Below are 230,686 nucleotides of genomic sequence, written 5' to 3'. Positions count from 1 at the left end.
CGTGAAGATGCACTTCGCGCTATCGCAGCACGCGCTATGAAGCGCAAAACAGGGGCTCGTGGCCTACGTTCGATTCTTGAGAACGTATTGCTTGAGACCATGTACGAACTGCCTTCAATGACTGAAGTAGAGAAAGTGGTGATTGACGAATCCGTGATTAACGGTGAGTCAGAACCACTGCTGATTTACACCGGAAGTGAAAGTCAGGCCGCTGGCGCTGAGTAAAACAGAATGTTAAAACATAAAAGGAGGTATTTAATACCTCCTTTTTTTTATTCTGTCATTGAATCCAGTTAGTTAGCCCCCATATACTGCGATATATAGAAAAGCGGAAGAGAGATAAATATGAACTTGGAACGTTCCGAGCGTATCGAGATCCCTGTACTACCTCTGCGCGATGTGGTGGTGTATCCACATATGGTAATTCCTCTGTTTGTTGGTCGTGAAAAGTCGATTCAATGCCTAGAAGCAGCGATGGACAACAACAAACAGGTTCTTCTGGTCGCGCAAAAACAGCCGGAAACCGACGAACCGAAAATCACCGATCTATTTGATGTCGGTACAGTTGCAACCATCCTCCAGCTACTGAAACTGCCAGATGGCACTGTGAAAGTGCTTGTTGAAGGTCAGCAGCGCGCAAAAATTAACCAATTCCATGAAGGCGAGTTTTTCTCAGCAGAAGCTGAGTACCTGCTTACGCCTGAACTTGATGAAAAAGAGCAAGAAGTGATTGTTCGCAGCGCGATCAATCAGTTCGAAGGCTTCATCAAACTGAACAAGAAAATTCCACCGGAAGTGCTGACGTCTCTGAACGGTATCGATGAGGCGGCGCGCCTTGCCGATACCATCGCAGCACACATGCCTTTGAAACTCATCGACAAGCAAAAAGTGCTGGAAATTTTGGACGTCTCTGAGCGTTTGGAATTCTTGATGGGCCAGATGGAATCTGAAATCGATCTGTTGCAAGTTGAGAAGCGCATTCGCAACCGTGTGAAAAAGCAGATGGAGAAATCTCAGCGCGAGTACTATCTGAATGAGCAAATGAAGGCGATTCAGAAAGAGCTGGGTGAGATGGATGATGCGCCGGATGAGTTCGAAGCGCTGAAACAGAAAATCGAAGAATCGAAGATGCCGAAAGAGGCTCGCGAGAAAACTGAACAGGAACTGCAAAAGCTGAAGATGATGTCTCCGATGTCAGCAGAAGCAACGGTTGTGCGCAGCTATATCGATTGGATGGTCAGCGTGCCTTGGAACAAACGTTCCAAAGTGAAAAAAGATCTCTCGAAAGCAGAAGAGATCCTCAATGCCGATCATTACGGCCTAGAGCGCGTGAAAGAACGTATTCTTGAATATCTCGCAGTACAAAGCCGCATCAATAAGCTGAAAGGTCCTATCCTGTGCTTGGTTGGCCCTCCAGGTGTAGGTAAAACCTCGCTGGGCCGCTCAATTGCGGCGGCAACGGGTCGTAAATACGTACGTATGGCGCTGGGCGGTGTACGTGATGAAGCGGAAATCCGCGGTCACCGTCGTACGTACATTGGCTCGCTGCCAGGTAAACTGATTCAGAAAATGGCGAAAGTTGGGGTGAAAAACCCACTGTTCCTGTTGGATGAAATCGACAAGATGTCGTCTGATATGCGTGGCGATCCAGCTTCTGCACTGTTGGAAGTGCTTGACCCAGAGCAGAACAACTCGTTTAACGACCACTACCTAGAAGTGGACTACGATTTGTCGGATGTCATGTTTGTTGCTACCTCAAACTCAATGAACATTCCAGGCCCATTGCTAGACCGTATGGAAGTGATTCGTTTGTCGGGTTACACCGAAGATGAGAAACTGAACATCGCGAAACGTCACTTGGTGAATAAACAGATCGAACGCAATGGCCTGAAACCAAGCGAGATCGTGATCGAGGATTCAGCCATCATTGGCATTATTCGTTACTACACGCGCGAAGCGGGTGTGCGTAGCCTGGAGCGTGAAATCTCTAAGATCTGCCGCAAAGCCGTGAAGAAAATTCTGCTGAACGGTGGCACGAAAACGGTCACTGTGAATCAGGAAAACTTGAAAGAGTTTCTGGGCGTGCAACGTTTTGATTTTGGTAAGGCGGATGAATTCAACCGAATCGGTCAAGTTACTGGTCTTGCTTGGACCGAAGTGGGCGGTGATTTGCTGACCATCGAAACACAGTCTATGCTAGGTAAAGGTAAGCTGACTCAAACAGGTTCACTGGGCGATGTCATGCAGGAATCGATTCAGGCGGCCATGACTGTGGTACGTTCTCGGGCCGAGAAACTGGGTATTAACCCGGATTTCTACGAGAAACGTGATATCCACGTGCACGTACCTGAAGGGGCTACACCAAAAGATGGGCCAAGTGCGGGTACGGCAATGTGTACAGCGTTGGTTTCTTGTCTGACGGGTAACCCGGTTAAAGCAGAAGTGGCGATGACGGGCGAAATCACACTACGTGGTGAAGTTCTGCCTATCGGTGGCCTAAAAGAGAAATTGCTGGCTGCACATCGTGGTGGTATCAAAACCGTACTGATTCCAAAGGACAACGAACGTGATCTGGAAGAGATTCCACAGAATGTGATTGCAGATCTGAAAGTTATTCCAGTTCGCTGGATTGACGAAGTACTCAAGGTTGCACTTGAAAATGACCCGACTGGTGTCGAGTTTGACGCTAAAAAATAGTGATGTGCAGCAAAAATAAGTAAAAGTTTACGCTGATAGGTCGAAAAAGGCTTGTCAGCGTTTTTTTTGGGCGCTAACGTTACTCACTAGGCCTTCAGCCCAGTTGTAACAAGGCTTTAGACCAGTTTTTAACATTAATGGAACGAAATAGGCACCGAACAAAATAATAATTGGTGACCGAAGGGGAATTCACAGTGAATAAGACACAATTAGTAGAACAAATCGCAGCTAACGCTGATATCTCTAAAGCTTCAGCTGGTCGTGCACTAGATGCATTCATTGAAGCAGTGAGCGACACGCTTCAATCTGGTGATCAGGTGGCTCTAGTTGGCTTTGGTACATTTGCAGTACGTACTCGCGCAGCTCGCACAGGCCGTAACCCTAAGACTGGTGAAGAAATCCAAATCGCAGAAGCAAAAGTTCCTGCGTTCAAAGCAGGCAAAGCTCTTAAAGACGCTTGTAACTAATCAGAATTATCCTTTTGCCCCTTTCAGGCAAAATTAATTCGAACCTTTTGAAATTATGCGCATCATACTGATGCGCATTTCTTTTTCTGATACTATTGCGCTATTCAAAATTTTGGCTGAAGTGTGTCACTTCAAACCCGGAGAGCAGTAAAATTATGATGGATCGATTACGCGAGGGCGTGAACAGCATCGCGGTAAAAATTATCCTAGGACTAATCATCCTTTCTTTTATCTTCGCAGGGGTAGGTAACTACCTGATCAGCGGCAGTAATAATGCAGCAGCCAAAGTCGGCGGAACTGAAATCGGCCGTGGTGAATTTGAACAAGCGTACCAGAATGAACGTAACCGCATGCAAGCCCAGCTAGGCGATTACTTTGCTAACTTGCTTGCAGATCCTGAGTACGTGGCGTCTTTCCGTAAATCGGTGCTGGATCGTATGATCAACGACCTGTTACTGGAACAACACGCACAATCACTGGGCCTGCGTGTGAGTGATGATCAGATTCGTCAAATGATTCTGGACATGCCTCAGTTCCAAAGCGAAGGCAAGTTTGATCAGGAAATTTACCAGTCTGCACTGCGTCGAGCTGGTTTCTCACCAGACTCGTTTGCAGAGTATATGCGCCGTGATTTGGTGCGTAACCAATTGATGAGCGCGCTACAAGGCAGCGAATTCACTCTGAAAGGCGAAGTTGAAGCTCAGGGCGAACTGATTTCTCAAACTCGTGATATTCGTACCATCACGCTGTCACCAGCAGAATTTGCTAAGAATGTTGAGCTGAGCGATGACGAAATCGAGCAGTACTACAAACAAAACCCAGAGCGTTATACCCGTCCAGAGCAGGTAAAACTTTCGTACATCGAATTGTCGGCAGAGCAGCTGAAAAGCGCGGTCACTATCAGTGATGATCAGGCACAGCAATACTACCAAGATCATCTGGACAAGTACTCTTCTGCTGAACAGCGCAAAGTCAGCCATATTCTGATTCAGGGTGATGATGAAAAAGCGGCGCAGGAAATTCTTGATGAACTAAAAGCGGGCGCGGATTTCTCAACGCTGGCAAAAGAAAAATCGCAGGATATCGGTAGTGCTGAAGAAGGCGGTTCGCTGGGCTGGATCGAACATGATACCATGGATCCCGCGTTCGAAAGTGCTGCATTTGCCTTGAAACAAGCAGGTGATATTAGTGGTCTGGTGAAGTCAGATTTTGGCTACCACATCATCAAATTGGACGAAGTGAAAGCGCCAATCGCGAAGCCATATGCTGATGTCGCGGCAGATATCAAAGCAGAGCTGAAAGATCAGCAAGCCGTAGATAAATTCTACGAGTTGCAAACAGAACTAGAAAAAGTAGCGTTTGAATCTCCAGATTCTCTGGACGAGGCTGCGAAAGCGATTTCAGCAACAGTACAGAAAACGGATTTTGTCTCTGAGCAGCAACTTCCGGCAACGCTGAACAATGCAGATGTTCTCAAAGCGATCCAGACTCCAGAAGTGAAAGACGATGGTTTGAACTCTGAAGCCATTGAAGTTGCCCCAGAGCATGTGGTGGTGGTACGAGTGGAGGAGTCTCGTCCGGAAGTGGTTCTGCCACTGCAAGAAGTAAAAGATCAAGTGGTTGCTCAACTGTCGAAAGTGAAAGGCGAACAGCAAGCTCTGGAGCTGGCAAGCAAACTTGTCGATGGTTTGAAACAAGGTGATAAATCTCTGTTGCAACAGCATAATCTGGCGTTTGGCGATTTGAACATGATTGATCGCAGCTCTCCTCTAGCAGGAACCGTGTACGCGATGCCTAAACCCGCTGAAGGTGCAGTAACTTACGCACAAGCGAAAGACTTCGATGGCAACATCATTGTCGTGGAGCTGGATAAGGTGGAAGCAAAAGTGAATACTGAATACCATGACCAAATTGGTGCGCAATTAGCACGTATTGGTGTTCAGCAAGATCTTGCCGGAGTGTTGAGCGTGCTGCGTCAGAACACCGACATTAAGTACTATGCTGTGAGCCAGTAGTTGAGTTTCTTGTAACTGATATGTTTAACAAAATGGGCTGCGTTTGCAGCCCATTTTATTTCTGATTTCTCTTGGTATGCCGTAAAGCCACACCGGCCTATGATCGGCGGCGTTTTTACTTTACAAGGAACATACAGTATGAAAATTCACAAATTTTGGTTGGCGATTCTCCTGGCTGTCACTTGGCCAGTATCTCACAGTTGGGCGGAAGAAAATGTTTCTGCTACAGAAGGGGTCGAGATAACTGTCAATATCAATACGGCACCAGCGGAAGAGTTGGCGACTTTACTCAAAGGTATAGGCCTGAAAAAAGCCCAAGCAATAGTTGACTATCGTGAGGCCAATGGTGCGTTCAAATCTAAAGAAGATCTGACGCAAGTGAAAGGCATTGGGCCAGCTATCGTTGCTCAGAATGACAAACGTATCTTGTTATAACTGAGGTTTTTGACATCAAAAACTCAGGTCTCAGATCTGAGTTTTTCTCCTGAAATTTTGACTTTAAATCGCCGCTTTCTTGAATCCTTCCTAGCACCTGACTCCGAATCAATTTATAATTTGCCGCCGGTAAATCGCTGACAAAGTCAGTCACGAACAAAAATAAAGTGGAGTAAAACATGTCCTCTCATACACCGGTGATTACCGTTGATGGACCAAGCGGAGCGGGAAAAGGCACGCTTTGCATGCTGTTGGCTAACAAACTCGGTTTTCATCTATTAGACTCTGGTGCGATCTATCGCGTGCTAGCTCTTGCTGCGATTCACCACGGTGTTGACATCGAATCTGAAGACGCACTCGTACCGCTGGCCACCCATTTGGATGTGCAGTTCATCGCAGAAGGAGACTTGGTAAAAGTTATCCTCGAAGGTGAAGACGTTTCCAAAGAACTGCGTAAAGAAGAAACGGGTATGGCAGCGTCAAAAGTGGCGGCTTTACCACGCGTTCGTGAAGCATTGTTGCGCAGACAGCGTGCTTTTGCGGAAGGCCAGGGGTTAGTTGCTGATGGCCGTGATATGGGAACTGTGGTGTTTCCACAGGCAGAAGCCAAAATTTTCCTTGATGCGAGTGCTGAGGAACGTGCACGTAGACGTTTCAAGCAGTTGCAACTAAAGGGGCTTGATGTTAAATTTGACGCCCTTTTGAGCGAAATCCAAGAGCGTGACGACCGAGATCGTAACCGCCCAGTGGCGCCATTGCGCCCTGCAGAGGATGCGCTATTGCTAGATTCCACCGAAATGTCTATCGACGAAGTGGTGGTTAAGGCACTACAATATATCGAATCGAAGCTGGCGGAATAAACCACGTCAGTTAAGAGCGTTGGTCGCATGGATGATGACTGGCGAATTTAATAACCCCATGTGGTAGGACACCCGTGGACGTTTACTTATTGAAGATTAATTAAATGACTGAATCTTTTGCTCAACTCTTTGAAGAGTTTCTAAACGAGACTGAATTCCAACAAGGTACCATCGTTAAAGGTACTGTAGTAGCGATCGAGAACGGTTACGTTCTTGTTGATGCTGGTCTTAAGTCTGAGTCTGCAATCCCTGCTGAACAGTTCAAGAACGCTGCTGGCGAACTTGAAGTTGAAGTTGGTTCTGAAGTAGACGTAGCTCTAGACGCTGTAGAAGACGGTTTCGGTGAAACTCAACTTTCTCGTGAGAAAGCGAAACGTCACGAAGCTTGGATCGTTCTTGAGAAAGCTTACGAAGAAGCTGAAACTGTTGTTGGTATCATCAACGGTAAAGTTAAAGGCGGTTTCACTGTTGAACTGAACGGTATCCGTGCATTCCTACCAGGTTCACTGGTTGATGTACGTCCTATCCGTGACACAGCTCACCTAGAAAACAAAGAGCTAGAGTTCAAAGTAATCAAGCTAGACCAGAAACGTAACAACGTTGTTGTTTCTCGTCGTGCTGTTATCGAATCAGAAAGCAGCGTTGAGCGTGACGAACTTCTTGAGACTCTACAAGAAGGTACTGAAGTTAAAGGTATCGTTAAGAACCTTACTGACTACGGTGCATTCGTTGATCTTGGCGGTGTTGACGGTCTTCTGCACATCACTGATATGGCGTGGAAACGTGTTAAACACCCATCTGAGATCGTTAACGTTGGTGACGAGATCCTAGTTAAAGTTCTTAAGTTCGACCGTGACCGCACTCGCGTATCACTAGGTCTGAAACAGCTTGGCGAAGATCCATGGGTAGCAATCGCTAAACGTTACCCAGAAGGTCACAAACTGACTGGTCGTGTAACTAACCTGACTGATTACGGCTGCTTCGTTGAAATCGAAGAAGGCGTTGAAGGTCTGGTACACGTTTCAGAAATGGATTGGACTAACAAGAACATCCACCCATCTAAAGTTGTTAATGTTGGCGACGAAGTTGAGGTTATGGTTCTTGATATCGACGAAGAACGTCGTCGTATCTCTCTAGGCCTGAAACAGTGTAAAGCTAACCCGTGGCAGTCATTCGCTGAAGCACAAGCTAAAGGCGACAAAGTTACTGGTAAGATCAAGTCAATCACTGACTTCGGTATCTTCATCGGTCTAGAAGGCGGCATCGACGGTCTTGTTCACCTGTCTGACATCTCTTGGAACGTTCCAGGCGAAGAAGCTGTACGTGAGTACAAAAAAGGCGACGAGATCTCTGCAGTTGTTCTAGCTGTAGATGCAGAGCGTGAGCGTATTTCTCTAGGCGTTAAGCAAATGGAAAATGACCCATTCAATGCTTACGTTGCAGACAACAAGAAAGGCGTTCTGGTTAACGGTACTGTAACTGCAGTTGACGCTAAAGGCGCAACTATCGAGCTAGAAGACGGCGTTGAAGGTTACATCCGCGCTTCTGAAGTTTCTCGTGACCGCGTAGAAGACGCGACTCTGATCCTGAGCGTTGGCGACAAAGTTGAAGCGAAATTTACTGGCGTTGACCGTAAGAACCGCGTAATCAACCTGTCTATCAAAGCGAAAGACGAAGCTGAAGAGCAAGAAGCAATGGCATCTATCAACAAGCAAGATGACGCTGCATTCGGTAACGCAATGGCAGACGCTTTCAAAGCTGCTAAAGGCGAATAATTCCGTATCGCTAAATAAAAAGGAGCCGTAAGGCTCCTTTTTTTATCTTTCGTTAAACACTTCTCTTATCCTTCCTCTGGCTTGTGATTTCGAACTGCCAAATAAAATAAATCTTTTGAGTGCAAAAAAGATTTAGCGAAGCTGTAGATTTTTTCTACAATATTAAGCAAGTGTTTGTTGGAATTGATATTACTGACTATAATCAGGATAAAAACTCGATGAGGGAAACTATGACTAAGTCTGAATTGATTGAAAGACTCTGTGCTGAGCAAACACACCTGTCTGCAAAAGAGATCGAAGACGCAGTAAAAGATATTCTTGAGCACATGGCGAATACTTTAGAGGCAGGAGAGCGTATCGAAATTCGTGGTTTCGGCAGTTTCTCCCTACACTATCGCGAGCCTAGAGTAGGGCGTAACCCTAAAACTGGTGAAAAAGTGGAGTTGGAAGGTAAATACGTTCCACACTTCAAACCAGGTAAAGAACTTCGTGAACGTGTAAACGAAAACATTTGATTTACGTAAAGATTCTTGTATAAAGCGGCATACTGTTTCAGTGTGCCGCTTTTTTGCGGGCGCAAACTCGAATAGCCATGGTTTGTCGCGCTGTTTTCCTGCATAATCAGGAAGCCAATTCGTGAATAGGTAATGGATTATGAAAATAATAAAAATCGTTGTGTTACTTGCTCTCTTCCTGATCGCATTGGCGTTAGGGTCTCAAAATCAGGAGATCGTAACGTTCAACTATCTGCTGGCTCAGGGCGAATTCCATCTATCGACGCTACTCGGGTCGGTTTTTGTGGTAGGTTTTCTCATCGCCTGGATCATTTTTGGAAGCATGCATCTAAAATCGCAACTTGAAATCCGTAAGTTGAACAGAAAGCTGAAAAAACAAACCTCATCCCATTCTGTTTCAGAACAAAAAGCGAATATCGGATAAGGCTGTTTTTAGATGTTAGAAATTCTCTTCTTGTTATTGCCAATCGCCGCCGCATACGGGTGGTATATGGGTAATCGTAGTGCCCAGCAAGACAAGCAGAAGCATTCCCATCAAATCTCCCGTCAGTACGTAACGGGGCTGAACTTGCTATTGTCTGATCAATCGGACAAAGCGGTTGATCACTTTATCGAACTATTACAAGTGGATAACGAGACCATCGATACCCACTTGGCGCTGGGTAATCTTTTCCGTTCCCGAGGCGAAGTTGACCGCGCTATTCGTATTCACCAGAACCTTATCTCTCGTTCAGGCCTGACCATTGACCAGAAGAACCTTGCGCTGCAACAGCTGGCGAAAGACTATATGGTTTCGGGTTTTCTCGACCGCGCCGAACGCATATTTGAGCAGCTTGTCGACGAACCAGAACATCGTGAGTCAGCTCTGCAGCAATTGACTGCTATCTACCAACAAACACGTGAATGGCACAAGGCGATCGATTGTGCACAGGCATTAGTTAAGATGGGCCGCAAACGCGTGAAAACGAGTATTGCCCATTTCTGGTGTGAACTAGCGATGCAAGAGAAAGCCGACGGTCATGATAGCAAAGCGATTCAACTATTTAAGAAAGCGCTTCAAGAAGACCCCAAATGTGTTCGTGCCAGCATCTCGCTCGGCAAGTTGTATCTGGAAAATGAAGATTATCGCAAGACCATCCAATATATGGAGATGGTCTTAGAACAGGATATTGATTTTATTGGTGAGGTATTGCCAACACTGGCAGAGTGTTACCACCATTTGGGTCAAGAGCAAGAACTTGTGCAGTTCCTGCGTCAGTGTATCTCTAACAAGGCCGGGGTATCGGCTGAATTGATGCTGGCTCAGATGGTTGCTCAACATGATGGTGTTGCCTCGGCTCAAGAACTGCTGACCCGTCAGCTGGTCAAAAATCCAACCATGAAAGGCTTCTATCGTCTGATTGATTACCATATTGCTGAAGCGGAAGAGGGCCGAGCGAAAGAGAGCTTGTCAACACTTCAGAAACTGGTTGGTGAGCAAATGAAAGTCAAACCACATTATCGCTGCCGCCGATGTGGTTTTTCGACCCATTCCCTTTACTGGCACTGTCCATCGTGTAAAGGGTGGGGCTCGATCAAGCCGATTCGCGGCTTAGATGGCGAATAATAGAAGAAATTGGCTAGACGCCGATTTAATAAGACATGCAGCTGGATAGGCTGCATTTTTTTAGGCTCAACGCGTATCTTAGGAGTAGAAATGAACGACCAAAAAGTGATCGTTGCACTGGATTATGACAATCAGGCGGATGCGCTGGCATTTGTCGATAGAATCGACCCAGCGAGTTGTCGATTGAAAGTCGGTAAAGAGATGTTTACGTTGTTTGGTCCTGAATTTGTACGTGAGCTGCACAAACGTGGTTTCTCAGTCTTCTTAGACCTCAAGTTTCATGATATTCCCAATACCTGCTCAAAAGCAGTGAGAGCTGCGGCTGAACTTGGTGTGTGGATGGTTAACGTCCATGCCAGTGGTGGCGAACGCATGATGACGGCGTCACGCGAGATCCTTGAACCATATGGTAAAGACCGTCCATGGTTGATCGGCGTGACCGTATTGACCAGCATGGAGCAAAGTGACCTAGCAGGCATCGGTTTGGATGTGGAACCGCAACAGCAAGTCATGCGTTTAGCAACACTGACTAAAAATTCCGGTTTGGATGGTGTTGTCTGCTCGGCGCAAGAAGCGAGCATGCTGAAATCGAGCCTTGGTCAGGAGTTTAAGCTGGTAACTCCAGGCATTCGCCCGGCAGGCTCGGAAGTGGGCGATCAACGCCGTATTATGACGCCATACGAAGCGGTTCAGGCAGGTTCAGATTACCTCGTGATTGGTCGTCCGATTACGCAAGCTGCTGAGCCTGCAAAAGTGCTTGCTGCGATCAATGCGTCTCTGGTTTGAGGTCATAATTGAATGAAAAAGGTCAGCTTAAGCTGACCTTTTGTTTTATAGGTGATTTGCTGGAATACCGCTGTGAAATTTGAAGTCGTCATCAGAGGACGATATCAATTCGGCTTCCACGCGGCCAAAGTAGGCAATACGCTCGCTGATGTCCTGCCCGGCAATTTGCTCGGCCAGTGTCAGATAGTCTTGATAATGGCGTGCTTCAGAACGTAGCAGTGAGACATAAAATTTAGCGATGTCTTCATCAAGATGTGGTGCAAGGCGAGCAAATCGCTCACAGGAGCGCGCTTCAATGTAAGCGCCGATGATCAGCTTATCGATGAGTGTTTGTGGTTCATGAGTTTTCATGTGAGCCAACAGACCTTTCGCATAGCGGCTGGCCGGAGTCGACTCGTAAGCAATGCCGCGGCTTTCCATCACTTCCAGAACTTGATAGAAATGGTGTAACTCTTCTTTGATCAGTAATACCATCTTATCAATTAAATCCTGACTGTAAGGTGAGGTTGATTTGGCCATGATTGCTTTGGAAATCTGACTTTTGCCTTTTAACGTTTCCATCGAACCGATGTTGCGATACGCAAAATCTTCGTATGGTTTAAACCAGTCCAACAGAGAGTGTTGACTCTCATGGTCAACAGCATACTTGCGAATGAGATACATCGCTGACTGGCCGGCTTTGAGCTCACACATCAAGTGGTCGAGCAAAATTGTTGGCAGATTCTCTGGCTTGCGGGCTTCTTCAATCCAGGCATTAGGAGTTTGGCAGTGGAGGAACTGATTAATTGGTTCCAGAAGTTGTTGAATTGCAGGCGTATTGGTCATGTCGTTAACAATAAAAAAGGTCGCTCAAGCGACCTTTGTTTAATTCAATCGGTACTCGTTGGGCGAGTATATTACCATTTTTTCTTTTCACCAAAGAGAGCTTCCATATCACTATTACGCTCGTTCTCTTCGATTTGTTGTAACTCAGCGGCACTTTTAGACTGGCGGCGCTGTTGCAGTTCATCAAACATAGACTGAAGCTTCTCGCGTGCCTGATTTGAATAGCTGTCATTTTTCGTGCTCAGCACTTCCAGGCCTTTGCGCAGCAGTTGTACCGCAGTGCCAGGTTGACCACGCACAATCGCATCATTAGAACGTTTAATCACGTTTTCGATGTTGATACGAATCTGAATCGTCTCTAAGCGTGCATTCTCTGTAACATACGCTTGTGTATCAAAACGACCTTTATTGTGCTCGCTACGAATAGTATCACGCAGGCGTTTAACCAGTTTTAGCATCATGATCGCTTGTTTATCGCTACTTGGTACTTTGAAACTGGTGCTCTCATTACCCGGATGGTTATCTTGCAGGTTTTTGATTTGCGCGTTCATGTTTTCAATGCGCTGCTGTAGCTGTTTATTCTTTGGATCCAGCTCATACATGTTCTGCAAAGCGTCCAGAATGCGATTATTGAGGCAGACCAACAGATCTTTGCTAAATGGCATGTGATGAGCATTGCCAATCAGATCTTCTGTTGCGTCGATAATCGCTAGGTAACGCGAGGATTCCTGTTTCTTCGCGGTTTCTACTTTGACTTTGTACTGAAGCATGATGTTATAGCCCAGAACTAAAACCAGCAAAATGGCAATCAGAGCAATAATTAAACCGATATTCATATAATCCGTGTCTTCATTTTCAAAGGCCTAATGATAAAGGATACACTATCCTAACTTTCCACTACACCTACAATTTTATTAATTTGATTATTCCCGTTTTGCCAATAAAAAACTGCAATAGAATGTTGAGATTGGGTCGTCTGTGGCAAAAATTTGTTCAATTACGCAAAACGATGGGTCATTTCAAAAACAATTTATTGGTTGTGCTTTGAATTATGTTCTCAAAGCGTTATAACTAATAATTATAAAATATAAACTCGTGATGTAGCACTCCGCAAGGAAATACAGGTCAATTATGAAGTTGCAGCAGCTTAGATACATCGTTGAAGTGGTGAACCACAACTTAAATGTTTCTGCTACCGCCGAAAGTCTTTACACCTCCCAACCTGGTATTAGTAAGCAGGTTCGTTTACTGGAAGATGAGCTGGGAATTCAGATATTTGAGCGCAGTGGTAAACATCTCACTCAGGTCACTCAAGCTGGTGAAGACATAGTACGGATTGCGACGGAAATTTTGTCACGGGTTGAGAGTATCAAATCTGTGGCGGGGGAACACACGCATCCTGAGATGGGGACGCTGAACATCTCCACCACCCACACTCAGGCTCGATATGCATTGCCTGAGGTCATTAAGGGTTTTACGGCCCGTTATCCGAAAGTGTCACTACACATGCACCAAGGAACTCCGGCGCAAATGTCGGAAGCGATCGCCAAAGGTTCGGCCAGTTTTGCTATTGCGACAGAAGCTCTGCATTTGTACCAAGACGCGATTATGTTGCCTTGTTATCACTGGAACCGTTCAATTGTGGTACCTAAGGATCACCCGTTGGCCAAGAAAGAACACGTAAGTGTGGAAGATCTGGCGCCGTACCCGTTGGTCACGTACGTATTTGGTTTTACCGGGCGTTCTGAGTTAGATAGCGCCTTTAGTCGCGTAGGGCTCTCGCCTCGAGTCGTGTTTACCGCAACTGACGCGGATGTGATTAAAACTTATGTACGCATGGGAATTGGTGTCGGTGTGATTGCGAGTATGGCGATGGATGTTAATCAGGACAAAGATTTAGTAGCGATTAATGCCAGCCACATCTTTGGTGCCAGTACGACCAGTATTGGTTTTCGTCGTGGGACTTTCCTTCGTTCGTATATGTATGATTTTATGGAACGTTTTGCTCCGCACTTGACGCGCCCTGTAGTTGAACAAGCGATATCGCTAAAATCCAATCATGAAATTGAAGAAATGTTCCGCGACATTGAGCTACCTGTGCGCTGAGACAAATCATTGACCTTCAATGCCTTCCTCCTACAATAGCGCTTCAAACAGGGGACAGGCATGCGTGAACTTTTTCTACATCTCGATCAATTTTTGACTCAAACTCAGCCTCTTTGGCGGTTTGAGTCTTTTCATCTTAGTGCTCAACCCCATGCCCCCTGGACTGATAGCCATCCGGATCTGCAACGTTGGCTGATGTCGCTTTCTGAACACCAAATTGAGCAGTTTAAGGCATCACCTGCCACTCTTCTTCCCCAGATCGGTAAATTTATTGAAGGGTTGGAGAATATTCATCGTTCGTTGCAACTACCATCAGCGTCTTGTCAAGCAATAGATACAGCAGCAATAGAAACGGGTATACCAGGTCGAAAGCTGGAGCAGATCCGTCTAATTGGTGGAGCAGCGATAACTTGCCACCAAGCCCAAGAATGGCTGGAATGGTGCTCTGGGAAAGGTTATCTGGGGCGTGTTTTGGCCAGTGCGACTGGGCAAAAGGTTACCAGTTTTGAGTTCCAACATGCGCTGTGTGAATCTGGTCAGTCGGATGCGGATGCTCTGGGCTTACCGATGCAGTTTGTTCAGGGCGATGCATTTGATGAACGGAGTCGATGCTGCTTTTCGTCGGTTCAACATGCGATTGCGTTACATGCATGCGGTGATCTGCATGTCCGTTTGATGCAATACGCGACGGATGCGTCGTTACAGGCCATAAGCTTTTCGCCATGCTGTTATCATCTGGTGCAATCTGATCGCTATCAGTGCTTGTCGCAGCCTGCTCTGGCGTCTGCTTTGAGTTTGACTCGTCAGGAACTGCGCATTCCCCTACAGGAAACGGTAACGGGGGGAGAACGTGTACGGCGTCATCGCTTTGCAGAGATGAGTTATCGATTAGGTTTTGATGAATTGTTGAGGGCCGAATTGGGACTGATGGAATATCTGCCCATACCCAGTATTAAAAAGTCCCAATTGAGCGAGGGGTTCGTTGCATTTTGCCAATGGGCGGCTCAGCAGAAAGGGATTGAGTTGCCGGATGTGGACTATGCGCACTTTCAGCATTGCGGTGAGCTGCGATTCTGGACCATGGAGAGATTGAGTCTGGTGCAGTCAGGCTTTCGCCGATTACTAGAGCTGTGGTTGGTGTTGGATAAGGCGATGTATTTGGAAGAGCGTGGCTACCAGGTGACGTTGTCAGAGTTTTGCAAGCGGGATGTGACGCCCAGAAACATTCTGGTTCACGCCTTGATAACCGGGCATTAGCCCGGCTATTGCAAGCGGTCTGGGTTAATTGAACATGGCGATGGCTTCGCCCGGTGCAACGTATGCCAAATCGAAGTTGTCAGCGACCTCTTTACAGGTCACATGGCCGTGAATGACATTCAGTCCTTTCATAAAGCCAGGATCTGATGTTAGTGCAGCCTGATAGCCTCTATTCGCCAATTTAACAATGTAAGGCAGGGTTGCATTGTTGAGCGCAAAGGTTGAAGTACGAGCCACAGCGCCAGGCATGTTCGCCACGCAGTAGTGCACGACGTCATCCACAATATAAGTCGGATTGGCATGTGTGGTGGCGTGCGAGGTTTCAAAGCAACCTCCTTGGTCAATCGCCACATCCACAACGGCAGAACCTGGTTTCATGCGACGAATATGGTCTTTGGTCACCAGTTTCGGCGCGGCAGCACCCGGAATAAGAACGGCACCAATCACCAAATCTGCATCCAGTACATATTTTTCAATCGCATCTTCTGTGGAGTAAACGACTTTTGCACGGCCTTGAAACTCCTCATCGAGTTTACGTAGCGTATCGACATTACGGTCAAGAATGGTGACATCAGCACGTAAGCCAATCGCCATGCGTGCGGCATTTGCGCCGACGACGCCGCCGCCAATAACGACGACTTTGGCTGGTGCTACTCCCGGTACTCCACCCAGCAGCAGCCCGCTTCCACCGTGTGATTTTTCCAGCGTAAGTGCACCTGCTTGAATAGACATACGACCAGCAACTTCAGACATTGGTGCTAATAGTGGCAAGCGACCCATATTATCTGTTACAGTCTCATAGGCTATGCAGACAGCTTTGCTCTTGATTAGCTCTTCAGTTTGTGGAAAATCTGGAGCGAGGTGCAAATACGTAAATAAAATTTGTCCCTCTCGGAGCATAGCTCGTTCGACAGCTTGAGGTTCCTTAACCTTTACAATCATGTCTGCTTTCGCAAATACGTCTGCAGCAGTAGGAAGAATGGATGCGCCTACAGCGATGTAATCATCGTCTGAAAAGCCGATACCGGCACCGGCATTTGTTTCAACAAAGACTTGGTGGCCATGTGAGGCAAGCTCTCTCACGCTTGCTGGAATCATACCCACACGGTATTCGTGGTTTTTGATTTCCTTTGGTACGCCAATGATCATCCTGACTCCTTATATTTATGTGGTTGTATTGACTATTGTAGGGTTTTTGTATCGAATTTATGGCTAGTATAGTTAGTACAATATGATATTTGATACTGAATATTAAAAAGTTGTAGTATATATTTTTGCAAGGAAGTAATAAGGTGGAATAAAAAATGGCAGACAACTATAAAAGGCCGTCCAAGGATTTAGACCGTATCGACCGCAACATTTTGAATGAGTTGCAGAAAGACGGTCGTATTTCGAATGTTGAATTGTCTAAGCGTGTGGGTCTTTCTCCAACTCCATGTTTGGAACGTGTTCGTCGATTAGAGCGTCAGGGCTACATTACGGGTTACACCGCGTTGTTGAATCCGCAGTATCTTGATGCTTCGCTTTTGGTGTTTGTAGAGATCACGCTAAACCGTGGTGCTCCGGATGTATTTGAACAGTTTAATACAGCGGTTCAAAAGCTGGATGATATTCAGGAATGTCATCTGGTATCTGGTGACTTCGACTATCTGCTCAAAACACGTGTATCTGATATGGGTGCATACCGTAAGCTGCTAGGGGATACTTTGTTGCGCTTACCGGGTGTAAACGACACTCGTACTTACGTGGTGATGGAAGAAGTGAAGCAGACCAACCAATTGGTCATCAAGACTCGTTAATTAGAATTCGTCGGAATAGTGGTACTTCTTTCCACATTCTGACTTTCGCTAATTGGGTTTTTGACCTTGATATGGTTAAATCTTCGAACAAACCGAGCGGCTTTTGCCGCTCGGACTGTTTTCACCCTACCAATGTGCGTATAGTGATACCCCCATTGGCCATAATCATATTCAAGTTGGTTTATGTTCAAAGAGAACAACAATAAAGTCGAAACCATTATCAAAACGAGTGAAGAGCCTCAGTCTTCTCGTTTAAGTGGTGTACAACGTCTTCGCGAGTGCGGGCTGATTCTGGCTGTACTGGCATCCATTCTTTTAGCGGTCGCTCTGCTGACTTTTAATCCTGCTGATCCATCCTGGTCGCAAACGGCGTGGGGATCTGATATTCAGAATGCAGGTGGCATTGTTGGTGCCTGGGTCGCCGATACTCTGTTTTTTGTCTTTGGCTCGCTTGCCTATCCGCTGCCTGTCATTCTGACGGTAATCTCCTGGATTTTGCTGCGCAATCGTGACGAAGATGAATCCATTGATCTTATGCTCTGGGGAACACGCCTTCTGGGCTTAGTGGTGTTATTGCTGACCAGCTGTGGCTTAGCAGACATCAACTTTGATGATATCTGGTATTTCTCTTCCGGTGGTGTTGTCGGTGATGTGCTCACCAGCCTCGCCTTACCAACCCTAAACGTGTTGGGAACCACTCTGGCACTGCTGTTTCTTTGGGGAGCCGGATTTACCCTGCTGACGGGGATCTCTTGGCTGAATATCGTAGAGAGATTGGGTGAATCCAGTATTCGTGGTTTCCACTGGCTGATTAATCGACTGCGCGGTGAGAAAGAAGAGATTGTTGCACCGCAACTGGTGACTCCTATGGTTACTGAGCTTGTGACCAACTCATTAGCGCAACAAACTGCATGTGCAGAAGCGCCAACAATGTCGTTTGAAGAGCCTGTCCGTGAAGCGGACACGCTACCCGCATCAGAAGAACGACGCTTTAACATTCACATGCCTGAACGCAAGGAGACGGTGGCTCAACCTCAGCCAAATAAAGCACCCGAGGTAACACCGACATCCGCTCCGTTGTACAGCTTTGAAGAAGACGAAGAAACCTTAGAAAGTTCACGCAGTCGCCAATTGGGCGCCACGATTGAAGAGCTGGAAATGGTAGCCCGCGAAGAAGATGATTTCGCCGATGATACGCTACCATGGGATGAAGCAGCGCCGCAGATTGAGAATGCGTCTATCAGTGATCCCACTTTTGCCGTTTCAGAACCCGTTCAACCGCAGGTGGATCCGATTGCCTTTAGTCATACGATTGATGATGTTGAGGAGGATCACGTTCATATTGAGCCGACTATTTCCAACTTTGACATCCTGGATGACGACGACAGCGACGAACCGAGCGTCTCGAATAACGTGATAACAGACGAAGTGGATGATGAGCTTCAATACATTGATGACGAATTCAACGAGGACGACGATCAGGATGTGAAAGCATTCCAGAGCTTAGTCTCTGAGGCTCAGGCAAATATGGCGGCCAAACAGAATCCGTTCTTGATTCAAAAAGATGCGAATCTGCCTAAACCGACGGAGCCGATGCCGACGTTGGAGCTGTTGTATCATCCAGAGAAACGTGAAAACTTTATCGATCGTGAAGCGCTGGAAGAGATTGCACGTTTGGTTGAATCGAAACTGGCCGATTACAAAATTCAGGCGCAGGTCGTGGATATATTCCCAGGACCAGTGATTACCCGCTTTGAGCTGGATTTGGCTCCTGGCGTGAAAGTTAGCCGTATTTCCAGCTTGTCGATGGATCTTGCCCGTTCACTGTCAGCGATGGCGGTACGTGTGGTTGAGGTGATCCCGGGTAAGCCTTATGTGGGGCTGGAACTGCCAAATATGAGCCGTCAGACGGTTTATCTATCGGATGTCATCAGCAGTCCGCAGTTCAAAGAGTCTAAATCACCGACAACCATCGTATTGGGCCAGGATATCGCAGGTGATGCCGTGGTCGCCGATCTGTCGAAAATGCCGCACGTGCTGGTGGCTGGTACCACGGGTTCCGGTAAGTCCGTGGGTGTGAACGTCATGATTCTGAGTATGCTGTACAAGTCGACTCCGGAGGATGTTCGTTTCATCATGATTGACCCGAAAATGCTGGAACTGTCCGTTTATGAAGGGATCCCTCATCTGCTGTCTGAAGTGGTAACCGACATGAAAGATGCCTCCAATGCTCTTCGTTGGTGTGTGGGAGAAATGGAACGTCGCTACAAACTGATGTCAGTGTTGGGCGTGCGGAACATTAAAGGCTTCAACGATAAGTTGAAAATGGCAGCGGAAGCTGGTCACCCGATTCACGATCCGTTATGGCAGGAAGGGGACAGTATGGACCCTGAACCACCGCTGTTGGAAAAACTGCCTTACATCGTAGTCGTGGTGGATGAATTTGCCGACCTGATGATGGTGGTTGGTAAGAAAGTGGAAGAGCTGATTGCGCGTCTGGCCCAAAAGGCGCGCGCCGCGGGGATTCACCTGATTCTGGCGACTCAGCGTCCGTCAGTCGATGTAATCACCGGCTTAATCAAAGCCAACATCCCAACTCGCGTGGCGTTTACGGTTTCAACCAAAACGGACTCACGAACCATTCTCGACCAAGGTGGCGCAGAATCATTGTTGGGTATGGGTGACATGCTTTATCTACCGCCAGGTTCAAGCCATACGATTCGCGTGCACGGTGCGTTTGCTTCCGATGATGACGTGCATGCTGTTGTGAACAACTGGAAAGCGCGTGGTAAGCCAAACTACATCAGTGAGATCACTAACGGTGATCAAGGGCCTGACGCTTTACTGCCGGGTGAGAAGATGGAAAGCGACGAAGAAATGGATCCGCTGTTTGATCAAGTAGTCGAACACGTCGTAGAAACCCGCCGCGGTTCTGTGTCCGGCGTTCAGCGCCGTTTTAAGATCGGTTACAACCGAGCAGCACGAATTGTCGAACAGCTTGAAGCACAAGGTATAGTCAGTGCTCCGGGACACAACGGGAACCGAGAAGTATTAGCCCCCGCTCCCGTGCGAGACTAAACGACAAATGAAAAAGGCGCCAAAAGGGCGCCTTTTTTATAGCCAAAATATCAACGTTTTGACTTAGCAAACTGAGCTAAAATGATCACTGCCAGAGCAACGAGATTTGCAGCAAAGATAATGACCAGCCATTGGGGCATGGAGAGAGACAGGAACTGCCAAACGACTTTACTGCAGTCGCCGTAAGCTTCGAACATCCATGGGAACCATTGATTCAACGGTGCCCAACTTGGCAACATAACAAAAAGGTCACAAGTCGCAAACGGTGAAGGGTTAAATTGGTAATCCACATGTTGCATTGCCAGAGTCAACCCCTTGTAAGCACTGCCACCCCAAGCGATCAGCCCAATCCAGCGAAATAGAGGGTTTTGGGGAGCGATAAGACCGATCACCGCTGCACCGCCAATTCCCAGCATCGCGATACGTTCATAAATACACATCACACATGGGGCAAGCATCATGACGTGCTGAAAAAATAATGCGCAGGCTTCAAAGAAAATGATGAAGGCGAATAGCAGTCCCCAGGATAGACGAGACTGTGAAAAAGATTTCAAGCCGGATAAAAAGTTCACGTAACAGTCCTTACTTGTTCAAATAAAAAAAGCTCTGATAACTCAGAGCTTTTTATCTCGGAATAGTTTCCTATTCAATACATTTTTAGTGACCGCTCGACACAACGCTCTCCATTGTTGGAACGCTGTGATGACTAATCCAGCCCATGTCGTAGAAATAGCTGGTCATAGGATCGACGAAGAAAATGATGCCGACTAAACCAACCAGCGTCAGCACTACAGTGTACGGTAGAGCCATCACTACCATGCGTCCATAGGAGAGACGAATCAATGGAGCCAGAGCCGATGTCAGCAGGAATAGGAAAGCAGCTTGGCCGTTCGGTGTCGCGACTGAAGGCAGGTTTGTCCCGGTGTTAATGGCCACAGCAAGCAAGTCAAATTGGTCACGAGTGATGATACCTTCCATCATGGCGGTTTTCACTTCGTTGATATACACCGTGCCTACGAATACGTTGTCTGACACCATAGACAGCAGGCCATTCGCGACATAGAAAAGAGCCAACTGAGTTTCGTTGTCTTCGATGTGCAGAACGGCATCGATGATAGGTTTGAACAACTCCTGATCAATAATGACTGCAACGATGGAGAAGAACACAGCCAAAAGAGCGGTAAACGGCAGCGCCTCTTCAAACGCTTTCCCAAGTGAATGCTCTTCAATCACACCCGTAAAGGCCGTCGCGAGAATGATAACCGAGAGACCAATCAGACCCACTGCCGCCAAGTGCAATGCTAATCCAGCAATCAGCCAGATTGCGATAGCGCCCTGAATCCAGAGTTTTGCTACATCTTGGTTGGTACGGGTCTTACGTTCTTCAGTATCAAAATCGATAAGAATCTGGCGCACATTCGGTGGCAGCTCTGAGCCGTATCCGAATACTTTCAGTTTCTCAACCAGAACACAGGTCAGAATACCGCAAAGGAAGACGGGTAGTGTTACTGGTGACATGCGCACCAAGAATTCCCCAAAGAACCAGCCCGCCTGATCGGCAATGATCAGGTTTTGTGGTTCGCCTACCATAGTGGTCACGCCGCCCAAAGCTGTGCCGACACCAGCATGCATCAGCAGCGACCGCAGGAAAGAACGGTAGTTTTCTAAGTCATCGCGTGTCAACTCTGGAATGTGTTCATCTTGTGTGTGGTCATGGGCTGAATGGAATGACTGCCCTGAAGCCACTTTGTGGTAGATCGAATAGAAACCGACAGCGACACTGATGATGACCGCAATCACGGTTAACGCATCCAGGAACGCAGACAAAAATGCCGCCGCGACGCAGAATGCGACGGAAAGCAGAGGCTTCGAGCGAATGCCAAGTAAAATTTTGGTAAAAATGTACAGCAGCAAATGCTTCATGAAGTAAATGCCAGCCACCATAAATACCAAAAGTAATAATACTTCGATATTTGCGACTAATTCATGTTTTACCTGTGCTGGGCTGGTCATGCCAATTGCGATAGCTTCAATAGCTAATAATCCACCAGGTTGTAACGGATAGCATTTCAATGCCATAGCCAGAGTGAAAATAAATTCAATGACTAATAGCCAGCCCGCAACAAACGGATTAATTAAAAAGAAAACAATTGGGTTGATAATAAGGAAGGCAATAATGGCAACTTTGTACCAATCTGGCGCTTTACCTAAGAAGTTTTTGATAAATGCGCTTCCAAGCGACATCGGCATGGTGATCACTCTCACTTTAGTGATGAATAGACTTAAGTTATGTGCCTGTTTTTGAATCAATTCAATATAATCAGACGTAAGTCTATACAAATTTCTTTTTTAACAATGGCTTAGTAAATCAATAAGTGGAAGCTATCCGACCGACTTACTAAGTCACTCCCTGAGGAAAATAAGCACTCTGTACTTTGAACGCCACAATACAGTGAGACGTAATTTAGTCAATATCAAACCATCTGTTGATAAATGGCTCACTGCACTTTCGTAGAGAAACGCGATCAAAGTGGCGCTAGCATAGCACAAAAGTTATAAAAATTTCATTCAGAAGGGGAGGATGTCAGCAGATTGGAGTAAATATAAGTTTAGTGTTGAAAAATACCTCTTATTGGTAAGTTAATTTTGAAGAATATAAAAATAATAATGTGAGCAATATCTCTTTAAATGGAAATTAATAGTCTAAGAAAGGTTAATTAAGAAATATTTTGAAACACATTGAAACGTTTATTTCACAATAAAATTTCTGAATAACAAAAAGATAGAACAAAAATAGAGCTATAACTCTAACTGAGTGGTTGTTACCAGTTTCCCAATGGTTTGTTTCCGCTGGATGAAAACTAGTGGTATGATGAGTGCCATTCGACCCAAAAAATAGAAAACTGGAAAAGTACTTAATGGTCATCAAGGCAAAAAGCCCAGCAGGTTTTGCAGAGAAATACATTATTGAAAGCATTTGGAATGGTCGATTCCCACCGGGTTCCATTCTGCCTGCCGAGCGAGAGCTCTCCGAACTGATTGGTGTAACACGTACAACGCTTCGCGAAGTTTTACAGCGTTTAGCTCGTGATGGATGGTTAACCATTCAACATGGTAAGCCAACCAAAGTGAACCAGTTTATGGAAACCTCCGGTTTACATATCTTGGATACTCTAATGACACTGGATGCGGAAAACGCAACCAGTATCGTCGAGGATCTTCTGGCCGCGCGAACCAACATCAGCCCTATCTTTATGCGTTATGCGTTTAAGGTAAACAAAGAAAGCAGTGAGCGCACCATATCCAATGTGATTGATTCGTGTGAGTCGTTGTTGAACGCTGAGTCGTGGGACGCATTTATCGCCTCTTCCCCTTACGCAGAGAAAATTCTGCAGCAGGTGAAAGACGATGGTGAGAAAGATGAAGCGAAACGTCAGGAGCTGTTACTGGCGAAAACGTTTAATTTCTACGATTACATGTTGTTCCAACGTCTGGCGTTCCACTCTGGCAACCAGATTTACGGTCTGATCTTTAATGGTTTGAGAAAGCTGTATGATCGCGTTGGTAGCTACTACTTCTCGAACCCGGAAGCACGCCAATTGGCGATGAAATTCTATCGTGAATTGTTGGATGTATGTTCAACTGGCGATCGTGAACAGTTGCCGGGTATTATTCGTCAGTACGGTATTGCGAGTGCGCATATCTGGAACCAGATGAAGACTACGCTGCCATCGAACTTTACAGAAGATGATTGCTAAGCGAGCCATCACTGATTAAATAAAAAAGCCCGCTCAGCGGGCTTTTTTAATGGATTAGATTTCTTCGCTACCACCGGCAGCGGCAAACCAGTTTTTAAGATGAGTTTTCAAGTCTTTGAGCTCATCCGGACCGATGAGCGCTAAACCGAGATCTTCGGCGCGAGTAATGTCGTTGTGACGCAACGGACGGAAGCTCACCAGCATGGCACGGGCCTGTAACCCACCCAATAAGTCACGCAATGACTCCAGTTTATACAGCGTATCATCGCCGTCGTCGCGCATGCCTTTAGTTTTACATTCAATGATGTGAAGCTTATTGTTCACCACCGTAGCAACATCCAACTCGTTGCGCACTTCACGATCGCCCAGTTGGCGATAAACCTGCACGTTAAGCGAGCGGTCTTGAATGGTTGGCATATCGTCCTGGATCTGACGAACGGTGCTGTGAACCAAGGTTTCTAACCATTCACCGTTTGAGAAGCGTCGCGCGTCTTCATTAGCAAACGTGAGAATCCCTTTGTCGTAAGTGGCGATGTCAGCTTCCACTAAATCACTCAGGAGTAGATTGAGTTCGCGGTAGCCTTGCTGTTTGTCGGACAGCTCAACATCCAGGCGCTGCTCTTTACGACAAGTGGTTGCCAGATAGTTCAGTGTCGCCAGACCAGGGCCCAACTCCAGAGCGTTGCTTGCCCAGCGTTCGCCCAATTCGTAAAGCTTTTGATCCAGTTGCGGTGGCAGATTTTGCTCACTGAACTCGCCACGTGCGCCGAAAATGGTCAGATAATCGGAAATGGTGATGCGGTCCTGAACCTGAGTATCTTTATTGCCATCCGGATACAACCAGCACAGGCGATCACTGTTCGGCTCAACGACAAAAATCGGCCAGTGATATGTGCGGAATACTTCATAGACCGACAGCAAACGGTGGCGCAGACCGCAGCTGGCGTTTAGTTTGACGTCGAGATTGCGTTGTTTGAGGTCTTCAGCCAGTTCGCGAATCGAGGTTTTGATGTCGGCGATGTTTGAACCCGCAGGAATCTCGAAAAACTCAGAAGTGATATCACGCTGATTGAGGACCGTATGCAAACGAACATACATTGATTCTTGTGAACGGTCACCGATAAACACAATGTGTCGACTGACGGTTCGATTATCCAGTAGCGGAGTGATCAGACGAACCGGATCCTGATCTATGATGCCAACATGAACGGCCATACGTTATCCTCATGTTTGGCTTGCGAAAAATTGGGATATTTGAGAAGAGCGTTGCAAGCCATAGTATCCATATAACGACGCAGCGCACAAAAAACAAGGGTGACCGCTTAGAAAAGTCACCCTGAGTCAAGATTTTACGCCGCCCTAACAAAGCAAGCGGCTGTTTGGTTGCGGTTTTACAATTTGAAGCGATGCACCAGGTGGCTCTGCTGACTGGCTAACTGAGTCAGATTGGCACTGGTTTGGGCAATTTCACTCATCGCCTGATAGCTTTCATCGGCAATATGGTTGATGTCTTCAATACTGCGAGCAATCGCTGTTGTGGTTTCACTTTGCTCCGCTGCCGCCTGAGAAATGTGAGTACTCATTTGGCTGATCTCGATGATCAATGCCTGAATCTCTTCCATCGCACTGTTGGCGTGAGAAGCTTGCTCCACCGACTGCTCCATATCTTGCATACAACTTTCAATCACTTTACTGGCTGACGTTGAACTGGTCTGCAGATTGCTGATCATGGTTTCAATCTCGGACGTTGATTCGGTGGTACGCTGAGCCAGTACGCGCACTTCATCAGCAACCACGGCAAAGCCTCGGCCCTGCTCGCCAGCACGTGCCGCCTCAATCGCTGCGTTGAGTGCCAGCAGATTGGTTTGTTCTGCGATGTTGCGAATAACATCCAGAATCGAACCGATTTGACTGCTCATTTTACGCAGTTGCCCCACAGCTTCTACAGAATCGTTCAGGCGAGTTTCCAGTTGGTTGATGGTGGTAATGTTGTTACTCATGATATGGCGGCCAGACTCCGAAGCCGTTTCCACCTGTTGTACCATTTCCAACGAGTTTTGCGCACTGTGCGCCACTTCCTGAACAGAATGGGCCATTTCAGTCATGGCGGTCGCCACACTAGCGGTTTGTTCGCGTTGGCTGTTCAATTGCGATTGCGCGCCTTGTGAGGTCGATTGGTTCTGATTGGCTGTTGAGGTCAGATCATCTGAGGCTTGATTGAGTTTGAGCAAAATATCATGCAGGTTATCCGCCAGTGAGTTGATGTGACCGCTGAGGCGAGAAAACTCATTGTTATGAGTGATTTCAATTCGCTGGGTCATATCGCCCTGCGTCAGGCTTTCCAGTGTAGTAAGAATACGTTTCAATGGTGAACGGACGCTGTGCGCGATGTGATAGCCAATACCCGCGGCCAGCAGCACGACCACCAGTCCGATTCCGATCGCCTTGTACACGCCTTGTTGATAAACGTTGCCAGCTTCAGCAAGTGAGTTATCCAGATCTTGCGTCGCTGTTTGGTTGAACGAATCGAGGATCTTCATCGCATTGTCAACTTCGGTCGCTAAGTTCGCGATGTTGTCATACAACGCGGCACGCGCTTTGAGGTATTCGTTGTGTTGATCCAGTACGCCGCCTTTCTGGCCGATATCTTGAGTGAACTTCTGTACGGGTTCATCGAAGGTTTCTTTTAACTCAGGGAGTTGCGTGGCAAGACCGCGATAGGCGTAATTGAGATGAGTAACCGCTTTCTTGTTCTTAGCCACGGCCTTTTCAACAAAATCCACGTCTGAGCTAGCCAGGGCATCCGAGGTAATCACTTCGGCGTCCTTCAGCTTGATGAAATAGCTTTTGGCCATGACTTTGACGGAGATGCTACTTTGGTCATCAACAAAACTCTTCATACCCACATTGAGTTCAAAATGCAGACGTTGAAATTCGCGCGTGGATTTTTGTACTTTTGCCTGAGCGTCGAACATCGCCTGATAGTTGTTCATCGCTTCATTGGCTTCGTTAAAATAGCGACTTTCCAACTGCTTAAGAGCGTCAATACGCTCTTGCAAATCAGGATGTGAGACGCTCGCCGCTGCCAGTTGACTCAATACGGCGCTGAAATCATCTTTCGCCTGAGCGAATTCACCGCGCATTACGTTCATACGGTCGACATTCTGCGTGGTCAAAAAGTCTTTGAAAGATTTGTCTGCAGAGAGCAGTTGAACACTGGTTTTATTAGACAGTGAAACTAGTGGTAAAGCGGTTTTGGATACCCCTTCAAAATTGGAATGAATTTGGCTCATACCTCCCATCATGATGGCCACCGTCACGGCGAACATGATGATTATCAGCGCAAAGCCGGCGTACATACGCCTGATCACTGAACCTTGCATAAATCTCTCCCTTGATACACTCAAAATTCTTATAAAAATAGTAATGACAAATTTGTCTTAAAAAATTAACAAAATAATCATTATTGTATTGAGCGTGAGAAGCGCATTTTATGACGGACACTGCAAAAACATTTTTTATCTGCCGCCAAACTTTGTTTCTGTTAAGTGAACGGTGTTTTTTATTGAGCTTTAATACGCCTTGTCGCATACTCACTCAAACAATGACATTTCAAAATACCTCTGATGGAGAGCTTCATGTCTGAAGAAACCATTTTTAGTAAAATCATTCGCAAAGAAATTCCCGCTGACATTCTGTATCAAGATGACCTGGTAACGGCATTTCGTGATATTAACCCACGTGCGCCAAGCCATGTCCTGATCATTCCGAACAAACTGATTCCGACCGTAAATGACGTGCAAGAAGCAGACGAACTTGCTTTAGGCCGCATGTTTACCGTGGCGAAGAAAATCGCTGAGCAGGAAGGTATTGCTGAAGATGGCTACCGTTTGTTAGTGAACTGCAATTCACACGGCGGCCAAGAGGTTTACCATATCCACATGCATCTGGTGGGCGGCCGTCCGCTAGGCCCTCTGTTGATGAGTTAACCGTTTGTCTGGCCCGGCGTTGCCCGGGTCAGACGCTTCTATTGATGCTCAAGCGGAGTTTGTAGTGAAGTTTAACTTACGACACCTGACCATTTCGCTTACCTGTGTGTGGCTTAGCGCCTGTGCAAACTTCACGGCTGGTAATCTTTTTAGCCATTACAGTGCTCAGAATTCTGACTTATACCAATCGGTTAAAGCGGGCGATTATCAACAAGCCACCGAAGAGTTTTCTGATTACGTTGCCGGAGACATTCTGGACAATCTGGAAAAAGGCCGCGTCTATTTTCTAAATCGCCAATACGCTGAAAGCCAATCCGCACTTGAGTTGTCGGATACGGCGATTCGTCGCCAGCAGGATCAAGCGGTTATTTCTCTCAGCTCGACGGCAACCAGCGTGGGTTCATTGGCGGTAAACGATAACCTCAATGACTATCAGCCAGCAGACTATGAACTTGGTTTTTTGCATCTTTATCTTGGTTTGAACTATCTTCAAAACAATAGTTTAGAAGGGGCGTTGGTGGAAATGCGCCGGGCAAATCAGGTGCAAGAGCAGGCAAGAAAGTCTCGTGAAGCGGAACTTGAGCAAGCGCAGCAGGAAATGCAGTCAAAAGGCGTCACTCCGAATCTGGGCAGTGTTCTGGCCAGATATCCGGATGCCGGGCAGACACTGCAAGCGGTGCAAAACGGTTACCTGCTTTATCTTTCAGCACTGCTTTACGAAGCCTCGAATGACTTGAACAGCGCGTATGTTGATTATCGACGCGCGTTGGCGGTGGCTCCGGAAAACCGTGCTGTGATCGATGGTACGATTCGCGTCGCACAGCGTCTTGGCATGAACGAAGACCTGACGCAGCTCACCACGCGTTACGGTCAGAATGAGTCCCTAAACGATCAGCAGGGGCGGGTTATCGTGATTGACGAACAAGGTATTGTGCAGGCTTTGGAGAGTTGGCGGTTATCTTTACCGCTTTTTGACAGCAGAGGGAATACCGCGTTGTATTCTTTGGCGTTGCCTTACTATCCCAAGCAAACAACGCCGCGGTTTGCACCTCTGCGTCTCAATGATACGGAGTTGCACAGTGATCGCCTGACGGATGTGGATTTGATGGCGCAACGCGATCTGCGAGAACGAATGCCGGCAATGGTTATACGTCAGGCGTTACGAGTGGTGGCAAAAGATCAGTTGCGCAAAGAAGCGACCAAAGGTGACGATGTCGGCAACTTGATTTTTAACGTGTTGAATACGTTAACGGAGCAACCCGATACGCGCAGTTGGTTGACGTTACCTGAAGCTGTGAATGCCTCTAGTTCCGTGGTCGATGCTGGTCAACAAAACTTACAGGTGGATGGTCAAAATTACACCTTTACTGTACCGCAACGCGGGACAACATTGGTGTGGCTGTCGCGTCAGGGAAATCATGCCACCGTATGGCATAAACAACTGGGAAGATTGTAATGAAAAAATGGTTAATCTGTTTATTGTCTGCGTTAGCGCTGATGGGATGTGCTGACAACACCGCTGGCTTGCGAGTTGATGGCAGCACACAGCGAGTGTTGATAGGCGATAACGTTTTGGCGGGCCGTCTGAGCGTTGAAGATATCGCCACTAGTGTGTTCGATGGCCACACCCGCGGTGTCGTTCGTCTGTTGAGTCAATACAGCGGTGACCAACATTTGCAGTACCGTTTTTATTGGTACGACAATGAAGGACTGGAAGTGAACACGCAGCCGGGACCTTGGAAACAAATTATTGTACGTGGGGAAGAGACAGTATCGCTGTCGGAAGTGTCGGTGAACCCGAATGGCACTCAATTCCGCGTACAAATCCGTGCATCAAATGATTAAACTCATCGAGTTAGTTTAGAGGATTCAGAATGAAAAAAAGTATCATCGCGTTGCTTGGCCTGGCAGTAATTCTGGGCGGCTGTTCAAACAAAGTCAGTTATGGTGATGCACAAGCTGTAGAAACTGTCACTGTCGACTTCGGTTCTACGGATCTGCAAAAGATCGCTGCAGATATGATTGATAGCATGATGATGTCTGGTTCAGTGTCGGCAATCACCCGTGACTCACGTCCAATCGTATTTGTTGAGCGCATCAAAAACAAAACCAGCGAACACATCGATACCGAGTCCATCACCGATACCATCAGTACTAAAATGCTGAATTCGGGTAAATTCCGCTTTGTGGATATGGATCGTGTCGAGGCTGTGCGTGAACAGCTGAAATTCCAGAACAACGATGAACTGGTGAACCAAAGCACAGCGATTCAGTTTGGTAAAATGGTGGGCGCCGAGTACATGCTGTATGGCAACCTATCCAGCATCGTGAAGAATGCAGGTAGTGACACTGACGTTTACTACAAAATGACCATGCGCCTGATGGACCTGAAAACAGGCCTGATCGAATGGGCAGATGAAACCGAAATTCGTAAGCAGCAGTCTAAAAGCTTGTTTGGTTTGTAAGCTTTGAAATGAAGAGGTGAGTGATGGCGAGAATGTCCTGGCGTGAAGCGTGTCAGTTAGACCCCACGTTGCAATCCCTTACTCACTTTTTCTCGTTTCCTCCCGAATACGCGCAAACGCTGACGGGAGGGTTGACCAACCGTTGTTGGAAAGTGGTCTGCTCGCAAGGCAAAGCCTATGTATGGCGTCCGACAACTCCGATCACCAAAGCGTTTTCTATCTCTCGTTTCCAGGAATATCAGATTCTTAAGTCGATTGAATCCAGTCATATCGGTCCGGCAGCCGTATCCGTTAACGATCAGGGTCTGCTGGTGGAGTGGATAGAAGGCGAATCGCTGACCAATAATTTGCCGTTCGATTCGCTGCTTCGCACACAAATCCGCATTCATGAACTGAATGTTTCCCGCATTCCGGTGGCCCCGTTCAGCTTTACGGCAAGGGTCGATCACTATTGGATGCAGCTCAAATCTGAGTTCAAAACCGTTGAGATTCAGTCGCTGTATCAGGCCTGGAGAACGACTCCGAATACGGTGGATGTCCTGCCTGCGCTGTGTCATTTTGATCTGGCGGGCTACAATATGGTGAAAACCGCACAGGGCAATAAAGTTATCGACTGGGAATATGCCGCAATCGCAGACCCGAGGATGGACTTAGCGCTGAGCATCAATGTGGCCGGAGAGAAGATTCTCGATTCCGTATTTCGTTATTGCCAGTTACGTGACATTGATGATGTTGATGTGTGGGTGGATGGTGTGCAAGCCTGGTTACCGCGAACGACCATGATGGCCATGCTGTGGTATCTGCTGGCGTTCCAGTTGTGGGGGGACGACAGTTACTATCAGCAGGCATTACACATCAAAGAAACATTCTGTAGTTAGGATCACTGTTTATCCACCTTGTTGCGGTAAATTGTTTTCTATATCTTTAAAACCATACAGTTCGTGGTAGATTAAAACCTCAAGGGAATCGGGGGACATTATGATTATTTATTTGCACGGGTTCGACTCAACTAGCCCAGGGAACCACGAGAAAGTCCTGCAGCTTCAGTTCATCGACGACGACGTTCGTTTCATCAACTACAGTACTTTGCATCCTAAGCATGATATGCAGCATCTGCTCAAAGAAGTTCATAAAGTGATTGAGCAATCCAACGACCCACACCCTATCATTTGTGGGGTAGGTTTAGGCGGCTATTGGTCAGAGCGGGTGGGTTTCTTGTGCGGTATCAAGCAGGTGATTATGAATCCTAATCTGCATCCTGAACGCAACATGGTCGGGCGAATTGATCGTCCTGAAGAGTACGAAGACATCGCCACCAAATGCGTCGAGCAGTACCGAGTTAAGAATAAAGGCCGTTGCCTAGTTATTTTGTCACGTAACGACGAGATTCTGGACAATCGGGAAACTGCTAAAGAGCTACAGGATTACTATGACATTGTTTGGGATGAAGCGCAGTCTCACAAATTCAAAAAGATTTCGCAGCATTTACAGACGATCAAATCCTTCAAAAATGCATAACCAGCACAAATGAAATGAGTTTCAGCGGCCCACAATACGGGCCGTTTTTTTGTCGCAAAAAAGCAGCGAATTCGGCGAATTCTTAGGTTGCGTGGGGAATTTACCTCTATATAATGGCTTGCGCATAAAAAATTTGATAGATATCAAAAAAACAGAAAGAGCAAGAACGAAAACTTGCCCGATATTTTTGCGTTAACCACGCTTTTAGCCCAATGAACGTGTCGATAGAGCATTAATAGCCGAAAACAAACATCGATACCCAAACGACAGTTTTGCAAAGAATTCTCTCGGTATGAGTCATCGTGCCGAACCATAGTTATTGATATTTGTTTTGAGGATTGTTGTTGTGACACGCATTATCGTAGTAGGCGGTGGCGCTGGTGGTCTTGAGCTTGCAACCAAGCTGGGCCGTACACTGGGCCGTAAACATCGCGCAGAAATCACACTGGTAGACCGTAACTCTAGCCACCTTTGGAAACCTTTGTTGCACGAAGTTGCAACCGGGTCTCTGGATGAAGGGGTGGACGCTCTGAGTTACCGTGCTCATGCCAAAAACCACAGCTTTGACTTTCAACTAGGCAGCCTTGAGTCCATCGACCGCGACAGCAAAACCATCATGCTGAGCGAACTGAAAGATGAACATGGTGAGCTTCTGATGCCAAAACGTGAATTGTCTTATGACATTCTGGTGCTGGCGATTGGTTCCACATCGAACGATTTCAACACTCCTGGTGTTCGTGAACACTGTATCTTCCTGGATAGCCCTGAACAGGCAAACCGCTTCCGTACAGAGATGAACAACGAGTTCCTGAAACTGCACGCGAAAAATGGTAACGGTACGGTAGATATCGCTATTGTCGGCGCGGGCGCGACGGGCGTGGAGTTGTCAGCGGAACTGCACAACGCGGTGAAAGAACTGCATACCTATGGCTTCGGTGATTTGGATTCCAGCAAGCTGAACGTGAACCTGATTGAAGCGGGTGAACGTATTCTGCCAGCATTGCCACCACGTATTTCAGCTGCTGCACACAGTGAGCTGACTAAACTGGGTGTGAATGTGCGTACCGCAACGATGGTCACAAAAGCGGAATCGGATGGCCTGACAACGAAAGACGGCGAAAAAATCTCTGCGCAAATCATGGTTTGGGCGGCGGGTATTAAAGCACCGGATTTCATGAAAGAGATTGCTGGCCTAGAAACCAACCGCATTAACCAACTGGTGGTGAAAGACACTCTACAAACCACACGTGACGACGATATTTTTGTTATCGGCGATTTGGCACAATGCACTCAGGCTGACGGTTCATTCGTTCCACCACGTGCTCAAGCTGCGCACCAGATGGCGAGTCTTGCGTTTAAAAACATTGTGGCAAAACTGATTGGTCGCGAGATGAAACCTTACGTCTACAAAGACCATGGTTCTCTGGTGTCTCTGAGCCGATTCTCTACCGTTGGTAGCCTGATGGGCAACCTAACTAAAGGCTCTATGATGGTTGAAGGCCGTATCGCACGGGTGGTGTATATTTCACTATACCGCATGCATCAGATGGCGTTGCACGGCATGTTCAAAACTGGCCTGATGATGCTGGTGGGACGAATCAACCGCGTATTGCGTCCAAACCTCAAGCTTCACTAAGCAAGATGAATTAAAAAAGCCCCATCAGGGGCTTTTTTATTATTCTGGAATCAATGAATAGACAATGCCATCTTTAGGTTTACCGTCGAACAGAAAGCGGTTTCTGGCAATGGTTTCTTGCATCGCACCGCAGGCAATAGCGAGACGTTGACTGGCTGCGTTGTCCGGATCGCAAACGATCTCAAGCCGGGTGAGCTCCAGCCTGCTGAAACAGAACTCAATCAGCGCGCTAAGCGCTTCTTTTCCCATGCCCTGATGCTGATAGGTGTCGGCAACCCAGTAACCGAGGCTGGCCATATTGAAGGTATGGTAAAACTCATTAATCGCCACCATTCCCACAAGTTGCTGTTGCTTCTTATCAAACACACCAAATCCGTAAGAGTCGGCCTTTACCCAGTTCAAACGGGTCGCCAGGATGAAACGTTCAGCTTCCTGCGTTGAGAACTGCGCATAGCACCAATCCACCCACTGGTGCAGCGAAGGGGAGTGGCGAACGCAGTCAGCAAACTCCGCGGCTTCATCGAGAGTAATCAGGCGTAATTGCAGACGTTGGGTAATTATCTGAAAATCAGGGCTCATAAGTGATGCACCTATGCACGGTTTATCAGGTTTGAGTATAAAAGAAACGCCCACAAGGGGCGTTTCTTTAATTCTGGTCGACTCGGCGAACCTGGATGATCATCCCCATCAGAGGGTGATCCAAATAGTGGGTTTCGCCACTGCGCATTCGGCGCTTCTGATCCATGCGGTAGCTCTTCAGGAATGATTCCACATCCACGGTTGGCGATACGGATTCCAGGTTACCCGCCTGAACGGTGGCATTCTGCTCATCGGGTGCCACCGTCAGATCCAGTGGAGTATCCTTCATCACCACTTCGCGCACGCTTGGCTCTTTTAAATCCATCATTGCCTCAGCATACAGATAGTGCTGAACGTAGATTTGCAGTGTGCCATCGAGCTCATACAGCGGTTTGGCAATGCTCTGCTCTACAACACCATTAATCGGCGTGTCGGTGGTGGCTGCTTTGGTCATCTCGCTGCCATCCGGCTTAAACTGGGCAGAATAATCTTTGCCCGCCTGAATGTGAAAAATCGGCGCGGCAGCGCGGCCTTCATCACCCTGACGCCAAGCCGTGTGCAGCAGTACCTGGAAACCGGCGTGGTTCTTCAGTTTCTGGGCCTGATCGTTTAGTTGGTACTGAGAATAAGGCAGCATCTGCACGCCTTTTGACTGGCGATAATTCGCATCGCCGAAGCTGCCAGCGCGCGATACGTTGATTTCCGGCAGGCTGTTTGGCCATGATTCACTCACTTTTTCAGCATCAACCGCTCGTTTGAAGAGAATCACTTCAATGTCGAACTGTCGCTGTGCCAGGCTTGGCATGGATACCAGCAAAAGTAGTAGTGGGATCAGCTTTTTCATTATGACTCCGTTATTCAGTGCGACGGCACTTTATTCTTGTCCCCATACACCAATGAAACAATCACATCATGCTGTATGGGTAGATCAAAAGAGAACGTATCTCTCAGGCTGCTGGAAGTAGATTTTGCTGGAATTCACTCAACATGTCTGCAACAAATTGAATTCTTTCTCTGCGATCGACCAGAGGTAAGGCAAATTTAAACTTGGTCGGCCCTTCCATAGCGAATTTCTTCGGTTGCGATTGCAGTAGTTTAACCAAAAACATAGGGTTAATGTCAGCATTCGGATAGAACTCAATGTAGCCACCTTTCTCATGTGCCTCAATTTTGCGGATTTTGAGTCGTGCGGCGTTGAGTTTGAGTTCGGCAATCGCCAGCAGGTTGAGCGCAGCGTCCGGCAGTTTGCCAAAGCGGTCAATCAGCTCGACTTTCAGTTCCGTCAGTTCATCGCTGTCAGCTACGCTGGCGATCTGCTTGTACATCGACAAGCGGGTGTTAATGTCCGGAATGTAGTCATCGGGCAGCAACGCAGGAATTCGCATTTCAATTTCGGTTTGCTCACGCAAGAGATCGTCCAAGGACGGCTCTTTGCCTGACTTCAAGGCTTCGACGGCTTGCTCCAGCATTTCCATGTACAGCGTAAAACCAATCGACTGAATCTGACCGCTCTGCTCATCGCCAAGCAATTCACCCGCGCCGCGAATTTCCAGATCGTGAGTCGCCAGAGTGAAGCCTGCGCCAAGATCTTCCAACGAGGCAATGGCTTCAAGCCGTTTTATCGCGTCTTTGGTCATTGCTTTCGGATGCGGCGTCAGCAGGTAGGCGTAAGCCTGATGGTGAGAACGGCCGACGCGTCCACGTAACTGGTGTAACTGCGCCAGACCCAATGAATCGGCGCGATCCATGATGATGGTGTTGGCGGTCGGCACGTCGATGCCCGTTTCAATGATGGTGGTACACACCAGCAGGTTGAAGCGCTGATGGTAAAAATCGTTCATCACGCGTTCCAATTCGCGCTCGCGCATCTGGCCGTGCGCGACGGTAATGCGTGCTTCCGGAATCAGTTTTTCCAGATCGGCGGCCACTTTATCGATGCTTTCCACCTGATTATGCAGGAAGTACACCTGACCACCACGCATGATTTCACGCAGTACGGCTTCGCGGATCACGCTGTCTTCACTCTGACGAACAAAGGTTTTGATCGCCATACGACGAGCCGGAGGGGTTGCGATGATCGACAGATCGCGCATGCCACTCATCGCCATATTGAGGGTTCGCGGAATCGGTGTTGCGGTCAAAGTCAGAATATCGACGTCAGCGCGCATTGCTTTGACCTTCTCTTTCTGGCGCACGCCGAAACGGTGTTCTTCGTCGACCACAAGCAGGCCCAAATCGGCAAACTTGATGTCGCTCGAAAGCAGCTTATGAGTGCCGACAACGATGTCCACTTTGCCGTCTGCCACGTCTTGCAAAATGGCTTTCTGTTCTTTGGCCGATTTAAAGCGCGATAGCACTTCTACCCGAATCGGCAGGTTAGCAAAACGGTCGCGGAAGTTTTCAAAATGTTGTTGAGCGAGCAGGGTGGTCGGCACTAATACCGCCACTTGTTTTCCGTTGTCGGTGGCGACAAAGGCGGCGCGCATGGCGACTTCGGTTTTGCCAAAGCCCACGTCACCACACACCAGACGGTCCATGGCTTTCGGCTGACACATATCCGACATCACCGCATTAATGGCCATTGCCTGATCGTCGGTTTCTTCGAATGGGAAGCCCGATTTGAAGGTCGCGTACTGATCGCGATCGAGTTGGAATTTATAGCCAGGTTTCAGTTCACGTTTGGCGTATACATCCAGCAGCTCCGCCGCAACGTCACGCACTTTCTCCGCTGCCTTGCGGCGCGCTTTTGCCCATGCTTCGCCACCGAGTTTATGCAGTGGCGCACTCTCTTCGGCACCGCCGGAATAGCGGCTGATGAGATTCAACGACGAAACCGGCACGTAAAGCTTGGCGTCGTTCTGATACTCCAACGTCACATATTCGGTGGTCATACCGCCAGCTTCCAGGGTTTGCAGGCCGACATAACGACCGATACCGTGATCAATATGCACCACGGGTTGCCCTGGTTTGAGTTCAGCCAGATTGCGGATGATGGCATCACTGTTGGTCGCTTTGCGCTCTTTCTTGCGGCGCTGAATAACGCGATCACCCAGTAAATCGCTTTCGCAAATCAACGCAAGCTGATGATCGCCAAAGATAAAGCCGCGCTCTGCCGAGCCCAACACCAACGCAAACTTATCGTCATTCCGATAAGCCTGCATAAAGTCGGCTTTGCTCTGCGGACGAAGTTTGATGCGTTGCAGCAGTTCCAGTAGTGCTTCGCGGCGACCTTCAGACTCCACCGAGAAAATCACTTTCCCGGCAAAACTTTCGCAGAACTGGCGCAGAGCGGCCAGTGGTTCTTTGTTCTGATGTTGAACTGCCAAGTCTGGTAGTGGTTGTAGACGTGGATTGACTCGGCCGGTTTTTTCTTCCACCGGTTCAACACTCAGCAGCACCTGAGGCAGGGTTTTAAAACGCGCAAACAGTTCGTCTTTTTTCAGCCACAGCTCCTCCGGTGGCAGCAGTGGGCGCAGCGGGTCGATTTTGCGTTGGTCGTAACGGTAATCCACATCTTTAAGAAAATGATCGATGGCGTTTTCTAGTTGGCCAACACTCAACAACTGGCTGCCTGAAGGCAGATAGTCAAAAAGCGTTTCGGTGTGGTCAAAAAACAGCGGCTGCCAGTATTCGATCCCCGCCGGCCACGTACCTTTGGAAACCTGCATATAGACAGATTCGGGCTCGCGACGCGCTTCAAAGCGGCCGCGCCATCGCGTACGGAACTCTTCAATTGCCTGCTCGGTGGTCGGAAACTCATGTGCTGGTAACAGACAGATTTCACCGATTTCTTCAATCGAACGCTGGTTTTCCGGATCGAAAGTACGAATGGTGTCGATTTCATCATCGAAGAAGTCAATCCGGTACGGATCGGCGCTCCCCATCGGGAACAGATCGAGAATCGAACCACGGCTGGCGTATTCGCCTGGACCAAAGACTTGATCGACATGGCGGTAACCAGAGTTCTCCAACTGCACTCGCAGCTTATCTAACGAGAACAGGTCTCCGCGTTTGACCATCAACGTGTGTTGTAACAGAAAATCGCGCGGTGTTTGACGTTGCAACAGTGTGCTCACCGGCACGATAGTAATGCCGCGCGTTAACGAAGGCAGTTGATAGAGCCGGGAAATTCGGTCGGAAATGATTTCTTGGTGCGGCGAAAAGTTATCGTACGGCAGGGTTTCCCAATCCGGAAACAGAGCCACCGCTGCCTGACTGAACTGCTCAATCTCCTGCAGCAGCTTAAGCGCCGTTTGTGGATCAGGCACTGCGAGCAGAGTATGGCCGTTGTGCTGGTTGGCCAATTCGGCAATGGCGAGCGCCAGACTGGCACCATGAAGATTACCAACGTGTTTTTTGTCTCCCGCTCCAGTAGCGGCAGGCAGAGAGAGTAAAGTTTGTTTAGTCATGGTAACGCTTATGATTTTTCTCGGTCTAAAGAGCGTTGACGCAGCAGCTTCTGCTGTTGATAAAGGGCGGCTTTAATTAGCAGATCCTGATCGGTATCGCGCAGCAGTTCGTAACGTACCGTCACGATGAAATGGCCTTCTTCTGCTTCACAGGCAACAACCAGGCCGTAACAGTAGATAGCGGCCGCGGGATGTTCCAGAAAGAGCTTGGCTCGCACTTGCTGACCCGATTGCAAAGCACTTTTCGCTTTGTAGGTGAACTGGCTGGCGCCAAAGCTGACGGTGAAGGTTCGCAAGGTCGGATCGTCTTGTTGTGACAGCATGAAACTCAGTAGCAGATTCAGTTTCGAGTTCTGTGTTTCCAACAACTGAATCACGTGTTTAAAGTCGCTGTTTTTCAGTTCGAGCCTGGCTGCATCGTTGAGTTGATCCATCTGGCTGAATTCACTGGCGACAACAAACGGCGCCGGGATTTCAGCTTCAAAATCCAGTGGAGAAGGCAGCAGAAAGTCGGCCGGCATCGGCTCAACGTTGATGTTCAGTGCGTGATGCACCGTGAAATATTCTTGATCTGTCATAGTGTGTTCCTTCTCACCTCTGTGTTGATTATCGCTATACAGACCAAGTAATCAAGGTATGTCATTGTTATTGGTGTGAATTGAAGCGCCTCTAACAGAGAATTAGCAAAGAAAAACTACAACCTTGGCGGGATTCTCGCTACAGTAACGCCATCCTATTTGATTGGTTTTCATTATGTTTCATCCGATTTCTACCTTCATCGGGTTACGCTATCTGCGCGGGCGATCCGGTGACAGGTTCAGTCGTTTCGTTTCTTATATGTCGACGGCGGGCATCACCATCGGTGTGATGGCGCTGGTCACGGTGCTTTCGGTCATGAATGGCTTTGAAGCGCAGCTTAAAAATCGCATTCTTGGCGTGTTGCCACAAGCGGTGGTCTCTCAGGCTCAGGACAAAACGGTGCTGACCGATCAGGCGCCGCAATTTATTCGTGCGCTCTCGACTCAACGCGAACCTGAACCGATTGTTCGCAGCGAAGCGGTGATTCAGAGCGCATCGCAGCTTTCTGCCGGATTAATGGTCGGCATTGAGCCTAATCAACACGACCCGATTGGCGACTATCTGATTGCAGGGCGCTTGTCTTCGCTCACCGAAGGTGAATACCGCGTCTTTCTCGGCCACACGCTGGCGCGGAATTTGAGTGTGTCCGTCGGCGATAAGGTCCGCCTGATGGTGACCAGTGCCAGTCAGTTTACCCCGCTTGGCCGTATTCCGAGCCAACGTAATTTCACGGTTGCTGGTATTTTCAATACGGGTTCGGATGTGGATGGTCAGTTAATGATCACGCACATTCACGACGCAGGCAAATTACTGCGTTTTGACGACAAAACCGTTTCCGGCTGGCGTTTGTTCTTCAGCGACCCGTTTGTGGTTGGTGAGCTATCGAAGTCGCCACTGCCGGATGGCTGGCAATGGAGCGACTGGCGCGATCAACGCGGTGAGCTTTTCCAAGCCGTGCGGATGGAAAAGAACATGATGGGTCTGATGCTGGGACTGATTGTTGGTGTTGCGGCGTTCAACATCATTTCTGCACTGATCATGGTGGTGATGGAGAAACAGGCGGAAGTGGCGATTTTGAAAACCCAGGGGATGACGGATCGCCAAGTGCTGGCTATTTTCATGGTTCAGGGGGCCAGCAGCGGCGTGATTGGCGCCATCTTCGGGGGCGCGCTCGGCGTGCTGCTGGCGGATAATCTCAATACCATTATGGATGCCCTTGGCGTGGCCTTGTTCCCGATGGGCGGTGAACTGCCTGTGCTGATTAATCCGCTGCAAATCTGTGTTGTCGTAGTTCTGGCTATTGCGCTAAGCCTGTTGGCGACTCTGTTCCCGTCTTACCGCGCATCTTCTGTTAAACCCGCTGAGGCTCTACGTTATGAATAACCTTTTACGTTGTCATCAAGTTTGCAAAACTTATCAGGAAGGCGATCTTCAGACGCAAGTGCTTAAAGGTGTGAGCTTTGAACTGCAGAAAGGGGAACTGGCATCGATCATTGGTTCATCAGGCTCAGGTAAAAGCACCTTGCTGCACATTCTGGGTGCACTGGATGATGCGACTCAGGGCCATGTCGAGTTTTTGGGTCAACAGTTGAGCGCACTGAGTTCAAATAAACAAGCTAAGATCCGCAACCAACATTTGGGCTTTGTTTACCAGTTCCATCACTTGCTCGCCGATTTCAGTGCGTTAGAGAACGTTGCGATGCCGTTGCTGATTGGTGGTAAAAAAGTGGCGCAGGCGAAACAGGACGCGGCGGCGTTGCTGGAGCGGGTTGGACTCTCGCATCGTCTGGAACATCGACCTTCTGAGCTTTCCGGTGGTGAACGTCAGCGTGTGGCGATTGCCCGTGCGCTGGTGAATAAACCCGATTTAGTTCTGGCAGATGAGCCGACAGGTAACCTTGACCACAAAACTGCGCTGTCTATTTACGATTTGATGCGTGAATTGAACCGTGAGTCGGGCACCGCCTTTTTAGTCGTGACGCACGACGGTGAATTGGCCGCCAAGATGGATCGCCGACTGCACATGCAGGATGGTCTGCTGCTGAATGTGGGGGAAGCATAGGTGCTGGCTTCATTGTCTCTTTTCATCGGCGGTCGTTTTAGTCGCGCTAAGCAGCGCAACAAAATGGTGTCGTTTATTTCGCTCTCATCCACCATCGGTATTGCAGTTGGTGTCGCGGTGATCATCATTGGTCTGTCGGCGATGAACGGATTTGAACGCGAGTTACAAAACCGTGTTCTGTCGGTTATCCCACATGGCGAGTTTGAAGGTGTGCGCGGTCCTATTCAGAACTGGCAGTCGATGGTGAAACAAGCAACCAAAAATCCGCAGGTGTTGGCTGCTGCGCCGTATGTCAAATTCACTGCGCTGGCTGAAAAAGGTACGCAGCTAAAAGCCATTGAAGTGCGCGGTGTGGATCCCGATATGGAACAGGCGGTATCGCGTTTGTCGCAGTTCGTGACCAATAACGCGTGGTCAACGTTTGTGCCCGGTGAACAGCAGGTGATTCTGGGCAAAGGTGTGGCGGATCAGCTTGGGGCCAAGGTCGGTGACTATGTCACGTTGATGATCCCAACTGCCGACGGTTCGTCACGCGTACAGGCTCCTCGTCGAATTCGGGTGCAGATTTCTGGTCTGTTGGCCCTGAACGGCCAAATTGACCACAGCATGGCACTGCTGCCGTTAGCCGATGCGCAGCAATATGCGCGTTTGGATCAGGGCGTGAGCGGCGTATCTATCAAGGTGGCTGATGTGCTGAGTGCGAATCAAATCGTGCGCTCAGTGGGTAACACGCTGAATGAATATGTTTACCTGCGCAGCTGGCAGCAGAAGTTTGGCTTTCTGTATCGCGACATTCAAATGGTGCGCACCATTATGTATCTGGTGATGGTGCTGGTGATAGGGGTGGCGAGTTTTAACATTGTGTCCACGCTGATGATGGCGGTTAAGGACCGCGCTGGCGAGATCGCGATTCTGCGCACTATGGGCGCGACGGATGGTCTGGTGAAGCGAATTTTCGTCTGGCAGGGCGTGTTTTCTGGTGTGCTGGGCAGTATCGTCGGCAGTGTGTTTGGTGTCGTGATTGCGTTTAACCTCACTCCTTTGGTGAAAGGGCTGGAAACGCTGATTGGCCATCACTTTTTATCCGGTGATATCTATTTTGTGGATTTCCTGCCTTCACAGGTGGAAAGTGGTGATGTGCTGTTGGTGTCTGGCACGGCAATCGTGCTGAGCCTGCTCGCAACCTGGTATCCCGCAGCGCGCGCCAGCAAGCTCAATCCGGCGAGCGTACTGAGTAGCAAGTAACCATTAAGCCGAATCAGGCACAACAAAAAAGGACCCGATGGGTCCTTTTTTCATACTCGGTTTGCAAGTGTTGCAAACCAGAATTAGTCATCGCTCTCAGCGCTAATTAAATGCTGCACAGCGCTAACGCCTTCAGATTATCTTGGAGGGCATTTTCGTCACGCGGCGTTTTTGCCAGCTGCGAACCACGGAATAGCGCCACAGGCCGCGAATACCAAAATAGCCAAGAAACGCAGCCACCACACCACATACGCCACAACCTAGCAGGAACGGAGGCCCGATGGTACTCATTTGTTGCATGATGAAATCCCAGGTCAGCTCAAAATGAAACGGCTGCGGCGGTACATTCATCAGCCATGCGCCGAGTTTGTAACAGAAGTAGAAAATGACTGGCATCGTGATGGGGTTAGTAATCCAGACCAGAGCCACAGAAAGAGGTAAGTTCACACCACATAAAATGGCAAGCCCGGCTGACATGATCATCTGACTTGGCAGTGGAACAAACGCCATAAACAGACCAACGGCGAAAGCGCCCGCAGCAGAGCGTCGATTGAGACACCACAAGTTCGGGTTATACAGCACATTGCCAAAAACTTTTAATGCCTTTTGACGCTTAATCACATCATGGTCAGGCATGAACCGCTTAATGAATTTTCTTGGCATAGGGGAACATGACTCTCTATTCGAATTACTGGATGCTCGCTTCGTTCTCGCTCACCGTATTGTCTGCGCCCCTTTGGCCGTGGATGCCAGAGTGGGATTTTGCATTCATTTGCCTTGCTGCTCTGATGATCACGCTCGTGGTGAGCCGATTCAGAGTTTTTGGCGGGATCGCGCTTGCCTTGTTAGTGATAGTAACACACGGCAACGTTGTGAGATCTCAATCCAACACTATTTTTCAAGCAGGGCAGGATATTACCATAAAAGGTGAAGTTGACAGCTTTTTTAAGCAAATTAGTTATGGTTATGAAGGGACTGTAGTAGTCAGATCAATCAATGGACAAGAATTGCGCACTTTTTGGCAGCCGAAGGTGCGGTTAATTGCTCCGGTCGATCTGCAAATTGGCGATCAGTTTGAGTTTTCTGTAATGGTTAAACCCGTTTATGGCCGCCGTAATGAGGCCGGTTTTGACTTAGAAGCTTACTACTTCAGTCAGGGCTGGGGTGCTAGAGTGAACGTTAAACCTCAGTCAAAATTTGAGGTCGTTTCAACGCCGAATTTTCGCAGTATGTTGCACAGCCAAATCAAAACATGGACGCAAAATAGCCCTTCTCAAGGCATGATCTTGGCGCTGACATTTGGTGACCGCAACGGCATTCATGAAGCTGAATGGAGCGCACTGAGAAACAGCGGACTCATCCATCTGGTGGCGATATCCGGTTTGCATATTGGCATGGCGTTCGCGATTGGTTATCTGATTGGAAGTGCGATGATGCGGCTGCATGTCAGTTTGCTGTGGATGCCTTTCGTTTGCGGGATGTGTATTGCCGCGATTTATGCATGGCTGGCAGGATTTACCTTGCCGACCCAGCGCGCTTTGTTGATGTGCGGTCTCAACGTCGCTCTCACGATGAGTGGCGTGCGTGTGACGGCGGTGCAGCGAATCCTTATCACCCTTGCTGCGGTATTAATCGTGACGCCGTTTGCACCGCTCTCCAACAGTTTCTGGCTCTCATTCTTGGCGGTCGCGTTGGTTTTGTATCAATTGGCAGACCGAACAACATGTCATGGCTGGCGAAAATGGCTGACGATGCAGTGCTCGTTGGTCACTATGATGATTCCAGTTTCCGCGTATTTTTTCTCCGGGTTCAGTGTTTCGTCGGCACTCTATAACCTGATTTTTATTCCTTACTTCAGCTTTGTCATCGTGCCGCTGCTGTTTCTCGCACTGTTTCTCACTACCTTTGCCGGAGATATCACCTGGCTGTGGCGTGGGATTGACCTGAGCTTCTGGCCACTGCAGCGGGCACTGGAATGGGCGGGATCGAGCTGGATTGCTGTAAGTCAGACGGCGACGGTCGTATTTAGTGTTGGCCTTCTCCTTTGGATTTGCCGCCCGGTATTAAGCTGGCGAGCTCAACTCTATGCGGGAATTGCATTACTTGGCTTTGGCTTTTTTACCCCACACGATGAGCGTTGGCGAGTTGACATCCTTGATGTCGGGCACGGTCTGGCAGTGTTGATTGAACGGAATAACAACGCCCTGTTGTACGACACCGGCAGTGGCTGGCCTGAAGGTAGTTACGTTCGCTCTTTGATTGTTCCAATACTCAATCAGCGCGGTATGGACTCTCTGGATGGTTTAATTCTCAGCCATACAGACAATGACCACGCTGGTGGTTTAAAAGATGCCGAAACCTTATTGTCCCCGAAATGGGTTGTGGCGAGTCAGTCTGGTCCAAATTGGCAGGCTTGCCACGCGGGAGAACAGTGGGAATGGCAAGGACTGACGATGACGGCACTGTGGCCGCCGCAAACCGTCAATCGTGCTTATAATCTGCAGTCGTGCGTGATTCGATTAAGCGATCCTGAATACGGTCATTCACTACTTCTGGCTGGCGATGTTACGGCAGTCGGTGAGTGGTTACTCAGTCGGCAACCCATGGATATTAAGAGCGATGTCATCATTGTGCCTCATCACGGCAGTAAAACGTCCTCAACGCGTCAGTTTATCGAGCGGGTTTCCCCGCAAGTGGCCATTGCGTCTCTGGCGAAAGGGAATCAATGGCAGTTGCCGCATCGCAGTGTGGTGGCGCGTTATGTGGATGCGGGGTCCGACTGGCTTGATACTGGCGAGGCGGGGCAAATCACTCTGACTTATCAAGCTCAATCCCGGCAGCTATCGACTCTGCGCCAAATAGGAAATCCTTCATGGTATAGGCAGATGCTACGTAAAGGGGTAGAATGAGCGCAATATTGTCATAAAAATAAAGCATATCTATGTCACTGAATTCTGACGAAACCACCTGGAAAACGTTTAAGCGTTTATGGACTTATATCCGCCTTTACAAATCTGGGTTAGTGGTCGCCGTTATCGCTCTGGTTATCAACGCCGTTTCTGATACCTATATGATCTCGCTACTTAAACCTTTATTGGATGAAGGGTTTGGTCAAGCGGAATCTAACTTCCTTAAAACGCTGCCGTTTATCATTCTTGGCCTGATGTTTCTTCGGGGCCTCAGCGGATTCGTCTCTTCTTACTGCTTAAGCTGGGTTTCCGGGAACGTGGTGATGCTGATGCGCCGCCGTATTTTCAACCAGTTCATGCATATGCCCGTCAGTTTCTTTGACCGTGAATCGACAGGTGGTTTGCTCTCACGTATTACTTACGATACCGAGCAGGTTGCCGGTGCTACCAGCAAAGCATTGGTCAGTATTGTCCGTGAAGGGGCAAGCATCGTCGGTTTGCTGGTGCTGATGTTCTGGAACAGCTGGCAGTTATCGCTGGTCCTGCTGGTTGTCGCGCCGATTGTTGCTTTGGGCATTCGCGTCGTCTCAAAGCGTTTTCGCAAGATTTCGAAAAACATGCAAACCACTATGGGGCATGTGACCGCGTCGGCGGAGCAGATGCTGAAAGGCCATAAAGTGGTACTGAGCTACGGTGGTCAGGACGTAGAAACCAAGCGTTTTGAAACCGTCAGCAACAAAATGCGCCAACAAACGATGAAACTGGTGTCCGCTCAATCCATTGCGAACCCTGTGATTCAGATGATTGCCTCAATGGCCTTGGTTGCCGTTTTATATCTGGCAAGCTTTGATTCTGTGCGCGATCAACTGACCCCAGGTACGTTCACGGTAATTTTCTCTGCGATGTTTGGCCTGATGCGTCCTTTGAAGGCGCTGACCAACGTGACATCAGACTTCCAGCGCGGTATGGCAGCGAGTCAGACTCTGTTCCAACTGATGGCGCTGGAAACCGAAACCGACAACGGCAAGTTTGAAACGGACAAAGTACGTGGTGAGATCGCTGTTAAAGATGTAACGTTCACCTACCAAGGCAAAGAAAAACCAGCCCTGTCGCATGTGAGTTTTACCATCCCGCAAGGGAAAACGGTGGCTTTGGTTGGCCGCTCTGGATCCGGTAAATCGACCATCGCGAATCTGTTTACGCGTTTTTATGACGTTGATTCGGGGTCTATCACACTGGATGATCACGATATCCGCGATTACAAACTGACGAACCTGCGCCAGCACTTCGCTCTGGTATCGCAAAACGTGCATCTGTTCAACGACACCATCGCCAACAACATTGCTTATGCGGCAGAAGGCGACTTTACCCGTGAGCAGATTGAAGAAGCGGCGCGTCTCGCGCATGCGATGGATTTCATCCAGAACATGGAAGATGGTCTGGATACCATGATTGGCGAAAACGGCGCCAGCTTGTCCGGTGGTCAACGCCAACGTATCGCGATTGCGCGTGCGTTATTGCGTGATGCCCCTGTACTGATCTTGGATGAAGCGACCTCGGCGCTGGATACGGAATCTGAACGCGCAATTCAGGCTGCGCTGGATGAGCTGCAAAAGAACAAAACGGTTCTGGTTATTGCGCACCGTTTGTCGACGATCGAACAGGCTGATGAGATTCTGGTGGTCGATGAAGGTGAAATTATTGAGCGCGGTAAACATGCTGAGCTGCTGGCTAAAGATGGCGCATACGCTCAGCTACACCGTATTCAGTTCGGTGAATAACACGTGACTGAGAAAATCTGGTTTCACCGCCATCCCATGTTTTACCTGCTGTGGCCGATTTTGTGGCCACTGAGCTTGATCTTCTCGGCTGTGAGTCGCTCGCGCCGAGAAAGCTACCAAAACGGAAAAAAACACAGCTACAAGGCTCCGGTACCAGTCATTGTGGTTGGCAATATCACCGCGGGTGGAAATGGTAAAACACCTGTGGTGGTGTGGCTGGTGGAAACGCTGCAATCACTAGGTTACAAGCCTGGCGTTGTTTCTCGTGGTTATGGTGCCAAAGCGCCACGCTACCCACTGTTAGTCGATGGACAAACTCCAGCTGCTCATTGTGGCGACGAACCGAAACTTATCCATCAACGCACGGGTGTGCCGGTCGCGGTGGATCCGGTTCGTGCTAATGCAGTCAAGGCTTTGCTAAATCAACAAATTGATATCGTTGTCACCGATGATGGGTTGCAACATTACGCTCTAGAACGGGATATTGAGTTCGTGGTGATCGATGGCACCCGGCGTTTTGGTAACGAACAGATGATTCCATTAGGCCCGCTGCGTGAACCGATTGCCAGGCTCAAAGAGGTCGACTTCATCATTACCAATGGTGGAGTGGCTCAGGATGGCGAAATCGCAATGAGCCTAAAGCCCGGTTTGGCGATCAATTTGCAGACAGGTGAAAAAATATCGGTCAGCGAACTGACCAATCTGGTCGCTTGGGCTGGCATTGGTCATCCACCTCGTTTTTTTAATACGCTCAACGAGTTAGGTGCAAAACCTGTAGTTACTCACGGTTTTGCCGATCATAAAGAATTTGATGTCTCTGAGCTGCGCGCGTTAGCCAGCCAAGGGGACCATGTCATCATGACAGAAAAAGATGCCGTCAAATGCACCGGCTTTGCCGAGAAAAACTGGTGGTATTTACCTGTTTCAGCGGAGATTGCCGCCGAAGATAAACAGTGCATTCTGGAAACAATTAAAGAGGTAATGGAACAGTATGGATCACCGTCTGCTTGAGATCGTGGCTTGCCCGGTATGTAAAGGCAAACTGACTTACGATAAAGATAACCAAGAGCTGATTTGTAAGTTGGATCGTCTTGCTTATCCGATCAAAGAGGGCATTCCAGTGCTGCTGGAAAGCGAAGCTCGCACTATGTCGATGGATGAGGGACGCTAATGTCATTTACGGTCGTCATTCCTGCGCGCTATCAGTCAACTCGCTTGCCGGGTAAGCCGCTGGCGGATATCGCAGGCAAACCTATGGTGCAATGGGTGTATGAACAAGCCATGCAAGCGGGTGCTGAGCGTGTCATTATCGCGACGGATGATGCGCGAGTTGAACAAGCGGTGCTGGCGTTTGGTGGCACAGTCTGCATGACGTCACCGGACCATCAATCAGGCACTGAACGTCTGGCTGAAGTGGTTAAATTGATGGGTATCGAAGATAACCACATCATCGTCAATGTTCAGGGAGACGAGCCGTTAATCCCGCCGAGTATCATTCGTCAGGTGGCCGATAATCTTGCTGCCAGCCAAGCACCAATGGCGACACTGGCGGTTGAAATCAGCCATGAAGACGAAGTGTTTAACCCGAATGCGGTGAAAGTGGTCACTGACAAAGATGGCTACGCGCTCTATTTCAGCCGTGCAACGATTCCTTGGGATCGTGATAACTTTGCCAAAGACAAAACCGTCGTTCAGCCTCTGATGCGTCATATTGGTATCTACGCGTATCGCGCAGGATTCATCAATACTTATATTCAATGGCCTGCCAGTCAGTTGGAAAAAATTGAGTGCCTCGAGCAGCTTCGTGTGCTTTGGTATGGTGAGAAAATCCATGTTGCGGTTGCATTGGAAGCGCCACCTGCTGGTGTAGATACGCCAGAAGATCTGGACGCTGTACGCCGCATTGTCGGTTAATGGTGACCAACAGATAAAGAAAAGCCCCGTTAATCCCGGGGCTTTTTATTACAAATAGAATGTTAGATGTTGTGTTTTGCCCGTTTAATTATGACTCTCGAAGTCATTCCTCTTCGGGCAGGTTGCGAGGATCTCTCTTCTTCCTGTTTCCTTGACCTCCTCTAGTTTGACTTCAAAACCCCACAGGCGGTGCATGTGTTTCAGCACCTCCTCATAGCTTGGATCTAAAGGAATACGATCGTGTGGGACGTACTGTAGCGTAATGGAACGATCACCACGCACGTCAACGCTGTAGACCTGAATGTTTGGTTCTAAGTTGCTGAGGTTGTACTGAGCGGCCAGTTTCTCCCGTATCTGGCGATAGCCCAGGTCGTCGTGGATCGCACTGACTTCGATGAAGTTTTTGTGGTCATCATCGGAGATGGCGAACAGTTTAAAGTCACGAATGATTTTCGGTGACAGGTATTGGCTGATGAAGCTTTCGTCTTTGAAGTTATGCATGGCAAAATGTACCGCTTCCAACCAGTCGGATCCCGCCAGTTCCGGGAACCATTCCCGGTCTTCATCAGTCGGTTCTTCACAAATTCGTTTGATGTCGCGGAACATCGCAAAACCCAGCGCATAAGGGTTAATACCGTTGTAATACTGGCTGTTATAGGGGGGCTGAGCCACAACGCTGGTATGACTATGCAGGAATTCCAGAATGAATTTGTCTGACACCAGCCCTTCATCGTAAAGATGGTTGAGAATAGTGTAGTGCCAGAAGGTAGCCCAGCCTTCATTCATGACCTGCGTCTGTTTCTGCGGGTAGAAATACTGGCTGACCTTACGCACGATACGCACGATTTCTCGCTGCCAAGGTTCCAGCAGTGGGGCATGTTTTTCAATAAAGTAGAGAATGTTTTCCTGAGGCTCACTCGGGAAACGACGTTGCCCCTCCGTCTCGGTGGCCTTCTTCGGTACGGTGCGCCACAGTTCGTTAACCTGCGATTGCAGGTAGGCTTCACGTTCTTCCTGACGGGCCTTTTCTTCTGCGATCGAGATTTTCTCCGGCCGTTTGTAGCGGTCAACCCCATAATTCATCAGGGCATGGCACGAGTCCAGTAGCTGTTCTACTTCAGCGACGCCATACTTCTCTTCACACTGGGTGATGTAGTTTTTGGCAAACAGCAAGTAGTCGATAATAGAACTGGCATCTGTCCAGGTTTGGAACAAGTAGTTGCCCTTAAAAAACGAGTTATGTCCGTAACACGCATGGGCCATCACCAATGCCTGCATGGTGACGGTGTTCTCCTCCATCAGATAGGCAATACACGGGTCCGAGTTGATCACGATTTCGTACGCGAGTCCCATCTGGCCGTGCTTGTAATTCTGCTCAGTCTGAATGAATTTTTTACCAAACGACCAGTGATTGTAATTAATCGGCATACCGATACTGGAATAGGCATCCATCATCTGTTCAGAGGTGATCACTTCAATCTGATTCTGGTACGTATCCAATTTGTAATGTTCGGCAACCCGTTTGATTTCAACGTGGTAACGCTCAAGCAAATCAAAAGTCCAGTCTGGCCCGTCGGGTAGCATCTTGTTCTTCGCTTTGCGCTTTGGTGTTGCTTTGGTTTTCGTAGTCATGTGCGCTCCCCCTATGCCGTTTCCTTATGGAACAGCTCCCTGAACACAGGGAAAATGTCTTCCACATTACGAATGTTCTTCATTGCAAAATTATCGAATGAAGGCTGCAGTTTTTCGTATTCATGCCACAGAGTCTGATGCGAGCGTCGAGTAATTTCGATGTACGCATAGTACTGGCAGTAGGGCAGGAGTTTGTTCGTCAGTAGCTCTTTACAACGAGGTGAGTCGTCGGCCCAGTTGTCGCCGTCGGAAGCTTGCGCGCCGTAGATATTCCATTCTCCGAGCGGATAACGCGCCTCGATGATTTCATGCATCAGCTTGAGCGCACTGGAGACAATGGTGCCCCCGGTTTCCTGAGAATAGAAAAACTCGTGTTCATCCACTTCTTTGGCTTGTGTATGGTGACGAATGAAAACCACTTCAACGTTTTCATAGGTTCGGGTCAGGAACAGATATAGCAAGACATAAAAACGTTTGGCGATGTCTTTGGTGGCCTGATCCATAGAGCCGGAAACGTCCATCAAACAAAACATGACGGCCTGACTGGAAGGCACCGGTCTTTTTTCATAGTTTTTGAAGCGTAAATCGAATGTGTCGATGAAAGGTACGCTTTCAATTTTTTTGCGCAGCTCTTCAATTTCTTGTTTGATACGACGTTCTTCCAACATTTGAGCAGGCTCGGAATTCTGGATACGTTCGAGTTCTGCTTCGAGCTCATGCATGAGACGTCGTTTACCTGCCGTCATGGCCGTGCGGCGAGCGAGCGATTGCTGTAGCGAGCGTACCACGGAAATGTTGGCTGGAATCCCCGCGGTCTGGAAACCGGAGCGATGCGTTTTCCATTCACGGATTTTATTGACCTGATTTTTCTTCAGGTTGGGTAGTTCAAGGTCTTCAAACAGAATGTCCAGATATTCGTCTTTTGAAATCTGAAATACAAAATCATCCTGACCTTCGCCGTCGGGACTCGCTTCTCCTTCACCGGATCCGCCTCCCTGACCGCCTTTCGGCCGTTCGATTTTGTCGCCGCGAATGAACTGGTCGTTACCCGGATGCACGCGCTCACGCAGGCCGCCTTTGCCTTGATGGAAAACCGGTTCCTTAATGTCACGATGCGGAATGGAAACATCTTCGCCCGTTTCTGTGTTGGTGATGGAACGACGATTTACGGCATCGGCGACCGATTCCTTGATCTGCTCTTTGTAACGGCGTAAGAAACGCTGTCTGTTGACTGCGCTCTTGTTCTTGCCGTTCAACCTTCTGTCGATAAATTGCGCCATGAGATTCTCCCTGTAAACGTCCCCCAGTGAGCGTTGTTCGCTCATACGACTTCGGGCCTGCCCTGAGTGTTAGACCAGCAGAAGTGGCATCCTATCCGAATGCCACCGCCACTTATGCCAGGGCTGATTGACTGTTAAGAGGATTTACGAACGCGTAAATACCACTCAGACAGCAATCGGACTTGCTTCTCTGTGTAGCCCTTCTCCATCATACGGGCGACAAAGTCGTCGTGTTTCTTCTGATCATCAGAAGAGGTTTTCGCATTGAAGGAGATAACAGGAAGTAACTCTTCGGTATTCGAGAACATTTTTTTCTCGATCACGGTGCGTAGTTTTTCGTAGCTGGTCCAAACCGGGTTCTGACCATTGTTGTTGGCACGGGCACGCAAAACGAAATTGACGATTTCGTTGCGGAAATCTTTCGGGTTACTGATGCCTGCGGTTTTCTCAATTTTCTCCAGTTCACTGTTCAGGGCTGAACGGTCAAACAGTTGGCCGGTTTCAGGGTCGCGGTATTCCTGATCCTGAATCCAGAAGTCAGCGTAGGTGACATAACGGTCGAAAATATTCTGGCCGTACTCCGAGTAAGACTCGAGGTAAGCGGTCTGAATTTCTTTGCCAATAAATTCCACATAACGCGGAACCAGATAGCCTTTGAGGAATTCCAGATAGCGATCGGCGGTTTCTTGCGGGAACTGCTCACGTTCGACTTGTTGCTCAATAACGTAGAACAGATGAACCGGGTTTGCGGCCACTTCGCTGTGGTCGAAGTTGAACACGCGTGACAGGATCTTGAACGCGAAACGGGTCGACAGACCGGACATCCCTTCATCCACTCCGGCGTAATCGCGATACTCCTGATAGCTTTTCGCTTTCGGGTCGGTATCTTTGAGTGTTTCACCATCGTAGACTCGCATTTTGGAGAACACGGACGAGTTTTCTGGTGTTTTCAGACGGGAAAGCACGCTGAACTGGGCCAGTAGATCCAAGGTACTTGGCGCGCATGGCGCTTGCGACAGTTCACTATGGTCGAGCAGTTTCTGATAAATTTTGACTTCTTCCGATACACGCAGACAGTAAGGCACTTTGACGATGTATACACGGTCAAGGAAGGCCTCATTGTTTTTGTTGTTGCGGAACGTTTGCCATTCAGATTCGTTCGAGTGCGCCAGAATCATGCCATCAAACGGCAGGGCAGACAGGCCTTCAGTACCGTTATAGTTGCCTTCCTGCGTTGCGGTCAGCAACGGGTGGAGGACTTTGATTGGTGCTTTGAACATCTCAACGAATTCCATCAAGCCTTGGTTGGCTCGGCATAGCGCACCTGAGTAGCTATACGCATCCGGGTCATCCTGAGAGAAATGTTCCAGTTTACGAATGTCGACTTTACCCACCAGTGATGAAATGTCTTGGTTGTTCTCATCGCCCGGCTCAGTTTTGGCAACCGCGATTTGGTCCAGAATGGAAGGGCGCACTTTGACGACTTTGAACTTAGTAATATCACCACCGAATTCATGCAGGCGTTTTGCCGCCCAAGGAGACATGATGGAGCGCAGGTAACGTTTCTCGATACCATATTCCTGTTTCAGCAGGTCGCCGTCTTCGTTGACGTCAAACAGACAGAATGGATGATCGTTCACCGGGCTGCGTTGCCCGTTGACTGACAACACATAAATTGGCATTTGCTGCATCAGAGCTTTCAGCTTTTCTGCCAGCGATGATTTACCGCCGCCCACCGGGCCGAGTAAATACAAGATCTGTTTACGCTCTTCCAGTCCTTGGGCAGCGTGTTTGAGGTAAGAAACGATTTGTTCGATAGCGTCTTCCATACCGTAGAAGTCTTCGAACGTTTTGTAGCGAGAAATCACACGGTTTGAAAAAATTCGACTGAGACGCGGGTGTTTTGATGTATCGACAAACTCGGGTTCGCCGATAGCGATTAGCAAGCGCTCCGCTGCGTTGGCGTAAGCACTTTTGTCTTCTTTACACAGAGCTAGAAATTCCTGAATGGAAAGCTCTTCGTCCTTGGCTGCTTCATAGCGTGCCTGAAAGTGGTCAAAAATACTCATAGTGATTCCCCTCTGAAAATGTCGTGATGACATACAACCGCTTAAAAACACAAATCCCTAACGATCTAAGCCTAGTTCGCAATTGTCTATTTTGCTTAGAGATTATGTGTTTATTTCAAAATCGTGACTGATTTAGCGCCTTTTCTTACGTGTATTTTTACGGTGAATGTTCACAGATCGTTCAATAAGATTTTCGAAGGATTAAGAGAGTTAACAGAAGATAGGTCGAGAATCGATGGCGAAAAACGGTGAAAGTCCGAGCAAAGATTGTGAGTGGAACGCACTCGTCGTATCATCAAAACCCAATTTTAATTAGAACGATTTCACAAGGTCAGTATGCGTTATTCAATTTTTAAGGCAGCCTGGGCACTACCTGTCCTGGCTGTATCTACCTTTGCGCACGCGGAAATGTCTCAGTGGTCACTGGGCGTTGCGGCGGCGTATTCACCCGCAGTGTACAAAGACACTCCATCAGACCGCACCGTTATCCCCTTGATTGGTTACGAAGGAGAACATCTGTTCCTGCGCGGGTTTACCGCAGGCTATCGCTTGTTTCCCATGGGTTCAGACCACAATATCGTGTTTCGCTTGGCGTATGATCCTCGGACACTGAAGCCGGAGGACTCGGATGATCCACAAATTCGTTTGCTGGATAAACGTAAGTCAACGGTGCTGGGTGGTGTGAGTTATCAAATGCGCACCTTCGTGGGTATGTGGGAAGCCTCAGTTGGCGCTGATGTCGCTGGGCGTCATGACGGTATGTATGCGGAGATAGCCTGGCGTTTACCCCTGCGGTTTGATAACTGGGGCATTACTCCGGCGATTGGTTACTCGTACAATTCTGACAAACTGAATAATCACTTGTATGGCGTCTCGGCCGAAGAGTCTGCGCGCAGTGGTTTGGCGGAGTATGAAGCCGATTGGGATGGTCAGTACTTTATTGGTGCCACGGCATACTGGTCAGTGACCCGAAGCATTCGCGTCAGCGGTGGCATTCGTTATTCGAACTTAGACGGCGATCTGTCGGCGAGTCCGGTCGTTGGCCGTGACACCAGCACGATGGGAACGCTGGGTATTGCTTACGTCTTCTAAACGTAAGATCGTTGCTAGGTCAGGCATGAAAAAGGCTGGTTTAACCAGCCTTTTCTCATTGATTTATGCGTTGAAAATTTGTCTTAACTCGCTCGCAGACAAATGGTACTGACGAGGGCAGTTGCGCCAGGTAGTCAGCATGCGGCGGTATTTTTCCTGCATTGGCGTTTGGCTATTAAAGTGATGGTCGCCTTTGTCAAACTGCGGATACAGACCTTCAGAGTTGGTCAGGAAGCGGACGTAATTCACCAATTGCGATTCTGAAGCGTTGTCGTAGCCTAGGAAGTTCAGGCGGCGAGCATCCACGTCTTTACGTTCATGCTCTTCAAGCATGTTGAAGGACTCTTGCATTGCGTGGTACATCTCCATGATGTCGATGACTTCACGGCATTGCGCTTCAGAGATGCAGCCAAATTCTTTGTTGAGCTCGCACATTTGCAGCTCATAACCTCGCTCAACGATCGTTTGCAGGCGTTGGTACTTGGCTGCATTTTCCGGATCAAGCTGAGACATTAATGTGTACTGGTTAGACAGGATCAGACGTTGTGCGTTTGTCATTTCCATAGCTGGCCTCACTAAAGTTAAACTGTGTAATTTTTCTGAGTTAAGGTTAACAGCATTGGGTAACTCTGAAACATGATCTCAACACGGATTTAATGGAGAAAGTACAAAATATCTGCAACTTTTCTTATCAAAGTTTAGTCCCGCGCGCTGAAGTATCTGAGCGGTGATATCTCTTTCAATGTGAGATTGGTGCGTATCAGTCTCATTACTTATGGTAGTGGTTGTAGATATAGTCTCTGTCAGAGAAAACGCGCAACCATTCCGGCTTAAATACCGACAAAATGGCCAGAGCCATGCCATTAAGTAACCCTTCAGGAAAGGCCAGCAAAGGGACGAAGATGAGGTAGTTATCGTAAATGGTGTGCCAGTCGTGTGAGCCAAACGTGAGTTGGTAAAGCGTGTTGAGCAGCAGATGTAAACTCCCCGTCATGCCGCCGTTAAAGAAACCTGCAACAAAAATAAACACAAAAATGTTCCGTGGCAGGTAATGATAACTCAGGGCAAAAATGGCGTAACTGATCAAAATTGGCAGCAGGACGGACAGTAGCAGATATTCGGGGACATCATATAGCCCAAGCTTGCCGACAACGACCAGCGCGACGGTGACAGGTAGTGTTAACACAAATGCACAGCGCCAGCCATACATCATGGTTAACGTTGTCAGTGCGAGAAAATGAATCTGCAAGCCTTCTTTGACACTGGCCTGAGCCGACCACAGCAAAAACAGCGCAAAAATCACGAAGTAGGTGAGATGTTGGAAAGATTTCTCGTGAGTAAATTTGGGCCAGAAGGTGCTCCTGACATCGCGTAAAGCCAGAGCGAGAAAGATTAAAACAATGATTAGGGATGCCAACTCTTCTAACTGCACATGAAATCCTCAAAAAAATACCAGCTCGACAGCTGGTATTTTTTACGATTCATGCAGCAGATTGAATCAGTATTTTACGTTTGAGTGATACTGCTCAAGGATTGAAACGATTTTGTCCATCGTTTCTTTGCTTGGTGGGTTCACTCCCTCAAGAGGATATTCTTCACCCATCGCTTCCCACTTGTGTGCGCCAAGTTTGTGATACGGCAACAACTCAATTTTCTCAACGTTGTCCATGTCCTGAATAAACTGGCCAAGCAGATGCGCTGATTCATCATCATCGGTATAGCCGGGAACGACCACGTAACGAATCCAGGTCTTCTTACCCAACTTTTGCAGGTAACGGGCAAAATCCAAAGTGCGTTTGTTGGAAACACCAATCAGGTCCTGATGAATTTCATCCTGCATCTGTTTGATATCCAGCATCACCAGATCAGTGGCTTCCAGTACTTCATCAATAACAGGGGTGTATTTGCGAATGTAGCCGTTGGTGTCAAGACAGGTATGAATCCCTTCCGCTTGCGCTGCGCGGAAAAAATCGCGCACAAATTCTGGTTGCAGCATAGATTCGCCACCCGAACAGGTCACGCCGCCGCCTGACGCGTTCATGAAATGGCGGTAGGATTTCGCTTCTGCAATGATCTCATCCACTGACACTTCTTTACCAATATGAGTGTCCCATGTATCGCGATTGTGGCAGTACTTACAACGGAATAAGCAACCTTGGAGGAAGACAATAAATCGAATACCGGGGCCATCGACAGTGCCGCAAGATTCAAACGAATGGATACGACCAATAGTAGACATAAGTTGCTCTCATTTGCTGAGTGTGTTCGTTATTTTATTACAAAAGGTAGGGTTTAAATAGGTTTTCCTTACTCAATCTGTGGGCTACTTACAACTGGTAGAAAAACAATCGATTTTGTACAAAACTGTGTTATAAGAATGTTGCAAATTATAAGAATATTTACACAAAGCACACACGTTTTCCTTGATGTCGATAGTCACTTGCACAGTGGTAAGGAATCATTACATGGAAGTACTTAATCTTTCTCAGAAACAAAAAATCAGCGTATTTATCGTTGTTCTTTGCATCGGTTTCATCGCTTTAGGACTCTATACTGCCTCGAGTCTGAAAAGCATGAGCAGCCAGTACCAAAACAGCAGTAACATCAGTTCTGGTACCGTCGCAATCCATTCAACTCAGGCCAAATTATTAACGCTGGCCGCCGAGCGTGACGACCTCAATGCCACGCAAATTGGTGAAACAACCACCCAGTTAAAAGAACTGATGATCGAAGTGGACAAAGACGTCCAGTTCCTCAAATCCATTGGTTTTGACAATGAAGCCAACCAGCTTGGTCAGGCGATTCAGTCTTTCGATGGCGCACTGCGTCCATGGATGGCGATCAAAGCCGAGTTGGGTTTCAATGTTGATGAAGGCAAACTGGGCGAGTTGAAATCATTGGCGACAACGATTGAAAAGAAAATTGAAGAAACCGGTATGGTGACCATCAATTCTGATTTTCAGGCGATGATCAAAACTCAGCAGAATTACTTACTTCAACCGAACGAACAAAATCTGAAACTTTTTAACCGTGCGATGGCGGGATTTGTCAGCTCCTCGAATTCCTATGCGATGTTGGAGCTGTATAAAAAAGAAATCGAACAGTTCAAAACCACCTTTGCGCGTGTGAGTGAGTTATCCCAGCAGGTTAAAGAGCAGGAAGCGGCATTGGTCGGCAGCGAAACTCAGGCTCGCGAATTGATTGAAACGATTTCTGAAAAATTGGAGTCCATGAGCACGCAATTCCGCAATGCCGCGGAGAGTTCTGGTAACAAGACATTGTGGTCTGTGCTGGTGGCTTGTGCAGCGTTGGCGGTGATTACTATCTCTATCTTTGTCATGCTGAGCCTTTCACTCTCACGCTCTTTGGCGCAAACCAAAGCGATTCTTGAACGTTTGTCTGCCGGTGATTTGTCCCAGCGCTTGGCGATTACACGCAACACCAATGATGAGTTTAACCAGTTGGCGGTGGCCATTAACCAGAGCTGCGAAAACTTAGGTGAGCTGGTCAAGGCGGTTCAGGATCGCAGCCAAGCTTTGTCTGGTGACGCAGCTGAGCTCAATTCAGGCATCGATAACCTGGCACGCAGCCAATCCGATATTCTTGGTCAGACGCAATTGTTGGCTTCTGCGACTGAAGAGGTGAGTGTGACGACTCAAGAAGTGTCTAACTCTCTGGAGTTTGTGTCTGATGTCAGTAAATCTTCCACTCAAGCTGCGGAAGACGGTTCGAAAGTCATTGCCGCCGCGATCGGTTCGCTGGAGGAGGTGGGTAAGATCCTTAACTCCGCAGCAGGTCATATTCAGCAGTTAGAACAGGCATCGTCTAAAGTCGATTCGGTGATGGAAATCATCAATGGCATCGCTGAACAAACTAACTTGCTGGCTCTCAACGCTGCGATCGAAGCAGCGCGAGCAGGTGAGCAGGGACGCGGCTTTGCCGTCGTGGCGGATGAAGTTCGCAGCTTGGCGGTGCGCACGGTGAATGCGGTGACTGAAATTTCGGGAACGATTGAAACCATGAAAAAAGAGAGCGCCGAAGTGATTCAGTTTATCGGGCAATCTGAACACAGTATGAAAGTGGGACAGGAGCGTGGACTTGAAGCAATGGAAGCGCTGACTCACATTACGGAAAAGGCTGAGCAAGCAGCGCACCAGACGGAAGTGATTTTTGCGTCGATGAAAGAGTTAGCGACCACCAGTCAGTCCATGGCAGACAGTATGATTCAGATTTCGGTGGCGATGAAACAATTGGAAGACAATAATGAGCAGTTACGCTCGACCAGCCAAGTGGTGGATCAGCGTTCAACCAGCCTCAATAGCGATTGTCAGCGATTCACCATTTAGCGATGACCGATCAGAAAAACGCATAAAGTGTAAATGAGCCAGTACCGTGGATATTGCGAGAGCTTTCTTGGTACTCTGCGGTATTGGCCGTTGTTGCGATACTCGCGCCAATCAGTGATCCATACCAGGCGGCACCCAGTACCGCAGTGGCCTGCCAAGGTTCTAAAGTCACATCATAGTAGTTCGCTTCATGTTCCAACCCATTCAGCGGACGATTGCCTTCAATGGTAAGGTCGTTGAACCGATAACGCCCTTCCACACCACCAAACAGGAACCAGCCGTGGGTTGAAGCGCCAATCATACCGGGAAGAAAAGGCTTTTCCGCGGAAATTTGTGCACTGCCAAAGTTGCCAGCCAGATCTTGCCCCCATCTGAGCATCACTCCGGTCGATGCATCGCTGCGAAAGTTGCCCACATTCACTTCTGACACATTAGCAATGTCCCATTCGAGCCCTCCTAAAGAACGGGTGCGCATCCAGTTAAAGTGGCCAAGATAGCCGACGCTGCCGGCGATTTTGTTTTCGACCTGATAGTCCCAACCGTTGGGGTCGTCTGATTTGGTAATGCCGTGTACCAGTATCTGCGCTTTCTCTGCCATTGAGTTTTCACCTGTGGTGCCAATGGTCAAGTTGAATCGCTGCGCTTGCTGCGGATGCAAACTCAGATAATTGAACTCAGCATGCAAATAACCGGCGTATGGGCGTTCGTTGGGCTGCGGGGTTTCGAGAGTGATGTCTGACGGTGTCCACATCTTATGGCCGACGCTGATCTCCCACTTATCTAAGCTGTTTGCGCCCCAGGCTGAAAGACTGAGCGGTTTAGCCCACCAATATGGAGTGATGCCTTGAGAGGTGTAAGTCAGGAAAATCCCGTTGGTGTATTCTTCGTCAACACCAAAAACACCATCGTTATCTAAATGGAGTGAAAACGTTGCCTGAGAAGAGGCAATCGCAGCGCCTGAAAACAGGGCAATAGGAAACAGGCGAAAAAACTTCATAAGATAGCTACATCATTCCGTCATTGAACGAAGATAGTAACGCAATTTACTGAATTATTGAGGAAAAGTGATATTTGAGCGATAAATTTGCGGGCGGGATTGTGTTGATATGCAAGTGATTTAATTGGTCTGCGATAGGTTTGGACTGAAATGAAAATCCCCGCTCAATGAGCGGGGATTGGTTTTATCGACTCAGACTCAATCTTATAGAGATTCAGTGAAAGTACGTGCGATAACATCTTGCTGCTGTTCAGCAGTCAGAGAGTTAAAGCGAACTGCGTAACCTGATACACGGATAGTCAGTTGTGGGTACTTCTCTGGGTTCTTCACTGCGTCTAGCAGAGTGTCACGGTTCAGTACGTTCACGTTCAGGTGTTGACCACCTTCGATACCAGTCTCGTGGTGGAAGTAACCATCCATCAGACCAGCAAGGTTAGCGCGTTGTGAACCTTCGTCTTTACCCAGTGCATTTGGCACGATAGAGAAGGTGTAAGAGATACCGTCTTTAGCGTGAGCAAATGGTAGTTTACCTACTGAAGTCAGAGACGCGACTGCACCTTTCTCATCACGGCCGTGCATTGGGTTTGCACCAGGACCGAATGGAGCGCCAGCACGACGACCGTCAGGAGTGTTACCTGTTTTCTTACCGTATACCACGTTTGACGTGATAGTCAGGATAGACTGAGTTGGAATCGCGTTGCGGTAAGTTTTCAGTTCACGAATCTTGTTCATGAAGACTTCAACCAGTTTGCATGCGATGTCATCAACGCGTGAATCGTTGTTACCGAATTTAGGGTAGTCACCTTCGATTTCGAAATCGACTGCAACGCCATCTTCGTCACGGATTGGTTTTACTTTTGCGTACTTGATAGCAGACAGTGAGTCAGCCGCTACAGACAGACCAGCGATACCACAAGCCATAGTACGAGTGACGTCACGATCATGCAGAGCCATCAGAGACGCTTCGTAGCTGTATTTGTCATGCATGAAGTGGATAGCGTTCAATGCAGTGACGTATTGTTTTGCCAGCCAGTCCATGAAGTGGTCCATTTTTTCCCACACTTCATTGTAATCCAGAACGTCTGAAGTGATTTTTGGCATTTTAGGACCAACTTGTGCTTTAGATTTCTCATCCACACCGCCGTTGATGGTGTAAAGCATAGTTTTCGCCAAGTTTGCACGAGCACCGAAGAACTGCATTTGTTTACCAACAACCATTGGTGATACACAACATGCGATTGCGTAGTCATCAGAGTTGAAGTCTGGGCGCATCAGATCGTCGTTTTCGTATTGAATAGAAGACGTGTCGATAGATACTTTTGCACAGAATTTCTTGAAGCCTTCAGGCAGTTTTTCAGACCAAAGCACAGTGATGTTTGGCTCTGGAGAAGGGCCCATTGTGTACAAGCTGTTCAGGAAGCGGAAGTTAGATTTACTAACTAGAGTACGGCCGTCAAGACCCATACCACCGATAGACTCAGTTGCCCAAATTGGGTCGCCAGAGAACAGTTCATCATACTCAGGAGTACGCAGGAAACGCACCATACGCAGTTTCATGACGAAATGGTCGATCATTTCCTGAGCTTCTGCTTCGGTGATCTTGCCAGCTTTCATGTCGCGTTCGATGTACACGTCTAGGAAAGTCGAAGTACGACCCAGAGACATTGCTGCACCGTTTTGAGATTTCACAGCAGCCAGGTAGCCGAAGTAAGTCCACTGAATCGCTTCTTGCGCGTTTTCAGCTGGGCGACCGATGTCGCAACCGTATTTCGCTGCCATTTTCTTCATTTGGCCAAGCGCACGGTGTTGTTCTGCGATTTCTTCACGCAGTTGCATGGTCATTTGCAGATCTTCGCCGTTTTCAAATTTCTCTTGAAGAGAAGTGAACTGAGCGAATTTGTCTGCCATCAGGAAGTCGATACCGTAAAGAGCCACACGACGGTAGTCACCGATGATACGGCCACGGCCGTATGCGTCTGGAAGACCAGTCAGTACGCCTGATTTACGACACGCCATGATTTCTGGAGTGTAGATGTCAAACACGCCTTGGTTGTGTGTTTTACGGTATTCAGTAAAGATTTTCTTAACTTGAGGATCCAGTTCGCGACCGTAAGCTTGGCAAGAACTTTCAACCATGCGAATACCACCGTTAGGGATGATCGCACGTTTCAGAGGTTTTTCAGTTTGAAGACCTACGATTTTTTCCAGGTCTTTGTTGATGTAGCCTGCATCGTGAGCAGTGATGGTAGAGATAACAGAAGTGTCGAAATCAACAGGAGCGTGAGTAGAGTTCTCTTGTTTGATGCCTTCCATTACTTGTGCCCAAAGCTTGTTCGTTGCTTCGGTACCTTCAGAAACTAGGAAAGATTCGTCGCCTTCATACGGTGTGTAGTTCTTTTGAATAAAATCACGAACGTTTACTTCGTTTTGCCACTCACCTGCCGCAAAACCTTCCCAAGCTTTAGCAAATTGCTCTGCCATGACATACCTACCTTTTTAGTAGAAAAAACACGTACTGTTCGCCGTTGAGCCAGCTATCCTGCATGAGTACAGGAGTCAGTACACTCTTTGAATAACAATATCTATATTCAATCTATGTTCGAAAATTATACTCATCCGTTTGAATATAGATATTGTTATTTGTTCCCCTTGATTTTCAATTTAAGCTAAAAAAAACTCGCAAACCTTAAACTAAATCAATAAATCTTAAAAAATTAAAATAAAGTTTGGGTAGTGCAATGCACTACCCAATATTTTTTTGAATCTGGCTTACTTAGTGTAGCCAAGCTTTCAGACCGTATTGGCTTTCCAGCATACCTACTGCAAGCATAGCAATTAAACAGATAACCAACACACCGCCAGGAATGACGATTTTATCAACAAACGAAAGTTTAGATGCGCGCTCTTTGTCACCGATCAGGCCGTTGTTATCCAGCAGCATGGTCAATGCCCACGCAAGTACCGGGTTGACGACCGCAGAACCAAAGATACAGATACCAGCGGCTTGTGAATCTTTTGTGTCTTTAACCATCTGCATACCGGCTTCTAATAAAGGAAGGAATACACCCACCAACAGAGCACAGCGCATCACCGGAGGCCAGACCGCGACGTCCATAGGGAAACCCAGAATCGCAATGGTCATCACCAGCAGGCCAAGAATGATCGCACCACCAGGGATTGGACGCTTCGCGATCGCTGCAGGGATCATGTACGTACCCCAAGAAGAGGTGATGTTACCGCCACCCAGAGCTGTTCCCACCATCTGACGGATAGAACACATGGTCATGGTGTCATCCACATCCATCAGCACTTTTTCAGTTTTACGAGGGTAGTTCAGTTCTTGGAATATACGGTGGCCCAGGAAGTCTGGTGACCACATCGCAACCGCCAGAATGGCAAATGGCAGTGACGCAATAAAATGTTCTACCGTTGGCATGCCTAGCATCCAGCCTTCAGTGGTTGATCCCCACCAGTACACCGGGTTCAGGTTAGGCAGACCCATTTGCGTTTCGAAACGCAGGTCGAAACCTGCACCGAATAACAAAGCGATGATCAGTCCAGTGAATGCACACACCGGAATGGCCAGCCAGCGCAGGTTGAGCTTGGCCAGAATCGCATAAATCACGATATTCACGCCCAGAACGACAAGGCCGACATAACCCATGCTGCCCGCGACAACGTCAGCAGAATGCAGGCTGGTTGCCCATTCCTGAATGGAGGTGATCTGGCTCATGGTCCCGGTAAAACCGAGGAAAATCAGTAAGCCCCCGGCAGTCCCTTCCGAAGTGAGGTTGACCAGCTTGGAGCCGCCTTTGAAATAGCTCAGCAGCAAGCCGAACACACCAAGCAAAATCGCCAATGCAAGAGGGTGAGCACCGGCCAGTGCAATTGAGCCGATAAGAGGAATCATTGGACCATGGTTGCCTGCCAGGTTCGCACGCGGGTTTAAAAAGCCCGACGCGATGACACAGAAGAACAGAGCAGGGAATAGCATTTCTACACGCGCGACTTCAATCGCAAACTCTTTACCCAGAGTAATGTGGTCCCACGCCTGCGTCAGACCGTCGGCCCAAGACATCATAACAGCGGAGTACATCGCGATAATGCCGATGGTCCCTGCCAGTGCCGGAACTAAGTCTTCAAGTTCAAAGCGGAAGTCACGACCTGGCAGGTTCAAACCGAAGCGACGTGGCTTCATGATCTGCAGTTCGTGGTCTAGGTAATCGGAGCGGCTTGCAAACTCAGATGATGGACGGTGGAGCTCACTGTAGCTCTTTGTCTCGATGTCTGAGCGCTCTTTATTGACTACGTCTGACATAGATTCCTCATATTTATAAAAGTAAGTAATTCTTTGTTGAATTCTATAAAACTTGCCGAAGCGAAAAGGTTGAAACTGCATAACTGTTCATTTTAGCAACAACAATGCATAACCAACTGATTGAATACAGAGTTTTTATTTACTCTTTTATTTGTTGGCGAGTTTAACGTGCTAACTCTTTAGGGTGATTGATCTTGATCACTTTAAGAATAGATATGAAAGAAAACTACATTACGTAAATAAAATCAGCCAGATAGCGGCAAATGTGAATGAAATTTTTTTTCATAATGTAAGGTTTCCTACCGGGAAAAAGTACAGTTTGAGAGATGTGTCACTAGGTGACAAATGTTGCCCAGAAATCTTGCGGCAGGTCTTGTTTTTATAAAAATGTTAATAAAGTTCGATGGGTTTTTGTTCTGATGTAATGTGATTCTATGCGTTGTTTGGAGAAGAATTGGCTAAATTATGAATTTATACTCAGATAAAACAACTAAATATCCCGCTTTTATAGGTTAATAATTTGTTGCATGTTCCTGGGGAGAGTGCTAGTTTGTATCGGAAATTGGGCTGGAATGCTCGGCAGTGATAAAAAATACAGGGAGTTAGAGCGCATGACTGATGTACCAGCGCTGGATATAAAAAACCTGCACAAAACATTTGGCCAGAACGAAGTACTGAAGGGCATTTCACTTCAGGCTCACAAAGGTGACGTGATTTCTATCATCGGCTCATCCGGTTCAGGCAAAAGTACCTTTCTTAGATGCATTAACTTACTTGAAACCCCAACCGCAGGTGAAATCTGGGTGAAAGGTGAAATGATCCAGATGAAGAAGAACCGTCAGGGTGAATCTTCTCCTGCCAACGAAAAACAGGTTCAGCGCATCCGTTCGCGCCTGGCTATGGTTTTTCAGGGATTCAACTTATGGTCACACATGACGGTGCTTGAGAACGTTATCGAAGCGCCAGTTCATGTTCTGGGTGTTCCTAAAGCTCAAGCCATTGAGAATGCAGAGATGCTGCTCAAGAAAGTGGGCCTTTATGAGCGTCGTGACTACTACCCGGGACACTTATCGGGTGGTCAGCAACAGCGTGCGGCTATCGCCCGTGCATTAGCCGTTGATCCTGAAGTGATGCTGTTCGATGAGCCGACTTCTGCGCTCGACCCGGAACTGGTTGGTGAAGTTCTTGGGGTTATGAGAGATTTGGCAGAAGAGGGGAGAACCATGTTGGTGGTGACACACGAAATGGCCTTTGCCCGCGATGTGTCTAACCATGTGATGTTCCTACATCAGGGCCTAGTGGAAGAGCAAGGCGATCCGACGAAACTATTCAGCAATCCGGACTCGGAGCGACTCAAACAGTTTATTTCATCGATTTACTGATAATGCCCAAGATTGTGCAGTCGGACACCCTTTGATTGGTGCCGTGATGCAGACTCTTCGCTGACAGAATTAACAAACACAACAATACAATCACAGGAGTATGGAAATGAAAAAGTGGTTATTAGTGACGGCTTTAGCTGCAACTGCAGTAACTGGTGTAGCCCAGGCGAAAGAATGGAAAACCGTTCGCTTTGGTATTGAAGGCGCATACCCTCCATTTAGCTGGACGGAAGCCGATGGCTCTCTGAAAGGCTTCGACGTTGATATGGCGAACGCATTGTGTAAAGAGATGCAGGTTGAATGTAAGATCGTTCCTCAAGATTGGGACGGCATCATTCCTTCTCTGCTAGCACGTAAATACGATGCGATCATCGCGGCGATGTCTATCACTGAAGAGCGTAAGAAGAAAGTCGATTTCACTCACAAGTACGCTCTGATCCCGAACAAATTTATCGCAAAGAAAGGGGCTAATCTGGACTTTACCAAAGAAGGCCTGAAAGGCGTGAAAATTGGTGTGCAACGCGCAACGACTCACGACAAATACCTGACTGATAACTATGGTGATGCAGTTGAGATTGTTCGTTACGGTTCATTTGATGAAGCGTACCTGGATTTGGCGAACGGTCGTATCGCAGCGGTTCTTGGCGATGCGTCAGCGTTGGAAGACGGCGTTCTGAACAAACCAGGTGGTGAAGGTTACGAATTCGTTGGTCCTTCTCTGACTGATCCTAAATGGTTCGGTGATGGTTTTGGTATCGCAACACGTAAGCAAGACAAAGATCTGACTGAGAAACTGAACGCAGCGATCGATGCTCTGCGCGCGAAAGGCGAGTACCAGAAAATCGAAGCGAAATACTTCAAGTATGACGTTTACGGCCAATAATAAGCCTGACGCAACCCAACGATTCACGTTGGTATAAAAAACAAAAAGGCATTCCTGGTTGCTGGTTCCTAGTTCGTAGCAGTACCCAGCAACCAGGCTCTAAGGGACTAGGAAAATTTTTATGCTGGATTTACATGGATACGAAGCCTCCATTTTCAAAGGAGCCGTGCTGACCATCGAAGTGGCCGTGCTGTCACTGTTACTAGCGATGTTGTTGGGCATGTTGGGCGCACTAGCCAAACTGGCGCCTTACCGTTGGGCAAGAGCCATTGCCACACTTTACACCACGATTATTCGCGGCATTCCGGACTTGGTTCTGATGATGCTGATTTTCTTTGGTGGCCAAATTCTTCTTAATAACAGTCTGTACGCCATCAATGAATGGCTCAACAACTGGTTTGCTTCAAGTGATCCAAACCATGAGTGGGTCTCATATCTGCCGGACTATATCGATGTCAGCCCATTCATCGCCGGCGTACTCACCATCGGATTTATCTTTGGTGCTTATATGGCAGAAACCTTTCGTGGCGCGATCATGGCTGTCGATAAAGGTGAGCTGGAAGCCGCTAAAGCCTATGGCATGAGCGCTGCGCTCTCATTCCGTCGTATTCTTTTGCCACAAATGATCCGTCATGCGTTACCGGGTTTTGGTAACAACTGGTTGGTGCTGCTTAAAACCACTGCGTTGGTGTCGATCATCGGCCTGGAAGACATGGTGCGTATGAGCTCGCTGGCTGCGGGCTCAACGAAAATGCCGTTTACCTTCTATATGGCGGTCTCGATCATCTTCCTGCTGTTTACCAGTGTTTCAACCGGTCTTTTAAAGATCGTTGAACGTAAATTCAGTATTCACACGAGGTAGAGCGCTATGGATTTTTCTTTAATTATCGGAAGCTTGCCAATCTACTTCAGTGGTTTGTGGACCACGGTATGGCTGGTTGGCCTGTCTTTGGTGATTGGTCTGAGCATTGCCATTCCGTTGGCCATTGCCCGTAACAGCCGCAACTACGTAATCAGTACGCCTGCGTGGGGCTACATTTACTTTTTCCGTGGAACACCGCTGCTGGTTCAGCTGTATCTGATCTACTACGGTATGGATCAGTTCTTTCCGGTTAAAGGTACATTATGGGAGAACGCCTGGTTCTGTGCGCTGGTCGCTTTCGTATTGAACACGTCGGCCTATACTGCGGAAATTATTCGCGGTGCCATCAATGGTTTGCCAAAAGGTGAAGTTGAAGCTGCGAAAGCATACGGCATGGGGACTTGGAAAACCTATCGTCGAGTGGTATTGCCAAGTGCACTGCGCCGTGCGCTGCCAGCCTACAGTAACGAAGTGATCTTCATGCTCCATGGCAGTGCGGTTGCGGGTATTGTTACCATCATGGATCTAACGGGCGCTGCGCGATTGGTCAACTCTCGATATTATGCGCCGTTTGAGTCGTTTCTGACCGCTGGCCTATTCTACATGTCGCTGACGTTTATGATTATTTTCTGCTTTAAGAAAGCGGAAAAGCGTTTCCTCGCGTATCTTCGTCCGCTGAGCTGAATGATAGGACGGTACAAAATAGCTAAAAAAGCCCCGTACAACGGGGCTTTTTTGTCGGCAAATCAGTTGGGTAAAGGATTACGCCGAGAATACTGACCAGATCGGCGCATGATCAGACGGCTTATCGATGCCGCGCAGCTCGTAATCGATCCCCGCTTCCACACATTTTGCTGCCAGCGATGGTGTCGCCAGAATCACGTCGATACGCAGCCCCCGGTTGTCGTCGAAGCCTTTCGAGCGGTAATCAAACCACGAAAATTGATCGTCAACGGTTGGGTGCAACTTGCGGAACGTATCTTCAAAACCCCAATCCAGCAGCGTTTTCAGCCATTCACGCTCTTCTGGTTGGAAAGAACACTTACCCGTTTTCAGCCAGCGTTGGCGATTAGGTTCACCGATACCGATGTCGAGATCAATCGGACTGATATTGATATCACCCATGACGATCAACTGCTCATCCTGACTGTGATATTCGTTGAGGTAACCCATCAGATCTTTATAGAACTGGCGCTTGTAGGGGAATTTGGTCTCATGGCTCACGTTGTCGCCCTGAGGGAAGTAGCCGTTCATGACGGTGACTTTCTCACCTTGTTCATTAAGGAAGGTCGCCATGATCATGCGCTTTTGATGGTCATCATTGTCGGAAGGAAAACCTTTGCGAACTTCTAATGGTTCGTGCTTGCACAGCATCGCCACGCCGTAGTGTGCTTTCTGGCCGTGAAAGTAAACTTTATAACCCATCGCCTCTACGTCTTCGAGCGGAAAGGCCTCATCGTGAACTTTGATTTCCTGCAAGCCAATTACATCAGGCTGATGCTTATCAATTACGGCTTGGAGTTGGTGAAGTCGAGCGCGCAAGCCATTGATATTAAAACTAATAATTTTCATGGTTTGTCCTTTATTATGATCTTAGCGATTGATGTTACCAGCTTCGAATGCGAGTACAAGACGAAAAAACTCTGCAATACTGTCTTAGTCAGAAAGTTGTAAAATCTATGTAAACTTTCGGTTGATAAATCGATAGATTGTGGTCTAATTTCAGGCTTCCTTGTTCATTTAAAGGGCAAATGGCGCAAGCATAAGGATGTTGTATGCGAACACTATCAGTTCAGTGGAAAATTACGCTAATGGCAGGTATCTGTCTGCTCGTAACGTCACTTTCTCTTATTGGCTTCTCGGTTTATAACGCAGTCAATAATCAAAAAATTATCAAACAGCAGAGCGCAGATTCGGTAATCAGCAAGTCTCAGCAACTGCTGCAAACTCGTGCTCAATTAAACGCAACCGAAATCGCCGAGTTTCTCAATGAAGCCACCTACCGTGCCGAAATGCTGGCCTCCAATGCGTTGTTTCTGAAAACTAACGCCGAAGAGAACTTTGGCGCGAGCGAAGAGCTTCGTACTTCTTTAGATGAGATGGTGCGAAAGTCTGTACTTAATTTTCCGACCATCGATGGCGCGTACTTGGTTTTTAAGCCAAACATGCTGGATAACGAGGATGGCAACTACATCAATGCCGATTATGTTGGCTCGAATGACTCCGGACGTTTTGCACCGTACTGGATGACGACGCCCAATGGCGAGAATGTCATTGCCAATGTGCTGAGCGAAAAGGCGTTAGCCGCATCAGAAGATGGAGAACGTTTCTCTTGTCCGCTTACCAGCGGGGATACCTGTGTATCGACTCCTCGCTTAATCGAACAGGAAAATGGCGGCGTTTTGGCGGCATCCATCTCTGTTCCGATTCAAATTGATGATGCGCCAGTCGGCTTCTACGGCATCGATTTAAAACTGAATCCGCTACTGAAAATCGCTCAGGATTCTGACCGCAGCTTGTTTGGCGGAAGCGGTAAAGTTTTTATCATCAGTCTGGATGGTACGCTAATCGCCAGCGATGATACGTCATTGCCTATTGGTCAGAAATTCTCGGGCTCGACACTCAGTGGTGAGCAAGTGACTGACTTATTGTTCGGCGATGCAGTAAAAACTCAATGGACACAAGATGGCAGCTGGCTAACGGTGTTTGCACCAATTCATGTCGCTAACCAAACCTGGGGCGTCATTTTTGAAATGCCGCGCAGCAGTGTGCTTGCCGATGCGAATGAGTTGGATCAAGTGATCTCAAGCCAGGTGGCCAGTGGCGTCAAAACAGAGTTGGCGGCAGGTGCCGTGTTCGTCATGTTGGGGTTATTGATTATTGCGCTGACAGCTTCCCGAATCGTTAAACCGATCCGGGCTGTGGTTGTGCGCCTGAAAGACATTGCGTCCGGAGAAGGGGACTTAACACAACGTCTTACGGTTTCATCTCAAGATGAGGTCGGCCAGTTGGCGCTGGGTTTCAACCAGTTCTTAGATAAATTGCAGGCGATCATTCGCCAGGTCGTTGATGCCACTCACTCGGTCGCTGCAACCTCAGAGCAATCTAAAGTCGCCGCTGCGCAAACGCGCTTGAGCAGCGAGTCGCAGTTCAAAGAAGTCGATTTGGTTGCGACAGCGTCTGAGGAAATGACGCAAACGGCGAGCTTGGTGGTTCACAACGCAGAAAACGCGGTGAAAGCAGCAGAGCAGGCTAATCATTCAGCTCAGCTCGGCCAGAACGTCATTGAAGCATCAGAAGCAGAAATGCGTAAACTGGTACAGAAAATGAGTGAAGCCGTTCCTGTGGTAGAAGAACTGGCGCAGAACAATGCCAATATCACGGAAATACTGGAAGTCATCGAAGGGATCTCGGAGCAGACTAACTTACTGGCTCTTAACGCAGCGATAGAAGCTGCCCGCGCCGGTGAGCAAGGTCGCGGTTTTGCGGTGGTGGCGGATGAGGTCAGAAATCTTGCCAGTCGCACGCAGGATTCGGTGGGTGAAATTCGTTTGGTGATAGAGAAAGTGCAAAAAGGTACTCGTGATGTGGTGGCGGCCATTCAGGATGGCAACCAATTGGCTAATGGCACCGCGCACCAAGTTCAGAATGCGGTCACAGAATTGAGTCAGGTATTTGAAGCGATCGCTTCCATCAACGATATGAACTCACAAATTGTGAAAGCCGCTGAAGAGCAGCAGACGGTTTCTGCTGAAGTTAACCAGAGTGTGGCTAACATCCGCGATCTCAGCGCACAAATCCTCGAGCAAGCAGGCGAGTCGGAGACGGTCGGAGCTCAAATCAGTGAATTGAGCCAAAGGCAGCAACAACTGGTTTCTCAGTTTAAGGTATGAAGATAAAAAAGAGCGCTTAGGCGCTCTTTTCTTTTAGCTTGTTCAAAAGGTCACCTTTGACAATTTCCAGCGCGGCTAATGCGACATGAGGATCCACCTCATTGCTTTCGAGCAGATAAATCAGATCGACCGCGAGTTTGATCTCGTCTGATGCGTCGTTTAAAGGAACAGATGACTGACTCATTTATTGGTGTTTCTCTCTGTAGGTTATTTGTTTCTCGATTTTCGCTTTGGCTTCCTGACAGCGCTTGAGACGCTGCTCGACGGCAAGTAACGCTTGTTGAGCTGCTTGCTTCTGAAATACCGAGGCCTGCTCTAACGCATATTGTTTGTCGCGCACCATTTCCATGAGGCGCCGTTCCCAATCCTGATGCTGCGCTAAGTCCTGATACAGGTCGCTGATGGGTTTACGATAGTAGCTGCTGTGCTTGGGTTCACTTTTACGTATTGATTGTGTCGAGAGTTCACGCTGAATCGCCGCCACCTGTGCCAGTAGTCGCTCTGTTAAGTACTCGGCCCGTTGCGAAGTGAGCTTGCCAGCTTGCTGCTCTCGGAGAATCGCACTCAGGGTGCTTTCGGCCTCTTGAACGCAAGGAGTCAGCAGTTTGCCATGGCAATGAAACAGCACGGCATCAAAAAGTGGATGATGATGTTCGCCGCGGACGCGGTCTATCTGCGCTGCACTGCGTTTCAAATCATCCAACAGAGTCGTCAATCTTGCAAAATCACTCATAATCTCACCGCTGGGTAGGCTTAGCTTGTCTTAAACATCAATACTCAATCGTCCTTTTGAACGGTGGTAGCGAATCAAGCAGCGCTTTACCGTAACGTTTTGAGACTACACGTCGATCAAGAATCACGACTCTACCACAATCTCGTTCCTTTCTCAGCAGACGGCCCGCAGACTGAATCAGTTTCTTGCTCGCTTCAGGTACCGTAATTTGCAAAAAAGGATTGCCACCACGATGCTGGATATATTCTGCATGCGCTTGTTCCACCGGGGAAGTGGGGACCGCAAACGGTATTTTGGTGATGATGAGGTTTTCCAGCAGCTCACCCGGTAGGTCCAAACCCTCAGAAAAGCTGCCAGTACCGAATAACACACTCGTTTTCCCACATTGAACAAGTGTTTTATGTTTATTTAGAATTTCTTTTCTGGATTTTTCACCTTGAACCTGCAGAGCCCAACCTTTTTTTATAAAAAGTTTAGCCACTTTTTCAGCGACTTCCTTCATTTGCCAGTAGGAAGCAAACAAAACCAGATTCGCCTTACCGTCTTGAATGTATTCTTCGACCTTATTCGCAAGATGATCTGTGTATTCAGGTGCCTGAGGTTCGTATTGCATTTTAGGGATCAGCAACTCTGCTTGATTTTGATAATCAAACGGTGACGCGAGCGCAAGGAATTGGACACCGTCTTCCGCTTTTTCGCTGATGCCTGCCTGACGACAGAAAAAATTAAATGAGTTAAGGGCTCGCATGGTTGCTGAGACCAATATTGCGCCGACACAGCGACTCCAAATTTGTTGGTCAAGTTGCCAACCAATCTCCAATGGAGAGACGTTAACTACGTAGTCGCCTTCGCGTTCTGGGCTGATTTCCAGCCAACGAGCAAGCGGCGCGCCTTTTTCCCGCTTAGGTTCAGCCATCAGGTGCCACACCTGAGCCAGATTTTCCAGTCGCTGAATGAAGAAGCCCAGTTCGGCAAGTGCTGGCTCAGCGAGACGAGGCGCTAACTCACCATCTTTAACCCTCTCAGCAATCAGATCAGCAATCTTTGCAACGGCCTGATTGGCCTTTTGGCTTTGACGTTTGAGATCTTTGGCTTCTTCCTCTAGCCAGCTTGGTAAATCGCCATGCTCAAAACGATAGCGCTTGTCTTCAAAAGCACTGGCTTCAAAGTGCTTTGGCATTTGATTTAAAGCCGGAATCAATGCCTGGAGTGCGTCTTGTGCTTCATTTCTAAAGCGCGATACACGTTTTTCATCCGCAAGGTTTGCCAGTTTTGAGAGCGACTGATTGAGTTTTTCCAACCAGGCAGCGGCGCCTTTCATTGTCGCGGCGGCTGAAGCATGTTCCCGTGCTACATGCGGTAAATGGTGAGCTTCATCAAACACATAAATAGTATTTTCTGGCTCCGGCAAGATAATGCCTCCGCCGAGATCTGCATCAGCCATAACCAGACTGTGATTGGCAATGATCACGTCGGCTTTATCCAGCTCTGAACGGGCTTTTTGGAAAGGACATTGACGATGTGCGGCAAAACTTCCGTTGCAACTGTGCTTATCGCTCACAATGCTATTCCAAACGGTATCGGATATCGGCTCTGGCCAAAAGTCACGATCTCCGTCCCATTTGCCTTGCGATAACTCGGTATAGAGCAGCTGGAGCTGTTCGATGTCTTTTTCTGCTGGCTTAGATTCAAACATTGCCATCTGACCCCCATCGGTGCCAGAGGCCGCCGCCAGTTTCTCGGTACAGCAATAGCGCTGACGCCCTTTAGCCAGAATAAAAGTAAATTTTTGATCGGTGATACGGCGGTAAAGAGGCAGGTCTTTGTGCACCAACTGTTCCTGTAGTGCCACGGTAGCCGTAGAGATGACGATTTTCCTGTTATTAGTCACAGCAACCGGAATCGTGGCCATCAAATAGGAAAGGGATTTACCGATGCCCGTGCCAGCTTCAGCAACAAGCATGCGTGTAGACTTGTGATAACTGCCACAAAGTGTCTTTGCAATTTCCGCAACAAGGTAATTCTGAGCTCGGCGAGGCACAAAATTGTCGAGCTGATTTTGGAGGTTTTGGTAGCTGTTGCGTATCGATTGTTGAATTTTGGTAGTAAGCATAATGTGACCTGCGTATCGGGTCCCGGATGTTAGCACAGTTTGCTAAGCGATACGTAGTTCACGAAATCGTATGCTTTTAGAACAAATCTAGATCTCGTTCACAAAAAAAAACTGAACCTTCATACACTTAAATTAATTTTGAATTATGAAAAATATAAAGCTCCGCAAAGGTGATTTTTACTATATTTTATTCTGATAGTGCTTTGTTTTTTATATTTATAAGAAATAAAAATCTATTATGTTAAAAAATTTAACATTTACCTATTCTTAGTTTTTTGATTAGAACTTCGCCGAAGCATTATGAAATTTATATGTAAATAATTGATTTAATTGAATTTATTTCTATTTTAGAAATATTTTTTTTCACATTTGACACGCAGCATAATCTTTTGCAATCTAAACCTCGAATTTAGTGGGCGATGGCAACCAACCGCAGAGTTGGGAAACCATCATCTAAAAAACAAAAGGGAATCGAAACGGACTTCCCAATTAAGAAAAGGCAGTGGATTAATATGAAAAAGACGCTACTAGCTCTAGCTGTTATCTCAGCAGCAAGCTCTGTAAACGCAGCAGAAATTCTGAAAACTGACGAAGGCTCTGTAGATTTCTACGGTCAACTACGTACTCGCGTAGACTTCGCTGATTCAAACGACTACGCAGCAGAACTAACTACTGGTTCTTCTCGTCTGGGCCTAGATGCAGCTTACGCAGTTAACGACAGCGTTAAAGCTCTGGGTAAAGTTGAGTTTGGCGTACCTGCTAACTCAAGCAACGACGTAACTGTACGTGTTCACATGGTTGGTTTCGCTACTGACTACGGTACACTGCGTTTTGGTCGTGACTGGACTACTTCAGATGACATCGGTGGTACTGACTACTCTTACGTTTACGGTGGTTCTGCGAACGCATACAGCCTGCTAAACGGTGCTCTGCACAAATCTCAAGCTAAATACTCTCTAGAACTAGACAACTTCTGGGTTAAAGCGAGCTACGGTTTTGCTGACGGCGCAGATGACAGCCACGATCTAGCTGAAGCGTTTGTAGGTACTTCATTCGGTCCTGTTTCTGTTCACACTGGTGGTGGCCGTGACAAAGTTGGCGCGATTGAAAACAAATACTACGAAGTTACAGCAGTTCTTGCAGCAGCTGACAACCTAGAGCTGAGCGCAACTTACTACGGTGCTAAACTAGAAAACACTGAAGGTGCTGGTTCAATCGACCAAAACGGTATCTCTGTAGGTGCTTACTGGACAGTTGTTGAGAAAACTTCTATCTACGGTGGCTACGAGTGGAAAAACCAAGACGCTACTGACGTTCTTGGCGATGCAGATGAAGATTACACAAACATCTTCGCTGGCGTAGAGTACAAGTTCGCATCATGGGCTCGCGTATTTGCTGAAGCAAACTATGCAGACGGTGCTACTCTAGCATACGAAGACGCAGCAGAAGGTACAGTTGAGCGCGGCGATTACGACGCAGAATTCAACTACTCTCTGGGTATGCGTGTTTACTGGTAATTTAAATTACCTCAGTTATTATAAACCCGGTCTCGACCGGGTTTTTTTTTAGGGTAAATATATGAAAGTTTTGAAGTCTTGCCTGATTCTGGGTGTCAGTGCGCTGAGCTTTGCTGCTCATGCGGAAGTGAAACTTGAGTTGCCAGAATTCATCGATTTGATCGCTGTAAACGGCATGAAACCAGTAATTGATAAAGCGTACACCGAAAGCAGAAGCGTTACGTTACCGGATGGTACAAACCAGATTGCATTTCAGTTTGAGCCAATGGTAGAGGACAACGATGGTATGCGTCGTGTCTACAGCGATATTGTTGTGACAAAATTCTCTGTTACAGATACAACATTGACGTTTGATCTTCCTGAATATCGACGACTAAGCCAAGCGCGCAAAGAAATCAAAACATTTGAGTGGGCACTGAAGGATGCTTCCGGGAAACCGATTGAGTTGGTCAGTGATAAATTGGATTCGAATGGTGTTCAGTTGGGTCGTAACTACATCCAGGATGTCTTAGATTACAACCAGAAAGGTGGCGTTGCAGCGATTCCAGTGGTGGGGTACACCTACGCTAAATCGTTACCAGTGAGTGCTGAACAACAGACGGTGATCGATACAGAAAACGTAGCGCAGCTAAAATTGTGGTATTCGAAATCAACTCCTGAAGAGCGTAAAGCATTTCGTAAATGGGTTGTTGATCAGGACTAAGATCGATTGCCCCAAAAGCAGAAAAGCCAGGTCGTGATTAACCTGGCTTTGCTTTATTAATTGCAGCACTTTTTAGATTTTTTGCCGCTGCCGCATGGGCAAGGATCATTTCTTCCTACTTTGAGGGAAGCACTTTGTTGCGGAAATTCGCCATCAATGTAGTACCACAAACCATTTTCACGTAAAAAACGTGAACGCTCTTCCAAGCAAAATTCTTGATGTTGGTCCAATAGATACGCTTTGAAATGCACATAGCCTTCATCGTCATGGGCACCAGATGCAGTACTGACCACTTCAAGTCTTTGCCATTCGCTTTGCACCGATTCTGCAATCGCTTCGCGTTCAGATTCGGCGTTGCATGATGGGTGGTAAGTATTGATGACAAAATCCACCAATCCGAGCACATGAGCACAATAGCGTGAACGCATCACCTGTTCCGGAGTGTGGGCTTGTTTATGATCCTGATGAATAGGTTGGCAGCAGTCGGTATAGCTCTTACCGCTACCACAATAACATGCAGTCATGGGTTGCTCTCTGAAACTTGATTGAAACGCGCACAGTCTATGAGCTTAGCCGCAGAGTGTCGAGCACGAGAACGGAATTACTTAACTATTGAGATTCAGTAAATCTGCGGTCCAGCTAACAGCTTCATCGTAGCAACTACTGAGGACTTCATCACTGATAGCCAGTTTTGTTGCAAAGACAGAGACTTTATCCCAGTCCGCTTGCTCATACGCTTTTGTCAGGGCAAGGATATCGCCGAGAGTGCCACTTTCTGCTACCAGAGCTTGCTTTACACTCTCTTCGACGGGCATCTCATTGATGATGGATTCCAGAGACTGATCAAGCAAGCTGTCGAGTAATGAAAACATGCCCGTCAGAAACGCGTTCCCCATATCTCGATTTTCACTCAGGCGCGAGTACACCAGTTCACAGTAGCGCGCGCGTTGAATGGATAAGCCATAGAGATAGTCCGGCTTGTCGCTGTGTGTAGAGGCGATCGCGACCAGCGAAACAAACTTACGCAGGCGCTCTTCGCCCAGATACACCAAAGCTTGTTTAAAGGACTGAATTTTAGAGCTGACAACGGCAGATGAGTTCACAAATGTCAGGAGTTTGTATGACAAGGTGACGTCTTTCGCGATCAAGGCTTCCAGCTCTTTGTAATCTATTTCGTCTTTGGCAATCTCTTTACACAGTTGAACTACGGTTAAGAACGCAGGCTCCAATGCTTTGCGTTGAATCAGTTCTGGCTTACTAAAGAAATAGCCTTGGAAATAGCGAAAGCCGGCGGCTTTTGCCTGTTCAAACTCTTCATAGGTCTCAACTTTCTCAGCAAGAAAGATGATTTTTGAGCCTTTCAATTTGTTAATGAATAGGCGGGCTTTTTCAATCGGTACGATGCGAATATCAAACTTGATGATAGAAACATAAGGCAGAAATGCTTTCCACTCAGGGCTCGGTACGAAGTCATCCAGCGCAATTTTGTACCCCATGTGTGACATCTTGCGTACAGCTTCTAGCAACTCTCCTGTAGGCTCACAATCTTCCAGAACCTCTACAACCAAACTATTGGTTGGAAATAGCGTCGGAATCATATTTATCAGGCTCTGATACGGGAAATTCACAAACCCCAGATGATTACCAAGCGTGTTGTAATGAGTAGAAAGAAAGTGATCGGACAACAAGCGACTGGTCGCAAGATCCGGGTCGATTTCAGGAAAGGTATTTTTGGGCCCATCTCTGAACAGGAGTTCATAACCGACGGTTTTTCGGTCACTGTCCAGAATGGGTTGTCGTGCAATGTAAGAGTACGTCAAGGCTGAATCTTATCGTTGTTGTATTGTGATTAATATCAATACCAGAGTTCATTGCTTGGCATCATCTCAAAAGATCAGGCCGTTGTTTGCGATTCAAATCATAATTGCGATTCAAAACGACGATTTTCTAATGAATAACCGTTGTTAGAATAGACCAATACTGAGCCTTGGGTATACCAGTCACCCAGAACAATGCGTGTTTTTTGAGAACCATCATTAACCTGATGAATGGCAGGACGATGAGTATGACCGTGAATCATCAGATCTACGCCATATTTATCCATAACATGCGCCACTTCGTCTGGCGTGACATCCATGATTTCCATCGCCTTTTGGCTTTTGTCAGAGCGAATATCGGTTTGAATTTTGGCAACAATTCGTTTTTTAATGAAGTAGGGCAGACGGTTAAAAATCCACTGTAACCAAGGTTGATGGACTTTTTCGCGGAATGCCAGATATCGTACGTCTTCCGTGCAAAGCGTATCGCCGTGCAGAATCACAGCTGAAGTCCCGTATAAATCAACCACGGCTTCTTCATCCAGCAAGGTGACGCCAGTTTCTTTGGCAAAACGGCGGCCAATCAGAAAATCGCGGTTGCCGTGAATAAAGTAGCAAGGCACACCGTTAGACGTCAGGTGTTTAAATTCTTGCTTTATCTGTTCAGCAAATGACGTGGGATCGTCGTCGCCAATCCAGAAATCAAACAGATCACCCAACACATACAGAGCGTCCGCTTTGGTGGCTTCGCTGCGCATAAACTGAGTAAAACAGTGAGTGATGTCGGGGCGATTGGGAGTCAGGTGGAGATCTGAAATAAATAATGTATGCATAAGTTCAGGAACAAGGAGCGCGCCTAGCGCACTCCTTTGATCGATTATTCTTCGATAGTCGTGCCAGTGATCACCACTTCATCCAGCGGTACATCCTGGTGCATGCCGTAAGATCCAGTGCTTACGCCTTTAATCTTGTTCACGATGTCCATGCCTTCGACAACCTCACCGAATACACAGTAGCCCCAACCATCACGGCTTTCTGAACGGAAGTCTAGGAACGTGTTGTTGTTTACGTTGATGAAGAATTGTGAACTTGCTGAATGCGGTTCCATGGTACGAGCCATCGCGATGGTGCCCACTTTGTTGCTCAGGCCATTGTTTGCTTCGTTACGGATCGGTGAACGGGTTGCTTTTTCACGCAGACCAGAGGTCATGCCGCCGCCTTGGATCATGAAGCCATCGATAACACGGTGAAACAGAGTGTTGTCGTAAAAACCGTCACGGCAGTACTGCAGAAAGTTTGCGCTGGTTTCTGGCGCTTTTTCTTCGTTCAGCTGAATTTTAATGTCACCAAAATTTGTGTGAAGGGTGATCATGTGCATTACCTTTGCTTTGTTTTGTATGAATACCGAATTTTAGCCTAACTTTTTGTTCATTCAAAACATCAAATGGATGACCTAGCGATAACAGAGTTGTTATACTGTGACACTATTTTGGTTTTAACGGTAATTAGATAGAGATCATGTTGAAGATTTATAACTCGCTCACAAGACAGAAAGAGGAATTCAAACCCATTACTGCTGGTAAAGTTGGCATGTATGTCTGTGGAGTCACAATATACGATCTCTGTCATATCGGTCACGGCCGCACTTTTGTGTCGTTTGATGTCGTGGCCCGTTACCTGCGCTACCTTGGCTACGATTTGACCTTCGTACGCAACATTACTGATATCGATGACAAAATCATTAAACGTGCGGCGGAGAATCAGGAATCTTGCGAATCTTTGACTGAACGTCTGATTCAAGATATGTACGCTGATTTTGATGCGCTGAACATCAAACGTCCGGACGTTGAGCCACGCGCAACAGCCTACATTCAGGAAATCATTGATTTGGTTCAGCGCCTGATTGATCGTGGTTTTGCTTATGTTGCAGACAACGGCGACGTGATGTTTGAAGTGAACAAGTTCGACGATTACGGCAAGCTGTCGAAGCAGGACTTGGATCAACTGCAAGCGGGTGCTCGTGTTGATATCGACATGGCGAAACGTAGTCCTCTAGATTTCGTGCTGTGGAAAATGTCCAAGCCCGGTGAGCCGACTTGGGAATCACCTTGGGGACCGGGTCGTCCTGGTTGGCACATTGAATGTTCTGCAATGAATTCTTCGATTCTGGGTAACCATTTTGATATTCATGGTGGCGGTTCAGATCTGCAGTTCCCACACCATGAAAATGAAATCGCTCAGTCTTGCTGCGCGCACGATACGCAGTACGTGAACACGTGGATGCACAGCGGTATGGTGATGGTCGACAAAGAGAAGATGTCGAAGTCTCTGGGTAACTTCTTCACTATTCGCGATGTGTTGAATCACTACGATGCGGAAACCGTGCGTTACTTCCTGATGTCTGGTCACTACCGCAGCCAGTTAAACTACAGTGAAGAGAACCTTAATCAGGCTCGTGCTTCTCTGGAGCGTCTCTACACGGCATTGCGCGGTCTGGATATGACCGTTCCTGCGGCGGGTGGTGAAGAGTATCTCACTCGTTTCACGACGGCGATGAATGACGACTTCAATACGCCAGAAGCTTATTCTGTTCTGTTTGATATGGCGCGTGAAGTGAACCGTCTGAAAACGGAAGACGCCGATAAAGCAAGCTCTCTTGGCGCGTTGATGCGTGAACTGGCAGATGTGATTGGTATCTTGTATCAAGATCCTGAAGCGTTCCTGAAAGGCGACGCCGGCAATGATGATGAAGTCGCAGAAATTGAAGCGCTGATCAAACTGCGTAACGATTCTCGCGCTTCCAAAGATTGGGCAAATGCTGATATGGCTCGCGACAAGCTCAACGAGATGGGTATCGTGCTGGAAGACGGCCCAAGCGGTACGACATGGCGTCGCAAATAACGATTGTGTAAAGTGGGCGGCGTCGCCCACTTTCTTTTTGTACGCCATTTTAGCAAGCACCTGCGTTATCGCTGTCGATAGCGATATCAGAAATTAGGATCACTCATGTCTATTATTCTGGGCATTGACCCGGGCTCTCGTATTACTGGTTACGGCGTTATTCGTCAGCAAGGTCGTCACCTTCAGTATTTGGGGAGTGGTTGTATCCGCACCTCCGAGAAAGAGCTGCCGCTGCGTTTGAAACAAATTTATGCTGGTGTGAGTGAAATCATCACGCAGTTTCAACCGGATGTGTTCGCCATTGAGCAAGTTTTTATGGCGAAAAACGCCGACTCTGCACTCAAACTTGGGCAGGCGAGGGGCAGTGCAATTGTTGCCGCAGTGAATGCCGATCTGCCAGTATTTGAGTACGCGGCGCGTTTGATCAAGCAGGCTGTGGTGGGCACTGGTGGGGCAGATAAAACTCAAGTGCAACACATGGTGCAGCAAATGTTGAAGTTGCCAGCCAAACCGCAGGCCGATGCGGCTGATGCGCTTGGGGTGGCTATCTGTCACGCCAACACTAACAAGACCCTGATCGCGCTCGCTGGTCATGCAACCAGCGCCAGACGCGGCCGCTACCGTTAGATCCAATCTCGGGAGGCGTTGTGCCTCCTGCATTGCCTATCTTTTACTGGCTATCCATCCAGTTATTGATTATCATCTTGGTCATTCTCATCTCATCAAAACCAAGGATTCCCAGTGATTGGACGTCTTCGCGGCACACTGATTGAAAAGCAACCTCCACAAGTTCTGATTGAAGTCGGCGGTATCGGCTATGAAGTACAAATGCCGATGAGCTGTTTTTATGAACTCGCCAATATCGGTGAAGAAGCCATTATCTATACACACTTTGTCGTACGTGAAGATGCGCAGTTGCTTTATGGTTTCAATACCGTGAACGAACGTGCGTTGTTCCGTGAAGTGATTAAAGCCAATGGTGTTGGGCCTAAAATGGGTCTGGCGATCCTTTCAGGTATGACAGCCAGCCAGTTTGTCGCTTGCGTGGAACGAGAAGACATTTCAACCTTGGTAAAATTGCCTGGCGTAGGTAAAAAAACCGCTGAACGTTTAGTTGTGGAAATGAAAGACCGCTTGAAAGGCTGGGGGGCTGGTGATTTATTTACGCCTGCAACCGATGCGGCGCCACTTGACTCGATTGCCGCCATTCAAGATCAGAATGCTGAAGAGGAAGCGGTGAGTGCGTTGTTGGCCTTGGGTTACAAACCCGCTCAAGCATCGAAAGCCGTATCTCAGGTCGCTCAGCCGGATATGAGCAGTGAACAACTGATTCGCGAAGCGCTCAAATCTATGGTTTAAACTAAACAGGCGGCTTAAGTTAGCCGTTTGTTTTTTCTCCAGCAGAGTGACGACAACACGTCACAATCCCGAGTATCTCTTTTGGTGTGAATATCTGGGTCAACGACGTTGAAGACCTCTGCAAACGAACAGGAATTGTTGAATGATTGAAGCTGATCGCCTTATTGCTCCGACCAACCCTTCATTTAAAGATGAAGAGGTGATCGATCGTGCGATTCGCCCTAAAAAGCTGGCCGATTACCGAGGTCAGGATCACGTGCGTGATCAAATGGAAATCTTTATTCAGGCCGCACAAAAGCGTAGCGAAGCGCTCGACCATTTATTGATTTTCGGTCCACCGGGTTTGGGGAAAACAACGTTGGCCAATATTGTAGCCAACGAGATGGAAGTGAATATTCGTACCACTTCTGGTCCCGTGTTGGAAAAAGCGGGTGATCTGGCTGCGCTGCTGACCAATCTGGAAGAGAACGATGTCCTGTTCATCGACGAAATTCACCGCCTCAGTCCGATGGTTGAGGAAGTGCTCTATCCAGCGATGGAAGACTATCAGTTAGACATCATGATTGGAGAGGGGCCAGCAGCGCGTTCCATTAAAATCGACTTACCTCCGTTTACGTTGATTGGTGCGACAACCCGCGCAGGTTCGCTAACCTCGCCACTGCGTGACCGTTTCGGTATCGTTCAGCGTCTTGAATATTACAAAGTGGCGGACCTTCAACATATCGTGCAGCGCAGTGCTGACTGTCTTGGTCTCTCTATGGATGCTGAAGGTGCGCTGGAAGTAGCGCGCCGAGCCCGAGGTACGCCACGTATTGCCAACCGTCTGCTGCGCCGTGTCCGCGATTATGCGGAAGTCAAAGGCAATGGACACATCTGTGCTGACATCGCGGATAAAGCGCTCAACATGCTCGATGTGGACCATCAGGGATTTGACTACATGGACCGTAAGTTGCTGCTGGCGATTATGGAGAAATTTAGTGGTGGCCCGGTAGGGTTGGATAACCTGGCGGCCGCGATTGGTGAAGAAAAAGATACGATTGAAGATGTATTAGAACCATTTCTTATTCAACAAGGTTATCTGCAACGTACCCCTCGTGGGCGAATTACCACCGATCGAGCGTATCTGCACTTCGGTTTAGAAAAATAACGTTACAATTAATTTTCCCCTCAAGTAAAAAAGTTGATTTGTGGATCAATATCACACTTTTTGAAATTCCCTTACTGCTTAAGGGTTAGCTAATTTCGATGAATTGTTAACCCTTTGTTCTCGTTTTTCCGTATCTAATTGTGTTTTTTACTTAATGCTAACAAGAAAATTTATCTTTCCTTGATCTGTATCATTTTGTAGTTTTTTTATACAGTTTTGAGAAGCAAAATTTGATGTAAATCAAGGCGGTTTTCTCCCATAAACCTTTTGAAACAACTGGTTTTTGGCAGTAGTATTAGTCCCAGCTATATTAGCTGATGCTTAACAATTAACTAACCACAATGGTACATAATTGCAACAAGTTACTGCGGTAAACTAACAACTTCTCGTTGTTGTTAACCTGTCTTTTTTCTGTTGCTTTATGTCGAAAGTGTCATTCAGCCGACACAAAGGAGTTACCATGATTGACGTAGTTGATCTGTCGCGATTGCAGTTCGCAATGACAGCGATGTATCACTTCTTGTTCGTTCCATTGACTCTGGGCATGGCGTTCTTGCTTGCCATCATGGAGTCTCTGTATGTAATGACTGATAAGCAAATCTACAAGGACATGACTAAGTTCTGGGGTAAGCTTTTCGGTATTAACTTTGCTCTTGGTGTGGCAACCGGCCTGACCATGGAGTTCCAGTTCGGTACCAACTGGTCATATTATTCACATTACGTAGGCGACATTTTTGGCGCCCCCCTTGCCATCGAAGCACTTGTGGCCTTCTTTTTGGAATCCACCTTTGTCGGTTTGTTCTTCTTTGGTTGGGACCGACTGTCAAAACGTCAACACTTAGCCGTTACCTGGCTGGTGGCTCTGGGTTCTAACTTCTCTGCTTTGTGGATCCTAATCGCGAACGGCTGGATGCAGAACCCGGTTGGTGCAGACTTCAACTTCGAAACCATGCGTATGGAAATGGTGAGCTTTGCAGAAGTCGTCTTCAACCCGGTTGCTCAGGTTAAATTCGTACACACGGTGGCAGCAGGCTACACAACAGGTGCTATGTTCATCCTAGGCATCAGCGCATACTACCTGTTGAAAGGCCGCGACATTGCGTTTGCACGTCGTTCTTTTGCTATTGCCGCCTCTTTCGGTATGGCAGCAGTATTGTCTGTCATCGTACTGGGTGATGAATCAGGTTACGAAGTCGGTGAAGTTCAGAAAGTGAAACTGGCCGCTATCGAAGCGGAGTGGCACACTGAGCCAGCACCAGCAGCCTTTACTTTGTTTGGTTTACCTAACCAGGAAACCATGCACACCGATTACGCGATCAAGATCCCTTACCTAATGGGTATCATTGCAACGCGTTCTATCGACACACCCGTCACTGGTTTGCGCGACCTGCGTGAAGAACACGTTGAACGTATCCGTAACGGTATGTACGCCTATGAGCTGCTGGAAAAACTGCGTTCGGGTGACAAATCTGCTGAGAACGTTGCAGCGTTTGATGAAGTGAAAAGCGATCTGGGTTACGGCCTGTTGCTGAAGCGCTACACCGATAAAGTGACGGATGCGACTGAAGAGCAAATTCAGGCAGCAGCGGACGATTCAATTCCGACTGTATGGCCACTGTTCTGGTCGTTCCGTATCATGGTGGCGTGTGGCTTTGTGATGCTATTCGTATTTGGCGCGGCATTCGTTCAGACTTGTCGTCAGAAGATCGAACAGAAACGCTGGATTCTGAAAGCGGCGTTGTTCAGCATTCCACTTCCATGGATTGCGGTTGAAACCGGTTGGTTTGTTGCCGAGTTTGGTCGCCAACCATGGGCGGTGGGTGAAATCCTGCCAGTTCATACTGCGGCATCCGCGCTAAGCGCAGCTGAAATCTGGACATCACTGTTCGCCATTCTTGCACTGTACACAGCATTCCTGATTGCCGAAGTGTATCTAATGGTTAAATTCGCTCGCAAAGGTCCAAGCAGCCTAAAAACTGGCCGCTATCACTTCGAGCAGAACGGCAACACTGTTGAAGACAGAGTTAGTCGTCAGGTCGAAGCATAAGGCAGGGAGAGAAGATTATGTTTGATTACGAAATCCTACGACTCATTTGGTGGGTACTGATCGGCGTACTGCTGGTAGGCTTCGCCATTACAGACGGTTTCGATATGGGTGTTGGTGCGCTGGTACCTGTGATCGGTAAAAACGACACAGAACGCCGCGTAATGATTAACTCTATTGCTCCACACTGGGACGGTAACCAGGTTTGGCTGATTACTGCAGGCGGCGCACTGTTTGCTGCGTGGCCTATGGTGTACGCAACATCGTTCTCGGGTTTCTATCTGGCGATGATCGTGACGTTGGCTGCTCTGTGGCTGCGCCCGATTGGTTTGGATTACCGTTCAAAGATCGAAGATCCGAAATGGCGTAATACTTGGGATATCTGTATCTCCATCAGCGGCTTTGTTCCGCCGATCATCTTCGGTGTGGCGTTTGGTAACCTGCTGCAAGGTGTACCGTTCCAGTTGAACGAGTTCGCAATGCCTACTTACCATGGTTCATTCTTTGGTCTGCTGAATCCGTTCGGTCTGCTGTGTGGTCTGGTTAGCCTGTTCATGATCCTGATGCAAGGTGCAACATGGCTACAAATGAAGACGACAGGTCCTGTTCATGTACGTGCTCGCAACATTGCACAATTGACAGGGTTACTGACGGTAATTCTATTCGTGGTGGCAGGTTTCTGGGTTCAGAACATTGATGGCTACGTGATTACCAGTGCAATCGATACGATGGGTCCATCCAACCCACTGAATAAAGAAGTGGCGCGTGAAGCGGGCGCTTGGATGCATAACTTCGAGCAGTACCCACTGTTGTGGGCCGCTCCTGCACTTGGTGTGGTGATGCCTTTGCTGGCGGTTCTGGCTTCTCGTATCGAGAAAGGCGGCATTGCATTCCTGGCTTCAAGCCTAGGTAACGCAGGTGTGATCTTCACTGCTGGCTTTGCCATGTTCCCATTCGTGATGCCTTCGAGCCTGATGCCTGATCACAGCTTGACCATGTGGGATGCAACCTCAAGTGAATTGACTCTGAATCTGATGACAGGTGTGGCGTTTGTGATGGTTCCAATCATTCTGGGTTATACCACTTGGTGTTACTACAAAATGTTTGGTCGTCTGGACGACAAGTTCATCGAAGACAACAAAAACTCACTGTACTAAGGAGCTCAGACTATGTGGTATTTTGCATGGATTCTTGGCGTATTGCTCGCCTGTGCATTCGGCATCATCAACGCTCTTTGGTTAGAGCACTCAGAAATGATGGATAAAGATAGTGAGTAATTGGTCTGTTCAGATTGCCAATTTACACGCTCCAGTGGACAAAACCGTATTGAAGGTTTTATCCCTGATACTCGGTTTCTACCACGTTGCGATGGTGATGTGGGATCCTGAGGCTTACAGTGCAAGCATTGGCGGTTTTAACGCCTTAATTGCGCCGCTGCTGATTTGGGCCATTTGCTCAAGTATGGTATTCGGTGTTGGCTTCAGACCGCGTAAGTGGATTTGGCAACTGGTATTCAGCCCTTACATCTCGCTGCCTATTCTGTGTTATCTGCTGGTGGTTCGCCTTATCGGATAACAAAGCAGCATCATTGATGATGATTTATGCGAATTAGCGCTGTCTCTTTGAGTCAGCGCTAATTTTTTGTCAGTAGCCTGCGAATTCTTTCCTCTACCTTGTACTAACAACAACGAGATGCGTTATAGTAACCCACTCATTCAGACACTTATTGAGACGGTTACGCCCCTATTATGCGAGTTTTTAACTGGCCAATTACCATTTACTACGAAGATACCGACGCCGGTGGCGTAGTTTACCATTCCAATTACCTCAAATTTTTCGAACGTGCGCGTACAGAAATGTTGCGTGCTATCGGAGTGTCACAGCAGGTTCTGCTGGAACAAAGAATCGGCTTCGTTGTCCGACATGCTGAGATCGACTTTAAGCAAGGGGCGCGTCTTGACGATCAATTGACAGTCGTGACCTCAATCGCAGAGCTTAAAAAGGCATCGCTAACCTTCTGTCAAGAGCTCGTCAATCCTGAAGGGCAACTATTGTGTAAAGCAATAGTTAAGGTAGCATGTATCGACAATGAGAAAATGAAACCCAAGGCGATGCCTCAATCAATAATTTTGGAGTTAACCCACAGTGACAGCTGATATTTCAATTCTCGACTTATTTTTGCAAGCCAGCTTCCTCGTTAAGGTGGTGATGCTGATCCTTTTAGGGATGTCGATTGTCTCATGGGCGATGATCATCAAGCGCAGTAAGGTGTTGTCTCAGGCTTCACGCAGCGCAGAAGCATTTGAAGACAAATTCTGGTCTGGTGCCGATCTGTCTGTGCTGTATCAGGATGTGAAGAAACGCAAAGACGAGATTTCCGGCATTGAAGAAATCTTCTATTCAGGCTTTACCGAGTTTGCGCGCCTGCGCAAAACCAACGCAGCTTCTCCTGACTTCGTCATGGAAGGAACAGGTCGCGCCATGCGTGTTGCGGTGGCCCGTGAAGTTGATGAGCTGGAAACTAACCTGCCGTTCTTGGCAACCGTAGGTTCTATCAGCCCTTACATCGGTCTGTTTGGTACCGTTTGGGGGATCATGCACGCCTTTATCGCGCTAGGTCAGGTAAAGCAAGCCACACTGGCCATGGTGGCTCCGGGTATTGCTGAAGCTCTCGTGGCAACGGCGATGGGTCTGTTTGCAGCAATTCCAGCGGTAATGGCATACAACCGTCTGAGCAACAAGGTGGGCAAACTAGAACATGGTTACGCCACGTTCTCAGAAGAGTTCCACAGCATTCTTCATCGTCAGGCGATGGCGGGTAGGGAATAAGATATGGCGGGTTATCAACCGAAAAAGCGGAAGATGACGGCCGAGATTAACGTGGTACCTTACATCGATGTCATGTTGGTACTGTTAATCATCTTTATGGTGACGTCGCCTTTTGTAACTCAGGGTGTGGATGTTGAGCTGCCTCAAACGACGACGGCGAAACCCGCATCTGAACTGGCGGGTGACAGCGATTCCAGTTTCATCATCGTAGAAATCGACAAAGAGGGTAACCTCGGTTTGAGCGTGAACGATGAAGAGGTACAGCGCGGTCTGTCGTTGCAGGATGTCATCGTACGTATCAAAGCCGAACTGTCTCTGAAGCCGAATTCCCCAGTTGCAGTAGGTGGTGACCGCGCCACGCCATACGCGGATGTGGTGCTGGTGTTGGATGAACTGAGCCGAGCAGGTATTCCTAAAGTTGGCTTGTTAACGGATATCAAGGAATAGGCTTAATACTGTTCATGAAAGATCAGAAGTCGAAGAAAAACGATTTTAAAAAGCCTCTTGCCATCTCGGTTGGGTTACATGTGGCATTGGTCGCTGCTCTGTTGTGGGGCACTGATTTCACGATGTCTAAGCCGGAAACGAGCGGACACATGGTTGAAGCCGTAGTCATTGACCCGAATTTGGTCAAACAGCAGGCTCAGCAGATCCGTAGTCAGCGTGAAGCTGCTGCCAAGCAAGAGCAAGAAAGGTTAGACAAACTGCGCCGCGAAAGTGAGCAGCTTGAAAAGAACCGTAAAGCAGAAGAAGAGCGCATTCGTCAGCTGAAAGAGCAGCAGGCTAAAGAAGCAAAAGCCGCTCGGGAAGCTGAGAAGGTTCGTCAGCAGAAAGAGCAGGAACAGAAAGTTGCTGCAGAAAAAGCGCGTCAGGAACAGGAACGTGCGGCTAAAGCTGAGGCGGAGCGCAAACTGAAAGAAGAGGCGGCGAAAAAGGCGGAAGCCGAACGTGTCGCCAAAGAGGCCGCTGCTGCGAAAGCTGAGCAAGAGCGAGTAGCACGTGAGAAAGCCGCTCAGGAAGCGCAAGAGAAAGCGCGTAAAGAGCGTGAAGCGGCCGCCAAAGCGGAACAGGAACGCATCGCGAAAGAGAAGGCCGCCAAAGCGGCAGCAGAGAAGGCTCGACTGGAAAAAGAACGAGCAGAACGTGCTGAGCGTGAACGTAAAGAGCAGGAAGCCGCACTGAACAATATCTTTGCTGGCCTTGAGACTGAGTCACAAAATAACTCAGTGGCTCGTTCGCAGCACGTTACCAGCGAAGCACAACGCTGGGGTGCCATCTACACTCAGTTGATTCAGCAAAACTTATTGTTGGAAGATAGCTTTAAGGGAAAGCAGTGTAGGGTGAATCTGCGCCTTATCCCTACCGGAACAGGCGCGATTGTGGGCGATCTCCGAATTCTCGATGGTGACAGCAGATTGTGCGCAGCAACGAAACGTGCGGTCGCTCAGGTGGGGACTTTTCCACTGCCGAAAAAAGACGAATCCGACGTGATTGAAAAGCTTAAGAACATCAATTTAACCGTAGTACCAGAGTAAAAAGGAAAAGCTTGTGTTAAAGCGATTAATGTTAGGATGCCTGCTTGTAGTTACAAGTAGCATGCAATTTGCCAACGCGGCGCTGGAACTGGTGATTACCGATGGTATCAACTCTGCACGCCCGATTGCGATTGTTCCTTTCAAATGGGAAGGAAAGACCAAGCTGCCGCAAGACGTTTCTGGCGTCATTGCATCAGACTTGCAGCGCAGTGGTAAATTCAGCCCAATTCCAACCAGCAAAATGCCTCAGACTCCCTACAGCGAAGCGGATGTAAAATTCGACGCGTGGACTGGTATTGGTGTCGATGCACTGCTGACAGGCAGCATCACACAGAATGCCGAAGGCAACTACGTGATCAACTACCAGTTAGTGGATGTAGTACGTGGTCAACTGACACAAGGCCAGAGCCGCGCACTAAGTTCGGACGGACAGCTCGTGATGTCAAAAGATCATGTTCTGTTTAACAAAGTCGCGACTGTGCCAGCCAAACGCATGCGTGAGTATGCGCACCGCATTGCGGATTTGGTTTATGAAGAACTGACGGGAGAGCGCGGTGCTTTCCTGACCCGTATCGCTTACGTGGTGGTCAACGACAAAGATGCTTATCCATATCAGCTGCGAGTGGCCGATTACGATGGCTACAACGAACGTTTGGTATTGCGCTCTAAACAGCCTTTGATGTCTCCTGCCTGGTCGCCGGATGGCAAGAAGCTGGCCTACGTGAGCTTCCAGAACGGTCAGGCTGAAATCTACATCATGAACATTTATACCGGTGAGCGTGAAAAGGTGACGTCATACCCACGTCATAATGGCGCACCAAGATTCTCACCGGATGGCAAAACACTAGCGCTGGTACTCTCAAAAACGGGTAGTCTGCAGGTGTATACGCTGGATCTGACCAGTCGGAAGCTGACGCAAATTACGAGTGGTCGATCAAATAACACAGAACCTTTCTGGAATCCTGATGGTAAATCCCTGATATTTACATCGGATCGGGGTGGTAAACCACAGATATATCAAGTAAATTTGACAGACGGTGCGACCAAACGTCTGACCTGGCAAGGTAGCCAAAACTTAGGTGGTCAAATTACACCGGACGGACGATTCCTGGTTATGGTGAATCGCAGCAACTCTGGCTTTAACTTGGCAAAACAAGATTTGGAAACGGGTTCTGTGCAAATTCTGACGAAGACTTTGCTCGACGAGTCTCCAAGCATTGCACCTAATGGTGGTATGGTCATTTACAGTTCCATCTATAACAAGACAAACGTGTTGTCGATGGTGTCGATAGATGGACGATTTAAAGCTAGATTACCGGCAACTAATGGGCGCGTTAGAGCACCTGCTTGGTCTCCGTTTTTATAGCAACTAACTATTACATAGTAAGGAAAATAAGATGCAACTTAACAAAGTTCTTAAAGGGCTACTGATTGCGCTACCAGTACTAGCAGTGACTGCATGTAGTTCAAGCGATGAAGCAGCAAACGCTTCTGGTTCTGAAACTAACCAAACTACGTCAGGTACAGCAGGCAACGTTGACACAACAGTTGTTTCGCCAATGGACGAGAATGCACAACTTTCTGAGCAAGAGTTGAAAGAGCAAGCGCTTCGTGAAACTCAAACCATTTACTTCGCATTCGATAACGCAACGATCGCAAGCGACTACGAAGAAATGCTGGCAGCTCACGCAGCTTACCTGACTAAGAACCCAAGCCTGAAAGTGACTATCGAAGGTCACGCAGACGAGCGTGGTACTCCAGAGTACAACATCGCTTTGGGCGAGCGTCGTGCACAAGCTGTTGCTAAATACCTAGAGGCTCTGGGTGTTCAAGCTGACCAAATCTCTATCGTAAGCTACGGTGAAGAGAAGCCTCTACTTCTTGGTCAAACTGAAGAAGTATACGCTAAGAACCGCCGTGCAGTTCTAGTGTACTAATCGAGGATGAACCTCATGTTCAGTAACCTAAAGCGCGTTGTCACGCTTACGTTACTGGCAAGTGCAGCGAGCGCTTCGTTCGCTGCACCAGCTCCAGTATCTGACCTCAGCAACAGCAGCAATCAAACTTCCGCTACACGTTCGGGATCTTCAGAAAGTGAAGTCGCTCGTTTGGAACGATTGTTGGAAAACCGTAATCGCATGCAGTTGCAAATGCAGAAGCAGCTGGATGATATGTCCCTGGAAATTAATGATTTACGTGGGCAAATAGAAAAAAATAACTACGACATGCAGCAAATGCTGCAACGCCAGCGCGAACTGTTTGTGGAGCTGGATAATGTTCGTAGTGAAATGAAATCACGCCCAGCCGACGCTGTGGCGAGCAATGCTGCTCAGAGTGAAGATATTCCGGCTGGCACGTTCAGCAGTGATGCCGACGAGCAAGCCGCCTATGAAAATGCTGTCGATCTGATCCTTAAAAAGCGAGATTACGCCGGAGCGATCGCTGCGTTTCAACAATTTCAGAAAGATTACCCAAATTCCAACTTTGCGCCAAACTCGCACTATTGGTTAGGTCAGCTCTATTTTGCGAAGAAGCAAGATCAAGACGCCGTGAAAAGTTTTGCTGCGGTGTTGACGTATAAAGACTCCAATAAACGCGCTGATGCCATGGTCAAATTGGGTGATATCGCTAAGCGCAACAACAATGCTGCGCAAGCCAAAAAATATTATCAGCAAGTTGTGGATGAGTATCCGGACAGTGCTTCTGCCAAAGTGGCAAGAGAAAATCTCAAATAATCAAAAGGTCGCGTTAGCGGCCTTTTTGCTTATAACGTCTCATGGTTTAAGCATTGCTGCGCGCTGTTTTTCTCGCCCAATCACTTTTGCCTATCGAACAATTTACGGTGTACAATGCCCGGATTAAAGGAAGTTGCGTAGAGCAAGAGCAATGAGTCATATACTGGATAAGATCGAGACGGTTTACCCGTTCCCTCCAAAACCTATTCCGTTAACAGAACAAGAAAAACAAACCTACATCGCGAGCATCAAACAACTGCTTAAAGACAAAGACGCAGTGCTGATCGCTCACTACTACACCGATCCTGAAATTCAGGCATTGGCAGAAGAGACTGGCGGCTTTGTCGGCGATTCGCTGGAAATGGCCAAATTTGGTAATCGCCACCCAGCCAGTACATTGATTATTGCCGGTGTACGTTTTATGGGTGAGTCAGCGAAAATCCTGACCCCAGAGAAGCGCATTTTAATGCCAACGCTCGATGCAGAGTGTTCTCTGGATTTGGGCTGCCCTGCAGACAAATTTACTGAGTTCTGCGATGCCCATCCGGATCATACGGTGGTGGTCTACGCGAATACGTCCGCAGCGGTAAAAGCACGCGCAGACTGGGTTGTAACGTCCAGTATCGCGCTGGAAATCGTTGAACATCTGGATGCAGAAGATAAGAAAATTATCTGGGGTCCAGATCGCCATCTAGGTTCATACATTGCCAATAAAACTGGTGCAGACATGCTACTTTGGCAGGGCGAATGTGTGGTACACGATGAGTTCTCAGCTGATGCACTGAAGAAAATGAAATCTCTGTATCCAGATGCAGCAATTCTGGTGCACCCGGAGTCACCGTCAAGCGTGGTGGAACTGGCAGATGCCGTCGGCTCGACCAGTCAATTGATCAAAGCCGCGAAGTCTTTACCACATAAAAAAATGATTGTGGCGACTGACAAAGGCATCTTCTTTAAGATGCAGCAAATGGTGCCAGAGAAAGAACTCATTGAAGCGCCAACGGCAGGTGCCGGTGCAACGTGTCGTAGCTGTGCCCACTGTCCGTGGATGGCAATGAACGGACTCAAAGCGATTGAAAAAGCATTGCGTGATGGCGGTGAAGAGCACGAAATCTTTGTGGATGAAGCACTGCGTGTCAAATCCCTGATTCCGTTGAACCGTATGCTGGATTTTGCAGAACAATTGAATATGCAGGTTAAAGGCAACGCTTAACTTGCTGATATACATTAAAAAGCCCGCCGATTGGCGGGCTTTTTCTATTCGACGGATTATTGCTGTTCGGCCAGCGTTACACCGCGCTGAGTCAGTCCACACAACATGACCGGAACCGCGTTATAGATTTCTTCAAATTGATCTAAACCTTCCATTCCTTGCTCAGACAGTGTCGCCAGAGAAGTTTCAGGATCGTACAGCATAGCCAGCGACAGTAACACGCCGCCAAGCAGAGCATTATCCTGGCTCTCTTCGGGCATTAAGACTTCCCAATCGTCCCGGGCCAATTGCCAGCCTTGTAGAGTTCCTTCACAGAAATCACGTGCGTTCTGGTTGATGATCTCTTCTTCGTCCAGCTCACAACCTTCCGGCCATGCCCAACTGCCGTTTAATAACGCAGGACGGTAAACGTTCCACATATCGATGATGTGTTGAAAGTAGCTTTCCATCACCTCAGCGTCAGTAAACGGTGCAACTTCATCACCGCCCCACAAAAAGGGTAGCCACTCTTCAGGCGGAAGAATGTTAGGTGCCGAAGCCATCGCTGTCACAAAACCACGGGTTTTTGCTTCGTTCAGCAGACGATCTTCTAGTTCAGGTAAGGTTAGAATGTCGTGTAACGTCAAAATAGAGTTCCATACTTATCTGGAAAAATAGGCGCCCATCTTACCCTCAAACGGTGTCTAAAGGCGAATTTGTTACGTTATTTCTTCGACTTTTACAGGAGAGCAGAACGCTGTATGGGTCACGAAACCCGTGAATAAAACATTTTCCTCAATAACTTATTCACTATACTTGTACAAACGGAAAAATTTCAAAGGCTTATGGAAATACGTTCCTCGTTAAAGCGCAAAAGTATGCTTGCTCTGGGCGTCTACTTATTCTTCTTCCTCGCGACGATAGGAACGGTAACCTATTGGGTGGTAGAAGCGCCTTTCAGACAAGAGGTGCAACAAAACCTCGATTTACGTGCCACGCTCATGGCAACGCAAGTGCGCGAACCTTTGAACAGCTCAATTGGCGTCTTGCAGAGTATTGTCAGCATCGGCCAGAGTGGCCAAGGACAGGAAGAACAAGGCCGCATGCTGCGTTCCCTGTTCTCCATTCTGGATGGTGTCGTGATCAGCGGCGGTCTTTGGCCGAAACCCAACAGTATTGTTCCCAGTGTAAAGTACTCGAGTCTGTTTTTTAACCGGGCAACGGATGGCAAAGTTGACCAATTGATCTCCTGGAATAACCCTGCCGCTGGTGGGTATGACAGCGAGAGTTGGTATCTGTCTGCTGTCGATGAAGCCAAAGGCAGCGTCACTTGGTCGCCGGTGTATGTGGACTCCTACACTCAGGTTCAGATGGTGACTGCGTCCGCGCCATATTACGTTAATGGTCAGTTTGCGGGGGTCGCGACGGTCGACTTATCATTGCAGGGTTTCGTCGACTTCATTGCCAATCACGCCGAGCAATATGGTCTAGGTGTTAAACTCCACGACGCCTATGGTTCGATCATCAGTGAACATAACTTCCACTTAAGACGTGGTGCGTACGTCAGCCGTTATCCGTTTGGTGATTTCCACTGGCAGCTCGAGGTAGTGAATGCGCGACGCTTAGTCAACGATCAAGTATATGAGCTGATCACTGGCGTGGAACGCGGATTGATTCCACTTTTGCTACTGTGTGTAATGCTTGGTTATTACTTGCTGAACCGCTACCTCATCAAGCCCATTGTCGTTATCGCGCAAAAAGTGGATGAGTCGATGGAAGGCGGCATCATTGATGTGCCATATCACAGCCAGGATGAAATCCGTTATCTGATTGATACGTTTAATCAAAAAACGATTTATCTCGAAGCAGAAAAGGTCAAAGCTCAGGCATCAACTAAAGCAAAAAGTGCATTTCTGGCGACGCTGTCCCATGAAATTCGTACACCGATGAATGGAGTTTTGGGCACCGCTCAAATCCTGCTCAAAAGCGATCTCAAACCACGTCAGCGTCAGCAGATGAAGAGCCTGTATGAATCGGGCGAGCACATGATGACACTGCTGAATGAAATTCTCGACTTCTCCAAAATAGAGCAGGGGCACCTAGAACTTGATCGCAGTAGCTTCCCGCTTGAATCCATCATTGGCAGCGTCACCAGCGTCTATTCAACCTTGTGCAATGAAAAAGGGTTGCAGTTCAAAGTGTATTCTCAGGTTGAAGAAAACCGTTGGTATTACTCCGATAAAGCGCGCCTGCGCCAGATACTATTCAACTTGCTCAACAACGCGGTCAAGTTCACTTATCGTGGCTTGGTTGAGGTGATCCTCGAAGAGGAGACGATTGGAGAGCAGCTCTATCTGATCATTCAGGTACGCGATACCGGGATAGGTATTCCCAAAGACGCGCAAAGCAAGATTTTCAAGCCGTTTGAGCAAGCAGAATCGTCAACTACGCGCCGTTTTGGTGGCACAGGGTTGGGATTGGCGATTGTTAAGCAAATTACCGAGCTGATGCGCGGTACCGTCAGCGTCGTGAGTGAGGTTGGCATCGGAACCAGTTTTCGTGTCAGTGTCGCGATAGATGCGACGGATGCGCAAACAACGACAGCAAAACCGCTGCGCCATGTCAGTTATACCGGGCTGCGGGTTCTGATTGTTGAAGACAACAGAACTAACACCATCATTCTTGAAACCTTCATGAAAAACAAAGGGTTTGAATGTACTTGTGTAGAAAACGGCGCGTTGGCGATTAAAGCGGTGAAAGAGGGCAGCTATGATTTAGTTTTGATGGACAACCATATGCCCGTCAAAGATGGTGTGGAGGCAATCCGTGGCATTCGTCAATTGCCAGAAACCAAATCCAAAGTACTGATTTTTGGCTGCACCGCAGATGTTTTCAAAGAGACTCGTGAGCAGATGCTCAACGCAGGAGCCGATTTCATCATTGCAAAACCGATCGACGAAAATGAGTTGGATGACGCACTCTACCGCCATTCAACTGCGCTTTATCAGTATCAAACTCATTATCGCAAGCCCGTATTCTCGGGAACGATTGAAGAGATTCTGGTGAGGCTTTACATTGCCCTGGACAACAAAGCGGTTGCGGATGCGTTGGAAATCACCGAATCACTACAACAATCTCTACCACTTCCTGCAGATCATCAGATTGTCCACGTTTTGGAAAGCACCCTCGAATGTTTACGACGCGGCAGGATACCGCCTCAGGAAGAGATAGACCTACTCACCGTCCTGCTTACGGAATTCTGTAATTAATTTACATTTATCGTTGTTGTTTAAACGATCTTGTTGTTAATTGGTTGTAAATTCAGCGATAGCTGCTACTTTTCTCTTACTTTTTGGTAGTTTATTTACCAGTCAAATTAAAAAACGGAACCTAAAACTAATATTTGTATGATTTAATAGCGTCATAATCTGGATGTGATTCTATATCTAGTTATCTGTTTTATTTAATTGCTATTTATATAGTCAAATATTTTATGTAGAGGGTGTAAATGAAACCACGTGGTCCGTTTTGTATCAGACACGCAGCTGCGGATACATTTGCCATGGTTGTGTTCTGTTTTGTCGCTGGGATGATCATCGAGATTTTTATTTCAGGTATGACTTTTGAGCAGTCGCTGGCTTCGCGTACGCTCTCTATTCCGGTTAACATCGCGATTGCTTGGCCATATGGTGTTTTTCGTGACTTTGTACTGCGTCAGGGAAGAAAGTTCTCTGCGGGCAGCATGATGAAAAATATCTCTGATCTAGTGGCTTATGTTCTATTCCAGTCACCAGTCTATGCCGCTATCCTCTACACCGTTGGTGCTTCAAGCGAACAGATCGTGACCGCTGTGGCCAGTAACGCATTGGTTTCCTGTGGCATGGGTGTGTTGTACGGTTACTTTTTGGATATGTGCCGCCGCTGGTTTAAAGTTCCGGGTTACTACCAAAGTATTTGAGCGCGTTGATTTTGTGCTAATTAGCCAATTAGTAAGCAAACAAACGGCATAGCACTCTTTTTTTCGGTTTTGCACTTGACCATCTTAAGCAGAATCATTAAATTAGCGCCTCGTTAGCCGATGAGGTTAACACCCCGGTGAGTTGTCCGAGTGGCTGAAGGAGCACGCCTGGAAAGTGTGTATACGGCAACGTATCGAGAGTTCGAATCTCTTGCTCACCGCCAAATTCTGCAAGCCCTTGTAGCATAAGGAATACTTATGTTACAGGGGCTTAGTTGTTTCTGGCGTGGCTACCTAGTGGTACAAAGGGTAGGTACAAGTGGGTATCATGGCATCACCTCACAAACATCCTAGAACTGGGGTCTACTACTTCAGAATGGACGTCCCGAAAGAGTTACGGGACACCATAGGTAAGACCGAGTTCAAAAACATCACTACGCACCAAGAACCTCAAAGACGCCAAGCGTCTGTTTCCCGCTCATCTTGAAGAAGCTCAAAAGCAGATTGAGTTAGCTAAGCTGAAGCTGTTGGGCTCGTCTGATATCAAGCTGAATGCTATCGACTGTGCGATTGTCGCTGAGCGATGGTATGAGCACGTTAAGGCCGATTTAGACGCTACAGGGGCCTATAGGGACGTCCTCAAGCTCACCCGTGACACTGACGGTAGTATTCACGAATTTGGTCTCTCTGATACCCTTCCACTAAGTGGTTATGAGATTGAGACCGCTACTAATAGCCAGCTTCAAGAGCTAGCGGAACACTTGAAAGAGTTCATGCTGGAACAGCTCGACCGTGAAGGGTTGGTTGTCTCTATACTTAGTGATTCATTCTGGCGGTTGGCGGTTGGCGGTTGGCTGTTGCCTTCTACCACTACGTGCATCGCCTAGAAGCTTTATGCCGAGCACGTCACAAGCGGGACTTTGGTTATGACCCAATTTCTACGTCTATCGCGGGGAGTCCTTTGTCTGTGTCCTCTCCAGCGGTGAAACAAGTCTCTTTGTAGTGGCATAGTGAATTTGGTCACTTAGTTAGAGGTGATATCATCACCTCATAAGTTAACAGGTGGCACTATGACAAAAAGTATAAGACGACTATTTAGCGCAGAATTTAAGTTAGAAGCAGCGCAGTTAGTCCTAGACCAAAATTACTCAGTGACTGAAGCAGCCCAAGTCATTAATGTGGGCAAGTCCACGATGGATAAGTGGGTTCGCCGGCTCAGAGAAGAGAGCCAAGAAAAAACACCTAAAGCGTCACCGATGACCCCTGAACAAATAGAAATTCTGGAATTAAAAAAGAAGTTGGCTCGCCTTGAAGAGCATAATGAAGTATTAAAAAGCCACGGCTCTGTTGATGTCGGACTCACTGAACAATTCTTGATAATCAAGAAACTCAAGCAGAGCTACAGCGTAAAAACATTATGCGAAGTCTTCAATGTTCATCGAAGTAGTTATTCACTATTGGCTTAAGCGCCTAACGGTCATTAATGCTGAAACAGTAAAATTGCGCAGCTTGGTCAGTGAGACTCACGCTGCAAGCAATGGCTCTGCGGGAGCGAGAACCATTGCAGATATAGTCACAAATCAGGGTGTAAAGCTGAGCCGATACCGAGCAACAAAGCTTATGAGAACGCTTGGTTTAGTGAGTTGCCAAGTACCAATACATTGTTACCGAAAAGCTTCACAAGAACATATTGAAGTTCCAAATCACTTAGGTCGTCAGCTTGCGGTTACCACCCCAAATGAGGTCTGGGCTGGTGATGTGACGTATATTTGGACAGGTAATCGATGGATGTATTTAGCCGTTGTTATCGATCTTTTTGCCCGAAAAGTGATTGGTTGGTCGATATCTCTATCGCCTGATTCTAAGCTAACAGGCAAAGCTCTTTCGATGGCTTATGAGTCTCGTGGCAAGCCTAAAGGTGTTCTGTTCCATAGCGATCAAGGCAGTCATTATACTAGCCGTAAATATCGTCAATTGCTGTGGCGTTTTCAAATAAAGCAGAGTTTATCTCGCCGAGGAAATTGTTGGGATAATGCGCCGATGGAGCGTTTCTTTAGAAGTCTGAAAGCGGAATGGGTGCCAACTGTGGGCTATCGTAGCTTCGCTGAAGCTCAACAAGAGATTACCCGTTACATTATCGGATACTACTGCCAACTTAGACCACATCAGTATAACGGTGGTCATAACTCCCAATGAATCAGAACGATTATATTGGGAAAACTCTAAAACCGTGGCCAATTTTAGTTCCGGTTAGCGATGGCACCTTTGCCAACCCCTTCGTAAGCCACGACTTTCAACGTTTGTTTGTCGCTCAGCGACTTGTAGACTTCGTCTGCAATGTAATTGGCCAGCAGTTCTACAGTTGTATCAGTATCAATAATCTCTGTTTCACACTGAGCTATCGCAAGTTCGAATGCACCTTGTTGAGCGAGATATCTAAATCCGTAATGACTTTGGTCAGTTACAGATTTCGCATGTTCGCTTAAGTTCAGAGTATTTAGGTTTACTTTATCTTCCAGAGAAGCGAGGTAGATACAATTCCATCGTTTGGCAAATTGTACTTCACGTATTGTGTCTCGTTGACCATCAACAATCAACTCTATGGCTGAACGGTGTCCGTGGGCGATACGTTGACAATTACCATCATGCTTTTTTAATCCGTGTGAGTAATGATAAAATGCACCCTCGATCTTTTCTGGACGCAATGTGATTTCAATTCCATCTATATTGCCTGGTAAGTTTTCTTTCAACAGGTTGTATACATGTTTGGTTAGAGTCTCAGTAGTAATTTCATGTGCGTCCACAAAGCAGTATGCTTCATCAGGGCATTTCAAGTGGATGCTCTTATCTGCGCGTATTAGGTCTACACACTTGTATCTAGCTTCCATTTCTTTAGAGTGAATCATTGGGTTATGCAGTGGCACTAGCAAGCGATGATCAACAAACTGGTCAATGAGGTGTTTAATTTGCGATTTAACCTTACCAAAATCGAGCACCATATTCATTTCGTTGAGTTGGCCAGAAAGAGAAACATCCAAAATCCAACTCTCACCCACCATACCTTGTTTCACACTTAGATATGAAGCATCAATGACAGTAAGCGCTTTGACAAATAGATTCAAAATAAACCCTTTAATGATAGCCGTTGTAGTGAAGTTTTATTATACCCGAATCGCATCAATATGTAGTGGGGTATAGACAAAAACTCTTATCATACGGCTAGTTCGTTCTTCTCTGAGTACTAAACAAACTGAGTACTAAACAAAATCTAGTTAGTGTTTTGGTTTTTATGATGTTTATTATTTTGTTTGAGTGTTAGTTAGTTTTCGTCAGGAATCAAAAGGCTGGCACGTTTTATCAATAAAGTGGTAGTCTAAGTCTAAAGAGAAGATAAGACCTTAAGGTTTTTATACACCTGTTGGAAGGCATTGTGAGCGAGATGACTTACAATCGTAACGGTCAGTGATGGAGAGTCGATAATGGATGCCTACAAATTAAGTCTGATAGGATCTCGCTTATTCAACTATGAAGTGAGACCTTTTTTGATCGGTGTGTCCAGTGGTCAGATTACATCAGAGATTGACTCTGAGGAATGGCATGATCTAAAAAAGAAAGCCCAGAATAACCACGTCTCGGATGTCGAGTTGCGGAAAATGGTTGAGCTGTGTGGGTACGAAAAGTTGGGGCTTTTGTATGAGTTAATGGACGAGTTAGGAAAATAACTAAGAAAAAAGAGAAGGCTATATTCCTTCTCTTTTTCACTTTCAAACTCAAAACCACCAACTACAAATTGTGGTGATTTATATCAGTCAATGTAAATAGGATAGTCTTTGCGCCAACCTTTTTGGATTTCATACAAACGCAAAATATTGGTCGCAAATAATTGCTTCTCAGACGTTGTATTTTGGAAGTCATTCCAACGTCGACTATAAGGCAAATCTTTGACGTCAGGGTTACGGGCAAGGCCAAGAGTCCAATACCCTTTACTAAAGTGGCAGTTATCCTTGATCAAGGATAACTCTTTTGCAAAGAACTTGGAGGAAGGAATTTTATGATACAGCATAGATTCATTACCCTCGTTCTTACTTGGCGTTTGGAACACTCGTAACATGTGGCGGCATAAGTATGAGAAACCAATCACTGAGGTGCCGTGAGTAATATATGAGCGCTTCATATCTCGGGATTTGTTCGCCCACTCTTGTGGAAAGACGTCGGAGACGGCCTGCCAAAAATTAATTATGATCTGAACGAATTCTTTCCGGGTGTTATCATCGAGATCTTGATATACACGTACGCCGAGCGTGCTTAAAACCTGTCGGCGAACATTGGTAATAAATTCGGTAATGGACGACTCCGCAATTATACCATCTTTATTTCCGTTGGACTTGATCAACCCAAACAGTGGCGAATCGCTTCTACGAAAGCCCAACTCTTCGCACATTGAAAGTGGGAATGCTTTCTCTGCCAACGCAGGTGGTTTGTAGATTTCATCGTATAAGGCTAACGCGTTCAACTGCACTGACGTAAGCGGTTTGCCCAAGTTTAAGATCAAAAACTGCTGGATATAATCAGCCTCATTTTCTGAGATGAAAATTGAGACTGGCAGTGGATAGCTGTTGTGATGACTGTTCTTTACACCACCTGAACGTTGTTGGCCATCGACGATAGCTCCTGGCAGTTCACTAGATGGCTTTTCAGGGTCATAAGGAATATGCAAATAGCCAAACTCAGAGTCTGGCATGATAGGTTCGAACGTTACTGTGTTATTGAAGCCAATGACCAAATTTGCCAAGATGGTCGAATTCTTTGACTCAACGTAATCTGTGATCGACTCAATGTGTTTCGGCAGTTCACTTCGCTGGTACCCGTGAATGTATTCACCATCCCGGGTAATGTGGACAATTTTGGCCACATCGCGCACTTTTTTGCCTTCTACCCATCCTGTGTAAACTGTTACACCATTGACGATCTCTTTGATCGCTTTAATTTTTAAAACTTCAGACATAGTTACTACTTAGCTTCAGAGTTGATCGTTTCGAGCACTTTATTTTTGTGTTTAGTGATGATAGCCAGGTTGTGAATACCTCGGCGGCGGTTTGACTGATTAGAACGAAACATGATGTTCATTAAGCCACCTTGACAGATCCCACAAGTACATCGACGCCACTCTCTCGCATTTAGAAACTCTCGGTATTTAGCTTCGTTTCGTTTTAGTTGCGCTAATTTTGATTGAGTGAGGTTGGACGGCAGGTAGTTCTCATTAGTAACTTTTTCATACGCGATCAAAGCTTTTAATGCGCCACCGAGGTCGAGGCCAGTCTCATCATAGTGTTGGAGTCTTTTCAGGCAATCCACCTCTAACCGTTTTACGCATTCATTAACTGAGAGCGCTGTATTGGACAAGTCAATATCAAATTCGTTGTTGTCTTGAAGTGCCGAGATATATTGGCGTAACTCATCTCTGTGTTTGTCGATATGATCTTGAACATTGTCATGGTCACACTGTCTGACACGAATCATTAGGGACTCGTTAAAGTGCGTCGAATCCGAAGATATAGAGTAGTATTTGCCTGCTTTTAACCCCTGCATCAACGGAGATGTGCTATCTGCGCTGGTAACCCCGGCCTTAATGTAAGCAGGGATGTTTTCAAAACGGCAAATACCTAGTAAATGGAATTGGGTGTCTGGCTCTCGAATACTGCTCAAACTTTCCAGCAGATCGAGTAGTTCATCGGTTTTCGATTTAATCATGCCTCCGATGGTGATTCTGCGGTAACCCATATTCTGCAACTCTTTGACCGAACGGAGAAAAGAATGTTTGTCGTAACCATGAGCCACGCCGTAAGCCTCAAAACGATAACCTTGGGCTTTTTCGTAAAATTCTTTAGCGTTTGTCAACGTGATGTCGATACGACGTTCACTCTCTGCGATTAGTTCATGCAAATCATACTTTTCAGCGGCCGCGTCTTTCGCGGATTCGTCTTTGAAGTAGGGGAAAACAATGTGGTCGAGAGAGATGCCGTAATCGAATCCGCCGCGATCATAGAATTCGATCAGTTCGTCCACCGTAAATGGAGGTTCATGTTCGTTGTGGTAATCGAATGCACCACAGTCTCCCATTAATTTTACGTTTTCGAACTTTTTGGTATCTAAACGAAGGAACTCGCGTGCGCCGTTAAAATAAAAGTCCTCGGTCAACTCTTGCTCGTAGTACTTACCGCGTTTTTGCATTGTCCCTACACCAGCTAGCGATACAAGCATACCATCATAAGGAAGTTCAGCTAGGATTTGATGTGGGTAGTGATCATCATCATACTGCCGATGGTGCTTGGTGCGGCTGTTATCGCGTCCATCAAATTGGGGGTCGACAAAGTCTTTGTTATCTGGGAAAAAAAAGCGGAACTTAGTCACGATAAACCTTTTTCTGATTTGACTTGTTTGTAGAATTCGCCAAAGCGCTCGACAGAGCACGCAAAGCCACTGTCTCTATACTTGCGAAGTATGGATGTTGCGGAGGCAGGCTTCTCACTATCGCAGATTTCATTCCAGATGAACTCTTTAATTAATTCAATGGGTTGAACTGCTCTCTTAGGCTTAAAAGTCGGTTTTAACTTTGCGAAATCTTCATTTAGGGCCGGGATAATAGCACTGAAAGGTATTTTTGTAAGTCTTAATTGCTCAACAAACATATACAATGCAATTGAAGTGACATTTCTATCGCTAATCGCTAAACCACTCTCTTTGGCTTTAGAGTGGTTTAGCACGTTGCGCGACGTATGTACGAAGCGACATTCATAAGCTTTTAGTTTTTTGGGGATATTTGACGAAATGATCACTATACGCTCATTGTCGAACGTACCGCTTTCAAACGTTGAGAGCAAATCATCTTGTACTGCTCGCAAATACTCATTGCTCAGGCAAAAGATAAACTGGTCTCCTGAGTGCGCATTTACATACTCAAAAATAGAAGTACCTGGCAAATCAGATTGACATACCGAAGACCACCACGAGGATTGAGGAGAGGGGACTCGGTCTTTGTTTGCGCTAAAAGTTGCATTGTAACTAGGCAACTCAATGTTACTCGTCACCAATCCAAAACCTGCTGATAATATAGATAGTTTTAAGTGATATTTTTCAGCGAGTTCTTTCGCATATTGAAAAGCTTGGCCATCATATAGGCGTGAAGTTGGTTGGCGCTCAGACGTCTGATTGAACGCGTCCACCCAAGAGTTTAGATACTGATTCAAATCAGCAGCATTATGTTTAGAGAAACACATCTTTTCTGGTGCTGAACTCGTTTTCTGTGCACTGCACGGGACTAATAAATGTATCTCTGGCATATATATCTCCTATCAACAACGCCAGATTCTATCTTCAACCCACGTCTTTCTCCACTCTAACTAGACTAGCTGAATCTACTAAATTCGTATATGCTTTATTTCGGAGGTGAGTGTATGAAGTTTTTTTTCCAGATAGTCAGGACTTTGTTGACTACTACACACCAAGCTTTCTATACGATTAAAGCGGAACGCAAAGGTAAGCAGTTACTTCAACCGAAAGGTAAGGGAAGTAGCAGCATGCTGCGTTGTTTATTGGAAAATCAAGATTAAGCGGACTTCCAATTTGGAAGGGAATTTTTAGGTTAATCGCGGCTTTTCGGGGAAAGCCGCCTTTATCTATACACATTATGAGACCAATCAACGCTTCAGACTACAAAACCTAGTTGTGACAGTAAGCCTTTGAGATGGAATCACATAGTTTGTTTTAAGTAATACTTCATGTAATACTTCATGTAATACTTTGCTATATGGGTTTTTATTAAGTATAACCATATGAATGTCTTATGTTTATGATTCTGAAATCTTGCTCGCCAAATTCTAGGCCCCAGCAGAAATGCTGGGGCTTTTTCGTTTCTGTAATTTCTCACCTCAAATAATCTGACGTTGTATCGCTGATGTTTGGATTAATTTGCATTCTGAATTAGTTAGGTTGATCCATTTTTGTAGATAATGTCACTGCCGAGCTTTTACGCTCTTGCACGTGAACTCCCCATTTCATTCGGACGGCGTTTCTGATTAGTGCTATAACTGATGCCGTACTCTGAAACATGATTTCAGCGCTCTAAGATTCACTATTCAGGAGATGGGAATGCAATTATCAGATTCTGCGTTGTTCCGGCAGCAGTGTTTTATCGACGGCAATTGGGTGGCCAGTGAGAATGGAAAAACGTCGACGGTGACGAATCCGTTCGATGGTGCAGTGCTTGGCACGGTGCCGGAGCTAACGCCCGATCAAGTAAAGCGTGCGATTGCCTCGGCTCAGGAGGCGCAGCGCTCATGGGCGAAAGAAACAGCGGCTACCCGTTCTGGTGTGCTGCGTCGTTGGTTCAATCTGATTGAGCAGCACAAAGACGAATTGGCTTATCTGATGACCTGTGAACAAGGCAAAGCGTTATCCGAAGCCAAAGGCGAGATAGGTTATGCAGCCAGCTTTGTTGAGTGGTATGCCGAAGAGGCTAAACGTGCTTATGGCGAAATGATTCCGACGCATAAAGCGGATGCGCGTATTCTGGTCTCTCGCGAGCCTGTCGGTGTGGTTGCCGCGATTACCCCGTGGAACTTTCCCGCCGCGATGATCACCCGAAAAGCTGCACCTGCATTCGCAGCAGGCTGCGCAGTGATACTCAAACCTGCTCCTGATACACCGTTCACTGCTCTTGCGTTAGCAGAACTCGCTAAACGTGCGGGTTTGCCGGATGGCTTATTGCAAGTGGTGACGGGAGATGCAATTTCGATTGGTGAAGTGCTGACAAAGAGCAAAACCGTTCGCAAACTGTCGTTCACGGGGTCGACTCGAGTCGGCAAAATTCTGATGGAGCAATCGGCCTCCAACGTCAAAAAGCTATCGTTGGAACTCGGTGGCAATGCGCCATTTATTGTGTTTGATGATGCTGATATCAACGCGGCTGTGGATGGCGCGATGATCGCCAAATTCCGCAATGCTGGACAAACCTGTGTATGTGCTAACCGTATTTACGTCCATGACAGCGTGTATGAACAATTTACCGCGAAATTGGTGGATCGAGTGCGTAAGCTGAAAGTGGGCAATGGGTTAGATCCAGACACGCAAATTGGTCCACTGATCAATGATGCAGCGGTTGCGAAAGTACGTAACCACATCAAAGATGCGGTAGAAAAGGGCGCTAAAGTGGCGTTTGGAACCTTGCCTCAAGATGACAGTCGTTTACTCGTTCCGCATGTGCTGACTGAAATGAGCGATGATATGCTGGTGACTCGCGAAGAGACATTCGGTCCGCTTGCGGCTCTGTTCCGTTTTAGCAACGAAGAGGAAGTGGTTGAACGCGCGAACGATACTGACTTTGGTCTTGCCGCCTATTGTTATACACAGTCACTGGCACGAGCCTGGAGAATGAGTGAAGCGTTGGAAAGCGGTATTGTTGGGATTAATGAAGGGCTGATTTCAACCACGCTGGCACCGTTTGGCGGTGTGAAAGAGTCAGGCTTGGGACGCGAAGGTGCCAAGCACGGACTGGAAGAATATCTGGAAGTGAAATACACCTTGATGGGTGGATTGAATTAACCTATTTAAGGCGCTTTCGGCTTTTCCTGTTGTAACACCACCCATTTCAGCGGGCCATTGGTTTCAAAATCATTGGCTCGCTGACATATCATATACACTTGCGCTATCTGAACGACCGAACCTTCTGAATACGCTTTATCTTCGTAATAGCAAACGCGCTTGCCGATGCTGCCATCCATCAACAGTGTATTTTGTTGGGTAGACGTAGACACCGTATTTGCCTGAACAGTGCTTGCTATAACGATAGCTGTAAATACACCAATGGATTTGATCATAAACGGGCTCCTTTTGCGCCTAGATTACTCTTGCTGTTCATTTTTGCCAAATTGACGCCGATAGCGTGGAAGCATGCTCTCATTACCCAACAATCCACCCTGATGGATGTAAATCAATGACTTATGTGGCTGAGTAGGCAGCCATTCCAGCAGGCTGCGCCACATTAGCGGGTCATAGAGTAAATCAAATTCGACACCTGTCTGATTGTGGAGAGCCTGCCAAATTTCGTAGTTCTGCTGATAAAGGCGACCAAAGTGGTGTTTGGATGAAGCATTGATGATCACCGGATGGGATGTTTCTCCCAGCTCGATAAATTGCTCAACAAGATAAGCCTCGCTACCTACGCAAGGGCAGGTCACCACTTCAATATCGTACTCGGATAGAGCTTTATGCAGGAACAACGCTGTGGTGCCGGTACCTGACGGCAATGCCACCCGCCACGCCTGTTTTGGCTGTTGCGCTATCCATGCCAATAATTCATTGGCAAGTTGAGTGACACCTTGTTCGGCGATAGTGCTGCGTCCACCTTCCTCAACAAAAAGACACGAGTCATCCGGCTGGCGAATTTGAGCAATATAGTCGCGCGGATGATGCTCACCCAAAGGCCGGGTCTCGATGATTCGTGCGCCCAGCTCCTGTGCGGCCCGGTAGTTGCCAATCGGCGTAGCTTTCAGCCAAGCGGGGATATGGTCGACATAGAACTCCAGTTGCCAGTTTCGCTGGCGGGCGAGGGCTGCTAAAGAATAGAGCGAGTTAGCTTGCGCGGAACCGTAACTTATCAGCGTGGTTATTGTTGAATACTGTCCCTCAAACAGCGTCATGAATTTACGCGCTTTGTTGCCACTGAACTGAGGATGAAGCAGGTCGTCTCGCTTGAGGTGAAACGAAAGATTGGCAAAGTGGTGATAAGTGATAGGGCTGTGGGCGAGCTTCATGTTTATCCGTCAGCAAAAACAGTGATGTGTAGTGTGCCTTGATCGCCAGATGAAAAAAAGCCCGGAACAAAGACGATCCGGGCTGATACAAACATAGGAGTTAATAAGAAAAAGCAGCGTAAATGTCAGTTGTCAGTGAAAGAAGAAAGTTCGACGGCCTGTAAAACTCTTAAAGCTCTGCCAACTACGATAATTCAGACCGGGCTTCACAAAAAGAGTTCCCAGAAAAGATAAAAAAACTTCACTTTTTTATGAATTAGAGCTGGATCAAAAAGTTGGGTGTAGAAAATGTCGCCTGGTCGGACCATGAGTAAAAAATGTGATGTTAACTACTTGTTAACCATGTGTGTCAAAGGTATATTTTAAACATATGTTTGATACGAGTGATTGAAATGGCACCAAGAAGTAGTACGAAGGATAAGATACTGGACGTCGCAGAAGGATTGTTTGCGGAATACGGGTTTAACGATACATCGCTGAGGACCATTACCAGCAAAGCGAACGTGAACTTGGCGTCGGTCAATTACCACTTTGGTGACAAAAAAACATTGGTGCGTGCAGTATTGAACCGCTATCTAGAAGCGTTCATGCCTGCGGTGCACGATGCCTTGATAAATCTGAATCTGCGTGATGAATACAGCATGGCAGATGTGTTTGAATCGCTGCGCGGCCCGCTGCGTGCACTCAACGATATTCGTCCGAACGGTACCAGCCGTTTTATGTTGCTGATTGGACGTGGCTATACCGATGTACAGGGTCACCTGCGTTGGTTTATCACCACCCGTTACGATGATGTGTTGTCGCTGTTCATTGAATCGGTGATGAAAGCCAATCCGAACCTGACGCGTGAAACCCTGTTCTGGCGACTGCATTTTACGCTGGGTACGTGTGTATTCACGATGGCATCGAGCCAGGCTCTGGCCGAGATTGCCGAAAACGATTTTGGAAATAAGGTGGATGCGAAAACCGTTGTCGACCAGATCATTCCATACTTAGCGGCCGGAGTAGCCGCACAATAACGAAACTATAATTTAAATAACGTGATTTAAGACCAGTGAACAAAAGGATCTGAACAATGTGCTCTCTACGAAGAAAATGGATTAGCGACCCCGCTTTTAAACTGTTTAAACAGGTACTTCCACCGCTTTCGAACACTGAAAAAGAAGCGATGGAAGCGGGGAGCGTTTGGTGGGATGGTGAGCTATTCTCTGGCAAGCCAGATTTCAAGAAATTGCATCACTACCCGAAACCGACTCTGAGTGCGGAGGAGCAATCCTTCATGGACAATGAGTTGGAAACCCTGCTGTCCATGCTTGATGATCATAAGATTGTTAAGCACGATCGCGATTTGCCTAAAGAAGTTTGGGATTACCTGCGTAAAGAGCGTTTCTTTTCTTTGATTATCTCCAAAGAGTACGGTGGCCGTCAGTTTTCTGCTCTGGCGAACTCAACCATCGTAACTCGCATTGCAACGCGCAGCATCAGTACTGCGGTCTCCGTCATGGTGCCAAACTCATTGGGACCGGGTGAGCTGCTTTCACACTACGGCACTCAAGAACAAAAAGATTACTGGCTGCCGCGTCTTGCTGACGGTACGGATATTCCGTGTTTCGCACTGACTGGCCCAGAAGCGGGCTCTGACGCTGGTGGTATTCCGGATCAGGGTATCGTGTGTTACGGCAAGCACGAAGGCAAGGAAGTACTGGGTGTTCGCATCAGTTGGAATAAACGCTACATCACCTTGGCTCCTGTTGCGACGGTGCTGGGTCTGGCGTTTAAGATGAGCGATCCGGATAAACTGCTGGGAGACAAAGTCGATATCGGTATTACCTGTGCGCTGATTCCTGCCGACCACGAAGGTGTTGAAATCGGTGAGCGTCATGATCCGCTTGGTTTGGCTTTCATGAACGGTCCAACGCGCGGTCAGGATGTGTTTATCCCGATGGAATGGCTGATCGGTGGTGTGGATTACGCCGGTAAAGGTTGGCGTATGCTGGTGGAATGTCTGTCTGCGGGTCGTGGTATTTCGCTACCAGCACTAGGTACGGCCATCGGCCATCTGACGGCGCGAACCACAGGTGCTTATGCTTATGTGCGCAAACAGTTCGGTATGTCGATCGGTAAGTTTGAAGGTGTTGCCGAAGCCATGGGCCGCATCGGTGGTTTGACTTATTTGTTGGAAGCGACGCGCACACTGACCACCACGTCGTTGGATCTGAAAGAAAAACCGGGGATTGTGACGGCAATTGCCAAATATCACATGACGGAGATCGCGCGGACTATTCTGAATGATTCGATGGATATTCACTCTGGGCGTGCGATTCAGGAAGGCCCGATGAACTACTTGTCGAGTCATTATCTCGGTGTGCCAGTGGCGATTACCGTCGAAGGCGCCAACATTCTGACCCGTAACCTGATGATCTTTGGTCAGGGAGCCACTCGTTGTCATCCTTATGTTTTGAAAGAGATGGAAGCTGCGGCGAACCCGGATGAGAAACAAGGTGCGAAAGAGTTTGATGAGCTGTTGTTCAAGCACATTGCTCATGCAACCAAAAACACCTTTGGCGCGTTTGGTGCGGCGGTGACAGGTTCGCGCTTTATCAAAGCCGATATGAGTGGCCCAACGAAACAGTACTACAAGCAAATGACCCGCCTGAGCCGCGCTTTAGCGGTGAGTGCAGATTTCGCCATGCTGACACTGGGTGGTGAGCTGAAACGTAAAGAGATGATTTCAGCGCGTCTGGGGGATGGTCTGAGCTATCTGTACATGGCGTCTGCCGTCCTGAAACGCTATGAAGACGAAGGTCGTCAGCAGGCGGATCTGAATTACGTACACTACTCAATGCAATACTGTTTGCACCACGCGGCGAAGTCGTTGAATGAAGCGTACCGTAACTATCCGATTAAGTCTGTTGGCAAACTGCTCAAAGGCCTGTTGTTCCCATTTGGTAACCATTTCGATGCGCCAAGCGACAATCTGACGCTGAACATTGCAGATAGCCTGATGACTCCGGGGGCGCACCGTGATCGTCTGACACAGTTGTGCTACATCGGTAAAGATGAGAATGACAGTGTCGGTCTGATGGAAAAAGCTTTCCTGGCGATGTACAGCATCAAAGGGCTGGAACGTCAGTTGGCAAAAGGTGTGAAGGAAGGCAAGGTGGCTCGCAAAGGTTTGTTGGGCGACCGCCTTGAGCAAGCCAAAGCGGCAGGTGTGCTGACAGCGGATGAAGTTGAAGCGATTCTGGCTGCCGACAAACTGCGCTACAAAGCGATACAGGTTGACCACTTTAGTCACGATTTCTCCGAAGTTTTGACCAATAAGAATAGTAAACCTAAGCTAAATAACGTCGCTTAATTGAATCGTTCGTGTCCATCCAAGAAGGCTTCCTCATCGAAGCCTTCTTTAGTTTGTAAGCCGCATCCGGAAAAACAGGGTAACTTGCTGGAAATTTCAGCGTCGAGTGCTCCAACCACTTGCTAAATGAAGGCATTTTTACAGAAATAGGATGCGAACTGCGGGCGAAACTTTTATCCTAGCGAAGATTTTTGAAGGAAGTTGAATATGATCATCAAACCTAAAATTCGCGGATTTATCTGTACAACAACGCACCCAGTGGGTTGTGAAGCTAACGTAAAAGAACAAATTGCTTACACTAAAGCACAAGGTCCAATCAAGAACGCGCCTAAGCGTGTGCTTGTTGTCGGCTCTTCTAGTGGTTATGGTCTCTCTTCTCGTATCGCGGCGGCATTCGGCGGCGGTGCAGCGACTATCGGAGTATTCTTCGAAAAACCAGGCACAGACAAGAAACCTGGTACAGCGGGTTTCTACAACGCAGCAGCGTTTGACAAACTGGCTCACGAAGCAGGCCTGTACGCAAAAAGCCTGAATGGCGATGCGTTCTCGAACGAAGCTAAACAGAAAGCGATTGAACTGATTAAACAAGATCTGGGTCAGATTGACCTGGTGGTTTACTCACTGGCATCTCCAGTGCGTAAAATGCCAGAAACTGGTGAACTGGTTCGTTCTGCACTGAAGCCGATTGGTGAAACTTACACCTCTACAGCGGTTGATACCAACAAAGATGTGATCATCGAAGCCAGTGTTGAGCCAGCAACTGAACAGGAAATCGAAGATACGATTACTGTCATGGGCGGTCAGGACTGGGAGCTGTGGATGCAAGCGCTGGAAGAAGCGGGCGTTCTGGCAGACGGTTGCAAGACGGTGGCATACAGCTACATCGGTACTGAGCTGACTTGGCCTATCTACTGGGATGGTGCTCTGGGTCGTGCGAAGATGGATCTGGATCGCGCATCTGCGGCTCTGAATGCGAAACTGGCTGCGAAAGGCGGCTCGGCAAACGTAGCGGTACTGAAATCTGTTGTGACTCAGGCGAGCTCAGCGATTCCTGTTATGCCTCTGTACATCGCAATGGTCTTCAAGAAAATGCGTGAAGAAGGCATTCACGAAGGCTGTATGGAGCAGATTTTCCGTCTGTTCAATGATCGTCTGTACAAAGAAGATGGCAGCGCGCCAGAAACTGACGAGAAGAACCGTCTGCGCCTGGATGACTGGGAACTGCGTGATGACATTCAACAGCACTGCCGTAACCTGTGGCCACAAATCACTTCTGAAAACCTGAAAGAACTGACAGATTACGAACTGTATAAAGAAGAGTTCCTGAAACTGTTCGGTTTTGGTATCGAAGGCGTGGACTACGATGCAGACGTTAACCCAGAGGTTAGCTTCGACGTTATCGACATTTAATGCGATAGATACATAAAAAAGGCGCTGAAATCAGCGCCTTTTTTATTGCTTCTCGGGCAACGTGATACAGAGAAACGTTGCCCGAGAAAGGGAAGTACACTAGCTGAGCAGGATCAGTATCGTACCTGCCAGCGTCATCAGAATGTTGGCGATAGCGTAAGTACCGGCATAACCCAATGCCGGAATGGTGGACTTAGCGTATTCGTTCACAATGTCCATTGCTGGCGCACACGTGCGGGCACCGATGATGGCACCAAACAGCAGTGCGCGGTTCATCTTCAGAATGTGCGCACCCACCAGATAAGCAAACACGACGGGCAGAACACTGACGATAAATGCCAGGCCAATAACCTGAGGGCCGACTTCGGACAGATGCTCAAACATTTTGCCGCCGGCACTCAGACCGATACCGACCATAAAGAACATTAAGCCGAGATCTTTAACCATATTCAGGGCACCTTGTGGTACATAACCAAAGGTTGGGTGGTTAGCACGCAAGAAACCGAGCGTGATGCCTGACAACAGAAGTCCTACCGCATTACCCAGGCTGAATGACACCTGACCAAAGGTCATGGTCACCAGACCGAACAGAATACCCAGAATAAAGAAACTACAGAATGCCAGCAGGTCGGCCATTTGGCTGTGAATCGAGATAAAACCGATTTTATCCGCCAGACCTTTCACGCGGCTTTTCTCGCCACTGACCTGCAATACATCACCTTTTGCCAAGACGATGTCGAGGTCCATTGGCATTTCAATCTGCGCGCGGACTACGCGGTTTAAGAAACAGCCGTATTCTGACAGGTTAAGATCCGACAGACGTTTGCCCGCAATGCTGTCACTTTTCACCACGATCTCTTCTTCCGAAATGCGCAGGTCGAGTAGGTTACGGTCAAATACTTCTTTGCCGTTACGAAAGCTTGGGTCGAGACGCGCATGGCTGTCTGGGAAACCCACCAAAGCAATCTCGTCACCTTCCTGCAAAATGGCATCGCCATCGGGATGGGCAAGAATACCGTTGCGACGGATACGTTCGATGTAACAGCCTGTTTGGCGATAAACGCCAAGTTCACGCAGATTTCGACCGTCTACCCAGTTGATAAGCTCCGGACCGACGCGATAAGCGCGAATAATCGGCAGATAGACTTTACGTTGGCTGCTGCCCCCAAGGCCGCGCTCCTGCGCAATCTGTTGAGCGGAATCGGATAAATTCTGTTTTTGAATCTTTGGCAGCAGCTTGGCGAACATGATCATACTAATAAGACCAATCAGGTAAGCCATCGCGTAGCCAACAGAGACATTTTCCAGCACCAACGACAGATCCATATTGCGCGGAATCGAGGAAAGGCCAGAGTTCAGGGCATCCTGCGCACCAACTAATACAGGCGTTGATGTCAGAGCGCCCGCCATCATGCCGGCAGCAAGACCGAAATCGAGATTGAAATAGTGACTTGAGATATACGTCAGAACCGTTGCGGTAACCAGAACCACAAGACTGAGTACGAGGTAGTGTTTACCGTCGCGGAAAAAGATGCCAAAAAAGTTCGGACCCGCTTCAATGCCTACACAGTAAATGAACAGCATGAAGCCTATCGTCAACGCCTCGGCGTTAAACGTAAAACCGAGGTGTCCCATGATCAGGGCCGTGATCAGAACACCAATAGAGTTACCTAACTGCAGGCTGCCAAAGCGGATTTTTCCGAAAGCAAGCCCGATAGCCAGAACAACAAAAATCAGCAGAATAGGGTTTTGGTCTAGCAAAAGTACGACGTCGATATTCACAATTTAGCTCGATTCAAGCGCGCAAGAAGAGAATGGTTAAAGTGTGAGGATTGTATCGTAAATATGCAAAAAGATAAGTGAAATTTTTGCGGTTTGACATTTCTCTGAAGGAAAACCACAAATAAAAAACCCGCTATATATCAGCGGGTTCTAATGCATTCTGCAACTTACTCGTCAAACAGACCCAGATGCTCTTTTGCGTATGCTTCAAAGTCTGTACAACCGCCGATGTGTTGTTGATCGATGAAGATTTGTGGCACGGTTTCAACTGGTTTGCCGACAGTTTTTTCTAGATCAGCTTTAGTGATGCCTTCTGCGTGAATATCAACATAACGGTAGTTGAAGTCGTCACGTTTCGCTTTCAACGTTTCTGCGTGCTCTTTTGCACGTACACAGTAAGGGCAACCAGGGCGGCCAAAAATCACTACGAACATAACTTTCTCCTTTATTTCGATTGTTGCCACTATGCCCGATCCGAATTAGAAAATAAAGTGGCAATTACCTGTTCTTTTGATAGGCAAAAGCTATCGCATAAATTTGCTTCAGTCGCTGTTTAATCACTAATCTGCTTCTGACTGCAAGCCGTACTGAAAGATAACGATTTGCAGCTGGCGTTTGTGATGCTCTGCAAAAACCTGCTTTTTTATTATGGTTATTTACAGCAAGTTGCACTGCATCAAACAATTTTTTTCGTGATACGAGCAATCTAAAACGCATCGCACGCATTCAGCCCGGAGGCCTCATGTTTCAGTTCATGACATCAAGTCGGATTATCTTTGGTGAAGGAGCTCTGCAAAGTTCCTTATCGGTGATTAGCCAATACGGATACAGCGTGCTTTTGGTGTCAGGTAAACGAACTGAACGCGCGAATGTTGTTGTGGATTACCTGCAGCAACAGAATATGCGTTACCAACATTTGGCAGTCAGTGGTGAGCCCAACATCACGATGGTGGAAGAGGCGGCTGTAGGAGGGCGTCGGTTCAGCCCTGATGTAGTGGTGGCGATCGGTGGAGGCAGTGTGCTCGACATGGGCAAAGCACTGGCTGCAATCATTCCCAATCAGGGAAATGTTTATGACTATGTGGAAGTGGTCGGCCGCAATGTTCCGCTTAAATCCAAGCCTTTACCCTTTATTGCTATACCAACCACAGCCAGTACGGGGTCAGAAGTCACGCGCAATGCGGTTCTGCGTTCGGGGCAGGATAGGGTGAAAGTCAGCTTGCGAAGTCCGGAAATGTTGGCCGATGTTGCGATAGTTGATCCGACATTAACGTACGGTACGGATTTGGCGACATCTGGCCGCGGCGCGATGGATGCGTTCACCCATTTAATGGAAGCTTACGTGTGCGGTGAACCCAATCCGTTGACTGACATGATTTGCGAGGAAGGGGTACGTCGCCTCTCCCGCTCAATTCTGGCGGCTTGTGTACGGGATGATAGCAAGGCACGTGCAGATTTGTCGTTTGCCGCAATGCTCGGTGGCATGGCTATTACCAACGCTAAACTCGGTGCGGCGCATGGGCTGGCTTCGGCTCTGGGGGGGAAACTCGATGCACCGCACAGCGTGATAACCGCGCGTTTAGCCCCTTATGTGATGCGCGAGAATATTCATGCTGCGCAGCTTGCAGGACGCGAGGATGTGCTGGCTCGCTACCGCAGGTTGTCACATCTGCTCACTGGGCGTAAAAATGCTAATGTCGAAGATGGTGCTTTATGGGCGCAGATGATGTTGGATAAATTGAAGCTACCAACGCTCAGTGAGTATGGCGTTTGCAGTACTTCATTCGAGCAGGTAGCGCGAGATGCGATGAAATCGAATGCGATCAAAGGCAACCCGATTCCACTAACCTCGGAAAGGCTGATTTATATTCTCAATCAGGTTTGTGCATGCCGGGGCGAATGTGTTGACGCGGATATAGAGGCGCACCGACATGGCGCGGTGTTGTTGATCCACGACTCAGCGGAAGAAGAAAGCAGCAAATTGAGCGGATAGAAAAACGGAGCCATCAGGCTCCGTTTTTTAGTGATTAAAAGTGTGAAAGCTTGTCGTAACGGGAGTCTTTCAATACTTCTTTCACGCGCTTGAGATTTTCGCGGAAGCCTGAACCACGGCGCAGGGTGAAACCCGTTGCCAGCACGTCGATCACCGTCATCTGCACGACACGGCTCGCCATTGGCATATAGACATCGGTGTCTTCCGGCACGTCCAGACAAATAGACAGTGAGGCTGCTTTGTCCAGTGGCGAATCTTTCGCGGTAATTGCAATCACTGTTGCACCGTTTTCACGCGCCAGATTAGCAATCTCGACCTGACTCTTAGTTCGACCAGTGTGCGAGATCAAGACGATCACGTCGTTGTCTGTACAGTTAATGCAGCTCATTCTTTGCATCACAATATCTTCAAAACAGGTAATTGGGATGTTGAAACGAATAAACTTATTCTGAGCATCACGTGCGACGGCAGACGATGCGCCCAGTCCAAAGAACGAAATACGTTTGGCCTGGGTCAGCAGGTCAACCGCGCGATTGATCTGCATCGGATCAAGGCTGTTTTTTGCCACATCCAGACAGGCCATCGTTGATTCGAAAATCTTGTGGGTATAAGCATCCGGGCCATCGTCTTCTTCGACGTTGCGGTTCACATAAGGCGTACCGTTCGCCAGGCTTTGGGCCAGGTGCAGTTTAAAGTCGGGGAAGCCTTTGGTATCAAGGCGGCGGCAGAAGCGGTTAACAGTCGGCTCACTGACATCAGCCATCTTTGCAAGAGTCGCGATGCTTGAGTGAATAGCAGTTTGCGGCGAAGCCATGATCACTTCGGCAACTTTGCGTTCCGACTTGCTAAAATTTTCCAGATTCTTTTGAATTTTTTCTAATGTATTCATAGTGTTCACGCGGGCGTAGAGAACAACTCGTTGGTAAAGCGATGTGACCATTTAGGGGAGGGAAATAAATCATTTCCAAAAGGTACATTCACCAACGCCATGGGATGAGTATAAACCTAAGCACGGATAATTCAGAAATGAAACGACGTATCGAATGATGAGAATATGACAAGCCTCAAACTAAATTTCATAAAAATTACAGTTTTAAGCTCAGAATTCTCATCAAAAGGAATTCAAATGCGCCGTATTGATGTGTGAGTTACAGCAAAACGAAATAAATTTTCAGTTTGCTGTAACTTTATCCGATAGGTTTATGCCAGGATTTGTTTCGCCAAATGCTCGATTCTACCCATAAGATTTGGGGCTAAAGCGGCAATCTGGCGTTGTTCTTCAAGAACTGATTGAAGAATTTCATTGGTGGTCAGCGGGTTAGCTAACACAACCCGGAACACGATGGTGTCGAGTTTATTCCAACAGATCGGGTTGAGGCGAGTCCGGGAAACAAAGGATTTACCCGTTTCACGCTGCTTCTTCTGAATAAACTTAGTCAGTTCATTCAGCAGTTCATTTAACAGAACCTGATCGTCTGCATTTGCTTTTTCCAACGCTTGTCTAATGTGTGGTGGCAGATAGCGATAGGTCAGCAGGCACAGCTCCGGTTGAGAAACCAGCTCGAAATCATCCTGCTCCTGAATCAGATCAGCGAAGTAACGTGCTTTGGCGATACTCTGATCGATCAACAGTTCGTATCCGGCACGGCTGATAATGTGCATACTGGCGTAAACCAGCATCGCCATACCGGAGCGAGAGCCCTCCAGAGTGTGACTTCCGAGGTCCTTTGACCCTTTACGCAGAATATATTGTGCGTGATGCTCAATAGAGTTCATGGCGCTCGGATCTTTAAACAGCACCATGCCAGCGCCCATAGGGATGTACAACTGCTTATGGGCATCAATAGTGACGGAATCGGCGAGTTCTACACCATCGAGCAGATGGCGATGATGGTTCGACATCAGAGTTGCACCGCCCCATGCCGCATCGACATGGAAATGGCAGCCTTCCTGATGAGAAATTTCTGCCATGATGCGCAGCGGATCGACGTTACCCGTTTCTGTGGTGCCGGCTACACCGACAACGGCAAATGGTTTGATGTTGTTCGCTTTAAGCTCGGTGATTTTACGCTTGAGATCTTCCGGGCAGATGCGGTTGTTTTCGTCCGTTTTGACTGAAACCAAACCCTCCTGACCAATACCCAGTACGTCGGCGGCTTTTTTCAGTGAGTAGTGGCCGCGCTCGGAAACCAGAATCGCCAAGCCTTCATAGCCATAATGGCGCATGGCTTTGAACAGACCTTCTTTCTCCACGCCGTGGAAATCACCGTCGGCTTTCAGTGCGTTGTTACGGGCAACCCACAAGGCCGTAATGTTGGCGATAGTACCGCCGGAGCAGAAAGCCCCAAGTGAGTGCTCGGCGCTGTGCATCCATTGTTGGTAGAACGAATCTTGCTCACCGTAGATGAGACGATGCAACATGCCCAGAACCTGACGCTCCAGCGGAGTGAACGCTTTAGAGGTTTCGATTTTGACCAGATTCTGGTTGAGGGCAATCATGATTTTGGACAGCGGCATTAAAAAGTAAGGCAACGCCGATGTCATGTGACCGATAAAGCTGGGAGAGGCGGTATGCACCGACTGTGCTACCAGTGTATCAAGCAGATGCTGAGTATGGTCCGAGACAAATTCCGGCTCATCAGGAATGCGCGCATCAGAGAAATCTTTTTCAATCTCTTTCAACGGTTTTTCTTCTGCTACGATGTGTTCGCGCAGAAATTTGTTGAGGTTGCGTGAAAGCTCTTCTTCGATACGGGTCAGTGTTGAGTCTGGCCCTTCTGGCACGGTAAAGATGCGCAGCAGAGTTTCAAAGTTCGCATCCGCGATTTTGTGTTCAGATACCATACAGCGTCGTTATAATTTTTAATCTATCGTTTCAGGCGAGACAATCTAAACGAAAACGGGACCAAAGTCCCGCCTTAATTCGGATGGCCATGGAGAGCAACAGGGCAGAATATACAGAGATGTACCATGCCACCGAGTGTTATTGACACTCGATTTTTTCTGTTTTGGCGATCGCCTCGTTGTACTTGTTAAGTGCACCTTCAATTTGCTTTGGATGGCTTAGAAGTTCAGCAAATGCGGAGCGTAGCTCATAGTTCTTTTCGTGTGGCTTGGCTTGACGATCATCAAACGTCGTTTTGGCGATCTGGCCCAGTTCATCACTGCGTGACGCCAGCACTTTGATATCGTGTTGTTCCAGTTTCAGCCAAGCTTCGACAGGTTGCGCGGTGGCGACTTTTGAAGCGTCATGCTCTAAGTAGTAATGAACCGCTGCACGGCTCAGTTCAAAATGGTGTTGGCGACCTTCCAGGAACCATTGGCTCACGTCAGCCAATTCCGGGTATTTTTCCGTCGTCATTTTGGCAAGATCCGAGTACCACGCCAGTGAAGCATCAATGTAGGCATCGTATTTTTTCGCAAAACATTGATTGTCGGCTGCAGCCGCGGTCATTGAGGTAGCCGATAAGAGCATGGTGACAATAAAGCGTTTCATAATCGTTCCTTTTGCGACTTTTTTATCTTTACCCTGTGGGCAGGGTTTTATTGATTTCCAGTTGGGCTTTACTTAATGCGTATGAAACAAAATCGTCACACGCAAGGCGCACCATTTTAAAAGATGTGCAACGTTATTCCTGAGATCTAGCCTGCAAGAGACACAAAGAATAACATTAAAACGGGCACTAACAGGCTGAGAATGAACCCACTGACGATCGCAACTGGCACACAACGCACGCCACCAGTGGTCTGAATGACTGGCAAGGTGAAGTCCATGGCTGTCGCACCCGCGTAACCGATGGAGGTGCAAGGTTTGCGACTAATAAACATCGGGATCAGCACCAGAGAAATCAGCTCGCGCAGCAGCTCTATCATAAATGAAGCGCCGCCATAAACCGGACCAAACGCATCGCCCATCAGGATACCGGCCAAAGAGTACCAGCCAAAGCCAGATGCCATTGCCAGCCCTTTGTAGATGGGAATATCCAGAATCAATGCAGCAATGATGCCGCCAATCCAACTGGTGATCATCACCACTGCGGCGATCACCATGCCATGTTTGTTCAATAGGATTTGACCTAAGGTAAGACCGCTGTTGCGAAGCTGAATGCCAATAAAGAACAGCAACAGGAATAGAATCCATTCGCTTGCGGTATCGACCCACGAAAGGTCAAGACTGAAAACGACACCAACCAGCAAGCCACCACCGACCACTAAAATCAGTTTGACGGATTCAAGAGCCATACTAGAAAGAGGCAATTTAGTGTGACTGGTGTCGGTGGCAAGCGGAAGAAAACGGTCAACCAGAGGTAGAGCAAGCAGGTTGCAGGTGCCAAGCAGAACGAAAAATACGCCCGCGTATTTCAGGATCAGTTGCAGGTTGTCACCGAGGTTATCCAAAGCCGCCAGACTGAGTCCCATGAGAAAAAGGATCACATAGACCAGTGATGAGGTAGCTTGGTTAAGTTTGGCGAGCCAGTTTTTATTGTGAATAGAGAACAGATACCCCACCACAAGTGGGGCAAAGATAAACAACATCCCTGATAACATACATTCCTCGAAAAGTGATTTAGAAACCGCTGGCGTTAATTACTGCACTGAGTTGGGTTTTGAATTCCACATCACTGAGATTGCTGAGATTGTAGAGGACTTCTGCGCCGGCCGCGTTGATTTCAACGTCGTGCTCTTCTATCGCATCGTCTTGTTTTCTAAACATAAGTAGATGATGTGCAATCCGTGCCACATCAAGGTAGCTGACTTCCTGGCAATGTTCTACTAATTCTTCGTTACAAGCCACTTCAAGGAAATCTTCGTCAAATCCCCAATGTTTGAGGACCAGTTTACTGGTGCTGGAACAGCTGGACTGGAAGATTTGCAACGCGATGTCTTGATCGAGGTAGTTGCCGTTTTCGAGGTAGAGATAATATTCATTGACCAGACAGAACAAACCGATGTCAGCCAGCAGGCCAACCAACAGAGCTTTGTCCTGCTCAAGGTGAAGGTAGTTATCGGGTTCAAGCTTTTTGAACGACTGAGCGACTAACACCATGGTCGCTCCCAACTCGCGTGAGACAGAAGCACTGTTGACCAAGATCTTGTTGCACTCTTTGCTCAGATTGATTGAGTGCTTGAGTTGTTCGATGGCTTGTGCTGTGACAATGTCACGTACACGAACGATGCCTAGACGAGACACGGCAGTGAGCAGATCGGTACAGGTAATATTACGGCGGTTAAACACCACGGAGTTCGCGACGCGAATAACAATGGCCGCCAGGCCGGGATCATCAGTTAGGCAGTCAGCGACATCGGAGACGCCAGTTGACTCTTGGGTACACAGTTTCTGAATTTTCAGCACGACATCAGGAATCGGCGGCAGAGAAATCTTGCCGGTACTGATGGAGGATTTAACCAACTGGGCAAACTCACTTTCTAGCCCTTCAATGAGTTTGTGTCGGTTTTCCGGAAGCCAATAAAAAGCTAAGTGATTCATTGTTTATCATTGTTAGTTTTAGTCCTGTTCATTCTACCGATCGCTAATTAATAGAAGCAACTATAAACCGGAAGAAAGCGGCAATTTCTTTACATTTCGATGATCTGTGAGACATTTTGCGTGCTTATTCTGTTCGAAAAGCCAACAAAGATGATGGCCTTGTGACACTTCTCTCATTCTAGACAAATATTCGATACGTTGATGTGAATTAAGTCCGGACTTATTTCGTTTCGTTAACTATGATATATGAAACATATAGGTAAGCGTGTAGTACATATAAAAAGCTTACTAATTAACCTATTCATTTTATTCGCTAAAAATTTGCTGCTATCTGGTGATCTGTCTTAATCGGGGAATGTGATTAAAGGATCAATGGATATGTTTGAGCATAGATTTTTCGATTATGTAATTAAGTTTGGTACCTACCAAAAACGTTCTATGTTTGGTGGTATTGGGTTGTTCCAGCAAGACGCGATGTATGCGCTGCTGACAGAAGATTGCATTTTCATTCGCGGCGGCGAAGATCTCGATGAAGTTTTGACGAATCTTGGCTGTGATAAGTACCGTCATGTGAAGAAGCAGACAACGGCCACCGTTAATTACTACGATATTACGCAGTTATTTGAACAGAACCACTCTGAATTGGACTCCATTATTGAACGTTCAATACTGTATTCTATCGAGCAGCGCTCTTTTCAGAAATCCCAGGCGAACCGTCGTTTGAGGGATTTACCGAATATGCAGTTGACGCTGGAACGAATGGTAAAGAAAGCGGGCGTTGACGATGTGGAAACATTCATGCGTCTGGGTGCGCCGGATGTGTTTAACAAAGTTCGCCGCATTTATGGCAGCGATCTGGATGTGAAGTTATTGTGGAAGTTTGCCGGAGCGATTGAAGGTATTCACTGGAAATTGCTGCAAGAGCCGCGTAAGCGCCAATTGCTCGATATCTGTCACGGTCGTTAAAAAGTATGTGACAAAGAGCGCTGAGACAAGGAAGTACAGAGCTCAATAAAAAACCGAGGCTATGACCTCGGTTTTTTTGTGTTCGTTTCTCTGCTTAGTATTTGAAACGAGCAGTAAACATCAGTTGGTCGCCGTAGGTATCGTTGATGCGGGCTTCGGCACCCAAAGAGAACAGTTCAGTTGAGTGGAAACGTGCGTAAACTGAGCCGATCCAGTTGTCGTCGTTGTCGATCGAAACGTAACCCGCTTTACCGCCAACTTCCAGCTGTGGACCTAACCACTGGCGCACACCCAGATTCAGTTCCATACCAGTATCTGCGCTGCCATTGTTTTTCTTATCTTGCAGGTGGAATAGCATTTCACCTGTAAAGTCTGCCCAGTTGTTAACCGGCGCGTGGAAACCAAAACCCGCCGCCGCGTCGTAGTCGCTCTCAAACTCAGAGTCAACACGTGCAATCACGTGAGCGTTAGGGTGAATAGATTTACTGACTGCAGCACCATAGGTCACAGGGCTTGCACCGATGCGCGCTTCAATGTAGTCGTAGCTGAAGTTGCTCATCACGGATGGGCTGTTACGGTCAACTTCAGCCATTGATTGTGCTGAAGCAAGAAGAAGTGCTGTTGCAATGATTGTTTTACGCATAGTCACGATAAACCTATATCTTTATGATTAATTCCATGGTCGAAAGCGGAATATCCGCTAGGACGTAAAGCCTTGAAAGATAACCAGGCTTCAAAAGTGTCGACATCATAATTCATAGGTGCAGTCTGGCTCCACCAAAAAATGTCATTGTTTTGTCGTCTAAGTAAATATTAAGCAATTAAGATGCCAAATATATGAACTCTTTGTGATTTCCTCTGCGTTTGCTTATTCACCGAAACTGATTCGTTTGGCAGAAATCGCATTGAGGATCTTTTCGGCGTCGAGTACCTGAATCCACGGCATCAGTTCCGCTTCGTTGTCGATAATGTACTGCGTGAGCTGGTCTTTGATCGTTTGGCGCAACTGGTCGCCATGCCACGGCTTAGCCACGTAAAAATGCAGGCTGGCATGATTGATGGCTTCGACGGTATCCTCCAGACCGGCTTGACCCGTCAACAGAATTTTGCGTGTTTTGGCGGTATCTTCGTCGTCGTTTAATTCAATCAGAAAACTGATCCCCGTTTGTTCTGGCATGATGTGGTCACACAAAATCAGCGCCAGAGGAATGTCCTGCTGGCGATAATCTTCAATGACTTCTTTGGCTTCTGCTACAGATTCCGCAGCCTCAATCACGAAGTGTTCTTCAAAACAATCGAGATCCTGAACCACGCTATCGAGCACTTCTCTTTCATCATCGACACATAAAATCATGTACTTATTCATGTCATTTTCCTTATCGCATGATTTAGCGAGGTGAGAGCGGTAACCAAACGCTCATGGTGGTGTAATGGCCAAGCTCACTGTCGACGTCAATCCACCCCTGATGTTGCAGCACTATCTGCTGGCAAACTGACAAACCAATGCCCAGTCCGAAGTTGCCTTCCCGCTTGGTGGTGTAGTTGAGGGCAAAAACCTGATTTTTGAGCTCATCCGGTATGCCACAGCCATTATCGGTGAAGCTTATGACAGCATAGGTTTGATCATTTTTCTCCTCCATTCGTGTGCGAATGTGAAGTATGCCGCGTTCAGGGAACGCATCGATGGCGTTAGAAATTAAATTGGTCCACACCTGTTGCAGCGCAATTGGCAGACAGCGAAGCGGCGGAATATCGGCGTACTCTTTTTCAACACTGTGCATCTTGAGCCGGTTTTCGAAGATGACCAGAGTGTCTTCAATCCCTTCATGAATATCGACCTGATGAAAAGTTTCGTCATCCGGGCGGGCATAGCCTTTGAGGCTTTTCACCATGTCGGCAATGCGCTGCGCGCATACGTTGATGGAGCGTAAATTGCTGCCGGCAAGATGGTAACATTCCAGCTTATCTACCTGTACTAATGCGTCATCGGGATGGCTTCTTGCAAGATCGATCAGCGTCTGATCGTTTTCGAGGCCAAGTTTTACCAGCTTTTTGGCCAGTAAACGGTGGTGTGTTTTCTCTTCCAATTGTTTAGCGCGAGCGCGCTCTTCGGACGTCGACAGTGGTTTTACCTGTAAAGCATTACGCAGCAGCGCGGCGCCTTGTGAGTCGCGAGAATGGGCCACGTTGCAGCCGTCGACAATCGATTCGATGTTACGACTTAAGGTTTCTGTGCCGCGTAGGATGGCGGCGACCGGGTTATTGAGTTCATGAGCTACGCCTGCGACCAACTGGCCAAGCATCGCCATCTTCTCACGTTCGATCAGCTGTTGATGCGCCAGTTCGAGCGATTCAAGCGTTTTTTGCAACTGGAGTTTGGTGTTGATACTGCGTTGTAGGCGGCGGTTGAAGTGACGTAACAGCAAGTTAGTGAACAGGGGTAATAAACTGCTGTCGGAGTGCATCACCTTGGCAAAAACATCACGATCGAGTTTAATCACTTCGGTCTTGGTCAGAGTAATGGCGGTTGAGAACGAAGGCTCACCTGTGACAAACGACATGCCTCCGACGATATTACCTTTTTTATGCCGAACCACTTCACGTTGCTGGCCGAGATCATCTTTTTTATACAGCGCAACTTCACCTTCAGTGATAAACCATAAAAAGCGGTTCTCTTCGCCTTCCTTAGTCAGCAGATGTTCCGCAGAATAGGTACGACACGCTCGGGTCTCATCCTCTTTTTCAAAAAATTGGTACAAGGCGCCAATGACTTGTTCGGCCAGTTCGGCGTCGGACAGACGATGGTAATCCGTGATAAAGCCTTCGCGGAAAGAGCGCATCTTGTTATCGATATGAGCACGCAAAATGCGCTGTTGATCGAGCAGGGTACTGTAACTCAGGATGTTGTCTTTATCCTGTTCCAGAATGTAAGTAGTCAGCTCCTGTTGCACGGTTTTGCGCAGCACGTTGTCTTGCAAAGGTTTAGTCAGACAATAATCGAGACGACCTTCGTTGACGGCATTCAGAATCGCCTGAATGTCCTGTCCGCAACTGATCAGCACTTTGCGCGCATTGCGTGTGTGCGGCAGCTTATCGAGGTGAATTAAGAAGTCTGCGCCGTTAAACGCTTCATGATGACTGGCGACGACCAGAGCCACGGTCTGACCTTGCTCTTCGAGAAATTCTAAAGCCTGCTGAGCATCTTCTACAGAATCCGCAGTATGCAGGTCAAACTTGGCGGCAAACGCACTCAGCTCGTGGCGCCATTGTTCCACGCTGATGGGATTGTTGTCTAAACAGAGCAAAGCGTATCGATTCACGGCAGTCTCGTCGGTTACGGGTCGGCATCGATACTGTAACAAGCTTTGCCAGATGGAATTGGGAGCTAGGTTTGAAGACACTAAACTTTGACTAAGTAGGTATCAATACTCTGATTTAACTCAGTCTTTTCTCATTAATACCTGACATTACGCATTTATACTCGTGTCACTTGAGCTCATTGAAATAACTACGGTAGACTGAGCCAAACAATCAGGAAATCCTTTTATTATGAAAACTATTAAACGAATCGGTGCAGTTGGTGGCGCAATATCATTGGCACTTTGCTGGCCTTTGGCTGTCGGTCAAATCGGTCAGAACGTGATCACAGATGGTGTGAATCACATCGACAACGATAAGGTTAAAGCGGAAGTGGTCAGTTACGATCGTGGCTACCTGACTTCAACGGTCCAAACCCGTTATTCCATCGTAGATCCGGCCATTAAGCTCCAAATGGAAGCGGAAGGTATACCGACCGAAGTTGTGATGAACAGCGAAGTGCATCATGGTCTGCTGAGCCTGACTGCGGTCTCAACGTTCCCGGATTACCCGGATTTCCCCATGGTGATCAACAGTACCACCCGCTTAAACGGCAACACGGAGTACACAGCACAAACGGAAACCTGGCACTATGCCAACAACGGCGAGAATCCATTCACGCTGTCTGTAACACCGATGGTGTTTAAGGGCACGGCGACGACGCTGGGCGAACTGACTTACTCTGCGTCGATTCCATCCATTGATATGGATTTCCCGACGGGTGAAAAAGTGCAGATGAACAATTTGGTGGGCGAAGGTCAGGGCATACAACAAAACGGTTTCTGGATTGGTCAGCAAAAAATGACCATGGAGCAACTGAATACTCAAGATACGGCAGGTGAATCGCCATTCAGTGCGAAACAGGCATCGTACGAATTCACCTCAACATTGGATGAGTCGAAACAGCGTTTTAGCAGCCAACATATTATCAAGATCGGTGAGTTGGTGAATGAAAGTGGCAAAGTTAACGACGTGCAAATCGATTTCACTTTGGGTGATGTCGACAGCCAGTCGTTTGCCAAACTTTCCGACATCTATCAGGAGAATCCTGATATGTCCCAACAGGCGATTTCTGAAGCGCTGCCTTACGTGGACACCCTGTTCGCAAAAGGTTTCAAAGTCAGCATGAACAAAATGGCGCTGAAAGTGGGTGAGGGTGAATTCGACTCTAACTGGTCGTTTGCCATTCCAGAAGGCACTAAAGACGTGCTGCAGGACCCGAGCGTGATTTTATCGGCGTTGACTGGCAATCTGGACACTTTTGTCTCAACTCAGCTAGCGGCTGACTATCCGTTTGTTCAACAAGGTGTTGACGAACTGGTCATGATGGAAATGGCGACTCAGAACGAAAAAGGTTACCAGTTAAAAGCGGATGTGAAAGACGGAAATCTCGTTTTTGCCAATGGTCAACAGGTCCCGCTGGTGGCATTGCTGGTACCGTTAATGATGCAACAAGGTTACTAATCTGCTGATTTAATCGGTTATTAAAGAAAAGAGGTCTTAAGACCTCTTTTCTCGCTTTTTATCCTGATAAAAAAGTGGTATTAATCACACTAATTTTCGATAGCAGGAGCAAGGAACACATGGAGCCGAATACGGACACTGTTTTTAACTTTAGTGCTGGTCCAGCAGCGTTGCCAAAAGCAGTGATGCAAAAAGCACAGGCTGAATTTGTTAACTGGAACGATCTGGGCGTTTCAGTGATGGAAATCAGTCACCGTAGCAAACCTTTCATTCAAGTTGCTGAAGAAGCGGAACAGGATTTACGCGATCTTCTCAACATTCCAGATAACTACAAAGTGCTGTTCTGCCAAGGCGGTGCGCGTGCACAATTTGCGGCGGTTCCACTGAACCTACTGGGTGACAAAACTCAGGCGACCTACATCGACGCAGGTTACTGGGCGGCAAGTGCAGTGAAAGAAGCGAAAAAATACTGCAAACCGGCGGTATTTGACGCGAAAATCGAAAAAGACGGCAAAACGGCTGTCCTGCCTGCCAGCGAATGGGAAATTGACGCGGACTCCGCTTACGTTCACTTCTGTCCAAACGAAACTATCGACGGTATCGAAATTAACGACCTGCCTGTGACTGACAAACCGATCGTTGCTGACATGTCTTCTACCATTCTTTCGCGCGAAATCGACGTATCGAAATACGGCGTGATTTACGCGGGTGCTCAGAAAAACATCGGCCCTGCAGGTATCTGTATTGCGATCGTGCGTGATGATCTGTTGGGCTTAGCCAATGACGTTCTACCCAGCATTCTGAACTACAAACTGCTGGCGGAACAGGATTCGATGTTCAACACGCCACCAACGTTTGCTTGGTATCTGTCTGGCCTGGTGTTCAAATGGCTGAAAGAGCAGGGCGGTGTTAAAGCGATTGAAAAGATCAACCGTGAAAAAGCGGCGCTGCTGTACGGTTACATCGATTCTTCAGACTTCTACCGTAACGAAATTCACTCTAACAACCGTTCACTGATGAACGTTCCGTTCCAGCTGGCAAAACCAGAACTGGATGGTACTTTCCTGGAACTGGCTGAAGCGCGTGGACTGACTTCTCTGAAAGGTCACCGCGTCGTGGGTGGTATGCGTGCTTCTATCTACAACGCAATGCCGCTGGAAGGCGTTCAGGCGTTGGTTGATTTCATGAAAGAGTTCGAAGCTCAGTACGCGTAATTGCCAGAGCTTGCTTGCAAGCTTGAACGCACATTTTAAAAAGCTCAGTGGTCACACTGGGCTTTTTTTGTTTCCGTTGCTCAGGGGCCTTGAGCACAGCGATAAAAAAACCGCCATTGCTGGCGGTTTCTACATGGTTATCAGACTCGTTGGCTGCTGCGACCCTGCGCTTTACCTTTTCCGGCCGGACGGGAACGGTTTTGACCCTGAACCGCACTGGTATTGGGGCGGCCATTGCCACTCGGTTTACCGTTCTGGCCTGACTTTGCCTGATTGCCCGCAGGTCTGCCGTTAGCTCCCGGCTTCGACTGACCGCCTGGTTTGCTGTTGCCCTGACGCTGACCGACTGGTTTGTCGCCACGCAGTGCATCAAAGCCCGGTTGTAACATCGTATGCTTGGTCGCAAAACGGTTAGAGCCGTGACGGCCTGATTTACGACGCTGTGCCGGTGTCAGTTTCTCACCATCCTCCGACGGAACCAGACAACCTGGTTTGTCGCCGATCAGGTGCTTTTTACCCATGTTGATCAGCGCTTCACGGATCAGTGGCCAGTTGGCTGGATCGTGGTAGCGCAGCAGTGCTTTGTGCAGACGACGCTGACGCTCACCTTTTGGCACCGCCACATCTTCACGTTTTTTGTACTTCACGCGTTTCAGCGGGTTCACTTCTGAGTGATACATCGCCGTCGCGTTACACATTGGCGAAGGGTAGAAGTTTTGTACCTGGTCACACTCGTAGTTGTTCTTCTTCAGCCACAGCGCCAGGTTGAGCATGTCTTCGTCTTTTGTGCCCGGGTGCGCGGAGATGAAGTACGGGATCAGGTACTGTTTCTTACCCGCTTCTGCGCTGTATTTTTCAAACAGCTCTTTGAAGCGATCGTACGTTCCCATGCCCGGTTTCATCATCAGATCCAGTGGCGATTTCTCGGTATGTTCCGGTGCAATCTTCAGATAACCACCTACGTGGTGCGTGACCAGTTCTTTGATGTATTCCGGAGACTCAATCGCCAGATCGTAACGCACGCCTGAAGCGATCATGATCTTCTTAATGCCGTCGACTTTACGCGCTTCGCGATACAGGTCGATGGTGTGCTTATGATCGGTATTGAGCTTGTGACAGATACCCGGGAACACACACGACGGACGGCGACAGTTCGCTTCCGCTTTTGGATCCGAACAGCCAAGGCGGTACATGTTGGCCGTAGGGCCACCCAAATCCGAAATGGTGCCGGTAAAGCCCGGAACCTTGTCACGAATCTCTTTCAGTTCGTTAATGATCGACTCTTTCGAACGGTTCTGAATGATGCGGCCTTCGTGTTCGGTGATCGAACAGAAAGAACAGCCACCAAAGCAGCCGCGCATGATGTTGACCGATGTCTTGATCATGTCGTAAGCCGGAATTTTCGCTTTGCCATACATTGGGTGCGGAACACGCGCGTATGGTAAGTCGAACACGAAATCCATCTCTTCTGTCGAGAGTGGGATCGGTGCCTGGTTTACCCACAGTTCACGGTTGCCATGGCTCTGTAGCAGCGCGCGGCCAGAATATGGGTTGGTTTCCAGGTGCAGCACGCGGCTGGCGTGTGCGTAAAGAATACGGTCGTTTTGCAGTTTCTCGTAAGAAGGCAGACGCACGGCGGTCGTCTTGGCATCGTGGCGAGAAGGGCGAATGGTGATCGGTTTGGCTTCGGCTTCTTCTTTTTTGCCGGTCTCGCACTGCGTTTCCACTTCATACGGGTTGGTTGGTACGAACGGCGTGCTTGGTTTATCAATACGCGAAGAGTCGATAATGGTGTAGCCTTCCGGAGCAGCAGGCAGGTTGACTGCAGTGCCGCGCACGTTAGTCATGTCGCTGATGTTTTCTCCATTGGCCAGGCGATGCGCGACTTCGACCAGTGCACGCTCTGCGTTACCAAACAGCAGGATATCCGCTTTGGCATCAAACAGGACCGAGCGACGAACTTTATCTGACCAGTAGTCGTAATGCGCGACGCGTCGCAGGCTGGCTTCAATACCACCCAAAACGATTGGCACATCTTTGTACGCTTCGCGACAACGTTGTGAATACACCAGAGTGGCACGATCCGGACGTTTACCGCCTTCATTGTTTGGCGTGTAAGCATCATCGTGACGCAGCTTTTTGTCCGCCGTGTAACGGTTGATCATCGAGTCCATGTTCCCGGCCGTTACGCCAAAGAACAGGTTTGGTTTACCCAGCGTGGTAAAGGCGTCTTTGCTGCTCCATTCTGGCTGCGCAATGATGCCCACGCGGAAACCCTGCGATTCCAGCAAACGGCCAATGATCGCCATACCGAAGCTCGGATGATCGACATACGCATCGCCAGTGACGATGATGATGTCACAGCTGTCCCAACCCAGCGCCTGCATCTCTTTACGCGATGTCGGCAGGAATGGGGCAGTGCCAAAACACTCGGCCCAGTATTTCTTGTATTCGTTAATCTTTGGTGTATTCATAAGTTTAAAAACTTGCTCACTTTACTAAAGGGGCTGAGTGGCGTTCTGACCATTATTATGTGGTCACAGGGCAAAAGCCTGGCCTCTGTTGTGCGGTCTTCCACTCAACGCCCGACATTCTTGCGCGCTAGAGTCTTCCTGATCTTCATCACTCAGGTTCGCCTCACGCTCATCGCTTCCCGCTGGCGTTATTTACGCGTATTACGAGCGTCCAACCTCCGTTTTCCGCTCCGCTTTGTTCGGCTTAGATTGCGCCTAATATCGCGTATTAAGGCCTCTGTGCGGCCTTAATACCTGCAGTAATACTAGGTGAAAAAAGCAGCCAAACAAAATAGCGGTGGAGTGTATCACGTTCTCGGCAGAGTCGCTCAATTTCTGTGACGGATAACTAAAAACTTTACATTGTGGGTGATAGGACGATGAAGTTGCTTTTCAAGGCGATGGCGCCAATAAAAAAGCCACCGCAAATGCGATGGCTTTTTAGCAAGCGTTATGACTTAAAACCGGGTGGCGAATTAGCCAATCAGGCCTTGTTTCGCCAGGTACTCATCGTACGTACCGTGGAAGTCGTTCACACCATCTTTGGTGATTTCGATAATGCGAGTCGCAATCGATGATACGAACTGACGGTCGTGAGAAACAAACAGCAGCGTGCCTTTGTAGTTTTCCAGAGCCAGGTTCAGTGCTTCGATCGATTCCATGTCCATGTGGTTGGTTGGTTCGTCCATCAGCAGGATGTTTGGTTTTTGCATGATCAGCTTACCAAACAGCATACGACCTTGCTCACCACCAGAAATCACTTTGACCGATTTCTTGATGTCGTTTTGTGAGAACAGCATACGACCCAGAATACCGCGTACGGTTTGCTCGTCTTCGCCTTCGTTTTTCCACTGGCTCATCCAGTCCAGCAACGACATGTCTTCCGCGAAATCATGTGCGTGGTCCTGAGCGTAGAAACCGATGTTGTTGTTTTCAGACCATTTGATCATGCCCGCCATCGGTTCCATCACACCCGCCAGAGTGTTCAGCGTGGTGGATTTACCGATACCGTTCTCACCGATGATCGCGATGCGTTCACCCACTTCAACCATCAGGTTGACGTTGTTGATCAGAATGTTCTCGCCGTAACCCTGTTTTAAACCTTCCACTTCCAGCGCGTTACGGAACAGTTCTTTCTTCTGATCGAAACGGATGAATGGTGACTGACGGCTTGACGGTTTCACTTCTTCCAGTTGGATTTTATCCAGCTGTTTCTGACGAGAAGTCGCCTGTTTCGCTTTTGATGCGTTCGCAGAGAATCGGCTTACGAAGGTTTGCAGCTCAGCAATTTGAGCTTTCTTCTTCGCGTTGTCGGCATGCAGACGGTCACGCGCTTGTTCAGCCGCGATCATGTATTCGTCGTAGTTACCGTGGAACAGACGCAGTTCACCGTAATCCAGATCCGCCATGTGCGTACATACGGTATTCAGGAAGTGACGGTCGTGCGAGATGATGATCATGGTGCAGTTACGCGCCAGCAACGTTTGCTCCAGCCATGCGATAGTGTGCATGTCCAGGTTGTTGGTGGGTTCGTCGAGCAGCATGATTTCTGGTTCTGCGAACAGCACCTGCGCCAGCAACACACGCAGTTTCAGACCCGGTGCGAGCTCGCTCATCAGGCTGAAATGTTGTGCTTCAGGAATACCCAAGCCCAGCAGCAGTTCACCCGCGCGCGCTTCGGCGGAGTAGCCGTCCATTTCTGCGAATTCAGTTTCCAGATCGCCAACACGCATGCCGTCTTCGTCGGTCATTTCTGGCAGAGCGTAAATGCGGTCACGTTCTTCTTTGACCTTCCACAACTCTTTGTGACCCATGATAACTGTGTCCACCACCGTGAACTCTTCAAACGCGAACTGATCCTGACCCAGTTTAGCCATACGCTCGTTTGGATCGGTCGAAACAGAACCTGCCGATGGCTCCAGCTCGCCGCTGAGAATTTTCATAAATGTGGATTTACCACAACCGTTGGCACCAATCAGGCCGTAACGGTTGCCATTACCAAATTTAATCGAGATGTTTTCAAACAATGGCTTATCGCCAAATTGCATGGTGATGTTTGCAGTCGTTAACACAAGGCATTCCAAGTTGTTGGTCTACCCGTTCTGACTTGAAGTGACAGTGCCTCTGCGCTGAAGTGGCAGAGGAGCAGGCTTCGAAGTCGATTGGGTACAGTAAATAAGTAAAAAGTTGGCCAAGGCCAACTTTCAAAGCTGCGCGATAGTAACAGTTTTTGTGATTAACATCACCCATGATCGTTCAACTTGATGCGAATCGGCCTGTAAGCCCGGTATTTACTGCATTCTGCGCCTTGGATTATTGCGTTGCGTCCTGTGTTATCAGCGTTGCCGCGGTAGCACAGTGAGTACGCGAATCACAAACTGGTGTAACTCTTTCATGTAGTTTTCCAGAAACGCTTTGGTTCGCTCAGCGGTGACATTGTTATCGTCGTCTATCATGCCATCGTGATATTGCAGATACGCTTCAACGGTATTCATCAGCGGTGAATTACAAAAACAGAGCACACTGCGCAATTGGCTCTGCGCAACCGCTGTACCGATAGCACCGGGTGAAGTGCCGATAACGCCGGAAGGCTTGCTGGCAAACGAGTTCTGCCCCCAGGGACGGCTTGCCCAGTCAATGGCATTTTTCAGCCCGCCGGGAATGGAGCGGTTGAACTCCGGCGTAACAAACAGCAGGCCATCGCAATCGGCGATCGCCTGTTTGAACGCTTTTGCTACCTCAGGAAAGTCTGCGTCGTAATCTTGGCTGTATAGCGGTAGATCCTTGATGGGGATTTCCACCAGTTCTAACTCCGGTGGGGCGAGTTTGGCCAGCGCATGAGCCAGCTTACGGTTGATGGAGGTAGATGACAAACTCCCGACGAAATAGCCGATTTTGTACTTGGTCATATCAAGCTCCTGGTTTTTCCTTGCCCACAAGCTGTTTTGGGAATGGCAAAGGAAAGGTCAATAAAACGCGTTGTAAAATCCGCTGTTGGGGGCTGATATAAAACGACTTCGGCCGTCACAAACAGGCAGATCACCGCCCCTAAGTCTAGTGCACGCTAAGAGCGGCCACCAATTCAGCGCCGCCCTTTTAATCTGTCAAACAGCTTTGCCGTTAGCGATTAGGCATCGCCGTCCAGTGTATTTGTTTACCATCACTCAGCGTTGCCAGCACCGATTGCGCCTTGATGGTTACGCCATGATGATTTCGCGAATGCGGTGAAAAATTGGCAATGATGGTGGAGCCATCGCTAAAGGTCGTTTGTTGCAACTGGCCGACATCATCCAACCATTGAAAGTCCGTCAATGCCTGATTCCATAGCTGCTGGTGGATCGGAGAAAATCCTTGCTGGTAATGCTTTAGCGCCTTGATTCTCTGGCTTGATGGCGACAACGCTTCATCCCGAGTCAGGTGCACCATCGGCGGCGTGTTGTAGAGCATGCTGGTTAAATCGCGTTCTGCCTGCACATTACTGAATTTAAGGCTGTCGCTGTGCCAGTGATGGCTGTTGATCACCTCGTCGTGAAAAACGGTTTGATACAGCGGAACCCGATACTGCGGGCTAAACAGCAGAGTTTTGTATGGCTCTTTAACTGCTGCTGATTTAAAGAAGAAATCCGGTTTGTGATTCGGATACCAACGGCCGAGAAAATAGGGTGAGCGGGTATCGCGCTTCATCTCATTATCCTGCCAACCAAAGCCGATGGTTTCTAGGCCGTGAGCAAAACTGATGCCTTGTGTGGTGAGGCTGTTGCCATCTTCCGACCCCAGAACCAGGCCTTGCTGCTCGCTTATCCACAGCATGCGCTGATTAAACGCACTAAGCATGGCGTTTTCACTGGTTGCATCGCGATAATCCTCGCGGGCCATGGCGGTGGCATCCACATCGAGAAACAGACTGTTGAAGTGGCCGTAGCGGATAATATCGAGCACGCGCTGCTGCACATACGCTAAGTGACAGTTTGGATTGAGGTAGTTACCTTGGCCACGAAAGCCTGGCTGCTTTTCGCCACTGGCTCGTTCGATGGCGCATTGCTCGCGCATTTCGCCGGGCAACTGCGCGGTGAGCCAACTGTCGTTCACGCCAAGGGGAATAGCGGTGTTGTACGAATCGTAAGTGGCCACTAAATAGCCCGCCTTTTTAGCCTGCTCAACAGCGTCGGGTTGATAGAAGGCCGGCATCCAGTTGTCAAAACCGAGCCATAACTGTGTCAGCCCGGCAGATTGCAAGGTGTTGACCATTTCTGATGTTAACGCTTGACCCCAGCGCTCAGGCGCTGAGAGGTAGCGCGCCGCGGCGGAGGCGAGCCAACGCTTTTGCTTTTGAGCCGCATCAAACTGTGCTGCAATTGTGTTGTTGCTCAGGGTCGGCGGGGAAGCGGCGAATCGCGCTGCCAGCGAATTGTTCAATGCATCGACCAGCAATTGTTGATGGTAGCGGCTGAATCCGTCTCGCCTTGCTTTCAGAGCTTGCAGTTCTTTACGGCTGGCAGGATCGACAGATAACGTAGAGGCATTGAGATACCAGTCGTTCAGCCCCCACCAGTCGCGTACATCTTGTGTGCTCAGCAAACCTTGCCCGAACAGATATACCTGACTGGCACCAATCAAGCGGGAAATAGCGGGGTTGCGCGCCACTTGTTGTTGCAATGGTGTCGATTGCTGATGCTGTTTGCGCCACTGGCGATAGGCTTTCGCACCATCAAGCGCATGTTTGCCGAGCGACAAGCGAACCTGAAACGGATCATGCTGATTCAGAACAGTGAACTGATGATCAGCCTGCATGTCGAGACGTTCATCTGCTTGGGAGAAGGTCAGCGTATTGTTGGTGGCGCTAAGCAACTGCACCGAAACAAAATTCGCTCCCTGCTGCGCAGTCCAGAACGGCATTTTGAGATCCTGAGTCGTGTTGGCTCCGGAATAGTTGTCGATCAGAAAGTCGCTCCAGGTGCGGTTGTCTGTCGGAATGCGCATCCCTTCGCTAAATGGCAGTAACAGGGCATCGGTGTCGCGCTGCGGCAGATCAAACCAGCGCAAGGTGACGGGATGATTACGCGTGATCCGCGGCTGAGCCGCGGGAGCGAAACTCAGTTCTAGTCCATCGCGATCGAGTGTGGCCGAGACGTTGATCTGGCTTGGCCGGAGCTGCCAACGCGCTGACCGAGCGCTGGTGGCCTCAATGTTTGAAGCCTGCTGCGGCTGCTGGTTAACGCTTAGCGCCGCGCTGTTGACGTGAATTCCGTTCCAGAGGATCGCGAGGTTGTCGGGTGAAATTTGAATCTGCTGCTGGTCACTATTGAGCGTGACAGGGGCGGCATGCACGGAGAGTGTCAGCGCCATCAGTGAAAGTGGAGCCCAAGAGAGCAATGGATGAGTCATAGTGAATTCCTGTGTCAATGAATGTCACTATTACAGCCAGAGTGACACTGACGATTGTCACCGCATTGTCTCTATTGGTGCAGCTATGGCTCCTGCGGTAACGGGATGGCTATCCTCTGCACGTACTCCACCTTTACGCCATGCTGATATTCGAACTGTGTTGCTACTGCGCTGAGGTGCCTGGCCGTTAAGGGAGTTTGCCCAGTGCCGGGCAGTGACGTTTGTGTTGAGGTGATGACGGTCGATAGCTTGACCATGTCATACTGCTCATCCAGCCACAGCCAGTTTGCTACGGGGTCTGCGCATCCTGCAACGGTCTCAGGCAGACTCAGTGACAGGGTATGAGTCTGCACGTTCACACTCAACCAAGGTTGTGAATCATCGACCGAGACAACCAAAGGGTAGCGATTGGTGCCGAGCTTAAGCTGATAGAGCCCAAACGGTGGCGGAGTGAGCATTTCGCTGGTTTCGATTTCCTGATAGTCGGCGCTCGGGGCCAGTTGGCCTGCAAGCAACAACTCTCCCGAAGGGGCCACAAGTTCAACGGGCGAGGAAAAGGGGACGGAGTCTGCGGTCAGTTTGATCTGATACCCCTGAGAGGCTACACCTGAGCGACGAATGAAACTGACGCTGACGCCAGATGCGACGTGTACTGGCTCTGCGCGCAACGCTTTACCACAACGAGTCTGCGTTAAGATGGCTTGTTTCGCCGCATACCAGTACCGGGGATCGAGCTGCTGTTCGCCGAGTGCAATCTGCAACTCTTGCCACGCCAGATTGGGCTGGTGTTCAGCCAGTGCCAAATAGGTTTTTTGCAATGGTGAGTCTGGAAACCAGCCCGCCTCAACATGGCACGATAGCCCCAATGCGACGGGAAATAGCAAACGCAGGTAATTCATTCCGGTGCCTCATTGAGTCGGTAGCCAACACCGCGATAAGTTTCGATATTGAGTTGCGGCAGTTTCTGCCTTAAACGCAGAATGTGGTTGTCAATCGTGCGGGTGCTGGGAAAAGCTTCATAGCCCCACACTTTGTTGAGCAGTTCGTCGCGATGAAAAACCCGGCCCGGATTCTGCGCCAGCAACACCAGAAGCTGAAATTCTTTTGGCTTGAGCACAACGGCTTGCCCGTTTGTCATCACCTCTCGTTTGGCGAGTTCAATGTGGATCTCGCCATATTGCAGGGAACTGGTGCCGAGCGGTCTGAGCTGACTGATCACCCTCGCCACTAACTCTTCATGTGCAAACGGCTTGGTCACATAATCTTTGGCCCCAGCCATTAATCCGGCCACTTTCTCCTCGGTTTCCACTTTGGCAGTCAGCATGATAACCGGCAGTGCTTTGCGCTGTAGCCATTGCGGCAGATGCCGGAGTGAATCCCCGTCATTCAGTTGGCGATCAAGGATCACTAAATCGGCCTTGTACCACAAAGTCTCTACCTGACGGGCTTCCTGAACCCACAAGCACTGATACCCTTGTGACTCGAACAGCGTCACCAGTCCCTGACCAAGCAGCGTATCATCTTCAATCAACAGTAGGGTGTTCATAACGGCAGCTCCAGAATACAGCGGGTGGGATGGCGAAGAAGGCGCAGTCTGCCACCCATCATCGACATCAGATGAGCCACGATGCTCAGCCCGATGCCCATGTTGTTGGTGTCCGATTGCGGCTGAAAGCGGCGCAGCCAGCGCGTGAGCGACGAAGGAAACTCACCGCCATCGCGAACTTCAATCCTGAGCGTCTCCGCCACTTCGGCCTTAAGTGATATCGGCCCTTTGCCATGTTGACGAGCGTTGTTGATCAGGTTGTCGAGACAGATAGTCAGCCAGTAAAAAGGCAGCGCCAGCTCACGATCGTCATTCAGTTGATAACTCAATCCGTGTTTCTCTGCGATGTGGCTCAGCCAGTCATCCAGCGACGCCGTCTGTTTAAGCAGTGGCTCTGAGCGGCGGGCACTCAGGTAGACTTTGCTGTTTTCTGTCAGTTGGGTGAGACGCTGATGATCGGACATCAGACGCCACACGGTATCCTGAGTGTTTGGCGACAATTGATCAAACTGCTCGCGGAACAGCTCGACAGTCAGCCCCAGGCTGGTGATCGGCGTGCGTAATTCGTGCGTGAGCAGTTGCAGCACAAAGCGTTTTTCGCGGCTGTGCTGACGACGTGTATAGAGTGATTTGACGAGCAGAAAAGTGACGGCTGCGATGAGCGCACTGACCAACAGAGTAAGCCATCGGGCGCTCGCCTCAATGGGCGCTATACACAGGTTGCTGTAACGAAACGTGCAGTTTTGCGCGTGCAGATCAAGCTTCAACTGATTAGCAAGGGGCAGCCAGTGCGCGGCGTCGATCGTTTTCCAACCCTGCTCACCACTGAGCCAGAGCGTGTTGCCCTCCAGCCAGGCGCGATAACCATTGAGCAGACTATCCCGCCCCTGAGAAGACAGGCCCGCGAGCGGAGCATGCAAAGGGTGCTGTTTATGACCAATCGTCAGATAACGTGCCAGTGCGGAACCGGGTACCAAGGTCGGGTAATGCGCCAGATAGCGATCGGCGTAACTGCCTCCGGCTGGGTGGAGCGGTTCGTGGTTGGCGAACCAGTGATGACTCAGCGGTTGGTTGTTGCACAGTGCCAGTTCAAACTCTACCGCTGTCGCAAGGCGAGCGCGCTGTTTAGCTGGGTGCTGACAAGTTTTCGCCACCTGATACAACTGCTCAATATCCTGCCAACTGAAGCGGCGAAAATCGGGGTAACGGGCACTCTCCAACAGTACTTCGAGCGGTGAATCACTCAGTTGTGACTGAGTGACGCTCAAGGGTTGGGATTGCCAGCTTTGCTGATAAAACTGTTGCCATTGTTCTTGCACACTCTGAGCCTGTGTGGCGCAAGGGAGCAGCAGAACAAAACAGATTGCCAGCGAAAATGGGCGCATTGCAGACTCGTCTAAAGCGTGAAATTGCTGAGATTGTAGTGCGAAATGCCGCTGTTTTGTAACCGCAATGTCAACATCGGGGTGTGGAATGCGCCAACGCCGCAGTATTACAGGCGTTGACGTTTTGGCATGCAGATTTAGTGCGAACGCTTTGCCATCGGATGGCTGTCGTTCATTTGCAGCAGATCCCACAGATTGCCATACAGATCTTCAAACACCGCGACGGTTCCGTAATCGGCTTCGGCCGGCGGGCGGACAAAGTGAATCCCATCTTCGACCATACGATGGTAGTCGCGCCAGAAATCATCGGTATTCAAAAACAGAAATACGCGACCGCCAGTCTGGTTGCCGATAAAAGGCTTTTGCTCCGGTTTGGATGCCTTGGCCAGCAGCAGAGTAACGCCCTGTGAACCCGGCGGAGAGACCACCACCCAACGTTTATCCTGCTCAGGTTGATACGTGTCTTCAACCAGTTCAAATTTGAGTTTATTGATGTAGAAATCCAGCGCTTCATCATAATCGTGCACGACGATACTGATGTGAATGATCGACTGTTTCATGCTGTTCCCTTGTTGGAGGTTTTCGATGGGAGATTAGGTCACACACCTTAACGCAAATCAGGCAAAAAGACACTGCCCTCAAGAGTCAGGTTCTCTCCGTTATTGAAAGGAAAGTGTGAGCCAAGCCGATTACATCTCGGCTTGGTTTGTTAGGATGGAGAACGCAGTTTGGTGATGAAAGGAAACGCAATGAAAACCATCGGAATGATTGGTGGCATGAGCTGGGAATCGACGCTCAGCTACTACAAGGCGATCAATGAAGGCGTTAAAGCGGAGTTGGGCGGGCTGAATTCGGCGCAAATCTGCCTGTACAGCGTCAACTTTGAGCCGATTGAAAAACTGCAACATGAAGGGAAATGGGATGAAACCGCGCAGCTGCTTGCTCAGGCGGCAAAGTCGGTCGAAGCGGGTGGCGCAGATTTTCTGCTGATTTGTACTAACACCATGCACAAAGTCGCGCCAGAGATTGAGGCGCAGATTTCGATTCCGATTCTGCACATTGCGGATGCGACGGCGAAACAGCTGCAACAAGATGGTATTGAGCGCGTCGGACTGCTCGGCACCCGCTTTACGATGGAGCAGGAGTTTTACAAAGGACGGCTGCAACAGCAGTTTGGTATTGATGTGTTGATCCCTGATGCAGAACAACGGCAGCAGGTGCACCGTGTGATATATGAAGAGTTGTGTCTGGGCACAATTCGACCGGAGTCCCGTGCGCAGTATGTTGAGATTGTGGAAGATCTCCACCGACGTGGCGCTCAGGCGGTGATTCTGGGGTGTACGGAAATTGCGTTGCTGATTCAGCAGCACGATACCGACGTGCCGTTGTACGATACGACGAAAATTCATGCCGAGCAGGCGGTGCAGCTTGCCTTAACTTAAGGAAGAGTAACGATGAGTGACTATTGTGGAAAGTGCCGCCAGTTTACCCGCAAAGAGGGCGGGCAAGCGGATATTTGTGGCGCCTGGGAGCAGCCGACACAGGCAAAGCGGGCTGCATGTGGCTTTTTCATGCCGCGTAAACCCAAACGGGGCACTCAGCAACAGGCTTGCCAATCCACGGGAGGTGCACAATGACCTCTCGTTATCATGCCAGTTGCCTGTGTCAGCAAGTGACGTTCAGCGTTGCCGGTTTTGAGCCGCTGGTGGCGCATTGCCACTGCACCATGTGCCGCAAATTTCACGGCGCGGCATTTGGTACTCTGGCGGCGACGCAAGACCTACAGTGGCTGAGTGGTCACTCGCTGCTTAAAGAATTTACTGCCGCCAATGGTACCGTGCGTACTTTCTGCTCGGAATGCGGGTCGAGTATTGGTTTTCGCAGCAAGGGGGTTGCCCCGGAGCAGATGGAAGTCGCGCTGGGCCTGTTTGATCAACCCATTCCTGTCTCGCCAGACACCCATATTTACACTCACTACAAAGCCAATTGGTACACGATCGAAGATTCGCTGCCGCAAAAAGGCGAGGGGCGCCGCTCCTGAGTGTCACTCTCATCTCAAAGCGCCTGTGGAGGCGCTTTTTTTTAACTTTGGCCCCTGGTCCCCACAAGCTTCGGGCGACGTTCAGCTCACTCGCGTCTATTCTTGATAGGTTAGCGGACAAATCTTTGGCATTTCTGCCGTTGTGGTTTGTCCTGTAGCACGCTGTTTCTGCTTTGTTGGAACGGTGGTCTCAGAATGAATTAACGTCATTGAGTTTACGGGATCTGGCTTGCCAGCTGCTGCACAATGACGTCACCAACAACAATAACAGCAATATCCTGATTTAACGGGTGAGTGAACCAATGGCTGTCTAAAAGGAACGTAACATGTTCATCAACAATCTGACTTTGAAAACCCGCTTGATCATCGCGGTTGCAATCCCCTGCCTGGCGCTGGTGATTACCGGGCTTACCAGCCTCAATACGATGTCGACTATGCAGTTTCAGGCGGAGAAACTCTACCTCAACACCGCATCACCGCTGCGTGCGATGGCAGAAGCGGCTTCGCGTATTCCGCGTATGCGAGTGGGGATCGACATGATGCTGCTTCAGGAAACTCCGCTGCGCGACGAGAAAGGCGTCAAAACACGTGTCCAGGAAGCGCGCAATGAAGATATCCCTGAGATGCGCCAAACCATGAAACAGGCGGTGGATGCTCAGCTGAATCCGGAGATGAAACAGCAGGCGCAAAAGCTGCTTGATCAGTTTGAAACCATGGTCAAAACCGACCTTAACCCTATGTTGGATGCGTTTGACCGCGGCGATATGGCCAGCGCGCAGCGCATCTATCGCGACCAGTACGCCAAAACCTATGGTGTGATGCGCAAAGGCGCCAACGATATTCTCGATGCGCTGCTCGCGCAGGCGGAGCGCCGCAACACAAACAGCGCGATCAGTTATCAGGCCGGGCGTCGCGACAGCATGCTGATCATCGTGGCATCCATTGTTATTTCGATTCTGACGTCTTGGTTCATCATCGCCAATCTGCGTAATCGAGTGTCGTTCCTGCGCGAAACCATCGGTGATGCAGCGAAAAATATGTCGCTCAACACGCGCATTAAGCTGGAAGGTCAGGATGAACTGACCGACATTGGTCACAGTTTCAACCAGTTCATTGAAAAGGTGCATGCCTCGATTGATCAGGTCGCGAAAAGTGCCCGCGATTTGGCGACGATGTCGCATAACGTGGCTGATCAGGCTCACCACACGCAAAACAACTGCGTTGCCCAGCGCGATCGCACCGTTCAGGTTGCGACGGCCATTCATGAGTTGGGAGCGACGGTGAATGAAATTGCCTCAAATGCCGCGCAGGCCGCTGACGTAGCCCGCGAAGCAACGCATCGTTCAGCGGATGGCCGTGAAGTGGTAAATCAGGCTCAGATGCGTATCACGGAACTGTCGAGCGAGTTGCAGCAGGCAACCGGTGTTGTGGAGGCGCTGGCCGGACAAATTAATGCCATCAGCTCTACACTGGATACGATTCGCAGTATCTCCGACCAAACCAACTTGCTGGCGCTTAACGCTGCGATTGAAGCGGCGCGTGCTGGCGAGCAGGGCCGAGGTTTTGCGGTGGTGGCCGATGAGGTGCGTACTCTGGCAAGCCGTTCGGCGGCATCGACCGATGAGATTCAGGAAGTGATTGATAAACTTCAGGCCGAATCCAAACGTGCGGTGGCCGTGATGGAAAAAGGTCGCGAGAAAAGTGTTCAGGTGGTCGATTACGCCAACAAGGCCAACGACTCTCTGGAGCAGATCAACGGCCACATTGACCAAATCAGTGATCAGAACATTCAGGTGGCAACCGCCACAGAGGAGCAGGCGAGTGTGGTGGAAGACATCAACCGTAACGTTGAAGACATCAACCAACTGACAATGCAAACCACGGATATCGCGGCGCAGCTTAATCAGTCGAGTGCCAGCCTGCAAAAACTCTCTTCCCAACTCGATAAACTGGTCGGGCAGTTCCGTCTGGCTTAGTGTGGAGCACCAACCGAATAACCTAAAAGGCGCCGAGGCGCCTTTTTTCTTGGTTTAATCCGGAAAACGTCTGGCAGAGGCAAAAGAGTCCGGCTGGCAGTAATCCTCGACGAAGTCATCCATGGTGATCGGCTTACTGAACAAATAACCCTGAAAGAAGTCCACACCATGCACCGTCAGGTATTGCAACTGCTCTGGGCGTTCAACGCCTTCCGCGACGGTTGGAATATTCAGGCGGCGAGCCAAATCGAGTACGTTATTGACGATGTGATTCGACAGCGCATTCTCACCAATCAAATCGACGAAACTCTTATCAATTTTCAGGTAATCGGCTTTAAACATCTGGAAGTAGATCAGGCTCGAGTGGCCGGTGCCGAAATCGTCGACCGAGATCAGCACATTTTCCTCTTTGAGCGCCTGATAGGTATCCATCAGTTCGACGGCTTCCACCGCCTGTTCGCGTTCGGTCAGTTCTAGAATCAGCTGGACGTGGGGCGCGTTGATCATCTGGCGAAAGCGCTGGCAGCAGTGAACAATCTTACGGTCGGTCAGTTGTTCGGCGCTGATGTTAAATGACAGATGGAAACCGTCCGGCAACGCGTTGGCAATCGGGGTCAACTGTTCGGCAGCTTGCTCCATCAGGGATTCGGTCAGTTTGTGCGATAGGCCACCCCGCTCCAGAATCGAAATGAATTCATACGGCCCGATGATACCCAGTTTCGGGTGATGCCAGCGCACCAGAATTTCGCCGCCGACCAGACTGCCGCCACAGTCAAAGATCGGCTGAATATAAGGTTTGAATTGCTGGTGCGCCAAACCGCGTGCCAGTTCACTGGCGAGGCGCTCTGGTTGACAAAGAAAGCGATAAAACTGATAGCTGGCAAACAAATACAGGGCAAACGGGATCACCAGGTAATACGCCACGCGCTGCGCAAGTTCCCAAAAATACATCTTCTGATCGAATTGAACGCGCATGGTGTAGTCGTATTTGGAGGATGGAAACAACTCGCCCTTGATGAGGCGTGAGGCCGGATAGCCAGTGGTGAGCTCTTTGTCGGCCAGGATCAGGGTCGGCTTGATGAAATCGGGATTGATTTTCAACTGATAGAGAAAGTAGTTCATCGACAGCTCGTACACCAGCGACTTGTCACGGTAATAGACCGAAACGGGCTCAATGATGCCGGTATCCAGGCTAATGGAGGGGCCGCTTACCGCCACTGGCGACTGATCCATATACCCACGCAACGAGTTGCAAAAGCCGAGACGTAGTGGTTTGGTGGCGGTCAATCCACCTGGAACCTTAAGAATTTCTTCCATTAATTGCGGTTTGAGTGACTGACAGGAATCACTCAGACTCGGCACCAGATGTTGGGTCGCTTTGTCGAGTTGCGCGAAGAGGTTGTCCAGTTGATCCAACACGTTGGTGGCTTCACCTTGCGCCTGCAGAGCGATCTGGCGCGCGACGAGCTGATACGCCAGCATTACAGAACTTAAGGCGAGAACAATAAACAGCAGTCCCGCATAAAGACGAGCTTTAAGCAGGCGGGACTGACGATAACTGGTCGAAGACGTGTTGAACAAAATTTTTCATCCCTTAACTGCGTGGAAGCGAAAAATAGCCGTAGGTTACTAATACTTTAACTTATAACGAATGCTGTCCGTGCGACAGCTTGATGGAATCACAAAAATTGTGATCCGGGTAAAGCTTAGAAAATGAGTCTATCTGGCAAAACTTCTAGTAGTTCAATCGATTACATTGTCGTTTAGAACGATAAAAGCTTGCGCATCATCACCTCTTTTATTCGGTTTGTAAATGCGCATCGATTCATATTTTTGAGGGGGCAACGTCGCTTTATTTTTCTTCGTTATGCCACAATGGTTGTTCAAATCGGGCGTGTTCGACATCCCATCATGGAAAGGACCACAAGGAGAACGATGGACATTATTCTCTATAGCGCGCAGGGCTCGAACAGCTCGGAGCGAGTGGAGTGGACGCTTAAGTACAAAGCCATTGCGTATGCTCGGGTGGAAGTGACTGGCGAGCAACTGACGTCCACTTATTTGCAGATAAATCCGCTTGGTTATGTGCCGGCATTGTCGGTGAACGGGCTGGTGCTCACGGAGTCGATGGCCATCATTGAGTGTATGGAGGAGCTTTTTCCTCATCCGCCACTATTGGGCGGCGATGTGATGACCAAAGTCCGAGTGCGCGAGATCTGCGAATACGTCAATGGATCCATTCATACGCCGCAGAACCGTAGTGTGCTCAAGGCACTTCGCCCGGAACTCAATGAGCACGACAAACGTAAGTTACGCGCCCAATGGATCACGCAAGGGCTAGAGAAACTGGCGCTCAAACTGTGCCTCGATTCGCCGTTCGCGGTGGGTGAAACTTTTTCATTAGCTGACATTTTTGTGGCAACCATCTACAAGAAAGCGTTGCAGCACGGCGCACGTCCGATTGCCTTCTATGACTGCCATCTCGCTCAACTGCGTGAGCACCAACGTATCGCGCATGCAGAGCCTCAATCGTCAACCTAAGGAACTTACGGTGTATCAACTTTATTACTATCCGAATAACGCCAGCCTGGCGCCGCATTTTCTGCTGCATTACATGCAACTGCCGTATGAGTTGGTGCTGGTGGATAAGCGTACTCAGTCACAAAAATCGCCTGAGTATCTGAAGCTCAATCCGGCGGGGCGAATTCCAACTCTGGTGGACAAGGGGCAGGCCATCTTTGAAAGCTCTGCAATCTGTATTCATCTCTGTGAGCAGCACCCTGAACACGGGTTGATGCCGGAAATGGGAGATCCAGCTCGTCCGCTGTTTTATCAATGGCTGGCGTATCTCAATAACACGCTTCAGGCTGAACTGATGGTGCGTTATTACCCGCAGCGTCATACCAATGATCCCGCGACGATTCCCCATGTCGTCGCGGCGCAGGATGAGCGCATCGGTGATGCGTTGGCGGTGATTGATGGCCAATTAGCCAAACATGCGTATCTGGTGGGAGAAAGGCTGACGGCGTGCGATTTTTTCCTGTTTATGCTCGCGGAATGGTGCCTGCCAGTGGCTCGTTCGCCACTGACGTTTCCAAATCTGGCGCGTTATCTTCAGCGTCTGGCTGGCCATCCGACTATCGCTGCGGTGTGTGCGATCGAAGAGATGGATCTCAGCCCGTTTATCTCGTATGTTGAGTGACAGTCATTCGCCGTTAATTGATAAGGAATTCAAATGGAAATGTTAGTGGGTAATGGTTCAACCTGGTCGCTGCGCGCGTGGATGTGTGGGCGCTTGGCGAACGTTGAACTGGGTATCAAAGTGGTCGATTTGACTAACTCTGATTACAAAAAGCATCTGGCGGTTCAGTCTCCTTCTGGCTTGGTTCCGGCATTGAATATTGATGGGACGGTGATTCACGATTCATTGGCGATTGCGGAGTACTTTAACGAACTGGCAGACGGCGGACTTTATCCGCGCGATGCGTTGCAGCGTGCTATCGCCCGCAGTCTGTGCGCTGAAATGCATTCGGGCTTTTTGTCACTGCGCCGGTTGTGTCCGTTCAGCCTTGAGCCTGTCGAGCCGCTGACAGAACTGACGCCAGAGTTGGAAGCCGATATTGCGCGAGCAACGACGGTATTTAATCAGGCGCAGCTACCGTTTATGTTTGAACAGGCGGGCGCTGTGGATGCGTTTTATGCGGTGCTGGCGTTTCGTCTGCAAAGCTATGGCGTGGCTCTCGAAGGGAAAGCGGGTGAGTACCAGCAGAGTTTACTGGAGTGGCCGCTGACCAAAGATGCCGTTGTTGAAGCTCTGCGTTGGGAAGACAGCAAAAAATGACAGTAGCAAGCAGGATGCAAAACTATTCGGTCAGTAGCGAACCGTCCAGACTGGATCTGGACGTCATTCATGGCTTTTTGGCCCAGAGCTATTGGGCTAAAGGCGTGCCTCGCAGTGTGGTCGAAAAAGCGCTGCAGCATTCACTCTGCTTTGGGGTATATGACGACGCTGCTGGTCAGGTCGGGTTTGCACGCATGATCACCGATCGGGCGACGTTTGCTTATCTGGCCGATGTGTTCATTTTGCCTGAGCATCGTGGACAAGGTTTGAGCAAGCGATTGATGGATGCGGTGGTGAGTCACGCGGATCTGCAAGGGCTACGCCGTATGGTGCTGGCAACCAGTGACGCCCATGGCTTATACGCTCAGTATGGATTCGAATCGATTGCCAAACCGGAATTATTTATGGAAGTGTGGCATCCCGATATCTATCAAAGACAGTCGTAATCCGGCTGCTAACAATCATTCACGTTGTGCTAGGAGAAAACCATGTCAGATATGGATAACAGAAAACAAGAAGTCACCGTGGTGGACATTAAAATGCCGTTTATGTCGATGGTGATCTTTATGGTGAAGTTTGCTATTGCATCGATCCCTGCGATGATCATTCTCGGTGCCATTTTTTCTATTTTTGGCTTGTTATTCGGCGGCATGTTCCATGGTATGGGTCGCTACTAACTTGAATTTAAAACAATAAAAAAGCGGTGTTTAACACCGCTTTTTTTGTTACTGCTTAGATGGCATCGGGTTGAGGCGTCATCAGAACTTTCTGTTTCGTGGCTGATGCGCCAAATATTTGCTGAGCGCGCTGCGTCAGATCGCTTGCCGTAATGCTGCGCGTGGTCGCTTCCATATCCAGCGCGGCATCCAGGCCAAAATCGTTGATCACGTAACGGTTAATATACCAAGCCATGCCAGAGGCATTTTTCTGCATGTTATTCAGATCGGTAATCAACTGCTTGGCGACGATCGCAGTTTCATCAGCGCTAATGGATTGCGCTAAACTTTGTATCACTTCATCGAACGCGTTTTCGACTTTTTGCGCATCAGCTGGCTCAACCGAAGCGCTCAGAATCCAGTCAACGCCGTGTTCACTGTCCGAGTTTACGGCCATCGCAAAAGGTGAATAGTCCAGACTCTGATTCTCACGTACAACGGCGGTCAGGCGTTTATTGACGATGCGCATCAACAAGTCGTCCATGAATACCGTTTTGGCATCAGCCGTGCGTACCGGAGCGATCATGCGAACAAAGTACTGCGTATTGGCGTGGTTATTGATCGGCAACTCAAGACGAGCCTGAATCGGATCGCGATAACCGACACTAAAATCGGGTGTGCTGCCCGCATCAAATTGCAGACTGCCCACATATTGACGTAGTAGGGTTTGCAGTTCGGTTGGTGACGTGTTTGCGACAATCACCAGTGTGTTGTTGCGCTGCTTTTGGAACAGTTCATGGTGGACCTGATAAATCTGCTCAGGCGTCACTTGTTGGTAATCTGCCTCGCTAAACAACCAATGCTTAGAACCTTCGGTATAGGAGCCGTGATTGATCGCGTAAAGCAGTTGACCCGCCGGGGACGCTTTGTCTTGCTCAATGGCCTGAATCGTTTCTGATTTCACCGATGCCAGCTGATTGTCATCCACGTGAATTTCACGTGTCAGTTGGTTCAACAGCGCGAACACATTGCCCAGTTGTTTCTTATTGGCACTCATCTCCACGCCGTGTGACGTTTCATTGATATACGGGCCTAAGTAGATGTTGTTCTCTTTCAGATAATTATTGAGCTGCACGTTGGACAGGTTGCCCAGTCCGCTACGGCTGGCGACGTTGACGGCCAGTTGGCCGGCAGGATACAGATCGCGTGGAAGAGCTGAAGCCCCACCCAGGCTGGCATAGCGCAGGTAAACATCGTCACCCGCGTGGCTGCTGCGCAGATAATAAACTTCGACGCCATTCGACAAGGTCCATTGCGTCAGATCCGGATAGTTGCCGAAGGTCTGAGTATGCACGATATCGCCAGGTGCGGCTGGAGACAAAAACGGTGTGTCGACCTGGCTAACCGTCTCCATCAGTCCCGGCTGTTGCAGGATTTGGCGCAGGCTGTCGGTCGATTTTTCCAAGGTATTAAGATCTTCATTCTCAGCACCCACCAGTTCAATCATAGGATTCACTGTCAAAAAGGCGTTGAGATGCTGATTGATACGTTTGAGTGTGGCGGCGGAGAGCAGGGCTTTCAGACCTTTCTTGTATTCCAAATCGGATGGCAGTACTTCGTCGTAACTGATGGCATAGACGCGGTCATCGGCCAGCGTATTTGGTGTCAGTTGTGAGCGATACCAATCAAAATTCTCCAGATCGTCGCGGTAACTTTGCAGAACCATGTCCAGCTCTTGCTGAGTTGCGCCATGATCACGCAGTGACGCTAAGGTGTTCAGGAACAGCGATTGGGAAGCCGCGCGTTGCTCAACCGGAAACGCAATGGTCAGCTCGGTATAGCGCTGATCGTCCGTATTGTAATTGAACGCGGCTAAGTCCTGAGTCGGCAGCGCTGCGTTGTAAAACGCGTTTTGCAAGCGATGTTCCATCAGGCGAGTCGCAATTTCGTCGAAACGGTATTCCAACAAAGTTTCTTGATCCGCAATACGGATTTCACCCTGCGGGTAAAACAGCGACAGGCGCGGAGCATCACCCGCCGAGGCGGTGTAAATCAGATCGCTGGTGTTTTGCTGCGATAACGCCGGGCGAGCGGGACGTGGCGTCGTGCCTTGCTTCCAGTCTGAGAAATACTGGCGCACCCATTTCTCGCCTTGTTCTAAGGTGATATTGCCAGTAATGATCACTTCGGTGAGCTGTGGCTGGTACCAGGTCTGGTAGAACTCACGTAGCCCGTCTGCTGTCGCCATTTGCACGTTGCTGCGATTGCCCAATGGATCGTAGGTCAGATAATCGGAGCCGTCGGCGAAATGTTCATACAGCGTATCTGGCTCTGAACGACGAAAACGGAATTCGCCCAGAATGACCCCTTTCTCTTTTTCGACTTCTTGCGGATCAAACGTCAGGCCATCGGCAATATCACGCATCCACAACAGCGCGTCATCCATGTGCTGGTTGTCCGGCAGATCCAACTGATACACGGTTTGCGAGTAATTGGTGTAGGCGTTAAGGTCAGCACCAAACTGGCCGCCACTTTTGGCTACCATATCGATCACATCATTGTGTTCGTAATGGATGCTGCCGTTGAATGCCATGTGTTCAACATAATGTGCGTAGCCCGCTTGTCGCAGCGTTTCCTGGAACGACCCGGCGTGCACGTATAAGCGGATGGAGACCGACTCGTTGCTGTCAGGATAGAGATGATAGGTGAGCCCGTTATCAAGGGTTTGTGTTACCCAATGTTGACTCGGTTCGAAAGGCGTGGATGTTGGCTGACTCGCGCAACCCACTAATGTCAGAGCAAAAATGCCTGCCAAATGACGGTATTTCATAACAACCTCTGTTCTTGTTTTTGCGTCACTATATACCTATCCATATGATTTATTAAATGTTTAAAACCAATTTAGCGGGAAAATGCGTGCTATCTAATCATATGCATTAAGTTTGTTATATTTTTGTAGTCACGGATGATGAAATGTGAACGTCAAACTGTGCGTGACAACATGCTCTAGGCATGCGCTGGCGGAGTTTGCTATTATCGCGCCAGTTTTTATTGCCATTGATTGTTGGATTTATGCTTTATTCACTGCTTTCTGTTTTTGCTCCGATGTTACTGGGAGCACAAATCATCCTGACCTTGGTTCTGGTCAAAGGGGAAATCTGCCCGGGCCAGCGTGGCCGTATTCACAAGGTGTTACCCGCGATCGGTGTACTCTGGTTGGCGGTGGCATCGGTCAAAATTGAAGCGTTTATGATTGTTGCGGCGATCTTTTATTTCTATTCGCAAGTGCAGACTAAAAAGACTCGTGATGAAGGTCCGTTGTGGGTGTTGTATCTGGCCAACGGTTTGTCGATTGCTTATGTCGCGATTTTGATGGGGGAAGCGCCAAACTGGGCCGCATCACTGTCAATTCTCGCGATGGTGGCCATGCTAGGCGCGATGTTTGCGCACCTATTATTGACCATTGCTCGCACGCGTCTGCAGGCGTTTCACCGCATTTTGCCAGTGGCGGGCATTCTGGCTGCAATGCTCACCACTTTGTGTGTGGTGCCGTTTGCCCATCGTCTTGATCCGGAACTATTGGCGTCGCTGACCCAACCGCTGCTGATCAGTTTCGCCCTGATGGTGGCAGGCATTATTGTCTGGTGTTGGCACATCATGATGTCCAAAACGGTAGATAAAGTGCAACTGGCAGTGGCGCAACTGCTGATGCTGGCCGCTGCGACGGGTTTTCACGGTTTGTATCTGATGTAACTGTCGAGAAAACGGCGCTATGCGCCGTTTTTGTTTGGCTAGAGCAAAATCACGGTTCAGGTGTCAATTTCGAACTAAGCTTAATGAAAGCGTTTCGAAAGAAGGAGCACGGAGATGGATCTGAGTAACGTCGGTAAGTTGGACAGTGTGATTTTGCTGGGCATTGTGAACGAAAAACTGCGTCTGGAGTGTGACAGCTTTGACGAGCTGGTGGTCACTTACGAAATGGATATGGATCATGTGGTGGATAAGTTGAGCGGACTGGGTTTTCAGTACGATCCGCTTACCAACCAGTTTAAATCTGTCGAACGATAGAAAGATTAAGCCATCTTGATTCCGTCAAGGTGGCTTTTACATTGCTGGCGCGCCGTGGCAAAGAAAGCCTGCAGATAGCGCTTATCTTTTTCACTGTTACGCGTGGCAGCAAACAGGCGGCGCCATAAACCTTTCCCCAGCGGTTTGCTGGTGATAAGTCCCTGACGGGAGAATTCACTGATAGCCCAGTTCGGCAAGGCCGCTACCCCCAATCCCGCCGACACCATCTGCACCAACATCAGCGTATTATCTGCCTGTTTCCATTTAGCGGGTTCCACTCCGGCTGGTTGCAAAAAGTGCTTCACCACATCGAGACGTTGCTTTTGCACCGGATAACTGAGCATGGTTTGCCCCGCCAGATCCTGCGGAGTAATCACGCTTTTTTCCGCCAGCGGATGATTGGTTGCGGTGATCAAACGCATTTCAAAATCAAACAGCGGTTCATAATGCACTTCAGAGCGCGGCAGAATATCAGAGGTGATGACCAGATCGAGCTCACCCGCTAGCAGAGCGGGCAGGGGTTCAAAGCCAAAACCGGATGAGAAATCCAGCGCCACACTTGGCCAGGAAATCTGATATTCACGCAGCGCCGGCATCAGCCACTGGAAGCAGGAGTGGCACTCAATCGCCATGTGCAGGCGTCCGTTCACATCCTCTTTCAAGCTCGCCAGTTCGTTTTCTGCTTTGGCAAGCTTTGGCAGAATGTCATCTGCCAGCTTCAGCAAAATGTCACCTTCGGAAGTAAAACGTACCGGGCGGGTTTTGCGCAGAAACAGCTGACCGCCAATGCGGGCTTCTAAATCTTTAATCTGATGAGAGAGCGCAGACTGAGTTAAGTGCAACGCGGTGGCGGTGGAAGTCAGCGAGCCGGTGTCGCGCAATGAAACTAACGTTCGCAAGTGTTTGAGCTCTATCATGAGTTCTCCTCATCTTTCCCTGGGCCAACATGAATTTTTATTTAAAGTACGCCGATTTTTTGGAGCTGTAAACATCTAGACGTCTATTTGTTGTGAGTATTTACGAATCACAGCCAGTGCACCATGAATATTTTTAATAAACAAGTTGAATATTTGGATGTTGAGTAAACGTCAGTCGAGCGAGATAGTTTAGCCATCCAGACATCTTGATTAATTTAAGCACAGGGATGTCTGACTCAATTAATGACAGTAAGGAATCAGGCTATGGCGACTACTACACACATCCTCGGCTACCCACGTATCGGCGAAAAACGTGAACTGAAATTTGCGCTGGAAAAATACTGGCGCGGCGAAATCAATCAGGCAGAACTTCAGACCGTTGGTCGTGATATTCGTCAGCGTAACTGGACGCTGCAAAAAGAAGCGGGTCTGAGCTTTGCCACCGCCGGCGACTTCGCATGGTACGACCATGTCTTGACGACCACCCTATTGCTGGGACATGTACCGAAACGCCATCAACATGGATTTCCAGACTTAGATACGCTGTTTCGTGTGGGTCGCGGCCAGTCGCAAAACAGCTGCGGTTGCAGTGGCAGCGCAGCGTCGGACATGACCAAGTGGTTCAATACTAACTACCACTACATCGTGCCGGAATTCAGCCGAGACGACAGTTTTGAAGTGAGCTGGCCGCAACTGTTTGAAGAGGTGAACGAAGCGGCCAAGAGTGGCTTTGACGTCAAACCTGTACTGCTTGGCCCGGTCAGCTACCTGTATCTGGGTAAAGAGGTGGAAGAGGATTTTGACCGTCTGACATTGTTACCGCGTCTGCTGACTGCGTATCAGGCGATTCTGGCAAAACTGGCGAAGCAGGGCGTAACCTGGGTACAAATCGACGAACCGATTCTTTCGCTGGAACTGGATCAAGCTTGGCAGGATGCGTTCAAGCTGGCGTATCAGGTTATTCAGGGCGACGTGAAGCTGCTGCTGACCACCTATTTTGATTCAGTGCAGGACACACTGGACAAAGTCATTGAACTGCCTGTGAACGGTCTGCATATTGATTTATCTGCGGCGCCAGAGCAATTGGATGAGGTGCTCGCCAAACTGCCGAAAAACTGGGTCTTGTCGGCTGGTGTGGTCAACGGCCGAAATGTGTGGCGCGCGGATTTGAGTACGCTGCTGCACAAACTGGAACCCGTCAAAGCCGAGCTGGGCGAGCGCCTTTGGGTGGCAAGCTCTTGCTCGTTGTTGCACAGTCCGGTCGATCTGGAATTGGAGCAAAATCTGTCGGAAGAAGTGCGCAGCTGGTTTGCATTTGCCAAGCAGAAAGTGACCGAAGTGGCACTGCTTGGCCGCGCGCTGGATGGCGATCAGGCTGCGATTCTGGCTTGTGATACCTACAGCCAGCCGATTGCCGCGCGTAAAACCGCGACTCACGTGAACAAACCACAGGTTCAGGCAAGGCTGAATCAAATTACGGATGCTTTGGCGCAACGTAGCGCGCCTTACGCCGAGCGTGCACACCATCAGGCAGAAGTGCTGGGCTTACCCTTTTTACCGACCACAACCATCGGTTCTTTCCCACAAACGGGTGAAATCCGCACGCAGCGCAGCGCCTATCGTCAGGGTAAATTGTCGGAAGCGGAATACATCACGGCGTTGAAAGGGCACATTGCCGATGCGGTTAAACGTCAGGAAGCGTTGGATCTGGACGTGCTGGTGCACGGAGAAGCAGAACGCAACGACATGGTGGAATACTTTGCTGAGAATCTGGCGGGTTTTCAAACCACGCAATTTGGTTGGGTACAGAGCTACGGTTCACGTTGCGTAAAACCCGCGATTGTGGTGGCTGATATTGAACGTGAGCAGCCGATCACGGTCTCGTGGTCAACCTACGCGCAGTCGCTGACTTCGAAACAGATGAAAGGCATGCTGACCGGCCCGGTGACAATTCTGTGCTGGACCTTCCCGCGCGAAGACATTTCCCGTAAACAGATTGCGCAGCAACTGGCGTTGGCGCTGCGTGATGAAGTCTCGGATCTGCAAGATGCTGGTATCAACATCATTCAGATTGATGAGCCAGCGATTCGTGAAGGTTTGCCTTTGAAAAAACGTGATCACCAAACCTATCTCAATTGGGCAGTCGAAGCGTTTAAGATTTCCGCCGCGAGCGCCCGACCGGAAACGCAGATTCACACGCATATGTGTTACAGCGAATTCAATGAAATCATCGAATCGGTCGCGGCGCTGGATGCAGACGTGATTACCATTGAAACGTCACGCTCCAATATGGAGCTGTTGAAAGCATTCGAAGAGTTCAATTATCCGAATGAAATCGGTCCGGGAGTGTATGACATTCACTCGCCAAACATTCCGGCTCAGGAGTGGATTGAAGATTTACTGCGCAAAGCTGCGGAGAAAATTCCGGCGGAGCGCCTGTGGGTCAACCCGGATTGTGGCCTGAAAACCCGCAACTGGCCCGAAGTGGAAGCGGCGCTGACCAACCTGGTTCTGGCGGCCAAAGCACTACGTAAAGAGTTGCAACCTGCGTAAAAATCAACGTTCCACGAATAGAAAAGGCCTCAAATGAGGCCTTTTGTGTTGCTGAGTCTGCAAATCACAAGCGGGAAGCGCCCGTGAGATTTATTTGCAGTCTTCTTTAGTCACTATCTGGTCAACCATCAACTGGCCACGGGTATTGCGCATTTTGATTCGGTAACCCACACCGACATCCAAATTGGCGCGGACATCGGAATTGTTACAGAAAGAATGAATGCTGTTTTTCAGCACTTGATCAATAGGCTTCGCGCCCTGATGGTCGGTGTTGTAAACCATCATCAGTTCAATCGTACTGCCTTTGGCATTGGCACGCATGATGTTGAGCGGGCCGTATTCTAGCGGAAGCTCTGAACTCAGAATGCTGGCTCGGTTGGCAGCAAGCAGCTCCAGATTTTTCTCGCGTTCGGCGTTGGCACTACAACCAGCCAGAACTGCGAGAGAGAGAAGTGCCAGACCCAAAGATGACTTTTTCATATCAGAATACTTTTTTGAAAGGTTTAACAATCACGTTTGCGTATACGCCAGCGCCCACATAAGGATCCGCGTCCGCCCATGTCTGAGCCTCTTCCAGCGAGTTGAATTCTGCAATCACGGTTGAACCGGTAAAACCCGCTTCGCCCGGATTGTCTGAGTCGATCGCTGGCATCGGACCTGCGGTCAACAGGCGGCCTTCATCTTGCAGTGCTTGCAGACGCTCAAGGTGAGCAGGGCGAACGCTCATGCGTTTTTCAAGCGAGTTTTCAACATCCTGAGAAAAGATGACGTACCACATATTGATATCCTTATTGATTTCTTAACAGTAAGTGTAGGCCTTAATGTACTGAAACAGAGCGACTTTTAAAGCCCAAAACGTATATTTCTGTGATCAGCTACCCTGCTTAATCGGTCTTGGGCGGCCATCGGCATCAATTGCCACGTAGTTGAAGGTCGCTTCACACACCTGAAAGCGATCTAACACGCCATCTTCTTTGATAGGTTTGACCCAAACCTCCAGATTAATTGACATCGACGTGCGGCCGATTTTGGTGCATTCGCCATAGCAGCACACAACGTCGCCGACTTTGACGGGTTTCTTAAACGTAATGCTGGAGACAGATACCGTGACGATACGGCCGCAGGAGATTTCTTTAGCCAGAATACCGCCGGCGAGATCGAGCTGCGACATAATCCAGCCACCGAAGATATCGCCATTGGCATTGGTGTCCGCTGGCATGGCCAGTGTACGCAGTAAGAGTTGACCTCGTGGTGAGTTCACTTCCTGATTCATGTTTTGACATCCACTACAAACAAAACAGCGACCAAAGTGGTCGCTGTAAAAAAGAGGGCCGAATTATAACAATAATTTCGTCACCAATTCATCTTTGAGTGCTCGGATGACTGGTTATTCACCGGAGTTTTTTTGCTCTTTTGGCAGATGCTTGTAGATGTAGATGCCCGTGAGCAGGGTATAAGCGAACGTGGCAGCCAGCAGGCCAAACACTTTGAAGTTCACCCACACATCCAGCGGAAGCTGATAGGCGATGTAAATATTGAGCACCGCGCAAACCGAGAAGAAACCAACCCAGGCCCAGTTGACCTTAGCCCACACCGTTTCAGGCAGAGTGATCTCTTTGCCCAACATGCCTTTGATGGCAGATTTACCCATCATGTGGCTGATAGTCAGACCCAGTGCGAAGATGACGTAAACAATGGTCACTTTCCATTTAATGAAGTTGTCGTCGTGAAGAAAAATGGTCATGCCACCAAACACTGCTACCAGTACAAAGGTGATGAGCTGCATTTTTTCGACTTTTTTGAACATGAAATACGTTACTGCGACCTGAACTGCAGTGGCTGCAATCAGAGCACCCGTCGCGACGTAAATATCGTAGAACTTGAACAAAGCAAAGAAGATGATGAGCGGGATGAAGTCGAGCAGTTGTTTCATTGTGTAGATACGTCCAAATAATAGCGTGCCGACAGTCTAACCAAATAAGACTGTCAGCTAAACAGTAAATGATAATTTGAAACAAATTTATCGATCACAGTGTTGGTTCTCCAACGTAGGAATCACATGCTTCATGTCCTCTAAGTAGCCTTCTGCCATCAGGTTTTCGACCAGTAGATCCAATTCATCGTCGGACAAATTAAAACAACTGGATTTGCCAGTCATGGTGCGCAAAGTGCGGTGATAGGCCGCTTCGTCAAAATATCCCATACGCTCTTGCAGCAAAGTCTCGATGCCGTGGTGGATCAGGCTATAGTAAATATGGCGCTGCATTGTCATGATGGTCACTCCTTACTTTGGCCGCTACAGCCAAATTCTGCTTGGTTGTTCTCTTTATACGGCACAGTCACGATGAGGAAGCAGAAGCGGCACCAATAAAAAAGCCGCCCTGAAGGCGGCCTTTTGAAAGCGAAAAGCGATTACGCTTGCTGATTTTTGTACTCTTTCTCAGCTACTTCTTCTTTGATCAGTGAATCGACAATCACAGCACACGCGGCATCACCCGTGATGTTCAGAGCTGTACGAATCATGTCAAAGATACGGTCCAGAGCGAACAGTAGCGGCAGACCTTCGATTGGAATACCAGCCGCCAGAAGTACCGCAACAACCAGGAATGATGGCCCCGGTACACCCGCTTGACCTACTGCACCCAGTGTAGCTGTTACGATGATCGCGGCGTATGCGCCCATGCTCAGGTCGATGTTGAACAGCTGAGCGAAGAAGATCGCAACCAGACCGTAGTAAATCGCGTTACCGGACATGTTAATAGTCGCACCCAGTGGCAGAACGAATGACGCTGTAGAGTTGCGTACACCCAGATCGTGCTCAACCGTGTCCATAGTGACAGGCAGGGTAGCCATTGATGATGCTGTTGACAGTGCCACAGCCTGAGGCTTTTTCATCGCCAGAATAAATTTCTTCGCCGATGTTTTGGTGAACAGTTGAATCATCAGTGGGTAAGCAACGAAGCCGAAAATCAGGATTGCTGCAACGTAAACGACGAACAGCTTGAATACGACCATCAGAGCGCCGAAACCGAACGTACCTACTGCTTCTGCCATCAGGCCGAACACACCGATAGGAGCGATGACCATCACTTTGTTGATCATCCACACCATTGAATCAACAATCGTGTTTACGCCGTTGATCACAGGATCGCGCTTGTCTTTAGGCTGTTTTGAAATTGCAACGCCCAGGAACAGACAGAACACCAGGATTTGCAGAATGTTTGCATCGTTCAGTGACTGGAAAACGTTGGTTGGGATCATACCAATGATGGTTGCCCAGAATGTTGGGAGTTCACCTTTTGACGCGTATTCTGATGAGAACATGCCTTCCACGCCAGACACGTCGATGCCCAGACCTGGTTGGAATACTGAACCCATGACCAGAGCCAGTGCGACTGCCAGAGCAGAAGTCACAGCAAAGTAACTCAGAGTCACGAAGCCCACTTTGCCCGCAGATTGGCTGTTACCCAGACCTGCAGCACCTGAAATCAGGGCAACGGCAACCAGTGGAATCACCAGCATCTTGATTAAGTTAATGAAGATGGCGCCAAGAGGTGCAAACATCGCAGCATCGTGGCCCATGCTGGCACCGACTGCAGTACCAACGATCATGGCAATAACGACTTGTACGCCGATGTTGCTTAGTAAATTCTTTTCCTTTAACACTTCCATAACCTCTGTGCTAATAAAATGTAAACTTCCAGTGATACTCACTGAACATTTGTTGTTCGATGGGTAAATATATTGCCCTCGCTTTTTACACTTATCTTTCACAATTGGCAATATGTGAATCGAGTGAATTCTCAGTAGAAATGCTATTTCATTGACGTGTGATGGATTTTTGTTCAAAGGAAAACGTTTGCTATTGGTTTTGACAATAAGAAGCGCAGTTTTTGTGTGCCAGGTAAATAAATAAAGAGAGGGGATGGTTGTTAAAAAAATGTTCGATTTCTTAGCGAATTAAGAAACCGAACACATATTGGGGGAGGATTATTTGTGCGTGGCTGCTTTCATGTTTTGCGTGAATTGTGCCAGCTTATTTAACATTTCATCAAAGTTATCTTGATTGGATTCGATGATTTTAACGACGGCTGAGCCAGAAATGGCGCCCGCAGCACCCGACGCAATCGCCTGTTTCACCTGTTCGGGTTCTGAAATACCAAAACCCAGCAGTGAAGGCGGTGCATTGTATTGAGTCAGCTTGTCCAATTGGGTTGTCACAGGCATGTTTGCTTTGGTTTCCGCACCTGTCACACCAGCACGAGACAGCAGGTAAGTGTAACCGCCTCCCAGCTCTGCCACATCTTTAAGCGTTTCGTCGCTTGCGGTTGGCGGGGCGATGAAGATCGGTTTAATGCCAAATTTACGTGCCGCAGCCACGAACTCTGCACTTTCATTGGTCGGTACATCGGCAACCAGCACGGAATCGACACCAGCTTGCTGGCAGCGTTGATAGAAGTTTTCAATCCCACGTGAGTACACCAGGTTGGCGTACATCAACAGACCGATCGGGAGATCGGGGTGCTGAGCACGGATCTGAGCGATCAGTTCAAAACAGACATCCGGTGTGGTTTTCGCTTTCAGGGCGCGTAGGTTTGCACCCTGGATGGTTGGGCCATCGGCCAGCGGATCGGAGAAAGGAATACCCAGTTCCAGTGCATCGGCTCCTGATTCAACCAGTGTCTGCATAATGCGTAACGACTGCTCGGGGTTTGGATCGCCAATGGTGACAAACGGAACGAACGCACCTTGGTTGTTGTCAGCCAGACGCTGAAAAAGCGATTGATAGCGGTCCATTACAGCACTCCTTTCTCTTCTAAAATCTTATGCACGGTAAAGATGTCTTTGTCACCTCGACCAGACAGGTTCACAACCAGTAGCTGCTCTTTTTCAGGCTCGGCGTAAGCCATTTTCACGGCATGAGCCAGTGCGTGTGAAGATTCCAGCGCAGGAATAATGCCTTCGGTACGCGCAAGTTGCTGGAATGCATCCAGTGCTTCATCGTCGGTGATACTTTCGTATTCAGCGCGGCCAGTTGCATGCAGATGGGCGTGCTGCGGACCTACCGATGGAAAATCAAGACCTGCAGAAATGGAGTAAGACTCTTCAATCTGACCGTGCTCATCTTGCATCATCGGCGATTTCATCCCGAAGTAGATACCGGTTTTACCGTGTTTCAGCGGTGCGCCGTGCATGTCGGTATCAATGCCTTTGCCCGCTGGCTCCACACCAATCAGACGTACAGATTGTTCTTCAATAAAGTCGGCAAACATACCAATCGCGTTAGAACCACCGCCCACACAAGCGATCACTGCATCCGGAAGACGACCTTCACGAGCCAGAATCTGGTTCTTGGTTTCTTCACCGATGATGCGCTGGAATTCACGCACGATCGTCGGGAATGGGTGAGGGCCTGCCGCTGTACCGAGCAGGTAGTGTGCGGTTTCGTAGCTGCCAGACCAGTCACGCAGCGCTTCGTTACACGCATCTTTCAGTGTGGCTGAACCGGAGTGAACCGGAATCACTTCAGCTCCCATCAGACGCATGCGGAATACGTTCGGGCTTTGACGCTCAACGTCTTTAGCACCCATATAGACGCGACATTTCAGCCCCAGTAGTGCACAGGCCAGAGCCGTGGCCACGCCATGTTGACCCGCACCAGTTTCGGCAATGATTTCGTGTTTGCCCATGCGTTTAGCCAGCAGTGCCTGACCTAGTACTTGGTTAGTTTTGTGCGCGCCGCCGTGCAGCAGATCTTCACGCTTGAGATAGAGTTTGGTTTTGGTGCCTTTTACGATATTGCGTGTCAGCGTCAGCGCTGTCGGACGACCCGCGTATTCCTGCAGCAGGCTCATGAACTCGCTGCGAAATTCGGGATCTTCCTGCGCATCGATAAATGCTTGTTCCAGTTGATCCAATGCCGGAACCAGAATCTGTGGTACGTACTGACCACCGTATTCGCCAAAGTAGGCGTTGAGTTTAGCCATGATCTTCTTCCTTACGTAACCTGTTTGGCCCCTTTTGGGCTTCATATCGTTCGCGCTAGCGAAGAGAAGGGGCCGGGTTACCTGTCATTAATAATTACGAATTTCGCTGAATGCCTGACGCAGTTTGGCGATGTCTTTTTTACCGGGTTCACTTTCTACGCCGGAGTTGAGATCCAACCCGAGGCAGCCGAGTTTCGCGGCTTGCTGGACATTGTCCGGATTCAGACCTCCGGCCAGCATGATGCGCTCTGGAGCTTCAATCAGTGACCAGTCGAACACGGTTCCTGTGCCGCCACTCTGATTGCCGACTTTGGCATCCAGCAGATGGCGATCGACCTGATTCAACAGAACGGGCATGTGATCGGTCACGCCGTAGGCTTTCCAGATTTCGACCGATTCAGGTAAAGCGGCTTTGAGTGCATCAATGTAAGCCTGATCTTCGTCGCCGTGCAGTTGCACCGCAAACAGACCAAGTTCGGTAACCGTGTCGGCAATCGTTTCAATGCTGTGATTTTGAAACACACCCACATATTGCAGTGGTGCACCACTCATTGTCAGACGTGCCGTTTCGATATCCACGCAGCGCTTGGATTGCTGAACAAAAATCAGCCCGCCAAACACCGCGCCAGCCTGATAAGCTTTGACGGCGTCATCGGCATGCGTCAGACCACAGACTTTGTTTTCACCCAGTACGACTTTGCGGACCGCCAGCTCCAGATTTTCCTGGCTCATCAGTGAGCTGCCAATCAGGAAACCGTTGGCAAAGCGAGACAAGTCACGTACTTGTTGGTGGGTGTAAATGCCGGATTCAGAAATCACGATGGTGCCTTGCGGCAGTTTCGGCGCCAACTGCTTGGTGCGGTTAAGGTCAGTGCTGAGATCGCGCAGATTGCGGTTATTGATACCAATCACTCGCGCTTGCAAAGCCACGGCACGTTCCAGCTCTTCTTCGTTGCTGACTTCAGTCAGTATGCCCATACCCAGCTCGTGCGCTACGTTGGCCAGTTCGCGGTATTGTTCATCATTCAGCACCGACAGCATCAGCAAAATCGCATCAGCACCGTAGTGTCGGGCGAGGTACACCTGATAGGTGTCGATCATGAAGTCTTTACACAGTACCGGCTGAGTGACCTGAGCGCGTACGCGCGGCAGGAAATCGAAATTGCCCTGAAAGTATTTCTCATCAGTCAGCACAGAGATGGCACTGGCGTATTGGTTGTAAACCGATGCAATGTAATCCAAATCAAACTGTTGGCGAATCAGGCCTTTTGATGGCGAAGCTTTTTTACATTCGAGGATAAAGGCTGTCTGGCCGTTATCCAGTGCTGCGTAGAAGTCGCGATCCGATGCTGTCAGCAGAGGTTTAAACGTTTCTACAGGCTGCACGGCTTTACGTTCCGCAACCCAGGTAATTTTGTCGTTGACGATTTTTGCCAGCACTTCAGCCATCTGGGCATTCTTTAGAGAAATATGTTCAGACAGCTGGCCGTTTTGTTCAGACACGTTAATTTCAGACATCAGGGGGCTTAACCTCGCTCTGCTAGTTGTTTTACCAGATCAAACGCTTTGCCTGAGTTCATGACATCAATGGCGCGTTGTGCGTTGGCTTTCAAATCTTCAAAGCCGAACAGGCGCAGCAACAGGGCAACGTTAACCGCAACAGCGGAGACTTGAGCAGGCGTTCCCTTGCCAGTCAGAATATTTTCGATGATGGCGCGATTTTCCTGAGGCTCGCCACCTTTAATCGCTTCCAGCGGGTAGGTTTCTAAACCAAAGTCCTGCGGCGTTAAGGTGTATTCGAAAATTTCGCCATCTTTGATTTCGGCAACATGAGTGACTCCATGTATTGCCACTTCGTCCAATCCTGAACCATGAACCACAGCGGCTCGTTTCATACCCATTTGTACCATGGTTTCTGCGATAGGACGAACCAAATCTAGGCTGTAAACGCCCATTAATTCGATATTAGGGCGTGCAGGGTTAATCAGTGGGCCAAGAATGTTGAAAATCGTACGGGTTTTCATGCTCTGGCGTACTGGCATCGCGTGACGAACGCCGCCGTGGTACTGAGGCGCGAACAGGAAAGCAACGCCCAGTTCATCGAGAGCCTGGCGAGAGTTTTCTGCGCTCATGGTCATGTTGATGCCAAAGGCATCAAGTAGATCGGAAGAGCCTGATTTGCTCGAGACGCCACGGTTACCGTGCTTGGCGACTTTGACGCCGCACGCGGCTGCGACAAAGGCCGATGTGGTTGAGATGTTGATGGTATTGGCGCCGTCGCCACCCGTGCCTACTATGTCGGCAAAGTCATAATCCGGGCGCGGGAACGGGCTCGCATTTTCCAGCAGTGCACGTACGGCACCAACGATTTCATCCGGGGTTTCGCCTTTGATCTTCAATGCTGTCAGCGCAGCGGCCATTAGTGGTTGCTCACACTCACCGCGAATGATGTAGTCAAACAGCTGTTGGCTTTCGGCTTGCGTCAGTGATTGCTGGTCATAAAGTTTATTGATGATCTGTTGCATAATTCTTTCTCCGTATCCCTGAAGACCCGCTGTAATCGTTGTGTTTGCGAATCTTGTTTATTCTTGGTTGTGTCTGTGCGGCCTGAGGGGCTTATCGTGCCAGAGCCCAGTTAATCGCATTGGCCAGCAGGGTTGCGCCGTGGGTGGTCATGATGGATTCCGGGTGAAACTGGAAGCCACACAGCTTGTCCTGTTCGTTGACAATCGACATCACCAGACCATCGACTTCCGCAGTTACCATCAGGCTGTCCGGCACAGACGTTGCGACCAGCGAGTGATAGCGCGCAATCGCCAGTGGAGAAGGAAGGCCTTGATAAATCGGGTGGTTGTCATGCTCCATCATGGAGACTTTGCCGTGCACGATTTCACCTGCGCCAGCAACGGTGCCGCCATAGGCTTCAACCATCGCCTGATGACCGAGACAGATGCCAATCATCGGCACTTTGCCTTTCAGGCGCTGCAGGATTTCCGGCATGGAACCCGCTTCAGAAGGTGCGCCCGGGCCAGGAGATAACACCACGACTGGGTTTTCCAGTTGTGAGACGGCGTTTTCAATCACGTCTGCGGCAATGTTGTTGCGGTAAATCGTGACGTGGTGGCCAAGAGAACGGAACTGATCCACCAAGTTGTAAGTAAAGGAATCAAAGTTATCGATAAAGACAATGTTTGCTGGTTGGGTTGGGTTCGCCATGATGAAATTCCTTACGCCTGATGGGCAAATTGAATGGCGGAAATAACCGCTTGTGCTTTGCCGCGAGTTTCATCGGCTTCGGCCTGTGGATCGGAGTCGTACACAACGCCAGCGCCAGCCTGAACCTGAGCAATGCCGTTTTCGACAAACGCAGAGCGAATCACAATACAGGTGTCCAAGTCGCCTTCACCGGTCAGGTAACCGACCGCGCCGCCGTAGCTGCCGCGACGTTCCTGTTCCACTTCACGAATCAGTTGCATGGCGCGAATTTTCGGTGCGCCAGTCAGGGTACCCATATTCATACACGCTTGATAAGCATGCAGCGCATCCAAATCTTCACGTAGTTGGCCCACCACGCGTGACACCAGATGCATCACATGGCTGTAGCGGTCAACTTTGAGCAGATCCGCCACATGGCGGCTGCCAGCTTTGGCGATACGTGCTACATCGTTACGCGCTAGATCGACCAGCATCATGTGTTCGGCGTTCTCTTTTTTATCGCAGCGCAGCTCCAGTTCAATGCGGCTGTCGAGGTCAAAGTTAATCGAACCATCAGCATTTTTGCCGCGGCGACGCGTGCCGGCAATTGGGTAAATCTCGATTTGGTTGGTATCAGTGGCGTATTTCAATGCGCTTTCCGGAGAGGCACCAAACAGGGTAAAGCGTTCATCCTGCATGTAGAACATGTAAGGGCTTGGGTTGCTCTCTTTCAGGCGCTGATAAGCCGCAAGTGGAGAAGGGCAAGGCAGCGTGAAGCGGCGTGAAGGCACGACCTGGAAGATATCGCCTTTCACCACATACTGTTTTAAATCGCGTACGATATCGCAGAAATCTTCATCGCTGATGTTGGTGTCCACGTTCACTTCAGCCAGTTTTTGTGCCTCTGGCTGAGACAGAGCCTGGGACGCCTGAGCACGAATGGCTTCCTGACGTTGACGCAGTGTCGCTTTCACATTGCTGTCGGTCGTGAATGCTGTGGCCTGCAACTGGCAGCTTGCACTCTGGTGATCAACGATCATCAGGTTCTCAGAGACATAAAATACGTAATCCGGGCACTGATTGGTCGCTTTTGCGTCGCCAAGCGGTTCGAAGTTGGCCACCAAGTCGTAAGCGAACAGGCCACCAAGGAAAATCGCGTGTTTGTCGTGACCCGACAAATCAAAGCTGTGCTGCACCAGGCGCAATGCGTCAAACGATGAAGCTTCACGCAGGCGAGAGTCTTCATCCAACGTATCGCATGGTGTGGTGAAAGTCAGCGTCATAGAGTCTTCGGTGCGTTTGGCCGGGATATCTGCCACAACGTTTTGCGCCAGAATATCAATCAGGGCAAGACCGTTATCGCTTAGCGCCTGAAATGTCACTTCATGACCGAAGCAGATAATGCGTACGGCAGCATCAATCAGCAGCAGGCTCTTCAGGTTCTGTTTGGAGTCGATCTCCGCTGATTCCAGTAACAAGCAGTCCGTTTTCCCTTCGCACAGTGCGTGAAACAGCGCTGTTGGATCTTGCGTGTAAGGTAGCGTTGCGTTGAGTACTTCAAGCTTTGCCAGATTTTTGATTTCAATGGCCTTGTTCACAAGACCTCCTTATCTGTTTTAAACGGTTTACGTCGCGGCTCTATCTAAGTATCGCTGTTGAATGCATAGTTTGTATGATGAACAGAGCCGGTGAATTTCGTATAAAAATGGGTGAAAAAAAGCCCGCTGAGTTGGCGGGCTTTTTTCATGCGTATCCTTTCTTAAAAGTACACGTGAGCCCACCAAGAACTTGCCCAAGTGCGCCACCAGTTAAGCTCAGCAGACGCTGTGCTTAAATTTGGATTATGGTTTGAGTTAAATTCTTGTAACATAGGAAGCCTTATTCATGTGCTCTCGTATTTGTGTACTAGTAAACTAGTGCGACGTTCGAAAGTCAAGCCTTAAAAACAGGCAAATTCAAAAAAATGATGAAAATTGACCTACATAGTCACACAACTGCATCAGACGGCCGTCTGAGCTTCGACCAACTGATTGAAAGAGCCGTTGAATTTGAGCTCGATGTGCTTGCCATTACCGATCACGATACGGTAGATGGGCTGGCGCCTGCGCGTGCTTATATTGCTGAGCGCGGCTATCCACTGACACTGATCAATGGCATTGAGTTCTCTACGGTATGGCAGAACAAGGACATTCACATTGTCGGCCTGAATATCGACCCGAATCATCCTGAGCTGAATGCGCTGATTGACAAACAAAAGCAGCATCGCATTGTACGCGCCGAGATGATTGCTGAGCGTCTGCAAAAGGCAACGCGTGAAGGCGTGCTGGACGAAGTCAAAGCGATTGCCGGCGATGCACCGATTACCCGAGCGCATTTTGCGAAATGGTTGGTGGATGCTGGGTATGTGAAGAATATGCAGCAAGTGTTTAAGAAATATCTGACGCGCAACAATCCGGGCTACGTGCCGCCAAACTGGTGCACAATGCAGGAGGCGATCGCCGCCATTCATGCTTCCGGTGGACAGGCGGTGCTGGCTCATCCGGGTCGATATGACTTGACGACCAAATGGCTGAAGCGCTTAATTGCAGCGTTTGTGGAAGCAGGCGGTGATGCAATGGAAGTTGCGCAGCCGCAACAAGCGCCACAAGAAAAACGCAATCTGGCCGATTATGCGATACAATACAACCTATTAGCTTCTCAAGGCAGCGACTTTCATTACCCGTCTCCGTGGATGGAATTGGGCCGTAATCTTTGGTTGCCTTCCGGAGTAGAACCTGTTTGGAGAGATTGGACCAATCTCCCCGATAAGCGAGTCGAGAGACTCAATGATGAGGAATGACAATGAGCCAGTTTTTTTATGTGCATCCTGAAAATCCGCAGGCGCGCCTGATCAACCAAGCGGTGGCTATCATTCGTAACGGCGGCGTCGTGGTTTACCCGACCGATTCCGGCTACGCACTGGGCTGTCAGTTAGAAAACAAACACGCGCTGGAGCGTATTTGCCAAATTCGACGTTTAGACGACAAGCACAACTTCACTCTGATGTGTCGCGATCTGTCTGAGCTGTCTCTTTATGCCCGTGTCGATAACGCAGCGTTTCGCCTGTTAAAGAACAACACGCCGGGGCCTTACACCTTTATTTTTAAAGGAACCAAAGAAGTGCCGCGCCGTCTGATGAATGCAAAGCGTAAAACCATCGGTATTCGTGTGCCTGACAACAAAATCGCACTGGATTTATTAGAAGCGATGGGTGAGCCGCTGATGTCGACTTCACTGATCTTACCGGGTAACGAAACGACCGAGTCAGATCCGGAAGAGATCCGCGATCGTCTTGAGCACGCGGTTGATGTCATTTTGAACGGCGGTTATCTGGGCGAGCAGCCAACGACCGTGATCGATTTCAGCGAAGATGACATGCAGGTTGTGCGTTTTGGCGCCGGGGATCCCACCCCATTCCAATAATCCTCGGGCCCAGAAAGCCGAGAGGGTTAAAGCCCCTGATAAAACGGGTGCTTTTTGCGAGAGAATTTGCGATACTACGCGACCGCGATTTTGAGGTCGCATCTTGTTATTCGACGTCTGAGAAGACGACACAATTAGGTAGATAAATGAGCGAAAAGTTACAAAAGGTTTTAGCACGTGCTGGTCATGGTTCTCGTCGTGAGCTAGAAGCTCTGATTCGAGCTGGGCGCGTAAGTGTTAATGGCAAGGTAGCTGTACTGGGCGAGCGCCTGGAAGATGAAAACGCCGTAGTGCGTATTGACGGACATGCTGTGTCTGCAAAAGCGCAAGAAGAAGTCATTTGCCGCGTACTGGCGTACTACAAGCCAGAAGGTGAACTGTGTACTCGTCACGACCCTGAAGGTCGTCGTACAGTATTTGACCGTCTACCCAAGATTCGTGGTTCTCGCTGGATTTCGGTGGGACGTCTGGATGCCAACACATCCGGTCTGCTGCTGTTCACAACTGATGGTGAACTGGCGAACCGCCTGATGCACCCAAGCCGTCAGGTTGAACGTGAATACCTTGTGCGTGTATTCGGTGATGTGACCGAAGATAAAATCCGCAATCTGGTTCGCGGCGTGCAACTGGAAGATGGTCTGGCTCGCTTTGAAGACGTGGTCTACGCGGGCGGTGAAGGCATGAACCATACGTTCTACGTGGTGATCAACGAAGGTCGTAACCGTGAAGTACGCCGTCTGTGGGAATCGCAAGAAACCACAGTAAGCCGTCTGAAACGTGTGCGTTACGGTGACATTTTCCTCGATAAAAAACTGCCTCGTGGCGGTTGGATGGAACTGGACCTGAAAGATGTGAACTACCTGCGTGAGCTGGTGGAGCTGAAGCCAGAGAAAACCACCATGCTGGACGTGTCCAAAGACAACACATCTCGTAAACGTGAGCGTTCACGCAGCCAGAAAATCCGTCGTGCAGTGCGCCGTCACGAAGAACGTGTGACTGCTCCTGCGGGTCGTAGCGGCAACTCTCGCCGCAAAGAAGGTGGTTCATCAGGCTCTCGCCAAAAAGCGGGTAACACCAGCGCGGCACCGCGTAAAGGTCGTTAATCTCTCGCTCTAAGAACGTATAAAAATCCCGGGCTTGTCCCGGGATTTTTTATGCCCGGAAAACAGCGTGAAGTCGCAAGCTCAAGCAATGAGTAGCAAAAGAAAAGCAGCAGGTGTGAGAAAGTCATAACGTCTCATACTAAAAAAGCCGCGATCACATTGGTATGCTGTTTTTCAAAAACGTTAATGCCCCAAAATTAGCTAACACAAGCTTCTTGGCTTCTTTCACATGTCAGTTCTTGACCTACTTTTCCTAATAGTTGATTAATATCTTGGTTTGGCACAAAGAGTCATAGGTAAAGTGCCTTATTCCTTTGCATTAATTTTTAAACAACTGATAGGTATCCTCTTGGTTTCTCGGTGTATCATATCCCTATATAGTTGAATGAAATCAAATAAGTTTCTATCTATTCGTTTAAATCAAGGGAAGATACTATGGCTGCAAATCATGTCGAGCATTCAAGGGATTGGTCGAAGATTAAATCTCTTTTGGCGCTATCCACACGAGCCTCATCTGATTCGCAGAAATTCTACAGTTTAGAAAGACAGAAAGAAGCCAAGGATTTAGCTACTTTTCTAATGCTCTCATCACTTACAACAGAAGCACTAGATAGAAACTGTGTAACTGAGCTTCTTAATGGTACTAAGTCATGGGAACGTAATGGCGAACTTGTATCGATTAGTAAAGGCATTGAAATTGAATATTTAGAAGAATGCTGCCTTATAACATTTGAGGCTGATTACCTTTTGCTTACCTGTAACTTAGAACACGACCTAGAGCGGCAAGTTGATGACTCTCTAGTTCCTGTAATAGAAACTCTTAGAACTTTACAACATATCCAGCGCGGTCAAGAAGGATATAAAAAAACTAATCTCTGTGTTTCGGAAGATATATGGGATAGAGAATTTACTAGCACAACCCTTTTATTCACCTGTGTTGAAAAAGAAGATAACTGTTATGTATTTAATGGAAGAGAGCATAACCTTAACCAGTTAGTTAGTAGCTTTTTATGGCAGATGTTACTTTCTAACACAGCTAACGCTAATGAAGCCTTTGGAAAATGGCTACGTATCATGCGATTAACGTGTAGTAGCGCTTTCCCTGTTCTTAAATATGTGACTTCAGAATCAGAGTACAAAGCTTACACAGTCGAACTGCAAAAATATTTATTAGAGCTCCCTGTTCCTAGAGATTTAACACGTTCAATATTAAATAGTAACTGGTTTTCAGACGTTGTTCGCAACTATACTCCAGTGATAAGCATGTCGATTGAGCTTTCACCAACGAAGGGAAAAACGAAAAATACAGATAAATGTGTAAACCAGCCTCGAAAAAATGTGATTACAAAAAGCTCTTTGCCTTCTTTTAATGCTCATTCATTACGTCAGGTTAGTAAAAATGAGTTTTCTCAGATACAGGAGCATTTGGAAAGCAGAACTTATCACTATGGGATTGGGTACTTTTATAGTTGGTTAATTTCAGATTTCATAGAGCAAAATATTTGTGTTGAAACCCATTCGCTATCTTATCCTCGTATAGTTATAGATTTGATTGAATTTTCGTTGGAGCATCCTTTACTTAAGCATCTGCTTTTCTGTGACTTGTTTCGATTTAAAATATTACCTAAATATTTCTGTCTTCTCCTATCTAGAATAGACACATGCAACTTCGCAATATACTGGTTTTCCTATTTCTATGATGACATCGCGAATCAGATTTTAAATCGAGGTGTTTTAGAAGAATTGGAGATTTTTATTTCCCAAAAGTATGCAGAAACTAACACTAACAATGTTTATTGTAATGAAGATTTTATTGATATTGTGCTTGTATTAACTAATAAGTTAGGCTTATACAAAGATAACTTTAAAGATTCAACCTATCTCACCCTGTTTAACAACTTTTTAGAGCATCAACAGTCTAATAAAATACTATCGATGATTGATATTATTAAAAATGTGGAGTTAAGTGAACATGCTTATCCTAATCCAGCGGTTTTTAATCTCCGTAATAACAAGTATTTCTTGTTATGGTGGCTATATGATTTTATTGATAGAAATTCACTTGATACTGAACAGGTGCATATAAGTGAATTAGTCAACCTCATAACTAATGAGCTAGAGCAAGACCTGATATTAAATCTTGAAGGGAAAAAATCAAACCTAGATGCTTCAATCCTTATAAAACAGTTTCCTTGGTACAAATTAGTTATTGACGATAATGTAGAACGGCTATTGTTGATTTCTAAAAGGCATAAAACCGAATGGTCATCTGCTCTGCTATGGAGAAACGATTCACAGTATACAGCGAAAGGGGCTATAAGCTGTTACTTTCAAATACTGATGGTGATTGCAAATCATGACTCTTGCCAACATTTAAGTAAGCTGCATAAAAGAAATATATCTATCGTTGACAATTTAGGCTTCGGTACTAATGAAAGAGATGGGTTATTTGGCCCTGTTGGAGTACATGATTACGATTTATGGCCTGATTTCTGTGTCTATATAAACAAAATCGATGACTCAGACTTCGAAAACTTTCTTGATTCAAATGACGAGACCCTAACAAACTCACAGCTTTTCCAATTGTTGGAGGCTTGTATTCATCCTTCAAGAAAAGATCGTATCAAATCAGCTATTACAAAACTCGCAATAGATAATATTGATAAGAGCTCTTTGGATGACTTAGAAAAAACATTTGTATCAGCATACCATGCTTCTGAATTTGATCTTGCTCGGACCGTTCTTAATCAAGCTAGTCATGAACTGAATGAAGGTAGGTTCAAAGATCAGCACCATCCCCTCTTTGCTGATAAACGTCAATTGATAAAGTGTTATCAATATAAATTAGACGTTACATTGTTGGCTATTAATCAAGACGAATACGACCCTGATTTTCAATCACATATTAACGCTATCCCTATTCCCTTTACCAATAAAGAGAAAAATTATTACAACGAATGTGAACATTTTAGACGCTACTATCTAGCATATTATCTGATCGAACATGATACCAATAAGAGCATTCTTATTTTGGAAAAACTGGTCAAAGATACTAGTAACCCAGAACATATTTTAATGCTGTTACATGCGTATCTTGCTAACCATCATGAAGCTTCAAATATAAATTTGATTCGAAATGCTTTGGCAAAAGTAAAACAATCGGCAGAAGCGAAATGGTCTGTTATCTCGAGTTATCCATTACCTTGGATATCTGGAATACTTCATGCTTACTCAACGATTGATGACATCAGTTCAATGAGGAAAACATGGGAACTATTGAGCTCAGCTCAGAAATTTCTTCCTCAGTTACTTACACCTTACTGTGAATTACTGCTCAAGCATAAGTTGGTAAAAGAAGCAGATATAGCATTTTCAGCTTATATTAAATTCCTAGGTCAATATGAAGTACTGCCAGGTGAATTAGAAAAAATCAACGATACTATAATGAATGCTTTAGCGAAGGAATTATCTGCTACGCAATATATAGACCGTTTTGCAGAAAGGAATCAAAGAAGTCCTGAGCAACTAGCAAATAGCTTTAAACTTATCAACGGTAGTGATGTCGAAACATATGTGAAGATAACAAATAATAGCTCTGTTGAAGAGTATTTAGTTGAAACAGTTTCTTCAGTCTCTAAAGAATTACTTAGCCGCAGTAAAAATATTTACATACCTGTCAAAGATAAGGAACCCTCATCTGGATACTCTAGTAAACCAGCAAACGAAGATCGAATTAATCAATGGTTTTGTAGTCTTTTTAACATGAGAGAAAAAAACTCTCCATTTCATATTTTGGATCAAAGTCAAATAGGTAGTTCATCTTCAGGTAAAAGCTATGGTGAGGTGGATGGTGTCATAGTCGATAACAATCAAAGTAGACGTATTGCGCTATTTGAAGCGTTTCGCCTTCTTAAATGGGATACTACCGTAATCAATGACCATATGGATAAGCTTGCAGGGTATGATCGAGAGTGCTTTGATACGATATTTGTTGTTGTATATGCATTCGATAATGATTTTGTCACCCTATTAGATAAGTATAAGAACCACATAAAACAACGTCAGCACATAGGTTTTACCAAAGCAAATGGTTATGCCCTTGAAACTGTAAATGGTGAAGATTCAGATACCTTTTGGATGGGAAAAGAAGAACGTCAGCGTGGTAACGTTACTGTTTCGATTTATCATGTCGTCATTAGCTTTTACTGTGAAAAAAGTATTGAACCATAAACTTGTTCAAAGCGGTGGATTTTTCCCATACATTTTTTCATGCAAACTGGACTTGTGTTGTTTCTATTCGTAACACGAAATTGTCCAATTGCGAGTTAGATTTGTACCTTACAAACAGGGAAAAATTCATGGATGAATTTTTAGGTTTTCGGCGTCGGGAACGCCTAAAACCGTCCCGGCCAGCGACCATGAAGTAAAAGGCACTTTCTGGATACTCTTTGTGCCAGCAAAGAGTATCTGGTGCGCTTTACCAAAGCCACGTGGTTCGTTAAATCTAAAGCGCAACAAACCACACCAAACTAAACCAGAAACGTATTTCATTGGAGGAGCAAGACAACCCATCTGAAACTTGATTCCTCTCCCACAGCAGATAAAGAAAAGCCCCGGGCCAATCGGCGACGGGGCTTTTGCTCTCTTAATGATCATCAAATCATAGTGTTTGATTGAGTTGGAAGTAGCGACCTTGCTGTGCCAACAGTGCTTGGTGGCTGCCGTGCTCGACGATTTCACCTTGTTCAATCAGGCAAACGGCATCCATCGTTTCCAGTTCGACTAGGCGGTGGGTAATGAAGATGACCGTCTTGTTCTCGAAATGGGATTGAAACAGCGCCATGATTTGTTGTTCAGTCTGTTTATCCAGACCTTCAGTTGGTTCATCCAGCAGCAGGATTGGGCCATTGTGCAGCAGGGCACGGGCAATACCGATACGACGTTTCTCACCGCCGGATAGCTGACGTCCACCGTCACCCAGCCAAGCATCCAGCCCCGGTGCTTCGAGCAGCTTACCCAGACCGACACGTTCCAGCATCGCGCTCAGTTCGCTGTCATTCGCGGTTGGTTTGGCCATGATAAGGTTGTCACGCAGGCTGCCGTTGAGAATGTCGACGCGCTGGCTCACCACACTGATTGCTGCACGCAGATCGCTCTCTTTCCACTCTTGCAGGCGCGTACCCGCAATGCGGATGTCGCCTTGTTGTGCATCCCAATAGCGACACAGCAATTGAATCAGCGTCGATTTGCCTGAACCGGTTTGGCCGACAATCGCGACTTTGTTGCCCGCTGGAATAGTCAGGCTCACGTCTTTCAATGCTGGCTGTTCGCCGCCGCTGTAGTTGAACGTCAGGTTCTCAAAGGTGATATCAAACTGACCCGAATGACGAGTCTCTTCGCTTGGGAATTTCACGTCCGGCTCGGAGAGAATGATCTCATTCAGGCGGCGTGCTGACGTTAGCGTTTGACCCAGATGTTGGAACGCGCCCGCGATTGGCATCAGCAGTTCAACACTGGCCATGGTCGCAAACACCACCAGAGCAATCATCGGATCCGGTGCTTGACCATTCACGCCGTCTGCTGCCAGCCACAGCATCAGAACCAAGGTCCAGCCGTTTGCCAGCAGAAGTAGGGCAGAGGCAAGGCCGGTAAAGCTTGCGTTAACTTTTTGGTTTGCCAGCAGTTTTTCCTGCGCCGCGTAAATTGCGTCACGGTAGCGAGACTCCGCACCGAAAATGGTCAGTTCGCTATAGCCTTGCAGCCAGTCGAGCGTGGCAACGCGCATCTCGGCTTTGTGCTGTGTCAGCTCTGCGCCGTTGCGTTTTCCCAGCTTGTAGAACATCACCGGCCACACCAGTAGCAGAACCAGTAGTACGCTACCGAGTGTTAAACCCAAGGCCATGTCAAACCAGCACAAGAGCGCAGTGAGGGCAGCAATACCTAAGACGCCCACCGTCACCGGGCTAATGAGGCGCAGGTAAACGTGGTCCATCGCATCGATGTCTGCCACCAAACGGTTGAGCAGGTCTGCATCGCGCAGATTCGACACGCGGCCCGGAATCATCGGTGCCAGCTTTTCAAAGAAGAAGATACGCAGATCGGTCAGGAGTTTGAACGTTGCGTTGTGACTCACCACACGCTCGCCCCAACGACCAGCGGTACGACCCATCGCAAAGCCGCGCACAAACGCGCCCGGTAACATGTAGTTGAACGTTTCACGGGCGATGGTCAGGCCAGCAACCGCTGCGGCAGACAAGAACCAGCCGGACAACGTTAACAAACCAATCGAAGCGCACAGCGTGACAAACGCCAGCAGCATACCCAGTGTCAGACCGAACCAATGCTTTTTATACAGTTTCAGATAAGGCAGTAAATCACGCATCGAGGTTCCCCTTATTCGCTTCTTGAAGGGCTTGGTTGGACGCTAACATGGTGGCAAACAAGCCATCTTGCTGGCTGAGCGTGGCATAGTCGCCCGCTTGAACCAACTGACCATCCTGCATCACCAGGATTTGATTCACTGACTTGAGTGGCAGCAGTTGGTGCGTCACCAGCAGCGCCGTCTTGTGCGTGATTTGTTGATTGAGGCCTTGCATCACCAGCTGTTCGCTGCGTGCATCCAAACTGGCGGTCGGTTCATCCAACAGCCAGAACTGGCCGTTTTGCAGCATAGCGCGCGCCAGCGCAAGGCGCTGCGCCTGACCCACCGACAAACCGCCGGAGCGATCGCTGATTGGGTAATCCAGGCCATGCTTGCTGACAAACTCAGCCGCAAAAGAGCTGTCCAGGACCGTTTGTACTTGCGCATCCGCGATATTGGATTTACCGAGAGTGACGTTGTCACGAATGGTGCCATGCACCAACAACGGGTTTTGTCCCACCCAACTGATCTGTTTGCGCCAGTGCGCATGATCCAGTTCACTCAGTTCGATGCCGTTGATGCTAAGGCTGCCGCGGTAGGGCATGAAACCCAGAATGGCATTGATCAGGCTGGTTTTGCCTGCGCCGCTTGGGCCGACCAGTGCGGTCGTCTGTTGGCTATTGAGCGTAAAGGTCAGTGGACCGACAAGGCATTTGCCTTCTGGGCTGAACACTTCCAGATCGCGCGCAACAATTTCGACGCCCTGCATCTCAGGCAGAGTTTGTGACCCCGACTGCACCTGGCTGACATCGATATTCAAAAACTCAACAATGCTTTCTGCTGCGCCGACCGCTTGCTGTTTCGCATGGTAGAAGGTGCCCAGATCGCGCAGTGGTTGATAAAACTCAGGCGCAAGCACCAACACAAAAATACCGGCAAACAGTGTGACACTGGCGCCATAGCCGCCGAAATTCAGTTCGCCGATAAAGCTAAAGCCAAAATACACCGCGGTGATCGCAATCGAGATCGAGGTGAAAAATTCCAGTACGGCAGATGACAAGAACGCAATGCGCAAGACATCCATGGTGCGTTTACGAAACACTTCGGATGCGCCTTTCATCTGCTCCGTTTCTGCACTGGTGCGGTCAAACAGACGAATGGTGGTCATCGATTGCAGACGGTCGTAAAAGTGACCGGATAAGCGTTGCAGTGCTTTGAAGTTTTTGCGTCCGGCGTCAGCGGCTTTGATGCCCACCAATGCCATGAAAAGCGGAACCAGTGGTGCGGTGATGAGAAAAATCAAACCAGCGGCCCAGTTGACCGGGAAAACGACAATAAGAATGACAAACGGGATCAGCACAGAAAGCGACATTTGCGGCAGGTAACGCGCGAAGAAGTCGTGCATGTTCTCGACTTGCTCCAACGTCAATGTGGCCCATGCACCTGCTGGTTTGCCTTTGATGTAGGCTGGGCCTAGTGCGCGCAGTTTGTCGAAAATTAACTGGCGGATATAGATTCGAATTTGCTGACCAGCGCGAAAACCAGCCAATTCTCGGGCCCAGGAACAGCCGGCGCGAATGGCGATGGTGACGGCCAATCCGACGAAATAAGGGATCAGTTCGTGTTTGTCGACATGCTCAATAATGAGCTGATGCAGAATAGAGGCGAGAAGGGCGGCCTGGGCGAGTAGGAACACACTTGATAACACGCCAAGCCCCACAGCAAGCATCAGCCAGCGTTTGGCGAGTTTGCTTTGCTGCTTGAGCCAAATATTCAAGCTACGTTGCTTTTTCTTATCCATTTTGAAGGCTTATTGAGAATTATTATGTTTTTGGAAGGGCGTTAGTATACAAAAGAAAACCCGGCGGATATACCGCCGGGTTTGTTGCTGTCTTGTCAAAAATGAAAAATAAACTTGTACGTCATATCCACTTAACGTTGCCAGCGTGTTGCTTGCACCATGAAGCGGTAGGGCGTGAGTTATTTATCATTCAGCCCATCAAGGAAGCGTTCTGCGTCAAGCGCGGCCATACAGCCTGTTCCCGCAGAGGTAATCGCCTGACGGTAGTTATGATCCATCACATCACCGGCTGCGAAGATGCCTTCGATACTGGTTTGTGTTGCGTTACCTTCCAGACCAGATTTCACGATGATGTAGCCATCTTTCATGTCCAACTGACCTTCGAAAATCGCGGTATTTGGCTGGTGGCCGATGGCAATAAACACGCCCATCACGTCGAATTCTTCCGTGGCACCGGATTGTGTGTCTTTCAGACGCACGCCAGTCACACCCATATCGTCGCCCAGCACTTCGTCCAGAGTACGATCGGTGTGCAGGATGATGTTGCCGTTTTCAACTTTGTCCATCAGACGGTTGATCAGAATCTTCTCGGCACGGAAGCTGTCACGACGGTGGATCAGGTGAACTTCGGCGGCAATGTTAGACAGGTAAAGCGCTTCTTCAACTGCCGTGTTACCGCCACCTACCACCGCAACTTTCTGGTTGCGATAGAAGAAACCATCACACGTCGCACACGCCGATACGCCGCGACCTTTGAACGCTTCTTCCGAGTCCAGACCTAAGTATTTCGCTGATGCACCGGTTGAGATGATCAGGGCGTCACAGGTGTATTCGCCACTGTCGCCTTTCAGGCGGTAAGGGCGCTGAGAAAAATCAACTTGGTTGATGTGATCAAACACGATTTCCGTTTCAAAACGCTCAGCGTGCTCTTTCATACGCTCCATCAGCGCAGGACCAGTCAGGCCTTCAGCATCGCCCGGCCAGTTTTCTACTTCTGTGGTTGTGGTCAGCTGACCACCTTGCTGCATACCTGTTACCAGAACAGGGTTTAGGTTCGCGCGTGCTGCGTACACTGCGGCAGTGTAGCCAGCCGGGCCCGAGCCCAGAATAAGAAGTTTGCAATGTTTAACGTCGCTCATGATTGCTCCACGTTCAATGTGCTCAGTAAATTTGATCGATTGTAGGGAATATAAGCGACCAATTAAAGCCTAAACGCGTGGAGAAACTGTAATTATTCGTTATTAGTTAGAACTTCGAGTCTCACTAAATCCCTTTAAATACAAAGGATTTGACAAGAAGCGGATGGATTCGAACAAAGCGTAATCAATGGTGTGTAAATAATGGGCGGATTGTGCCTTTGGTCCCGACCACATAAAGTTTGGGGTTGCGCACGTTTTTGCTTCAGGCGTAAGGTAGCGCTTTGCATAGCGATAAAGGATCAACCATGGTGAACTGGCCCGCACTACTGAAACTCGACGGAGATGATGAACTTGTCTATCTCGCTTCCGAAGTGCAATTTCATCAAGAGTGTGACGAAATGATTTTGGGCACAGGCGATCATCTTATCGACTGTCAAGGACAGAGCCATCACATTCGTAGCGCAGAGAACAGGCTGACCTTGGTGGCTGATGATAAATGTTACAGCGCTGAAGAAGTTTGCCAACTGATTCAGGCGCATGAATTTGCCGCGGCGCAGGTCTGTGTGACGAAAATCTACTTCCCGACGGTCGAGCAGGCGGTCAGGGCAATGGCGTTTTAATCTTCACCCGCTAAAAAGGACATTGCGTAGAAAGGAGAGGAAATCCGATGGTAGGCATTACAGAGTTACAAGTTTTACTGCAAAGTATGCAGCCGGAGCTGAAAGATGAAGAGGTGGTGTTTTGTAGTGTCAGCGGCGACCTGCAAGATTATCTCGAGCTGAAGCCACTGGCGATGTTTCACGAACGGGAAGGGCTGACATTGGTACTATCGAAAGTCACAGCGCAAACCCACGGCTTGGCATTTGATGGCAGTTTTCAGCAGATCACGCTGAATGTCCATTCAAGTCTTGAAGCGGTTGGTCTGACGGCCGCCGTCTCTGCCGCGCTGACGCAGCAAGAGATCAGTGCCAATGTCATCGCCGCTTATTATCACGACCATATTTTTGTCCCGACTCAGCGCGCCAATGATGCGCTCAACGCGCTGAAGGCTTTATCCAATGAGTAATGATCAGCAACCATGAAACGCCGTCCGGCAGTCTCTCTTCTCCTCATCTCGCCCGGCTATCTTGCCGGGTTTTGTTTATCTGCAATCCGAACCGACGATTATCTCCGAAGATAGCGGATACTTGTGACATAAATAGCATGATTCACTGTCAGGCTTGACGAAGGTTTGGTCTGGTTTTCTTGTGCTGAGTTCAGTTGTATTTATAACTAAATTATTGATATTAAATGGTAAAATTATTTTTTAGTGAAACCGTTCAATTTTTTGAAGTCTGTAATGTTAAAACTGGTCGTTAGTTCTGGTTATTTGATATTTTTTGGTTTTATATGTTATTTATTTAATTATGTTGGATTTATTTGTGGTGAAAAATTGATCTGACAAAATAATTGCGTATTCTGTGTGTAAATTATTTGTTAACAAAACTGATAATTAATGTGTCTTCATTAAGGAGTCGATGATGTTACACTCGCACCAAAATACCCTACATATCACTCAACTGAGTCATCAGGCGATCAACCAGCTTGCGCCGTCGTTTGTCGATCTGCCGCATACTGAACACGCGGATGGCCAGTATCGTTTGCGCCGTTATTCGGTGGTTCAATTCCAGGATGGGATTGTGCTGGAAACGGGCAAAAACGAATTTATGCAAACCGATCACTTCAACCATTTTCAGGGCAACATCGTCCGTCAGTTCGAGCCGATTTTAAAATCGACGCTGCAAAGCGATGGTATGTGCGAAATGTGCAAGCTATTCGTAGAAACCAACCGCCTGCCAAATGGTCAGGAAATCGAGATTCATCAGATTCGCATCGCTACCGTGTTCGATGAAACACAAGTCGCTCCGGAAGGGGTGCATCAGGATGGTTTCGATCACATCGCCATCGTGGGTATTGGTCGTCACAATATCGAAGGCGGCGAAATTCTGCTGTATCAGGATTGTCACGACGACCCGTTTTTCCGCAAAGTGCTGGGCAATGGTGAAGTTGCGATGCTGGCGGACAACAAGTTGTGGCATAACGCCCGTCCGATTCGCTCATTGAGCGGCAATGAACAAGGTTATATGGATCTGTTTGTCCTGACAGCAAAAGGCAGTAATCATGAGCTTCACTCCTGATCAAGCGCGCGTTCAGTTTTCCGCGCTCAATCAACGTATTAACGACAAACCTGTGGTGTTCCTCGATGGCCCGGGTGGATCGCAAGTGCCCCAATCGGTGCTGGAGAAAATGACCGCCTATTTGGGCCATTACAACTCCAATCTCGGCGGACACTATTTTTCCAGTCAGATCACCACGGATTTGATGCAGCAGGCGCGCGAACATGCTCAGGCACTGCTGAATGCAGAATCTTCCGGCAACATTATCTTCGGTGCGAACATGACATCGCTGACGTTTTCGCTCAGCCGCGCAATAAGCCGAGATTGGCAGGTGGGCGATGAAGTGATTGTCACAGCGCTCGACCACTATTCAAATGTATCCAGCTGGCAGCAAGCTGCCGAAGACAAAGGGGCGATTGTGCATCAGGCGCGCATCAATCCTGTAGACTGCACGCTGGATGAAGATCATTTGATTTCGCTCATCAATCCGAACACTAAGCTGGTGGCGCTCACTTACGCCTCCAACACCACAGGCTCTATCGTCAATGTGAAGCGCATCGTCGAAGCGGCGCATCAAGCGGGTGCGATGGTTTACGTGGATGCGGTGCATTACGCGCCACATCATCTCATTGATGTGCAGGAATTGGGGTGTGATTTCCTCGCTTGTTCGGCGTACAAATTCTTTGGCCCACATGTGGGGATTGCGTACGTTTCGTCGCAATGGCTGCATGCCCTCAAGCCTTATAAAGTCGAACCGGCGACCAATATTGGCCCGGGCCGTTTTGAAACCGGCACACAGAGTTTCGAAGGGCTGGCCGGCGTCATTGCGGCTATTGACTATCTGGCGCAGTGGGGAGAGGCGGGGCTGAGTCTGCGCGAACGTCTTGAGCAGAGCTTTGCCCAGTTCAACGAACACGAGCAGACGCTGAGCAAGCATTTCCTTGCCAGACTGGCGGAGTTAAAAGGCGCCACACTCTATGGCCGTGACGATTATCAGAGCGAAAATCGCACGCCGACGTTTGCCATTCGTTTGGATGACTTCCATCCCGAATTGGTCGCCAGAGCACTGGGCGAGCAGAACATCTGCGTATGGAATGGTCACTTCTATGCCTTGGGGTTGGTTCGCCAACTGGATTTGGAAGACAAAGGCGGCGTAGTGCGTATCGGCTGTATGCACTACAACACCACCGAGGAAATCGATTCTCTGTTTGACGCTTTGCAGCGCTTATAACGTTTCCTCAGATGTTGAATACAAGGCTCGCTTTATGCGGGCCTTGTGCGTTTTTACCTCTTGCCGTTATCTCTTCCGCCTTGCCAACGTCACTTCTGCTATCGCGCGCCAATTCTGCTTGAGATCGCATTATTTAATTATAATGATTTATTTTGTCTCATTATGTTCTAATTTTTAATCAAGAACACAAATGAGAAGGTTAAAGGAATGACACAACGAATCGTTATGCCGGGATTGATGGAAGTGGGTGCCGGAGCGCTGAATAAAGTGGCGGAATTACTCACACTTATTGGTTGCCAAAAGCCGCTTATCATCACTGACCGGGTGATGGCGCAATTAGGTTATGTGCCAAGGGTTGAAACCCTGCTAAGTAGTCAGGGCATTCAGTGCGGCGTATTTCTTGATACTGAGCCAGAGCCAACGGAAGCGTCGATTCTGCCGGCTGTTGATCAGGTTCTCAGCGGACAGTTTGACAGCTTGATTGCGCTTGGTGGTGGCAGCGCCATCGACAGCGCCAAGGCGATTGGACTACTGGCCAAACATGGCGGACGCATGCGTGACTACAAAGTGCCTTACGTGGTTAACCAAGCCATTTTGCCAGTGATTGCTATACCGACCACGGCGGGCACGGGCTCTGAAGTCACGCGCGTAACTATCATTACCGATCAAAACAGTGACGAGAAAATGCTCTGCATGGGGCCGGGGTTGATAGCTCGTGCGGCAATCATCGACTTTGAGCTGACGCTTTCCGTTCCGGCACGCATTGCTGCCGATACTGGCATTGATGCGCTGACGCATGCGATTGAAGCTTACGTTAGCGTAAAAGCGAGCGGTTTTACCGACCAGCAGGCGCTCGCGGCGATGCGCCTTATCGCGCCTAATCTGCGCACAGCCGTCACGCGGCCGGACAACATCGGCGCCAAAGAGCAATTGATGCTCGGTGCCACATTGGCAGGCATGGCCTTTTCCAATGCTTCTGTGGCTCTGGTTCACGGCATGAGTCGCCCGATTGGCGCGCACTTTCATGTTCCGCACGGCATGAGCAATGCGATGCTTCTGCCAGCAATTACAGAGTATTCCGTGGCCGCGAGCCCAGAGCGCTATGCAGCGTGTGCCCGTGCGATGGGCCTGGCGGATATTAAAACCAGCGATGAGCAAGCCGTGCAATGCTTACTGGCCGAACTGAAACAGCTTAATGCCGACCTTAATGTGCCGACCTTAGCCGAATTCGGCGTTGAAAAATCCCACTATTTCAGTGTGCTCGACATCATGGCCGAGCAGGCTCTGGCGTCGGGTTCGCCGGGCAACAACCCAAGAGTCCCAAGCAAGGAAGAAGTGATCGACCTTTATAAAACAGTATGGAGCGAACAATGATTGGAAATTTCATTAACAACGAACATTCAGTGGCGACGTCCGGCCGTTCAGCCAAGGTTAGCGATCCGGCTAACGGTAAGATCATCGGCGAAGTCGGTTTATCCAGTGTTCATGATACAGAGCAGGCGATCGCGGTAGCCGAAGCAGCCTGGCCATCCTGGGCGCAGACAACGCCGCTGAATCGCGCGCGGATCCTGTTTCGCTTTAAGGCACTGTTAGAGCAGAATATGGATGCATTGGCCAGCCTCATCAGTCGTGAGCATGGCAAAGTGCACAGCGATGCGTTGGGCGAACTGACTCGCGGGCTTGAAGTGGTGGAGTTTGCTTGCGGTATTCCACATCTGCAAAAAGGGGAGCACAGTCGTAACGTCGGTAGTGAGGTCGATTCGCATTCGATGATGATGCCGCTTGGCGTGTGCGTCGGGATCACGCCGTTTAATTTCCCGGCCATGGTACCGATGTGGATGTTCCCGATCGCATTGGCAACGGGTAACACCTTCATTCTCAAACCGTCAGAGAAAAATCCTTCTGCGGCGCTGAAACTGGCCGAACTGCTGCAACAAGCAGGATTACCGCCCGGTGTATTTAACGTGGTGCAAGGGGATAAAGAAGCGGTGGATACACTGCTGACTGACCCGCGGGTGAAAGCGGTGAGCTTTGTCGGATCTACACCGATTGCGGAGTATATCTATGCCAAAGGTTCGGCTTTCGGTAAGCGAGTACAAGCGCTGGGCGGCGCGAAAAACCATATGGTGGTGATGCCAGATGCCGATATTGAACAAGCGGTTAACGCCTTAATGGGGGCGGCGTTTGGCGCTGCTGGTGAACGCTGTATGGCTATTTCAGTGGCGGTCGCGGTGGGCGATGAGGTTGGCGATCGTCTGGCCCAGGCATTGAGTGCCCGACTGAGTCAACTGCGTGTCGGGCCTGGGTATGGTCAGGACGTTGAAAGCGAAATGGGGCCGCTCATTACCAAAGAGCATCAACAAAAAGTCAGTGCGTATATCGACCGGGGAGAGAGTGAAGGTGCAACGCTGTTGGTGGATGGCCGTCATTATCAGGTACCCGGTTATGAGGAGGGCTTCTACGTCGGTGGAACGCTGTTTGATCATGTGACGCCAGAGATGACCATTTACCGCGAGGAAATCTTCGGACCCGTGCTGTCGATGATGCGTGTCTCTTCTCTTAACGACGCGCTGGAGCTGATCAATGCTCATGAATTTGGTAACGGCTGCGCCATTTTTACGTCGGACGGCGAAGCAGCGCGCCGTTTCAGCGATCAGGTTGAGGTGGGTATGGTGGGTGTCAACGTACCCATCCCGGTTCCCATGGCCTTTCACTCGTTCGGCGGTTGGAAACGCTCTCTGTTCGGACCGCTGCACATGCACGGCAGTGATGGCGTCCGTTTCTTCACCCGAATGAAAACCATCACCACTCGCTGGCCAAAACATCAGCATCAGGCGGCGGATTTTGTTATGCCAACCATGAAATAACCCTCCTTTCACAGTGTTGCTGTTCTGCTTGCAGGCAGCCTTGTGACAGACGCGATGAAGCGTTTGTGTGTGAGACTCGCAATAAAACGCTTTGCCTTATCAGGCATTACGTTGAACGCGCGGTACGAAGTGGTTACTCTGGGCTCGGCATGAAAACAAGATTGAAAAGGATCAGTGTGGTCAGAAGAGAAAAAGGCTCAACGATTGAGCGTGTGCTTCAAATACTCGCGTTTATTGCTCAGCATGATGGGAAGTATGATCGCCAGCAGTTGGCATCGGCGATGGGCTTGCCTGAATTGGCAACAGGCAAACTGCTCACTCAATTGAATGAGCTCGGCATGATCAGTGAAAATCTGCTGCGCAAGGTGGTGGCGGGTCCTCAGTTGCAACAAGTGGCGCTGGCGGTATTGCGCAATGACGTTTTTGCCCGGCAGCGCCTGAGCGTGCTGGAAGCCCTCGCGAATGAGATCGGTGAAACCTGCGGAATTTCTATCCCGAGCGGTATCGACATGCTCTATCTGGAAAAAGTGCAAACCAACTGGCCACTGCAGATTAACCTGCCGGAAGGGAGTAGGGTTCCGCTGGCAGCCACAGCATCAGGCAAGCTTTATCTGGCGACCTTACCGCAAAGCGCGCGCCGGGTGATTATGGATAATCTGGCGCTGGAAGTGTTTACTCAGCAAACCTTGGTCGACAAAACGGCGCTGGCGCAGGAACTTGATGCGATCGCACAACTGGGTTACGGACGAGACAATGGTGAATTTATTGATGGCATGGTGGCGGTGTCGGTGCCGATTCATTGTGGCGAACATCTGTTCGGTTATCTGTTCTGTCACTGTCCTCAAGTGCGTCATTCACTCGAAGCACTGGAAGTCTATTTACCTCAGTTGCGCCGAGCCGCTGCAGAGATTGGTGCATTGATGCAGTGATAATGAACAGCTAGTTGTTATCGTCGTTGAGTTGATAAAGGTTGAGTAACTGTTCACGTGCACGTTCTAAATCCGGCAGATAGCTCAATAACGTTGGGAGAGGTTTGCGGGTTTTCGGGCAATGGCAGAAGAGTGAAGCGAGTAACTTGCCCTGTGGTGAAAACAGGGGAATCGCGACGGCAACCAAACCATCAATGAACTCTTCATTATCCACGCTCACTTGCTGGCTACGGATTTGGCGCAATTCGGCCTCCAGAGATTCCCGATCGCGGTGGGTATTTTTTGCTAACTGTTCTATGGGTGTGCGCTCAAACAGCCGATCGCGCTGCGCTTTATTCAGAGTGCTGAGCAGCAGTTTACCACTGGCTGTGGCCCAGACTGGCGTTCTCATGCCAACAGGCAGCACAATGCGCAGCGGCCAGTTGGTTTCAATCCGTTCCTGATAGACCATCGCGTCGCCATCGGGGACCGCAATCCCACAGGTTTCGTCAATTCGGCGCGAAAGTCCATGCAAAATGGCTTGCAACTGCGCTCGCTGGGTATTGTTGCTCGCAAGGTTCAACGCGATGTTGCGCAGCGCTGCGCCAGGGTAGAGATTGCCACGCTGATCGGTGGTCAGAAAACCTTCCTCATCCAGTTGCTGAACCAAGCGGTGATAGGTCGGTTTGGCGATGTCGGAGTGATAAATCAGCTCTGAAACGGCCACAGGCTGCTCACGTTTGGTGCTTTCACCGATGATTTCAACAATTCGGCTGACAGCGTTTGCTTTGCTTTCCATGCTCACTCATTTCGGAAGGATGATATGTTGAGAGCCAGTATATCGGCTCTGAGGAGTGGCGCCAGAGTTGCAGGCGCTGGATGTGATAAAACACAGGCCCAAATATCGGGCCTGTGTGAAAACAGCAACACTCAGTCTGCGCTGACTTCCACTTCGTATGAGGTGAACTTGCGAATGTTGATCACGCCGCTATCTAAGATCAGATACTGGCCTTTGATACCTTGCAGAACGCCCGTGACTTCCGGGTTCTTATCAAAGTTGTGCGAGGTGATTTTCTTCGGATGCACATCAACCGGATAGGCGAGCTGCGTAGTTTGCTCACTGACTTCAACGACCGCATCTTCACCAAATTGCTGTTTGATTTCTGCAATTTTGTCGGCCAGCAGAGGTTTAAGCTCTGCCGCTCGTTCTTCCAGTGACAGGGGTTCGCCATCACCTTTCAGCAGTTCACGCCAGTTGGTCTTGTCGGCAATGTGTTTGGCGAGCTCAACTTCAACCAATCCTGAGATCTGACGAGTCTTTACTTTGTAGATAGGCAGGCCTTGGGTCGCGCCCTGATCAATCCAGCGTGTCGGGATTTGTGTGTGGCGGGTAATGCCCACTTTCAGGCTCGATGTGTTAGACAGATACACGTAATGATCGACCATACAGTGCGTTTCTGCCCAATCTGGTTCTCGGCAGGTGCCCTGATCAAAGTGGCAGGTTTCCGGCTTCATGATGCACATATCGCAGCTGGCGAGTTTCTTCATGCACACAAAACAGTGACCCTGCGAATAACTTTTCTTGGTTTTCTTACCGCATGAGCAGCAGTAGATATTGCCCGTGTGTTTGAGGGTGATGGTGTGGCCCATCAGCGGATTGAGATCGATCTCTGCCTCACCCACCGGCAGTCGGTAAGCGACGGTACCGTCTAGATTGGCGCGCATTTTATCCAGCACGCCCGTTGCGATTATCGACATGACATTACTCTATAGTTTTAGTGTTTGACGCTAGTCTATCAGAAAAGAAAAGCAGAAAGGGCGCCAAGCCGAATGGAAGGCGCTGTTTGTCGGTTATTCGTTCGCTGGTGGAGCGGCAGATTCGGGCAGTGGCAAAGCATCGGCCTCGCTCACGCTATCATCGGCGATTTCAGCCAGTTGCGTGTCATCGAGAACAATGGGCTCTTTCGGGCCGAGGAATTTCGGCTGAGTATCGAAGATATACAGATCGAAAAATGCCTTCGTGCGTGCAAACACTTCGCGCAATCTGACCTGAAAACCGGAATGGTTGGTCGGCCCGGGCACCGCAAGACACGTGGCGTTGATGTCGTGATGATTAGCGATAAACAACGCGCGCTCGCAATGGAACCGCTGGGTAATGATCAGAAAATTATCGGTATCGAAAATGCGTTTCGCGCGCACAATCGAGTCCAGAGTGCGAAATCCGGCGTAGTCGAGATAAATATGCTCATCCGGAACGCCCGCTTTCAACAGATCGCGCTTCATCGTCCAAGGCTCATTGTAGGAGCGATGCGCATTGTCGCCGCTGAGCAGAAAGCCATTCACTTTGCCCTGTTCGAACAGTTCAATGGCCGCATTGATGCGGTGCACATAGTAGTCATTCAGTGTGCGACCGAGGTACTTACTGGTGCCCAGCACCACGGCAACCTGAAACTTGGGGACGTTATTAATGTCGCTGATGATGCTGTCTTGAGTTTGCCAGCTCACCCAGCGGTCGATGCCATAAATGACGACGGCGCAGCCAAGCAGAGTCAGCGAAATTCGGCGCAGCCAGAGTCCCAGCCTCATACGTCGAAGCCGGGATTTCAGACGAGTGAACAACACTCTGAGATTTAGATTTGACGGTTTCTTTGAGCCCATAGGCCAATCACAACAAAGCTGATGAAAATGATGCCAAACATCATGCCTTGCTCTAAATGAGAGAGTGTCCGAGTCAGGTAAGGGCTTGCTTTAATTATGATTAATCCGTAACCAAACGCGTTAATCAAGATAAAAGCGACGGTGCGCAGAATGAAATGTTGATTGCGCATCACGCGACGCAGCAGTGCGTTGATTTCTCCGCCCAGCATAACCAGCAAACAGGCGATCAGCGCGGTAGAAATTTCGCTGAGATAAGGGGCGATGTAATGTCCCGCCGGGGCAAAAAAGCTCATCATATCCGTGATCTATCAGTAGAACGCCTACATAGGCGTGAACGTTTCAGTGGCAAAAATGATAAGGGATATTGCGGTGAACTATCAAGCTCTTAACTTGTAAGGATTAACAATGTTTTAAGGCGGTTCAGTCTTCATGAGGTTCAGTGCGCGGCAGGCGAGTTACCGTTTGGGTGAGCTCCAATTTTCTGAGGGGGGGGGGGGACTCCCCCTATTGCAGAGCGCAATGGTTCAACTTCACCACTCTTCCGGATGCGTCAGGCGTGTTTTTTCGCTAAAGGTCTGCGCTCGAATATCTTGCGGGTTGTATATGGCGCAGGACTCCATCGACAAGCAGCCGCAGCCAATACAGCCGCCGAGATCGTTCTGCAGTGCTTTGAGCTGCGCAATACGATGCTCCAGCATGGCGTTCCAGTTTGACGCCATCTGCTCCCATTCCTGTCGGCTTGGCGCTTGATGTTTGGGCAAATCCGCCAACGATTCGGCCACCTCTTCTAAGGTGAGCCCGACCATTTGCGCGGCTTTGATCACCGCAATCCGACGCAACACGTTGCGATGGTAACGGCGCTGATTACCAGCATTACGCCAACTATGAATCAATCCTTTCTGTTCGTAAAAGTGTAGGGTGGATACCTTCACTCCTGCGCGTTGGGCAACTTCACCGACGGTCATCTCCATCGTCCGGACTCCTGCTCAGCTACTCTTTTCTGATCATCAATAAAAAAGTGCTTTACCTTAAGTTAACTTGAGGTATTACCGTAACACCAAGTTGGCTTGATATGGAATACAAATATGGAATGGAATAATAAAACCCGCACGCGCTCCTATCTGACCGGACGCTTCTTTGACGGTATCTCTTCCGGGCTGTTTATGATGGCCCTGCCGTGGGCCATGCTGTCGACGCCCAATATGGGCGCGTTTGTGGCGATGGTGGCGCTGGCATGTACCGCCGTGTCTTTTGTGCTGACGCCGTTTTTCTCGACCTTGATCGACCGATTTTCGCGCAAACGCTTATTGGTCTTGGTGCAATGGCTTCAGGCCAGTACCGCAGGGGTGGTGGCTTTGGTTTATTGGGCCGGGTATGAGTCGAATTGGTTGCTGGCGGTGGCGCAATTGCTGTTCTGGACCTCCAGTAATTTGGCTTGGGCGACCAACAACGCCTTTACGCAGGAGAATTTTCATCAACACGAATATGCGGCGATATCCGGCAAGCAGGAAGTGATCATGCAGGGCACGACGCTGGGTTCTGGCGCGCTCGGTGTGGTGCTGCTGGAAATGTGGGGCATGTTTGAATTCTCCAGCTTTGCGGCCATCGCCTCGGCGATTGCGTGTGTCAGCTATCTTATGACGCCGTACCGTCGCCAGTTGCGCCACTCGACGTCGGTATCGTTTCTTGACCAGATGAAAGAGAGCCGGGAGATATTTACATTAAGACCCCAGTTTTATGCGTTTTTAATGCTCTCGGCGCTGAGCTATCCCATCCTGACGTTTTTGACCAAGCTGGTGCCGATTTGGTTTTCCGAAACGGGGGTGTCGGGTGATTGGTTTGCCGGCTACAACATCGCTTTTGGCACGGGGTCATTGGTCACCGGACTGCTCGTGAGCCGTCTGCTGGGGCTGAGTTCTCATCCCAATATGATGATCGGAGCCATGGGGCTGGCGGCCATCATGCTGGTGGGCATGAGCGTTTCGCCGACGCCACTCTGGTTACTGGTGTTTACCTTCTTCTTTGGCACGTTTAACGCCTTGAATCGTATCGCTCGAACTAACTGGATGCATCACAGCATCAGTATCCACCAACGTGGGCGCGCAGACGGTGGGCTGCAAATGTTCGCAACTTTGGTGCAGAGTCTCAGCTATGTGTCGATTGCGTTGCTGAGTCACTATGGCCTGACTCAGTGGGGATTTTTCTTCGCCGCGGCGGTCATGGTGTTGGCAGTCTTGACCATGATGCGTTTAAACAAAACCCCGGATCTGGCGGTCACCGCAGCGTAATATCTTGTTCGCTAAAGAGAAGGTGAATTTGTTCTGTCACTGAGCGAGAAAAGGTGGTTAAGATGGTTGCTTCGTTGTCTTGTGGCTAAGACGGCCTAATGAAGCACCACTTAGGAGATCACCTTGAAGTTCGAGTTGGATAAGTTCAACGGCATCATTATCGGCCGGGAAGATATGCCGGCTGATGTTGATACATTTCACGCACAACTGGCAGACATTGTGGCGTTGGCCCACGCTGAAGCAAAGAACATCATTTGGCTGACGCTGCCGATTGGTTTATCACACTTGGTGCCGATTGCCACCGAACTCGGGTTTGTGTTTCACAATTGCCTTGAGGACGAAGTCACCCTTATTCACAAAGCGCCGTCGACCACGTTTATTCCGTTTATCCCCACGCATACGTTGGGTGCTGGCGCGATAGTCAAAAACAGTCTCGGACAACTGTTGGTGATCAAAGAGCATGGCATGAAAGGCTACAAATTGCCGGGCGGCCATATCGAGTTGGGAGAGAAGATCGAAACGGCCATCATTCGCGAGGTATTGGAAGAGACGGGCGTTGAAACTGAATTTGATTCCATTCTGGGGTTCACCACGCGTCATCCGTTCCAGTTCGGCAAGACGAACATGTACTTGGTGTGTAAGCTCACGGCGCTGTCGGAAGCGATCAACATTCACGATACCGACGAAATTGCCGAGGCGAAGTGGCTTGATGTGCCAGCGTTTTTAGGTGATGACAACAATGCCCATTTTAATCGCCAAATGGTGGATGCGTTGCATGACGCTGACGGCTTGAAAGCGTTTGAGCCCGAGAACAACACCGGACCTTACCGAAAACATGAAACGTTTTTTGCTAAGGTAAGCCGCGACTGATTCGGTTGGGGGATTGTCTTGCGATGATTGGCGCGCCGTGCGGTAAACATTCATCATTATTCGACATGAAAATGCGTTTTCAGCGCGTGGTCACCCTTGGCGGTGATGGTGACTTCGCGATAACCGATCACACGTTCAATCCAACGCTGCTGCTCAAAAAAGCGGAGCAGCGCGGCGCCAGCCTGTCCACCTAGATGGAATTGACGTTCACTCCAGTCCAGACACGGACAACACGCTTTGCGCTTGGTTCTGGCATTGATGTCGATACCCAACTGCAAAAACTTCTCTTTCCCTTGTGGTGTCAGGCCAGAACCATCTTGCGTAAGCCAATCGTGTGCAATGAGTGAGTCGTAGAGCTTGACCGCCATTTCTCCGGCCAAATGGTCGTAGCAGGTGCGGGCTTTTCGCAAGTTTTTTGGCACCGTGGCGCGAACCGTGTGATTGGCCTGAAAAGTAATGCCCATCATCTGCTCCAGCAGCGCTGCGATATGGGTACTGTAAAGACGAAAGTAGCGGTGGCGTCCTTGTGATAAACACGTCACCAGCTTGGCGTTAAGCAAGCGTGAAAGGTGAGCGCTGGTGGTGGACGCGGAAACATCGGCCACCGCACTCAGTTCCGTGGCCGTCCAGGCGCGTCCATCCATCAGCGCACAGAGAATTTTCATGCGCGAAGCATCAGACAGAGCAGCCGCCAAGGCTGCCATATCCACTTCCTGATTGAAATCTGCACTCTGCTCGGCAGACGAATGGTGTGTACTCACGTTTAAATTGCCCAGTTTCGCGTCGCGTCTTTCGCCAATGTATCGTTATCGGTCACCAGTATCAATTGGTTAGCGTGATCACTGTATTGGACGAGAATGTTGATGCCTTCAGCCGCCAGCGCTTGGGCAATGGCGCCGAGTTCGCCCGGCTGCTCTTGTTTCAGTTTGCGGATCAATGGCCGGGTGACACTTTGGACGTCAAAGCCATGTTCCATCAGTACCGCTTGAGCTTTCTCGCCGTCCTCAACCAGAAAGTGGGCGTGTGCGCAGTCACCGATCGTAAATACGCCGCCTCCTTCCAGTCCGACACCATTAGCGCCTAACACTTGGCCAAAACGGGCGAGCTCGCCGGGAGTACGAGTGAAAATAACGTGAATGTTTTGCATCTGCTTTTCCTTGCTTTTAGAGGGAACGGTATTCGCGAACCGAGGTGAGTACGTTGATTGTGTAGGAAGAGAAAAGGTCGCGTTTCCCTTCATCCTGCGCCATTTGGTGGTGAATGTTGTGCTTCCAGTGCTGAATGGCCGCTTCGTTTTCCCACCACGACAAGGAGATAAATTTGTCGGGGTCAGTGGTACTTTGAAAACGTTCAATGGAAATAAAGCCTTCAATCTCACTGAGCAGCGGTTTGAGGGTGGCTGCCAGCTCGAAGTAACGCTCTTTTTTGTCTGACGCTGCGTGAGCTTCAAATAGAACCGCGATCATGATGTTTCCTTTTGGCATGTGACTCATGGATGAAGCCCATCATAATCGGTTGAAAAACGGATACTTCGCTGCGCAGCGAAATGTGAAGGAAGGATCGTTTAACACGCAGCGTGAGTGGCGGCGCGCACAGCTGGCTTAAGCGCCGTGCGCGGCAGGGTTATTGGGCAAGATGCTGTTGAAGCTGTTGTTTTAGCGCGTTGTACAGTTGCTGTTGTACCTCATCCAGTTGATTCTGACTACGATCCAGGCAAACGGTCAGGCTGCCTAAAGCGGGCAGCCCGGTTAATTTTGTCACACAGTCGGGCTGGCCAAAGGCAGAGCGCACGGTGACGCCAAGTCCGGCTTCCACCGCTTTCCACAGGCTGCTCAGGCTGCGACCGATAAAGTTAATTTTCCACGGAATACCCGCAGCATCTAGCGCTTCGGTGGCCTGCTGGCGAATCGCACAGGCGCCATCCAACATCACCAAAGGGAGAGGCTGCGTAGCTTGAATGGTGTTGCTCAAGTGCGGGTTGGCAGGACCAAACCAGTGCAAGGGAAGTTCTGCCAAACGTTCACTGTAAGGGGCGGCTTTAGGGCCTTCCCAACCCAAGGAAAAATCAATGTCGCCAGAATGAATCCCCTCAAGCAGCTCTTTATGGCGGCCGACCACCGATTGCAACTGCAATTGCGGGTGAGCGCGCGAAAAAGAGCCGAGCACCTGGGGTAGCAACGCTTCACTAAAATCCTCCTGCATACCGAAAATGACTTTGCCTTCCAGTGTATTGCCTTGTAGCCGCTGCAAGGCCTCATCGTTGAGCTGCAATAGCCGCCGGGCATAAGACAGGACCATTTCACCTGCCTCGGTTGGTTGCAGATGGCGGCCTGATTTGGTCACTAACGCCGTATGACATTGCTGCTCAAGCTTTTTCAATTGGGCACTGGCGGCCGAAGGGGAGCGATTAAGTCGCTCGGCGGCCAGCGCGAAACTGCCGAGTTCAATGCCCAACACAAAACATCGCAGTGCATCCAAATCCAGAGTTCGCATTATTAATAATCCTGAAAATCAAAATGGTTAGTTCCAATAGTTTTGATTTTTTGTATCAAAAGATCAACTTATGCTGACTCCAAAGACGAAATGGAGGCAACACAATGATCGCGATGCAATACAAAATGGTTTTACCCGCAGATTACCCAATGGAGAGCATTGAAAACCGAATCCGCGAGAAAGGACATCTGTTGGATGGTTATCCCGGTTTGCTGTTTAAGGCGTATCTCTATTCGCGCAAAGATGCCACGACGTACCACAATGACGTAAACAGTTACGCGCCGTTTTACGTTTGGCGCGATCACGACTCAATGCGCGCGTTCTTAAACAGTGATGGATTTAAAGGCTTGTGCGAGCAATTTGGTCGCCCGGCAGTGCAGGTCTGGTTTGTTGACGAAGTCCCAACCGCACCCGATGAAAACGTGGTGTTTGCCTGTATCGAACACACAGCGCAGCAGGACGCTGACGTTCGCGGCGTCAACGTGACGACCTGGCAATCACTTGGCGTAACTTGGCTCAGCCAGATTGATAACGGTAGCCCGATACAAGGTGATATTTACGCAGTGGGGTATGTGGCCCGTGGGGAGTGAATGATTTGACACAGATTTTACGCGTAACATGAATGAAATCCGTAAATTAGGCGACGAATCAGTCATCCTTTTATTCCGAGTGAGAAAGCGGGCGTGGTCATTCTGGCTAACAAGAGTTATCCGAACACCGAACGTGTAAAAGCCGCCTATGAGATTTTGACGGCTGCGATGAAATAACGCGGGCGGTCCTTACTTCTCCAATCGCCTCGGCAGACATCAACATGCCTTGAACACAGTGATCTGTGTGCTGGTTCACTGTGTTCGTGAGCAAAAATGTACCCTTCAAATATAAACTTGGATGCATATCTAATTAAATTGGAAATTGTTCGACCAAACGGCGTGCGTCATGGATTTATCACAAATCTGATATAAACCTAGTTTTATATGAAAACAGTTGGAGACGCAGTCAGCGGTATTGGTTCTCTGACTTAAGTAGTACTGATATTCATCTAAATATAGGGAATAGATAAATGAGTAATCTACTAGAAAGAACGAATGCTTGGCTGGGACATATCACTGGCGCAGAGAAGATTTTGTTACCGCAATCCGTCTTTGCAAGCCAGTCGTTGTTGAAGATGTTAGACACCGACAGCTTGACAGAAAACCCGTCCCGAGCCGCTGCTGTTGGCGACTATAAAGCGCAGGCAGCTAAGGCTTCTACACCGGGTACCGCTCCACAAAGCGTGTTTGATGGTATGCAGACCGCTGTAAACATGTGCCGAACTAAAGCTGGATATAACCCACTAGATCCAGAAGGAAATGGTGATAAGGCGCACTTTATCCAGTTCACGCAATATATCAGCTCAATGCCTTTTGTCACATTGGACTGGGCGACAACCACTCAGATCAAACAGCAGAGCAGAAATGCCGATGTACTGATCAACTCCTTTGTCGACGGCTTTTGGGGGATCGAGAAAGGCGATAAAGACCAGATCGTCACGTCCGTTCAGGGGCTGGTGTCGGCGGCTTTATCTTATGCAAATCAAACTGAGAAACTCTCTAACTTTGCTCAGAACCTACTGCAGGTTGATTCTTCGGGCAACGTGCAGTTCAGTTTGTACAGCAGCACTTTCCAAATTTCAGCGACTGAAAAGAAAGGTATTATTACATTCCATTCTGAATACGAACTTTCTCAAGCGATGTATTCGTTGTCTCCGGCGAACTGGGAGACCGTGAAAGAAGCCTTCGCTCAACAATACAAAGTGACGGTTGACGATTGGATCAATGATATGACGACGCCAGCGAAAGCGGGCAGTACGGTTAAAGCGCTTTGTCTGGAAGAAAGATAACGCTGAGAGAAACGTTGTTGTACTGACGTAATAACCAAGCCCGCAACTGCGGGCTTATGTTTATGTTCAGGATATTCACTACCTTATATGTAAATGAAGAACTCTCTGAACTATGAACCCCGGAATCTGATAGGAGGCTAGATATGACAATGAAAACGCTCATTATGTTGTTCGTCAGCTTTTTTATAATTAGTGGATGTAGCTCATCAGCAACAAGTGAATCCCCTAATTCCATAGTGCCAAAGTCAACGTTTAAAAATACGACCGTTTGGAACAGCGGGCAAAAATTCTGGAATGTCATAGGGTCAACGGATGATCCGAAAATAGATCACAGCTCTTGGATCGCGATATATCGAGATAAATGTGGAACAGACCCCGGTAAACTTAGTGCGACTGGCGCAATGTGCCCACACAACGCCCTTGGCGGGCACGTAGTGAAAGATGGCCAATCGCAATATCCAGCCAAAAATTCTGCCGTCTATATCCTTCCTATTTGTACGAGTGAAAATAACCAGCCTAGTCTGGAGATGACCGTCGCGGCGGATGACACTTGCGTCGTGGTATTGAACTATTGGATGAAGTAAACGAGCCAAGGGTTAGCAGATAAACATGGTGGCGTCTTTCCTCCCGCCAAAAAACAAAAAAGCCCCTTTACAGGGGCTTTATCAATTCAATCTCTTAGAAAGAAGTGCGTTTGTAGCGACGGTATACCGGTTGCCAGAAGTGCTGTTCAATCGCCACTTCCAGTGCCTCATCGGTGATCTCCAGAGCAACGCCTTGTTCAATGGCTTTCTTCGCCACAGCAAAGGCAATTTTCTTCGACACCGAGTGAATCGATTCCAATGGCGGCAGCAGTGGGCCGTGGCCGTTGATCGCCAGCGGAGAACATTCAGCCAGCGCACGGCTTGATTCCATCAGCATATCGTCAGTCACGCGTTTTGCGCCAACGGCCAGAACGCCCAGGCCAATACCCGGGAAGATGTAGCTGTTGTTACATTGTGCGATTGGGTAAGTCTTGCCTTCGTTGATCACTGGATCGAACGGGCTGCCTGTTGCAACCAGTGCTTCACCGTTGGTCCAACGAATGATGTCGCTTGGCGTTGCTTCCACACGGCTGGTTGGGTTCGACAGCGGGAACACGATTGGGCGAGGGCAGTGCAGGTGCATCTCTTTGATCACTTCTTCACTGAACAGACCCGGTGCACCAGATACACCGATCAGGACGGTTGGTTTCGCCTGACGAACTACGTCATGCAGCGAGTAACCATTGCCTTCGGTTGTCCACTCTTTGGTGTTGGCTTTTTTCTGAACCAAACGTTGTTGGAAGTCCAGCAGGTTTGGCATGCCTTCTTCCAGCAGACCCCAGCGGTCTACCATGTAAACCTGAGAGCGTGCCTGTTCGTCGGAAATACCTTCCGAGACCATTTGCGCGATGATCGCTTCGGCGATACCACAACCCGCAGAGCCTGCGCCCAGGAAGGTGATGCGTTGTTCAGACAGTTTGCTGCCTGCCGCTTTACACGCGGCCAGCAGAGAACCCACGGTAACCGCTGCAGTGCCTTGGATGTCATCGTTGAAACAACAGATACGGTTTTTGTAACGCTCAAGAAGTGGCATCGCGTTTTTCTGTGCGAAGTCTTCGAACTGCACCAGTGCTTCTGGCCAGCGGCGTTGAATCGCCTGAATCACTTCTTCAACAAACGCATCGTACTCAACGCCGGTAATACGTGGATGACGCCAGCCCATGTACATTGGGTCCGCCAGACGTTGTGGGTTGTTGGTACCGACATCCAGCACGATAGGCAGAGTATAAGCCGGGCTGATACCGCCACACGCGGTGTACAGTGACAGTTTACCGATTGGAATACCCATGCCGCCGATGCCCTGGTCACCCAGACCAAGAATACGTTCGCCGTCGGTGATGACGATAACTTTGACGTTGTGGTTCGCTGCGTTGTTCAGCAGATCGTCGATGCGATCGCGGTTCGCGTACGAGATGAACAGACCGCGACCACGGCGGTAAATGTTAGAGAAGTTTTCACACGCCGCACCAACGGTCGGCGTGTAGATGATTGGCATCATCTCAGAAATATGGTTTTGCACCAGACGGTAGAACAGTGTCTCGTTGGTGTCTTGCATGTTGCGCAGGTAAATGTGCTTGTCCATATCGCTTTCAAAGCTGCGATATTGTTGGTAGGCACGAACTACTTGTTCCTGTATTGTTTCCGTGGCTTCTGGTAACAAACCTTCCAGGTTGAATGATGCACGCTCTTCAGCGGAGAATGCACTGCCTTTGTTAAGAAGAGGGGTACTGAGCAGAGCTGGACCAGCGTAGGGAATATAAAGCGGACGTTTGTCGTTATTCATTTTCGGCCTTTGTAGGGTGGACGGGAAACGCAAAAATGATAACGGCTTATCTGCTAGGTTGTAAATAGACAACCCGTAACCTTCAGGAGATTATTCTGCCTAAAGTCAGTAACATTTCCTAAACCTAGTTAAAATTGGCCAAATCAATACCCAAACGGCTTACTATTTATCGAAATCATCCATAGAATTTTCTTTTATAAAATATGCAGTTACTTCCTATTCAGCCCCTAAAAGAGACCTTTTTGCAGGCTTTGCAACAAGATCATGTGATTGTCGAAGCGGAAACCGGTTCCGGCAAGTCGACTTGCCTGCCACTTTGGGCCGCGCAGCAAGGGCGGGTTTTGGTCATCGAACCGCGCCGAATTGCCTGTACTTCTCTGGCTGAATTTCTCGCTCAGCAGCGCGATGAAGCGATCGGCCAGCACATTGGTTACGCCATCAAACTCGAAAACCGTTATTCGGAGCAGTCGCAAGTGGTGTTTGTCACCCCGGGTGTCGCGCTGCGCTGGTTTGCAGAAGATGGACTTAAGCAGTTTGATGTCATCATGGTCGATGAGTTTCACGAGCGTCGCTGGGATAGCGATTTGCTGGTGGCACTGCTGAAAGAGCGTCAGAGTCATCGTTTAGTCGTGACCTCTGCAACACTGGAAGGGGACCGTCTCGCGGCATATTTACAAGCTCAGCGGCTGCAAGCGAGTGGGCGCATTTATGACGTCAGTATTGAATACCGTGCGTCTGACAGTCGGCAGTTACCCGATGGGCGTTATCTTGCCGAGCGGGTAAAAGCCGAAGTGACAGAAGCGATGTCAGCTACCGAGGGCGATATTTTGGTCTTTCTGCCCGGGCGCAAAGAGATTCAGCAGTGTCAACAGATGCTCAGCGGGATCGACTCACTGCTGGTGGTGCCGCTGCATGCTTCAGTCAGTGAACATGAGCGCTCGTTAGCTTTGAATCCGCAGCGCCAGCAAAAAGTGGTGCTGGCGACCAATGTGGCGGAGACCTCGCTCACCATTCCCAATATTGCTTGGGTGATCGACAGCGGCTTAGAGCGCCGCAACGAACAGCGCAATGGCCGCACGGCGCTTGTCTTAAAACACATTTCCAAAGCGAGTGCCAAGCAGCGTGCAGGTCGGGCTGGTCGCGTGATGCACGGCGTAGCCGTGCGTTTATATGGCCAACACGCCGCGCTGGATGCCGTCACGCCGCCGCAATTGCAACGTGAAGATCTGACTGAGCCGATGCTGGCCGCTGGCAGCTGTGGTTCGCCGCTGCAATCGCTGACGTTCCTTGAGACTTTGCCGGAAAAGACGCTGACTCAAGCTGCGGAGATGCTCAAGGGTATTGGTGCGCTGGATGATCATTTGGCGATTACCGAGCACGGCCGCCGCATTGCACCCTTGCCGGTTGATGCGCTCTACGCCGATTTGGTGGCCCGTATCGAACCGAAAGCGCTGAAAGAAGCCATGATTGATCTCACGGCGGCATTGGCCGTGCCGGCGAGTCTCTATTCACTCTCTTCAAACGACGAGCTGCTGGAAAAATTGCAGCAGGAAGAGCCGCTGGGCTGTGACGCACAATTGTTGATTCAGCTTGTTCGTGGCCAGGCTTTTTCCGCTGTTACAACCGATGAAGAAGCGCTGCGGGAAGCGCGCGGTTTATCCGAGCAGATGCGTGATATCTATGAGTTGCCTGAGCTGGAGGTGGCTTCGCGCTATCAGCATGCAGCTTTGGCAGAAGCGGTCGGCCGTTTGCATCCTGAGCTGCTGTTTGTACGCCGCGAACGGCGTCGAGAAGCGCTCGGCAACGGGCGAATGGAAGTGCTGACGGGGCGCAACAGTCGTTTCCCGGTGCGTTCTGAAGCTGCGCTGGTGTTGGATCAACACAGTTTGCCGGGCAAAGGCGTCAAGCAGACATTGACGCTGGCAACGGTCATGATGCCGGTACCGCTGTCACTGATTGAAACGCTGGAATTGGGGCAGTGGCAGCAGGGCGAAACGGTGCAGCAAGATGGCGTACTGAGCACCGTTCTCAATCTTCACTATGCTGGCCGCGTGGTCGCGAGCAAAACGGTGCAGGCGAGCGGTGAATTGGCGCTCAAACCTTTGGTGGAAGCCGTGAAAGCAAACGAGTGTCTGCCCGGTTTTGCTGAGCGACGCCATTATGAAATCGAGTGGTGGAAACTTTACGTCGAGCTGGGGTTGGATGCTAATGCGCAACAACATGGCGAGATCACCTTCGAAAGCTGGTTTGAACAGCAACTTCAGGCGCTAGGGGTAGAGTCGCCGGAAGATCTGGCGATGTTTGACGCTGATGATATACCGTTCGCGGGAATCCCTTATTGGGAACTGAGCGATTTTGCTGAGGCCTATCCGTTTGAACTTAGTCTGGGTGATTTACAGCTCACGGTTGAATATTTCGTCAAACGTAAATTGGTGCAGGTGGTGTACAAAAGTGGCCTGCGCAAAACGGTCCCTAAACGCTGGGAGCTCCCGCGCTGGAGCGGATACAAGGTCCAGTTCAGGAAGGCGAGCCGGGTGATTGATATTCAGTAATGATGTTCGGGCGTGAATAATTGTTGAATAAATTGTTTGTAGCCCGAAATATTAATCAACCACACACCTATTTTGTTGTCTTTGATCAATTTTTGTTACCAGATTGATTTTTATATAGCCCATTGGTTTGAAGGTGGGGCATAAAAGAATGTTTTTATATATCGTATTGCTATATAAGAAATCCTGAATAATATTGATCTCAAACGAGACCACTGATGTCGGGGGACAACATGGAAAAAACCGATCGAATCTCTGTCGTGTTTGATTACACCAGCTTCTTAGGTACCTCTTGTACAAAAAAATGGACTTTTTCAGATGCGCTCGTTTCATTTGCCCCTGTTTTCGGAACGGTGTGGCATGACACAGTGAAAGATGGCAAAAGTCATGAAGAGAGGCTGTGGGACATGGCGCTGCAGCGACTGTCCAGCCGCAGAAGCGATGAATCCAATCTGGTGACGCTGGTGAAGCTCGCCAAGCTGGAAGGGATTGAAGAGCTCAAACTGGTAATGCCCTATTCATTGGATGCAGACCAGATCGCTGCGATTCAGACCCGAGGTGAAGCGCAAATAAAAGTGTGTGCACCGGAAGAATTTATTATTACCTTTTAAAGAAAAACGGGGCTGATTGCCCCGTTTTTTTATCGGTCAAATTCTAAATAAACAGAAAGAACAGCGTTGTAGCAACGATACCAATCAGAGCATAAGGGAACTGCGTGATGGCGTGTTGCATTGAAGTACAGCCACTGCCTTGCGCTGATAGTACCGTGGAGTCACTGAAGAAACACGAGTGGCTGCCTGCCGCTGATGCAGAGAGCAGAGCACCGATAGTCAGCGACACTGGCACGCCCATTTGCTCGCCCAGCGGGAATACAATCGGCATCGCAACTGCAAACAGACCCCAGGATGACGCCGTCGCAAAGACCAGACCGGTCATTACCAGGAAGATGATCGCTGGGAACAGAGCGGGTGACAGCCAAGGCGTAACCGCTTCAATTACGTAGGAAGTCAGGCCAAGTTGGTCGTTCACGTTCTTGAGCATGAAACCGCCAATTACGGTCGCCAATGGCAGCATCATGATTTTGATACCGTCGTAAATCGCTTCGAACATAGAATTGACTGGCATCAGGCGCTGTACGCCGTACTGGAAAATGGTGAAAATAATCGCCACAAACACACCGGCCAGCAGGTCGATATCGAAGTACCAGCTTGCGCCGACCAACACCACCATCGGCAGCGCGAAGTTCAGCACGCCCATGGTTGAGTTTGGATGCGCCGTGACTTCTTCGCCCATCGAAATATCCACGCCACCATCAGGCTGAACCTGACCGGCTTGCGCGCGCTGCTCGGCAATCTTCATCTGGCCGAGGTCTGGAATTTTGTCCATCGCAACTAGGAACACTACCAGCAGCGTCACCCAACCGTAGGCCATGTAAGGAATCGCTTCGATGTAAGCCTGAATGCCTTTCCCTGCGTCTGCCACATTGTTGGCTTCCAGCAGTGAACCGAAGAAAATCGCCCAGGTTGAAATGGGGATCAGGATACACACTGGCGCAGCCGTTGAATCGACCAAATACGCCAACTTTTCGCGTGAGATCTGGTAGCTGTCGGTGATGCGCTTCATTGACGATGAAATCGCGATAGCGTTGAGATAATCGTCGATGAAGACCAAAATACCCAGCACGAAAGTCAGCAGCATCGACTGACGCTTACTTTTTACTTTCGTCACCAGCGCTTCACTGAAACTGAGGATGCTGCCGCCTTTCTCAAGAATCGTGATCAGACCGCCCATCAGGCCACACACCAGAATCAGCCAGGCGATGGTTTCATCCATCATGACCGACATTGACATGTCGACCACGCCGCCAACCACTTCGGTCGGGTTAAGCATGATCAAACCGACAATCGCGCCGCTGAACAGCGCTTCCACCGTACGGTGGGTCAGCAGGGCGAAGGCAAGAACGAAGACTGTTGGTAGTATGCTGTACCAACCGTATTCCGTATCTGGCTGGTGGCTGGTCCCGATGGTGGCGAAAATGCCAATGAGCACCGCGATACCAAGGACCGCAATCAGACTTTTAAAGTCGAATGCGGATTGCATCTTTATTGCTGGGTTTTTAGTCGTCATAAATAGAGATCCTTTCTCAATTAGGCTGAATGAAGCATCCATTCCACTTCAAGTGGCGTTACTGCTTGTTCAAACTCCCTCAGCTCTTTGTCTTTACATGCGGTATAAAGCGAAACAAATTCCTGTGGCAAGTACATGCCAATCAGCTCACTGGAGCTCAGTGTTCTGAGTGCATCCGCCATGCGCGTTGGCAATGAGGCTGCGTGTTCATCCAGAGCGGGAGGGCATTGCTCCGGCCCGAATTGTTGGCTGGCGAGCAGGCCGCTCAGTACCACGACCGCCAGCAAATATGGGTTCACATCTGCGCCGGCAATTCGGTGCTCGATGCGGCGGTTTTTGCTGTCACTCATCGGGATACGAAGGGCAACACCGCGGTGGTTTTCAGCCCAGTCTGCACGGGTTGGGGTGTACATCATCGGACAGAAGCGTCGATAGGAGTTCACGTTGGGGCAGAGTAGTGCCATAGATTCCGGCATCATGGCAAGCATTGCTGTTAAAGTTTTGTAAAAAAACGGGCTGCAATCACCTTGGCTGTCTGAGAAGCGGTTATGACCGTGTTCGTCTAATACACTCAGGTGAATATGCATGCCGTTACCCGCTTCGTCAGCGAATGGCTTCGCCATAAAGGTCACATCAAACCCGTGTTTGAGCGCCACCTGGCGGATCAGACGTTTAGCATAAATGACCTGATCGCAGGCATTGATGACATCGGCTTGATGGTTGAAGTTGATTTCGAACTGGCCCGGTGCGGACTCAGACAATGCGCCGGACGTATTGAGGCCCTGGGCTTGCGCGGCGAAGTTGAGATCGCTGAGGAAGTCGGCGTAGTCATCCAGGTTTTCGATGTTGTACACATCCGATTTGAATTCGCGTCCCTGATGAATTGGGTTGACGGGGGGCTGGATTTCGCCTTTGTCGTTGCGGTTTTTGTCGATCAGATAAAATTCAAGCTCAATCGCGGTGACCGGAAAAAGATTGTTGGCGTGTAAGCGTTCCATCATCTGCGCCAGAACCACGCGCGGTGACATCAGTGTCTCCTTTTCTCCTTTGCGGTCCATCATGTTGAGCATGATCTGGCCGACTTCAGGGTTAAAGGTCGGGGTTAAGGTGCCCAGAATCGGATAACAAATATGATCTGGTTCGCCGATGGCTTCGCCCAGTCCCGCTTCTTCTACCACCTTGCCGTGTACACTCAATGACAGCGTCGACAGCGGCAGATAGACCCCTTTGTACACTTTATCGAGCGCTTCAATGGGGATGCGTTTGCCGCGAGGTCGCGCATTGATATCAGGAAAAATGAGATCGATGAAGCGTATCTCGGGCCATTCTTGTTTAAAATTTTTAACTTCTTGTATGAATCCGTCCATTTTCAGACACTCCGTATGGCTGACATGTAACTTATATTTAACAAGCTTTATGTTTTTGGCAATAATTAATGCCGAATTGGTAGAAATTTTTAACGAAGATCATATTTTGTGTCTTTTTTGTTAATTTTGGGTTGTGTTTTTGGTTTTTGAGTTTTAGGTTGGTAAATATATTGAACAAGCGAGTAGGACGTCGCGATGAGTAAAGAGAACGGAATGACCAAGCCCGTGATTGGCGTGATTTGTTGTCGTAAGCAGGTAGAAGGCTATGACGTACAAAGTGTGAATGAGCTGTATCTGAATGCGGTTCGCGATGCCGGAGCCTCGCCACTGTTGCTGCCAGCCGGTGCCGATGCACAAGAGCTCAAGCAATTGCTAACCATGCTTGATGGCGTGTTGCTCACCGGGAGTCACTCAAATGTCGCTCCACATCGTTATGCAGCTACGCACGATGAACCGAAAACGGACGAGTCCCGCGATGCGCTCTCTTTTACTCTGATTGATCACTGCATCGAACAGAACATTCCGCTGCTGGGTATCTGCCGCGGTTTTCAGGAAATGAATGTGGCTTTGGGTGGAACACTGCACCCGAAAGTGCACGAGACCGACGGCTTTATGGATCACCGTGAAAGCCAGAGTCCGGACTTCAACGAGAAGTATGCCTACGTGCATACGGTAAAAATATCGTCCAACGGCAGCTTTGCTCACTGGCTCGGTTCTCAGGAAGACATTGAGGTCAATTCTCTGCATGGCCAGGGTGTCAACCAACTTGCACCGCGACTGACGAAAGAGGCTGAAGCGCCGGATGGATTGGTTGAAGCCTTTAGTCTCAAGGATCATCCGTACTTCATTGGTGTGCAATGGCACCCAGAATGGCAATCTCGTAAAAGGATCTTTTCCAGAATTCTATTCGATCGGTTTATCATAGCGGCTTCGGAACGTCGGAGTCTTTTAAATGGAAACAGATTCAATTGGTCAAAAAATTGCGCAACTGCGTAAGGAACACAAATTATCTCAACGTGAACTGGCGGAGAAAGCCAATATAACTCACAGCGCTATCTCGTCGATTGAGAATAACAAAGTGAGTCCTTCTGTCAGTTCGCTGCACAAGATTGTGAAAGTATTCAATCTGTCTCTGTCCGAGTTCTTCACTCAGGACCAGACAATTGAAGAGCGCCCGGTGGTGATTGCTCCGGATCAGCTGATTGAAATCGGTAACGAACGTGTATCGATGCGATTGGTGTGTGATGGTCGCGATAAACGCCGGATGGGCTTCTTGATTGAGTGTTTTCAACCTCATACCGATACCGGTGTGATCAGTATTAAACACGAAGGCGAGGAAAGCGGAACGGTACTCGAAGGTGAAATCGAGCTGACCCTGGGCGATAAAACTTATGTCATTCGCGAGGGTGAGTGTTACCTCTTCGATACCAACGTGCCTCATAAATTTACCAATAAAACGGATAGAGTTTGCCGGATAATTAGTGCTCATACGCCGCCAAGCTTCTAGACGTTTTCTTTGTTAAGGAAGCGTGATGAGAACTCAACAGCAATGGATGGATTTGCGGCAGCAACACAATATTGAAGGACGAGCCTTCATCAATGGTCAATATCAGGATTCACTCAGCGGCGAGACGTTTGAAGTCATCAACCCCGCCACTGAAGAAGTCATCGCCTATGTGGCGCGATGCAGTGATCAGGATGCAATAGCCGCAGTTGAGTATGCAAAGGGCGCTTTCCGAAGCGGAGAATGGGCCGGTCAGTCACCGGCAGCGAGAAAACAGGTTCTGCTCAAACTGGCGGATCTGATTGAACAGGAGAAAGAGACTCTGGCTCTGCTGGAGACCTTAGATACAGGAAAACCCATCAGTCACAGTTATCAGACTGACATTCCCGGCGCGGCGTCCTGCCTCCGTTGGTATGCGGAGGCCATCGACAAGATTTACGGCGAGGTCGCGACCACCGAACATAATGTTCACGCCTACATTACTCATCAGGCGGTCGGCGTAGTGGCCGCCATCGTTCCTTGGAACTTCCCGTTGTGGCTCGCGTGCTGGAAAATTGGTCCGGCATTGGCGGCAGGCAACAGCGTGATCCTCAAACCGTCCGAAAAATCCCCGCTGACTGCAATTTTCCTTGGTCAACTGGCGCAACAAGCCGGGCTGCCCAATGGTGTTTTTCAAGTTCTGCCTGGTTTTGGCCACGAAGTGGGCGATGCGCTGGCGCGTCATCATGACGTCGATTGTATTGCGTTCACCGGTTCCACTCGTGTCGCTCGCCAACTGATGATCTGCTCTGGCGAGTCCAACATGAAGCGCGTATGGGCGGAAGCGGGCGGCAAGAACGCCAACATCGTGTTCGCTGACTACAAAAACTTAGATAAAGCAGCGCAAGAAACGGCGGCCGGCTGCTTCTACAACCAAGGCGAAGTCTGCGTTGCGGCGACTCGTTTGCTGGTGCACGAGAGCATCAAAGAAGAGTTTGTGCGTAAGGTGATTGCCGCGAGCGAAGCCTTCACTCCGAAAGATCCACTCGACCCAAGCAGCAGCATGGGCGCGCTGATTGACCAAGAGCACAAGAACAAAGTGCTTAGCTACATTCGTCAGGGCGTGGAAGAGGGCGCAACCCAATTATGCGGCGGCAGCGTGCAATGCAAAGGTGCGTTTGTGTCACCGGTCATTCTCGATAACGTCACCAACGACATGACCGTGGCGCAGGAAGAGATTTTTGGCCCGGTATTGTGTGTGATCCCATTCTCGACCGAAGAAGAAGCGATTCAGATTGCCAATGACTCCCCATACGGATTAGGCGCAGCATTGTGGACCTCCGATCTCGACCGCGCTCACCGTGTGGCGCGCAAACTGGAAGCGGGCTCGGTGTGGATCAACAACTACAACGAAGGTGACATGACAGTGCCTTTCGGTGGGTTCAAACAGAGTGGCAACGGGCGCGACAAATCGCTGCACGCATTGGAAAAATTTACGGAAGTGAAGACGACCTGGCTACGTCTGGGCTCGTACTAAAAGGAGTTAGCTGTGATTAATCATACCAGTTCATATTACGCCGCAACGGCGAATTACCATCGTGATTTCCCTGTGCTTGAAGGCGACATGGAGTGCGATATCTGTATTGTTGGCGCTGGATTCAGTGGCCTTTCTTCAGCACTGCATCTCGCGCAGAAAGGTTTCAAAGTCGTAGTGCTGGAAAGTGCCAAAGTGGGCTTTGGTGCAACTGGCCGCAACGGCGGCCAAATTGTGAATAGCTACAGTCGTGACGTGGAAGTGATCGAAAAACGTTACTCACCGGATGTAGCGCAATCACTGTGTAACATGATTTTTGAAGGCGGCGATATCATTCGCGGCCTGATCAAAGACCACAACATCGATTGTGATTACCGTCAGGGCGGACTGTTTACCTCGGTCAACAAGAAGCAGCAAGCCGGGCTCGCCGCGCACAAACATCACTGGGAACGCTACGGTAACCACGATCTGACGCTGCTGGACAAACAAGAGCTGCAAACTATGGTCGGCACCGATGCCTACGAAGGCGGCTTGCTTGACATGCGTGGCGGTCACATTCATCCGCTGAAACTGGCGCTGGGCGAAGCCGAAGTGATTTTATCTCTCGGCGGCCAGATCTTTGAACAGTCGGCAGTCACGCGCATCGAAAAAGGGACGAACCCTATCGCACACACGGCGAACGGGTCGGTCAAAGCCAAATATCTGGTGTTGGCTGGCAACGCGTATCTTGGCGGTTTAGCTCCCAATATCAGCAACAAGGCGATTCCGTGCGGCACTCAGATTGTGACTACCGAAGTGCTGAGCGACGAGTTAGCGAACGAGCTGCTGCCACAGCGTTACTGCGTCGAAGATTGCAACTATCTGTTGGACTATTTCCGCCTCACGGCTGACAACCGCATGTTGTTTGGTGGCGGTGTGGTGTATGGCGCGCGCGATCCAAGCGATATCGAAAAACTGATTCGCCCGAAAATGGAGACCGTGTTCCCACAGCTCAAAGGCAAGAAAATCGACTTTGCCTGGACGGGTAACTTCCTGCTGACTTATTCGCGTATGCCGCAGTTTGGCGCGTTTGCCGATAACATCTATTACCTGCAAGGCTACAGCGGCCATGGCGTGACGTGTACGCATCTGGCGGGCAAATTGCTGGCAGAAGCATTGACTGGTCACGCGGAACGTTTCGATGCCTTTGCATCGCTCAAACATTACGCCTTCCCGGGCGGACGCCACTTCCAGGTGCCGTTCACTGCGCTCGGCGCTGCTTACTACAACCTTCGCGATAAATTAGCTATCTAACCAGCCTGCGGGTAAAAGGAAAAATCCAATGTCTAGAAACGTAACGTTTGCTTCCGTTCAGTTGGCGATCTCCTGGAATATGGAAGAGAACCTGAACAAAATCCGTCTGGCGGTGGCTGAAGCCGCGTCACATGGCGCGAATGTGGTAGTACTGCAGGAGCTGATTGCCGCGCCGTATTTCTGCAAAAAGCAGGAAGCGAAATATTTCTCGCTGGCCGAGGAAACTGACCAGTGCCGCCTGATCAAAGAGATGAGCCTGCTGGCGAAAGAGTTTAACGTGGTGATTCCGGTGTCTTACTTTGAAAAAGCGGGCAACAGCTTTTTCAACTCACTGGTGATGGTGGATGCGGACGGCACGGTGCTGGACAACTACCGCAAATCGCACATTCCTGATGGGCCGGGCTACAGCGAAAAATTCTACTTCAGCCCCGGCGATACCGGCTTCAAAGTGTGGGATACACGTTTTGGTCGCTTTGGTGTCGGCATCTGCTGGGATCAATGGTTCCCCGAGTTGGCGCGCAGCCTGGCGCTCGCGGGCGCGGAAGCCATTTTCTACCCCACTGCCATCGGCTCTGAGCCACAGGATCCCACGCTGGATTCACGCGACCACTGGCAGCGCACCATGCAAGGCCACTCAGCGGCGAATTTGGTACCGGTGATTGCGTCTAACCGCACCGGCGTTGAAACCGATGATGGCATCGAAACCACCTTCTACGGCTCGTCATTTATCACCGACCACACGGGTAAGAAACTGGCGGAAGCGGAGCGCCATGAAGAGACCATCCTCTACGCCACCATCGACCTTGAGCAAACTGCTCAGGCGCGTCATAGCTGGGGCTTGTTCCGCGACCGTCGTCCGGACCTTTACGGCGCGATTCAGTCGCTGACCGGAAAATAACGCGGAGGTCGGATATGGAACTTACCGGCACACCTAAAGAGAACGGATTTTACTTCCCGGCCGAATTTGCGCCGCAGGAGCAAGTTTGGATGGCGTGGCCGTTTCGCCCGGACAACTGGCGCGACAACGGCGAGCATGCGCAGCGCGCTTTTGCGGATGTCGCGAAGGCGATCAGCCGCAAAGCCAAAGTCACCGTCGCGGTCATCGCGGATTATCTTGAGGTGACGCGTGCGTTGCTACCTGAGCCGATTTCGGTGGTGGAAATGGCATACAACGATGCCTGGATGCGCGATATCGGCCCGACGATGGTGGTGAACTCCGACGGCGAACGTCGTGGCATCAGCTGGCAGTTCAACGCCTGGGGCGGTGAATACAATGGTTTGTATGCGCACTGGAGCGAGGACGACCAAGTGGCGGGGCAGATCTGCAATCAGCTGAACGTCGATCACTACCAAGCGCCGTTTGTGCTGGAAGGCGGCGCGATTCACACCGATGGCGAAGGCACGTTGTATACCACGGAAGAGTGTTTGCTGTCTCCGGGGCGCAACCCGCACCTCAGCCGTGAAGAGATTGAATTGCAACTGGCGCAATATCTTGGCATTCGCAAAGTGATTTGGCTGCCTCGCGGTCTGTTTAACGACGAAACTGACGGCCACGTCGACAACCTTATGCACGTGATTGCGCCGGGTGAAGTAGTGCTCAGTTGGTGCGACGATGCATCGGATCCGCAGTATGCGATTTCGCGCCAAGCGTACGATGTGCTCAAGCGTGAAACCGACGCACAGGGCCGGCGCATTGTGGTGCACAAGTTGCCGATTCCCGGGCCGCTCTATCTTGATGAACATGAAGCTGCGGGCATTGCGGCTTCACAAGGAATGAAGCGCGCGGCGGGGGAACGACTCGGCGGCTCATACGCGAATTTTCTGATGTGTAACCAGAGCATTTTTCTGCCGCTGCTGGATGACACGATGGATAGCAAAGCGATCGCGGTACTGCAAACGGCGCTGCCCGATTACGAGATCATTGGCGTCGCCACGCGAGAAATCCTGCTTGGTGGCGGCAACATACACTGTATTACCCAGCAGATTCCCGCCGCTCGTTAATACGTCACTCAGGTAAACAAAATGGAACAGATAAAAAATAAAGCGCTGCTGGCGTTCCTTGGTGAACCCTGCGGCATGGAGTTGGCCGTCTCAAATCCGGCGACCGGCGACGTTTTAGGCTACCTTCCGACTCAAAGTGAAGGCGAAATTCTGGATGCGATTGAACGTGCACATTTGGCACAAAAATCGTGGCAAACGCGCACCGCGAAAGAGCGCGGTGCCATTCTTGAGCGTTGGTATGACTTGATCATGGCCAATCAGGATGATCTCGGTCGCCTGATGACGCTGGAGCAGGGTAAACCTCTGGCGGAAGCCAAGGGTGAAGTGGCGTACGGCGCCAGTTTCATTCAGTGGTTTGCCGAAGAGGGCAAGCGTACGTATGGCGAGTCCATCCCTGCGCCAGCCAGTGACAAGCGCATCGTCACCATCAAACAGCCGATCGGTGTGGCTTGTGCAATCACGCCTTGGAACTTTCCGATTGCGATGATCACACGCAAAGCGGCGCCAGCACTGGCGGCCGGCTGCGCGTTCATCTGCAAACCGGCCAACCAGACGCCGCTGTCGGCCTATGCGGTTGCAGAGCTGGCGTATCAGGCGGGTATACCGCGCGATGTGTTGCAGCTGGTGGTCAATGAATCGTCGTCCATGATTGGTGAGCTGTTTACCGCCAGTCCGCTGATTCGCAAGTTGTCATTTACTGGTTCAACTCAGGTTGGGCGTCTGCTGATGGCGCAGTGCGCGGGCAGTGTGAAACGCATGTCGATGGAACTTGGCGGCAACGCGCCATTCATCGTGTTTGACGATGCGGACATTGAACTGGCGGTCAAAGGCGCGATGGCATCAAAGTTTCGTAATGCCGGGCAGACCTGCGTATGCGCGAACCGTTTCTACGTGCATGACTCCGTCTACGACACGTTCGTCAATCGTTTCAAACAAGAAGTGGAAAAACTCGTCGTGGGCAATGGCTTGGATGACGGCGTGACGGTCGGTCCAGTCATTGAGCAAAAGGCCAAAGAGAACATTCTGGCGCTGATCGAAACTGCGGTTGAGCAGGGCGCGACTCAATTGACGGGCAAAGCGTCGCTGGATGGTCTGTTTATTCAGCCGTGCATTCTGACTGATGTTCGCCACGATATGGACATCGTGCAGGAAGAGATCTTCGGCCCGGTTGCGCCAGTGATTCGTTTCCACAGCGACGCTGAACTGATTGAGATGGCCAACGACACCATTTACGGCTTGGCGGCGTACTTCTACAGCCAGAACATTGCTCGCATTTGGCAGGTCGCGGAAGCACTTGAATACGGCATGGTCGGCATCAACGACGGCATGATTTCAACTGAAGTCGCCCCATTTGGCGGCGTCAAACAATCCGGCATCGGCCGGGAAGGTGCCAAACAAGGCATCGACGAATATCTGGACATCAAATACCTCTGCTTTGGCGGACTCAAAGGATAAGGAACATAGCGATGAATAACTCTCAATGGCAGGAAAGAAAGCAGCAGGTGATCGCCAATGGTATGGCGAACCTGAGTCCGATTTACGTGGAAAAAGCGAACAACGCGCAGCTGTGGGACATCGAAGGCAATCGTTACATCGATTTCGCTGCGGGGATTGCGGTCAACAACACGGGTCATTCGCACCCGCGCATTGTGGTCGCCGTGACCGCGCAATTGCAGCGTTTCTCCCACACCTGTTCGATGGTGACGCCGTATGCGTCATTCATCGAGCTGGCTGAAGCGCTGACGCGCCGCGCGCCGGGTCCTTCGGAGAAGAAAGCGATCTTTCTGACCACCGGCGCTGAAGCGGTAGAAAACGCCGTGAAAATCGCGCGTGCTCACACTGGTCGACCGGGCGTGATTGCGTTTAAAGGCGGCTTCCACGGCCGCACCAACATGACCATGGGACTGACGGGCAAAGTGGCGCCCTACAAGAGCAGCTTTGGTCCGTTCCCGGGCGAAATCTTCCACGTGCCGTACCCGAATGACGTACACGGCATTTCTATTGAGCAAAGTTTACAGGCGCTGGATGATCTGTTCGCGTGTGATATCGAGCCCTCACGTGTGGCCGCGATCATCTTTGAACCTGTGCAGGGAGAGGGCGGCTTCTACGCCGCTCCCCCAGCGTTTGCTCATGCATTGCGCGAGCTGTGTAATCGCCACGGCATCATGCTGATCGCCGACGAAATTCAGACGGGTTTTGCTCGTACCGGCAAACTGTTTGCCACCGAATATCTGGGTATTGAACCGGATCTGATGACCATGGCCAAAGGCATTGCGGGCGGATTCCCGATTTCAGCCGTGGTGGGGAAAGCACAAGTGATGGATTCGGCAGCGCCGGGTGGTTTGGGCGGCACGTATGCGGGTTCTCCGCTGGGCTGTGTGGCGGGTCTGGAAGTGCTCAAGATCATCGAAGAAGAGCGTTTGTGTGAAAAAGCGCTGGATATCGGTGAAGTGATGACAACCGAACTGAAATCGTGGCAGCAACGTTGGCCACAAATCGGGGATGTGCGCAATTTGGGCGCAATGATCGCGATGGAGTTTATTGACCCGAACGATGGCAAACCGATGGCCGAACTGACGAAATCGTTGGTGGCAGCGGCGCGCGATCAGGGCGTTGTCCTGCTTTCGTGTGGCGTGAAAGGCAACGTGATTCGCTTCCTGCCGCCGCTGACGATTGAGGCAGACGTACTGCGTGAAGGCTTAGACAAAGTGAAGCAAGCACTGAGCACGCTAATCTAACTGATGCTGATCTCATTGAGGCAGATCGAAGGTATGGCCTGTCGATAAAAGCGAGTGCGATGGGTGGTTTTCAATCGCGCTTGCTTCACATCGACACAAACAAAAACGGTCCGGCTGAATCAGCGGGACCGTTTTTCTATTTCATCCGTGATCAAACACTTAATCGATCAAACCGTACTCTTTTGCCAGTACGTCGATGATTTCCTGTTTTGGATTCGTGCTCAGCTCAATCTTATGGCCGACGATTTTCTCGGCAATACCAAGGTAAGTGCGCGAGATATCCATCAGTGATTCCAGAGGCAGCGCGTTGTCACGTGCGAGTGCTTCACGCTCAGACATGCGCTCTTTGTTGAGCAGAATGTCTGGATCCGGGAAGTAGTTCAGCAGGAACTGACGGAACCCTTCTTTTGAGTTTTCGACAATCTTACCCGCTTGGTATTCCTGCTCATCCCAAATGCGAGAAGAGTCTGGCGTACCCACTTCATCCATATAGATCAGCTTTTCAACGCCATTGGCATCGGTCACGTAGCCAAATTCAAACTTGGTGTCGACAAAAATCTGACCAATCGCTTTCAGTGCATCGCTGATTACGCCAAAGCCTTCTTTCAGCAGTTTTTCGTACAGCGCGATGTCCGACGCTTTGCTGAAATTGAATGCCGCAAAGTTATCTTCAATGTTCTGACGTGTGATGTTGACGTCGTCCGCTTCCGGCACGCTTGGAATGCCTTTCAGAATACCTTTGGTCGATGGCGTCATCAGCAGTTCTGGCAGCGCTTTATCTTTCTCCAGACCTTCTGGCAGCTCAATACCACAGAATTCACGTTCGCCTTTTGAGTACGCACGCCACATAGAACCGGTAATGTACTTGCGGCAAATCGCTTCAATCTTGATTGGTTTGGCTTTTTGTACGATCCACACAAACGGGTGAGGGATGTCCAGAATATGGCTGTCGGCCAGACCATTTTCTTGAAATAGTTTAAACCAGTGGTTTGAAATCGCGTTCAGTGCCGCACCTTTACCCGGAACCCCTTTGACGCCGCCTTCGGCGTGCCAGATACAGTCAAAAGCAGAAATTCGGTCACTGATCACCATGATGGCCAACGGCGCATCTTCGGCCACGTTGTAGCCTTTTTCTTTGATCAGGCGACGGCTGTCTTCTTCAGTCAGCCAGTATACCGAGCGGACTTTTCCGCTGTGAACAGGTTGGTTGGTGCGGATTGGGAGGTCGTCATTGACGGCAAGAACTTGGTCAGCAAGGCTCATTTAGACATTCCTATCTTATTTCAAACGTCGTTGAGAGAAGATATCCGTAGCGTAAAAACGGGATGAGATATCAAATACTGAGCGCATCATACCAGAACTATTTTCTGTCGCCAGAGAAAAAGCAAACGTTTGCTTAAATAACTCAGCACACTGTCTGGCCAGAGGTGTGTACAGCGACAAAGGTTCCTAGACGTGTGAATGACGAAGAGAAATAGAAAAGCCCCTCAGCCAGAACTGAGGGGAAAAGACAGTGAAAATAAAGATTAATGGAAAGCGGTTTGCATGCTGCTCAGAAAGAACACTTCGCAGTGATGTTCCGTAGCCAATTGAGTCAGTAGCTTCTGGCTGACGATGTCGATTTCACCGGAGGCCACAATCGCGCTGGCATTGCCGGACTGAATCGCTTTCATCACGATTTCGATTTCAGATTGAGACTGAGAAGGCTTCATATGAATAATTTTTCCGCACTGTACGTGATGAGCGGCAAGCTCATCGTATTGAGGACGCGGGCACTGAGCAGTGTAAAGAATCCACTGTTGCTGCTGCGATAAATTAGCCAGGCGAGACATCATGCCGGTGTTAGCACCTTGTGTGGTGTAACGAGTGGTGTTGTAAGTGTGGTTTACAAAACGTGTGGTATTGAAATCTGCGTGAAGCATAATACTGTCCTTTCATACATGCTGTATGTGTATACAGTATTATTAAATGCGGTACTGATCAAGTAGTAATTTGCTTATGGATTGCACGAATTGCGGCTCGATTAAGTGGGAACTTAGGTTATCTATCTGATATTTATCATTATTTTTAAAATTAGATCTGATTGTTTTTTGTTCTGTTAGTGTGGTGTTTTGTGATCAAAGCGGTAGTTTACTACTGGATGCATACCTGTATAGCCAGTAAAACGACGGTATTGCGCAGGAATGGCGTTGCTATCAGCTTACCAAGCAGAGGGATGTCGGAATGCCGCGGAAAGGGAAAAGTGCAGAATAACGGAGATCAAAAAAGCGCCGTCCTGGCGCTTTTTCATCGGATTAAGGTCTTAATGCGGCTGCTGGGCCTGTCGCTCTCGGAACGCTTGTTCGGCAATATTAAATTGTCGTACATCCATACGAGCAAACTCATTGCAGTTTGCACAAGAGTGATGTGATTTTCCGTCGATATATTCGTGTTTGGTCAGCAGTCTTGGTTGTTTACACCAATCGCAAATGCCTTCGATTGTGAACATGTTTTCTCCCCACCTGGATCAGGTGCTCAATTCGCGGCGGATTATCGCATATCCGCCGAGGGGAAGTTAAGCATTTGTTATGTTGTTTGAGATGGTAATCGATTGCGCTATAAGGGCTGGGAGCTATTGATGACTGGCGTTATAAGCCGGAATTAAGAATTTGTAACTATTTATTAACGTAACTAATAATAATCTTTAATGCGCCGTTCAAACGCTTCATTTCTTCTTCACTGCCCTTCATGTCGGGGTGGTAAATTTTTGATAATTGTTTGTATCGTATTTTGACGTTGCGCTCATCGGGCAGTTGGCTAGGGTGGAACCCAAACATGGCACAGGCGAGGGCGAGTTTATGGTCCTGGCTCTGCGTTGCCTGCGTCGATTGCAGTTTTTTCAACTCACGATAGAATTTATCCAGTTGTCGCTTCTGCTGCTTAACCACACCCGACTGCTCGTTGAGTTGAGTCGTCAGCTTTTGCTGCTCCTGGGTTGACTGCTGCCGCCTTGCTTGCTTGACGTAACGGTATACCGACAGCAGGGCAACGATAACCAGCACAAACAGAATAATGAACAGGTAATCGCTCATCAGACTCTCGGTCTGGTTCTGGGTGTGGCTGGTGGTGGTCGCGGTGGGCTCTTGTGAAGTTGCCGACTGGTCAATGGTGGATTCCAGTTGCTCGATGGAGGAAACCTGGCGAGCGCGCTGCTGGTTGAATTTCTGTTCCAGCAATTGGGTATAGAGCTGCTCTGCTTTGGGGTTGCTGCCAGCAACGGTGTGATACCAAATCTCGGCCATCGTTTGCGGCGCGGGAGAGCGATTGAGCGACTCATACAATTGGCCAATTTGGATTGCCGCATCCTGATTACCCGTGGCAAACGCTTTGGTCAGCCAGAGCAGCGCTTTGTCGATATCTTTTTCTGTGCCACTGCCGCTGAGGTAAGTGTTGGCGAGCTGAATCATGGCGGCGGGGTGCCCGGACTCCGCGGCTTGCTGGAACCAATAAAACGCATCGTCCTGACTTACCGGTGTGTTTTGACCGCTTTGGTAGTCAATCGCGAGTTGATATTGCGCGTTGCGATCGCCCTGATTCGCTTGCGCGATCAGCTCCGACAAATCGGCATGCGCACTCAGCGGTAGCATGACACTGGCGATAATCATCAAACCTCGGACAACACGCTTCATTCTTTTTATCGGTCCCTATAAAAAGGCCCGGCACAGGGCCAGGCTTTAAGTCATTGAAGTTCAGACACATCCCATAAAGGTGGCCGGGGCATTAAATCATTTTAGCGGTAGAATTTGAATCTCTACGCGGCGGTTACATGAACGGCCTTCCGCTGTACTGTTTGAACACAGTGGGTAACGTTCACCATTGCCACGAGCAACAGCACGGCCAGCGGCGACACCTTGTGAAAGCAGGAATGAACGAACGGATTCAGCGCGACGCTCTGACAAAATCTGGTTGGTGGTGTCGCTACCGGTACTGTCCGTATGACCGTCGATAACCAGACTGGTATCCGGGTATTCCACCAGAATTTTTGCTACGCCACGCAAAGTGTTGTGAATAGAAGAGTCAAGCTGATAAGAGTTGGTCTGGAAACCGATGCCGTTTTGCATACGTAGCAGCAGTTGGTTTTCACCGACACGTTGTACCTGAACGCCTGAGTTCAGCAATTCTTGGCGTAGTGCGGCTTCTTGCTGGTCGAAGTAGTAACCAATGCCGCCGCCGACAGCGGCGCCACCTGCGGCACCAATCAGCGCACGTTGACGTCGCTCTTTGGCATCATCGCCGCTGGCAAGGCCCACCGCCGCGCCCGCAAGGGCACCAATCAGAGCGCCTTTGGTTGCTGAGTTCGTTTCCGTTTCGCCCGTTGTGGCATTTTGGCGTTGTGTGGCAGCACAACCAGAAAGCGCGATCAACACTGCTAGAGCCAGGGTCATTTTTTTCAAAACATCATCTCCGTGAGTCATTATTTTTTACGCTCGCAATAAACGAGAAAAGCGCGTTCACGTCAATGCAAGCTTAGACGATTTTACCTAGGTTTGACGCAAGATTTACTTTAACAACTTCGGAGCTTGTCCGCCGTCGATCGGACGGTTGACCGAGATTCGACGCCCCTTTTTCAGCCCGACTTCATAGTCGGCCGTCAGGTTCTTCATTGCTTCGCGCAATTGCTGCTTAAAGGTTTCGCGGTCGATATTTTTAAATTCTTTATCGATGTAGCTGTTGATCTTGTTCGCGGAATCTTCATCTGGTGTGATGACAGGCAGTTTTTCCAGGGCGCCTTCGACCCAACCGGAGAGGAAGGAGTTTACGCGACGTTGAACTTCCAGATTTGACGTGCCGCTGCCAGCAAAGCTGTTGCGGAACTGGCCAGTTTGTTCGTTCATTTCGCGGTAAACGATGTCGAATGCAAACGCCGCAAAGATAGCGCGATCCGCTTCGCCGATAAATTCAACGCGTTTGAGGCCTTTGTGATTAAGCAGCACTGCTTCAACACCAAATTTGGTGTTGATACCGCGAATGACACGTAAAATGGCCGAAGAGATCGAAGCCGGCAGCAGGTGCGTCGACTGAGTCTTCCCCATTTTGATGAACTCAATGTCATCTTTATCCAGACCATACTTGAGCATTAGGCGATGGGCCATTTTGATGGCGTTCGCGGCTTCGTTCACGTTGGCTGAATTGCCCAATTCCAGGCATTTTGCGATTTTTTTGAGGGCTTTTTGTTTATCCATCGACATGCAAAAAACGTTTCTACGGCATTAAGAAAAGTCCGCCATTTTAACGTTTCTGTCATGGAAATTAAAGCGAGGGCGCCAATCTCGTGAAAGATTGACGCCCTGAGAGATTACAGACCGAGCTCGTCTAGCAGGTCAGAAGGGTCGATGTCGTTGTTTTTGGTAGACTCTTTGTTTGATGCCATTTTCTGTTGGGTCGCTTCAAGAATCGAATCCGGGCTTTCATCTTCTTGGACTTCAAACTCTTCCAACTGGATGAACTCCGTTTTGTCCATCGCCAGCTCAAGGTAGAAGATGTTGTTGTTTGCTGTGGAGAAAGTCACGCGGCGCGCTTGCGGGCGATCGAGGTTGGTATCGACCGACAGAATCACCTGTTTGTTCAACGACAGCATTTTCGGTTGGTTCTGAGTGATGTTGGTTTGCAGCTCTTTGCGCACTTTATTGGTGAAGTCACCAACCAGCTGGTTCATCAGCTCGCCCAACACGTCGCCCACTTCGTCCGAGGTGTGCAGCACCGCCAGTTCGTCCTCTGGCATGCCCATGTTGCGCATGTAATTGGTATACACTTCCAGCGCCGCTTTGGCGGTAAAGTTGATGACCACCAGACCGGTAAAGCCACCGTCAAACAGAACGAAGCAGCCGAAATCAGGTTTCAATGAGGTTTTGTTGATCTTCTGCACCATCGCAGAATAGGAGATGTTAGAACCTGTGGCTGAAGTCAGAACGGTTGAAACCGATTGGCAAAGTTTCAACAAAATATCTTCAGTGGTGACGATTTTGTTTTTTTTCATGTGTTTGTCCGTAAATGCTGATAAGACGAAAGCGGAATAAGAAGAATATACCCTTCATCAACCAAGTGGCAGCCCAAATCGTAAAACCATTCAATAAATCTGACTTTTCGAATTCGACTAAAATGACTACCTAAACGTTTGCGTCACGGTTTTGTGTCGCATTTTTGTACCAAATGACCCCGGTTTGGTGCTTGTTGGGGCAGGTTGATAAAAAATTCCGTTTCATTTCATTCTGTCATTGAGATTCTGATTTGATCACCTTTTTAAATGTTGTAAAGTGACCTGATTCAAAGATTAATTCCAAAATTAACTCACAACCCAGAGCTGATAGGATCAGCGCAGTACGGGCAGGAAGCAAATGTTACCTAGACTTCACCTCCAATCCGATGTCGACCCAGTTGTTTTGACCTTTTTGCATGAACTGGAAGCAGCAGGCTTTAGCGGCGACATTGAAACTCAGTATTCAAGCCGTCTGGCTGTTTCAACCGACAACAGTGTGTATCAGCAACTGCCGCAAGCGGTTATTCATCCGAAATCGACCTACGATGTGTCCCTGATCGGTAAATTGAGCACTAAACCTGAATTTGAACGTGTGACGTTTTCGGCCCGTGGCGGCGGTACCGGCACCAATGGTCAGTCGCTGACTAAGGGTGTAGTGGTTGATCTGTCGCGTCACATGAACCAGATCCTGGAAGTGAATCCGGAAGAAGGCTGGGTTCGAGTTCAGGCCGGTGTGATCAAAGATCAACTGAACGATGCGGTCCGTCCTTATGGTTTCTTCTTTTCTCCGGATCTTTCTACCAGTAACCGAGCCACGCTGGGCGGCATGATCAATACCGATGCGTCCGGCCAAGGCTCACTCAAATACGGTAAAACATCGGATCACGTGTTATCGCTGCAAGCGGTATTTGCCGATGGCTCTGTGCTGGAAACCGATTTATCACGTGGTTTGCCAAGTGAAGGTGAATACGCGGCGGTCGCTATGCAGGTGACCGAAGCGGTATGCCGTGAAAAACGTGCGCAGATTGTGGAAAAATTCCCGCCGCTCAACCGTTTCCTGACGGGTTACGATCTGAAAAATGCAATAGATGAGCAGACGGACCAGTTCAACATTACCCGTGTGCTGTGTGGCGCGGAAGGGTCACTGGCGTTTATTACCGAAGCCAAACTGAACCTGACTCCGATTCCGAAAGCCCGTACGTTGGTGAACATTAAATATGACAGCTTTGACTCAGCACTGCGCAACGCGCCCGTGATGGTGGAAGCGAACGCGCTGTCGGTGGAAACGGTCGATTCTAAAGTGCTTAACCTTGCTAAAGAAGACATCGTCTGGCACAGCGTGAGCGATTTGATCACCGACGTTCCGGGTAAAGTGATGCAGGGCATCAACATCGTCGAGTTTGCTGATCAGGACGAAGCGTTAGTGAAATCGCAGGTGGAAAAGCTGACCGAACGCTTAGAAAAGATGGTTGAGAATCAGGAAGCGGGCATTATCGGCTTCCAGGTGTGTGACGATCTGCCAAGCATCAACCGCATCTACAACATGCGTAAAAAAGCGGTTGGCCTGCTCGGTGCGGCGAAAGGTCGTGCTAAGCCGGTTCCGTTTACTGAAGATACCTGTGTGCCGCCGGAAAATCTGGCAGACTTCATCGCAGAATTCCGCCAGTTACTCGATTCAAAAGGCCTAGCTTACGGCATGTTCGGTCACGTGGATGCTGGCGTACTGCATGTGCGTCCGGCGCTGGATATGTGCGATCCTAAGCAAGAACTGATGATGCATGAAGTCTCGGATGAGGTGGTCAAACTGGTCGCGAAATACGGCGGTTTGATGTGGGGGGAGCACGGTAAAGGTTACCGCTCTGAATACGGCCCTGAGTTTTTCGGCGACGAACTGTTTACCGAGTTACGTCGCGTCAAAGCGGCGTTTGACCCGCATAACAAGATGAACCCGGGCAAAATTTGTACGCCACTCGACACCAATTTTGAATTGGTCAAAGTGTCTGACACTAAACGCGGCTACTTTGATCGTCAAATTGACGTGCAAGTGCGCGACAGCTTCAAGCAAGCGATGGAGTGTAATGGTAACGGCTTGTGCTTTAACTACGACACCAGCTCGCCTATGTGCCCGTCGATGAAGGTCACCGCAGATCGCCGTCATTCACCAAAAGGCCGCGCTGGTCTGGTGCGTGAATGGCTGCGCCAACTGACCGAGCAGGGCATCGATATTCTCGATCTGGAAAAACAGACGCTGGAAACCGCACCAACCATCAAGACCATGATTGAGCGCATGCGTAACCGCATGAACAAACGCCACGAGTACGACTTCTCACATGAAGTGTATGAAGCGATGAATGGCTGTTTGGCGTGTAAAGCGTGTGCCAGTCAGTGTCCGATTAAAGTGGACGTGCCGAGTTTCCGTTCGCGCTTCCTGAACATTTATCACTCCCGTTACCAACGTCCGGTGAAGGATTACTTGGTGGCGAACATTGAAACCATGTTACCGATGATGGGTAAAGCTCCGAAGCTGGTCAATGGTGTGATGTCGCAGAAATGGGTACAAAGCCTGACGGCGTCGACGGTTGGGTATGTGGATGCACCGCTGTTGTCAGTGCCGACGCTGGCTCAGCGCACACGTCGTCACCCGGTTGCGCAATTCGACCTGCAGCGTCTTGCGTCGCTGTCGCAGGCGGATCGCGATCAGCACGTGATCATTGTGCAAGATCCGTTCACCAGCTACTACGATGCGGATGTGGTGGAAGACTTCATCGCACTGGCGATCAAGTTGGGTAAGAAGCCGATTCTGCTGCCGTTCAAGCCAAACGGTAAAGCGCAGCACATCAAAGGATTCCTACAACAGTTTCGCACCACGGCGGCCAATACCTCGGCCTTCCTGTCACAGGTCGCGGACCTGAATATTCCAATGGTGGGGGTCGATCCGGCGCTGGTGCTGTGTTACCGCGACGAATACGTCGAAGTGTTGGGCGCTGAACGTGGTGACTATCAGGTACTGACCGTGCACGAATGGTTGCAACCGCGTCTGCGTGAGTTCGACGCGCATGAAGCGGCCACGGACGAGCCTTGGTATCTGCTAGCGCACTGTACTGAGAAAACTAAAATGCCAAACGCCGAGAAAGAGTGGGGCGCTATCTTTGCTCACTTTGGAGCCAAGCTGCAAACCTTACCGGTCGGCTGTTGTGGTATGGCGGGGACGTTTGGTCACGAAGTGGATAAGCTGCAAATGTCGAAAGACATTTATGGCCTGAGCTGGAAGCCAAGCTTAGACAAGCTGCCAAAAGATCGTTGCCTGATTACCGGCTACTCGTGCCGCAGTCAGGTGAAACGCTTTGAGCAGGTTAAGCCGAAGCATCCGTTGCAGGCGCTGTTGGCTCTGCTGTAATCGAAAGCCCGGCTTTGCCGGGCTTTGTTCTTTCTGGCGCGCTTTGCATATACTGAATGCAGATATGATGGGAGTGGTTATGCGATTTCTTGAGTTAAAAATTCCGCCTGTGGCGCTATTTCTGATTGCGTTGGTGATGGTCAATCGCCTCGCTCAGGCCTTTATGTTTGCGGATGTGGCGTTGCCCTTCAAATACCTGGTATTCGCGGCGTGCTTTGTGTTGTCCGGTGTGATCGGGATTGCGGGAGTGGTACAGTTTCGCCGCGCGAAGACCACGGTGAATCCGACCAAACCGCATGAAGCATCAACCGTAGTGGATAGTGGAATTTTTCATTACAGCCGCAACCCGATGTATCTGGCGCTGTTGCTGCTTCTGCTCGGGTTTGCTTACTGGCATCAGAATGTCGCCAGCCTACTGGTGGTGGCGCTGTTTGTGATTTATATGAACCGATTCCAGATTCAACCGGAAGAACGAGTGCTCGAGCGTTTGTTCGGCCGGGCTTACACGGATTACAAAGCGCGCGTGCGTCGCTGGATATGAAAAAAGCTCCCTCGGGAGCTTTTTCTCTTTATGCCGCTTTAGCGAACTTTGCCAGAAAGGCATCCTTTCGCTCGTTGAAGCGATTCACCAGATCGTCAATCTCTTCTTGGCTGTAGGGTTTCAGGCCGCTGGCTACCATGCGCTTGACGCCTTTACCCACCACTTGGCCTTCTTCTTTAAACGCGAAGTTCAGGGTCACGAGACCACGCTTACCATCGACATCAAAGGTCGCGCCAGTAAACGCAACTTCCGGGTGAGTCAGATTCAGGTGATCGAATTCCACTTCCATGCTTTCGTATATGACAAGCGGACGCTGGCAGTTGATCATCATTTGCTTCTCTTCCATCAGCGGCACCATGATGTGCGGGAAGTTCATGCCTGAGAACTGCACGTAGTTCGTCACCACGTGTTCAATGAATGCGGCGTTGTGGCTAACATCACCTTCGCGGTTCATGTGCAGGTACTCTTTACCTGACGCGTCAACCACGGCGCTTTCTTTGCTGCACTTGTTCTCAATGTGAAGTGCCGTTCCGTCACTCACCATACCCGAGAAGTTGAAGTGCATTTTTTGGCTAATGCCTTCTTTTTGCAGCAGCACCGCAAACAGAAGATCGCCTGGCACACAGAAGCGTTTGCTGTCTTCGTCGTGGATAGGGTTAAAGTCGCCCGCCACTTTTTTGGCAAAGTGACTTGCCTGCTCGCGGGTAAACTGGAACTGGTGTTCTTGAGATGAGAAGTAAGGAGCTAGAAACATAATTTACGCTATTTCGTCTAAACTGTGTCGGATTATAGCCGTCTGAAAAGTTTTAATGGTCCAATCAGTGCCAACTTATTGTGAAATCTTAGCTTTGAGAGCAAAAGAGAGACAATTTGCAGTGATCTTGAGAGGCCAGGCTGCGTATTTTTCTCTGTTTTACAAAGTCGGAGACGATGATGACAGGCCATCAGAAACCTCATCTGCCTCACAAGATTTGTATTGTATGCGAGCGATCGTTCAGTTGGCGGAAAAAGTGGGCGCAGTGCTGGGATGACGTGAAATATTGCTCGCAGCGCTGCCGCCGCAATAAGCCAGCAAAATAAAAGAGCCCCGCAGGGCTCTTTTGGCTTTTACGATGCTTACTGGAAGCTTGGCAGAATCTGCTCGGGCATCAGGTGGTTGTGGACCGCCTGTTTCAGAAGCTCATTCGCGTCAGCGATATCTGGCGCGAAGTAACGGTCTTTGTCGTAGAACGGTACTTTGTTGCGCAGGATCTGCTTCGCTTCTTCCACACGCGCGGACGACTTGTTTGGCGCACGGAAGTCCAGACCCTGAGCAGACGCGAGGTATTCTACGGCCAGAATACCACGGGTATTTTCGCTCATTTCACGTAGGCGACGACCTGCGAAGGTGGCCATTGAAACGTGGTCTTCCTGGTTGGCAGATGTTGGCAGGCTATCCACCGATGCTGGATGAGCCAACGATTTGTTTTCGCTGGCCAGTGCCGCCGAGGTTACCTGCGCAATCATAAAGCCTGAGTTCACGCCGCCGTTGTCAACCAAGAACGGTGGCAGTTTGCTCAGCGCGCTGTCGATAAGCAGGGCCATACGACGCTCAGACAGGCTGCCGATTTCTGCAATCGCCAGTGCCAGATTGTCCGCCGCCATGGCAACCGGTTCAGCATGGAAGTTACCGCCGGAGATGATGTCGCCGTCTTCAGCGAATACCAGCGGGTTGTCGGAAACAGAGTTCGCTTCGACCACCAATGTGTCAGCGGCGTTGCGGATTTGCTGCAGACAAGCCCCCATTACCTGTGGCTGGCAACGCAGTGAATACGGATCCTGCACTTTTTCACAGCCTTGGTGCGAATCACCGATGTCACTCTGGTTATCCAGCATATGACGATACGCGGCAGCGGCATCCATCTGGCTGCGGTGGCCACGAACGGCGTGAATACGAGCGTCGAACGGACGGCGGCTACCCAGAGCCGCTTCCACGGACATGGCGCCGCAGACGGTCGCCGACGCAAACAGGTCTTCCGCCATGAACAGACCTTCGAGTGCAAACGCCGTCGATGCTTGAGTTCCGTTCAGTAGTGCCAAACCTTCTTTCGGCGCCAGCGTGACAGGCTCTAGACCTGCGATTTTCAGCGCTTGCAGACCCGAAACGATTTCACCTTTGTGACGTGCCTGACCTTCGCCCAGCAGTACGGTACTCATGTGAGCCAGCGGAGCCAGGTCACCTGAAGCGCCTACAGACCCTTTTTGTGGTACGCATGGGTACACTTCGCTGTTAACCAGTGCCATCAGCGCTTCCAGCACTTTCAAGCGAATGCCCGAGAAACCACGTGCCAGGCTGTTGATTTTCAGCACCATCATCAGACGAACAGTTTCGTCTGACATAAATTCACCAATACCCGCTGCATGCGAAAGCACGATACTTCTTTGCAGGATTTCCAGATCTTCCGGTGCAATCTTGGTATTAGCCAACAATCCAAAACCGGTGTTGATGCCGTAAACGGTACGACCTTCCGCGATCACTTGCTCGACAACCTGCGTGCTCTGTTCAATGGCAGGAATTGCTGCTGAATCGAGTGACAGTGTCACTGGTGAGCGGCTGATTTGACGCAGTTGGTTCAGCGTGAGCGAACCCGGTTTAATGACTAAATTCAACATGTCCATTGTCCTTACTTCAGTTGAGCCAGCTCGTCGTTCAGCATTGGCAGATCGAGCTTTTGTTCTTTTGCACAGCGTTTCGCGATATCGTAGCCTGCATCAGCGTGACGCATCACACCCGTTGCCGGATCGTTATGCAAGACGCGAGCAATACGTTGTGAAGCGTCATCACTACCGTCACAGCAAATCACCATACCGGAGTGTTGGGAGAAGCCCATGCCGACGCCGCCACCGTGATGCAAAGACACCCACGTCGCGCCGCCAGCCGTATTGAGCAACGCATTCAGTAGTGGCCAGTCAGACACAGCGTCTGAGCCGTCCATCATGCCTTCGGTTTCACGGTTCGGGCTGGCGACTGAACCTGAATCCAAGTGATCACGACCGATGACGACTGGCGCTTTCAGTTCGCCATTTTTCACCATTTCGTTGAATGCCTGACCCAGACGTTCACGATCTTTCAGACCGACCCAACAGATGCGTGCTGGCAGACCTTGGAAGTGGATGCGCTCACGCGCCATGTCCAGCCAGTTGTGCAGATGCGGGTTATCCGGGATCAGTTCTTTCACTTTTTGATCCGTTTTGTAGATATCCTCTGGATCGCCGGATAGGGCAGCCCAGCGGAAAGGACCGATGCCTTCACAGAACAGTGGACGAATGTACGCCGGTACAAAGCCTGGGAAATCAAAGGCATTCTCAACGCCTTCTTCCAGTGCCATCTGACGAATGTTGTTGCCGTAGTCGAGGGTTGCAGCGCCGCGGTTTTGCAGTTCCAGCATGGCGCGAACCTGAATCGCCATCGACTCTTTCGCTGCTTTGACGACTTTCGCTTCGTCGATTTTACGCATTTCTGCTGCGTGTTCCATGCTCCAGCCCAGTGGCAGGTAACCGTTCAGCGGATCGTGCGCCGAAGTTTGGTCAGTGACCACATCAGGCGTGATGTTGCGCTCAAGCAGCTGCGGGAAAATGTCCGCGGCGTTGCCCAGCAGGCCAACTGAGACCGGCTCATCCGATTCGTAAATGATCGCCAGTGCTTCGTCCAGGCTGGTGGCTTTCTTATCCACGTAACCAGTACGCAGACGGTAGTCGATACGTGACTCGTCACATTCCACCGCAATCATAGAAAAACCGGCCATGGTCGCGGCCAGAGGCTGTGCGCCACCCATGCCGCCCAAACCGCCAGTCAGTACCCAGCGACCTTTTGCGTTGCCGTCGAAATGCTTCTTCGCGACCGCAACGAACGTTTCGTAAGTACCCTGAACGATGCCCTGAGAGCCGATGTAGATCCAAGAGCCCGCCGTCATCTGGCCGTACATCATCAGGCCTTGTTTATCCAGCTCGTTAAAGTGTTCCCAGTTTGCCCAGTGTGGAACCAGGTTGGAGTTAGCAATCAGCACGCGGGGTGCGTTTTTGTGTGTTGGGAACACGCCGACTGGCTTACCGGATTGAACCACCAGAGTTTGGTCGTCTTCCAGACGCTCCAGCACTTCGACGATTTTGTCGTAACATTCCCAGTTACGCGCTGCGCGGCCGATACCGCCATACACCACCAGTGAATGCGGGTGTTCAGCAACGTCCGGGTCAAGGTTGTTCATCAGCATACGTAGTGGTGCTTCAGTCAGCCAAGATTTGGCGCGTAGTGTGGTTCCGTGGGGTGCACGAATGGTGCGGCTTGTGTCCAGACGGGTACCTTGAGCTTGGTGCTGCGTCATGTTACGACTCCTTTATGTTTGGGTTGGCGAACCCCGTTGTGTAGGGTAAGGATTCGCCGTGTTTCATTTGCTTCGCTCGTTTTCCGTTGAGCGTTTTAGGGTTTATTTTTTAGCGTTGCTTTGCCCGTGGCTGACATTCAGCGCACATTTTTCTCGGCCATGGTGTTGGCGATATCCCAACACAATCTGGCCGCGAGGCGGGCAGTCTGATTGTCGATATCGTAAGTCGGGTTGTATTCCGCGATATCGGCAATCATGAGTTTGTTTTTGTAGTGCAGAATCCTGTCGAGATACGGCGTCAGCGTTTCCAGACTGACTCCGCGCGCTGCTGGCGCACTCACGCCCGGCGCAGTCGCGGCGGGGAACACGTCCAAATCGATGGTGAGATAGAGATAATCGCAGTCATCGATGAAGTGTTGCAGTTGCGTCATGTGATAGATGTGGTTGGCTTGCGACAGCGCGCGATCTTCCACATACCACACGCCCAGTTCATCGGCGCGTTCAAACAGTGCGGCGGTATTGCTCGCACGGCTGACACCCAGACAGGCATAGTGAAAACACCAGTTGTGCTCGGCGCAGTAGTGCTGAATCTGATTAAATGGTGTGCCTGAACTCGGTTTGACCGGGGCCAGCTCCGATTCAAAGGCTCGCAGGTCAAAGTGCGCATCGAAGTTGATGATGCCGATGCGTGGCTGCTTGATGCCTTGCGCATGCAGATGCTGAGCCAAGCCTTGAAATGTTGCCCATGCGACTTCGTGACCACCGCCTAACACGATCACTGGCGTATGAGACAGCGCTTTCGCCACCACGTGTGCGCAGCGCGATTGAGCGTGTTCCAATGCGTCATCATCACAACGGATGTTGCCCAGATCATAGAGCGCTGAGCTGCGATGCCATGCCATGTTGGCCAGCGCCTGTTTAATCAGGTTTGGCGACTGGCTGGCACCTACGCGTCCTTTGTTGCGCGCTACACCAGCATCGCATTCAAAACCGACCAGAGAGACGGCATGTTGCTCGCCGTTGAGTTCACTGGCTTGCAGGCATTGCATCACATGGTGAACCCGTGTGCCCAGTTGGCCATCTTCAGCGTCGTGACGGCCAAGCCATTGGTAGTGATGGGAAGTTTGAGGAAAATCAGTCATGGCAGAAAGCTCCATCCACAATTCGTGCATGTAAACGAGGAACGCCGACCTGATAGCTGAGATCCGCCGGGTGGTCGATGTTCCAGATCGCAAGGTCGGCATCAAAGCCTGTTGCAACTTGACCTCGTGTTTCTGCAAAGCCCAGTGCTTTGGCTGCGTGAACGGTAACGCCACGCAGAGTTTCTTCTGGGGTCAGGCCGAACAGTGTGCAGCCCATGTTCATCATTAAGGTTAGGTCGGCAAACG

The 230,686-nt window shown here is 49.1% G+C and carries 206 protein-coding genes, 1 tRNA gene, 1 pseudogene and 1 other annotated feature (2 of these 209 only partly in view); of the genes and pseudogenes, 111 read left to right on the top strand and 97 right to left on the bottom strand.

Going from position 1 to position 230,686, the window contains the following annotated elements; translation table 11 throughout:
- The 11 genes from clpX to pyrF all read left to right on the top strand — a co-directional run.
- Positions 1-225, top strand: partial view of an ATP-dependent protease ATP-binding subunit ClpX gene (gene clpX / locus LGV68_RS05920; protein ID WP_020429992.1) — the 3' end only. The gene continues 1,056 nt to the left of window position 1, outside the view; the window shows 225 of its 1,281 coding nt (coding positions 1,057-1,281); its start codon lies beyond the left edge, outside the window; it ends in the stop codon at positions 223-225.
- Positions 226-345: 120 nt separating this feature from the next.
- Positions 346-2,697 carry an endopeptidase La gene (gene lon / locus LGV68_RS05915; protein WP_252536380.1) on the top strand — a complete coding sequence of 784 codons (2,352 nt, stop codon included), beginning with the start codon at positions 346-348 and terminating at the stop codon, positions 2,695-2,697.
- Positions 2,698-2,891: 194 nt separating this feature from the next.
- Positions 2,892-3,164 (top strand): HU family DNA-binding protein, encoded by a 273-nt coding sequence (locus tag LGV68_RS05910; RefSeq protein WP_004726502.1) that lies wholly within the window; start codon positions 2,892-2,894, stop codon positions 3,162-3,164.
- Between the two features lie 155 nt (positions 3,165-3,319).
- Positions 3,320-5,179 (top strand): peptidylprolyl isomerase, encoded by a 1,860-nt coding sequence (gene ppiD, locus LGV68_RS05905; RefSeq protein ID WP_172557176.1) that lies wholly within the window; start codon positions 3,320-3,322, stop codon positions 5,177-5,179.
- 138 nt (positions 5,180-5,317) lie between these two features.
- Complete coding sequence (locus LGV68_RS05900) at positions 5,318-5,614, top strand: ComEA family DNA-binding protein (RefSeq protein WP_020327823.1); 297 nt, start codon at positions 5,318-5,320, stop codon at positions 5,612-5,614.
- 179 nt (positions 5,615-5,793) lie between these two features.
- Positions 5,794-6,474 (top strand): (d)CMP kinase, encoded by a 681-nt coding sequence (gene cmk, locus LGV68_RS05895; protein WP_024374736.1) that lies wholly within the window; start codon positions 5,794-5,796, stop codon positions 6,472-6,474.
- Between the two features lie 104 nt (positions 6,475-6,578).
- A complete protein-coding gene (gene rpsA, locus LGV68_RS05890; RefSeq protein WP_020327821.1) occupies positions 6,579-8,249 on the top strand; it encodes a 30S ribosomal protein S1 in 1,671 nt (556 codons plus the stop codon).
- A 230-nt stretch (positions 8,250-8,479) separates the two neighbouring features.
- Positions 8,480-8,764 carry an integration host factor subunit beta gene (ihfB, locus tag LGV68_RS05885; RefSeq protein WP_020430001.1) on the top strand — a complete coding sequence of 95 codons (285 nt, stop codon included), beginning with the start codon at positions 8,480-8,482 and terminating at the stop codon, positions 8,762-8,764.
- Between the two features lie 139 nt (positions 8,765-8,903).
- A complete protein-coding gene (locus LGV68_RS05880) occupies positions 8,904-9,188 on the top strand; it encodes a lipopolysaccharide assembly protein LapA domain-containing protein (protein ID WP_020327818.1) in 285 nt (94 codons plus the stop codon).
- Between the two features lie 12 nt (positions 9,189-9,200).
- Positions 9,201-10,370, top strand: coding sequence for a lipopolysaccharide assembly protein LapB (gene lapB / locus LGV68_RS05875; RefSeq protein WP_024374735.1), 1,170 nt, complete (start codon positions 9,201-9,203; stop codon positions 10,368-10,370).
- Between the two features lie 90 nt (positions 10,371-10,460).
- The gene (gene pyrF / locus LGV68_RS05870; protein ID WP_020327816.1) at positions 10,461-11,156 is read left to right on the top strand and encodes an orotidine-5'-phosphate decarboxylase; all 696 of its coding nucleotides are present in this window, start codon (positions 10,461-10,463) and stop codon (positions 11,154-11,156) included.
- Between the two features lie 45 nt (positions 11,157-11,201).
- Here pyrF and LGV68_RS05865 read toward each other — a convergent pair whose 3' ends face one another.
- Together LGV68_RS05865 and LGV68_RS05860 are read right to left on the bottom strand one after the other, a co-directional pair.
- On the bottom strand, positions 11,202-11,981 hold the full coding sequence (locus LGV68_RS05865) for a tRNA isopentenyl-2-thiomethyl-A-37 hydroxylase MiaE (RefSeq protein WP_252536379.1): 780 nt from the start codon (positions 11,979-11,981) through the stop codon (positions 11,202-11,204).
- A gap of 71 nt (positions 11,982-12,052) precedes the next feature.
- Entirely contained in the window at positions 12,053-12,817 is a 765-nt protein-coding gene (locus tag LGV68_RS05860) for a hypothetical protein (RefSeq protein ID WP_020327814.1), read from the bottom strand.
- Positions 12,818-13,112: 295 nt separating this feature from the next.
- On the opposite strand from LGV68_RS05860, the gene cysB reads away from it, so the two are divergent.
- Both cysB and LGV68_RS05850 read left to right on the top strand, forming a co-directional pair.
- Positions 13,113-14,087: an HTH-type transcriptional regulator CysB gene (gene cysB / locus LGV68_RS05855; RefSeq protein WP_222737770.1), complete on the top strand. Its 975-nt coding sequence runs from the start codon at positions 13,113-13,115 to the stop codon at positions 14,085-14,087.
- Positions 14,088-14,147: 60 nt separating this feature from the next.
- Positions 14,148-15,344: a methyltransferase gene (locus tag LGV68_RS05850; protein ID WP_055453558.1), complete on the top strand. Its 1,197-nt coding sequence runs from the start codon at positions 14,148-14,150 to the stop codon at positions 15,342-15,344.
- Positions 15,345-15,368: 24 nt separating this feature from the next.
- On the opposite strand, the gene ald is transcribed toward LGV68_RS05850, so the two are convergent.
- Positions 15,369-16,493 (bottom strand): alanine dehydrogenase, encoded by a 1,125-nt coding sequence (ald, locus tag LGV68_RS05845; protein ID WP_075988715.1) that lies wholly within the window; start codon positions 16,491-16,493, stop codon positions 15,369-15,371.
- A gap of 155 nt (positions 16,494-16,648) precedes the next feature.
- Here ald and lrp point away from each other — a divergent pair, with 155 nt between their 5' ends.
- Both lrp and LGV68_RS05835 read left to right on the top strand, forming a co-directional pair.
- The gene (lrp, locus tag LGV68_RS05840) at positions 16,649-17,143 is read left to right on the top strand and encodes a leucine-responsive transcriptional regulator Lrp (RefSeq protein ID WP_004726475.1); all 495 of its coding nucleotides are present in this window, start codon (positions 16,649-16,651) and stop codon (positions 17,141-17,143) included.
- A gap of 183 nt (positions 17,144-17,326) precedes the next feature.
- Positions 17,327-20,221 carry a DNA translocase FtsK 4TM domain-containing protein gene (locus LGV68_RS05835; protein ID WP_252536378.1) on the top strand — a complete coding sequence of 965 codons (2,895 nt, stop codon included), beginning with the start codon at positions 17,327-17,329 and terminating at the stop codon, positions 20,219-20,221.
- A gap of 50 nt (positions 20,222-20,271) precedes the next feature.
- On the opposite strand, the gene dsbB is transcribed toward LGV68_RS05835, so the two are convergent.
- Both dsbB and nhaB read right to left on the bottom strand, forming a co-directional pair.
- Positions 20,272-20,793, bottom strand: a complete 522-nt coding sequence (gene dsbB / locus LGV68_RS05830; RefSeq protein ID WP_020327808.1) for a disulfide bond formation protein DsbB — start codon at positions 20,791-20,793, stop codon at positions 20,272-20,274.
- Positions 20,794-20,878: 85 nt separating this feature from the next.
- The gene (gene nhaB / locus LGV68_RS05825; RefSeq protein ID WP_020327807.1) at positions 20,879-22,471 is read right to left on the bottom strand and encodes a Na(+)/H(+) antiporter NhaB; all 1,593 of its coding nucleotides are present in this window, start codon (positions 22,469-22,471) and stop codon (positions 20,879-20,881) included.
- Positions 22,472-23,139: 668 nt separating this feature from the next.
- Between nhaB and fadR the strand changes: the two genes are divergently transcribed.
- Entirely contained in the window at positions 23,140-23,979 is an 840-nt protein-coding gene (gene fadR, locus LGV68_RS05820) for a fatty acid metabolism transcriptional regulator FadR (RefSeq protein WP_020327806.1), read from the top strand.
- A 54-nt stretch (positions 23,980-24,033) separates the two neighbouring features.
- Here fadR and LGV68_RS05815 read toward each other — a convergent pair whose 3' ends face one another.
- Together LGV68_RS05815 and LGV68_RS05810 are read right to left on the bottom strand one after the other, a co-directional pair.
- Complete coding sequence (locus LGV68_RS05815) at positions 24,034-25,194, bottom strand: DUF1887 family protein (protein WP_020327805.1); 1,161 nt, start codon at positions 25,192-25,194, stop codon at positions 24,034-24,036.
- Positions 25,195-25,370: 176 nt separating this feature from the next.
- On the bottom strand, positions 25,371-27,362 hold the full coding sequence (locus tag LGV68_RS05810) for a methyl-accepting chemotaxis protein (RefSeq protein WP_047456925.1): 1,992 nt from the start codon (positions 27,360-27,362) through the stop codon (positions 25,371-25,373).
- Positions 27,363-27,617: 255 nt separating this feature from the next.
- Between LGV68_RS05810 and hinT the strand changes: the two genes are divergently transcribed.
- From hinT to LGV68_RS05775, 7 genes are all read left to right on the top strand, one after another.
- Entirely contained in the window at positions 27,618-27,968 is a 351-nt protein-coding gene (hinT, locus tag LGV68_RS05805; protein WP_020327803.1) for a purine nucleoside phosphoramidase, read from the top strand.
- Between the two features lie 64 nt (positions 27,969-28,032).
- A complete protein-coding gene (locus tag LGV68_RS05800; protein WP_038127189.1) occupies positions 28,033-29,424 on the top strand; it encodes a lipoprotein in 1,392 nt (463 codons plus the stop codon).
- Positions 29,424-29,813, top strand: a complete 390-nt coding sequence (locus tag LGV68_RS05795) for a DUF1425 domain-containing protein (RefSeq protein WP_222725364.1) — start codon at positions 29,424-29,426, stop codon at positions 29,811-29,813. Before LGV68_RS05800 ends, LGV68_RS05795 begins: the two co-directional genes overlap by 1 nt.
- 29 nt (positions 29,814-29,842) lie before the next feature.
- The gene (lpoB, locus tag LGV68_RS05790; RefSeq protein ID WP_020327800.1) at positions 29,843-30,433 is read left to right on the top strand and encodes a penicillin-binding protein activator LpoB; all 591 of its coding nucleotides are present in this window, start codon (positions 29,843-29,845) and stop codon (positions 30,431-30,433) included.
- A 23-nt stretch (positions 30,434-30,456) separates the two neighbouring features.
- Positions 30,457-31,311, top strand: coding sequence for a phosphotransferase (locus LGV68_RS05785; RefSeq protein ID WP_020327799.1), 855 nt, complete (start codon positions 30,457-30,459; stop codon positions 31,309-31,311).
- A gap of 100 nt (positions 31,312-31,411) precedes the next feature.
- A complete protein-coding gene (gene ycfP / locus LGV68_RS05780) occupies positions 31,412-31,951 on the top strand; it encodes an alpha/beta hydrolase YcfP (protein ID WP_020327798.1) in 540 nt (179 codons plus the stop codon).
- 346 nt (positions 31,952-32,297) lie between these two features.
- On the top strand, positions 32,298-33,587 hold the full coding sequence (locus LGV68_RS05775; RefSeq protein WP_075988710.1) for an NAD(P)/FAD-dependent oxidoreductase: 1,290 nt from the start codon (positions 32,298-32,300) through the stop codon (positions 33,585-33,587).
- Between the two features lie 39 nt (positions 33,588-33,626).
- Here LGV68_RS05775 and LGV68_RS05770 read toward each other — a convergent pair whose 3' ends face one another.
- The 4 genes from LGV68_RS05770 to LGV68_RS05755 all read right to left on the bottom strand — a co-directional run bounded on the left by LGV68_RS05770 (position 33,627) and on the right by LGV68_RS05755 (position 39,153).
- Positions 33,627-34,166: a GNAT family protein gene (locus LGV68_RS05770; RefSeq protein ID WP_055453399.1), complete on the bottom strand. Its 540-nt coding sequence runs from the start codon at positions 34,164-34,166 to the stop codon at positions 33,627-33,629.
- A 67-nt stretch (positions 34,167-34,233) separates the two neighbouring features.
- Positions 34,234-35,010 carry a peptidoglycan binding protein CsiV gene (locus LGV68_RS05765; protein ID WP_020327795.1) on the bottom strand — a complete coding sequence of 259 codons (777 nt, stop codon included), beginning with the start codon at positions 35,008-35,010 and terminating at the stop codon, positions 34,234-34,236.
- A gap of 103 nt (positions 35,011-35,113) precedes the next feature.
- Positions 35,114-38,575, bottom strand: a complete 3,462-nt coding sequence (gene mfd, locus LGV68_RS05760) for a transcription-repair coupling factor (RefSeq protein ID WP_222749509.1) — start codon at positions 38,573-38,575, stop codon at positions 35,114-35,116.
- A gap of 8 nt (positions 38,576-38,583) precedes the next feature.
- A complete protein-coding gene (locus LGV68_RS05755) occupies positions 38,584-39,153 on the bottom strand; it encodes a hypothetical protein (RefSeq protein ID WP_024373531.1) in 570 nt (189 codons plus the stop codon).
- A 175-nt stretch (positions 39,154-39,328) separates the two neighbouring features.
- Here LGV68_RS05755 and lolC point away from each other — a divergent pair, with 175 nt between their 5' ends.
- Genes lolC through lolE form a run of 3 tightly spaced genes read left to right on the top strand, consistent with a single transcriptional unit; the run spans position 39,329 to position 42,461 of the window.
- Positions 39,329-40,537, top strand: a complete 1,209-nt coding sequence (lolC, locus tag LGV68_RS05750) for a lipoprotein-releasing ABC transporter permease subunit LolC (RefSeq protein ID WP_252536377.1) — start codon at positions 39,329-39,331, stop codon at positions 40,535-40,537.
- A complete protein-coding gene (gene lolD / locus LGV68_RS05745) occupies positions 40,530-41,216 on the top strand; it encodes a lipoprotein-releasing ABC transporter ATP-binding protein LolD (protein ID WP_020327790.1) in 687 nt (228 codons plus the stop codon). The genes lolC and lolD overlap by 8 nt, the downstream gene beginning before the upstream one ends.
- Positions 41,217-42,461, top strand: a complete 1,245-nt coding sequence (lolE, locus tag LGV68_RS05740) for a lipoprotein-releasing ABC transporter permease subunit LolE (protein ID WP_158124606.1) — start codon at positions 41,217-41,219, stop codon at positions 42,459-42,461.
- A 132-nt stretch (positions 42,462-42,593) separates the two neighbouring features.
- On the opposite strand, the gene LGV68_RS05735 is transcribed toward lolE, so the two are convergent.
- Positions 42,594-43,124 carry a DUF2062 domain-containing protein gene (locus LGV68_RS05735; RefSeq protein ID WP_020327788.1) on the bottom strand — a complete coding sequence of 177 codons (531 nt, stop codon included), beginning with the start codon at positions 43,122-43,124 and terminating at the stop codon, positions 42,594-42,596.
- Positions 43,125-43,132: 8 nt separating this feature from the next.
- On the opposite strand from LGV68_RS05735, the gene LGV68_RS05730 reads away from it, so the two are divergent.
- Genes LGV68_RS05730 through kdsB form a run of 5 tightly spaced genes read left to right on the top strand, consistent with a single transcriptional unit; the run spans position 43,133 to position 49,065 of the window.
- A complete protein-coding gene (locus LGV68_RS05730; RefSeq protein WP_252536376.1) occupies positions 43,133-45,370 on the top strand; it encodes a DNA internalization-related competence protein ComEC/Rec2 in 2,238 nt (745 codons plus the stop codon).
- A 32-nt stretch (positions 45,371-45,402) separates the two neighbouring features.
- Positions 45,403-47,151, top strand: coding sequence for a lipid A ABC transporter ATP-binding protein/permease MsbA (gene msbA, locus LGV68_RS05725; protein WP_020327786.1), 1,749 nt, complete (start codon positions 45,403-45,405; stop codon positions 47,149-47,151).
- A 3-nt stretch (positions 47,152-47,154) separates the two neighbouring features.
- The gene (gene lpxK, locus LGV68_RS05720) at positions 47,155-48,162 is read left to right on the top strand and encodes a tetraacyldisaccharide 4'-kinase (protein ID WP_252536375.1); all 1,008 of its coding nucleotides are present in this window, start codon (positions 47,155-47,157) and stop codon (positions 48,160-48,162) included.
- Positions 48,143-48,322 (top strand): Trm112 family protein, encoded by a 180-nt coding sequence (locus tag LGV68_RS05715; protein ID WP_020327784.1) that lies wholly within the window; start codon positions 48,143-48,145, stop codon positions 48,320-48,322. The genes lpxK and LGV68_RS05715 overlap by 20 nt, the downstream gene beginning before the upstream one ends.
- Positions 48,322-49,065 (top strand): 3-deoxy-manno-octulosonate cytidylyltransferase, encoded by a 744-nt coding sequence (gene kdsB, locus LGV68_RS05710; protein ID WP_154184588.1) that lies wholly within the window; start codon positions 48,322-48,324, stop codon positions 49,063-49,065. Before LGV68_RS05715 ends, kdsB begins: the two co-directional genes overlap by 1 nt.
- Before the next feature lie 84 nt (positions 49,066-49,149).
- Here kdsB and LGV68_RS05705 read toward each other — a convergent pair whose 3' ends face one another.
- The 3 genes from LGV68_RS05705 to LGV68_RS05695 all read right to left on the bottom strand — a co-directional run bounded on the left by LGV68_RS05705 (position 49,150) and on the right by LGV68_RS05695 (position 54,046).
- Complete coding sequence (locus LGV68_RS05705; protein ID WP_047456905.1) at positions 49,150-50,697, bottom strand: SpoVR family protein; 1,548 nt, start codon at positions 50,695-50,697, stop codon at positions 49,150-49,152.
- An 11-nt stretch (positions 50,698-50,708) separates the two neighbouring features.
- Positions 50,709-51,977 (bottom strand): DUF444 family protein, encoded by a 1,269-nt coding sequence (locus tag LGV68_RS05700; protein WP_020327781.1) that lies wholly within the window; start codon positions 51,975-51,977, stop codon positions 50,709-50,711.
- A gap of 134 nt (positions 51,978-52,111) precedes the next feature.
- Positions 52,112-54,046 (bottom strand): PrkA family serine protein kinase, encoded by a 1,935-nt coding sequence (locus tag LGV68_RS05695; RefSeq protein ID WP_020327779.1) that lies wholly within the window; start codon positions 54,044-54,046, stop codon positions 52,112-52,114.
- 336 nt (positions 54,047-54,382) lie between these two features.
- Here LGV68_RS05695 and LGV68_RS05690 point away from each other — a divergent pair, with 336 nt between their 5' ends.
- The gene (locus tag LGV68_RS05690) at positions 54,383-55,138 is read left to right on the top strand and encodes a MipA/OmpV family protein (RefSeq protein ID WP_020327778.1); all 756 of its coding nucleotides are present in this window, start codon (positions 54,383-54,385) and stop codon (positions 55,136-55,138) included.
- A 63-nt stretch (positions 55,139-55,201) separates the two neighbouring features.
- Here LGV68_RS05690 and LGV68_RS05685 read toward each other — a convergent pair whose 3' ends face one another.
- The 3 genes from LGV68_RS05685 to pflA all read right to left on the bottom strand — a co-directional run bounded on the left by LGV68_RS05685 (position 55,202) and on the right by pflA (position 57,377).
- Entirely contained in the window at positions 55,202-55,702 is a 501-nt protein-coding gene (locus LGV68_RS05685) for a YfbU family protein (protein ID WP_020327777.1), read from the bottom strand.
- A 205-nt stretch (positions 55,703-55,907) separates the two neighbouring features.
- Positions 55,908-56,570: an energy-coupling factor ABC transporter permease gene (locus LGV68_RS05680; RefSeq protein ID WP_020327776.1), complete on the bottom strand. Its 663-nt coding sequence runs from the start codon at positions 56,568-56,570 to the stop codon at positions 55,908-55,910.
- 66 nt (positions 56,571-56,636) lie between these two features.
- Positions 56,637-57,377 (bottom strand): pyruvate formate lyase 1-activating protein, encoded by a 741-nt coding sequence (gene pflA, locus LGV68_RS05675; protein WP_020327775.1) that lies wholly within the window; start codon positions 57,375-57,377, stop codon positions 56,637-56,639.
- Between the two features lie 226 nt (positions 57,378-57,603).
- Between pflA and LGV68_RS05670 the strand changes: the two genes are divergently transcribed.
- Complete coding sequence (locus LGV68_RS05670; protein WP_020327774.1) at positions 57,604-59,484, top strand: methyl-accepting chemotaxis protein; 1,881 nt, start codon at positions 57,604-57,606, stop codon at positions 59,482-59,484.
- Positions 59,485-59,494: 10 nt separating this feature from the next.
- Here the strand turns inward: LGV68_RS05670 and LGV68_RS05665 are convergent, their stop codons facing one another.
- The 3 genes from LGV68_RS05665 to LGV68_RS05655 all read right to left on the bottom strand — a co-directional run bounded on the left by LGV68_RS05665 (position 59,495) and on the right by LGV68_RS05655 (position 64,799).
- A complete protein-coding gene (locus tag LGV68_RS05665; protein WP_252536374.1) occupies positions 59,495-60,481 on the bottom strand; it encodes a lipid A-modifier LpxR family protein in 987 nt (328 codons plus the stop codon).
- 204 nt (positions 60,482-60,685) lie between these two features.
- Positions 60,686-62,962 (bottom strand): formate C-acetyltransferase, encoded by a 2,277-nt coding sequence (pflB, locus tag LGV68_RS05660; RefSeq protein ID WP_020327772.1) that lies wholly within the window; start codon positions 62,960-62,962, stop codon positions 60,686-60,688.
- Positions 62,963-63,254: 292 nt separating this feature from the next.
- The gene (locus tag LGV68_RS05655; protein ID WP_024373518.1) at positions 63,255-64,799 is read right to left on the bottom strand and encodes a DUF3360 family protein; all 1,545 of its coding nucleotides are present in this window, start codon (positions 64,797-64,799) and stop codon (positions 63,255-63,257) included.
- Positions 64,800-65,410: 611 nt separating this feature from the next.
- Between LGV68_RS05655 and LGV68_RS05650 the strand changes: the two genes are divergently transcribed.
- The 4 genes from LGV68_RS05650 to LGV68_RS05635 all read left to right on the top strand — a co-directional run bounded on the left by LGV68_RS05650 (position 65,411) and on the right by LGV68_RS05635 (position 68,610).
- On the top strand, positions 65,411-66,181 hold the full coding sequence (locus LGV68_RS05650) for an ABC transporter ATP-binding protein (RefSeq protein WP_020430058.1): 771 nt from the start codon (positions 65,411-65,413) through the stop codon (positions 66,179-66,181).
- A gap of 106 nt (positions 66,182-66,287) precedes the next feature.
- Positions 66,288-67,064: an ABC transporter substrate-binding protein gene (locus tag LGV68_RS05645; protein ID WP_020327769.1), complete on the top strand. Its 777-nt coding sequence runs from the start codon at positions 66,288-66,290 to the stop codon at positions 67,062-67,064.
- Between the two features lie 121 nt (positions 67,065-67,185).
- Complete coding sequence (locus LGV68_RS05640; RefSeq protein ID WP_020327768.1) at positions 67,186-67,926, top strand: ABC transporter permease; 741 nt, start codon at positions 67,186-67,188, stop codon at positions 67,924-67,926.
- A 6-nt stretch (positions 67,927-67,932) separates the two neighbouring features.
- Positions 67,933-68,610 (top strand): ABC transporter permease, encoded by a 678-nt coding sequence (locus LGV68_RS05635; protein ID WP_020327767.1) that lies wholly within the window; start codon positions 67,933-67,935, stop codon positions 68,608-68,610.
- Positions 68,611-68,688: 78 nt separating this feature from the next.
- On the opposite strand, the gene xthA is transcribed toward LGV68_RS05635, so the two are convergent.
- Positions 68,689-69,498, bottom strand: a complete 810-nt coding sequence (xthA, locus tag LGV68_RS05630) for an exodeoxyribonuclease III (protein ID WP_020327766.1) — start codon at positions 69,496-69,498, stop codon at positions 68,689-68,691.
- 203 nt (positions 69,499-69,701) lie between these two features.
- On the opposite strand from xthA, the gene LGV68_RS05625 reads away from it, so the two are divergent.
- Complete coding sequence (locus LGV68_RS05625) at positions 69,702-71,819, top strand: methyl-accepting chemotaxis protein (RefSeq protein ID WP_222752235.1); 2,118 nt, start codon at positions 69,702-69,704, stop codon at positions 71,817-71,819.
- Positions 71,820-71,835: 16 nt separating this feature from the next.
- On the opposite strand, the gene rsmS is transcribed toward LGV68_RS05625, so the two are convergent.
- From rsmS to dinG, 3 genes are read right to left on the bottom strand one after another with little or no spacing between them, the layout of a single operon-like run.
- Positions 71,836-72,003: a pleiotropic regulatory protein RsmS gene (rsmS, locus tag LGV68_RS05620; RefSeq protein ID WP_020430064.1), complete on the bottom strand. Its 168-nt coding sequence runs from the start codon at positions 72,001-72,003 to the stop codon at positions 71,836-71,838.
- Complete coding sequence (locus LGV68_RS05615; protein ID WP_020430066.1) at positions 72,004-72,552, bottom strand: primosomal replication protein; 549 nt, start codon at positions 72,550-72,552, stop codon at positions 72,004-72,006. It lies immediately after the preceding gene.
- Between the two features lie 37 nt (positions 72,553-72,589).
- On the bottom strand, positions 72,590-74,665 hold the full coding sequence (gene dinG / locus LGV68_RS05610; protein ID WP_252536373.1) for an ATP-dependent DNA helicase DinG: 2,076 nt from the start codon (positions 74,663-74,665) through the stop codon (positions 72,590-72,592).
- Positions 74,666-75,177: 512 nt separating this feature from the next.
- Here dinG and LGV68_RS05605 point away from each other — a divergent pair.
- Together LGV68_RS05605 and LGV68_RS05600 are read left to right on the top strand one after the other, a co-directional pair.
- Positions 75,178-76,182, top strand: a complete 1,005-nt coding sequence (locus LGV68_RS05605) for a porin (RefSeq protein ID WP_140229525.1) — start codon at positions 75,178-75,180, stop codon at positions 76,180-76,182.
- A gap of 61 nt (positions 76,183-76,243) precedes the next feature.
- On the top strand, positions 76,244-76,885 hold the full coding sequence (locus tag LGV68_RS05600; RefSeq protein WP_158146716.1) for a DUF2057 family protein: 642 nt from the start codon (positions 76,244-76,246) through the stop codon (positions 76,883-76,885).
- Positions 76,886-76,941: 56 nt separating this feature from the next.
- Here LGV68_RS05600 and LGV68_RS05595 read toward each other — a convergent pair whose 3' ends face one another.
- The 4 genes from LGV68_RS05595 to LGV68_RS05580 all read right to left on the bottom strand — a co-directional run bounded on the left by LGV68_RS05595 (position 76,942) and on the right by LGV68_RS05580 (position 80,074).
- Positions 76,942-77,409, bottom strand: coding sequence for a YchJ family metal-binding protein (locus tag LGV68_RS05595; RefSeq protein ID WP_222748697.1), 468 nt, complete (start codon positions 77,407-77,409; stop codon positions 76,942-76,944).
- 81 nt (positions 77,410-77,490) lie between these two features.
- A complete protein-coding gene (locus LGV68_RS05590; protein WP_020327758.1) occupies positions 77,491-78,705 on the bottom strand; it encodes an EAL and HDOD domain-containing protein in 1,215 nt (404 codons plus the stop codon).
- Between the two features lie 98 nt (positions 78,706-78,803).
- Entirely contained in the window at positions 78,804-79,535 is a 732-nt protein-coding gene (gene lpxH, locus LGV68_RS05585; protein ID WP_024374805.1) for a UDP-2,3-diacylglucosamine diphosphatase, read from the bottom strand.
- Positions 79,536-79,579: 44 nt separating this feature from the next.
- Positions 79,580-80,074: a peptidylprolyl isomerase gene (locus LGV68_RS05580; protein WP_020327756.1), complete on the bottom strand. Its 495-nt coding sequence runs from the start codon at positions 80,072-80,074 to the stop codon at positions 79,580-79,582.
- A gap of 146 nt (positions 80,075-80,220) precedes the next feature.
- On the opposite strand from LGV68_RS05580, the gene cysS reads away from it, so the two are divergent.
- From cysS to nadA, 16 genes are all read left to right on the top strand, one after another.
- Positions 80,221-81,603, top strand: coding sequence for a cysteine--tRNA ligase (gene cysS, locus LGV68_RS05575; protein WP_075988700.1), 1,383 nt, complete (start codon positions 80,221-80,223; stop codon positions 81,601-81,603).
- Between the two features lie 105 nt (positions 81,604-81,708).
- A complete protein-coding gene (gene ruvC, locus LGV68_RS05570; RefSeq protein WP_024374575.1) occupies positions 81,709-82,230 on the top strand; it encodes a crossover junction endodeoxyribonuclease RuvC in 522 nt (173 codons plus the stop codon).
- Between the two features lie 114 nt (positions 82,231-82,344).
- A complete protein-coding gene (ruvA, locus tag LGV68_RS05565) occupies positions 82,345-82,962 on the top strand; it encodes a Holliday junction branch migration protein RuvA (RefSeq protein ID WP_020327753.1) in 618 nt (205 codons plus the stop codon).
- A 142-nt stretch (positions 82,963-83,104) separates the two neighbouring features.
- Positions 83,105-84,109, top strand: a complete 1,005-nt coding sequence (gene ruvB, locus LGV68_RS05560) for a Holliday junction branch migration DNA helicase RuvB (RefSeq protein WP_252536372.1) — start codon at positions 83,105-83,107, stop codon at positions 84,107-84,109.
- A 460-nt stretch (positions 84,110-84,569) separates the two neighbouring features.
- Entirely contained in the window at positions 84,570-86,156 is a 1,587-nt protein-coding gene (gene cydA / locus LGV68_RS05555) for a cytochrome ubiquinol oxidase subunit I (protein WP_020327751.1), read from the top strand.
- Between the two features lie 17 nt (positions 86,157-86,173).
- Complete coding sequence (cydB, locus tag LGV68_RS05550) at positions 86,174-87,310, top strand: cytochrome d ubiquinol oxidase subunit II (RefSeq protein WP_020327750.1); 1,137 nt, start codon at positions 86,174-86,176, stop codon at positions 87,308-87,310.
- 12 nt (positions 87,311-87,322) lie between these two features.
- On the top strand, positions 87,323-87,430 hold the full coding sequence (gene cydX, locus LGV68_RS05545) for a cytochrome bd-I oxidase subunit CydX (RefSeq protein ID WP_000270284.1): 108 nt from the start codon (positions 87,323-87,325) through the stop codon (positions 87,428-87,430).
- A complete protein-coding gene (ybgE, locus tag LGV68_RS05540) occupies positions 87,423-87,728 on the top strand; it encodes a cyd operon protein YbgE (protein ID WP_038127007.1) in 306 nt (101 codons plus the stop codon). Before cydX ends, ybgE begins: the two co-directional genes overlap by 8 nt.
- A gap of 173 nt (positions 87,729-87,901) precedes the next feature.
- Positions 87,902-88,309 carry a tol-pal system-associated acyl-CoA thioesterase gene (ybgC, locus tag LGV68_RS05535; RefSeq protein WP_020327748.1) on the top strand — a complete coding sequence of 136 codons (408 nt, stop codon included), beginning with the start codon at positions 87,902-87,904 and terminating at the stop codon, positions 88,307-88,309.
- Entirely contained in the window at positions 88,299-88,982 is a 684-nt protein-coding gene (gene tolQ / locus LGV68_RS05530; RefSeq protein ID WP_252536371.1) for a protein TolQ, read from the top strand. Before ybgC ends, tolQ begins: the two co-directional genes overlap by 11 nt.
- 3 nt (positions 88,983-88,985) lie before the next feature.
- Positions 88,986-89,429, top strand: a complete 444-nt coding sequence (gene tolR / locus LGV68_RS05525; RefSeq protein ID WP_020430087.1) for a protein TolR — start codon at positions 88,986-88,988, stop codon at positions 89,427-89,429.
- A gap of 14 nt (positions 89,430-89,443) precedes the next feature.
- The gene (gene tolA, locus LGV68_RS05520; RefSeq protein ID WP_020327745.1) at positions 89,444-90,517 is read left to right on the top strand and encodes a cell envelope integrity protein TolA; all 1,074 of its coding nucleotides are present in this window, start codon (positions 89,444-89,446) and stop codon (positions 90,515-90,517) included.
- A gap of 13 nt (positions 90,518-90,530) precedes the next feature.
- Entirely contained in the window at positions 90,531-91,883 is a 1,353-nt protein-coding gene (gene tolB, locus LGV68_RS05515) for a Tol-Pal system beta propeller repeat protein TolB (RefSeq protein ID WP_024374572.1), read from the top strand.
- 31 nt (positions 91,884-91,914) lie between these two features.
- Positions 91,915-92,454: a peptidoglycan-associated lipoprotein Pal gene (pal, locus tag LGV68_RS05510; protein WP_020327743.1), complete on the top strand. Its 540-nt coding sequence runs from the start codon at positions 91,915-91,917 to the stop codon at positions 92,452-92,454.
- A 15-nt stretch (positions 92,455-92,469) separates the two neighbouring features.
- A complete protein-coding gene (gene ybgF, locus LGV68_RS05505; protein WP_024374571.1) occupies positions 92,470-93,252 on the top strand; it encodes a tol-pal system protein YbgF in 783 nt (260 codons plus the stop codon).
- Between the two features lie 151 nt (positions 93,253-93,403).
- Positions 93,404-94,465: a quinolinate synthase NadA gene (nadA, locus tag LGV68_RS05500; protein ID WP_020327741.1), complete on the top strand. Its 1,062-nt coding sequence runs from the start codon at positions 93,404-93,406 to the stop codon at positions 94,463-94,465.
- A gap of 56 nt (positions 94,466-94,521) precedes the next feature.
- On the opposite strand, the gene LGV68_RS05495 is transcribed toward nadA, so the two are convergent.
- Positions 94,522-95,091, bottom strand: coding sequence for a YecA family protein (locus LGV68_RS05495; RefSeq protein WP_020327740.1), 570 nt, complete (start codon positions 95,089-95,091; stop codon positions 94,522-94,524).
- 198 nt (positions 95,092-95,289) lie between these two features.
- On the opposite strand from LGV68_RS05495, the gene LGV68_RS05490 reads away from it, so the two are divergent.
- The 5 genes and pseudogenes from LGV68_RS05490 to LGV68_RS05475 all read left to right on the top strand — a co-directional run bounded on the left by LGV68_RS05490 (position 95,290) and on the right by LGV68_RS05475 (position 100,656).
- Positions 95,290-97,713, top strand: a complete 2,424-nt coding sequence (locus tag LGV68_RS05490; protein ID WP_024374826.1) for a hybrid sensor histidine kinase/response regulator — start codon at positions 95,290-95,292, stop codon at positions 97,711-97,713.
- A 239-nt stretch (positions 97,714-97,952) separates the two neighbouring features.
- Positions 97,953-98,402, top strand: a complete 450-nt coding sequence (locus LGV68_RS05485; protein WP_038127004.1) for an L-alanine exporter AlaE — start codon at positions 97,953-97,955, stop codon at positions 98,400-98,402.
- Between the two features lie 136 nt (positions 98,403-98,538).
- Positions 98,539-98,626: transfer RNA gene (locus LGV68_RS05480), tRNA-Ser, on the top strand.
- Positions 98,627-98,730: 104 nt separating this feature from the next.
- On the top strand, positions 98,731-98,889 hold the full coding sequence (locus LGV68_RS21475; protein ID WP_354668686.1) for a DUF6538 domain-containing protein: 159 nt from the start codon (positions 98,731-98,733) through the stop codon (positions 98,887-98,889).
- A 583-nt stretch (positions 98,890-99,472) separates the two neighbouring features.
- Positions 99,473-100,656: pseudogene (locus LGV68_RS05475) on the top strand (IS3 family transposase).
- Here LGV68_RS05475 and LGV68_RS05470 read toward each other — a convergent pair.
- Positions 100,643-101,524: a 6-carboxytetrahydropterin synthase gene (locus tag LGV68_RS05470; protein ID WP_252536370.1), complete on the bottom strand. Its 882-nt coding sequence runs from the start codon at positions 101,522-101,524 to the stop codon at positions 100,643-100,645. The pseudogene LGV68_RS05475 and the gene LGV68_RS05470 sit on opposite strands and share 14 nt — an antisense overlap.
- A 357-nt stretch (positions 101,525-101,881) precedes the next feature.
- Here LGV68_RS05470 and LGV68_RS05465 point away from each other — a divergent pair, with 357 nt between their 5' ends.
- Positions 101,882-102,124, top strand: coding sequence for a hypothetical protein (locus LGV68_RS05465; protein WP_252536369.1), 243 nt, complete (start codon positions 101,882-101,884; stop codon positions 102,122-102,124).
- Positions 102,125-102,207: 83 nt separating this feature from the next.
- Here LGV68_RS05465 and LGV68_RS05460 read toward each other — a convergent pair whose 3' ends face one another.
- The 3 genes from LGV68_RS05460 to LGV68_RS05450 are packed head-to-tail and all read right to left on the bottom strand — an operon-like array spanning position 102,208 to position 105,742.
- On the bottom strand, positions 102,208-103,407 hold the full coding sequence (locus tag LGV68_RS05460; protein WP_252536368.1) for a DGQHR domain-containing protein: 1,200 nt from the start codon (positions 103,405-103,407) through the stop codon (positions 102,208-102,210).
- A 5-nt stretch (positions 103,408-103,412) separates the two neighbouring features.
- Positions 103,413-104,813, bottom strand: a complete 1,401-nt coding sequence (dpdA, locus tag LGV68_RS05455) for a tRNA-guanine transglycosylase DpdA (protein WP_252536367.1) — start codon at positions 104,811-104,813, stop codon at positions 103,413-103,415.
- Complete coding sequence (locus LGV68_RS05450; RefSeq protein WP_252536366.1) at positions 104,810-105,742, bottom strand: DUF6884 domain-containing protein; 933 nt, start codon at positions 105,740-105,742, stop codon at positions 104,810-104,812. The genes dpdA and LGV68_RS05450 overlap by 4 nt, the downstream gene beginning before the upstream one ends.
- 808 nt (positions 105,743-106,550) lie before the next feature.
- Between LGV68_RS05450 and LGV68_RS05445 the strand changes: the two genes are divergently transcribed.
- Positions 106,551-108,002, top strand: a complete 1,452-nt coding sequence (locus tag LGV68_RS05445) for an NAD-dependent succinate-semialdehyde dehydrogenase (RefSeq protein ID WP_252536365.1) — start codon at positions 106,551-106,553, stop codon at positions 108,000-108,002.
- Positions 108,003-108,007: 5 nt separating this feature from the next.
- Here the strand turns inward: LGV68_RS05445 and LGV68_RS05440 are convergent, their stop codons facing one another.
- Positions 108,008-108,277 carry a DUF1496 domain-containing protein gene (locus tag LGV68_RS05440; RefSeq protein WP_252536364.1) on the bottom strand — a complete coding sequence of 90 codons (270 nt, stop codon included), beginning with the start codon at positions 108,275-108,277 and terminating at the stop codon, positions 108,008-108,010.
- A 24-nt stretch (positions 108,278-108,301) separates the two neighbouring features.
- Complete coding sequence (locus LGV68_RS05435) at positions 108,302-109,213, bottom strand: 1-aminocyclopropane-1-carboxylate deaminase/D-cysteine desulfhydrase (protein ID WP_252536363.1); 912 nt, start codon at positions 109,211-109,213, stop codon at positions 108,302-108,304.
- Positions 109,214-109,605: 392 nt separating this feature from the next.
- Between LGV68_RS05435 and LGV68_RS05430 the strand changes: the two genes are divergently transcribed.
- From LGV68_RS05430 to fabV, 3 genes are all read left to right on the top strand, one after another.
- Complete coding sequence (locus LGV68_RS05430) at positions 109,606-110,232, top strand: TetR/AcrR family transcriptional regulator (protein WP_024374313.1); 627 nt, start codon at positions 109,606-109,608, stop codon at positions 110,230-110,232.
- A gap of 56 nt (positions 110,233-110,288) precedes the next feature.
- Positions 110,289-112,571, top strand: a complete 2,283-nt coding sequence (locus LGV68_RS05425) for an acyl-CoA dehydrogenase (protein WP_047458749.1) — start codon at positions 110,289-110,291, stop codon at positions 112,569-112,571.
- Positions 112,572-112,778: 207 nt separating this feature from the next.
- Positions 112,779-113,981: an enoyl-ACP reductase FabV gene (gene fabV, locus LGV68_RS05420; RefSeq protein WP_020430109.1), complete on the top strand. Its 1,203-nt coding sequence runs from the start codon at positions 112,779-112,781 to the stop codon at positions 113,979-113,981.
- A 99-nt stretch (positions 113,982-114,080) separates the two neighbouring features.
- Here fabV and LGV68_RS05415 read toward each other — a convergent pair whose 3' ends face one another.
- Positions 114,081-115,763, bottom strand: coding sequence for an aspartate:alanine antiporter (locus tag LGV68_RS05415; protein ID WP_020327721.1), 1,683 nt, complete (start codon positions 115,761-115,763; stop codon positions 114,081-114,083).
- A 167-nt stretch (positions 115,764-115,930) separates the two neighbouring features.
- Complete coding sequence (locus LGV68_RS05410) at positions 115,931-116,197, bottom strand: GrxA family glutaredoxin (protein WP_020327720.1); 267 nt, start codon at positions 116,195-116,197, stop codon at positions 115,931-115,933.
- Positions 116,198-116,505: 308 nt separating this feature from the next.
- On the opposite strand from LGV68_RS05410, the gene LGV68_RS05405 reads away from it, so the two are divergent.
- Positions 116,506-117,756, top strand: coding sequence for an iron-containing alcohol dehydrogenase (locus tag LGV68_RS05405; RefSeq protein ID WP_047458751.1), 1,251 nt, complete (start codon positions 116,506-116,508; stop codon positions 117,754-117,756).
- Positions 117,757-117,790: 34 nt separating this feature from the next.
- Here LGV68_RS05405 and LGV68_RS05400 read toward each other — a convergent pair whose 3' ends face one another.
- The 5 genes from LGV68_RS05400 to LGV68_RS05380 form a co-directional block, all read right to left on the bottom strand.
- The gene (locus LGV68_RS05400; protein ID WP_020327718.1) at positions 117,791-118,645 is read right to left on the bottom strand and encodes a MurR/RpiR family transcriptional regulator; all 855 of its coding nucleotides are present in this window, start codon (positions 118,643-118,645) and stop codon (positions 117,791-117,793) included.
- Positions 118,646-118,956: 311 nt separating this feature from the next.
- Complete coding sequence (gene panP / locus LGV68_RS05395; protein WP_075988691.1) at positions 118,957-120,600, bottom strand: pyridoxal-dependent aspartate 1-decarboxylase PanP; 1,644 nt, start codon at positions 120,598-120,600, stop codon at positions 118,957-118,959.
- 139 nt (positions 120,601-120,739) lie between these two features.
- Positions 120,740-121,252 carry a hypothetical protein gene (locus tag LGV68_RS05390; protein WP_158146710.1) on the bottom strand — a complete coding sequence of 171 codons (513 nt, stop codon included), beginning with the start codon at positions 121,250-121,252 and terminating at the stop codon, positions 120,740-120,742.
- A gap of 146 nt (positions 121,253-121,398) precedes the next feature.
- On the bottom strand, positions 121,399-122,304 hold the full coding sequence (locus LGV68_RS05385; RefSeq protein WP_020327715.1) for a lysine exporter LysO family protein: 906 nt from the start codon (positions 122,302-122,304) through the stop codon (positions 121,399-121,401).
- Positions 122,305-122,323: 19 nt separating this feature from the next.
- Positions 122,324-123,244 (bottom strand): HDOD domain-containing protein, encoded by a 921-nt coding sequence (locus LGV68_RS05380; protein WP_020327714.1) that lies wholly within the window; start codon positions 123,242-123,244, stop codon positions 122,324-122,326.
- Between the two features lie 372 nt (positions 123,245-123,616).
- Between LGV68_RS05380 and LGV68_RS05375 the strand changes: the two genes are divergently transcribed.
- The gene (locus LGV68_RS05375; RefSeq protein ID WP_024374700.1) at positions 123,617-124,210 is read left to right on the top strand and encodes a TfoX/Sxy family DNA transformation protein; all 594 of its coding nucleotides are present in this window, start codon (positions 123,617-123,619) and stop codon (positions 124,208-124,210) included.
- Positions 124,211-124,304: 94 nt separating this feature from the next.
- Here LGV68_RS05375 and LGV68_RS05370 read toward each other — a convergent pair whose 3' ends face one another.
- From LGV68_RS05370 to LGV68_RS05360, 3 genes are all read right to left on the bottom strand, one after another.
- The gene (locus LGV68_RS05370) at positions 124,305-124,853 is read right to left on the bottom strand and encodes a hypothetical protein (protein WP_020327712.1); all 549 of its coding nucleotides are present in this window, start codon (positions 124,851-124,853) and stop codon (positions 124,305-124,307) included.
- Between the two features lie 225 nt (positions 124,854-125,078).
- Positions 125,079-125,576, bottom strand: coding sequence for a response regulator (locus LGV68_RS05365; RefSeq protein ID WP_020327711.1), 498 nt, complete (start codon positions 125,574-125,576; stop codon positions 125,079-125,081).
- Positions 125,577-125,598: 22 nt separating this feature from the next.
- On the bottom strand, positions 125,599-127,530 hold the full coding sequence (locus LGV68_RS05360; RefSeq protein WP_024373560.1) for an ATP-binding protein: 1,932 nt from the start codon (positions 127,528-127,530) through the stop codon (positions 125,599-125,601).
- Positions 127,531-127,759: 229 nt separating this feature from the next.
- Between LGV68_RS05360 and LGV68_RS05355 the strand changes: the two genes are divergently transcribed.
- Together LGV68_RS05355 and serC are read left to right on the top strand one after the other, a co-directional pair.
- The gene (locus tag LGV68_RS05355; RefSeq protein ID WP_222734384.1) at positions 127,760-129,031 is read left to right on the top strand and encodes a DUF945 family protein; all 1,272 of its coding nucleotides are present in this window, start codon (positions 127,760-127,762) and stop codon (positions 129,029-129,031) included.
- 119 nt (positions 129,032-129,150) lie between these two features.
- Positions 129,151-130,245 (top strand): 3-phosphoserine/phosphohydroxythreonine transaminase, encoded by a 1,095-nt coding sequence (gene serC, locus LGV68_RS05350; RefSeq protein WP_252536362.1) that lies wholly within the window; start codon positions 129,151-129,153, stop codon positions 130,243-130,245.
- A 140-nt stretch (positions 130,246-130,385) separates the two neighbouring features.
- On the opposite strand, the gene LGV68_RS05345 is transcribed toward serC, so the two are convergent.
- From LGV68_RS05345 to LGV68_RS05310, 8 genes are all read right to left on the bottom strand, one after another.
- On the bottom strand, positions 130,386-132,719 hold the full coding sequence (locus LGV68_RS05345) for a YgiQ family radical SAM protein (RefSeq protein WP_252536361.1): 2,334 nt from the start codon (positions 132,717-132,719) through the stop codon (positions 130,386-130,388).
- 515 nt (positions 132,720-133,234) lie between these two features.
- Complete coding sequence (locus LGV68_RS05340) at positions 133,235-134,830, bottom strand: ABC-F family ATPase (protein ID WP_020431592.1); 1,596 nt, start codon at positions 134,828-134,830, stop codon at positions 133,235-133,237.
- Between the two features lie 264 nt (positions 134,831-135,094).
- Complete coding sequence (locus LGV68_RS05335; protein ID WP_020327705.1) at positions 135,095-135,667, bottom strand: NADPH-dependent FMN reductase; 573 nt, start codon at positions 135,665-135,667, stop codon at positions 135,095-135,097.
- Between the two features lie 211 nt (positions 135,668-135,878).
- Positions 135,879-138,143 carry a glycoside hydrolase gene (locus tag LGV68_RS05330; RefSeq protein ID WP_252536360.1) on the bottom strand — a complete coding sequence of 755 codons (2,265 nt, stop codon included), beginning with the start codon at positions 138,141-138,143 and terminating at the stop codon, positions 135,879-135,881.
- Positions 138,144-138,226: 83 nt separating this feature from the next.
- Positions 138,227-139,042 carry a DUF2861 family protein gene (locus LGV68_RS05325; RefSeq protein ID WP_252536359.1) on the bottom strand — a complete coding sequence of 272 codons (816 nt, stop codon included), beginning with the start codon at positions 139,040-139,042 and terminating at the stop codon, positions 138,227-138,229.
- Complete coding sequence (locus tag LGV68_RS05320; protein WP_024373565.1) at positions 139,039-139,689, bottom strand: response regulator transcription factor; 651 nt, start codon at positions 139,687-139,689, stop codon at positions 139,039-139,041. Before LGV68_RS05320 ends, LGV68_RS05325 begins: the two co-directional genes overlap by 4 nt.
- Positions 139,686-141,074 (bottom strand): DUF3404 domain-containing protein, encoded by a 1,389-nt coding sequence (locus LGV68_RS05315; protein ID WP_252536358.1) that lies wholly within the window; start codon positions 141,072-141,074, stop codon positions 139,686-139,688. Before LGV68_RS05315 ends, LGV68_RS05320 begins: the two co-directional genes overlap by 4 nt.
- Positions 141,075-141,211: 137 nt before the next feature.
- The gene (locus LGV68_RS05310; RefSeq protein WP_020327700.1) at positions 141,212-141,634 is read right to left on the bottom strand and encodes a VOC family protein; all 423 of its coding nucleotides are present in this window, start codon (positions 141,632-141,634) and stop codon (positions 141,212-141,214) included.
- Between the two features lie 189 nt (positions 141,635-141,823).
- Here LGV68_RS05310 and LGV68_RS05305 point away from each other — a divergent pair, with 189 nt between their 5' ends.
- From LGV68_RS05305 to LGV68_RS05290, 4 genes are all read left to right on the top strand, one after another.
- Positions 141,824-142,516: an aspartate/glutamate racemase family protein gene (locus LGV68_RS05305; RefSeq protein ID WP_100268617.1), complete on the top strand. Its 693-nt coding sequence runs from the start codon at positions 141,824-141,826 to the stop codon at positions 142,514-142,516.
- Between the two features lie 12 nt (positions 142,517-142,528).
- Positions 142,529-142,711 carry a hypothetical protein gene (locus LGV68_RS05300; protein WP_222763640.1) on the top strand — a complete coding sequence of 61 codons (183 nt, stop codon included), beginning with the start codon at positions 142,529-142,531 and terminating at the stop codon, positions 142,709-142,711.
- A complete protein-coding gene (locus LGV68_RS05295; protein ID WP_020327698.1) occupies positions 142,708-143,115 on the top strand; it encodes a GFA family protein in 408 nt (135 codons plus the stop codon). The genes LGV68_RS05300 and LGV68_RS05295 overlap by 4 nt, the downstream gene beginning before the upstream one ends.
- 326 nt (positions 143,116-143,441) lie before the next feature.
- Positions 143,442-145,091, top strand: a complete 1,650-nt coding sequence (locus tag LGV68_RS05290; protein WP_020431577.1) for a methyl-accepting chemotaxis protein — start codon at positions 143,442-143,444, stop codon at positions 145,089-145,091.
- Positions 145,092-145,145: 54 nt separating this feature from the next.
- Here LGV68_RS05290 and LGV68_RS05285 read toward each other — a convergent pair whose 3' ends face one another.
- Positions 145,146-146,672, bottom strand: a complete 1,527-nt coding sequence (locus LGV68_RS05285; protein ID WP_075988683.1) for an EAL domain-containing protein — start codon at positions 146,670-146,672, stop codon at positions 145,146-145,148.
- Between the two features lie 354 nt (positions 146,673-147,026).
- Between LGV68_RS05285 and LGV68_RS05280 the strand changes: the two genes are divergently transcribed.
- From LGV68_RS05280 to LGV68_RS05260, 5 genes are read left to right on the top strand one after another with little or no spacing between them, the layout of a single operon-like run.
- Positions 147,027-147,632, top strand: a complete 606-nt coding sequence (locus LGV68_RS05280) for a glutathione S-transferase N-terminal domain-containing protein (RefSeq protein WP_061056643.1) — start codon at positions 147,027-147,029, stop codon at positions 147,630-147,632.
- Between the two features lie 10 nt (positions 147,633-147,642).
- Entirely contained in the window at positions 147,643-148,293 is a 651-nt protein-coding gene (locus LGV68_RS05275) for a glutathione S-transferase family protein (RefSeq protein ID WP_222748709.1), read from the top strand.
- A 33-nt stretch (positions 148,294-148,326) separates the two neighbouring features.
- Complete coding sequence (locus LGV68_RS05270; protein WP_020327693.1) at positions 148,327-148,932, top strand: glutathione S-transferase; 606 nt, start codon at positions 148,327-148,329, stop codon at positions 148,930-148,932.
- Positions 148,933-148,946: 14 nt separating this feature from the next.
- Positions 148,947-149,378 (top strand): GNAT family N-acetyltransferase, encoded by a 432-nt coding sequence (locus LGV68_RS05265; RefSeq protein WP_020327692.1) that lies wholly within the window; start codon positions 148,947-148,949, stop codon positions 149,376-149,378.
- Between the two features lie 42 nt (positions 149,379-149,420).
- Positions 149,421-149,609 (top strand): hypothetical protein, encoded by a 189-nt coding sequence (locus LGV68_RS05260; RefSeq protein ID WP_020327691.1) that lies wholly within the window; start codon positions 149,421-149,423, stop codon positions 149,607-149,609.
- Positions 149,610-149,664: 55 nt separating this feature from the next.
- Here the strand turns inward: LGV68_RS05260 and LGV68_RS05255 are convergent, their stop codons facing one another.
- Complete coding sequence (locus LGV68_RS05255) at positions 149,665-152,418, bottom strand: M16 family metallopeptidase (protein WP_222763636.1); 2,754 nt, start codon at positions 152,416-152,418, stop codon at positions 149,665-149,667.
- Positions 152,419-152,660: 242 nt separating this feature from the next.
- On the opposite strand from LGV68_RS05255, the gene LGV68_RS05250 reads away from it, so the two are divergent.
- Together LGV68_RS05250 and LGV68_RS05245 are read left to right on the top strand one after the other, a co-directional pair.
- Positions 152,661-153,341, top strand: coding sequence for a hypothetical protein (locus tag LGV68_RS05250; protein WP_032082314.1), 681 nt, complete (start codon positions 152,661-152,663; stop codon positions 153,339-153,341).
- A 114-nt stretch (positions 153,342-153,455) separates the two neighbouring features.
- On the top strand, positions 153,456-153,656 hold the full coding sequence (locus LGV68_RS05245) for a DUF4250 domain-containing protein (RefSeq protein WP_020327688.1): 201 nt from the start codon (positions 153,456-153,458) through the stop codon (positions 153,654-153,656).
- 5 nt (positions 153,657-153,661) lie between these two features.
- Here LGV68_RS05245 and metR read toward each other — a convergent pair whose 3' ends face one another.
- Complete coding sequence (gene metR, locus LGV68_RS05240; RefSeq protein ID WP_020327687.1) at positions 153,662-154,573, bottom strand: HTH-type transcriptional regulator MetR; 912 nt, start codon at positions 154,571-154,573, stop codon at positions 153,662-153,664.
- A gap of 264 nt (positions 154,574-154,837) precedes the next feature.
- Here metR and metE point away from each other — a divergent pair, with 264 nt between their 5' ends.
- Positions 154,838-157,126, top strand: a complete 2,289-nt coding sequence (metE, locus tag LGV68_RS05235) for a 5-methyltetrahydropteroyltriglutamate--homocysteine S-methyltransferase (RefSeq protein WP_158124707.1) — start codon at positions 154,838-154,840, stop codon at positions 157,124-157,126.
- A 90-nt stretch (positions 157,127-157,216) separates the two neighbouring features.
- Here metE and LGV68_RS05230 read toward each other — a convergent pair whose 3' ends face one another.
- The 13 genes from LGV68_RS05230 to LGV68_RS05170 form a co-directional block, all read right to left on the bottom strand.
- The gene (locus LGV68_RS05230; protein WP_252536357.1) at positions 157,217-157,606 is read right to left on the bottom strand and encodes a GspS/AspS pilotin family protein; all 390 of its coding nucleotides are present in this window, start codon (positions 157,604-157,606) and stop codon (positions 157,217-157,219) included.
- Position 157,607: 1 nt separating this feature from the next.
- Entirely contained in the window at positions 157,608-157,904 is a 297-nt protein-coding gene (locus LGV68_RS05225) for a YciI family protein (RefSeq protein WP_024373581.1), read from the bottom strand.
- 93 nt (positions 157,905-157,997) lie between these two features.
- Positions 157,998-158,399, bottom strand: a complete 402-nt coding sequence (gene yciA / locus LGV68_RS05220) for an acyl-CoA thioester hydrolase YciA (protein WP_020327685.1) — start codon at positions 158,397-158,399, stop codon at positions 157,998-158,000.
- A gap of 114 nt (positions 158,400-158,513) precedes the next feature.
- Positions 158,514-159,059: a septation protein A gene (locus LGV68_RS05215; protein ID WP_020327684.1), complete on the bottom strand. Its 546-nt coding sequence runs from the start codon at positions 159,057-159,059 to the stop codon at positions 158,514-158,516.
- An 87-nt stretch (positions 159,060-159,146) separates the two neighbouring features.
- Complete coding sequence (locus LGV68_RS05210; RefSeq protein WP_020327683.1) at positions 159,147-159,398, bottom strand: hypothetical protein; 252 nt, start codon at positions 159,396-159,398, stop codon at positions 159,147-159,149.
- A gap of 140 nt (positions 159,399-159,538) precedes the next feature.
- Entirely contained in the window at positions 159,539-160,798 is a 1,260-nt protein-coding gene (locus LGV68_RS05205; RefSeq protein WP_061056638.1) for a dicarboxylate/amino acid:cation symporter, read from the bottom strand.
- A 318-nt stretch (positions 160,799-161,116) separates the two neighbouring features.
- On the bottom strand, positions 161,117-161,923 hold the full coding sequence (trpA, locus tag LGV68_RS05200) for a tryptophan synthase subunit alpha (RefSeq protein ID WP_020327681.1): 807 nt from the start codon (positions 161,921-161,923) through the stop codon (positions 161,117-161,119).
- Positions 161,923-163,113 carry a tryptophan synthase subunit beta gene (trpB, locus tag LGV68_RS05195; protein WP_020327680.1) on the bottom strand — a complete coding sequence of 397 codons (1,191 nt, stop codon included), beginning with the start codon at positions 163,111-163,113 and terminating at the stop codon, positions 161,923-161,925. The genes trpA and trpB overlap by 1 nt, the downstream gene beginning before the upstream one ends.
- Positions 163,114-163,200: 87 nt before the next feature.
- A complete protein-coding gene (trpCF, locus tag LGV68_RS05190; RefSeq protein ID WP_020327679.1) occupies positions 163,201-164,631 on the bottom strand; it encodes a bifunctional indole-3-glycerol-phosphate synthase TrpC/phosphoribosylanthranilate isomerase TrpF in 1,431 nt (476 codons plus the stop codon).
- Between the two features lie 8 nt (positions 164,632-164,639).
- A complete protein-coding gene (gene trpD, locus LGV68_RS05185; protein ID WP_020327678.1) occupies positions 164,640-165,638 on the bottom strand; it encodes an anthranilate phosphoribosyltransferase in 999 nt (332 codons plus the stop codon).
- Between the two features lie 91 nt (positions 165,639-165,729).
- Complete coding sequence (locus tag LGV68_RS05180; RefSeq protein WP_252536356.1) at positions 165,730-166,329, bottom strand: aminodeoxychorismate/anthranilate synthase component II; 600 nt, start codon at positions 166,327-166,329, stop codon at positions 165,730-165,732.
- A gap of 11 nt (positions 166,330-166,340) precedes the next feature.
- Positions 166,341-167,906 carry an anthranilate synthase component 1 gene (locus tag LGV68_RS05175; protein WP_024373588.1) on the bottom strand — a complete coding sequence of 522 codons (1,566 nt, stop codon included), beginning with the start codon at positions 167,904-167,906 and terminating at the stop codon, positions 166,341-166,343.
- A 113-nt stretch (positions 167,907-168,019) separates the two neighbouring features.
- Positions 168,020-168,121 (bottom strand) — a sequence feature (Trp leader region).
- A complete protein-coding gene (locus LGV68_RS05170; RefSeq protein ID WP_075988675.1) occupies positions 168,068-168,178 on the bottom strand; it encodes a Trp operon leader peptide in 111 nt (36 codons plus the stop codon). Its footprint overlaps the feature before it by 54 nt.
- Before the next feature lie 96 nt (positions 168,179-168,274).
- On the opposite strand from LGV68_RS05170, the gene LGV68_RS05165 reads away from it, so the two are divergent.
- The 4 genes from LGV68_RS05165 (at position 168,275) to LGV68_RS05150 (ending at position 175,103) form a co-directional block, all read left to right on the top strand.
- The gene (locus tag LGV68_RS05165) at positions 168,275-169,147 is read left to right on the top strand and encodes a PHP domain-containing protein (RefSeq protein ID WP_024373590.1); all 873 of its coding nucleotides are present in this window, start codon (positions 168,275-168,277) and stop codon (positions 169,145-169,147) included.
- Between the two features lie 2 nt (positions 169,148-169,149).
- Positions 169,150-169,770 (top strand): L-threonylcarbamoyladenylate synthase, encoded by a 621-nt coding sequence (locus tag LGV68_RS05160; protein WP_020327674.1) that lies wholly within the window; start codon positions 169,150-169,152, stop codon positions 169,768-169,770.
- Positions 169,771-169,916: 146 nt separating this feature from the next.
- Complete coding sequence (gene rluB / locus LGV68_RS05155) at positions 169,917-170,873, top strand: 23S rRNA pseudouridine(2605) synthase RluB (RefSeq protein ID WP_020327673.1); 957 nt, start codon at positions 169,917-169,919, stop codon at positions 170,871-170,873.
- Between the two features lie 435 nt (positions 170,874-171,308).
- A complete protein-coding gene (locus LGV68_RS05150) occupies positions 171,309-175,103 on the top strand; it encodes a hypothetical protein (RefSeq protein ID WP_222740861.1) in 3,795 nt (1,264 codons plus the stop codon).
- Between the two features lie 430 nt (positions 175,104-175,533).
- Here the strand turns inward: LGV68_RS05150 and cydC are convergent, their stop codons facing one another.
- The 3 genes from cydC to trxB all read right to left on the bottom strand — a co-directional run bounded on the left by cydC (position 175,534) and on the right by trxB (position 180,174).
- Complete coding sequence (gene cydC / locus LGV68_RS05145; RefSeq protein WP_233959661.1) at positions 175,534-177,255, bottom strand: cysteine/glutathione ABC transporter ATP-binding protein/permease CydC; 1,722 nt, start codon at positions 177,253-177,255, stop codon at positions 175,534-175,536.
- Positions 177,248-179,035 (bottom strand): cysteine/glutathione ABC transporter permease/ATP-binding protein CydD, encoded by a 1,788-nt coding sequence (gene cydD / locus LGV68_RS05140; RefSeq protein WP_171933523.1) that lies wholly within the window; start codon positions 179,033-179,035, stop codon positions 177,248-177,250. The genes cydC and cydD overlap by 8 nt, the downstream gene beginning before the upstream one ends.
- Before the next feature lie 179 nt (positions 179,036-179,214).
- Entirely contained in the window at positions 179,215-180,174 is a 960-nt protein-coding gene (trxB, locus tag LGV68_RS05135; protein WP_202660470.1) for a thioredoxin-disulfide reductase, read from the bottom strand.
- 305 nt (positions 180,175-180,479) lie between these two features.
- Here trxB and LGV68_RS05130 point away from each other — a divergent pair, with 305 nt between their 5' ends.
- From LGV68_RS05130 to LGV68_RS05100, 7 genes are all read left to right on the top strand, one after another.
- Entirely contained in the window at positions 180,480-180,794 is a 315-nt protein-coding gene (locus LGV68_RS05130; RefSeq protein WP_061056625.1) for a DUF4144 family protein, read from the top strand.
- Positions 180,795-180,841: 47 nt separating this feature from the next.
- On the top strand, positions 180,842-181,240 hold the full coding sequence (locus LGV68_RS05125) for an ACT domain-containing protein (RefSeq protein ID WP_222763461.1): 399 nt from the start codon (positions 180,842-180,844) through the stop codon (positions 181,238-181,240).
- A 454-nt stretch (positions 181,241-181,694) separates the two neighbouring features.
- Positions 181,695-182,351 (top strand): 2OG-Fe dioxygenase family protein, encoded by a 657-nt coding sequence (locus tag LGV68_RS05120; protein ID WP_233921819.1) that lies wholly within the window; start codon positions 181,695-181,697, stop codon positions 182,349-182,351.
- Entirely contained in the window at positions 182,335-183,561 is a 1,227-nt protein-coding gene (locus LGV68_RS05115) for a cysteine desulfurase-like protein (protein WP_024374170.1), read from the top strand. The genes LGV68_RS05120 and LGV68_RS05115 overlap by 17 nt, the downstream gene beginning before the upstream one ends.
- A gap of 207 nt (positions 183,562-183,768) precedes the next feature.
- Entirely contained in the window at positions 183,769-184,935 is a 1,167-nt protein-coding gene (locus LGV68_RS05110; protein WP_208592442.1) for an iron-containing alcohol dehydrogenase, read from the top strand.
- Entirely contained in the window at positions 184,932-186,428 is a 1,497-nt protein-coding gene (locus tag LGV68_RS05105; protein WP_222737825.1) for a CoA-acylating methylmalonate-semialdehyde dehydrogenase, read from the top strand. Before LGV68_RS05110 ends, LGV68_RS05105 begins: the two co-directional genes overlap by 4 nt.
- Positions 186,429-186,604: 176 nt before the next feature.
- Positions 186,605-187,357, top strand: a complete 753-nt coding sequence (locus LGV68_RS05100) for an IclR family transcriptional regulator (RefSeq protein ID WP_222749664.1) — start codon at positions 186,605-186,607, stop codon at positions 187,355-187,357.
- A gap of 10 nt (positions 187,358-187,367) precedes the next feature.
- Here LGV68_RS05100 and LGV68_RS05095 read toward each other — a convergent pair whose 3' ends face one another.
- From LGV68_RS05095 to soxR, 5 genes are all read right to left on the bottom strand, one after another.
- Complete coding sequence (locus LGV68_RS05095; RefSeq protein WP_222737827.1) at positions 187,368-188,135, bottom strand: IclR family transcriptional regulator; 768 nt, start codon at positions 188,133-188,135, stop codon at positions 187,368-187,370.
- Between the two features lie 131 nt (positions 188,136-188,266).
- On the bottom strand, positions 188,267-189,094 hold the full coding sequence (locus tag LGV68_RS05090) for a DUF2797 domain-containing protein (protein ID WP_024374175.1): 828 nt from the start codon (positions 189,092-189,094) through the stop codon (positions 188,267-188,269).
- Positions 189,095-189,187: 93 nt separating this feature from the next.
- Positions 189,188-189,994 carry an ElyC/SanA/YdcF family protein gene (locus LGV68_RS05085; protein ID WP_024374176.1) on the bottom strand — a complete coding sequence of 269 codons (807 nt, stop codon included), beginning with the start codon at positions 189,992-189,994 and terminating at the stop codon, positions 189,188-189,190.
- Complete coding sequence (locus LGV68_RS05080) at positions 189,967-190,290, bottom strand: DUF3392 domain-containing protein (RefSeq protein ID WP_038126994.1); 324 nt, start codon at positions 190,288-190,290, stop codon at positions 189,967-189,969. The genes LGV68_RS05085 and LGV68_RS05080 overlap by 28 nt, the downstream gene beginning before the upstream one ends.
- Positions 190,291-190,524: 234 nt before the next feature.
- Positions 190,525-190,965, bottom strand: a complete 441-nt coding sequence (soxR, locus tag LGV68_RS05075) for a redox-sensitive transcriptional activator SoxR (protein WP_020327655.1) — start codon at positions 190,963-190,965, stop codon at positions 190,525-190,527.
- Between the two features lie 114 nt (positions 190,966-191,079).
- Here soxR and LGV68_RS05070 point away from each other — a divergent pair, with 114 nt between their 5' ends.
- Together LGV68_RS05070 and LGV68_RS05065 are read left to right on the top strand one after the other, a co-directional pair.
- Complete coding sequence (locus tag LGV68_RS05070; RefSeq protein ID WP_154184531.1) at positions 191,080-192,282, top strand: MFS transporter; 1,203 nt, start codon at positions 191,080-191,082, stop codon at positions 192,280-192,282.
- A gap of 123 nt (positions 192,283-192,405) precedes the next feature.
- On the top strand, positions 192,406-193,152 hold the full coding sequence (locus LGV68_RS05065) for an NUDIX domain-containing protein (RefSeq protein ID WP_222749667.1): 747 nt from the start codon (positions 192,406-192,408) through the stop codon (positions 193,150-193,152).
- Between the two features lie 56 nt (positions 193,153-193,208).
- On the opposite strand, the gene LGV68_RS05060 is transcribed toward LGV68_RS05065, so the two are convergent.
- The 4 genes from LGV68_RS05060 to LGV68_RS05045 all read right to left on the bottom strand — a co-directional run bounded on the left by LGV68_RS05060 (position 193,209) and on the right by LGV68_RS05045 (position 195,645).
- A complete protein-coding gene (locus LGV68_RS05060; RefSeq protein ID WP_222749768.1) occupies positions 193,209-193,856 on the bottom strand; it encodes a helix-turn-helix domain-containing protein in 648 nt (215 codons plus the stop codon).
- A gap of 59 nt (positions 193,857-193,915) precedes the next feature.
- Entirely contained in the window at positions 193,916-194,299 is a 384-nt protein-coding gene (locus LGV68_RS05055; RefSeq protein ID WP_020327651.1) for a hypothetical protein, read from the bottom strand.
- A gap of 16 nt (positions 194,300-194,315) precedes the next feature.
- On the bottom strand, positions 194,316-194,618 hold the full coding sequence (locus LGV68_RS05050; protein ID WP_222724249.1) for an antibiotic biosynthesis monooxygenase: 303 nt from the start codon (positions 194,616-194,618) through the stop codon (positions 194,316-194,318).
- A 157-nt stretch (positions 194,619-194,775) separates the two neighbouring features.
- Positions 194,776-195,645: a LysR substrate-binding domain-containing protein gene (locus tag LGV68_RS05045; RefSeq protein WP_038127172.1), complete on the bottom strand. Its 870-nt coding sequence runs from the start codon at positions 195,643-195,645 to the stop codon at positions 194,776-194,778.
- 104 nt (positions 195,646-195,749) lie between these two features.
- Here LGV68_RS05045 and LGV68_RS05040 point away from each other — a divergent pair, with 104 nt between their 5' ends.
- The 3 genes from LGV68_RS05040 (at position 195,750) to LGV68_RS05030 (ending at position 198,108) form a co-directional block, all read left to right on the top strand.
- Positions 195,750-196,235, top strand: a complete 486-nt coding sequence (locus tag LGV68_RS05040; RefSeq protein WP_222725414.1) for a DUF4865 family protein — start codon at positions 195,750-195,752, stop codon at positions 196,233-196,235.
- A 470-nt stretch (positions 196,236-196,705) separates the two neighbouring features.
- A complete protein-coding gene (locus tag LGV68_RS05035; protein WP_020327647.1) occupies positions 196,706-197,524 on the top strand; it encodes a hypothetical protein in 819 nt (272 codons plus the stop codon).
- Positions 197,525-197,667: 143 nt separating this feature from the next.
- On the top strand, positions 197,668-198,108 hold the full coding sequence (locus LGV68_RS05030; protein ID WP_024374186.1) for a hypothetical protein: 441 nt from the start codon (positions 197,668-197,670) through the stop codon (positions 198,106-198,108).
- A 94-nt stretch (positions 198,109-198,202) separates the two neighbouring features.
- On the opposite strand, the gene LGV68_RS05025 is transcribed toward LGV68_RS05030, so the two are convergent.
- The gene (locus LGV68_RS05025; RefSeq protein WP_020327646.1) at positions 198,203-199,891 is read right to left on the bottom strand and encodes an NAD-dependent malic enzyme; all 1,689 of its coding nucleotides are present in this window, start codon (positions 199,889-199,891) and stop codon (positions 198,203-198,205) included.
- Positions 199,892-200,094: 203 nt separating this feature from the next.
- Between LGV68_RS05025 and LGV68_RS05020 the strand changes: the two genes are divergently transcribed.
- The gene (locus LGV68_RS05020; RefSeq protein WP_252536355.1) at positions 200,095-202,443 is read left to right on the top strand and encodes a helicase-related protein; all 2,349 of its coding nucleotides are present in this window, start codon (positions 200,095-200,097) and stop codon (positions 202,441-202,443) included.
- A 230-nt stretch (positions 202,444-202,673) separates the two neighbouring features.
- Positions 202,674-203,051 carry a transporter gene (locus LGV68_RS05015; protein ID WP_225869437.1) on the top strand — a complete coding sequence of 126 codons (378 nt, stop codon included), beginning with the start codon at positions 202,674-202,676 and terminating at the stop codon, positions 203,049-203,051.
- Between the two features lie 43 nt (positions 203,052-203,094).
- On the opposite strand, the gene LGV68_RS05010 is transcribed toward LGV68_RS05015, so the two are convergent.
- Together LGV68_RS05010 and LGV68_RS05005 are read right to left on the bottom strand one after the other, a co-directional pair.
- A complete protein-coding gene (locus tag LGV68_RS05010) occupies positions 203,095-204,567 on the bottom strand; it encodes a Na+/H+ antiporter NhaC family protein (RefSeq protein ID WP_252536354.1) in 1,473 nt (490 codons plus the stop codon).
- 20 nt (positions 204,568-204,587) lie between these two features.
- Positions 204,588-205,934: a glutamine synthetase family protein gene (locus tag LGV68_RS05005; RefSeq protein ID WP_020327642.1), complete on the bottom strand. Its 1,347-nt coding sequence runs from the start codon at positions 205,932-205,934 to the stop codon at positions 204,588-204,590.
- A 195-nt stretch (positions 205,935-206,129) separates the two neighbouring features.
- Here LGV68_RS05005 and LGV68_RS05000 point away from each other — a divergent pair, with 195 nt between their 5' ends.
- The 8 genes from LGV68_RS05000 to gabT are packed head-to-tail and all read left to right on the top strand — an operon-like array spanning position 206,130 to position 214,983.
- Complete coding sequence (locus LGV68_RS05000; protein WP_020327641.1) at positions 206,130-206,930, top strand: gamma-glutamyl-gamma-aminobutyrate hydrolase family protein; 801 nt, start codon at positions 206,130-206,132, stop codon at positions 206,928-206,930.
- Entirely contained in the window at positions 206,887-207,441 is a 555-nt protein-coding gene (puuR, locus tag LGV68_RS04995) for an HTH-type transcriptional regulator PuuR (RefSeq protein ID WP_020327640.1), read from the top strand. The genes LGV68_RS05000 and puuR overlap by 44 nt, the downstream gene beginning before the upstream one ends.
- Positions 207,442-207,466: 25 nt before the next feature.
- The gene (locus tag LGV68_RS04990) at positions 207,467-208,954 is read left to right on the top strand and encodes an aldehyde dehydrogenase (RefSeq protein ID WP_055466590.1); all 1,488 of its coding nucleotides are present in this window, start codon (positions 207,467-207,469) and stop codon (positions 208,952-208,954) included.
- 12 nt (positions 208,955-208,966) lie between these two features.
- Positions 208,967-210,244: an FAD-binding oxidoreductase gene (locus tag LGV68_RS04985; protein ID WP_165881627.1), complete on the top strand. Its 1,278-nt coding sequence runs from the start codon at positions 208,967-208,969 to the stop codon at positions 210,242-210,244.
- Between the two features lie 28 nt (positions 210,245-210,272).
- Positions 210,273-211,142 carry an N-carbamoylputrescine amidase gene (gene aguB / locus LGV68_RS04980; RefSeq protein WP_020327636.1) on the top strand — a complete coding sequence of 290 codons (870 nt, stop codon included), beginning with the start codon at positions 210,273-210,275 and terminating at the stop codon, positions 211,140-211,142.
- Between the two features lie 14 nt (positions 211,143-211,156).
- Complete coding sequence (gene aguA, locus LGV68_RS04975; protein ID WP_252536353.1) at positions 211,157-212,245, top strand: agmatine deiminase; 1,089 nt, start codon at positions 211,157-211,159, stop codon at positions 212,243-212,245.
- A gap of 21 nt (positions 212,246-212,266) precedes the next feature.
- Complete coding sequence (locus LGV68_RS04970; RefSeq protein WP_172570850.1) at positions 212,267-213,700, top strand: NAD-dependent succinate-semialdehyde dehydrogenase; 1,434 nt, start codon at positions 212,267-212,269, stop codon at positions 213,698-213,700.
- 11 nt (positions 213,701-213,711) lie between these two features.
- Positions 213,712-214,983: a 4-aminobutyrate--2-oxoglutarate transaminase gene (gabT, locus tag LGV68_RS04965; RefSeq protein ID WP_252536352.1), complete on the top strand. Its 1,272-nt coding sequence runs from the start codon at positions 213,712-213,714 to the stop codon at positions 214,981-214,983.
- A gap of 159 nt (positions 214,984-215,142) precedes the next feature.
- On the opposite strand, the gene LGV68_RS04960 is transcribed toward gabT, so the two are convergent.
- From LGV68_RS04960 to LGV68_RS04930, 7 genes are all read right to left on the bottom strand, one after another.
- On the bottom strand, positions 215,143-216,246 hold the full coding sequence (locus tag LGV68_RS04960) for a phosphoribosylaminoimidazolesuccinocarboxamide synthase (RefSeq protein ID WP_252536351.1): 1,104 nt from the start codon (positions 216,244-216,246) through the stop codon (positions 215,143-215,145).
- A 263-nt stretch (positions 216,247-216,509) separates the two neighbouring features.
- Positions 216,510-216,905 carry a hypothetical protein gene (locus LGV68_RS04955; protein ID WP_020327631.1) on the bottom strand — a complete coding sequence of 132 codons (396 nt, stop codon included), beginning with the start codon at positions 216,903-216,905 and terminating at the stop codon, positions 216,510-216,512.
- A gap of 380 nt (positions 216,906-217,285) precedes the next feature.
- Complete coding sequence (locus tag LGV68_RS04950) at positions 217,286-217,471, bottom strand: hypothetical protein (protein WP_020327630.1); 186 nt, start codon at positions 217,469-217,471, stop codon at positions 217,286-217,288.
- A 166-nt stretch (positions 217,472-217,637) separates the two neighbouring features.
- Positions 217,638-218,651 (bottom strand): J domain-containing protein, encoded by a 1,014-nt coding sequence (locus tag LGV68_RS04945; protein WP_252536350.1) that lies wholly within the window; start codon positions 218,649-218,651, stop codon positions 217,638-217,640.
- A 96-nt stretch (positions 218,652-218,747) separates the two neighbouring features.
- Entirely contained in the window at positions 218,748-219,416 is a 669-nt protein-coding gene (locus LGV68_RS04940; protein ID WP_038126988.1) for an OmpA family protein, read from the bottom strand.
- Positions 219,417-219,521: 105 nt separating this feature from the next.
- Positions 219,522-220,205, bottom strand: a complete 684-nt coding sequence (locus LGV68_RS04935; RefSeq protein ID WP_032080123.1) for a DUF2786 domain-containing protein — start codon at positions 220,203-220,205, stop codon at positions 219,522-219,524.
- A gap of 113 nt (positions 220,206-220,318) precedes the next feature.
- Positions 220,319-220,999: a DUF3334 family protein gene (locus LGV68_RS04930; protein ID WP_020327627.1), complete on the bottom strand. Its 681-nt coding sequence runs from the start codon at positions 220,997-220,999 to the stop codon at positions 220,319-220,321.
- A gap of 358 nt (positions 221,000-221,357) precedes the next feature.
- On the opposite strand from LGV68_RS04930, the gene LGV68_RS04925 reads away from it, so the two are divergent.
- Positions 221,358-224,396 carry an FAD-binding and (Fe-S)-binding domain-containing protein gene (locus LGV68_RS04925; protein WP_252536349.1) on the top strand — a complete coding sequence of 1,013 codons (3,039 nt, stop codon included), beginning with the start codon at positions 221,358-221,360 and terminating at the stop codon, positions 224,394-224,396.
- Positions 224,397-224,475: 79 nt separating this feature from the next.
- Positions 224,476-224,937, top strand: a complete 462-nt coding sequence (locus LGV68_RS04920; protein ID WP_020327623.1) for an isoprenylcysteine carboxylmethyltransferase family protein — start codon at positions 224,476-224,478, stop codon at positions 224,935-224,937.
- Between the two features lie 28 nt (positions 224,938-224,965).
- On the opposite strand, the gene LGV68_RS04915 is transcribed toward LGV68_RS04920, so the two are convergent.
- A complete protein-coding gene (locus LGV68_RS04915) occupies positions 224,966-225,691 on the bottom strand; it encodes a DUF3581 domain-containing protein (RefSeq protein ID WP_020431467.1) in 726 nt (241 codons plus the stop codon).
- 179 nt (positions 225,692-225,870) lie between these two features.
- Between LGV68_RS04915 and LGV68_RS04910 the strand changes: the two genes are divergently transcribed.
- On the top strand, positions 225,871-226,017 hold the full coding sequence (locus LGV68_RS04910) for a DUF2256 domain-containing protein (protein WP_081035108.1): 147 nt from the start codon (positions 225,871-225,873) through the stop codon (positions 226,015-226,017).
- Positions 226,018-226,053: 36 nt separating this feature from the next.
- On the opposite strand, the gene hutH is transcribed toward LGV68_RS04910, so the two are convergent.
- The 4 genes from hutH to hutI all read right to left on the bottom strand — a co-directional run.
- Positions 226,054-227,595 (bottom strand): histidine ammonia-lyase, encoded by a 1,542-nt coding sequence (gene hutH / locus LGV68_RS04905; protein WP_208592416.1) that lies wholly within the window; start codon positions 227,593-227,595, stop codon positions 226,054-226,056.
- 5 nt (positions 227,596-227,600) lie between these two features.
- Positions 227,601-229,298, bottom strand: a complete 1,698-nt coding sequence (gene hutU, locus LGV68_RS04900; protein ID WP_024374208.1) for a urocanate hydratase — start codon at positions 229,296-229,298, stop codon at positions 227,601-227,603.
- A gap of 137 nt (positions 229,299-229,435) precedes the next feature.
- Positions 229,436-230,440: a formimidoylglutamase gene (gene hutG, locus LGV68_RS04895; protein ID WP_047458917.1), complete on the bottom strand. Its 1,005-nt coding sequence runs from the start codon at positions 230,438-230,440 to the stop codon at positions 229,436-229,438.
- Positions 230,433-230,686, bottom strand: partial view of an imidazolonepropionase gene (gene hutI, locus LGV68_RS04890; RefSeq protein ID WP_047458915.1) — the final stretch only. 949 nt of this gene lie beyond the right edge of the window; only the last 254 of its 1,203 coding nucleotides appear in the window; the start codon falls outside the window, past its right edge — the gene reads right to left on this strand; its stop codon occupies positions 230,433-230,435. The genes hutG and hutI overlap by 8 nt, the downstream gene beginning before the upstream one ends.

Source organism: Vibrio sp. LQ2 (assembly GCF_023920125.1).
In the GTDB taxonomy this organism is placed as follows: domain Bacteria; phylum Pseudomonadota; class Gammaproteobacteria; order Enterobacterales; family Vibrionaceae; genus Vibrio; species Vibrio fluvialis.
This window is presented reverse-complemented; position numbering and strand designations above follow the sequence as displayed.

Coding starts and splice junctions, on each gene's coding strand:
- lon (WP_252536380.1), top strand. CDS start 346: ATGAACTTGGAACGTTCCGAGCGTATCGAGATCCCTGTACTACCTCTG.
- ppiD (WP_172557176.1), top strand. CDS start 3,320: ATGATGGATCGATTACGCGAGGGCGTGAACAGCATCGCGGTAAAAATT.
- LGV68_RS05900 (WP_020327823.1), top strand. CDS start 5,318: ATGAAAATTCACAAATTTTGGTTGGCGATTCTCCTGGCTGTCACTTGG.
- cmk (WP_024374736.1), top strand. CDS start 5,794: ATGTCCTCTCATACACCGGTGATTACCGTTGATGGACCAAGCGGAGCG.
- rpsA (WP_020327821.1), top strand. CDS start 6,579: ATGACTGAATCTTTTGCTCAACTCTTTGAAGAGTTTCTAAACGAGACT.
- ihfB (WP_020430001.1), top strand. CDS start 8,480: ATGACTAAGTCTGAATTGATTGAAAGACTCTGTGCTGAGCAAACACAC.
- LGV68_RS05880 (WP_020327818.1), top strand. CDS start 8,904: ATGAAAATAATAAAAATCGTTGTGTTACTTGCTCTCTTCCTGATCGCA.
- lapB (WP_024374735.1), top strand. CDS start 9,201: ATGTTAGAAATTCTCTTCTTGTTATTGCCAATCGCCGCCGCATACGGG.
- pyrF (WP_020327816.1), top strand. CDS start 10,461: ATGAACGACCAAAAAGTGATCGTTGCACTGGATTATGACAATCAGGCG.
- LGV68_RS05865 (WP_252536379.1), bottom strand. CDS start 11,981: ATGACCAATACGCCTGCAATTCAACAACTTCTGGAACCAATTAATCAG.
- LGV68_RS05860 (WP_020327814.1), bottom strand. CDS start 12,817: ATGAATATCGGTTTAATTATTGCTCTGATTGCCATTTTGCTGGTTTTA.
- cysB (WP_222737770.1), top strand. CDS start 13,113: ATGAAGTTGCAGCAGCTTAGATACATCGTTGAAGTGGTGAACCACAAC.
- LGV68_RS05850 (WP_055453558.1), top strand. CDS start 14,148: ATGCGTGAACTTTTTCTACATCTCGATCAATTTTTGACTCAAACTCAG.
- ald (WP_075988715.1), bottom strand. CDS start 16,493: ATGATCATTGGCGTACCAAAGGAAATCAAAAACCACGAATACCGTGTG.
- lrp (WP_004726475.1), top strand. CDS start 16,649: ATGGCAGACAACTATAAAAGGCCGTCCAAGGATTTAGACCGTATCGAC.
- LGV68_RS05835 (WP_252536378.1), top strand. CDS start 17,327: ATGTTCAAAGAGAACAACAATAAAGTCGAAACCATTATCAAAACGAGT.
- nhaB (WP_020327807.1), bottom strand. CDS start 22,471: ATGCCGATGTCGCTTGGAAGCGCATTTATCAAAAACTTCTTAGGTAAA.
- fadR (WP_020327806.1), top strand. CDS start 23,140: ATGGTCATCAAGGCAAAAAGCCCAGCAGGTTTTGCAGAGAAATACATT.
- LGV68_RS05815 (WP_020327805.1), bottom strand. CDS start 25,194: ATGGCCGTTCATGTTGGCATCATAGATCAGGATCCGGTTCGTCTGATC.
- LGV68_RS05810 (WP_047456925.1), bottom strand. CDS start 27,362: ATGCAAGGTTCAGTGATCAGGCGTATGTACGCCGGCTTTGCGCTGATA.
- hinT (WP_020327803.1), top strand. CDS start 27,618: ATGTCTGAAGAAACCATTTTTAGTAAAATCATTCGCAAAGAAATTCCC.
- LGV68_RS05795 (WP_222725364.1), top strand. CDS start 29,424: ATGAAAAAATGGTTAATCTGTTTATTGTCTGCGTTAGCGCTGATGGGA.
- lpoB (WP_020327800.1), top strand. CDS start 29,843: ATGAAAAAAAGTATCATCGCGTTGCTTGGCCTGGCAGTAATTCTGGGC.
- LGV68_RS05785 (WP_020327799.1), top strand. CDS start 30,457: ATGGCGAGAATGTCCTGGCGTGAAGCGTGTCAGTTAGACCCCACGTTG.
- ycfP (WP_020327798.1), top strand. CDS start 31,412: ATGATTATTTATTTGCACGGGTTCGACTCAACTAGCCCAGGGAACCAC.
- LGV68_RS05770 (WP_055453399.1), bottom strand. CDS start 34,166: ATGAGCCCTGATTTTCAGATAATTACCCAACGTCTGCAATTACGCCTG.
- LGV68_RS05765 (WP_020327795.1), bottom strand. CDS start 35,010: ATGAAAAAGCTGATCCCACTACTACTTTTGCTGGTATCCATGCCAAGC.
- mfd (WP_222749509.1), bottom strand. CDS start 38,575: ATGACTAAACAAACTTTACTCTCTCTGCCTGCCGCTACTGGAGCGGGA.
- LGV68_RS05755 (WP_024373531.1), bottom strand. CDS start 39,153: ATGACAGATCAAGAATATTTCACGGTGCATCACGCACTGAACATCAAC.
- lolC (WP_252536377.1), top strand. CDS start 39,329: ATGTTTCATCCGATTTCTACCTTCATCGGGTTACGCTATCTGCGCGGG.
- lolD (WP_020327790.1), top strand. CDS start 40,530: ATGAATAACCTTTTACGTTGTCATCAAGTTTGCAAAACTTATCAGGAA.
- LGV68_RS05735 (WP_020327788.1), bottom strand. CDS start 43,124: ATGCCAAGAAAATTCATTAAGCGGTTCATGCCTGACCATGATGTGATT.
- LGV68_RS05730 (WP_252536376.1), top strand. CDS start 43,133: ATGACTCTCTATTCGAATTACTGGATGCTCGCTTCGTTCTCGCTCACC.
- msbA (WP_020327786.1), top strand. CDS start 45,403: ATGTCACTGAATTCTGACGAAACCACCTGGAAAACGTTTAAGCGTTTA.
- LGV68_RS05715 (WP_020327784.1), top strand. CDS start 48,143: ATGGATCACCGTCTGCTTGAGATCGTGGCTTGCCCGGTATGTAAAGGC.
- kdsB (WP_154184588.1), top strand. CDS start 48,322: ATGTCATTTACGGTCGTCATTCCTGCGCGCTATCAGTCAACTCGCTTG.
- LGV68_RS05705 (WP_047456905.1), bottom strand. CDS start 50,697: ATGACTACGAAAACCAAAGCAACACCAAAGCGCAAAGCGAAGAACAAG.
- LGV68_RS05700 (WP_020327781.1), bottom strand. CDS start 51,977: ATGGCGCAATTTATCGACAGAAGGTTGAACGGCAAGAACAAGAGCGCA.
- LGV68_RS05695 (WP_020327779.1), bottom strand. CDS start 54,046: ATGAGTATTTTTGACCACTTTCAGGCACGCTATGAAGCAGCCAAGGAC.
- LGV68_RS05690 (WP_020327778.1), top strand. CDS start 54,383: ATGCGTTATTCAATTTTTAAGGCAGCCTGGGCACTACCTGTCCTGGCT.
- LGV68_RS05685 (WP_020327777.1), bottom strand. CDS start 55,702: ATGGAAATGACAAACGCACAACGTCTGATCCTGTCTAACCAGTACACA.
- pflA (WP_020327775.1), bottom strand. CDS start 57,377: ATGTCTACTATTGGTCGTATCCATTCGTTTGAATCTTGCGGCACTGTC.
- LGV68_RS05670 (WP_020327774.1), top strand. CDS start 57,604: ATGGAAGTACTTAATCTTTCTCAGAAACAAAAAATCAGCGTATTTATC.
- LGV68_RS05665 (WP_252536374.1), bottom strand. CDS start 60,481: ATGAAGTTTTTTCGCCTGTTTCCTATTGCCCTGTTTTCAGGCGCTGCG.
- pflB (WP_020327772.1), bottom strand. CDS start 62,962: ATGGCAGAGCAATTTGCTAAAGCTTGGGAAGGTTTTGCGGCAGGTGAG.
- LGV68_RS05655 (WP_024373518.1), bottom strand. CDS start 64,799: ATGTCAGACGTAGTCAATAAAGAGCGCTCAGACATCGAGACAAAGAGC.
- LGV68_RS05650 (WP_020430058.1), top strand. CDS start 65,411: ATGACTGATGTACCAGCGCTGGATATAAAAAACCTGCACAAAACATTT.
- LGV68_RS05645 (WP_020327769.1), top strand. CDS start 66,288: ATGAAAAAGTGGTTATTAGTGACGGCTTTAGCTGCAACTGCAGTAACT.
- LGV68_RS05640 (WP_020327768.1), top strand. CDS start 67,186: ATGCTGGATTTACATGGATACGAAGCCTCCATTTTCAAAGGAGCCGTG.
- LGV68_RS05635 (WP_020327767.1), top strand. CDS start 67,933: ATGGATTTTTCTTTAATTATCGGAAGCTTGCCAATCTACTTCAGTGGT.
- xthA (WP_020327766.1), bottom strand. CDS start 69,498: ATGAAAATTATTAGTTTTAATATCAATGGCTTGCGCGCTCGACTTCAC.
- LGV68_RS05625 (WP_222752235.1), top strand. CDS start 69,702: ATGCGAACACTATCAGTTCAGTGGAAAATTACGCTAATGGCAGGTATC.
- rsmS (WP_020430064.1), bottom strand. CDS start 72,003: ATGAGTCAGTCATCTGTTCCTTTAAACGACGCATCAGACGAGATCAAA.
- LGV68_RS05615 (WP_020430066.1), bottom strand. CDS start 72,552: ATGAGTGATTTTGCAAGATTGACGACTCTGTTGGATGATTTGAAACGC.
- dinG (WP_252536373.1), bottom strand. CDS start 74,665: ATGCTTACTACCAAAATTCAACAATCGATACGCAACAGCTACCAAAAC.
- LGV68_RS05605 (WP_140229525.1), top strand. CDS start 75,178: ATGAAAAAGACGCTACTAGCTCTAGCTGTTATCTCAGCAGCAAGCTCT.
- LGV68_RS05600 (WP_158146716.1), top strand. CDS start 76,244: ATGAAAGTTTTGAAGTCTTGCCTGATTCTGGGTGTCAGTGCGCTGAGC.
- LGV68_RS05595 (WP_222748697.1), bottom strand. CDS start 77,409: ATGACTGCATGTTATTGTGGTAGCGGTAAGAGCTATACCGACTGCTGC.
- lpxH (WP_024374805.1), bottom strand. CDS start 79,535: ATGCATACATTATTTATTTCAGATCTCCACCTGACTCCCAATCGCCCC.
- LGV68_RS05580 (WP_020327756.1), bottom strand. CDS start 80,074: ATGATCACCCTTCACACAAATTTTGGTGACATTAAAATTCAGCTGAAC.
- cysS (WP_075988700.1), top strand. CDS start 80,221: ATGTTGAAGATTTATAACTCGCTCACAAGACAGAAAGAGGAATTCAAA.
- ruvC (WP_024374575.1), top strand. CDS start 81,709: ATGTCTATTATTCTGGGCATTGACCCGGGCTCTCGTATTACTGGTTAC.
- ruvB (WP_252536372.1), top strand. CDS start 83,105: ATGATTGAAGCTGATCGCCTTATTGCTCCGACCAACCCTTCATTTAAA.
- cydA (WP_020327751.1), top strand. CDS start 84,570: ATGATTGACGTAGTTGATCTGTCGCGATTGCAGTTCGCAATGACAGCG.
- cydB (WP_020327750.1), top strand. CDS start 86,174: ATGTTTGATTACGAAATCCTACGACTCATTTGGTGGGTACTGATCGGC.
- cydX (WP_000270284.1), top strand. CDS start 87,323: ATGTGGTATTTTGCATGGATTCTTGGCGTATTGCTCGCCTGTGCATTC.
- ybgC (WP_020327748.1), top strand. CDS start 87,902: ATGCGAGTTTTTAACTGGCCAATTACCATTTACTACGAAGATACCGAC.
- tolR (WP_020430087.1), top strand. CDS start 88,986: ATGGCGGGTTATCAACCGAAAAAGCGGAAGATGACGGCCGAGATTAAC.
- tolA (WP_020327745.1), top strand. CDS start 89,444: ATGAAAGATCAGAAGTCGAAGAAAAACGATTTTAAAAAGCCTCTTGCC.
- pal (WP_020327743.1), top strand. CDS start 91,915: ATGCAACTTAACAAAGTTCTTAAAGGGCTACTGATTGCGCTACCAGTA.
- ybgF (WP_024374571.1), top strand. CDS start 92,470: ATGTTCAGTAACCTAAAGCGCGTTGTCACGCTTACGTTACTGGCAAGT.
- nadA (WP_020327741.1), top strand. CDS start 93,404: ATGAGTCATATACTGGATAAGATCGAGACGGTTTACCCGTTCCCTCCA.
- LGV68_RS05490 (WP_024374826.1), top strand. CDS start 95,290: ATGGAAATACGTTCCTCGTTAAAGCGCAAAAGTATGCTTGCTCTGGGC.
- LGV68_RS05485 (WP_038127004.1), top strand. CDS start 97,953: ATGAAACCACGTGGTCCGTTTTGTATCAGACACGCAGCTGCGGATACA.
- LGV68_RS21475 (WP_354668686.1), top strand. CDS start 98,731: ATGGCATCACCTCACAAACATCCTAGAACTGGGGTCTACTACTTCAGA.
- LGV68_RS05465 (WP_252536369.1), top strand. CDS start 101,882: ATGGATGCCTACAAATTAAGTCTGATAGGATCTCGCTTATTCAACTAT.
- LGV68_RS05460 (WP_252536368.1), bottom strand. CDS start 103,407: ATGTCTGAAGTTTTAAAAATTAAAGCGATCAAAGAGATCGTCAATGGT.
- LGV68_RS05450 (WP_252536366.1), bottom strand. CDS start 105,742: ATGCCAGAGATACATTTATTAGTCCCGTGCAGTGCACAGAAAACGAGT.
- LGV68_RS05445 (WP_252536365.1), top strand. CDS start 106,551: ATGCAATTATCAGATTCTGCGTTGTTCCGGCAGCAGTGTTTTATCGAC.
- LGV68_RS05440 (WP_252536364.1), bottom strand. CDS start 108,277: ATGATCAAATCCATTGGTGTATTTACAGCTATCGTTATAGCAAGCACT.
- LGV68_RS05435 (WP_252536363.1), bottom strand. CDS start 109,213: ATGAAGCTCGCCCACAGCCCTATCACTTATCACCACTTTGCCAATCTT.
- LGV68_RS05430 (WP_024374313.1), top strand. CDS start 109,606: ATGGCACCAAGAAGTAGTACGAAGGATAAGATACTGGACGTCGCAGAA.
- LGV68_RS05425 (WP_047458749.1), top strand. CDS start 110,289: ATGTGCTCTCTACGAAGAAAATGGATTAGCGACCCCGCTTTTAAACTG.
- fabV (WP_020430109.1), top strand. CDS start 112,779: ATGATCATCAAACCTAAAATTCGCGGATTTATCTGTACAACAACGCAC.
- LGV68_RS05410 (WP_020327720.1), bottom strand. CDS start 116,197: ATGTTCGTAGTGATTTTTGGCCGCCCTGGTTGCCCTTACTGTGTACGT.
- LGV68_RS05405 (WP_047458751.1), top strand. CDS start 116,506: ATGTTTCAGTTCATGACATCAAGTCGGATTATCTTTGGTGAAGGAGCT.
- LGV68_RS05400 (WP_020327718.1), bottom strand. CDS start 118,645: ATGAATACATTAGAAAAAATTCAAAAGAATCTGGAAAATTTTAGCAAG.
- panP (WP_075988691.1), bottom strand. CDS start 120,600: ATGGTATCTGAACACAAAATCGCGGATGCGAACTTTGAAACTCTGCTG.
- LGV68_RS05390 (WP_158146710.1), bottom strand. CDS start 121,252: ATGAAACGCTTTATTGTCACCATGCTCTTATCGGCTACCTCAATGACC.
- LGV68_RS05385 (WP_020327715.1), bottom strand. CDS start 122,304: ATGTTATCAGGGATGTTGTTTATCTTTGCCCCACTTGTGGTGGGGTAT.
- LGV68_RS05380 (WP_020327714.1), bottom strand. CDS start 123,244: ATGAATCACTTAGCTTTTTATTGGCTTCCGGAAAACCGACACAAACTC.
- LGV68_RS05375 (WP_024374700.1), top strand. CDS start 123,617: ATGGATATGTTTGAGCATAGATTTTTCGATTATGTAATTAAGTTTGGT.
- LGV68_RS05370 (WP_020327712.1), bottom strand. CDS start 124,853: ATGCGTAAAACAATCATTGCAACAGCACTTCTTCTTGCTTCAGCACAA.
- LGV68_RS05365 (WP_020327711.1), bottom strand. CDS start 125,576: ATGAATAAGTACATGATTTTATGTGTCGATGATGAAAGAGAAGTGCTC.
- LGV68_RS05355 (WP_222734384.1), top strand. CDS start 127,760: ATGAAAACTATTAAACGAATCGGTGCAGTTGGTGGCGCAATATCATTG.
- serC (WP_252536362.1), top strand. CDS start 129,151: ATGGAGCCGAATACGGACACTGTTTTTAACTTTAGTGCTGGTCCAGCA.
- LGV68_RS05345 (WP_252536361.1), bottom strand. CDS start 132,719: ATGAATACACCAAAGATTAACGAATACAAGAAATACTGGGCCGAGTGT.
- LGV68_RS05335 (WP_020327705.1), bottom strand. CDS start 135,667: ATGACCAAGTACAAAATCGGCTATTTCGTCGGGAGTTTGTCATCTACC.
- LGV68_RS05330 (WP_252536360.1), bottom strand. CDS start 138,143: ATGACTCATCCATTGCTCTCTTGGGCTCCACTTTCACTGATGGCGCTG.
- LGV68_RS05325 (WP_252536359.1), bottom strand. CDS start 139,042: ATGAATTACCTGCGTTTGCTATTTCCCGTCGCATTGGGGCTATCGTGC.
- LGV68_RS05320 (WP_024373565.1), bottom strand. CDS start 139,689: ATGAACACCCTACTGTTGATTGAAGATGATACGCTGCTTGGTCAGGGA.
- LGV68_RS05315 (WP_252536358.1), bottom strand. CDS start 141,074: ATGCGCCCATTTTCGCTGGCAATCTGTTTTGTTCTGCTGCTCCCTTGC.
- LGV68_RS05310 (WP_020327700.1), bottom strand. CDS start 141,634: ATGAAACAGTCGATCATTCACATCAGTATCGTCGTGCACGATTATGAT.
- LGV68_RS05305 (WP_100268617.1), top strand. CDS start 141,824: ATGAAAACCATCGGAATGATTGGTGGCATGAGCTGGGAATCGACGCTC.
- LGV68_RS05300 (WP_222763640.1), top strand. CDS start 142,529: ATGAGTGACTATTGTGGAAAGTGCCGCCAGTTTACCCGCAAAGAGGGC.
- LGV68_RS05295 (WP_020327698.1), top strand. CDS start 142,708: ATGACCTCTCGTTATCATGCCAGTTGCCTGTGTCAGCAAGTGACGTTC.
- LGV68_RS05290 (WP_020431577.1), top strand. CDS start 143,442: ATGTTCATCAACAATCTGACTTTGAAAACCCGCTTGATCATCGCGGTT.
- LGV68_RS05280 (WP_061056643.1), top strand. CDS start 147,027: ATGGACATTATTCTCTATAGCGCGCAGGGCTCGAACAGCTCGGAGCGA.
- LGV68_RS05270 (WP_020327693.1), top strand. CDS start 148,327: ATGGAAATGTTAGTGGGTAATGGTTCAACCTGGTCGCTGCGCGCGTGG.
- LGV68_RS05265 (WP_020327692.1), top strand. CDS start 148,947: ATGCAAAACTATTCGGTCAGTAGCGAACCGTCCAGACTGGATCTGGAC.
- LGV68_RS05260 (WP_020327691.1), top strand. CDS start 149,421: ATGTCAGATATGGATAACAGAAAACAAGAAGTCACCGTGGTGGACATT.
- LGV68_RS05255 (WP_222763636.1), bottom strand. CDS start 152,418: ATGAAATACCGTCATTTGGCAGGCATTTTTGCTCTGACATTAGTGGGT.
- LGV68_RS05250 (WP_032082314.1), top strand. CDS start 152,661: ATGCTTTATTCACTGCTTTCTGTTTTTGCTCCGATGTTACTGGGAGCA.
- LGV68_RS05245 (WP_020327688.1), top strand. CDS start 153,456: ATGGATCTGAGTAACGTCGGTAAGTTGGACAGTGTGATTTTGCTGGGC.
- metR (WP_020327687.1), bottom strand. CDS start 154,573: ATGATAGAGCTCAAACACTTGCGAACGTTAGTTTCATTGCGCGACACC.
- metE (WP_158124707.1), top strand. CDS start 154,838: ATGGCGACTACTACACACATCCTCGGCTACCCACGTATCGGCGAAAAA.
- LGV68_RS05230 (WP_252536357.1), bottom strand. CDS start 157,606: ATGAAAAAGTCATCTTTGGGTCTGGCACTTCTCTCTCTCGCAGTTCTG.
- LGV68_RS05225 (WP_024373581.1), bottom strand. CDS start 157,904: ATGTGGTACGTCATCTTTTCTCAGGATGTTGAAAACTCGCTTGAAAAA.
- yciA (WP_020327685.1), bottom strand. CDS start 158,399: ATGAATCAGGAAGTGAACTCACCACGAGGTCAACTCTTACTGCGTACA.
- LGV68_RS05215 (WP_020327684.1), bottom strand. CDS start 159,059: ATGAAACAACTGCTCGACTTCATCCCGCTCATCATCTTCTTTGCTTTG.
- LGV68_RS05210 (WP_020327683.1), bottom strand. CDS start 159,398: ATGACAATGCAGCGCCATATTTACTATAGCCTGATCCACCACGGCATC.
- LGV68_RS05205 (WP_061056638.1), bottom strand. CDS start 160,798: ATGGAAGTGTTAAAGGAAAAGAATTTACTAAGCAACATCGGCGTACAA.
- trpA (WP_020327681.1), bottom strand. CDS start 161,923: ATGGACCGCTATCAATCGCTTTTTCAGCGTCTGGCTGACAACAACCAA.
- trpB (WP_020327680.1), bottom strand. CDS start 163,113: ATGGCTAAACTCAACGCCTACTTTGGCGAATACGGTGGTCAGTACGTA.
- trpCF (WP_020327679.1), bottom strand. CDS start 164,631: ATGTCTGAAATTAACGTGTCTGAACAAAACGGCCAGCTGTCTGAACAT.
- trpD (WP_020327678.1), bottom strand. CDS start 165,638: ATGCAACAGATCATCAATAAACTTTATGACCAGCAATCACTGACGCAA.
- LGV68_RS05180 (WP_252536356.1), bottom strand. CDS start 166,329: ATGGCGAACCCAACCCAACCAGCAAACATTGTCTTTATCGATAACTTT.
- LGV68_RS05170 (WP_075988675.1), bottom strand. CDS start 168,178: ATGTTACAAGAATTTAACTCAAACCATAATCCAAATTTAAGCACAGCG.
- LGV68_RS05165 (WP_024373590.1), top strand. CDS start 168,275: ATGAAAATTGACCTACATAGTCACACAACTGCATCAGACGGCCGTCTG.
- LGV68_RS05160 (WP_020327674.1), top strand. CDS start 169,150: ATGAGCCAGTTTTTTTATGTGCATCCTGAAAATCCGCAGGCGCGCCTG.
- rluB (WP_020327673.1), top strand. CDS start 169,917: ATGAGCGAAAAGTTACAAAAGGTTTTAGCACGTGCTGGTCATGGTTCT.
- LGV68_RS05150 (WP_222740861.1), top strand. CDS start 171,309: ATGGCTGCAAATCATGTCGAGCATTCAAGGGATTGGTCGAAGATTAAA.
- cydC (WP_233959661.1), bottom strand. CDS start 177,255: ATGCGTGATTTACTGCCTTATCTGAAACTGTATAAAAAGCATTGGTTC.
- cydD (WP_171933523.1), bottom strand. CDS start 179,035: ATGGATAAGAAAAAGCAACGTAGCTTGAATATTTGGCTCAAGCAGCAA.
- trxB (WP_202660470.1), bottom strand. CDS start 180,174: ATGAGCGACGTTAAACATTGCAAACTTCTTATTCTGGGCTCGGGCCCG.
- LGV68_RS05130 (WP_061056625.1), top strand. CDS start 180,480: ATGGTGAACTGGCCCGCACTACTGAAACTCGACGGAGATGATGAACTT.
- LGV68_RS05125 (WP_222763461.1), top strand. CDS start 180,842: ATGGTAGGCATTACAGAGTTACAAGTTTTACTGCAAAGTATGCAGCCG.
- LGV68_RS05120 (WP_233921819.1), top strand. CDS start 181,695: ATGTTACACTCGCACCAAAATACCCTACATATCACTCAACTGAGTCAT.
- LGV68_RS05115 (WP_024374170.1), top strand. CDS start 182,335: ATGAGCTTCACTCCTGATCAAGCGCGCGTTCAGTTTTCCGCGCTCAAT.
- LGV68_RS05110 (WP_208592442.1), top strand. CDS start 183,769: ATGACACAACGAATCGTTATGCCGGGATTGATGGAAGTGGGTGCCGGA.
- LGV68_RS05105 (WP_222737825.1), top strand. CDS start 184,932: ATGATTGGAAATTTCATTAACAACGAACATTCAGTGGCGACGTCCGGC.
- LGV68_RS05095 (WP_222737827.1), bottom strand. CDS start 188,135: ATGGAAAGCAAAGCAAACGCTGTCAGCCGAATTGTTGAAATCATCGGT.
- LGV68_RS05090 (WP_024374175.1), bottom strand. CDS start 189,094: ATGTCGATAATCGCAACGGGCGTGCTGGATAAAATGCGCGCCAATCTA.
- LGV68_RS05085 (WP_024374176.1), bottom strand. CDS start 189,994: ATGGGCTCAAAGAAACCGTCAAATCTAAATCTCAGAGTGTTGTTCACT.
- LGV68_RS05080 (WP_038126994.1), bottom strand. CDS start 190,290: ATGATGAGCTTTTTTGCCCCGGCGGGACATTACATCGCCCCTTATCTC.
- soxR (WP_020327655.1), bottom strand. CDS start 190,965: ATGGAGATGACCGTCGGTGAAGTTGCCCAACGCGCAGGAGTGAAGGTA.
- LGV68_RS05070 (WP_154184531.1), top strand. CDS start 191,080: ATGGAATGGAATAATAAAACCCGCACGCGCTCCTATCTGACCGGACGC.
- LGV68_RS05060 (WP_222749768.1), bottom strand. CDS start 193,856: ATGGCAGCCTTGGCGGCTGCTCTGTCTGATGCTTCGCGCATGAAAATT.
- LGV68_RS05055 (WP_020327651.1), bottom strand. CDS start 194,299: ATGCAAAACATTCACGTTATTTTCACTCGTACTCCCGGCGAGCTCGCC.
- LGV68_RS05050 (WP_222724249.1), bottom strand. CDS start 194,618: ATGATCGCGGTTCTATTTGAAGCTCACGCAGCGTCAGACAAAAAAGAG.
- LGV68_RS05045 (WP_038127172.1), bottom strand. CDS start 195,645: ATGCGAACTCTGGATTTGGATGCACTGCGATGTTTTGTGTTGGGCATT.
- LGV68_RS05040 (WP_222725414.1), top strand. CDS start 195,750: ATGATCGCGATGCAATACAAAATGGTTTTACCCGCAGATTACCCAATG.
- LGV68_RS05035 (WP_020327647.1), top strand. CDS start 196,706: ATGAGTAATCTACTAGAAAGAACGAATGCTTGGCTGGGACATATCACT.
- LGV68_RS05030 (WP_024374186.1), top strand. CDS start 197,668: ATGACAATGAAAACGCTCATTATGTTGTTCGTCAGCTTTTTTATAATT.
- LGV68_RS05025 (WP_020327646.1), bottom strand. CDS start 199,891: ATGAATAACGACAAACGTCCGCTTTATATTCCCTACGCTGGTCCAGCT.
- LGV68_RS05020 (WP_252536355.1), top strand. CDS start 200,095: ATGCAGTTACTTCCTATTCAGCCCCTAAAAGAGACCTTTTTGCAGGCT.
- LGV68_RS05015 (WP_225869437.1), top strand. CDS start 202,674: ATGGAAAAAACCGATCGAATCTCTGTCGTGTTTGATTACACCAGCTTC.
- LGV68_RS05010 (WP_252536354.1), bottom strand. CDS start 204,567: ATGACGACTAAAAACCCAGCAATAAAGATGCAATCCGCATTCGACTTT.
- LGV68_RS05005 (WP_020327642.1), bottom strand. CDS start 205,934: ATGGACGGATTCATACAAGAAGTTAAAAATTTTAAACAAGAATGGCCC.
- LGV68_RS05000 (WP_020327641.1), top strand. CDS start 206,130: ATGAGTAAAGAGAACGGAATGACCAAGCCCGTGATTGGCGTGATTTGT.
- puuR (WP_020327640.1), top strand. CDS start 206,887: ATGGAAACAGATTCAATTGGTCAAAAAATTGCGCAACTGCGTAAGGAA.
- LGV68_RS04990 (WP_055466590.1), top strand. CDS start 207,467: ATGAGAACTCAACAGCAATGGATGGATTTGCGGCAGCAACACAATATT.
- aguB (WP_020327636.1), top strand. CDS start 210,273: ATGTCTAGAAACGTAACGTTTGCTTCCGTTCAGTTGGCGATCTCCTGG.
- aguA (WP_252536353.1), top strand. CDS start 211,157: ATGGAACTTACCGGCACACCTAAAGAGAACGGATTTTACTTCCCGGCC.
- LGV68_RS04970 (WP_172570850.1), top strand. CDS start 212,267: ATGGAACAGATAAAAAATAAAGCGCTGCTGGCGTTCCTTGGTGAACCC.
- gabT (WP_252536352.1), top strand. CDS start 213,712: ATGAATAACTCTCAATGGCAGGAAAGAAAGCAGCAGGTGATCGCCAAT.
- LGV68_RS04960 (WP_252536351.1), bottom strand. CDS start 216,246: ATGAGCCTTGCTGACCAAGTTCTTGCCGTCAATGACGACCTCCCAATC.
- LGV68_RS04955 (WP_020327631.1), bottom strand. CDS start 216,905: ATGCTTCACGCAGATTTCAATACCACACGTTTTGTAAACCACACTTAC.
- LGV68_RS04950 (WP_020327630.1), bottom strand. CDS start 217,471: ATGTTCACAATCGAAGGCATTTGCGATTGGTGTAAACAACCAAGACTG.
- LGV68_RS04945 (WP_252536350.1), bottom strand. CDS start 218,651: ATGAAGCGTGTTGTCCGAGGTTTGATGATTATCGCCAGTGTCATGCTA.
- LGV68_RS04935 (WP_032080123.1), bottom strand. CDS start 220,205: ATGGATAAACAAAAAGCCCTCAAAAAAATCGCAAAATGCCTGGAATTG.
- LGV68_RS04930 (WP_020327627.1), bottom strand. CDS start 220,999: ATGAAAAAAAACAAAATCGTCACCACTGAAGATATTTTGTTGAAACTT.
- LGV68_RS04925 (WP_252536349.1), top strand. CDS start 221,358: ATGTTACCTAGACTTCACCTCCAATCCGATGTCGACCCAGTTGTTTTG.
- LGV68_RS04920 (WP_020327623.1), top strand. CDS start 224,476: ATGCGATTTCTTGAGTTAAAAATTCCGCCTGTGGCGCTATTTCTGATT.
- LGV68_RS04915 (WP_020431467.1), bottom strand. CDS start 225,691: ATGTTTCTAGCTCCTTACTTCTCATCTCAAGAACACCAGTTCCAGTTT.
- LGV68_RS04910 (WP_081035108.1), top strand. CDS start 225,871: ATGACAGGCCATCAGAAACCTCATCTGCCTCACAAGATTTGTATTGTA.
- hutH (WP_208592416.1), bottom strand. CDS start 227,595: ATGGACATGTTGAATTTAGTCATTAAACCGGGTTCGCTCACGCTGAAC.
- hutU (WP_024374208.1), bottom strand. CDS start 229,298: ATGACGCAGCACCAAGCTCAAGGTACCCGTCTGGACACAAGCCGCACC.
- hutG (WP_047458917.1), bottom strand. CDS start 230,440: ATGACTGATTTTCCTCAAACTTCCCATCACTACCAATGGCTTGGCCGT.